A 230,686-nucleotide genomic window follows, 5' to 3' on the forward strand; every position below is an offset into this window, starting at 1 on the left:
AAAACCTAAAATCTATGTTTGCTACATTGCCCTTGTTATCTCTTAAGGCTACTGCCGCTACCCTATCGAATGGCATTCAGTATGGTACGAATGGTAGCCTAACGGTTCCTCCATTTTGGTTGGCCATACCTTTTATCCTTTTATTATTGATGATTGCTACTGGTCCGCTTTTCTTTCCTACTTTTTGGCACAAACATTACCCAAAGGTAGCCATATTGTTGGCTACTTTCGTTATGGTATACTACTGTACCGTCCTAGAAAACAAACTCAAACCTGTAGAAGCCGCAGCGGAATACGTACAGTTTATGGCTTTGATTACTGCTTTATACATGGCCACTGGCGGCATTGCCATTAAAGTACACAGACGTGTTACACCATTTATAAACATCATCCTACTTTTCACCGGTGGCTTATTTGCCAACTTAATTGGCACCACGGGGGCTTCTATGCTGTTTATACGTCCTTATTTAGGCTTAAATAGAGGCCGCATTAAAGTCTATCATATTGTCTTTTTTATCTTTATAGTTAGCAATATAGGGGGCGCATTAACGCCTATTGGAGACCCCCCCCTATTTTTAGGATTTCTTAAAGGGGTGCCTTTTGCATGGACTTTAATGCACAACAGCCTCCCTTGGCTGATGGCCCTTGTGCTATTATTGTCTATTTTTTACTTTTTTGAACGCAGCAACAAGGCAGTGCCAACGGATGCGCCCTGCGCAGGTATCGTTTCCATTGCAGGTAGTAAAAATTTCATTTGGTTGGTGCTGATTATTGGTGCCGTCTTTTTAGATCCAACCATTTGCACATGGTTGCCTACCATTGATTACCATGGCCATCCTATTTCTTTTGTACGTGAGTTGATTATGCTGACCATAGCTACGCTTGCCTTTTATACTGCCAACAAACAAGTACTTCTATCCAATGGATTTAGTCTTGCACCTTTAAATGAGGTCTGTTTAATCTTTATAGGTATCTTTGGTACCATGATCCCCGCACTTGAATTAATTGGCAGCTTTGCGGCATCCGAAGTGGGTAAACAGCTGATTACACCTACTACTTTATATTGGGGAACGGGATTTTTTTCCTCTGTTTTGGATAACGCACCTACCTACCTTAACTTTGTAGCGGCCAGTATGGCTGCACAAGGGGGCAGTATTGAACAGTTAGCCGATGTGCAAGCCTATGCAGCAGGAGGCATCTACCCTGACTCAGTCACTAAATTAAGCGCCATTGCTTTAGCTTCGGTTTTTTTTGGTGCCATGACCTATATTGGCAATGGCCCTAACTTTATGGTTAAAGCAATTGCTGAACAAGCAGGCGTCACCATGCCTCCCTTTGGACGCTATATCTTTCGGTTTTCTATGCCTATTTTACTTCCTATACTTTTTATGATTTGGGTATTTTTCTTTGCATTGTAACCCAATAAAGATCATCGCTTATATATTCAATGGGTCAAACAGCCAAGAGCGTAGTCTCTTTGTTTTTAACGGTTGGTCTATGCGTATCGCTACTGTTTGTGGGCAAAAAGCATGCTACTTTACTATGCGAAGCTATAGAAATCTCCATCAAGGAGGAACCAGGACAATCTTTTATAACCCCTAAAGAAGTCATGAACTGCTTAGCATCTACCTACAAAATCTCATTACAAAAAACACCACTCAAAAATATCCACACACATGCCATACAACATCACCTTGCCAGCCACCCATTTATAAAAAATGTATGGGTCTATAAAACCTGGCAGGGCATCTTAAAAATTTGCTTAGAAACCAAATATTGTATAGCCCGTATCATCAACCGAACGGAGCCCAATGAGGTCTACCTGGATGAAGCCGGCTGCTTGCTAGAGGCCAAAGGCCTACCCTTACTGCGCCTGCTGATTATAACGGGTCAAAATATAGGTATAGCAAACAACACGCTGCGCGACAAGGGCTTATTAGCGTTGTTACACTTCATTTATAAGCATCCCTTTTGGAAACGACAGATTACAAGCTTAGAGGTAACAGCCCATGGCAAAATCATACTGGGTACACAAGTAGGTGGACACCAAATCACATTCGGAAAGGCAGAAAACATAGACGAAAAATTTGAGAAACTATGGCTTTTCTATACCCAGGTTATTCCTTATAAAGGATGGAAAGCATACCATCTTGTAAATGTAGAATTTGACAATCAGCTGATTTGCGAATAAGTATAGGTGCCAACAAGGCCATCTCCTTATCTGTATCTGTTCAAAAAATGGCGTCAACTTAAGGATTTTTTATTGATTTTCAAATAAAAATATCTATTCGCGCCATTGGTTAGCAATGAATTTTATCCCACTTATATTTTAATAAAAAAGTGGACAAAAAATCAAGCCCTCGGTAAAAAGTCGCTGAAAGTGCCATCCTACAGATGGAAAAACAGAAAGCGCCCCCTTTGGGGGCTTCAAAGCAAACTGTTTTTCCTAATCATCTGTAACATGCCACTTTCTAAACCGCAACTTTTTACAGGGGCGTTGTTCTTTTTAAGTGAATTGAATAGATATATTTGCTGTTATTTCGTCAAGTTAAGTCGATTATGTCCGCCGATAAAAAAACTTGGTGGCCATAGGCAACTACCTATACGCATTAGCCATTGCTATCGCTGTGTTAGCATAGATATTCTTTAAGATAACGCTACTGGCTGAACACATACTTTTCTTGATAAAAAAAGTAAGCAAAAAACCAGTGACTGGAACAGACACCCTAAAAAAGCGTAGGCAATGGGTTTTGTTTCGGTAGCTGCTCAGCCAATAGCGCAGACCATGGGGCAATCTTAAAAGTTTTACGACGTGCCGTAGCGCCGCTTACTAAGCTAATATTGCTTTTGGCTATACGCAACGTTTTAGCCAAAAGTGCCACAATCGCTTGATTGGCTTTACCCCCCTCAGGAGGAGCCATAACACGGAGCTGCAATATATATTTCCCTCCTTCCTCTATCCAGTGTTCAATTTTATCTTGATGGCTTTTAGGTTTTGCATAAATATGCAAAAAGTATACAACGTGATCAGATGCGGTCATAGGGTCCACTTAAAGCATAGATACTACTGATGATTAAACAATATACCACTTTCCCATGGATGATGGATCACTCCCTGGCAATCCCCACCCTATCTTAACTTGTATCCCCACCTTATTATCTACTGCGTGCCCAATGGCTTCACTTTTACAATGGTACTATCCTATATCTGTTATACGTTCCAGTCACTGGGCGTTTATTGTTAAAAACAAATGCCTTACGAACCAGTGGCGTGCATAGAAAGGCTATCCCTAAGTGGATACCATAGGTTAAAGAGCTATAGATTACAAATCAATTATTTATATCAAATCTTATGCGTCAACCATCGATGAACAGGCTGCATACATTTTGATATTACTTTAATTTTTCTTAGTATGAAAAAATTAACAACAAATTTTTCAACACCTGTTACGAGGAGTCAATTGTGCAGATTATATTAAACTAATTATGATAATGATAATGATTAGACTAATAAAAATCAATCTTTTATTGATTTTGAGCTACACTACTTCTTCATGTAGTCATCTAACTGAACCCATTTTAGTAAATATAAAGCGGACATGGGGCATGAGGAAGCATACCCCCCCCCCCCAGGCCATTAACCACTACAATCCTTTAAAAGCCATACGAGATACAGTGCATAAAATCATTCCCTCTGTTATCCCGAATTTAAGGCAAACCTATATCAGGCAGATAAATCAGACGCAACCTAGAGAAGACAGGCTACTCCCTAGTAGCATCCATCCATCGCTAAAAGATATAAATCAGGAGCAACCTAGAGGAAACAGGCTACCCACTAGTAGCATCCATCCATCACCAAGAGATGAAGCATCAATGGATCACCTAAAGTGGTTGATAGCGATCCATTCAGATGAAATCAAATAACATAACAAAAAAAAATTATAGGTATATACATGATGGCTACATGTTTTCCTATTCACCCAAGGCATATGACAAGCAATCGGGCCGTCATAACGAATTTCATCCGACCATGGGATTACACGCTGGGCGATAGATTCTGGCCATAAAGAAATGGTAGAAGCACTAATCCGAGAGGCTCCCCTGGTGCATATCGGTAGAAAAAGTAACGCTCTTGACTTGTCTCTGCTATTAAACTACGCCATAGCGTTTGGAACCACAGCAATAGTAAAAGCTTTACTGGATACAGGCCAACCCAAACCAGATATATGATCGCAATAAGCCACTTATATAGGGGAATAGATTGATGCTTGCAGAGATATATGACCGAAAAGATATAGCCAATATTATTCATCATCCATATAACAAACTATATGCGCACCATCTGCTCGTCGAGGCAGCTAAAGTAGATAACCATGCAGAAGAAGCAATCTATACTATACTAACGGATGCAGGCTGGATACCACCTCAAATCTACTAAAATAAACCGTTTTAAATCGCACACCCAATCGCCTGCGGGCCATCACAGGGTGCCCAAACCATCCATTTTACGGTAGGACAACAGTGGCTGACGCAAAGAGACAACAGATGTCTCTTGCAAAGCAGTATTGGATGCTATGCTATTATTTTCTAAATTCGACTAGTGGTGTAGAGACTAACTATTAAAGATGAAGCATAATGAATGATTATATAAAAGATTATACACGCGCTAGGCGAGCTGTGGATGGTGGTTTGCAGCGTTATATGGTTAAGGTATATCTGCATATGACGCTTGGGCTGTTGATTACAGCTGTTGCAGCTGCTGCTGCCTTTACTTTTCCCCCTTTAACCAATCTACTTTTTAAATTGGACCAATGGGGAGATATAGTGGGGCGTACTATGTTGGGCTATGGGTTGATGTTTGCGCCATTTTGCATTGCGATCTATCTATCAGGTAGCTTTTTTAGATCAACCTTTACACGGTCGCGTTTCCTTTTAGGGCTGTATGCTATGCTGATGGGTATGTCATTGGCTGAATTAGCTTTTTTTTATACGATTGATTCTTTGCATAAAACGGTCCTTATAACGGCTTTTACCTTTGGAGCGATGAGTATCTATGGTTACACGACTAACCGTGATTTAACCTCTGTTGGCTCTTTTTGTATGATGGCTATTTGGGGGTTGATGATCAGTGCTGTAGTAAATATTTTTTTTCAGAGCGATCTGATTCATTTTCTAGGCAGCTTTATAGGCGTAATTGTATGCATCGCGCTTATAGCTTATAACACGCAAAAATTAAAAACCCTCTATTATGAGGTACAGGAAACAGCATTAGCAGAAAAAGCTGCCCTAATGGGTGCCTTTTCACTTTATCTTAGCTTCTTAAACCTGTTTGTATACCTATTGCGTTTTTTAGGCGCACAAAAAAGAAGAGATTAACACCCCTACCAAGGGAGGATATTGGTAGCCTCAAACCCATTGCACTGACCCTGGGTTTGAGGCTAAGACCTGTCTGCTTCAGGTATCTGTTTTTGCCTTGTTTGTAACATAGGGTGGTCATGCCGGCTAAAAAGATACATTTTAATTGCTGCCTTGTGCAAGCCAACCAATTTCATATATTCCGCCCTACGCTTTTTAGTAAGCAAGCAATATCTATCAACTAAATGTGTAGCTAGCCTATGTAGTTTTATACTGACCACTTGGTTGTATACAAAAACAAAACACCGATCCAACATAAGTTAATGGCAGCCCCTCTTCAACAACTGGCTGCAAAACAATGGTCTATAATAGCGTAATAGGGTTTTATAAATAGCTAAAAAAGAAGTCATTCATGCATACCGATAGCAAGATTATTTGGGATAAATGTCTTCTATATATTCAAGGTCAGATCAGTGAACAAACCTATAAGACCTGGTTTAGCCCTATTATGGCCAAAGACTTCAAAGATGGCATCTTAACCATTCAAGTTCCTAGTCAATTTTTTTATGAGTGGCTAGAAGAACACCATTTGCCTTTGTTAAAGCAAGCAGTACTGCAAGAAATAGGTCCACATGGCAAGCTAGCCTATGCTGTTGTGATAGACAAAGGGAATAAAAAGCAGAAACCCTTGATGGTGAATTTACCTACCTACCCAGGGCCAGCACCAAAAGGCGTACCTGCAATACCACCTACCACTTTAGGGAATGAAATCTTTCAATTAAATCCTAATTACCTTTTTGATAACCTCATAGAAGGCAGCTGCAACCAACTTGCTAAGTCTGCAGCACAAGCCGTTGCGCAACAACCAGGCGGTACGGCTTTTAATCCGCTGATGCTTTATGGAGGTGTAGGGTTAGGCAAAACCCATATTTCTCAAGCCATTGGCAATGCAGTTAAAACATTTTTCCCAGAGAAAAAAGTGGCTTATGTTTCCTCAGAAAAGTTTACCACACAGTTTATAGAAGCTTTACGCAACAACTACGTGCAATCTTTTACAGGGCAATACCTAGCCGTCGATTTGCTGATCTTGGATGACATCCAGTTTCTATCTGGTAAAGAAAAAACACAAGAAATATTTTTTCATATCTTTAACCATCTGCATCAATTAAAAAAACAAATTATCATTACCAGTGACTGCGCACCACGTGACTTAAAAGGGTTACAAGAACGGCTGCTTTCTAGGTTCAAATGGGGGTTAACGGCAGACTTGCAGTGCCCGGATTTTGAAACCCGCGTAGCGATTATACATAGTAAAGTGGCAGCAGATGGCATCACGCTTTCATCAGATTTGATTGACTATATTGCCCAACACGTCGACACCAATATACGAGAATTAGAGGGGGTACTTATTTCACTTATTGCGCATGCTTCGTTGACCAAACGAGACATGAATATAGAATTGGCGCAACAAGTTTTAAAGCATATTGTGGCGCAGCACCAACCTACGGAAGCTACTATTGACGTACTGCAACAACAAATAGTGGCGCACTATAATATTTCTTTGGATGATCTCAAGGGTAAATCACGTAAAAAAGAGATTGTAGTTGCACGCCAAATAGCCATGCACCTGACCAAAAAATATACCACACACTCTTTAAAATCAATAGGTAGCTACTTTGGCGGAAGAGACCATACCACGGTGATACATGCTCTACAAGTCATAGATAACCTATTGAACAAAGACCCAGAATATGCCCAGTTGTATGCATCACTGGAAAATAAAATCAAATCAACTATAAAATAAGGGAGCTATTTGCGCGCTCTGGCACCAAATCACTGCTTTATTCCTCACTATTGTTCGTTCCGATACTTTATAGAAAGGTATATAAATATTGCTCATAATGAAATATTTTAATATATTTTATAATGCTCTAATATAGAGATCAGCTATAGGAGGCTATTGCTTACAGACTGTTAACGTATAGGTTATTTGCGCAGCAGGGAAGAGCTATTGAGTAGCCATAGCCAATCAAAAGAGTAAGCAAGTAACTGAAACAATAGCATACGTAGTCACAAGGTTAGGCTAAAAGGTTGGCACCATAGCGCTCTATATAGAGCTAGTATTAAGCATCGATCAATTATTACAATCAAAAAAACAGCAAACATTATGCGCACTAAACATTTCACTATTTGGGTAGTCTATATTTTATTCAATATGACAGCTTGTTCTTTTCATCAAAAGGATTATGTTGGTGAGGAACCATTCGATAGTGGTTATAAATCTGGCTATGAGAATAACTCATACGAAATAGATTATGACTCTCCGCAAGGTAGTAGAAGCAGTAAAAGTGCTAACGGTAAGGATGAGATCCCCAATTTGCACCTTCCATCAACTTCAACCGGGGTGTCTGAAACGAATGCTACACAACCAGCGCAAGAAACAAATAAAAAAAAGAAATGGAAAAAAATTCCATTTAATTTCAAAAAAAACAAGCACAGCAATAATAGTGATAGTGGTTTGGAAGAGAGCGAAGATGAGGATGATGGTGAGGATGATTATCAGGGGTGCAATGAGGTTAAGACATGCCTAAAATATGAGAGTAGAAAGGAAAAAAAAGAAAAGAAACAGAGAAGTCAAAAAATAAAAACATGTGTGGCATTATCTAATGGAGTCAATGTACCAATCCAAATAGGAGTGGCACTTGTCACTGGAGGCGCATCAACAATCGTAAGCGCAGGAGGATCAGTTGTTATAACAGCAGGAGCAGCATACTTAAAAAATCCAGAAAAAGTAAAAGTGAAGATGAAGGCTATGAAAAAAAGTGCTCAGGACCTATACACCAAATCGAAAGAAAAATTCAACAATAAATCTAAATACAATAATCTAGACGAATCTAAAGATTAACATAAGGATGTCTTCGATATAAGCTTTTTACAGGGGCGTTTTGCTTTTAATGCAAAAACCAATCTTGAATAGGTGCCTATTTGCTTCCTTTACAGCGCTTATGGTTGCCGATAAAAAAACTTGGCGCTTCAGTAAACTGGTAGTCTTTAGACGAACGGTTGTTCAGTGGATTAGAAAAACAGTTTCCTTAGAAGCCTCCAAAGGGGACGAATTCTGTTTTTCCCACTGCACAACAGATCGTTTTATTACTTTTACTGCGTGCCAACTTTTTATCGGCGACCATGAGGTAGCATGGGCAACGGCATATGCCAACGAGTCATTTTCATCTTTGTGCTAGCATAGATTGCTCGTGTCTATTTACAACATGAGTTCGTAAGGAATTTTTCCTTTTATCTTTTTCTTGATAAGAAAGTAAGTATCTGTTCACATTACTGGTTAATGATGAACTTTATTCCACTTTTTTCTTGATAAAAAAGTGGACAAAAAATCAAGCCCTCGGCAAAAAGTCACTGAAAGTGTCATCTTACAGGGGCGTTGTTCTTTTAACATAAAAACCAGTACGTTGAGCGTACGACAGATCCCTATCATTTTAATGGGTGTTTGCTTCGCTTACGTCAATTTAAAGCGTTCATGGTTGCCGATAAAAAACTTGGCGCTTCAGTAAACTGGTAATCTTTAAACGAACGATTGTGCAGCGGATTAAAAAAACAGTTTACTTTAAAACTCACGCAGTGGGCGCTTCCTGTTTTTCCCGCTGAAACAACCGTTCGTTTCATTATTTTTACTGTGTGCCAACTTTTTATCGGCGAACATGGACAGCAGCGTATACTACCTAAAGGTATTTTTATTAATGACCTATCACTACTTTTGCGGCGGCTAACTTCGCAATAGGCACTCTATAGGGCGAACAGGAGATATAATCTATCCCAATCGAATCGAAAAAGGCAATGGAAGCTGGATCGCCGCCATGTTCGCCGCAAACGCCTATTTTTAAATTTGGATGGGCTGACCTGCCGCGTGCTACTGCGATTTGAATCAATTCTCCGACCCCTTCTTGGTCAAGCGTAACAAAAGGATCTGCCTGAAGCAGCCCCTTTTGTTGATAACAGTCTAGAAACTTGGCGCCATCATCACGTGAGATGCCCAGGGTAGTCTGGGTTAAATCATTGGTCCCGATGCTAAAAAAATCAACCAATGGGGCAAGGGTGGCAGCTTGTAAGGCTGCTCTGGGCAATTCTATCATTATACCTACCTTATATCGGATCTGAGGGGCTGTTTTTTGATGTACCTCCTCTATAATTTTTTTTAACAAAACCACCTCTTGGGCATCAAAAACAAGCGGCAACATAATCTCTAATGCTACCTGCTTGACTGCTAAAGCAGCTTCAAATAAAGCTTGCAGCTGCATCACATAAATTTCTGGAAAGGTGATAGCCAACCTAACCCCCCGATGGCCCAACATCGGATTTACCTCAGCAAGTTGCGCCATACGCTTGGTGACTTCATCCAATGGAAGACCTACTTGTAAGGCCAACTCAGCTATATCCTGGCTGGGTAAAAATTCATGTAAAGGGGGGTCCAATAACCTTACCGTAATAGGCAAGCCATCTAGGATCTGAAAAAGAGCTACAAAATCGTTTTTCTGTACCACCTTCAATTTGGTTAAAATATCAACACGTGCTGCTTTACAACTGGTTAAGATCATTTTTCTAAACAGACACATGCGATCTGCATGAAAAAACATATGCTCTGTTCTACAAAGACCTATGCCTGCAATGCCAAAGGATAAGGCTACCGTTGCATCCTGAACAGTTTCTGCATTGGCCCTTACCTCCATTCTTTTGTGTTGCTCTACTAACTGCATAAAGGTCACAAACTCAGGAAAAGGCTTGGGTCGTACAGTTGCTGCTTTGCCTTTGATCACCTCGCCTGTTGTGCCATTAATGGTTAGATAACTACCGCGTTCCATCTTAGTCTGACCAATCACCAATGCGCCGCTTTGGCGGTCTATTGTAATGGCCTGTGCACCACATATACAGGCTTTACCCATGCCCCTTGCTACTACTGCAGCATGGGCCGTCATGCCGCCCTTGGTTGTTAAAATGCCTACGGCCATTGCCATGCTACCTATATCATCCGGACTGGTTTCCTCTCTAACCAAAATCACAGGTTCATTTTTCGAAAGGTGTTCTACCTCTTCTGGTGTAAAGGCAATCACCCCAGAGGCGACACCCGGGGCAGCAGGCAGCCCTTGGGTTAATACTGCTATGGTTTGATCTGAATCTAATGTAGGATGCAATAGGCGCTCTATCTCTTCATAATCGATTCTTTTTAAGACTTCACAAGCATCTATCTTGCCTTCTTGCAACATATCCACTGCTATTTTAACTGCAGCGCTGGCACTGCGTTTGCCATTCCGCGCTTGCAATAGCCATACTTTGCCTTGCTCAACGGTATATTCAATGTCTTGCATCTCAACAAAATGGTGCTCTAAAGCGATAGCTAAGTCACTTAGCTCGCTAAAAACAACGGGATATTTTTCTTCCAATGCTTCCTGCGCATCTTGAATGGCCTCCCTCCCTTCTTTCGTAACTTGCCGAGGGGTCACTAGACCAGAGACTAGCTCTTCGCCCTGCGCATTGATTAAATACTCCCCAAATAAACTGCGTGCACCCGTAGAGGGATTTCTGGTAAATAGGACGCCTGTTAGGCTATCTACCCCCCTATTACCAAATACCATAGCCTGAATGGTAACGGCTGTACCTCCCTGATCCTCTATATGGTTCAATCTTCGATAGGTAACTGCTCTTGGACTATTCCAAGAAGCAAAAATGGCCGCTATAGCCTTTTTCAACTGCTCAAAGGGATCTTGGGGATAAGTAGTACCCGTATAGTCTAAGATGATTTTTTTATAGCCATCAATAACTGTATGCAGTGCATCCAGACTGAGTCCTGCTGCATCATGGGCCTGCTCTACTCTTTGCATGCGCTCCATTACTGCTACAAATAGATGGTAATCAATGCCCATAATAAGGCTACCATACATCTCTATAAAACGCCGATAGCTATCGTAAGCAAACCTAAAATCTTGGGTAGCATGGCCCAATAGCTCGGTTGTGGCATCATTTAAGCCAAGATTCAATAGGGTATCCATCATACCTGGCATGGAGGTTTTAGCACCAGAACGTACCGATAGCAGTAGTGGAAAAGGGCCAGCCCCAAAATGTTTGCCGGTTGCCTCTTCAAGCCCTTTAAGCGCTGCCACCACTTGATCCCAAATGGCGCTCGTTGAACCCTGCTGACCATAGTAGCTACACCCCTCCGTTATAATGGTAAAGCCTGGTGGAATCGGAAAGCCTAAAGCGGACATCCGTGCCAACCCATATCCCTTATTGCCTAATATAGATGGGTCACCCTGCGCATCCTCCTTACCGTAACCAAAACGATAAATCCATTTTTTGACTTGCTTTTCATCCAACATATTCCATTACCCTATTACATCCGTAGAAAGATTTTTTAATTTTTCCCGTTGTGCTTCAATACTATCATCTTCAATTTTTTCAAACAACAAGATAGGAGGTGACAAGGGATCACCGGATTGTACGAGATGGGCCACATTCCCCCAACCTGTTGCTTTTAACCCCAACATATGCGCCATTTTATCACTTGTAACCGGTAAAAATGGTCTGATCAATAAGGTTACAGTAGCAATCAATTGCAGCGTGGTATGCAATACCGTTCCCGCTTCTTCTGGGTTGCTTTTGACCAAATGCCATGGTCTCCTATCGGTTAAATATTTATTGCCTAATGTAGCGTAACTCATGCACAATTGGAGGGCTTCTTTAAATTTAAACTGCTCTATAGCATGACCTACTTCACTAAAAGAAGCCGTTAAGGCAGTCAATAAAGCTTGATCTGCTGCATTAGGTGCCATATAAGGCGGCACCAAACCACCAAAATGTTGATGGACCAAACTAAACGTTCTATGGACCAAATTACCTAGATTAGCGACCAACTCACGGTTATTTTTATCCTGGAAGTCTTGCCATGTAAAGTCGCTGTCTTTGTTTTCTGGCGCAATGGTACAGAGCACATACCGCAATACATCTGCTGGAAAGGTTTGTAAGTACTCATGGAGCCATACCGCATGGCCACGGGAGGTAGAAAGTTTTTGGCCCTCTAAATTTAAAAATTCATTGGCTGGAACCTGTTGAGGCAAAATAAACTGACCATGCGCTTTGAGCATCACAGGGAAAATAATACAATGAAAGACAATATTATCCTTGCCAAGAAAATGAACCAGCTTGGTAGCTGGATCTTTCCAAAAAGGCTCCCAATCAATCTGTTGCGCTTTTGCCCACTCTTTAGTTGCGCTAATATAGCCAATCGGTGCCTCAAACCAGACATAAAGGACCTTCCCTTTTCCTTCAGGCAGTGGCACAGGAATGCCCCAAGTTAAATCTCGTGTTACAGCACGCGGTTGCAACCCTTGGTCTAACCAACCTTTGCATTGACCATATACATTGGTTTTAAAATCTTTATGGTCTTCTAAAATCCATTTCTTAAGCCAGCTTTCATACTTATCTAAGGGTAGATACCAATGCTTGGTTGCTTTTAAAATAGGCTTTGCACCGCTAATGGCAGAAATGGGATTTATCAACTCCTCTGGACTCAGTGTTCGGCCACATGCTTCACATTGATCTCCATAGGCATTGGGGTGATGACAGCTGGGACAGCTGCCTTTGATATAGCGATCAGATAGAAACTGCTGACCAGCCGGATCATAGAATTGCTCCGTTTCATATACCTCAAATATGCCTTTTTGATGCAGCTCCTTAAAAAAGTCAGTCGCAGTCTCATAATGGGTAGGCGAGGAAGTTCTGGCAAAGATATCAAAGCTAATACCCAACCCCTGCAGCGATTCTTTAATCAGGGTATAGTATTTATCTACCACTTGTTGAGGCGTAACCCCCTCTTGTTGCGCACGAATCACCACGGGCACGCCATGTTCATCAGACCCACTGATAAAGACAACAGCAGCCCCTTTTTGCCTTAAATACCGAACATATATATCAGCAGGCAGATAGGCTCCTGCTACATGGCCTAAATGAATCGGCCCATTGGCATAGGGCAGTGCAGCGGTAACCGTATAGCGTTTTGGATGCGTCATGGGTGTAAGCATTAAGAAGGTGCGTTTTCGTACATATGCAGCATTATTAGATGTAGCAAAGATCTGCAAAAAATCTGAAATATGATTGTTAGGAGGATGATGTCTGCAACTTTTTTCTTGTTTCGGGGCTAAGGTGGTCATACAACTGAATAGATACCTGATAAAGGTGAAAAAAGTAGCTTATGGATGGTCGGTTGTGGACGTTCTGTTTCGTAATAGAACCAATAAGTAGCATAGTTTCTAAATGGATAAAGTTATACCAAAATAATCTAGCTTGATCAACTAATTGGGATTATAGGTTTGTAGCCGGGTGAGTAATTTCTTGATTTCATCCGCAGTCATATTAGGATAAATGCCTAGCCTCTTGAAATTATTGCGAATAGATTGCCTGATTTTGACCATTTTTTTGTCTTTATAAAAAAGTAGGACCTTGTCATTTGCTTCGCTAACACCTGGTTTCGGTGGGGCATTAGCGAGAACAAAATAGACAAAAGTCTCAGCAGAGTCTTCTAAAGGATTAGTACTTGCATACTTTGTAAAGAATGCCCCTTTTTTGAGGAGATTTTTTTTAGTTTGAGATAATTTATCCTTAGGACAGCCTCGTATTGCTTTATTAGAAGGTAAATCCTTGAATTCATTCAACATCAATGGTTCCGTAGGGAACAATGCATACTGAGCTAAATATAGTCCCGAATTAGCATATGTAAAATAACAACATCGATTACGAAAATGTTTCTTTTGTTCACTATCTATCCAAAAATGAGCGAATTCATGGAGTATTGTAGCAATAAAATCGGGATAGCCCAGGTACTTCTTCTCGGAAATATTATAAATAGTATCTAGTAGGTTAAATCGTATGCCCAAGGAGAAATAGACTGAATATGGATCGGAAGTGTTCAATTAACTGTGTCAGTTTCGGGCTTCACGTCAACTCAGATTTGACTCTTCCAGGAAAAAAGATGTCTATCTGAGATATGGTCAGTGCCCAGTTTCTGAGCGGCATAGTCCATTTATCCTCCATCTTCTTGATAGCGCAATATACTGATTTATACAAAGCATTGACACTGGTAAATGCCCCTTTTGTTTTGGTAAACTGTCTAATTTGTCTATGGAGGCTTTCTATTGGATTGGTCGTATAAATTAGCCTTCTGACAGGATCTGAATATTTAAAGTAACCAGACAAATGCTCCCAGTTGTTTTGCCAAGATTTGATAACCATTGGATACTTTTCTCCCCATTTTTCTTCTAATTCCAATAGATAATGTTCTGCAACTTCCTTATTTGAAGCTTGATATACTTGCTTTAAATCAGTTAAAAAACGTTTTACATCTTTGCTAGCTACATACTTGATGGAATTGCGTATCTGGTGTACTACACAGACCTGCACCTGTGCATTGGGAAAAGCGTTATTAATGGCTGCAGGGAAGCTTTTTAGTCCATCAACACAGGCAATAAGGATATCTTCTACACCCCTTGCCTTAAGCTCGTTGAGTACACCTAACCAGAAATTAGCTCCCTCACTTTCAGATAAATAGAAGCCTAACACTTCTTTTTTACCCTCTTGATCTATGCCTAATAAGGTATACAGACATTTACTTACACATTTCCCATCTTCTTTAACCTTAAAAAACATACCATCCATAAAAACTATGGGGTAGACCGATTGAAGAGGACGGTTACGCCATTCATTTATTACTGGCAATAAGCTATCTGTAATAGCCGATATTTCAGCAGCTGATACTTTATGATCATAGATTTCTTCAATATGAGCGGCTATAGACTTATAGCTCATACCACTAGAAAACATGCTTAAAATCTTGGTTTCCAGTTCAGGATGAAGATTTGTTTGACGCTTTTTAACTATTTGTGGATCGAAACTACCTGTTCTATCTCTAGGGGTTACCAAGTCAAAGGAACCAGAGCTTGTACGAAAAGTTTTACAACTTTTACCATTCCTTCGATTATTTACTATCCTCTCACTAGACAAATGATGGGCCATCTCACCTTCTAGACTCGCCTCTAGAAGCTTTTTATCAGAGGGGTTAATGCCCCACCTTTGCCTGTCAATGGCTTACCTAAACGGATAGAGGACAAAATATTTGCCTCCAGAAATTTGTAATCTACTAAACCAACGTAGTCATTCTGCATATGTTCTTCCATGTCTAAAACCTTAAATGTTTAATTATTTAAATTATAACTTTTTGCAGACTTGACACAGTTAATCGAACACTTCCCCAAATTACTTCCTAGATATTTTCTATTCATATTTACTCGTTAATCCATTAAATTATTTTAATGCTGATTAGCATATTAAAAATATGATCTAATCCCGAATTGACGTTCTTAATATGATTGGCTATTGGTTTATTACCTCTTTAAAATAACCAGACTGGTCAACTGTAAAGTGTGTATAAACAACTTCTCTAAAATTATCTTGCTCATCTTTTTGATGTACTTGAACAATTGCCTCTGTTATATTAAGTTTTGCAGCATCACAGGTTATCCCTATCAGGATTTTTTCACTACATGAACCATATTTAATACTGTAATCTTTACTGTGTATTTGTGTTAAAGCCTCCAGCGCTGGTCTATCTATTTTTAACTCAAAGATATAGACAGCTCTTTGGTCGTTTCTATGGTCCTCCATAACGATATCTGTGCGGCCTATGCCACTGTCGGATTCAGCACTAGTCTGCATATCATGCGTTGCATGAAAAACACCATTTAGAAATAAATATAAAGCCCTTTGAAAACTCCTCTCTGTTTTATCTAGAAAACGATAGCCTGCTTTAGCTAAGCAATCACTTCGAATATAGTTAAGAAAGACAGACCACTTTTTATTTCTTAAAGTATTAAGAATCGAAGTGCTATATTGTTTACCTGTTTCCTCCTGGACTTCGTCCATAATCTTAATTAAGGTTGACTTTAAAGCAGATCTTACCTCTTCATTGGGAAACTTTAAATAGTAGTCCGTTGCGTTTTTATCTTCTCGTATGTCCTCTTTAAATCCATTAGGATCTAGGGTAAGATAACCTGTTTGGTACATTAAAGGGAGTAATGGTATCTTGGAAAGAGAGCCTGCTAAATTTTCAAAATCCAGCTTATTGATTGCAAGACTGGACTTATTCCAAGCGATTGTAAACCTATTGATATCATTTCTTATTTGTTGTAGTAAGATGGCAGGATTACCAGAGTTGGACCAGTAATTACCAAATGCTTTATCTCGAAAAAATTTCAATATAGAGTCTGGATTATACATCCGCTTGATACCCTTATTTCGACTAAAACAGTAGCCGTTATAATAATCTTTTAACTCTTGTTTTAATTGTTCGTCTGTATAGCTTTCTCCTTTGTACCAATTTTCCCTTAGATTTATTATGACTGTATTAATATATGTGTGTTTGTCATTAAAGAATAACTTTTCAATATCCTTGTCTGTATAGCCCAACATCTCTGCATAATCCTCATGCAATGATATGTCATTAGCCGAGTTTGCCCCTGAGGTAAGTCCAGATAGGTGAAATTTAGTTACGCCGGTGACAAAGATAAATTTGCAGTCCTTCTGACTGCCTTTTAAAACTTTAAAAAATGAACTAAGGACAGCAAGCACTCCTTCATACTTCTCTTTTTCGCAAGAGATTAATCCCGTGAACGAGGCCGGTCAACCTGGTCACGCAGGTGCTGCTCGTGGTAAGATGGTAGCAGATGAAGTTATCGAGTTGTCTATTTCAGGTTCATGTTCCTGTGGTGGTCATGTAGCGATATCTTCCAAGCCTTATATTCATCAAAAAGTAGATTTACCCGATATTAAGCCGCATGTAATCAGTTATCATATGGAGCATGGTCGCTGTAGAAAATGCGGGAAACGCTACACTGCTAGACTTCCTAAGGGTGTTACCTCAGATGCCTTTGGTCCTAAAATCAAATCAGTGATAGACGCTTTGACTGGCCTTTATAAAAACTCTAAACGAGAGGTAGCTTGTATATTACAAGATATCTTTAATCTAGATATCAGTCTGGGTAGTATCTCTAATAGCGAGGCTAGGGTAGCTTCAAAATGCAAAACAGCTTACCAAGCTATAGAAGAAACCATTAAGCAAAGTAAAGTACTGCATATAGACGAAACGGGGCACAATAATAATGGTAAACTAAATTGGGGTTGGATGTTTACTAACGCTATGGCCAGCCTCCTTAAGCTCACTACTTCCAGAAGCCGAAAAGTTTTAGAAAGTAGTGGACTGAATCCTAAAGATCACATTGTGATCAGTGATAGATACGCAGTTTACAATTACTTTCCACCCACCCATAGGCAACTTTGTTGGTCACATATAGCTAGAGATTTTGAGAGGTTTTCCCATAGTTTCCATAGAGGTGTTAAAGTATAAGGTGTCATAAGGGGAATTGAAGCTGCATTTGAATTTAAGCATGGTACTACAAGTATCAACGGTGTTCATATAGCTATTCAAGGCGTAGGAAATGTTGGTTTTCATTTAGGGAAAAAAGCTTATGAAAGAGGTGCAAAGCTAACGATATGTGATCATAATCCACTAATGATAAATAGGTGTTTAGAAGAATTTCCAGCAAAGGTAGTTAACCCAAATGACATTTATACTATAATAATAGCTGATACAGTTCAATGAATTATAGGCATCAAGTTAAGGGTAAAACAGCATAAAAACTATGTAAAAGGTTGCGCTCTAAGGCCATTAAAAGTATAAATATCATTTGTAAAAAAGATTCTGGCATACTAAATTTAACGTACAGGTAGATTAACTTTTTAATTCCTGAGAGAGTAGACGTAAGTGTTACCACTTACGTCCCTCGTTAGAACCATCATCGTGCAAATTTCTTGCAATGGGCTCAAGACAAATCTATTCACTTAACCGGTTTATATTAGATCTAGAAAAGTCTATGGATAACTCTCGCTTTTGGAAATGGCTTAGCTAATAGAAATAGCTGAAACTTTTTCCAGTTAAACGATTTCCTTTGACTCCTCTTCCTTTGACTCCTCCGGTGTGTGATTCGTATAGGTTGTTACACTAAATATGTAGGATTAAGTTTCGACTTATAATAAGTGTGTGATTCCTATAGGTTATGTTGCGTTTGAATTGGATGAATTTATACAAAAAATTAGGCCATGCAGGAAAAGTATGTCAACACTATAATATTTCACGTTTTACCTTACGTAAATGGTTCAAACGTTATGAAGCGCTAGGTGAAGCAGGCTTGGTAGATTTCAGTAGTAAGCCCCATACTGCTCCTAGACAAAAAATAAATGTTTCTGTTCACGTGAGTGGTTTTTAAGCGATTATCGCATTAAGCTGTTTGTAAGGATTTAGTTTTTGTTGTTTCCAAGTTAGATACAAAGAGATGATTTTTTCCAGTAGGGTCGAGAAATGGCGCGGTAGTCTTACCCCCGTTTCCATCTCCCGCCTCGTCGAACGTAGCGAAGGGATTTCCCCTACTACGCTCTCCTAATAACTTCTTAACAAAGCCTATGGCCTATCATGCTGTGGTTGCTTTCGAAGGTTTATGATAACGTATCTGATAATCGTTATATAACTTTATCTTTTCGTATAAATCTCTTCTACTCCACCTTCCCCAGCCGAAACCTTTTCTTTTCCGAGCACGCATTAAATGTCGCCTCACTTTCTTTTCGACCCAGTGTTTAATATAGCCAAAACACCGGCGTGAATTACCAATCCTAAAGTAATTAATCCAGCCGCGTAATATCGGGTTGATCAGTCTTATAACTCTACCAACTGGGTGCGATATGTGGTTACGGAATATTACTTTTAGTTTCGATAACAGCGCTGATCGGGCTTTCATTCTAGGCGTTTCCAGTATGCTGTTTTTGCCTCGTCTTGTCAAGACTCTTCTAAAATCGAAGCCTAGGAAACTAAAGGTGCCTCCTTGTTTTAGATCAACAAATCTAGTCTTTTCTTCATTCAAGGTTACCTTTATTTTAGACAGTTCCTGTCTTAGCCTTTTATGAATACCTAATTCTAGCCACTTCCATTTTATGTGGTCATCAATTAGGATGAGCAAATCATCAGCCCACCTAACGTACTCCATGTGGTCGCGCCCATCGATTTGGAAGCTCACTTGTTTAGCCTTTTCTAGCATTGTATCAACCTCATTTAGGTAAATGTTGCTTAAAAGGGGTGATAAGGGGCCGCCTTGGCTTATGCCACGCTTGCCTCCTGCTTTGACTATTAGTTTCAATAGCCCCATCACATCTCGATCATTTATACGCCTGGATACCTTTTTAAATAGTTCTGCATGACCTATCGTGTCAAAGTAAGAACTTAGGTCCACATCTATTACTTTGGTCTTTGATGTAAGGGTAGCTATTGCCACTGCCTCTATAGCTTCTGCTGCCTTGCGTTTAGGCCGGTAGCCATAAGAGCCTGGTTGAAAGTCTGCTTCAAATATGGCTTCCATTATGAGTTTTAGTGCACCCTCTACTACCCTATCTTTGATAGTGGCTATAGAAAGCTTTCTCATTTTATGGCCATTGTCCTTGGGAATCATTACATTCCTTTTCCTTGAAGGGAAGTAAGTCTTTGATTGAAGTTCTGATCTTATGTTTGCTAGAAATTCGTCCAAACCTGAAGCCTCTATCTTCTCAAAGGTTACTCCGTCTATGCCGGGTGAGCCATTGTTTTGTTTGGCTTGTTTATAGGCTGTTCTTAATGTTTCTAGTTTACATACATGAACATAGATTCCCCAAAACCTCCATGACTTGTCAGCTTTAGCTTTGATATATATTTTCCTTCTCAGATCTTGTAATGTTATTGGAGTCTTTATCATACTTCCTTTACTTCACTTGTTGTTGGAAAAATGTTATTAGCAGGGTGCCTTCGCTCCACAGCCATTACGCTGCTTCATCACTACTACACACCCGTCCGCGATCCTCTCATCTTTCGACTCACTTCCTGGTGCTGCCAGTTATAGAGTCTACTATGCTCCAGAAGTTTTCTTCCTGGGATAAGGAGGACTTCTCCAGTCACTTAGTATGACCTTATGATCATGCTGCCACTATCACCCCGCCGAAGTGTTGAGTCGTTTCAGTTAGTTTTCGACTTAACATGCTGCCTTCACTAAGATTCCATTAGTTCGGCCTTCGGGGCTAGGTACTTTCGAGGCTATCTATGTGTTCGCTTTCGCTGCGGCCTGATCATCTGCACTTACCCTTTAGATAAGTCTGTCAATAGGTTTCAGCATCTTGATTTCTCGTGATACTGCTATTCGAGCTGTAGGCTGCTAACTTTTTGGCCTAGTAGGACTTCCACCTACTGGTACATACTAGTCTCTCTGGACACACGGAATCTATTACCTCTTTCGGATTGTGTGAAGTAAGAATTTTTACGATATACCACGTAATGCCTAATTTGTCTCTCAGCCAAGTTATTGGTCAATGGAACATTGACTGGATCTTGGTAAAATCTCCATAGCATAGGCTCTGCCCGCATTATATTTTTAGCCACACGACTAGCTTGTGCAGCACGTGGTATCCTGGAAATAGCTTTTAAGCCATACCAGGTCCGTTTACGCAATTTTCTAATGCGTCTTAAAAACGTAACCAACCCCATAGATTGATTCAAGAAAGATCGATGCAAGGCAAATAGCTCGCTAGCTATTTGCTTTAAGTAAAAGCCTAATGCTTTAACATCACTGTGCCAACTATGAGCAAACCTTTCAAAATCTCTAGCTATATGTGACCAACATAATTGTCGATTAGTGCTGGGAAAATAATTATAAACTGCATATCGGTCAGTGACAACAATGTGGTCTCTAGGATTTAAGCCACTACTTTCTAAAACTTTGCGACTTCTTGAATGGGTTAACTTAAGTAGACTAGCCATAGGGTTGGTCATCATCCAGGCCCAATTTCGTTTATCGCTATTAAAGTGGGAGGTCTCATCTATGTGTACCAATTTACTTTCTCTGATCGTTGCTTCTATAGCTTGGTAAGCTTCTTGGCACTTTGCAGCTACTCTAGCTTGGCTGTTAGATACACTACCTAAACTGATATCTACGTTAAAAATATCTTTTAATATATAAGCTACTTCCCTTTTAGAGTTTTTATAAAAGGCTGTTAAGGAACTAATTACCGATTTGATTTTAGGGCCAAAAGTATCTCTTGTAACCCCTTCAAGACTTTTCTTACTTAATAAATCCAAGCTCTTTGGCTTTCCCACCGCCCAATCTCGCTCAACTGTAGCCTTACCTACAGGCTTTAGCAAAGTTCATCATTTTGATGCTTAAGTGCACTAATTTCGTCTCTATACACACTAACAACCTTTGGTGGATCAAAGGCTACTGAAGCATTTTCTAAAAACTGACGTTTCCAATTTTGAATGGTTTTACTAGTTACTCCATATTTGGATGATAACTAGACTAACGTTAACTCTTCTTTTAGTAAATCTAATACTATTTTAGTCTTTTCTTCCGAGCTAAAATTTCTAAGCTTATTTCTGCCCATCTGATATCTATATTTTAAAACTCTAAAAATAAAATCTACAGAAAATAAAGTAAAAGATTTTTGTCCGATTTTTTCAGTCCATTATAAAACCCTAACCTAACATATTATGGTCTGTATTATTAGCCTACTCATACCCGTCTTCCTGGACATATTTATTCGTTAGCATTACTTTACCAGGATTTTTACCAACCAGATCATAACTGGCATAAGCAGCTAGAACTGATTTCCCAGAAAAAGCAATACCGACTTCTACTACTTCTTGGACATGCGGATAGTGTAATATTTCAGTATGATAGGCTTGATCTTGTATTTGCGATAAGGCAAGTTTAGCTGCAGTTTCTAGTTCTTCTTCTTTACGCACATGCTTAAATTCCAATAGGAGCGCTTTGGGGCCATCTTTAGGAATAATTAATACATCATAACGACCTAGACCGCTCTCTCTATTGGACCGTACATAATGGGTTCTACCCAAGCTTGCCAACATAGCCAGTACAAAACCATGGTAAAATCCTTCTGATTTTCTAGAAAATTGTGTGTCAAAACAACTAGCACTTTGGCGTAAAAAAAAGCTTAGTTCTTCCACAAAAAGAGATACTGTTCCAGTTACTAAATGTTCTAAAAAAGAAGTATAAACTCCTTGGTCAACAAACTTACTGCTCAACCATTCTTTAAAGAACCTATTGTAGAGTCTACGTATTTCATTATTGGGAACCTTAACTATACAATCGTATAAATCACTATCTAAACTCAGGTTACTTGTTTCAAAGGTTAAATAGCCAGCAAATAAGAGTAAGCTCCATAAAGCAGTTTCATTCGTACCTAACAAATCAAAAGCAAGATGCTTATCTACAGGAACCGTTAAAGCTTCTCCTTGCATTAATTGTTCGAATTGTTCTTTAAGACTTTCGTTAGAAGAAAGAATCAACTGCTTGATTAAATCATTATTACCCGTATTAACCCAATAGACATCAAAACGACCCGATCTATTGATACAAGAAATAATAGACCATGGATTATACATCACCAAGTTGCCTACTTTATACCCATTGTACCAATTTTTTACTTCATCCATGGAAGTACTAAGATTCGTTTCTTGAAATAAAGAGGAAACTTCGGCTTCGCTAAAGCCAAAGTGACTACTATATTCTTCATCTAGCAAAGTATAGGTCTCTAGGTTATTCAACCCAGATAACATACTATCCTTTGAAACCCTTAATATACCGGTTAATACGCCTCGTTCTAGTGTAGTATTGTCTTTTAAAGCAGCACTAAACAGGTTACGCATAAATACGACCATAGCATCCAAATACGGTTGATTACCATATGCCTTATTCAATGGTGTATCGTACTCATCTATAAGGATATACACCTTTTGGCCATGATAATTAAAAAGACAAGTACTGAGCAATTCTAAAGATTTTTCTAGCTGTCGTTGATTAGCCATCCTATTTAAAATTGCACTAAATTCATATCTTTGATCCGAATTAAGTTTATCACTTTCAAGTAAATACTCGAATAATCCATAAAGCTTCTTTATTAATAAATAAACGGAATCATATGCCCCTTGAAAACTATCTGCATTTATATCCTTAAAACTGATCATAATGACAGGGTACTTTCCTTGATGCTCCTTAATGTATTTACCACCTTCTAGCTTACCAATCGCTAAATCATTAAATAAGCCTGTTGTACTTACCCCATTTACTTCTGAAGCAAAAAAATGGTGCAACATAGACATATTGAGCGTCTTGCCCCAACGACGAGGACGAGTAATTAGGGTAACTTCATCACCCTTGCTCAGGAAATCAACAAGCATGGATGTCTTATCACAAAAGAGGTAATCGTTAGATACCAACTTATGAAAATTACTAACCCCTAGTGGTAATTTAGGTTTGTTCATATGAGATTAATTGGATTTAGCTTTTGTATCATATAAATGTACATATAATGTAGAATTTTTCTCTGCAGTTTCCAGCTCATTTCTCCTACCAGTTGCAAATGGTTTAGCTGGTCTAAGTGATACGGCTCGTTTTCAGTTTCCTGGTTCAGATTTCCTATTTACGCTACTATCTGCTTCCTTATATGGAAAAACATTTGTTAACCACATCACAAAGAAAACCAACTAGAACATGTTCACTGAATTTGAGCGAGATAATGACCATTATTATTACGTTTCACATAATTGGTTTTAAAAATTTTAAGACTTATTATCTTCATTTACAACAGTTCCATGCTAATGAGTTTAGTAAACTAGTAAGTTACAATAGGTTCATAGAATTCATTCTAAGAGCCCTGGTTCCTTTATTTTTTTTCACACAAAATCTGCCTAAAAAAGAAACAGGCTATTACTTTATGGATTCCACGGCCATCAAGGTTTGTAATATCAAAAGAGCCTATTCTCACAAGGTTTTTAAATCAATTGCTACTAAAGGTAAAACCAGCATCGGTTGGTTTTTGGGCTTCAGTGTGCCGCAGATGTATGCAGTGGAGTTAGAAATGTAAATAACTTCTTTAAATACAGTACAGCTATGGAAGAGATGAAGGCAGGCCCTTCAGAGTCTGTTTACAGGAGCTGGCTCTAAATCACCTCAAGCGGCTGTGGTAAAAAGCCATGGTCGTGAGCGTTGAGGAAAAGATGTTGGCTTTGAATGGCATCAGATGTGAATTAAAGAGACGAACGCAAGTAAACCGTTGAAGACGTGTCGAAAAGAACTCGGATGATATCAAAACCAGCATTTTGATCCGTTCTGGGAGGAGTCCTCTAGCAACCTGTTTACTGAGAGGATGGTATCCGGCATTTAGATGGCGTGACTTTAATTTTGGCTTTTCCATGGAACTGCGGGAACCTGTCATATTCATGTTAAGGGAGACTCCCAAGGGCAAACTTGTTTCAAGGGATAGAGTACTGATGGAATATACAGGGACGGATCAGCCCGTAGTAGTGAAGAAGTTTCTGTAATGGAAATGGAGCAAAGGGGCTGACTTATTCAACGATATTAATAGATCAACCATTGTACGATGGGAGGAACCTATGAATAAAGTAAAGTCGTATGAAATATCAAAGCATGTGGTGATGCAAGCCTATCAAAACATAAAGGCTAATGCAGGCGCAGCTGGTGTAGATGGTAAAACGATTGAAGAATTTGAAAGAAATCTTAAAGGGAATCTTTATAAGATCTGGAATCGGATGTCATCTGGGAGCTACTTTCCCCCACCTGTTAAAGCGGTACCTATACCAAAGAAACAAGGAGGAGAAAGAATACTAGGCGTTCCTACTGTAATGGATAGAATTGCCCAAGCAGTTGCTAAGATCATGTTAGAACCGAACTTGGAACCCCCTCTGGGGGTTATTAATAGGTAGTAACCCATTTTTAGTAGGCAAAGCAATGCTAAAAGGTGAATTTCTATTGAATTTTGTAGGCTTTTTTAACTTGATGGTATCTTCTTTTATAGAGGGTTTATGCGTATTAGGAAAGAAAAATGGTATACAAGAGATACCTACAAGCATCAAAAAAGCACATGCCTTATATCCTTGTCTTAAAGGCAAATATTCAAAACAGATAAATCCTAATGCAACAACACCCCAGAGAAACAACAGCCATTTGCCACTGGAAAACTTTTCCATTCTATTTTTCAGCCCATCCCCAGCAAAGAAGCTTATTCAACCTTAATCGTGTTTAGATCCAATAATGATTTACAAGACTCTGATAAATAATGGCTGAGAAACTCCTGGGCAGCTATTGGATCGGCAAGGATTCTTTTAACTAGTCCATCATGTTTTAATCTTTCTGTCATAAAGATAGCTTACGAAGAAGCATTAAATAGTTGAAGATGATAAGCTACGAAATAAATAAGGAAGTCCTATTTCTGAATAAAATACTAAGTTAGTTATCCATCGGATATAAAGCTGGCTGCTTTTTTTTGATAAGGTATACAAAAGGATATCCTTTAGAGGAACAGCTACCCTATAAGAAGAGCCTATACCCAGGAGTTCTATATTAACTATTATTTTTCTTATGTCCAGTGCAATGGTCCAGAAGTGTTCTTTGGTAAGATTTATTTCCTTAAACCAATAGAAAAATGAATAAATTTAAACAATATGGTGTGGTCTGTTTATGCTTGTTAATTCCTATAACCTCTTGGGCAAGTATAGGATCTTCTATAAAATCAGGTTTAAATAAAATGCTTCCTAACTCAGTTAAAAAGTGGATTCCTGGTCTAGCTCCAGAAGAAAAAATGGTTCATTGATAACCACAGAGCATCATTAGAGATATTAGATAAAGAGGGCTTTACCCCTTTACATTGGGCAGCGTTAAAACTTAACGTAGAAGATAAGGGTGAGATGCAGCTTTTTCACCGGTTAATTAATGCAATAGGTGATGTCAACGTAACAGATAAATCGGAACGTATCGCTCTTTATCTTGCATCAGAAGAAAATCTCCCATTAGTAGTCAAGGTCTTGATTGAAGATGGAAGGGCTGATCCAAATAAACAAACTAATTATGGAACTGCTCCTCTTCATGTTGCATCGAAGCTAGGTTATTCAGCAGTAGTTGAATTATTACTGAGTGCTGAAAATATTGATGTCAATATAAAAAATAAATATGGCTCTACCCCCCTTCATCTAGCATCTAAATATGGGCACGAAGAGGTAGTCCAACTTTTAATTAAGAATCTAAGGACTAAGGTAGATGAAAAAGACAAAAGTGGAAAGACCGCTCTTGACTTAGCCAGCAACCTAGAAGTAGTAAAAATCTTAAAGCGAGCCAATAGAAAACGAAAACTTTACAAAATTGAAGCCCCTAGAGCTAGGCTTTAAAATATACTTTTCTTTCTACTTTTTTGATTTTTTAGAAATTTTTACCTATACTTGCACAATCCAGTCTGGGAACATTATCCAGACTTATACTAGCTTAGCATAAAGGGCTATGCAAAGCATAATCAGCTGCCACTTTTTAATATTTCATGATCTATAGCAAGTGGCTAATGTATCTTGATTTGTTTCCGTTCACGCCTGTGGCAGGAATTTGATTTCGGTTTTGGAGTGTGTTTTTTCCTGGATTATTTTTTTGAGTTCTTTGAAAGGATTTAGGTTTTGCTGTTTTGCAGTTAGGTACAAAGAGATAACTCGTTCTAACATACTGAAGGCATTCAATTAAATTAAATTACCCAATGTACCATCACTTAAATTTAGTAAGAAATAGATTTTATAACAAGGATTTATACTCTTTTTTGTACTGTCTATTTTTGGCATGCTTTATATACGGTTGTAATAGCATAGTCAAGTCTAATTACGCAGAAGGAACACCTAACTCGCCCTATTCTGAGCGATCTTTTAATGATTCAAACCACACTACAACATTAGAATATAAAAATCCTAATCTTCATACTGCAATCGTAGAGCAGAATGTTAGTGCTATAAAAAAGTGTTTTCTTGCCCCTGATAGCATACCTGAATTGGAACCTTCCATTTTGTATACAAATCTAATTTCAATGTTAGAAATGTTAGAAACGCAAGATAACAACGGAAATACTCCGTTTCATCTTTTATCTGTACCCAATAAAGGGTATAAAAAACTTTTTAAATGGATCATAAAATACCTAAAATACTTAGATTCTTATGTTGTATCTAAAAATAAAAAAGATATAAAGGATGGCGTGCCACGAAGGCCTCCTTTCTAGTGGGTGCAAGTCCCACCCTGGCAATAGGCCTGTTGGCCAGGTAGCGAGGAGTGCATCTATAAAGAGTAATTTTTGTAGATGAAGCCACTCGACGACGGCTCTGTACAAGGAGCTACGCAAACTGCGGGCCGTACGCAAGGAACCTATATGTAGCGCCGTGAAGGTCTTACCAGAGAAATCTGGGAATTGGAGATGCTGAGCCTCTCGTCTGGTGGGCGAAAGCTGTAAAGTGACGGAAAGATAACAGGTCAATAACCGTCACTTATCTCCCGGCGTAGCAGGGGCGGCACGTAGGAAAGAAAGGAGGAGAAACGTGGGAGATCCTGCACGGTCTTTAAGTTCCAAGAGTAAGGAAGGATATAAGGCGCAAGTCGAAGTTCGTTCCGATGCTGTGCAGGAAGTCGGGAAGATAGTAGTAGTGAAGATGGCAAGGACAACAAAACCTTACCGGAGCGAAGGATCTTCAGTTTCGTCATGTTTTCAAAACAGGGAAAGATACCATGATTCCGCAAGGTAACCACATGGCACAAAGCGTCCGAGAACTGCAGCGAGAACTTTATCGATCTGCTAAGTCTAATCCTAAACGCAGCTTCTACACCCTTCATGACAAAATATATAGATTGGACGTACTGGTCTGTTCATGGAAACAGGTTTGTGCAAATCACGGGGCACCAGGCATAGATGGAATAACAATAGAACAAATCAAAGAACAAGGGGAAGAAGCGTTTCTTGGACAAGTTCAAAAAGAACTGGAATCAGGAAGCTACCGAAGCAATAAGACAAAGCGCGTGGAAATACCCAAACCGAAAGGAGGAATAAGAATCTTGGGAGTGCCCACGATTAAGGACCGCTTAGTACAAACTGCAACCCGTCTTGTTATAGAGCCAATTTTTGAAGCAGACTTCCAAGAATGCTCATTTGGGTTTCGACCTAAACGATCCGCAGTCCATGCAAGTCTATCAATATATAAATGGCTTAATTACGGGCTCACCCAAGTTTTAGATATTGATTTGAAGCGATACTTTGACTCAATCCCACACGATAAGCTTATGAAAGTCATTCAAAAGCGAATCAGTGATAGGTATGTTCTAAAGTTAATACAAGCCTGGCTTCGCTCAGGAGTCCTTAAAGGCGAAGAAGTTGCTACTCGACAAGGATCCCCTCAAGGGTCCCCCATTTCGCCCTTACTTTCTAATATATACCTGAATCTGCTAGACACAGTATGGGTCAAGCGGATGACCGAAAGGAATGGGTGGAATGCACAGATTGTCCGCTATGCGGACGATCTCGTGATAGTGTCGAATAAACCGGTAGAGAAGATTTTGGGTATTTTATGTGGGTATCTGCAACGCTTGGGCCTTTCGATCAATGAAGAAAAGAGTCGAATGACCACGGCCGAAGAAGGTTTCAATTTCTTAGGGTATGCCTTTAAAAGGGGATACTCGCCAAGATATCAGAAACCCGTTACCCATATGTATCCTACACCTGATGCAATCAAGCGGATTATTAAGAAAGTCACGCAATTGACCTATCGGAACCGGTTGCACGAAAGTGTTGAAACTATTGTTAAAGACTTAAACGCATCCTTACTGGGGTGGACGGAGTATTACCGTCACACGGCCAGTTCTAGGAGATTTAGGAAAGTACAAGGGCATGCAAACAGGCGTCTGAGAAGATTTATCATGAAAAAGAAAGGGAGTAGGAAGAACGGGTATAAGGAACTCCCCGACGAGAAGCTCCACAAAGTGTACAAATTAGTCAATGTAGGAGCTTATCGGGTGCGATACAGATGGACGTAATGCAGACGAAGAAGACGATCCGTGCGCCGTATGAGGGAAAACCTCACGTACGGTGCGACGGGGGGGTGCTGGAAACGGGAAAGAGAGATTGGGTTATTTAGGCACGAAATCGGAAACGATGGACACGGATAAACCTGGTCCTATACTTCACCGCGCCAGTGCTCTACTCTACCTTTTAAACTAGCTCGCTATGGACAGGAAAGGGGATTGAAAGCTAATTACAGCTATTATATTACAACAGATCGGCTTAAAAGGCAACAACAAAGAAGAGAAGAGCTGGTAGCTACATTAAGCAATGAAAAGAAACGGTTACACCATAGCCAGACTAATATAGATAAAGAAAGCATAGAAAGGCATATCGATTTTTTAGAAAAAGAAATAAAAATTATTGATAAAGCGTTAAATAAAACCATAACTACTGATAAGGATCTAGACGAAAAGGCTAATATACTAGAAACCATTCCAGGAATCGGGAAATGTTTAGCCACTAAATTAGTCAGTTTTTTACCTGAATTAGGTGATAGAAGCTACAGTAGTAATCAACTATCAGCTTTAGTAGGTATAGCACCATATGCGGCTGATAGTGGGAAAAAACAGGGAAAAAGATTTATTAGGGGAGGAAGGAAAATACCACGAGATGCACTGTATATGGCTGTATTAGCAGGGAAAAAGTGGTTCCTATATTTAAAAGAATGCTATGATAGATTAGTAGGTAAATATAAGCCTAAAAAAGTGGCTATCGTAGCATGTATGAGGAAGCTCCTAGAGCTGGCGCATAAGCTTATACAACAAAAAAGAAGCTTCGTCAAAAGTATCAAAAACGAGTACAAAATGACTAAAAAACTTGCATAGTAAGATAATAGCTTTTTTCTTGATAAAAAAGTGGACAAAAAATCAAGCCCTCGGTAAAAAGTCGCTGAAAGTGCCATCTTCCAGATGGAAAAACAGAAAGTACCCCTTTTGGGGGCTTCAAAGGAAACTGTTTTTCCTAATCATCTGTAAAATGCCATTTTCTAAACCGCGACTTTTTTCAGGGGCGTTGTTCTTTTAATGTAAAAAAACAATGACTGAAACAGATACCTATCATTTTAATGGGCGTTTGCTTCCATTGCGCCCATTTAAAGCGTTCATGGCCGCCAATAAAGTTGGCACACAGCAAAGCTCAATTAAAATTATATTTTATTTGCCAGCCGACTGAATAAACACCATCAAATCCAAGCTATAAGGATTTCTATGCTACTTGCAGACCAATAAAAACTTTAAAGCTTCAGCGGCATTACGAGCAGCGGTAGCAGCATCCTTAGGAACATCACTCAAATTATTAATACGAAGTGCATCAGCAACAGCACGAGCAGCGGTAGAAACAGCATTAGCACTATCCACGAACGTATTGAAAACAGACACAGAGTCAAAATCATTAGCGGCAGCAGCACGAGCGGCAGCAGCACGAGCAGCAGCAGCACGAGCAGCAGCAGCACGAGCAGCAGCAGCACGAGCAGCAGAACCAATCTTAGCAGCACGCACAGCATCATCACAAGTCTTAGCAATAATAACAGCACCATTAACAGCAGCGGTATCCGCTGCATCAGCCTGATCAAGCCTATCAGCAGCACACTTCATCTGCTGGATAAAAGCATGAATACACTTAGGACCAGCAGAACCCTTAGAGCCACAAGCTATAGCCTTAGCAATAACACTAGGTACATCAGAATGAGCATCCTCAGTATCCATATTTTGTTTAACTACCGTAGTACATCCACCAAATGCTAACAACCACAACGCAAAAAATTTCTTATTTTCCATATCAATTCTTAATTATATAGGTTAGTGTTTAGTATTAATAACAGCTTAGCCGGACGCCTGGGTATAGGCTCATTGGCACACCTCAAATCCAAGCAACATAGTTTAACCAGCTTCACTGAAGTAAATAGTTCTATTTAAGAGTTTAACAAAAAAATTTTACCTGTCAAAACTTTTCAATCCATGCATCAGAAGCATACTCTATTTCTATTCCATGCCTAATGGGGTTGCTTGGTGCACATTATTTTATCGACTGATCTAAAGCAACGCATCTATAGCTTTAGCTACACCGACATTTGCGCTGCATTAGGTCCGAGGTTTTTTTAATATTTTAGTGTAATCAAATGATCGACCTTTGTCACAAAGTATTCTTTATCCATATGTCAAACCACTGCTATTTACCCAAACCATCTATTTATAATTTAACTGAAAACGAATTAATGCTTTGGTTGGAAGCACAAGGCGAAAAACCTTTCCGTTGTACCCAAATTTGGAAGTGGCTCTACCAAAAACGAGTGAGCAGCTTTAGTGAAATGAGCGACTTAGGTTTAACGACTCGTTCTCGCTTGGATGACCATTTTTCATTGGTTTCCATGGTAGAAGATAAGGTACAATATGCAAAAGATGGCACGATCAAATGCTTACTAAAACTGACTGATGGCAACTTAATTGAAACCGTTTTAATGGAGCATAGCTACGGCTTATCTATTTGTGTGACTACACAAGTAGGGTGTAATATTGGTTGTACTTTCTGTGCCAGTGGTCTTTTAACCAAGAAAAGAGATTTAACAGCAGGCGAAATAGTAGAACAACTGCTCCATATGCAAAAAAAATTAGATATAGCAGGGAAAAGAATTAGCCACATCGTAGTCATGGGCATCGGCGAACCATTCGATAACTATGACCACCTTTTACGCTTTATACGTATCGTTAACCACACCAAAGGCTTGGCTATTGGTGCACGCCATATTACCGTTTCTACCAGTGGACTAGATCGAAAAATAAAAGCCTTTGCACATGAAGGGCTACAGGTTAATCTTGCCCTTTCTTTGCATGCAGCCAATAACCTACTACGTACACAAATTATGAAACTCAATAAAGCCATTCCCATAGAAAAACTTATGGAAGCCATTGATTACTACTTGGCGCAAACCAACAGACGCGTAACCTTTGAATATATTCTACTTAAGGAGGTCAATGACTCAGAATCATGTGCTTTTGAGCTAGCTAATTTAATTCTAGCACGCCATCAACGCCATCTGATTCATGTAAATCTTATTCCCTATAACCCTGTAGATGAATTGGATCATTACAAACGCAGTACCCCTAAAACCATTCATCGTTTTGTGGCCACCCTACGTGCACAGGGGATTCATGCCGTTGTGCGTGCAGAACACGGCACAGATATTGACGCCGCTTGCGGACAATTGCGCAGCAAACAACTTAAGCTAGGTACTTAATTCACACAATCTACTTTTGGCATAAATGGTTGAAAAATGGTAACTTGGCTAAGCACTTGCTTAGCAAGAAATATTTAAACCAATCGGTCCAATGTTTACAAATAAAAAACGATATAATGAATAAAATAGTTGTTACAAAAGAAGAAATTTTAGCCTATCACGCGCAATTCCCTGCTGGGAAAATAGGTACCTGTGTCACCAAACCATTCCATACTCCTCGTGACATCATTACGGGTTATACGCCTGGTGTGGGCACTATTTGTGAAACCATTGCTGCATCTAGCGAACAAGTATATCAATATACCAACAAAGGGAACTTGGTAGGTGTGGTATCGAATGGGACAGCTGTATTAGGGTATGGTGCTATTGGTCCTTTAGCTGCCAAACCGGTTATGGAAGCCAAAGCAATGATCTTAAAAAGGTTTGCTGGAGTGGATGCATTTGACATTGAAATTGACGCTACGACTCCTGAAGCAGTGATACAAGTCATTAAAGCCTTGGCACCTACTTTTGGCGCACTTAACCTAGAGGATATTAAAGCACCGGAGTGTTTCCAGATTGAAGAAACATTAATGGCCCAGTTGGATATACCAGTTATGCACGATGACCAACATGCTACTGCTATTGTGGCAGCAGCTGCTTTATTAAATGCCTTGTTAATTGTCAATAAGGATATTGCACAGGTACAGATTGTTTTTAGTGGCGCTGGCGCAGGTGCAATCGCTACTGCAAAGCTTTTAATGGCCTTAGGAGCCAACCCAGCGCATATCATTATGTGCGACCGCAAGGGGGTAATCCGTAAGGATAGAGATGATCTTGACCCTATTAAAGCACCTTTTGCGACCGACCGCGCCGTACATACCTTGCATGATGCAGTGGTTGGGTCAGATGTCTTTATAGGCCTCTCTTCCGGTAATCTATTAATGAGTCAAAGCATAGAACGCATGACCAAGGATCCTATCATTTTTGGCTTAGCCAACCCATTGCCAGAAATTTCTTATCGGGATGTTATGGCTACTAGACCAGATGTGATCTTTGCCACGGGACGTAGCGATTACCCAAACCAAGTAAATAATTTACTTGCTTTCCCTTACGTTTTTAGAGGCGCCTTGGATGTACGTGCTTCTGCCATTAATGGCGCCATGCAACAAGCTGCTGTACAAGCTATTCAACAATTGGCACAAGAAGAAGTACCGGTTTGTGTACGCAAATACTATGGTGGAACCATCCATTTTGGTAAAGAATATCTACTCCCTAAACCGATGGATGCCCGTTTGCTTCCTACCGTCTCTATAGCCGTTGCGCAAGCTGCTATGGATTCTGGTGTGGCTAAAAAGCCTATTCATGATTGGGATGCTTATAAAATGCAGTTATTAGAACGGGTAGGGCATCAAAACTAATCATAGATGGCCACTACCTAGCTGAATGGATTGATTACACACTTATGAAAATATCCTTAAATTGGCTCAAGTCCTATATTGATTGCACAGGCTCTGATTTGGCCGCTCTTTTAACCCAGAGGGGATTAGAGGTAGCTAATAGCTACTCTACTATCCCAGGGGGATTAGAAGGGCTTGTTATAGGGGAGGTAGTATCCTGCCTCCCCCACCCCAATGCAGATAGGTTAAAACAAACCTTAGTGGATATTGGCTTGGATAGACCATACACTATTGTTTGTGGTGCGCCTAATGTAGCAGCCGGTCAAAAGGTAGTGGTTGCACCAGTAGGTACTACCATTTATCATTATGTAGACCAAGTCCCTTTTCAAATTAAAAAACCTAAAATTAGGGGAGTGGTATCTGAAGGCATGATTTGTGCAGAAGATGAGATGGGAATCGGCCCAACACACGATGGCATTCTAGTACTGGAGACCACATTACCTGCCGGAACCCCTGCTAAGGACTACTTTAAAGATTTATTAGATGAAATTTTAGAAATTGAGATTACACCCAATAGAGCAGATGCCTGCTCACACCTAGGTATAGCTAGGGAGCTAAAAGCTATTTTACACCTGCCTATTACCCTGCCTTCTGTGGAAGCCTTTCATCCTGTACGATCTGATCTGCCCTTAAACATAGGCAACATAGATGCTACGCTATGTCCACGCTATACGGGGCTATTGCTTACAAACATCTCTATTCAACCCTCCCCCGCATGGCTCCGTACCAGGTTATCGAATATTGGCATCAAACCTATTAATAACGTAGTAGACGTAACCAACTGTGTATTGCATGAGTTGGGGCAACCCCTACATGCTTTTGATTATGATACCATTATTGGTTCTTCCCTTATGGTTCAGCTATGCAGACCAGCTACCCTATTTACAGGACTGGATGGCATAGAAAGAAAACTGACTGGCCATGAGCTCATGATTTGCGATGAAGCAGGCCCTATAGCGATGGCTGGCGTGCTAGGGGGATACCGCACCCGTATCACAGATGCCACACAACATATTTTCATAGAAAGCGCCTATTTTAATCCAGCCGTTATACGCCGTGCTGCACAACACCATAGCCTTAAAACAGATGCTTCTTTTCGATTTGAACGTGGCACCGATCCCAACCTCCCTCTCTATGCCTTAAAAAGAGCAGTATGCTTATTACAAGCATTGAGCCCAGCTGCAGCAGCATGCCCAATCATAGAATATTACCCCACTCCATTGGCACACTTTACCATTCCTATCACCTATGCAGCTATTAACCGATGCTTGGGAACCAAGCTTGACCCCACCCTTATTAAACAAATCATCCAAGATTTGGAAATAGACCTTGAAGCAGAAACCGACCAGGGTTTTACGGCCAAAGTACCACCTTACCGGGTAGATGTCACCAGAAAAGCGGATCTAATTGAAGAAATTGCACGCATATATGGCTACGACCGCATACCCAACCAACTATCGACTGCTTACCTCGCCCCTGAAAACAGCGTCGATACAGCCTATAAAATGGCAGAAGAAATCAGTAAAGTATTGGTAGCCAATGGTTATTATGAAATATGCACCAATTCTTTAACCAAAGAGGCTTATGGTACCATTGTACCTACTCCCAAAGCAATCTCTATTCTTAACCCACTGAGTAGTTCCACCCATATATTACGCCCTACATTGCTTTTTAGTGGACTAGAAGTCATCGCCTATAATCTGGCACGCCGTCAGTATGACTTAAAGCTATTTGAATTGGGTACCATCTATAGCCAAGACCATGCATCATACAACGAAGAAAAAAGACTATCCCTTTGGCTTACTGGTCAAATAGAGTCACCCAACTGGGTACGTCAACTAGGGGCTGTCACCTTACCAAATTTGAGAGCAACAATCGAGCAACTGGTAGAAAAGTTAGGCATTATAAACCTATCCTATAAAGCCATCACGCACCCATTCTATACACAAGGCATTCAAGGAGTATATAAAGAAAGAGTGGTCATGACATTTGGTCAGCTCCAGCCTTCTATTATAGATTATGTTTCCCAACCTGTTTTCTTTGCAGATATCCGCTGGAGTCATCTGTTACAGCTCAGTAGATCGAACAAGGTGTATACGCCTATTTCTAAATTTCCCGCTGTTACAAGAGATTTATCTTTAATAGTAGATCAAACGGTTCCATTTCAAAAGATAAAAGATCTCATTCTAAAACAGGGGCACAAAACCATTCAAAAGATCGATCTTTTCGATGTATACCCACATTTACCAGAGGATAAAAAATCTTATGCCATTCGTTTTACCCTACAGGATAGAGAAAAGACACTAGATGACAAAAGTATTGACCCAATCATGCATCAGCTGATTCAAACTTTTGAACGTGATTTAAATGGCATTATTAGAAGATAACCAACGCCTTATCATAGAGCGCTTTGAAAAAATGCTTATGGAGCTATTACAAGCCCATACTGACTACCAAAGACAAATCATTGCATTAACAGAAGAAAATAAAAGATTAAAGGCGCTATTAGAGGCATCAACAACAGACCTTAGTAGGTCCACTGCCCAAAACCATACAGTCCATTCATCTGACCCTCATTTAGTAGATCAAATTAATAAGTATATCCAGGAGATCGATCTCTGTTTAGCCTACTTTGAACAAGTATAAAAAAGATGGAAACACTCTCTATAAAAATTAAAATCAGTGACCGCATTTATCCGATGCAAGTGCAACCGGAGGACGAAACCTTTGTAAGAACGGCAAGTAAAATGTTAGCAGAACGGATTAGAGGGTATCAAAAAAAACTAGGTATACAAGATCAGCAAGATCTATTGGCTATGGTAGCATTTGATTGCCTGGTAGCCTATTTAAGGGTGCAAGAAGCAGAGAAAACCCAAACGAACGCGTTGATACAAAAGATAGCAAGTTGGAGCGATGATATAGCCAAAAGCGGTTCGGCTGTGTCCATTTAAGTATGTAAATAATGTGTGTGATTCGTATAGGTTGTTACGTGGCATCTGGCAGATAGAAAAACAGAAAGCGCCCCCTTCGGGGGCTTAAAAGGAAACTGTTTTTCCAAATCATCTGTATGATGCCACTTGCTACACCGCGGCCTTTTGATGGTAGATCTCCAATGCCTGTTTAGCTGCTTGTGACAAGGCTTCTGCTATTTCACTACCCAAATATTGCTTGGCCAGCACCACATCTACAATCAGGGTTTCATAAGCCATATATTTTACCTCCTCTAATAGGGTATACCCAAAGGCATGACGTAGGTCATACAACCGTTCGGCCAGTTTAATAAAAAGAACAGAAAGCTGTACGTGATCTTCTTTAATTGCTTCCTTTAATCGATTCTGAACATAAAGCAAAGAAGGATGATCTAAGGATTGGCGCTTATCTACCCCTACCACATTCAACACACAGGCATAGACCCCTAAATTATAATGTTCCTTAACATAAGAAAGCGGTAAACAAGTATGACGCACCAACTCATAAAGCAAAGCAGCATAAATTACCTTAGGTGAATGAAACGCCCATTCTATTACCAATTCGGCAATACCTATCACACGTATATAAAACAATTGGCCAGAGGCATGGCGCTTCAAGCCAAAGTGTTGCCTGAGTAATAAAAGCAGATTGGAAATCATACCTACATCAATAGGATCCACTTTACAAGAGGACCTACAGACATAATCATGGAACTGCATTAAGGCCATCATTGCATCTGCCTGTTCCTTAGGTGTAACAGGGGCTGCTGAAGTCAAGCAATCTATAGGTAGCCTAGCCATCATCTTATCACGAATTTCTGTGACATCAATAGGCAGTACCAGTAACATAGTGCATGGCTTACCATCAGCAGGATATTCTACATATCCATAGTGGGCATAAACTATACTGGCTATAGTCTCTTGCTGTAAATCGATAGATGGGCGCACTGCCTGCTTCCCTTCTGACCCCATAGTGCCTACTTGATCACTATACAAAGGCTTTACCTTCGGCAACGCCTCAGAAGAAATGGAAACATTACGTACTACCCACCCAATAGCCTGAAAAAGCATCCAATCAGGCACGCTACTATCTATAGCATCTGCGCGTTTAAATTGCAAAGCCGTGGCATGCAATTGAATGCTTACAATCGGTGAGATAGAGCCATCTAACCTACCACTCACCCGTAAAACTGCCTGTACCAATGAATAGACTACTTGATGGACATCACATACCATATGGGAAGCTAACACACCACTAGGATCGACCGTTTGTTCTACCAATAACCTAGGCGGATCAGCTACCTCCTGGGACAGGGTAGACTCTAGTTTGTTAATCAATTGGTCTAAACTAATCTTATCAGGCTGTAACAAGGCATGCGCTTTGGCTTGCTCCTTCTTACTGAAATAAGCCACCCAATCATAGAGCTTATTGATAATACTCTGGAAGTCTTGCTTACAAAGGGGCATATTGCTATCTAAAAAGGAGATAGCTTCCTCCATTTTATGGACTGCTTTTCCTAAAATAGATCCATATCTCCTAGATAGACCCAAACCAATAGGAGAGGCCATAGCTGCGTCATAAAGTGCTTCTTTGTGTTTTTGGGATGCACGCATTTGTGCGCTATCTTTTAAATAACCTACTTGGTCAAAGCAAGCGTTGATTTTACCTTTCAGGTAAATAAAAATACCCAAAATAAGTAACCCAAATCCCAAACAAAGCAGCAACAACAACGCTACACCTAAGGGCGATAGCATCAATAGGAATGGCTTGGTACAATATATAGCGCTACAATAGATTGTCATACACAACGTAACCATTACAAAGCTAACACCCAGATATAAAGGAAACACCAACAAGGTAACCGCCAAGTGGGCCAAAGACAAACCTACATTCAACAAAAGTGGGGTACCCTGCCACCAATGCCAAATTGCATTGATAGGCAAGCAAAAAGATAAGCCTATAACCCAGATCAAACCCAATAACCAACCGGGCATAGATTTTGGTATTGCTGGCAGAAATGTTTTATACCCTAAAAAGCAAGCGCCTACTAAAAGTTGTGCCATAAGCCAACCACCATGATCCATAATAGAGGCTATACAATAGACCAATAAATTAGTGAGGACTATATAAATCCCCGTATAGGTCAATGCAACATGGCTGGGTTGAAGCTTCGCCAAGGTAGCTTTGATATCTATCAAACCATTTTTAATGGCTTCTTTTTGCGCGCGCTGCTTACGCACATGTACTTGTTTCATTTGTATACATGTACGATCTGGGCCTATCCAACCTGTATTTTCCGGCTGCTTGAATAGATAGTGGGCCACCATCATGGCTAGACCATTGGCTACCATACAAATAAAAGAACCATTGATAGCCGTTTTGGGTTCAATCCACTGATTCCAAGCTAGAATAGATACGATGCCTGTACCCATACCAATCAAAGCGGTACGAGCAGTACCCCGAAAGCCCAACACAGCCAAGATAAAAGGAGCGGTTGCAATGGGAAGCGAAAAATCTAAACTTAATTTGAGCAAATTCAATAGATCATTGCAATAAAAAGTCAATACCATAGCCAATACACCTATGCCTATACTCGTCCACATGGCCAACCGGAGCTGGTGCGCATAAGGTGCTTTCTCTGGACCTCGTATACTCTGCAACATATCATGACTAATCATCACTGCACAAGCGTTTAGCTTAGAATCAGCTGTGGACATCGCCATAGCCAACAAACTGATACAAACCATGCCTTTAAAAACAGGAGGAACATGCGCCATGATATACCCCCAAATAGCCGTCACGGGTAAGTCTGGTGCAGCTACAAAAACAAATAGGCCAATGAGCATGATCAATAAGGTGATGACAAAGCTGAAAATTGTGGCATATAAAAACACCTTGCCAGCTTGCATCGTACTAGAAGACATATAGACGCGCTGTAGAGTTGGAGGCTCTATGTAACCCATTAAAAAACTTAACAAAAGCAAACACATCGCCACTAGATTCATATCAAAATGCAATACTGTACGCAATTGAAATTTTTCCTGGCTTTGTAAAAAAGGAATGATTTCTGTAACGGATTTACCGGTGCTTTTAAGCATAAACCATGCTAAAATAGGAATAATGATGGCAAAAGTGATAAATTGTAATACATCTGTAAAAGCAACTGCACGAATGCCTCCAAAACTAGAATAACCTATCAAGATTACAGTCACCACAACCGTAATCGCTTTGGGATGCACGGAATCTAAACAGAGACTAATGGCCAAGGACATGGCACTGATTTGCATCGCAATCGTAGCAATCGCATCGCAAATACCAGATAACGCTGTAATGATTCGGGCATATTTTCCATATACGCTACCCATCGTTTCTGGCATAGAAAGATGACCCATAAACCGACCCATGTATAAGGCCAACTTACTGATAATATAGAGATCAAACCCAGCCAAAAGATCCAAGATGATCCAATAAAGGCCAAGTTGATGCACCTGCTGTACATTGCGCATCAAACCTCCTTCTCCATAAGCAGTAGCCAATACAGTGGCCACCAAAGTAGCGGTAGCAAACTGCCTATTGCCTACAGCATATTGCTGAAGGGAAGTAATCTTTCGACTAAAATAAATACCAACCACTAAAGTCAATAATAGAAAAGAAACCACCATAAAAAGGGGTATATCTAAAAAAGATGCCATAGCTAAATACGTCAATTAATTACAAATTAGTACACTGAAATAAGTTATATACAAATTATAAGTACTAATTTGTACCCATGCAAAAATTTGTACATTTTTGATAAAAAATGAAATAAATAATTCTTTTATGTAATATTATATCTAACATATGGCATAAAAAATGTCTATTAATGGCCTAATAAAAGGATATTGATACAGGTTAATAAAAAAATACCGATTCGATTTTGTATGCAACATTACACAACCATTTCATTATGGCTTTTTATAAAAAGTTTCGATTCATGCTTAGTTTTTTTTAGCTTTGGATTCAAGTACCGAATAGGGATATAGATAAAATATTTTGGTTGGTTTGTAGGGCGTGTGGTTCACACGCAAAACAGATATAAGCCTTCCGTTGGGCACAGCAGATACGAACTTAAAGCAAAAGCGTAAATACAGATAGCGCATGTGGCCATTGGTAGGCCACGCGCAAGTAGACATAGCAGTAATGGAACTCAATCAATTTAAAATTAAGCATATAGGCTCTACCATGCTTACACCTAGTGTAGCACAGCTAACCTTTATACGTTCTGATCAACTGCCTTTTGGATTTATACCGGGCCAATTTATTACCTTTTTGTTGCCACATGCGTCTGGTAAAACCATACCGCGTAGCTATAGCCTAGCCAATAGTCCAGGGGATAAATTAGACATTGCCATTGCACCTGTTGCGGGTGGATTCGCTACGAGCATCCTTTTTAATTTAAAAATCGGGGATGAGTTGCACTGTGTGGGGCCTAAAGGTAGGCTCATCCTGCAAACAGTAGAAGGTCCCTCCCAGTATATATTGGTAGCGACTGGAACAGGTGTAGCCCCCTATCGTTCTATGTTGCCTGCCATTGCCCAACGACTAGAAGCAGATGCCAAGCTAAAGGTAACGTTACTATTGGGTGTACGTTATGCCAACGACCTACTCTATGCGGAAGATTTTATTGCTTTTGCGCAAAAATATGAAAGGTTTCATTTTCGTGGCTATCTGAGTAGAGCAGATGTATTGACCGCACCTTATCACTATGCTGGATATGTGCAATCGGCCTTTGAAGCGCTTAACTTAAACCCCATGACTGATTTGGTATACCTCTGCGGTAACCCATATATGATTGATGATAGCATTGAAAAATTGCAAACAATGGGGTTTAACCCACAACGCATCAAACGTGAAAAATATATCTCTCGTGGCGTGTAAAAAAATAGCATCTATTCCATCTGTAGGTTGAGGACCCCTAAAATTATAGTACCGTGTTGCGTTTTAGATTTTTAAAAGTTTCAGTAACGATCGATCTGAGTTATTGGATCTTTTTATTGTTGGTAATGGGTAGTATAGGCGGACGATATACTGAAAGCTTACTATGGTCTAGTATCTTTACTTTTAGTATACTTATACATGAATATGGCCATGCATTAACTGCTCTTTTTTTTGGTGCGACACCTACTGTTGTACTGCAAGCTTTGGGTGGAAGAACCATCTTTAATGAATCACAGCTAACGGACAAACAAAAATTTTTCATTACCCTTGCAGGACCGCTGTTTCAAGGATTACTGACATTAGTGGCTTATCTATTGCTGCAATGTAATATGGTAAGTGGCTACTTATTGAACTATTTGCTCTCCGTGACGATGTATATCAATAGTAGATGGTTGTTATTGAATTTAATACCTATTGCACCACTGGATGGTGGCTGGCTGGTGCGTTATATTCTAGAAAAAAAATTTGGTCATAAAGGGTATGTAGCTAGTCTGATCATCGGGCTGACCGCTGCTGCTATTGCGATTCCTTGCTTTTACCTTCAAGGATACCATTGGTTCTTTATCATGCAGCTCTTTATATGTGGATGGCATTACTGTAAACGCTTGGAACAAGAATGGTAACACGACAAAATCTGATCGTATGAAATGGAAATTTGGTTTGTTGGACAAAGAACAGCTAGCAGTGATGGGGCTGGTGCTGATGGCAATGGCTTGCAAAAGAAAGGCACCTAGATATGAGCCAAAGCTTCCTGGAGGTCAAGAAAATATATCCAACTCCATAATGGAAGCAAGTTGGACCCAGGGACCTCAAAGTAGACCCAAAGACGCGCAAGCAGTAGATGAGGATTGGTATACCAAATTGAAAATCACACCAGAGGGAAAAATGCTGTTAAAGCATAGTAGGGATCAGGACCTCAAGCCCTTATATATAGCGCCAGATGAAGATCCAGATGCACAAAATGACTGGCATACACGCATAGAAGCCAGCCTAACGACAGCAAACCATAAAGATAGCGGCCCATTGCGTAACCTGCCTGATGCATTACTGGTTAATTTTCCAAGAGCGCAAGGGGATGATCCTTGGGACAAACGTATATTAATGGACATAGCCTCTATAACCATTAGCGCCAACCCAGTAGCCCCCAACTCGGAAAGACATACTTTTGCTTTAACCGCATTTGTAGCGGAGATGCCAAAAAATCGCGGTAAAAGGCTTTTAATTGTTTACGTAAAAAAGGATCAGGAATGGTATTTTTATAAAAATAATGATCCGCAAGCCGAGGATGCTACTTGCAAGCAGGATAGCAATAAAAAGCATCTTTCTACTATAAACGCGATGCGTTTCGCATCAGAGGCAGGTATCCTCTTTTTGTACCAAAAAATTAGATAGTATCTGTTCACATTACTGGTTAATGATGAAGGTTATCCCGCTTTTTGCTTGATAAAAAGTGGACAAAAAACCATGGCACTGAGCACATACAATTAAAAGACTTTTGTCCAATTTTTTCAGGCCACTATAGATATATATTATTCGATATCAATGTTTTTTTTATGTTTTTTATATACGCTCATAAACTGTCGCATTCTTTTCTGTTGGCTATTGAGTCCTATCCACCCCGTATGAGATGGTTGTGGCAAGAGATAGTGCGCAGCCATCATAGCTAAGCCATTGGCCAATACACATAACACTTCAGTATATATGGTAGATATCCATATATACCAATACGATATAACAGTTAGTATACCTGTCGCCATACCGATTAAAGCCGTACGGGAAGTACCCCGAAACCCTAAAAGGGCTAAAATAAAAGGAGCAGCCACTACTACATGAAAAAATTGATAGAAATAGATAACAAATCTAGATACATCAAACAAATTGGTTTTGCAAATAGCTGATACAGCAGCTAGTAAACCAATCACTATTGCACTGCATTTAGCTGCTATAAGTTTACGGACATCGGAAAAGCACTTTATGCCGGGAATATGCTCTATAATATCATGCGCCATGGTGACAGCAGCAACATGCAAACAAGAGTCTATGGTAGACATACACATACCCAATATAGCAACAGTCATTAACCCCTTATAGAAAGGTGAGAGATGAGCCATAATATATAAGAATACTTCTTCATACGGCCAGCGTACGCCTTTAGATATGGGATGTATGGTAAAAATAAATAGACTCATTAAGATTATAATCAATATGATACATAAACTAACAAAGCTACTATACCTAAACACCCTTTGCACTTGAAACGGACTAGAAGCCATATAGGCTCTTTGCATGTATGGAGCAGGTATATAAGCACCAATTAGTAGACCAAAACTGACTATATCAATCATTAATCTTAATAACCGTTTGTTAAAATGCAACAAATTACTTAATTGGAATTTTTCGATCCGGTGTATAGAAGTGATAATTTCTACAATTGATAACTCTGTGCTCAAATACATCAGTTTGCACAATAGTATAATAATGGTCATAAAAGCTAGAAACTGGAATATATCAGTCATAGTAACTGCATAAATACCTCCTAAAGCAGCATAAGAAATAACAATTAAAATGATTATTACCATAATAATACGTGCGGGAACCACATCACTATACATATCAACAGAAAGGAAGATGATTTTAATTTGATTGGTTACCATACCAATGGCATACGCAATACTGGCTAACGCAACCATAACCCTTGGTATTTTTCCATATACACTACCAATTGTTTCTGCAATAGAAAGGTGTTGCAAAAATGGGCCCATACGCCATATTATTTGACTCATTAACCACCCTCCGAATGGAACCATAAGCCAAATAATCATAAGCTGCAGGCCATAATGACACATCTGAGGTATATACTGGACAAGGAATGCGCCATTCAAAAATGTAGCCAATAGGGTAACCACTAAAGCAGCTGTGCTAAAACGTTTATTGCCTACAGCATAGGCTTGAAAAGTAGTGTTTCGACGTATACTATAAAGCCCTATGATTAGGTTTAGTATCAAAAAGACCGCCACGATTAGAAGCGGTATATCGTATTGTAGCATAGCGTACAAAAAAGTTGTATCTATTCACGACATTGGTTCGTAATGTATTTTTACTTTTTTATTGATAAAAAAAGCTTTTTACATAGACTTTATATAGTAGTTAAATTTTATCTATTAGCCCCTTAAGCCTCTAAGCATTCTACCAAACGGATTCCTATTGTTCTTGCTGTGCGAACTAGACGTTCAACAGTTTATAACACTTTACATGACCATTCTGTAATGCCAAATAAGCAGGGGTCTTATTAAATCTGTTCCGCTGAGCTAAAGCCCCTGCTCGTATGAGCTCTTGCACCACTTTGATATGGCCATTTTGAGCAGCAAGGTGCAGCGGCGTATTTTTATAATGGTCTACTACATTGATTGGTGCTTTTGTGCCTAAAATAGCCCTTACACAGACTTCACAACCTTTTTGAGCAGCGATATGCAAAAGAGTTTCTCCTCTTTTGTTCCTGACATTTACTCTGGCACCATGACGTATAAGCATCAAAACACAATCGACATGTCCATACTTAACTGCAGCGTATAAAGGTGTCTCACGCAATTGATTAACCATATCTAACTTAGGTTTGCTCTTCATAACCTTAGCCAGAAGCGGTTGATCTTTAACCTTGCTTTTAAGCTTTTTAGTGATAGAATGCTGATTTTGATCGGCTTCAATCAAGGCCTCTACACAAGCCAAATGGCCATTAGCAGCTGCCAAGTAGAGTGGTGTTTCTTTGGCCCGGTTGTAGACCCTCACCTGGCTACCTGCTTGTATCAATGCCTTCAAACAAGCTGTGTAGCCTTTTTTTGCAACCGCATGCAACGCCGTAGCACCTGATTTTTTTGTCATGTTTACCTTAGACTTTGCTTCAATAAGTGCTTGCAAAGCAGCTAAATCCCCTAGTTTCGCAGCTATATGTAGGGGTATGGCTCCCCACTGATTGGCTATATTTACTGGTGCACCAGCTTGTATAAGTGCTACACTAGCATCGATATTTTGAAATGCAACAGATAAATGCAGTGGGGTATTTTGAAACCTATCGACAATAGAGAGCCGTACACCAGCCTCTATCAGCGCTTGTAAACACCTTATATTCCTGCTTTTGGCAGCCATATGTAAGGGTGTAAAACCTATATGGGTAGTGGCGTGAGGATTCGCACCCGCTTTTAACAACTTATCTAAACAGCTATCATGTCCATAGAAAGCAGTGAGATGAAGGGGAGTTTTATTATGAAAGTCCGAAGCATCTATAACAGCTCCTGCCTCAATAAGCTGCTCGACACAAATGAGATGCCCTGATCGAGCGGCCCAATGTAAAGGGGTGCGCTGCTTTTCACCTATTAGATGTATATATACTTCGTTAGTAGCAATCAATGCTTTTAAACAATCATGCTTACCATATCGAGCGGCTAAATGCAAAGGGGTATTTTGTTCTTTATTGCGAACCGATGGATGCCCACCTGCCTTTAATAATAGATTTAAACAATCCAAATGGTCACCTAAAACAGCAGCATGTAAGGGTGTATTTAAACCGTCTACTGCATGGATATCTGCTTTATGCGTTAATAGCTCCCTTAACACAGCCAGTTTGCCATGTTGAGCCGCTATATAAAGGGGCGAAATGCCACTAGGCGTAACCGCATTTACGTTAGCATGGTTATGAATTAATAACTGTATGGAAGCAACATTACCACTTTGCGCAGCCGCATGCAACGGCGTAAACTTATTTTGCCTTGTAAATACCTGCACTTTTGCACCTGCCTTTATTAAAGCTTGAACAGATAAAAATGAACCTGATAAAGCAGCATAATGCAAAGGGGTTAGATCATCATGATCAAACCCATCGACATGTGCTCCTTTTTGTATCAAATAGTTCATACATGCCACCTGACCAGCTTGCGACGCAACATGAAGCGGCGTTCTACCTAGGCAATCGGTAAGCTGAATGGTAGCACCAACTGCAACAAGCTCGCGCATAATGGCTAGATGCCCATACTGCGCAGCAAAATAGAGTGGTGTCCTACCTAGGTAGTCCACTATATTGACCTTAGTCCCTACATTGATAAGCTCTTGGACACAAAGTAAATGACCTCTGGCAGCAGCAATATGCAATGGACTCATCTTGTTTCGGTCCAATACCTGTACATTTTTGCCAGCAGAGATTAAAGAACGGATATGGGCTACATCCCCCTTGGCAGCTGCTAAGTGTACCTCTACAGGCGCTATATGCTTTTCTACAGGTAACGATTGAGCGATTGTAACCTGATCAGATGGGTCGACCAGCTGTTGCCTATTCCCATAGGTAGGATATATAGCATGGATATAGCACCCAATAAAGACGCCAAACAGTAAGATTTTCTTGTTAAACATATTATTTTGTTTTTATGCATGGCTAGATTATAGCCAATATATAAAAAAACGAAAGTGTATAAAAGGCAAATCAAACCATAACGGATGATTGTTGAAGCGTAGCTTCTATTGACCCAACTATCGAGCTACGCTTTCCGATCATAATTTTTTACAAGGGGCATATTTATGCAACATAACCTTAACGCTGCATGGAGCTATCATTACGTAAACAAGGGGAACATTAAGTCAAAAATCTCAATACAGATCAGAACAATTTGATAAAAATTGATTAGATTCATAAAATAGTAAAGACCACCAGGTGGCCATCTTATGGGAGGGTTACCTTTGGACGTGAACTATTTCGTACCAGGTGCAACACAATAGGCCATTTTATAGCCTCAAAGCGCACCATCTAGTAAGGTTCCTATAAACACCATTAATTATTATATCATGAATCGATTTGAAGAATTAAAAACATTAGTACTTTCCTTGGAAGATGAATTTCATAAATTCTACGAGAAAGACAACAAAGCTGCTGGAACCAGGGTTCGCAAAGGCATGCAAACGTTAAAAAAAATTGCACAAGAAATCCGCACACATATATCAGCATCCAAGGCCTCTATGGAAGAGCTAAAGGAAGATAAATAAGTTGCATAAATACACTTAGCAGCTACAAATGATGGCGTATACGAACGATCCATTTACGCCTCTGCACTAGCATAGATTTACCTGAAGCTGATGCTATGGTCTGTTCAGATCGGTGGTAAAAAGATATCTATACTACACTTTTGACTTATATAAAAAGTGGGCAAAAAGTCAAGCGACCGGAAAAAGTCACTGAAAGTGTCAGCTTAGGTCTCCGTTCAGCACTATGGCAAGTCAAATTTTTTAGATGTACAATATTTTGCTAAATTTCTTGGTCACTTATCAATAGCTATCAGTTAGATGGAGGTATTGCATCTCTAGTTAGTGTCTTAAAATCAGACATTGGCCTACTAAAAGGAAAAATTAGTCTTTTAAAGGTTGAGATTTCGTATGTGTTCAGTGCAATGGTTTTTTGCGTCAAAAAAACTGCCCCTGTAAAAAGTCGCGGTTTAGAAAGTGGCTTTTTACCGAGGGCTTGATTTTTTGTCCACTTTTTTATCAAGAAAAAAGCTATTATCTTACTATGCAAGTTTTTTAGTCATTTTGTACTCGTTTTTGATACTTTTGACGAAGCTTCTTTTTTGTTGTATAAGCTTATGCGCCAGCTCTAGGAGCTTCCTCATACATGCTACGATAGCCACTTTTTTAGGCTTATATTTACCTACTAATCTATCATAGCATTCTTTTAAATATAGGAACCACTTTTTCCCTGCTAATACAGCCATATACAGTGCATCTCGTGGTATTTTCCTTCCTCCCCTAATAAATCTTTTTCCCTGTTTTTTCCCACTATCAGCCGCATATGGTGCTATACCTACTAAAGCTGATAGTTGATTACTACTGTAGCTTCTATCACCTAATTCAGGTAAAAAACTGACTAATTTAGTGGCTAAACATTTCCCGATTCCTGGAATGGTTTCTAGTATATTAGCCTTTTCGTCTAGATCCTTATCAGTAGTTATGGTTTTATTTAACGCTTTATCAATAATTTTTATTTCTTTTTCTAAAAAATCGATATGCCTTTCTATGCTTTCTTTATCTATATTAGTCTGGCTATGGTGTAACCGTTTCTTTTCATTGCTTAATGTAGCTACCAGCTCTTCTCTTCTTTGTTGTTGCCTTTTAAGCCGATCTGTTGTAATATAATAGCTGTAATTAGCTTTCAATCCCCTTTCCTGTCCATAGCGAGCTAGTTTAAAAGGTAGAGTAGAGCACTGGCGCGGTGAAGTATAGGACCAGGTTTATCCGTGTCCATCGTTTCCGATTTCGTGCCTAAATAACCCAATCTCTCTTTCCCGTTTCCAGCACCCCCCCGTCGCACCGTACGTGAGGTTTTCCCTCATACGGCGCACGGATCGTCTTCTTCGTCTGCATTACGTCCATCTGTATCGCACCCGATAAGCTCCTACATTGACTAATTTGTACACTTTGTGGAGCTTCTCGTCGGGGAGTTCCTTATACCCGTTCTTCCTACTCCCTTTCTTTTTCATGATAAATCTTCTCAGACGCCTGTTTGCATGCCCTTGTACTTTCCTAAATCTCCTAGAACTGGCCGTGTGACGGTAATACTCCGTCCACCCCAGTAAGGATGCGTTTAAGTCTTTAACAATAGTTTCAACACTTTCGTGCAACCGGTTCCGATAGGTCAATTGCGTGACTTTCTTAATAATCCGCTTGATTGCATCAGGTGTAGGATACATATGGGTAACGGGTTTCTGATATCTTGGCGAGTATCCCCTTTTAAAGGCATACCCTAAGAAATTGAAACCTTCTTCGGCCGTGGTCATTCGACTCTTTTCTTCATTGATCGAAAGGCCCAAGCGTTGCAGATACCCACATAAAATACCCAAAATCTTCTCTACCGGTTTATTCGACACTATCACGAGATCGTCCGCATAGCGGACAATCTGTGCATTCCACCCATTCCTTTCGGTCATCCGCTTGACCCATACTGTGTCTAGCAGATTCAGGTATATATTAGAAAGTAAGGGCGAAATGGGGGACCCTTGAGGGGATCCTTGTCGAGTAGCAACTTCTTCGCCTTTAAGGACTCCTGAGCGAAGCCAGGCTTGTATTAACTTTAGAACATACCTATCACTGATTCGCTTTTGAATGACTTTCATAAGCTTATCGTGTGGGATTGAGTCAAAGTATCGCTTCAAATCAATATCTAAAACTTGGGTGAGCCCGTAATTAAGCCATTTATATATTGATAGACTTGCATGGACTGCGGATCGTTTAGGTCGAAACCCAAATGAGCATTCTTGGAAGTCTGCTTCAAAAATTGGCTCTATAACAAGACGGGTTGCAGTTTGTACTAAGCGGTCCTTAATCGTGGGCACTCCCAAGATTCTTATTCCTCCTTTCGGTTTGGGTATTTCCACGCGCTTTGTCTTATTGCTTCGGTAGCTTCCTGATTCCAGTTCTTTTTGAACTTGTCCAAGAAACGCTTCTTCCCCTTGTTCTTTGATTTGTTCTATTGTTATTCCATCTATGCCTGGTGCCCCGTGATTTGCACAAACCTGTTTCCATGAACAGACCAGTACGTCCAATCTATATATTTTGTCATGAAGGGTGTAGAAGCTGCGTTTAGGATTAGACTTAGCAGATCGATAAAGTTCTCGCTGCAGTTCTCGGACGCTTTGTGCCATGTGGTTACCTTGCGGAATCATGGTATCTTTCCCTGTTTTGAAAACATGACGAAACTGAAGATCCTTCGCTCCGGTAAGGTTTTGTTGTCCTTGCCATCTTCACTACTACTATCTTCCCGACTTCCTGCACAGCATCGGAACGAACTTCGACTTGCGCCTTATATCCTTCCTTACTCTTGGAACTTAAAGACCGTGCAGGATCTCCCACGTTTCTCCTCCTTTCTTTCCTACGTGCCGCCCCTGCTACGCCGGGAGATAAGTGACGGTTATTGACCTGTTATCTTTCCGTCACTTTACAGCTTTCGCCCACCAGACGAGAGGCTCAGCATCTCCAATTCCCAGATTTCTCTGGTAAGACCTTCACGGCGCTACATATAGGTTCCTTGCGTACGGCCCGCAGTTTGCGTAGCTCCTTGTACAGAGCCGTCGTCGAGTGGCTTCATCTACAAAAATTACTCTTTATAGATGCACTCCTCGCTACCTGGCCAACAGGCCTATTGCCAGGGTGGGACTTGCACCCACTAGAAAGGAGGCCTTCGTGGCACGCCATCGTGTTTATCCGTTTTACAGTGGTCTAGAGATTTACTAAATGAACTAAAAGTATATGTATTCACTTGATGTATGTGTACATTAGCGGCATACAATTTCTCACAAATGGCTCTTTCATATCCCCCAGTTGGTTCACATACTATAATTTTAACAGCTACTTGATCTAAATAATCTATAAGTTCCTTATGGCCCTGCTCATCGTTACGAAACCTTTTATATACAGATTTAGCCTCTTGACTATAGAAACATGCATCCAGCCATGTTTTCCCTATATCTAAACCAAGTATTCTGTTCATTTTATATTATATTTATTTATATTTCCTTATTCTTATCGTACAAGACAGTTGTAGGCAACTTCTTCTGCTATTTGTTCAAAGAAAATAAAGGTAAGCAGGTACTTAAGCTTTTTTCGACTATTAACTATATAAAGTCCAGTGGGATACAAGTAACCTGCTACCTTTAAAATACAATCTTTTTAAATCTTAACTACATCTAGAATCTTTCTTAAGCTGTGTTTTTGATGGATAACTAAAGTTATCCACAAAACCACAGCTTACCTACTACTATTTTTTACTATAAATTGAATATGATTCAAGCTACATCTATAGCTATATCTATCTAGTGCTAAGATATAAGTAGGATAAAATTCATTATGAACCAGTATCGTGAACAGATGCTTTCAGCGACTTTTTGCCGAGGGCTTGATCTTTTACCCACTTTTTTCTTGATAAAAAAGTGGGATACAATCCATTATTAACCAGTAATTTGCACAGATACAGCAAACCACCTGCAGCGAGGGTAAAGGGGTGGTTTATGCCAACGCCTCTTCTAATAACCTACGTGCCAGGGGTGCGTTGGCTTTCCCCTGACTCTTTTTCATAATCTCGCCCATAAACATCGCTAGTAGCCCTGACTTTCCATTTTTATAGGCGGCCACTTTGTCTGGATAGGCTGATAATACCTCGGTAATCAGTTCTTTTAGTTTGCCTTCGTCACTATCCTGTATCAGGTCTAGCTTTTTGGCAAGCGCCATAGGCGTGGTATCTAGCTGCTGCAATAACAAAGGAAAGATTTGACTGGCCGCAATAGAAAAACTAACCATACCGCTTTCTACTAAAGTGATCAGTGCCACAAAACAATCAGTCGTAAGGGGAAAGTCTTCTAAGGAAAGTGACAACTCATTAAGGTAGCCTTTGACAGGCCCCAACAACCAATTGGCTGCGGCTATATAATGGGTCGTATGCTGACATAGTTCATCAAACCACATCGCAAAGGCTTTATTTTCAGTAAGCACAGAAGCAGTATAATCCGAAAGACCATATGCCTCAGTAAATTTTTTAAAATAAGCCCTTGGCAACAAAGGCATGGTCTTACGAATGCCTTCTATCCATTCTTGCGAAACCCATATAGGGGGAATATCTGGTTCTGGAAAATAGCGATATTCACTGGCAGTTTCCTTAGCCCGTAGGCTGACCGTTTCCCCCGAAGCCGCTTGAAAGTTCCTGGTCTCTGCAATCACTGGATCCCCTACTTCTAATAAATCGATTTGGCGATCTATTTCATAGGCTATGGCCAGCTGCACGTTGCGCATAGAATTCATGTTTTTAACCTCCACTCTGGTACCCAGACGCTGGGCGCCCTTGCGGGCTACGGAAATGTTGGCATCACAACGCAAAGAAGCCTCTTCCATATTGCCATCACAGATATCTAAATAGCGTACCAACTTCCGGATTTCAGCTAAAAACTGATAGGCTTCCTCTCCGGTAGTCAGCGCTGGCGCCGTTACCAACTCCACTAAGGGCGTGCCTGCTCGATTGTAATCCAATAAAGTAATGTCCTCTACCATACCATGCAAAGATTTCCCTGTGTCTTCTTCCAGGTGCATGCGGATCAGTGGAATTTGTTTGGCTATCCCTTCATTGGAATAAATGGTTACAAAGCCCCCCTGGCAAATAGGCGTCGTATCTTGTGTAATTTGAAAGCCTTTGGGCAAGTCTGGATAGAAATAACTCTTTCTTGCAAAGAAATTTAAATCTGTAATGGTTGATCCACACGCTAAACCTAATTTTATAGCATAGTCAAATGCTTTTTTATTCACCCTAGGTAACGCACCAGGGCAAGCCAAAGTAACAGGACTAAGGTTTGTGTTGGGGAGCGCACCATATTCAGCTCTATCGGAGGAAAACATTTTACTATCGGTAAGCAATTGAATATGGATCTCTAGCCCAATAACTACTTGATACTGCTCTTTTATAAGCTCATGCATAGGTTATTCATAACGTTTTAATTCAAACTTCTCGCCAAGGTACAGCTTGCGTACCTGTTCATCTTCTGCCAATTCTTCTGCAGTACCCGCTTTGAGCAATGCCCCCGCAAACATTAAATAGGCCCTATTCGTAATAGAAAGCGTTTCATCCACATTATGATCTGTAATCAGCACGCCAATATTATTATGCTTTAACTTGGCGATCAGCAATTGGATTTCTTCTACCGCAATAGGGTCGACACCTGCAAAAGGTTCATCTAGCAAAACAAATTTAGGGTCCGTAGCCAATGCCCTGGCGATTTCGGTACGGCGCCGCTCCCCTCCAGAAAGCACATTGCCTTTGCTCTTCCGTATATGCGTAATACTAAACTCTTCCAGTAAACCTTCTAATTTTTCTTTGCATGCCTGTTTGGAAAGTCTACGCATTTCCAACACAGCCATGATATTTTCTTCTACGGTTAGCTGCCTAAAGACAGAGGCCTCCTGAGGTAAATAACTAATGCCTTTTTGGGCACGTTTGTACAAAGGCAATGGAGTGATGCAGGTATCATCTAAATAAATGTTGCCACTATTTGGCTTGATCAGCCCAACGGTCATATAAAAGGTAGTGGTTTTACCTGCCCCATTTGGGCCAAGCAATCCCACAATTTCACCAGAAGCAACCGTAAGGGAAACCCCTTTTACCACCTTACGACCCTTGTATTCTTTTATTAGCGAATCCGCACGCAGTTGCATAGAAATTTTGTATTGAATGGTTGCCTATCCGTTGCACTTGCTTGCTCATGATCATCCGGAAAATCCAAGGGCATAGCCGTTGAGCGGAATGATAAAAAACAGGTGAATCATAGCCCCACTGGCTCATGATGGCATAGAGGTGTACGATAAATATATCTATGCACGGTGCTAATTTAAGATAAATTATGGATTTTACTACTATGAGCAGAGGGGCTTAGCAGCGCTTCCTATAAGGTAAAAATAAAAAAGCATATATTTGACCTAAAATCCATAAAGGATTACAGATCAGTAGGCAGTGCCTATCTCTATAGGCTTAAATATATAATCATCTATACTTCATTGCAATTTTTAGTAGAACATGTAGATCGGCACTCCAAGGCTAGAGCAGGGCTGATCACTACTAGTAGAGGGACCATCCGTACCCCTATCTTTATGCCAGTAGGTACAATAGGATCGGTAAAATCAGTTACACAGCAGGTACTACAAGACCAGCTGGATGCCGATATCATCTTAGGCAACACCTATCATCTCTATTTGCGTCCAGGTACTAAGGTATTGGATGCAGCAGGCGGTCTCCACCCCTTTATGGGATGGCATCGCCCGATATTAACCGATAGTGGGGGCTATCAAGTCTACTCACTGGCCGGTAACCGCAAGCTGACAGAAGCAGGTGTAACCTTTCGTTCGCATATAGATGGGTCTACACATCTCTTTACACCAGAAGGCGTAATAGATATTCAACGCAGTATTGGGTCTGATATCATGATGGTACTGGATGAATGCACCCCTTATCCTTGTAGCTACCACTATGCTAAAGCGTCTATGGAACGTACCCATCGTTGGCTCAAAAGAGGGATAGACTATTTTGATGCTACCTTAACGGAGTCCTATGCCCATCAAACCCTTTTCCCTATTGTACAAGGGAGTATTTATAAAGATCTACGCATTCAATCTGCAGAAACCATTGCAGCAGCTGATCGGCCCGGAAACGCTATAGGAGGGGTATGCCACCCTACGGGTCAACTCTATGAGCTTACAGAATTGGTTTGTTCCATTTTGCCTAGCACTAAGCCACGCTATTTAATGGGCGTCGGTACACCGATGGATCTTTTAGAGTGTATCGCGCTAGGTGTTGATATGTTTGATTGTGTGATGCCTACACGGAATGGACGCAATGGTACCTTATTCACGACACAAGGCATACTCAATATCAAAAATAAAAAATGGGCCTATGACTTTAGTCCGATAGATGCCACACTAGGTGGGCCTGTGAGTGGCTATTACTCCAAAGCCTATTTGCGCCATTTGATTACCGCCAAAGAACGATTAGGTGCGCAATTAGCCAGTGTGCATAACCTCACTTTTTATCTATGGCTGGTACGTCAAGCCAGAGCGCAAATTCAGCAGGGCACCTTTGTGGCATGGAAAAACCGTATACGCCAAACCATTATGGAAAAAATCTAATCAACATGAAGCTACTAGATCGATACATTTTTAAAAAGTTTTTTGCCACTTTTTTTGTTGTACTCACCATCGCTACCTTAGTGATTGTTGTGATTCATGCAGCGGAAAATGTAAGCAGTTTTAAAAAACACCAGCTTTCTTTCCATCAAGTATTTCACTACTATTGTGTACTCACTCTGCACATTGTGAATCTTTTATCCCCTATTATTGTCTTCTGGACTACTATTTGGGTGACTACTAGACTAGCCAAACGATCAGAGATTATTGCCCTGCTCAGCAGTGGGATTGGTTTGCATCGCATCATTACACCTTATCTAATCATTGCATGGCTACTTACTGGCGCCAATTTTTATCTAACCGGTTGGTTATTGGCTGGCACGAATAAGGAACGTGTCCAGTTTGAAACACAATATCTAGGTATGGGTTTCTTTGTGCGGTCAGACTACGTACAGCTTAAGGTAGGCACGAATCAATACCTCCATATCGCTAAATACCATGGTTGTTATAATACAGGGTATGATGTAAGCTTAGATACCTTTAAAGACCATGCCCTAATAGAACGACTCCATGCTAAAAAAATAGAATGGCAGGCAACAGACCAAACATGGATCCTACGATCTTGGCAAAAGCGTGTCTTTTTCCCAAAACATGAAGCGCTGACAGTAGGAGACAGCCTGACCATGCCTTTAGCCGTACATCCAGAAGATTTTGCCATTAATCCCAATCTAAAAGATGGGTTAACCCTCCCTGAATTGGAGTTGCATATTCAAAAATTAATCTATAAGGGTAGCGCAAGTGTACGTTTTTTCATAGCAGAGAAACACATTCGCTATATGACACCCTTTGCCATTGTTATTTTGATTGTATTGGGTTTCTTAGTGGCATTGCATAAGCCAAGAGGTAGTATAGGCAGGCGCATTACTTTAGGCAGTATACTCGCTTGCTTCTATATCGTTCTCTTTCTATCTGCAAAAATTGTAGCAGAAACACAAAGCGAGCATCCACTCCTGGACATATGGTTGCCTAACATTATTTTTTCTATACTATGCATAGCCTTTTATCGACTCGTTCCTAAATAAGCCTACTGAGGTCAATAACTAAGGCAGCCATGCCAAAACACCTAGTAAGCAGTTATATACATATTTGCACGAATAATTACTATATTCGTGCAAACCCTGTTGCTTCCAGGTTATGATCTATGATCCAAATACAATAGATATTGTTTGATTATTTTAATTAACCACTAAAAATTTAGAAAAAAAACGTAAAGCCATCACTGCGTAGGAATAGATGGATAAGTAGCCCAGTGTAATGGTCTGTAATTTGCGTCTGTCAAAGTTTAAAGAAATGCCACACCATGAAAACCAAGGTGCTTATTCTCACTACCACCGAGTCTGGTAATTCCTTTCCAGAAAACTTTAGTTGTTGGTGTGCGGGTGCATTAGAGGCAAAGGGGTGTGATACAGCATTAGAAACGATCAGCTTAGAACAGTTTACACCCTCTTCGTCCAGCGAACCTTTAGAGATTACACTAGAAAAGTTAACGGCACTACAGGATACCTTGTCCATGATAGAAAAACTCGTGCTTATCCTTCCTGAACAAAACAATATGATACCAGTTGGACTGGATAACTTTATAGCATTGATTGCTAAGATGAAAGATAAATATAAGCTATGCAAGCTTATTGCCATTGTCATGGATCCCGTGCCTGATAAAGCAGATGAGAGCCGTTTGTTGTTCCGTTATCCACTTCGTAAACTAGACCTGTTGTTTGGTTCAACCTTTAGTGCCGACCGGATACAAATTAAAAATAGCCCAACGGGCAATATGTGTCCACTCTTTGCCGAATCTTATGGCGAGCTTTGCCAGTTGGTGCAACAAATTCTCACCTAAAAGCAGGCGACTTATTCTGTTTTTCCTGGACCAAAAAGTAGCCTATCATTACCTTTTTATAGAAATTTATTATATTGCGATCCGTTCTCTGCGTAACCTATTGGCTAGCATGCGGAATGCAGCCCACTTCAAATTTTTAGTATGTCTATGAATGCCACAGATAATAAATTTGGGTTGCCCAAACCAGACTTTCAAGCATTGCCTAAAAAAAAAATTATATGGCCTGTGTTAGTTGTTATAGCCATAGTGGTTCTGCTGATCGCAGTAAAAGTAGGCTATAATTTTTATTTTAAAGTGGAGCCGGGGCTTCCATCTGAAACGGTAAATAATAGCTCCATTACTGACCAAAGAACAGCTAGCCGTAGGGCATCACCAGCTACCACTCCAGGAGCAGGGGATACAAATGTCCATGGAGCCGCCCAGCCATCCATTCGCAACGCTGAAGGCTTTAAACCTAAACAAGGCAATAAAATTAAAAAAAGCATTAGTGCCACGCAAAAGCAGCTTACAGCAAAACAACGCAAGCCATTGGTTAAGCCAGGGAGCTGCCAAGAATTAAGCGCACCACAAGGGGTATACCACCTAGTGGTAGTCAGTCACTTAGACAAGCAATCTGCTATGAAAGTAGCCCAACAGCTTATGAAAAACAACTTAGGCGTCTGTTTAATTCTACCTAGAGTCAATAAAGGAGAAAAATATTACCGTGTGACGATAGGGCATAGTAAAACCCACTATGAAGCAAGTCGAAAACTTGAACAATTTAAATCAAAATACAATAATATCTTTATATTAGAATACTAATCCGCTGAGGTCGCGTTTTAGCCACACTATACCACTTGATCACTATGAATATCTCTACCTCGCACACACTGTTAGATCTACTTTTAAAAGGGGGTTGGCTTATGTTACCCCTTGCTTTGTTATCCTTATTAAGTCTCTACATACTAGCAGAGCGTCTATTGACCTATCGAAGGTATTTGCATTTCCCTAGCGATTTTTTAGCTGATTTAGAAGCACACTTAAGCCATGGAGATCTCACACAGATACAATCTATCTGTGCCGAACAAACGAACATCATTCAAAAAGTAATCAGCAAAGGGATAGCCGAGCGGCACGCTACCCATGCTGCATTGATTTTAGAAAGTGAATCTGGTAGGGTGATCTCCTTTTTAGAAGAGAAGCTTTCTCTACTGGCTACTATTGCTGGGGCTGCACCTATGATTGGGTTTTTAGGTACTGTAACGGGTATGATTCAAACCTTCATGGCCATGTCCCAAGAAAAGCATCACCTCTCTGCTCAGGTTTTTTCCAGTGGCATTTATGAAGCCATGGTAACCACTGTAGCAGGCCTAGTGGTTGGGATTGTAGCCTATTTGGGGTATAATTATTGCATTGCGCAAGTCACTAAAGCTACTGCAAGGCTGAATTATCTCGTGAACCTTTTTATTGCTAAAGTTAGATAGGCACAACTTAAAATAAGTAAAAAATGAAAATCAGTACAAAAAATAAGATCAATGCTTCTTTTAGCATGGCGTCTATGACTGACATTATATTTTTACTATTGATTTTTTTACTGATCACAGCCAGTTATAACCCCAAGGCATTACCTGTTGACTTGCCATTAAGTACGAATGAAAAAACCGAATCTGCAGCCATCAATGTAACCATTACCGCTCAGCTGGTCTATTATGTAGAAGGGAAGCGCGTTGCCTTTCACCAATTACAAAATGTATTGCAGGATATATTGGCCAAAACATCCAATAAAGTGGTTGTATTACATATGGATAAAGGGCTTGCTATAGCCCATATGGTTAAAGTAGCAGATATGGCTAATCAATTAGGGGCTGCTGTGGCTATAGCAACCGAATTTGAAAAGAAACGATGAGAAATAGTTGGTTATTTTCTCCAGATGGAAAAGGAGTTGCGTTATCAATTGGGTTACATCTATTTATTTTAGGGTTAGCCTATTTTATACAGCGTACGCCAGTTCCAGGCATCTCTAGGGGGCAAGCTTATAGGATTGCACTGCAGCCGACCAGTGCCTATACTCCAGCCAACCACCACCAGCCTGACCATATACCCCAGGCCTCCATACAAACCGTTCGTTCAGCAGTCACCCAGGCTGATAAGCCATCTAAAAATCGATTCAAAAAGAAGCCTTTACGTCCACCACAGCGGCGCCGGAAGCAAATAGGTGGTGCACCACAGAAAAAGTCACAACCCCATCAAGCTCCTAAGATAGATGAACGAGGTTTATACCACAACGGACAAAACCGTGGGAAACAAGCCGGCGCGACTCTTGAATTAAGGGGATGGGAATGGGATGCCCTACCTGACCCAAAAGATACTACCGAAGAGTTTGGTAAAATAGTTTTTGAAATTAAAGTAGATGAAGACGGCGAAATTATTTCTATCCAAACGATAGAGAAAACAGTGACTCCTATGGTAGAAAAGATTTATACAGACGCATTGCGTGCCCTTACCTTTAGCAAAACCGCGGAGACACCATCTGGTATCTCTACAGGTAAGGTTACCTTTGTAATAGTAGCAAAATAATATAGTTATTAGGCTTGCTGCTGAGGCGCTACTGTTGGTTCATGTACCTGTTTATTCATGATAATGCTATGCAAGCTTTGTGAAAAAATAAAAAAGTTAATAGCTTTGTTCAGTTTGGTAGTTCACCAAAGCGTCTTTTCATAAAATATATGTTTATGCTTCTAGTTTCCTACAATCGTTTTTTACCTAAGCACTTTAGGCATAACCTAGCGAGGCTATTATGGCTTGCCTATATAACAATAAGTAGTTGTAGTGCACTGCTTGATGATGAAGGAGAAATTATAGGTGACAACAATAAGTCCACATCGAGCAATAAACCGCCCATAGGGATGGTCCTTATTCGAGCCGGTAGCTGTGTGATGGGCAGCGGTGTGAATCAAAGTGTAGTGGCCAAAACCAATATCACCCAAATGGTAACCGTAGGGCCGTTTTATATGGATGAGGCGCCCGTTACCAATGCGCAATACCGCAAATTCATAGCTATTGTGCAAGCGGACCCGGCCGCATATGGATTAGACGAAGCCTATATCAATGAAAAGCTTATGCCTGACCCAACCGTTTGGAAAAGGGATTTTGGCTTTATGTTTATGGACGATTCATTTGGTAAAAGCCATTGGGAGGATCCGCGCTTTGATGCCCATCCTGTAGTAGGCATCACTTGGGAAGCGGCACAACAGTATGCACGCATTCGTACCATTCGTAGGAATAAGCATTTAGAAGCGAAGGGCCGTCCGCCTGGACCTAGCTTTAGGCTGCCTACAGAGGCTGAATGGGAACGTGCGGCAAAAGGCGGTAAAGAATCTGGCCAGTATCCATTTGGAGGACCTTCTGTAAGAGATAAGAAGGGAAACTTATTGGCTAACTTTCAGGTTACAAAAGGCAACTATGCAGCATCTGGTTATGCCTATACCTCTCCGGTAAAGGCTTTTCCACCCAATGCTTATGGGCTTTACGATATGGCAGGTAATGTCTATGACTGGTGTGCAAATGTACCCAGCACTTTGTTGATCCATAAAAACGAGACAATTAGCCCATTTTATAAAGATGAAGACGGTGTCTTTAGGGTCATTAAAGGAGGCTCTTGGAAAGACTATTCCTATGCACTACAAACAGGTGTTTCTGATTATGAACATAAAGATATGGCGCGTGCCTATATTGGCTTTAGATGCGTGATGTCTGCCATATAATTTTTAATTGATATGGATTGTATGAATCATATCCTTATAGACTATTTAAATCCTTAAAATATTATGAAATATAATTTCACAAACCATTCTTTTCAGCACAAATTTTATGGTACCATCATGCCCTTTATCTACAATATTGGTGCAGCTATTGTAATCTTTGGGGCTATGTTTAAGTTATTAAACCTACCTGGAGGCAGCATCATGCTGGGCCTTGGCCTCTCTACAGAAGCATTGATTTTCTTTTTGAGTGCTTTTGAGCCTAAAGAGCAAGAGATAGATTGGTCACGCGTCTATCCTGAACTAGCGCCTGATTATAAGGGGCCTCCTTTGGCCCATCGTGCTGCAAAATCAGCGCCGACCATTACCCAACAATTGGACCAATGTTTAGAAAAAGCCTCTATAGATAGTGCTTTATTGGAAAAGTTAGCCGCTACTATGCGTCGTTTTGCAGAACGTATGGAAAATGTACCTTCCTTTACTAACCTTAGTAAGGTTACAGAAGCCTATGTGGACCAGGTAACGCAGGCTACGCAAGTGATGGGAGATATTGCCAAAGTAAATGACGCAGTTGGGCATACACTACGTTCGTTTACTACGCTATCCTCTGAAGATAAATTGACGCATTATTTTAGTCAAATGGAAGAAATGGCCCATACACTGACCTCCATGAATGGGCTCTACAAGCAAGCTTTAGCCCATATGGAAGCCCAGAACACCCATACTAGTGCACGCTATGCCCATTTAGAAACCGCTTTAAAAGCGATGGAAATAGCAGGTAGCGAGGCGATACACTTTAAGCAAGAGCTTGCTTTGCTCAATGAAAAAGTAACCGCCCTAAACGAAATATATGCCAAGACCTTAACTGCCTTTAAAAGCTAAAGCGCATAGATATAGCCTGCTGTTTTGTAGGCCAACCACCAAGTGTTGAAGCAAAGAATTGTGCATAAATGTTAAAATAGTATGGCTAAAGCAAAATTAAGTCCTAGGCAAAAAATGATAGGGGTAATGTACCTAGTGTTAACGGCTATGTTGGCACTACAGGTCAGCTCTGGTGTATTAGATAAGTTCGTCCTACTGAGTGGTAGCATTGATAAAAGTAGAACCCTACAATTCAGCCACAATCAACGTGCCATTCAGGCATTAAAAAATACAGTAAAAGATATGGGCAATCGTCCAGAAGATATGAAAATACTCGGACAAGTCTTGGCGATGCATCAGGATACCGTAGCGTTGGTTGGGTATATTGATGGATTAAAAAAGCAATTAATTGATGCAGAGGGCGGTATAGATCAGGTCACCAAATTACCCAAAGGGCTCAAAAATGATGGAGCAGTAGCCCGTCTTATGATGAACAAAGGAGAAGGGGATCTGTTAAAAACTAAATTAAAGGCCTATATAGCACAGCTCGCTAAGCTGGTACATAAGCCTTATGCACCTATCGCTTTTGATGCAAAAGACCATGACTTTTTTAGTCATGATCCCAATCAAGCGAAGAAAGATTTTGTTGCCTTAAACTTTGACCACACACCGCTTGGTGCTGCATTGGCTACATTGAGTCAGTTTGCATCTGAGGTAGTCACTACAGAAGCAGATGCCATTCACACATTGGGCAACATGATTGGTTCCTCTGATGTTAAATTTGACACGCTTAAGTTGCTTGCCAATACCAAATCTTATATCGTTGCTGCTGGAAGCAAGTATGAAGCGGATTTAATTTTAGCCGCCTCTTCCTCTGCCGTTTCTCCAGAGATGTTTATCGATGACCAACCCGTTGTGGTAGAAGATGGTGTAGGCAAAATCTCCTTTACTGCTTCTCCTGGTAAATACGACAGCCATGGATTGGCCCAAAAGAGCTTTAAAGCTGCTATAAAATTGAGACTACCTGGGGGTAAGGAGTCGACCATTACAGAAGATATCGCTTATCTAGTAGCCAAGCCTGTGATTCAAGTAAGGGCTGCTACGGTCCAGTCGCTCTATCGGAATTGTGGCAATGCGTTAGATATTCAAGTCCCTTCTCTTGGCGCCAGCTATAACCCACGGTTTAAAATAGAGGGAGGTACCCTCATCCCTGGGTCTAAACGAGGCGTAGTCACCGTGATTCCTAAGGCGAACCAGGTTCAGTTAAAGGTATATAATGCCGACGCCTTAATAGGAACAGAATCATTTATGGTACAAGACATTCCCATTCCACAAATTGTGATTACCACTAAAAATAAACCCATTGACATGAAAACAGGCGTACCGGCGCCTGGCCCTAGGGTAGTAGAGGCAAAAGTCATTCCCAATAAATATTTTCAGGATTTTCTACCCAAAGATGCCCGGTACCGCGTAGCTGAATGGGCAATTACGTTGGCCAGAGGTAGCCGCCCTATTCATACATTAACGGTAAACCATAGTGTAGCGGACTTGCACAGCATAGCATCGTTGGCTAGGCCAGGCGATCGGTTGGTTATTGAAATAAAAAAGATAGAAAGGCAAAACTTTAAAAATGAAGTTGAACCCATTATAGATGGCTCATGCTTCAATATTTTACTTCATTAATCCATTAATTGTACACTATTATGTCTCTTAAAAAGTGTTTTTTTGTTTTATGTATTTGGTTAAATGCCCTTGCGCCATCCTATGGGCGTATTGATCATTTGTCGCAAAGTTATAATCCGCATGCCACGCGCCCCATAGCTAGGGCCTATGTTTTATATGCCAAAAAAGTTTGGCGGGAAATTTATTTGAATGAAAAGGAAAATACCCCTTTTTTTATGTCTGGAAAGGAAATGCCCAAGGTCATTATAGATGGAGCCAAAAACGGGTTACTGGTACCTTATACAGATGATACACTAGCAGAGGCCATGCCTCTAGAGCAATTATTGAAGCACTTACAAATTCCAGGAGCAGATGCATCAACCACTGCGCATGAGTTTTTCCCAAAGGAAATTTCTACTTTAAGATTCGTAGAACATGTAATCTTTAATAAAATTACGGCTAGGCAAGAGTATGATATTGAATCTATTCAGTTAATTGTACCGGGTAGAAACAATCCGCCCACCTATTTAGATCGGCCCATAGCTACTTTCAAATATAAAGATGTAATAGATTATTTTAACAAGCTGCCTTTCGAATCAGTTTGTTGGTACAACACTGCCAACGCTGCAGAAAATTTAACTTGGGTAGATGCTTTTTCACTGCGGCTATTTGGTAGTAGGATTGTGAAAGTGGGCAACTTAGATGATGCCACTGTAGATGAGTTATATGAAAAGACACCTGGTGATGGAAAGGGACTGCTTGCGTCTCAAAGTCTAGCCAGAGAAATTGATATAGAATCCGAGATATATTTATCGGAATATTAGCTGGTAGGGTAAGCAGACGTAACCTTGTAAATAGATGTACCCACTCCTTATAAGAATAAAACGTTTGATGCTGCTTTTAGGCGTATGTATTGGTTTTACTTGTGTTGCATCACCTTCTATCCAGGCGGCTCCTTCTATAAAGCCTTATCCTATCCCACTTACCATAGCTGCTATAGCGCTCCATCTTCCTTATGTGGTGCACTGGTGTGGCAGCAAAGAGAAAAACCTCTATAATAGATTATTGTATAAAGGAGATCATCATGAAGCACTATGGAATCACGGTTTAAATCTAATCAATTTGGTCTCTTTAAGCCGTGAAATGCCTGCCAAGCCCCTCTTTTTAACGGCTGCTATTTTATTCGGTTTACAAACCACCACCTATGTTTTTTGCAACGCTCACGGCGTCTCTTTGGTATGGTCTGGTCTAACAGGAATGCTCTTTCATAGATTATGTATACAAAAGCAAATGAAATGGCATTTGCTTTTAGCTATACTACTCAATAGTGCTACATTGGTCTATTATAGTTATCACGCGCCAGCTGTCACTACCTTTGCCCATCTAGGAGGTGTTGCCATCGGTTTTGGCTTATCATTTGTACTCCCCTATAAAAAAACCTTTAATGATGAATAATTACTATCCATTCAGCCGTATGGAGAAGCTATCCCAGAAGCCTTGTACCAGTAGCCTATTCATGTGCTACTGTCAATAAGCGTTGAAGCTTGAAGATAGGTAAAAAATCGCTAAAATTGCGTTTCAGTTGCTGATTATAGTACCACCGTACGTACGTCGGATTAACTCCCATTTATGAATATTCAGGCTCATCGGTAAGAAAAAAAGTTCATACCAATCGTCATGGGAACCCCCAATTGCGTTAGTTGACACCATTCAAGCGTCCAGCCAATGTGTGTGAGGGGGGGGGGATAAATGAGTGGGGAAGGGGCCCCTATAGCTTTTATCAAAAAAAACAAAAAACAAAAAAATGATACTGCAAAAGAGTTCCTAGCAACAAACCCCCTTTCACACGCTATACGAAGCCCCCAAGATCAAAATAGCCCTTTCTAGATAGGCACTACGTCAAAGGTTAGTGTATAAGAAACCGTTTCGTGCAAAGACAACACCGCCTGATAGGTTCCTGTTTGCTTAATAGGCGATTCAATCGTTATCTTAGTATAATCCACCGCAACACCCTGTTCCTTAAGAGATTTAGCAATTTGTAAAGGCGTAATAGAACCAAATATCTTACCACCTTCACCGACCTTGGCACGCACTACCACCTTGGCATCTGTTAAAAGAGGCAACAGTGCTTCAGCAGCGGCTTTTAACTTTAACACTTTGTGCGCAGCTTGTTTTGCATTTTCAAGTGCAACCTTTTTATGCATATCACTAGCCACAACCGCAAGCCCTTCAGGAATTAGATAATTCCTAGCATAACCCGCTTTAACTGAAACGATGGCACCTTTATTGCCTAATGTTTTGTGTGCACGCTGTAATATTACTTCCATCTTTGGTTTACTTTAAATTATCCGCTACATAAGGAAGTAAAGCAAGCTGCCTAGCACGCTTTACAGCACAAGCTACCTTTTTTTGATATTTCAGACTATTACCGCTAATGCGTCTAGGCAATAGCTTGCCTTGCTCATTGAGAAACTTCATTAAAAACTCAACACACTTATAGTCGACATATTTAATGCCATATCGCTTGAAGCGACAAAACTTCTTAGTGATTGTTTTTTTCTGTATTGATTCATTTACTAAAGTCATAGCGCTACTGCTTTCTTAGATTCGTTTATCCCATCATCCGACCGCCTGGCCATGTTATGCGCTAGGCCATGCTTGTCTAAAGCAAAAGTTAAAAAACGCAACACCTCCTCATCTCTTGCATAAGCAACCTCCAACGCTTGAATCAAGCTAGGATCACCTGTAAATTCTATGAGATGATATACCCCCCTTTTTTTATGCTTTATTTGGTAAGCCAATGGTTTTAAACCGATCTCCTCTTCATGCGTGATGGCGGCATTACGCTCCATTAAAAAAGATCTATACTTATTTATAGATGCTTTAATTTGATCGTTAGAAAGTACTGGTGATAGTATAAATACCGTTTCGTAATGTCTCATGTTATATGAATATAATGTCCAAGCCTGGATACCGGATAACAAAAACGAAGTTCTAAAAAGAAATTGATAAAGTCAAGTAAATTTTTATAATTTATATAGGATGTTGTATAGCATTGTATGCATGTATAAAGATTTATTGGTTTTTTTATATGACTTAACCCTTGTAACCATGAACGTAGGAATAGAATCATCGTGGAAAACTGAGCTTGCTGAAGCGTTTGAAAAGCCTTATTTCAAAACGTTAGCGGATTACGTACGGGCCGCCTATCGCAGTGGCACCATCTATCCAGCACCTAAAAATATCTTTAGAGCCTTTGACCTTTCTCCCTTTTCTCATACCAAAGTGGTGATTTTAGGGCAAGATCCTTACCATGGCCCAGGGCAAGCAGATGGGTTGGCTTTTTCTGTTCCCTTAGGCATCGCTTTTCCCCCTTCATTGCGCAATATTTTTGTGGAATTGCAAGCGGATTTGGGGACTTCAGTGCCCGCTTCTGGCTCATTAGAAGGTTGGGCCAAACAGGGGGTATTGTTGTTAAATGCCACGCTGACTGTGGAAGCGCATAAAGCAGGGTCTCATCAAAACCAAGGCTGGGAGTTTTTTACGGACGCAGTGATACAGGCCATTTCCAGCCGCAAACAACACGTCGTATTCATGCTATGGGGCAGCTATGCTGGTAAAAAAGAAAAGTTGATTGATGCGCAACAACATCTGATCTTAAAATCGGCCCATCCTTCTCCGTTATCTGCCCATAGGGGTTTTTTTCAAAGCAGGCCTTTTAGCAAAACGAATGCCTATCTATTGGCTACAGACCAAACACCTATTGCGTGGTAAAGGGTGGTTTTATCGTATCCATGCAGCCAATGGCCATACTAAAACAAGAATAAAAATGCCTTATCCCTTTACTTTTACAATGGTCTCATCCTTAAGTGGGCGCCATATTACATTTTCTCTGGCAGCTCAATGGTTAAGAGTGCCATGCTTTTTTTGAGCACCCGACCCACACAAACAGAAAGCAATAGTCTAACCGCTCTAATAGCAGGATTCACTTCTCGCAATATGGGCGCACTAGCATAAAACCTGTTATAGGTTTTAGCCAACTCTAGCGCATAATTAGCAATTACACAGGGCATATAGGTAACCGCTGCTTCCTCTATGGCGGCGGGCAGCCTATACAATTGGAAGATAAGTGCCTGTTCTAGTTGACTGAGTTGGATGCTTGGCGGATCTAGGGTTTCGTTCCCTTGGGCTTTGCGGATTAGTGAACAGATGCGCGCATAGGTATATTGAATAAATGTCCCAGTATCACCTTGAAAATCAATAGACTCATTAGGGTTAAACAACATCCTTTTTTGAGGTGCTACCCGTAGTAAAAAAAATTTTAAGGCACCCATTGCTAAAGTATGATGCAGGTTTTCTAGCTCCTCTTGCGCTAAGCCTTCCGTTTTATGGGTGTGGCCCATATAGTTGCCAACCGTACCAACCATCTCATCTATAAGATGATCGGCATCTACTACATTGCCCTCTCTGGACTTCATTTTACCATCGGGTAGATCCACCATGCCATAGGGAAAGTGGTGCATAGCAGTGGCATAGGGCCTACCTAATTGGGCCATAATGGCAAATAAAACCTTAAAATGGTAGGTTTGCTCGTTGCCCACCACATAAATCATTTGATCAAAATGATAATCTGCATAACGCCAATCGGCTATGCCTAGGTCTTGTGTAATATAGACAGCGGTTCCATCGCTGCGCAATAGCACCTTTTCGCCTAAGCCTTCTAAGTCAACCGCAATGGCGCCATCTGTTCTTGTATAAAATATATTTTTATGGAGTCCTTCCTCTACAATGGTTTTGCCAAGCAGATAGGCTTCAGATTCATAATAGGTTTTATCAAACGTGATACCCAGCTGGTTGTAGGTCACATTGAATCCATCATAGACCCATCCATTCATCTTTTGCCACAAAGCCATTACCGCAGAGTCTCCTTTTTCCCATTCCACCAACATCCTTTGTGCCTTTTGTAGAATAGGTGGCGTTTCTCCTTCATGGAGCAGGGCCAGTTCTTCCTTATAGACTTGGTCAAATTTTACATAATAGTTGCCTACAAAGTGATCTCCCTTTATGCCAGTACTGGCTGGCGTTTCATTTCCACCAAACTGTTGGTAAGCAACCATAGACTTACAAATATGAATCCCTCGGTCATTGATCAAGTTTACTTTATGTACGGTATAACCAGCAGCATCTAATATGGCTGCCAAGGAGTCACCCAAAAAGTTATTCCGTAAATGGCCTAAGTGTTGGGGTTTATTGGTATTCGGGCATGAAAACTCCACCACTACATGGCGTTTTTGTTTGGGTAGGTATCCATAGGATGGGTCACTTGCAATAGATTTTAAAATAGTCATCCAAATGGTCGCATCGATCACCAAGTTTAAAAATCCATTGATGACGTGATAACGAGCGACTAGATCGGTATGGGTTTGCAACCATTGACCTATTGTTTCTGCTAGCTCAGCGGGTTGTGCCTGACAGCTTTTGCAAAAAGGAAACAGAGGAAGTGAAAAAGTGCCTTCGAACTCTTTTCTGGTTACTTGCAAGCTGCAAGCAGCTTCCGATAGCGTCAAGTTATAGCATTTTAGGAATGCTTGTTGTAGGGCTGATCTAAGTGTAGATTCGAGTGGTATGATCTCTATAGGCATAGGGTTAAAAATTTGAGCTGATTAGGCTTAAAATTAAAAAATTGTAAGCAAATCTATTGGGTCAGCCCAGCTTTATGTGTACAAAAGCTATAGCTTACCAACCAGCTATAATCACATCTATGCAATTGGCCTATTGCTGATTTAGTATTTGTTGGATATTTTGGTACGCCAAAACAAGCAAAAATGGGCCTTAGAAAAAGTTGTGATTAAACAGCGCATGCAGCTCATGACTGTAACGACTTCATTTGAACAAGTAAAGCAATACGCTTTAAGAATAGCAACATCGCTTTGTTAGCGTAGATGAGGTAGCAAAAACTATTTTTAGCGATTATTTCGTATGTGTTCAGCCCCCACCCACGGACGCGGGTTATACCTAAAAAAGAAACTGCATTTCACTGCAGCTTCTTAGAAGCCAATGGCGTCAATTTAAGAAATTTTTATTGGTTATCACATAAAAGTATCTATTCCAGCCATGGGTTAATAATGAACTTTGTCCCACTTATATCTTGATAAAAAAGTGGACAAAAAATCAAGCCGTCGGCAAAAAGTCGCTGAAAGTGACTTTTTGCCGACGGCGTTTTTCTTTTCACATACAAACCAGTGAATTGAATAGATATATTTGCTGCTATTTCGTCAAGTTAAGGCGCTTATGTCCGCCGATAAAAAAACTTGGCGCTTCAGTAAACTTGTAATCTTTAGACGAACGGTTATGCAGCGGGAAAAACAGCTTGTTTCATTACTTTTACTGTGTGCCAACTTTTTATTGGCGGACATGAGCAGCGGCATATGCGCATTAGCCATTTCTATCTCTGTGTTAGAATAGATGTCCCTTAAGTTGACGCCATTGGGTGGACGCATCAACAGATGCAAGGCGTTATTAATCTTGAGAATAGACCAAAACATGGGGCTCTATTGCACCATCAGCTATACATTGATACCGCAATAGATACTTCTTTTGATGCCAATAGGCTATAATTTTGCCTTCATCTTGTAACTGAAATGGCGCTATATAACTATCCTTAACCGTTGCTTGCTGATCCAAACGCTTATACAATGCTTCTTTGGCACACCAATAGATGGCGAGCTTTGCAAGGCAGTGATTGGCATCTTGCGCTTCTGCTTCTGTTAAAAACTTTTTTTGTACCTTATGCAAGCTGGGCTTCACGATTTCTATGTCAATGCCTATAGGACAAACGGTAGATAAGGCCACTGCAGCTAAATAACGGGTATGGCTAAAGCTAATATGGCAACCCGCTAAAATAGGTCTACCTTGTGCATTTTTAGAAAGGGATACAAGGGGTAAATTTAATTTTTTTAGTAAGCAACATAGCGCAACTCTTACGGCTAGAGATTGCTGCTGTCTATCTGTAAAAGATAGATTATTACTGTGAAAATCATCTAAAAACTGAGGGGGTAGCTGCGCATACAAGGCTCCGACACTTTCTTGAATCTTCCAAATAAGGTAAAAAGTATGGGGCGCACACACGGAAAAACGATAAACAGGCATAGACAAAAAAGACCATAACTGCAACAGCTCATGAACATGGCGTTCATCTGGGGGCATAGAACAGACCCCCTAAAATTTATACAGTGGCCTTACGGTCCGAAAAACTTTGCCGTATGGCTTCTACATCTAAACATTTAATAACAGGTATAAACATAAGACGCTTGATCGAAGCTTTACGTTGCGCTGCTTTGGTTTTATTTCTTCTTGCTTTACGTTGTAATCTAAGGGGCATAATCGCTAATTTTAGGTACAATAACAAACGTGGGCCCTGCAGGATTCGAACCTGCGGCCTTCTGTGTGTAAAACAGATGCTCTAACCAGCTGAGCTAAGAACCCAGCAACAAATATAGTGTTTTTTTTATAAAAAACATGTATACCCTGCTATGCCGATGCGTTATGATGTGGATTTAAACGGCTTCTTGGATGATAGTCTTGCATGATTTGCCTAAGGTAGTGTCTATCTAGATGGGTATATATTTCAGTAGTAGTAATAGAACTATGGCCCAACATTTCCTGTATGGCACGTAAATCAGCGCCCCCTTCTATTAAATGGGTGGCAAAAGAGTGCCTAAAAATGTGAGGCCCAACCTTCACATTGATTTTAGCTTTTCTCGCAAGCGCCTGCACAATTAAAAAGACCATCACCCGGGTTAAGCTGCCTCCACGCCGGTTTAAAAAAACAGTATCTAAACAGCCTGACTTTATGCCCATATGGCTACGTACTTCCCGCACATACCATTTAATATGCTTTAAAGCCATAGCCCCAATCGGTATCAAACGCTCTTTATTGCCTTTGCCGATGACACGTACAAAGTTTTCTTCGAAATAGATATGGCTTAACTTCAAAGTGATAAGCTCAGAAACACGCACGCCTGTACCATAAAGGGTCTCCACAATGGCTCTATTCCGAGTGCCAAGTGGAGTAGAATGGTCTATCGCACCTATCATCGCCTCGACTTCTGACACAGACAAAACAGATGGCAAATGTTGCCCTAAATGAGGACTTGCTACCAGCCTAGTAGGATCCTTAGCAATATACTGACCCAACCATAAAAATTTGTAAAAAATACGCAACCCAGAAAGTATCCTTGCTTGACTCGTAGCCTTCATGCCTAACGCATGCAATTCCGATAAAAACGATTGAATATGAACAGAATCGACTGTAACCGGTGGAACCCCCTTGCCCCACAAAAACTGGGCAAATTTTGTCACATCAGCAATATAGGCTAGAATAGAATGTTCCGCAAGCAAACGCTCTAAACGAAGATAGGTCTCAAACTGCTGTAGTAAAGACTTCCATTCGTGTTCCATGATACGCACTGACAACCAGTTACAATTGAAGAGATCAACTATAGCTCCCCCTGCTGGACTCGAACCAGCGACCCTTTGATTAACAGTCAAATGCTCTAACCAACTGAGCTAAGGAGGATTGTAACCATTACAATTTTACCATTTTTTTATTGCATAAACAATAGCCTATTATAGATGGATAAGAAAATCATTGCATTAGGAGCCAATCCTTGCATGATATATGCACCTATCTGCCCTAGGTTCACTTTTTTATATTAAATTGGGCCTAGTAGGATGAATGGTCAACCTAAATAAAGCGTACAAGATGATGGATGTAGAAGGTAGCGGGGCCAAGCCAAGAAGCCGTTGGACCCAAAAGTGTGCCATGGCGCTAATCAAGTTGCTAGGTTGGAAAATTAACAATGCAGCCGACTCAACCATTGCGCAAAAAGCAGTCGTGGCATTCGCACCACATACGAGTAATTGGGACTTTATTTACGGCATGTTATTTAAACTGAGCCATCCAGATGTGCCGCTTAGGTTTGCCATAAAAAAAGAGGTGATGTTTTTTCCACTTTCCTACTTAATGAAGATGCTGGGCGCCATTCCAATAGATAGAAACCAAATCACCAAGCGCACCAATATGGTAGCTGTGATGGCAGAGATGCTCCATCAAGCAGATGCGCTGATGCTTGTGATTGCGCCAGAGGGAACCAGAAGCCATGTAAAACGATGGAAAACAGGGTTTTATAGATTAGCAGAAGCCGCAAATGTGCCGATTATTTTAGGGTATATCAACTATGCCAAAAAAGAATTCGGTTTAGGACCTATCTTCCATCGCACGGGTAATATGGAGCAAGATATAGGAAGTATACAAGATTTCTACCGAAAAATACCTGGGAAATATCCAGAAAAAGAGGTAGTTGAATAGGACAATTTGGCAGTATTGCCCACATTTGGCAAAAAAATTGCATATACTTTTAAAGTTACGTTTCAAAAGAGGTCTCATGAGGTCATCTCGCCATTATTTTATACCATAAGTCATGAAGTTACACGATACAGACACAAACAGAAAAGGCTGCTGCAAAGAGACAGTAGACAAACATCAAACCACTTACTGTAGTGAGGAAACAACAACCCCATGTTGCTGCAACGGTGAAGAAACAATGGATCAACCCTGCTGCTGTGGACGGCAAGAGGCAGCAGCTCAAGGAGGTTGTTGCTACGAACAAAAGGTCGAACCAGAGGGAGGGTGCTGTCAGTCAGCTGATAGGCTAAGTGATAGCCAACCACACCTATGCAGCGCTGATATAGGTTCATTGGAGCAAATGCAAACGCTACTCATGGAGGCAAATGATAAATATATGCGCCTTTATGCTGAATTTGATAACTTCAAAAAGCGTGCAGCTAAGGAGCGCATAGCCTTTACGGATAAAGCCAATGAACAAACCCTCAAAGAACTTTTACCTATTGTAGATGATTTTGAGCGATGTATAGCAGCACTGCAAGGTACAGAAGGGGCACTGCAACATATTGAAGGAATCAAACTGATTTATGATAAAATAGGGGGGATATTAAAAAAATATGGGGTACAAGAAATCACCATAACGGATGGCACTGCCTTTAACGCGGATCTACACGAAGCGATTATGCAACAACCAGTAGATAATCTAGAGATGCAAGGGAAGATTGTCGGCGTAGTAGAGAAGGGATATCTAATCCATGAGTATGTGTTGCGGTTTGCTAAAGTTATAATTGGAGTATAAATGGAAAAAGATTATTACAATATCCTGGGTGTAGAACGTAATGCCACTGCGGACGAAATTAAAAAAGCCTATCGAAAGATAGCCATGCAGTACCATCCTGATAAAAATCCAGGCAACAAAGCGGCAGAGGATAAGTTTAAAGCGGCCACAGAAGCCTACGATGTGTTAAGCAGCCCAGAGAAAAAACATCAATATGATCAGTTCGGTACAAGTGGCTTCCAAGGGGGTGGGCGGTCCTATGGAGATGACTTTTTCGAAGGTGATTTGAATGATCTATTTCAAGATTCTCCTTTTAGCAGTTTTTTTGGTGGCGGCAGGAGGACACGGCGAGCGTCTAATTATGGTGAAGACTTACGCATAAGAATCAAACTAAACCTCAAAGAGATTGCATTGGGTGCAGAAAAAAAAGTAAAGGTAAAGCGTTATACAAGTTGTGACGCATGTGGTGGTAATGGGGCGGAAAATGGACTGGCTATAGAAAAATGTGGCGCATGTAAAGGCCATGGCGTGGTGCGCAAAACAACCCAAACCATGCTGGGCAACATGCTTACAGAGTCTACGTGTAGCAACTGCGCTGGAACAGGCAGCCGTATTAAAACAGCTTGCAAAGATTGCCAGGGAGAAGGCAGAAAGTTGATAGACGACTTGATTACCTTCCAAGTCCCTAAAGGGGTGAAAAAGAATATGGAACTTACCATACGTGGCAGAGGCAACGCACCACCCCGTGGTGGTATGCCAGGCAGTTTGATTGTGCAAATAGAAGAAGAGGAAGATGACCTTTTAAAGCGTGAAGGCAATAATATCTGCTATACCTTACACATTAGCTTTATAGATGCCACACTAGGTTGCGAAATGGAAATACCTACTATATACGGAAAAGTGCGTCTTAAAATCCCACCTGGCACATCATGCGGCGAGGTGCTTAAGCTAAAAGGAAAAGGTATTTCAGATGTGAATAGTTATAGTAAAAAGGGTGATCAGTTGGTTTTTGTGCAAATCTGGACCCCACAAGAGCTCACAAAAGAAGAAAAAGAAATTTTGCTTTCACTGCGCGATTCGCCTAACTTTATACCGAAGCCGAATAAGAAGGAAGAGAGCTTTTTTGAACGGATTAAATCTTTTTTTCAAGGATAGGCCAGTAGCCATCTTTTTACCATGTGATCATGAGCCAATTTGTAGTCTCTGCAAGAAAATACCGTCCTACTAGTTTTAAAGATGTCATCAGTCAGCCCCATGTTACCACCACATTAAAGAATGCCATAGCCTCTGGGCAACTTGCACATGCTTTTCTTTTTTGTGGTCCACGTGGTGTGGGTAAAACTACTTGTGCCCGTATTTTAGCCAAAGCCATCAATTGCATACAAGTAACCGAAACAGTAGAACCCTGTAACCAGTGCACCCATTGCCTAAGCTTAAACAGCCATAGCGCTATGAATGTCTATGAGTTAGATGCAGCTTCTAACAATTCTGTGGAAGACATTCGTGAACTGGTGGGACAGGTGCGCTATGCCCCTCAAATGGGTAAATACAAGATTTACATTATAGATGAGGTGCATATGTTGTCTAATGCGGCTTTTAATGCTTTTCTCAAAACGCTTGAAGAACCTCCTAGCTATGCCATATTTATATTGGCTACTACAGAGCGACATAAGGTTTTACCTACTATTTTATCTCGTTGTCAAATCTTTAACTTTAATAGAATTAAAGTAGAGGATATTGTTACACAACTCAAAGCCATTGCGGCAAATGAGGCTATCGCTTATGAGGAATCTGCACTGCAGCTGGTTGCACAAAAGGCAGAAGGGGCGATGCGGGATGCGCTTTCCATCTTTGATCTGATCACGGCCTCTGTAGGCACAGGAGGAAAAATTACGTATGCGGCTACACGTGATCATCTCCAAATTTTGGACTACGACTATTATTTTAAATGTATAGATGCTTGCTTAGGGGGGGATATTCCTGCGGTCCTCACGCTTTATGATGCTGTTTTACGTGCAGGTTTTAATGGCCATCATTTTGTGGTAGGCCTTGGTGAACATCTACGCAACCTATTGGTCTGCACAGACGATGCTACGCTCCCGCTTTTAGAGGTCACGGATAATATGCGTTCACGTTATGCGGAGCATGCATCTAGATGTAAGATGCCATTTTTATTAAAAGCGTTAACACGCTTAAACCAATGTGATATAGGCTATAAGTCTAGCCAACACCAAAGATTGCATGTCGAACTGGCACTGATTGACTTAGCCACTAGTCATTTGTCTACCTCAGCAAGCACGCCATTACCAGATCAATCATTACCAAAAATAGATCATCCCCAAGCACCCATTAGTACGCAACCTAAACAAATGGATGCTGCTCCCGTTGGGTCCTCTATAACGCCACTAGCCAAGCCAAACCCCGACCATTTGCCTACCACGCCCGCCCCGGCTGCTCAGCAGCCAACAACTATAACGATTCCTACCTTAGCAAGTTTAAAATCCACATTGACCACAAAAGAAAAAGCGCATGAGGTTGATGTAAAAAAAAAGTAGATAGGCCACGTGTTACCGAAGCACCAGTACCAGAAACAATGGTGCAATCTTGCCTGACTGCCTATAGGGAAGACCTTAAAAAAAGGGGGCATACAGCTGCTTATCACCTTATGAATCAACCTATAGAGATCCAAGATAGAATGCTTACCATTTCCTTGATCAATCCCGTTCAAGAAAACCTGTTACAGAGCCTCAAGGAGGAGCTTTTACCTAGGCTAAGCGTACTTGATCCTGATATGACCATTCAAGGTATTTTGACCGAGCAAACAACTGCTCCAAAACCCTACACAGACCAAGAAAAATTAACCTATTTGGGCAAAAAAAATGCGGCCATCACCCTACTGCAAGAACGTCTGATGTTGGAAGTAGCCTACTAAAGCATAGATAGGCGCGTTTTTGCTTGATCCAAAAGTATGACCTAAATTTATAACCATTCGGCTTTATTTTTATCCTTCAGGCAATGCATGGGCTGAACAGATCGTTTACACTTGCGTTGCCATTATTAAACCATAGATCAATTTGAACTATATGCATAAAGGTGTGATTATTTTGGGCGCATGCCAGCTTACAAAGGGGGCTTTAGACATTTTTCAAAAAAACAATTTAATCGTCTATGGCATTTTAGATGATGAAACAAAATGGCATAATACCACTATTCATAACATTCCTGTTTTAGGCGCTACGGATGATCCAACCTTTCTTGAGTTACTGAACCAGGAATGTGCTGCTTTTATCGCCTACCGTCATATCCAAAAAAGAAAAAACTGTTTAAACTTTTTAATTGCCCAACAAAAGTCCACACCCATCTCGGCGATTCATCCATCAGCCATTATAGCGGACGGGGTGCAAATGGGTTTAGGTAATTATATAGGTGCACAGGTTTGTTTGGCTTCAGAGGCAAGTGTAGGGAACCACTGTATACTACACAATGGGGTGGTCATCGAAGCAGAAACCCAGATCCATGATTGGGTAGAAATAGGTGCGGGTAGCATTATTGGTGACCACGTCACCATAGAAGAAGAGGTGTTTATTGGCATAGGCGCTAGAATTATTCCGGGTGTTACGATTCAAAAGGGAGCGAGTATTGGTGCAGGGTCGGTTGTGTTAGGGAATGTAAAAAAGGGGGATGTGTTGCTGGGAAATCCAGCAAAGTCTATTCAACAAGGATAAAAGTATCTATGCACGACATTAGTTAATAAGGCAATTTTAATTTGTATCTGTTCACCCAATGGCGTCAACTTAAGGATACCCCTATTGTAAAATTTAAAACCATAATGCATTTTTATTTATATTACTTTTTTCTTGATAAAAAAGTAACAAAAAATCAAGCCCTCGGCAAAAAGTCGCTGAAAGTGGCATCATACAGATGGAAAAACAGGAAGCGCCCCCTATGGGGGCTTCAAAGGAAACTGTTTTCCCAAATCATCTCTCAGATGCCACTTGCTACACCGCAACTTTTTACAGGGGCGTTGTTCTTTTAATGTAAAAAACCAGTGACTTGAACAGATACCTATCATTTTAATGGGCATTTGCTTCCATGCCGTCGATTTAAAGCGTTCATGCCAGCCGATTAAAAAAGTTGAAGCTTCAGTAAACTTGGAATCTTTAGATGAACGGTTGTGCAAAGGATTAGAAAAACAGTTCATTAAAAGCCCACACAGTGGGTGATTTCTGTTTTTCCCGCTACACAACTGTTCGTCTCATTCCTTTACTGCATGCCAACTTTTTATTGGCGGACAGGGGAAACGACGTATACGCATTAGCCATTTCTATCTCTGTGTTAGAATAGATGTCCCTTACGTTCACGACATTGTCTGAATAGCAACACTGGAAAAACAGACGTTCTTTCCTAGTTTTTTATTAGAATTTGGGACAAAACTTATTCTTTTTTGATAAAAAAGTGACATATAAACATGACTAAAACAGACCGAAAAGCAAATTTCTACCATTACACTGAACGGAAACGATTTTTGTTTCCGTTCACTGCTGTGGTCTAAAATTCATCTATATCACGCTTTTGGTACGGGCGCTTTTTCTTCTAAGTACTTAACTACTTCTAAGTGTTCGTTGGCCCTTGCTAGATCCAAGGGGGTCTGACCTTTTTTGTTTTTCTTGTGTATATCATCACTATGGGATTCCTCTACTAAATACTTAACTACTTCCAAATATCCCCCCTCTGCGGCTTTATGCAAAGGAATAGTATCATCTGCAGTTTCCAGATTTGGAGTAGCACCGTATTCGCATAACATTTTTATTACTTCTAAGTGACCTTTACTCGCTGCAACATAAATAGGAGATTGACCATAACGATTTCTTTGATCTACATGAACACTAATTTCTTTATTTTCTAACAACGTTTTCATCACACTTACATCACCTCCGGATGCTACCAAATGCAAAATGATATTGCCAGTTGGACCTTTATACGCTGCATCAATCCCTCCACCCTTCAAGAGCGCTTCTACAATACCTTCAAGAGCGCTTCTATAATACCTCCAAGAGCGAGGTCTTGTGCCACCATCAGAGGTGTTTTATCACTATAATTTTTGATAGTAACATCAACACCTGCCTCTATTAAGCGCTTAGCTGCCTCTTCCTGACTGGCGTATATTGCTAGATGCAAAGCAGTATTGCCAGATTCATCTGTTTCATTTAGTTTAATTTCAATACCTTCAACGCCTAGAAGAGCGTTTATAATCTCTAAGTTCCCCTGGTGGGCTGCCCGATGCAAAGCCGTTCTTTGCTCTTTATCTACTGCATTTATATTAATCTTTTTATCATTATCATTTTTACACTTTAGGAGCGCATTGACAGCAGCTAGATTACCTCCGTAACATGCCACGATGAGAGGCGTCATCTCCAAATCACCTTTTAAATTTACATCAGCCTCTACTGATTTTAAAAGTTCAACTACAGATGCTTTGTTATCCCGTGCTGCTACATATAAAGCCGTATTGCCATCTTTATCCTTTGCATCTACATCAACTTTATCTTTATATTTAGGATCTAAAAGTAATGTTACAACTTCTACATAACCTTTTTGAGCTGCCAAGTATAGAGGTCCTTTGCCTGACTCTGGATCTGGAGTCATAACATCTAACGTTTGACTACCAGAATAATTTAGTAAAATCGCAGCTATGTCCGGATTTCCAGATGTAAGCGCCAATATAAGTGAAGTGACGTCGCCCCCTGCGTTGTTAATATCAGTCCGCTCATACCCCAGCAACACCTGAACCGCTGAACAATCATCTTTCTTTATAGCTCGGCCTAGTGCTGTTCTTTGTTTATCTACATGTTTATCTACAACCGAATCTAAAGGGTTCTCTTGTGCATCCACTCCTTGCTGCGTGTCGAGAGGCTTATCTATAGCCGAGGGTGAAGATTTTTCTTGTGTATCCATGCCTTGCTGTGTACGCACACAAGCAAACAAGGTATTGAGGGTTAATAGCATGCGCAATAGGCCTAGGCTATATTTTATATAGGTTTTCATAGCATTTGATGTTAAATGGTTAGGTTATAGTTATCACCAAGTAGCATTACTTCAATAAAAAATTTAGGTATAAGGACCATGGCGCCAACTTGCTAAAGGCACACGTCTACGCCATGATCCGATTCAAAAATCTAGATAGCATCAGCATGGTTTATTCACATCTATCTGCTGCTTATCTAGAAAGTCCAGCACTGCTTTCTTTTCTTTGTCCCCTGTTGTCAATTTTGATACTCTATTCCACATATTACACCCATCTGCGTCCGTTGCATTAATATGTAGGCCTGCATCAAGCCACTTTTTTATACTTTTTGGTGACCAACCATTATCATTAAGATCTTTCACAATCTTATCCGTTATGACATTAGCATGCTCTCCAACCAATGGTGCTAGTGTAGTAGTACTACTACCCCATTGTTCTTCACCTTTTTCTATCGCATCGGTAATGAATTTTACGGTTGTATCATCTATACTGAATGGCGTAACAGTTGTACTCCCATTAATTGGCGGAAATGGTGTCGAAGTGTTTAGACCAGTACCATTATTATGGGCCATACCGGTGTTATTGCCAAGTACATAATATAACGTCCCTCCGAAGAAACCAAGTAGTATCACCCCTCCCACCACAGATCCCGTCAAACACAATACCGGATGGCGTCTATTTACCCTAACCATACTATCCCATATAGTTCTAGAACAGCTCTTATTATGCCTCCTATTATTGGCGCCTAGTTCCTGCCTTGTGTTGACACAAGAGGTCAAAGTATTCAAGCTCAATAGTCCAATGAATAGACTTACCCTAGCATTTCTATACGTTTTCATAGCATTTGATGTTTAATTGTATATACATAATCACTACCAAACAGAATGGCTTTCATGTATAGCTCCCCACGATCTATCCATATGACCCTATCTGTCTATCTGCTTCAATTGAATCAGGCAAAAAGCCTTAATAAGGGAGCATGGAACTTATCTATTTCATGAATCGCCCTTAACTTATTAAGTACAAAAAAATAAATACAATCGCAAATAAAAACTATAAAAGGCAGGATGCCGAATTGGACATGGAATCATGGCTTCGCCTTGTCAAGGGTGGTAGGTTTAAGGTAACACGATAACAAAACGTAGATGATAAATGGAATAGTTAGGGCAGGCTATATGAAAAACAAATACATACTTTTATATTTGAGGTTGTCTTCCTTTATACGCAAAGGGTAAAATAAAGTTTGTTGGTGTGCCTAAGTCTTATTTCCTACGTATCGTTGCTTTAGTACCATTTATATTTAGTGGCGTATCTGCAAAAGCAACTGCATACTTTAATTGTAGTCCCTATTTTAGTAATGGTTATAGCACTGCGTATAGAAACTGGATACAAGCCAATAACTACTTGCATACAGTCCAACCTTATGCAGCTGATAGACAATCTAACAGACTGCTTAATTTTTATAACAGCTACCGACTGCTTCCCTTATTAGCTAGTAGCAAACAAAGCGGAGAACACGTTGCAGACATGGTACACTACCAAGCAGTAGATTCAATTATTTTCGATGCTAAAAAAGACATACTTTCTTTACACGGGGCCAGTACGCTGGCCTATGATAAGATCAAACTCGAAGCAGGTATCGTAGCCCTACACTTAAAAACCCATACGCTTTGTGCAAAAGGAACCAAGGATCTGCATAACCAAGCGATAGGGAATCCTATCTTTACCTATCAGGATGTAGCCAAAAACAAATATGGTAAAGAAGGCTCTACCCAAACACGGATCTTTTTTATGGAAAGCATCCGGTATAACATCGAAACCAAACGAGCTTTAGTAGATGGCCTATTGACCAAACAAGACGAATCTATTGTCAAAGGCAAACAGATCAAAAAAGAAGATGAAACAACATTTTATGGGGAAGATATCATTTATACTACTTGCCCACTAGCGCATCCCCATTTTTACATACGTACCAAACGCGCTAAAATAGTACGAGATAAACAAATTACTAGCGGCCCCTTTCGCTTGTACTTTGACCAGGTGCCTACGCCATTAGGCTCTGTTTTTGGCACCTTATTTCTAGAAGGCAAACGGACATATGGTATAATTCCACCAGAAATAGGGGAAGGCGAACACGGCTTTTATCTCCGTCACGGTGGATACTATATCAATTTCAATGATTATGCGGATATTTCTATTTTAGGTAGTATATATTCTAGTGGTATTGCAGAACTTAAAAATACGCTACGCTATAAAAAAAGATACCAATACAGCGGCAACCTACATTATACAGGCAATAGAACAGAAAAGGAGAAAGGGTGGTCTGTAAAATGCGAACATACTACACTAAAACATGGCCCTACCAGTCTTAATGCAAAGCTTGACCTCCATAACAAATCTTATAAAACATTTGACCATGAAGATAACAAAACCCCAAAAAGCATGGAGCAACAATGTGCTGGGAGCTTATCCTACCAGAACAACCTAATCGGCCTCCCCTATGGATTAACTGTACGCGCAGCATTTGCACTCAACCAACTTTCGAATTTTATACATTGGACCTTACCAAAGGGCACCCTATATAGTACTGCTTGGTATCCGTTTAAAATCATTCGTTCTAAGAGCACCCACCATTGGTTCCATACCATACAGTTAAAACATACTATAGATTTTGAAAACCACTTTCAAAATGCAAAAAAAGACACTAACCCACTTAACATAAACAACAACGCGCAAGCCATTCTTCCAACCTATCGATGGAATCATTATACAGAACATGGTGTCAAGCATTGCATACCCCTGAGCATGCAATGTAAGTTATTTGAGTTTATTAACTTAGAGCCGCATCTCATCTATAATGCAGGGTGGTACTGGCTTAAAAAGAAGACGAAAGGACCTATCCGGAAACCAGGGTTTAACCAGGTGCATACTTGGCATTTCGGTGCAACGCTAGGGACTACGCTATACCATACCCACTATTTTGAAGCAGCAACGTCGATTCAAGGTTTTCGTATTAAAATGGAGCCTAGTATTGACTTTACCTATACGCCTGACTTCTCCAAAAAATATTGCCAAGAAGTAGAAAATACAGCAGGGGAAAAAGAAAAAAAGTATGTCTTTGCAGGACTACGACCAGGTCTAGATGTATCGAATCGCGCTACATCTATTCTATACTGTAAACTACATAATACAGTGGAGTTAAAGATAAAAAAATCAACCAATCCAGAAAAAAAAGAAAAAAAAGAAAAAAAAAGAACCAGCCATAAAATCTTTTTGTTAAAAAACTTAGACTTTGAAGCTAAATATGACTTTCAAGCAAAGCAAGATGAATGTCATCTAGTAGATGGCATGCATATGCATATAGCTAGCGAGGCAAAAATAGGTGCAATGGGCAAAATTTACTTTGACTTAAAAGCAAATTTTGACCCTTATCTAACTAAAAAGACCATACTAGATGATGAGCACATCAAAGAAGAACCGATCAATCATTTTGCATGGAACTGCGGTCAGCATTTATGGAAAGTGAAAAAATCCAGCTGCAAGGTCAGCATAGATCTTGCACACTATGCCCATAAAAAGAAAAAAAAAGAGCTGCTCCAAACGCATGAACAATCGGTCAGCAACATGGCAAACCATAAGATAGACTTTGAAGTGCCTTGGAATATTGGCTCGGAGTTGAATGTAGTCTATAACAGACTATATGCATACAAGAAAGGAACAAAAAATTATAGCATAGAAAAATATATCTCTCTTAATGGGAGTATCACTTTGGTTAAAAAGTGGAAAATTAATCTGCGTACTACGTATAATTTTAACAAAAATGAATTTGATGCATCTGCCACAGAAATTTCCATTGAACGAGATTTGCACTGCTGGCAACTTAGCTACCAATGGCATCCACTAGGCAATTCGGCTAAATATGATTTTTCTTTAGGTGTCAAAGCAAATGTTTTAAAAGTATTGAAACTACCAAGAAAAAGAAGCTATAATAAACTGCATGAATAGAAGACATATATGTCATACCTTGCATCTGTTCAACTCACTGAGGTTTTGTGTGAAAAGAAGAACGACCCTGTAAAAAAGGTATGTGTTCAGCGCGATGGTTTTTTGCGTTAAAAGAACAACGCCCCTGTAAAAAGTCGCGGTGCAGCAAGTGGCATTTTACAGATGATTAGGAAAAACAGTTTCCTTTGAAGCCCCCGTAGGGGGCGCTTGCTGTTTTTCCATCTGTAAGATGACACTTTCAGCGACTTTTTACCGAGGGTTTGATTTTTTATTCCACTTTTTTATCAAGAAAAAAGTGGAATAAAATGCATTATTAACCAGTTTCGTAAATAGGCACCAATACTGTTCTATTTAACAACCTAACATTTATGCCTTAAATGGACACGATTGGTCAGATACCCCCTAGGCTCCTTGTTCCTCACTTTTTATGAATGCCATAATCTCCTGCTTAATACCCATTAATTCATTATCATTAGCCAATACAATTAACATTTTTAAAAGCCTATTGTAATCCTCCATCAGCTTTAAATATTTTTTATTCAACAGCTGAAGCTGAACAAAATATGGATCCCTGGCACTTGTCTCATCTATATATTGACACGTATCTTCTTTAGAGGCATAACCTCTAGGATCAGTAGCCTCTTCTCTACCATTTTCTCCATATATACCTGGGAAATCATTAGAAAAATCATAATGTATGACCCTACCAATCTCTATAATAAATGCATCCTTTATATCTGCTTCCTTCAGTCTGGTGTACAGGGTATTACGCGCAATACCTAACTTCTTGGCCAATGCCTTCATTCGAAAACCACTCTTCTTAATGGCTTCTTCGACTATTTTTCCTTTATGTTGTTCCATGACTGCAATATAAATGACTACGAATAAAACAAAAAAGAACCATGTTTACTCAAATATGTTTAGATAATTGTTAACGATATGCTCATATGTTGTGTAAATATTGTTAAACGTACGAACATGACAAAATTGTAACTTAGTTATATTGGGTGTATTGTGCTGATAAAAATGGAAATACACTAAAGGGATAACGCCCATAAGCCATTTAGACCATCGACATCAAAGCCAACGAGCTACTGCCATAAATAGAGCATACGACCGGTTACGGAAATCATGCATACTGCTCCTTAGAACAAATATTCGCATGAATAATAGATACTGGATATAGAGCTTTTAGAAGTAGTGTAGACGATAGGCTATATTGCTTTTTTTAATATTCTTTTTCCTCATTTTCTAGGAATTCGATAATGTCTTTTTTAACGCCTACTAATGCATTACTATTGGCTAGAAGCATTAAAATTTTCAAAAGCTTATGATAATCCTCCATAAGGCTTACATACTTCCCATTTAAGGTTTGTAATTGAAGAAAATATGGGTTTTTATATTCACTATTATAGTATGGAAGCAGATGCGATGATCTACGACCGACAGATTTATCTAGATAAAAACGTTCAGGATGATGTTCAACTTGGGCTGCCACTCTTTTGTATACCTCCGGAAACACCTTAGAAAAATCGTAGTGTATGATGTTGCTAACATGGATAATAAAAGAATCTTCTAACTCCGCCTCCTTGAGTCTGATATAGAGGGTGTTACGCGCAATACCCAACCCCTTGGCTACTGCTTTCATCTGGTAACCTGTTTCTTTAATGGCTTCCTCAATTATCTTGCCCTTATGTTTTTCCGTGAACTGCTCCATATATCTAATACATGTAGTTTAGAAAGATTAAAAAAGTACAATATTAAAGCAAATTTACTAAAATATTATAAATAAAATACAAAAACATACATTAATAGACGCTAATGTAGTTTTACTTCTCTATTTTAGTCAAAAAAAAGGACAAACTTATACCCCTGGTGCGTTATATATCTTTCGCTTCATGGTTTTTTAACCTTTACGAAAAAAGCATACCAGTTGGTTGCACATAATCCTCTACCCTGCTGAGCCTTAAGCAAAAAGAAGCCACAAAAAGGCAACAATACAAAATTAGACAACCAAACGCCCACAAAAGTGGAAACGGTACCTGCTATAGCCCAATCTCTTCCAAGTATAGTAAGAATATATTCTAGGAGGATAAAAAAGAAGCTAATACATACAGATATCCCAAATCCACCTCGTCTAATAATGCAGCCTAAGGGAGCGGCTAGTAAAAAGAAAATGACACACTGCGTAGCTACTGCCAGACGATGCGCGCGCTCATATAACGCCTCACTTAATCCTTCACTTAGTAGGGCTTTATCATTTTCTTGGGCTATTAGGGTGTCTTTTATTTTGTTTATACGTCTTAAGGCTTCCCGAACCACACGCTTTTGTAAGGTATGGCCATAGGGCTGGGTATAAGACGTTGTATTTGTATCAAGTTTTTTTTCTATAAGTTGGTCTCTAAACAATAGAAAGTTAGTATCTTGCGTTGCTGCTGGCTGAGACGATGCCGATCCTACCGCCTGCTGGTCATCCAACTGCGTACCAGGCGCTGTGGTACAATGGTAGCGCATAGCTTGCTGGGTCACCATACTTTTGCTATACGCTTCCTGATCGACGATTGCTTGCGCTCTTTCTTCAATCATCTTTTTGAGGTGTGGACGGGTTCTTGTCCTTGGATCATGGATAAATTTAGCATTTGTATGCCCAAGCTTAAGGGCGTCTAAACTAATCTTAATTTTTTGAGTGGCAAAATGATTTCTATAAAACGAGGGTTTTTGATCAGGCTGCGCATGGTTAGCTTTAGGAGGTAAAGGCTCTAGATAATTATGACCATTGGTAAGCTCCATAACCAAATAGGCTTCATCTGGTGTAGTGTAGAGCCTACCTTTCTCCGCAATGGTTATAACGGCCGTTCCATATTTTTTAGTATAATCATAAACAATAATCCCTTCCATACCTGCCTGATCACCTAGTTTTTTATCTACTCGAATACTATAGCCTGGTATGTTGTTACAAAACACACCTTCCTGAATCAACAAAGCAGATTTTTTTTTGCAGATATCACCTACTAAAGCAAAGATTTTATGCTTACTACTTGGATAAATGTAATCCTTAAAATAAAAAATAGCAACACTTAAAAAAAGAATGAAAATAAAGGGAAACCGTAGGGTACGCTGCAGCGAAAGCCCTACAGAACGCATAGCGGTTAATTCAAAGCTTTCAGAAAAATTACCAAAAACAATAAGGGAGGTTACTAAAGTAGCAATAGGGAAAACATTAGGTAAGGTATTTAACGATAAGTAAAATAACAACTTTGTATAAATAGCAATCCCTAAGCCTTTACCTGCCATATCACTAAATAGGGCAAAGAAACTCTGTATGACCATTACAAATAATACGAGCGCAAGTAATAGGATAAAAGTTGTTATAAAGGTACGTAATAGTAGTTTATCAATTTTTTTGATAGTGATATGGTTCATTTTTATAAATTTGTGACTAACTTTACCCTAAATATAGGTACAATTTAGGTACTACACCTATATGGCTCTACTAAATGCAATGCATGGCGAGGTAGCTCAGGCGGTTTAGAGCGTCGGATTCATAACCCGAAGGTCGGGGGTTCAACTCCCCTCCTCGCTACATCTCTTATACATAGCTAGGCTTACTTACATGCGGCTTGATATCATCACCTGTTGTCCTAAGTGGTTTGAGGGTCCACTTAAACACTTTATCTTTCAAAGGGCTATCCAGCAACAACTCCTTACGATCCATATACACAATTTGCGTGATTATACGCCATATAAGCATGGAAAAATCGATGATCAACCCTACGGTGGCGCTGCTGGTATGCTGTTAATGGTAGAACCCATTGCGAATTGTATTAGAACCCTGCAACAAGCAAGAAGCTATGATGAGGTGATATATATGGCACCAGACGGTGAACCGCTGCATCAGGATCTTGTCAATAAATGTTCGCTCAAAACGCATTTAATACTATTGTGTGGCCATTATAAAGGCATAGATGAACGCATACGGGAACATTTTATTACCCTAGAAATCAGTATTGGCGACTATGTGCTTTCCGGAGGGGAGTTGCCTGCATTGATCTTAGCGGACGCTATGGCTCGGGTTATACCGGGTGTGCTATCGGATGCGGATTCTGCACTGACCGACTCTTTTCAAGATGGCTTGGTAGCACCACCTGCCTATACACGACCTTACAATTTTGAAGGCAAAAAAGTGCCAGATGTGTTATGTTCTGGCAACCACCAAGCGATTCAGGAATGGATGCACCAAGAAACAATAGCTAGAACTAAAAAAAGAAGACCGCATCTCCTAGAAAATTTGTAAAAAACCTACATCAATAGCTGCTACTAAGGCTAATAGCGCATATTTCAATGCGGTCATTTTGCTTGTTTTAGCTGCATATGGATAGAAAGTAAGGTGAGCATGGTGTGGTGACCCTGGATAGCTGTAAAATGCCACTTTCTACACCGCAACTTTTTACAGGGGCGTTGTTCTTTTAACGCAAAAAACCAGTTACTTGAACAGATACCTAATAAAAACCACTGCGCTGAACAGATACGTGCATATAGCTATTGCGCAGCAACCTTTTTTGTCTCTAACTGACGATACTGTTGAATAAAGCAATTTTATTTTTACTTTTTTCTTGATAAAAAAGTGGCTAAAAAACCAACGACTGGAATAAATACCTTTTTCTAAGGCTTGCAAGTATGCAAACGCATACACTTTTTCTTTAAATTAGGCTATAAATTAAAAGTTTTAAACACCTAACCAAAGCTTGGCTGGATTTACATGCTGTCCATGATGCTCACCACTATTCATAAACTTGATCAAGCATTGTTGCTTATGCTAAACAAAAGGCATCATCCGGTCATAGACCATTTTTTTACACTGATAACCGATACTGTTTTTTGGATACCGCTTTATATCTTTCTTCTATTTTTTCTTAGAAATGCATTGGGCTGGCATGGTGTGGTGCTTTTTATCTTAACCATTGTCCTCTCAGATCAATCTGCTGCTACATGGCTCAAACCCTTTTTTGCACGCTATAGACCTTGCTATGCTATTCCCCAGCTCCACCTTGTAGGCACACATCAAGGCCTATATGGTTTCCCATCTGCGCATGCCAGCAATACCTATGCCTTTGCAATGCTTTTTTGGCGGATTTTTAAAACTAAGTACAAGGGCAGTGGCTTATTTTTTATCTGGGCTACTATTGTTTCGTATGGTCGAATATATGGTGGGGTGCACTATCCACTAGATATTTGTGCAGGTGCCATGGTTGGGTGCTGTATAGGCCTGTTGATGGATCAACTCTATCCAAAAAGCAACCCACTCCATAGCAATAAAAATTAACCGGTTAACCTCATCACTTAGACAGTATATCATCTGTTGCTACACTGGTACGCATTTGGGTATCTGCTTTGATATTTTGCATACGATAATGATCCATGACACCCAACTGGCCCTTTCTTAAAGCAAAAGCCAAAGCTTGTGGGACTTCTGCCTCAGCTAAAATAACTTGAGCCCTCGCTTCCTCAGATTTAGCCTTCATTTCTTGCTCTAAGGCTACCGCCATAGCACGCTTCTCCTCTGCTTTAGCCTCGGCTACCCGTAAGTCTGCATTGGCTTGATCAATTTGGAGCTTAGCACCAATGTTGTCACCTACATCGACATCGGCAATATCAATAGAAAGGATCTGGAAAGCAGTGCCAGCATCCAAGCCTCTATTCAATACCAACTGTGAAATGGTATCAGGATTGGCTAACACTTCCTTGTGACTCGTAGAAGAACCAATCGAGGTAACAATCCCCTCCCCTACACGGGCCAAAATGGTTTCTTCGCCAGCACCCCCTACCAATTGTTGAATATTGGCCCTAACTGTAACCCTTGCTTGGGCAATAAGTTGAATGCCATCCATGGCCACAGCCGCTACCGAGGGTGTATTGATGACTTTTGGATTAACAGAAATTTGAACGGCCTCAAAGACATCTCTACCGGCTAAATCAATAGCCGTGGCCTGCTTAAACGAAAGGCTAATATTGGCTTTGTCTGCAGAAATAAGTGCTTTAATAACAGATGGCACATGACCACCAGCTAAATAATGGGTTTCAACCTCCATAAGAGTCAACTGAAGGCCAGCCTTAGTGGCTACGATAAGCCCATCTACAATAACAGCAGGTGGCACTTTACGAATACGCATAAAAACGAGCTCAAATAGACCAACTTGCACGCCGGAAAAACGAGCCGTAATCCAAAGACCAACTGGAAAAAAATAAAAAAATATAAAGCCCCCAGCGATAAGAAAAAGATACAAATAGAGTTGTGAAACGGCCATAATGCTAGAATGAAAATGCCAAATAAATACCAACCACTTACAACTAACGTAGATGAAGCTGGGCCTACACAGATGGCATAGGCAGCTTGAATCTACTATTTTGTCATGAATGATCAAAATGTTGAACCACAATTATGCATAGACATGCTACCTTACATCTATACTAGATGTAGGTGCAGCATAGTACACCGGATCAGATCCCACCCATCGATGTGTAAATGACCCGCAGCAGTAGGGTTTTGAAAGCATCCTATTGAACCTTTGGCTGCATTTACCTAAGTTTGTTATACACATCAATTAATCGCCTTATGATGGCCTTGCATTACATGCCATTTACCAAACGTGTAAAACCAAAAAGCAGATGAACAACCATACCGATGAACCTCTTTTGCAAGAGAATAAAAATAGATTTGTTTTATTTCCTATTGAGCACCACGACATCTGGAGCTTTTACAAACAAGCAGAGGCTAGTTTTTGGACCGCAGAAGAAATCGACTTAAGCCAGGATATAAAAGATTGGGAAAACTTAACGGCTGGTGAAAAGCACTTTATTACCCATGTGCTTGCTTTTTTTGCCGCTAGCGATGGGATTGTGAATGAAAATTTGGTTCAAAACTTTGCCAATGAAGTACAATATACAGAGGCCAAGTTTTTTTATGGATTCCAGATTGCTATTGAAAACATCCATTCTGAAGCCTATTCTTTACTGATCGATACCTATGTAAAAGATCCTCAAGAACGCCATAGGTTATTTAACGCCATTGAAACCATTGAGTGGGTGGGCAAAAAAGCAGATTGGGCCCTACGCTGGATCAGCAAAGGTTCCTTTGCAGAACGCTTAATTGCTTTTGCAGCAGTAGAGGGGATTTTCTTTTCTGGTAGCTTCTGTGCGATCTTCTGGCTTAAAAAAAGAGGCTTAATGCCAGGACTCACCTTTTCTAACGAACTCATTTCCAGAGACGAAGGGCTGCACTGTGATTTTGCCTGTTTGCTCTACAACCAACATATCAAAAACAAACTCCCAGAGGAACGGGTGACGCAAATCATAACGGATGCAGTAGCAATTGAAAGTGAATTTGTATCTGATGCATTACCGGTTAAATTGATTGGTATGAATGCAGCACTGATGACCCAATATATTCAGTTTGTGGCCGATAGGTTGCTATTAGAGCTAGGATGCAAAAAAGTCTATCAGGTTACCAATCCATTTGATTTTATGGAAATGATTGCCTTACAAGGAAAAACTAATTTCTTTGAAAAACGAGTAGGTGAATACCAAAAATCAGGGGTGATGAGCAGCATCTCTGAGGATAAAGACAAAGCACGGTTTAAGCTGGATGAGGAGTTTTAAAAAACAAAAAATTAAACGCCACCCCGTAGGCTAAGCTAAGATGCATGCAATCAAAAACTTGTCAAAAGTTCCTAAGTCAGTAGTGCTAAATGCAGACTTAATGATTAAACAATTAGATAAGTCGCATGAAGCAGCACTTTTCTCCTTAATAGATCAAAATAGATCATACTTGAAAAAATGGCTGCCTTGGTGGGTGGGTGCATGCACAAGACAAAGTGATGCGCTACATTTTATCACTAGCGCCAAGGATACCCTTGAAAAGGGTACCAAACTTATATTTGGTATATTTTACAAAGGAGAAATGTCTGGAATAATAAATTTTAATAAAATTGATGCATCCAATGACCAATTGGCAATTGGTTATTGGATAGGGGAAAGATTTCAAGGCTTAGGCCTAGTGATAGCTGCTTGTTCCAAGCTTATTGAAATTGGATTTCAGACATTAGACTTAAAGGTTATTGCTATTAGATGTGCAGTGGAAAATATTCGGAGTCAAAAGATACCTACTCGCTTAGGTTTTAAAAAACCTGATATGGTATTAAAAAAAGAAAATGTGCACGGAACGCATATGGATATTGTTGTATATACCATTCAGAAGGATCAATGGCTCAACCAGAAAGTTAAAGCGTAAGCATGGCTTCCATTTGCTCAACAGCTATCTGATTTTAGAAAGCTAGTATGAAGCATAAGGTTGGGTTAGGTATAGCAAAACCGTTAGCTTTGTACTGCTTAGCTTTGTACTGCTTTAGGTGCTAGTGAGCAGTTAAGTAGTAATAACCTTAGCATCGCATCATATATCATACCCATTAATAGTTACAAATTTATAAAAAGTAGATGTTAGTTATAAAACGAGATGGACGCTTAGAATCAGTTAAATTCGATAAAATAACCGCTAGGATAGACAAGCTCTGTTATGGGCTAAATAGAGATTATATTGATACCATAGCTATTGTTAAAAAAATTATTGAAGGCATTTATGATCAGGTCACCACTTCAGCGATAGATAACCTGGCGGCAGAAACGGTAGCAACAATGGCTGTATACCATCCAGATTATGCCATTCTAGCGGCGCGTATAGCTATTTCTAATCTACATAAAGAAACGAGTAAATCTTTTTCTAGCACAATAAAAAGGCTCTATACCTATGTCAATCCTTCGACTGGGCAGCACGCTGCCCTTATCGCCCCTGACGTTTATAAAATTATTGCCAGCCATGCTGCAACTTTAGACAATTCCATTGTACATGAACGTGATTTTACCTATGATTTTTTTGGTTTTAAAACATTGGAGCGTTCTTATCTGCTTAAAATAAATGGCAAAGTTGTGGAACGTCCGCAGTATATGTTGATGCGTGTAGCAGTAGGCATTCATGGTGATGACCTAGACGCTGTGCTTGAAACCTATCAACTCATGTCTGAAAAGTGGTTTACCCATGCCACACCTACGCTTTTTAATGCAGGCACACCCAACCCACAGCTTTCTTCCTGCTTTTTATTAACGATGCAAAGTGACAGCATTGAAGGTATTTACAACACCCTTACACAATGTGCCAAGATATCTCAATTTGCTGGCGGCATTGGATTAAGCATTCATAATATACGTGCTACAGGCTCTTATATTCGAGGGACCAATGGGATTTCTAATGGGATTGTCCCCATGTTGCGAAACTTTGATATGACGGCGCGCTATGTAGATCAAGGAGGAGGCAAACGAAAAGGTAGTTTTGCCATCTATCTGGAGCCTTGGCATGCAGATATCTTTGACTTTCTAGAGTTGAAGAAAAACCACGGCAAAGAAGAAAGAAGGGCCCGGGACCTGTTCTATGGGCTATGGATTCCAGATTTATTTATGCAACGTGTAGAAGCAGATGAGAGGTGGTCTCTCTTTTGCCCCAACGAAGCACCAGGGCTCTCGGACTCCTATGGCACGGCATTCGAGCAAAAATACAAACAGTACGAAAAAGAAGGAAAGGCACGTGCCTCTATCAAAGCACAAACACTTTGGTTTGCTATTCTGGAGTCTCAAATAGAAACCGGAACTCCTTATATGCTCTATAAGGATGCAGCCAACGAAAAGTCTAATCAAAAAAACTTGGGTACTATAAAGTCTAGTAACCTATGTACAGAGATTATGGAATATACTGCACCAGATGAAATTGCGGTTTGTAACCTTGCCTCTATTGCGCTACCGATGTATGTAGATGCCAATCGATCTTTCGATCATACCAAATTATATAGGGTTACCTACCTGGTCACCAAAAATCTTAACAAGATCATCGACCGTAACTATTATCCTTTAGCGGAAGCACGTACCTCTAACTTAAGACACAGGCCGATTGGTATTGGGGTACAGGGATTAGCAGATGTTTTCCTAAAAATGAAACTTGTTTTTGACAGTCCAGAAGCACGGCTGCTCAACCAAGAAATTTTTGAGACCATCTATTTTGCTGCATTAACGGCTTCTAAAGATTTGGCACAAAAAGAGGGAGTATATGCAAGCTACGCTGGTTCACCCATTTCGCAAGGCATCTTACAATTTGACATGTGGGGCGTAGCGCCTGCCTCTGGCAGATGGGATTGGGATCATTTACGTAAGGAAATAGGCGCGCATGGCATCAGGAATTCCCTATTGGTGGCACCCATGCCAACCGCCTCTACTTCTCAAATACTGGTTAATAACGAATGTTTTGAACCCTATACCGCCAATATTTACACCCGCAGGGTGCTTTCTGGCGAGTTTATTGTGGTCAACAAATACCTATTGGAGGACCTCATCGCACTTGGCCTTTGGAATGAGCAGGTGAAAGAAGAGTTGATGATGGGCAATGGCTCCATTCAACAGATTGCCTGTATTCCGCAATACATTAAAAACCTATATAGAACGGTTTGGGAAATTCCTCAAAAGTCTATTATCGATATGGCGGCAGATCGCGCACCTTATATTTGTCAAAGCCAAAGCCTCAATCTCTATGTGCAAGATGCAACTATGGCTAAATTAACCTCTATGCATTTTTATGCTTGGAAAAAGGGGCTGAAAACAGGGATGTATTACTTACGTACCAAAGCAGCAGCAGATGCTATTAAATTTACCATACAAAAGAAAGAAAAAACAGCCCCCCCCTTACCGAATGAAGGGGAAAAAGAATGTTTAATGTGCAGTGGCTAAGCAACTTAATTGTATATTAATTTTTGACTTTTTAATCAAAACGGATGCTCATTTATGTTTAATATTATTCTAGTGGGCCCTCCTGGGTCTGGAAAAGGCACACAAGCTAAACGAATGATTCAAAAATATGGCTTTATACCCATTGCTTTGGGGGCCTTGCTGCGCCAACAAATGGCAGAAAATGGGGCGAATAAAAGGCTCATTGAGCCATACATCAATAGTGGGCAATTGGTACCAGATCACCTCTCTTTTGAATTGGTCAAACAACTGGTGCAAGCACAACCTGCCGATACATCTTTTTTATTTGATGGTTTCCCTAGAACCCTAGCACAGGTCTCCTTCTTAACGCATTTTTTAAAACCATGCAATGCGCAAATAGATGGTGTAATCTTGCTAGATGTGCCCCAAGAGGTCTTATTAAAACGGCTTAAAAATCGCGCTACCATTGAGTCAAGAGCTGATGACCAGGATGACAACAAGATTAGAACACGTATGCAGATATACGAACAGGAGACGTTACCTATGGTCAACCATTATAAATCCGAAGGGAAGCTATATAGTGTAGATGGCACACAAGATGTAGATGCGGTAACCCAGTCTATTGAAACCATTATGGATAGACTCAGACCTTAACGACCATGTCATTACCCAACTTTATTGATCACGTTAAGCTTTACCTACGCGCTGGTAAAGGGGGAGCCGGATTAGTCCATTTCATGCGTGCCAAGTTTGTGCCCAAAGGCGGGCCAGATGGAGGGGACGGTGGTAGAGGCGGCCATATCATTTTACGTGGTGCCAAACAACGTAATACGTTGCTCCAACTTAAATACCGAAAACATATCCTTGCAACCAATGGGGAACCGGGTGGTGATAGCTGCAAAACAGGTGCAAGCGGGAAAGATGTGCTCATAGATGTACCATTGGGCACAGTAGCCAAAAGAGTAGATGATGACCAGGTACTGGTAGAGGTATTAGAGGACAAAAAAAAATATATCTTAATGCAGGGGGGAAAAGGAGGTTGGGGCAATGCCCATTTTAAAACCCCTACCCATCAAACACCCCGCATCGCTTATCCAGGTGAAACGGGCATGGAAGGCTGGATGGTATTGGAATTGAAATTATTAGCGGACGTAGGCCTTGTAGGGCTACCAAATGCAGGCAAATCTACATTGCTTTCAGTTGTATCAGCGGCTAAACCACGCATTGATAGTTATCCGTTTACCACTTTAGTACCCAACCTTGGTGTAGTAGCCTACCGGGCAGACCATTCTTTTGTAATGGCAGATATTCCAGGGATTATAGAGGGTGCAGCGGCTGGAAAGGGCTTAGGGACACGGTTCCTACGCCATATTGAACGGAATGCCATTTTATTATTTATGGTTAGCGCAGAATCCAATGATATCCATAAAAGCTATGAAATGTTACTGAGCGAATTGGAAGCACATAATCCCTCATTGCTAGCCAAACCCAGGTTGCTGGTTGTGTCAAAAATAGACTTGCTAGACCAAACAACACGTAAAACCTTACACTTACCTCCAGACATAACCTGTTGCCCTATCTCTGCCCATACGGGAGAAGGTATTGTACGCCTTAAAGACCTTATCTGGGAAAAACTTTCTGTCTAAGTGGTTACCATGCACAATACGGTTAAAACACTTGGTAAAGAAACCATTATATATAGCATCAGCAACATTATTATACGCGGATGTGGTTATTTGGCTTTGTTGCTGCAAACCAATATACTACCGCCTAGCGCCTATAGTATAGTTATAGAGTTCTATGGGAGTTACATTGCTTTGGGTCATGTGCTTTACGACTTGGCCATGGATATGACCTATTTTAGATTCGTACATAGATTAGGCAAACAACATACTTTCAATATAATTGTAACTATATTACTGGTTTCCAGCCTTATTTTTTCAATATTACTCATCCTATACACACCACAAATCGCAAAGCTCACCAACCACCTAGCTCATATGCGTTATTTCTATTATATGGCTGGGATTCTTATGCTGGATACGTTATTGATGATTCCCTACGCGAACCTACGTGTAGAAAAAAAGACCCTTTGGTTTCTGTTGGTGAAAGCTGTACAAGCTTGTGCGGGCATTATTTTTTCTTTTATTTTATTGTATTGTCCGGTAGCCTTAAGATGTATAGCCTATGGCATGTATCATTATTTGCATCTACCTGTACATTTGAATGGGATAGATGCTGTTTTTATAGCTACTATATTGTCTAATATAACCGCTTTGGCCTTTCTACTACCCAATTTTAAAGGCTTTCATTTGGTTTGGAACAAGCGTACGATGCAAACGATAGGCGGTTATGCAGCCACTTCTTTTTGCACCATGCTATTTGTCAGACTTAATGAGACCTTACCGCTATTATTGTTTCGCAAATTGGTTCCGAATAACTTTTATAGCGCCCATACAAAGGAAGAAATATTAGCTAATTTTGGCACTGCCTGTAAGCTAACGGTGTGTATTACACTAGGCATCCAAGCCTTTAAACATGCTGCAGAACCATTCTTTTTTGCCCACTTAGGGCGCAAGGAGGCACTAAAGTTATACCGCCAAACGATGCATTTATTTATACTAACGTCCTGCTTTTGCCTATTGTTGTTTAGTGTAAACATAGATTGGGTAGCAAAAATTCTGATTCCGAATCCAAGATACCGGCATACCATTGACGCCGTCCCTTATTTAGCATTTGCACATATTATCTTAGGTGTCTATTACAACCTGAGTGCTGCTTTTAAATTAAGTAATCATCCACGATATAATACTTGGATCAGTGCATTGGGCAGCCTAGTGATCGGGTGCACGGCACTGCTATTGATACCGAAACTGGGTCATTGGGGTTGTGTCTACGCCTCTATAAGTGGTGCAGCCACTATGGGGCTACTGGGGTATTATACGGGTCAAAAGTGTTATCCAATACCTTACCATAAGGGTAGTTTTTTACTTCTTTTGGGTTGCTTTTTAGCATTGCATCCCATTGTTTTATGGCGCAATACACTCACTTTTTTAGGAGCAGGATGGAGCTATGCACTCCTACATACTATCATTTTAGTCACTTTTTATAGGATAGCCATTAGATGGAAAAAGGTGTGAAGCTTCAACAGAAGTGAGACATTTTCATTTTCCATTTTAGGTGTATCTGTTCACATTACTGATTAATAATGAACTTTATCCCCCTTTTTTCTTGATAAAAAAGTGGACAAAAAATCAAGCCCTCGGTAAAAAGTCGCTGAAAGTGGCATCTTACAGATGGAAAAACAGAAAGCGCCCACTACGTGGGCTTTTAATGAACTGTTTTTCCTAATCATCTCTCAGATGCCACTTTCTACACCGCTACTTTTTACAGGGGCGGTTTTTTTGAAGCAAAAAACCATCGCGCTGAATACATACATTTGAAGCAATCAGCCTATTATATTTAATTCACGCGACATCAGCTTAATGATGCGACTTGGTCGCTCTTTTTCGTTCATTAGGGTCTAATATTGCTTTGCGTAAACGGATAGATTTTGGTGTTACCTCTACGCGTTCATCATCTTTTATATAAGTAATCGCTTCTTCTAAGGTCATCACAACAGGTGGGCTTAACCGAATAGATTCGTCCGAACTTGATGCACGCATATTGGTAAGCTGTTTTCCTTTTAATAGGTTCACTTCTAGGTCATTATCTCTATTGTGTTCCCCTATAATCATGCCACCATATACCTTTTCACCTGCACCAATAAACATTTTACCCCGATCCGCTAAATTAAAAAGTGCATAAGCAACTGCGTCACCCATACCCATAGAAATAAGTACCCCATTGCGTCGTCCAGCAATAGTGCCCCGATAGGGGCCATAGCTATGAAAGGTCCTATTCATAATACCAGTACCCCTCGTCTCCGTAAGAAAGGTGCCATAATAACCAATTAAACCACGTGAAGGCCCAACAAAAATGATGCGTGTTTTTCCCCCGCCCATCGGACGTAGGTCCCTCATTTCTGCTTTGCGCAAACTCATAGATTCAATGACAGCCCCTGAAAATGCATCATCTACTTCTATTTGAATCTCCTCTAGTGGCTCTAGTTTTTCACCATTATCGCCTAGTTTAATTAATACACGGGGCCTGCTAATAGAAAGCTCAAACCCCTCTCTTCGCATCGTTTCTATTAAAACACCTAACTGTAATTCACCACGCCCAGCTACTTCAAAAGAATCTTTATTAGGACTTTCAGTCACTTGAATAGAGACATTGGATTCCAGCTCACGCATGAGCCGATCCCGTAGGGCATTAAACGTCACTTTACTCCCTTCCGTTCCAGCTAGTGGAGCATCATTCACTGAAAAGTTAATGGCTAGTGTAGGTGGGTCTATAGGAAGGGCCGGTAAGGCTTTCATCACAATAGATGCACAAACGGTATCGGCTACGTTGGCACGTTGCATCCCTGCAATCGCCACAATATCACCAGCATATGCAGTTTCAATCGGCACATGGTCCATGCCGCGGAAAGCCATAATTTTGGTTACCTTACCATTTTCTACTACTACGTCGTCTTTATTAAGCGCTTTAATGGCTTGTTGTACTTTTAAACTGCCTGTAAAGATACGTCCTGTCAACATGCGACCTAGATAAGGGTCATATTCTCTTGCCGTTATAAGCATAGAAAAATCACTATTTAAATCCACAGTTGGCGCAGGTACATGGTCTAGAATCAGATCAAACAAGGGAGATAGGTCTTTGCGCTCTGCATCTAATGTTCTACTGGCCCAACCTGACCTACCAGAAGCATAGACAATAGGAAAGTTAAATTGGGCTTCCGTCGCTTCAAGTGCCATAAAAAGCTCTAAGATTTCATCTTCCACTTCCCCTACGCGTGCATCTGACCGATCAATTTTATTGACCACTACAATAGGACGCAACCCTAACTTTAATGCTTTACTTAAAACGAACTTAGTTTGAGGCATCGTCCCTTCTGCTGCATCCACCAATAAGAGTACACCATCTACCATACTTAAGATGCGCTCTACCTCGCCACCAAAGTCAGCGTGACCCGGTGTATCTACAATGTTGATGCGGGTATCTTTCCAAACTAAAGAGGTACACTTAGCCAAAATCGTAATGCCACGCTCCCGCTCTAAATCATTGGAGTCCATTACCCGTTCTGCTACTTCTTGATGGGCTCTAAATGTGCCGCTTTGCTTTAATAAGTTGTCTAATAAGGTTGTTTTCCCGTGGTCTACGTGTGCGATAATGGCAATATTACGTAATGGTTGCATGTAATGTTTTATTTTAATAGATGTTTAGGTTACTGTTTTTTTTAAAACAAGACCAAGGTAAAAAAGAGTGGTCTATCTATATGCAACCGTGCTAGAGCGCATAGCGTCAAAGCATCCCTTCATCAGAAAAACTGAAGTATTTTCTGTCTGTAAAAATAATATGGTCTAGGAGCGTTACATCAAGCAATGCCCCCGCGTTTGTAATTGATTTGGTTAATGCAATATCGGTAGCGCTTGGCGTAATATTTCCAGAAGGATGGTTGTGTGCTAATATAATGGAAACAGCCTGATGGTCTAGTACCATTCTAAATAAGTATTTCGAATCTACAACGGTTCTACTCGTACCTCCACTACTAATTTTTATTTTCTTGATGAGGTAATTGGCTCTATTGAGTAACAAAACCCAACACTCCTCTACCGACTTATCCGTTAAATCTGGTTGCAGTAGCCTATAAGCTTTAGCAGAACTGTTCACCAGTTCTTTTTTATGAACAGGCTCATACGCCCGCCTACGGGTAAGCTCCATAGCACAGACAACCGCAATCGCTTTTGCTTCCCCTATACCTCTAAACCGTCGCAATTCTTGGACAGAACGCTTGGCCAGCTCTTGTAGGCTATTGCCATTTTCCTTTAAAATATGCTGCGCCAATACGACAACACTCACGTTTCGGGTACCAGAGCCTATCAACACAGCCAAAAGCTCTGCATCCGTTAAACTAGAGGCGCCTTTATGTAATAACTTTTCTCTTGGCCGGTCTTCCGGTGCCCAGTCTTGAATTTTAAGTGGAGCAGTTGCATATATCTCCGGTGCCATATCACTTAAGCCATTTAGGCTGCAGCTATAGTTAACCTATTTACATATTTAGCAAGCTTGGCTTTGCTATTGGCACTTTTGTTTTTGTGCACTATATTTTTTGCTGCCAGCTTATCTAGCATAGCAAAAACCTTAGGTAATAACTGTTCTGCAGCAGTTTTATCGGTACATTTACTAACCTTTTTCATAAAGGTTCTACATGTTTTTAACTGATAACGGTTGCGAAGGTACTTCGTACGATTCGATCTTATGCGTTTTTCAGCTGATGGATGGTTTGCCATGTAATATAATTGAATTGAGATATTAAATATAATTTAATTGTATGCAAGATACTACTTTTTTATATATCATTCAATTATTGGATGGCCATGATATGCCCAACCGAAGCGCTGGTATTTCTTGGGAACGTGCGCTGACACCCACAAAAAAACGTTCAGTAAGCATATATTGTAGCGTAGCTACAAATTTGCCCCGCTGCTTTAATAGGTTGGATATGCCCTGCTCATAGGTCGTTTGTATGGTCGGTTTTTTGGAATCAGTTAGTTCGCACCCTAGTTGGAGTTGCATCAAACAACGCCCATAACGTATCTCATAGCCCAATAAGGGTGTAATTTCCATACCTGCCGCTGGCAGCATATTGGCTACCAAAGCTTGTTTATACCAGTTGTATCCTAACTCCATGGCACATAATAAGGCATTATGGGCGTTAATAGTAAAACTTAATAATGCAGATCCTCTTAGAATCAAATGATATTTTTGGGTTTCTGGTAGTTGCCTACTGCTGCCAGCCAGGCTACAGTCTACTCTACTATTTGTTTGTTTGCTATACCTAATCAGTTTATTAGCTTCTTCCAAAAAAGGTGTTCTCTGGGTTGTATACCTTATACCTATACTGGCTAAAGGTGCAAACTTTACGGCTACCGTATGATGCGCATTGTCGACAGGATTAGCTGGTTGCGCATTGGCGTGCTCAGGCGTGGTGATTGGGTTTGCCTTTGGTCTATGCTGCTTATTTTTAGTCCACCAGTTGAGCAATAGGCCGATGCTAAAATTAAGTTGCCAAGAGGGTGTCAATAACCAGTGGTAAGTGATTTCCTTTATGGCTAAAAAACTATAACTTGGTTGGTATGGTCTTTGTGCCCATATACTGCCCTTCATTGCGCCAATATTGACTCTATTACCCCATGTAGATAGCGTGGCATCAGACTGATATAGTTCTATATAAGCTAAGATACCCCATATATTCGGGAATCTAAGCTGCTGCGCTTTTCCAAGTGCATATGGCAATAAAAAAGATAGGCCAATGCTTGGATAGGATTCTAGCTGCTTGGCAAAAAAGGAGTGGATATATAATATATCGAAATCAATCGTAGTAGGTATGACTACTAGCACCTGTTCATCAGACAATGAGGTAGCTGCATCAGTGGCATCACCATGCATATGCTTATGGAACGTCACCCCAGATCGCAACTGTATAGCACGTGGGTAGGGCTGCCAAGTCATATGGATTTTAGTTGGCAATGTGGTAGTGCCAAGATTGGCTTGTTCAACCGCTTTTGCTACACAAGGAAACAACCAAGTAGTAACCAAAAAAAAGCGTAATATATACTGAGATAAATTTGCTAGGTTCAAAGTATAGACCATTAAAAATTAATAGGGCAATTGTATAACACAATATACGGCTGCCATTGGGCTAGCATATTACTATTTTTTGTTCAGAAAATGAAAAAACATCCTTTCGTATATATTAAACCGGTTTATTTGCTCATCTTTTGCCAGCTTCCCTTAGAAGCTTGGTCTTGGGGCTTTTTTGCACACAAACAGATTAACCGATATGCTATTACTACCCTGCCACCAGGTATATTTGCTTTTTATAAAGCCCATCTTACCTATTTGACCGAAAAAGCTGTAAATCCAGATAGGCGTAGGTATGTGATCAAAGGTGAAGCGCCCAAACACTTTATAGATCTTGAGGTCTACTACAGTAGCCTATTGAATGGACAAAAGCTTTCGTTTCATCAAGCTGTAGAACAATATGGCGATAAAATAGTAGCGGCACATGGCCATCTCCCCTGGGCTATATTAAATGCACACAAACAATTAACAGAAGCGTTTCAACATAAAGATACAGCTAAAATTCTAAAATGTTCAGCAGATTTAGGTCATTATATTGCTGATGCACATGTTCCTTTACATACTACACAAAACTACAATGGCCAAATGACGGGCCAAGAAGGGCTGCATGCTTTATGGGAGACAAGATTGCCTGTTTTATTTTTCGACACCTATACCCTTTTTGTAGGCCAGGCTGTTTATATCCAGGATCTAGTAGGCCATATATGGGATATTGTGCGAGAGTCTCATGCCTTAGTAAATACCGTATTGGATTTAGAAAAGCAGCTTTCTGCACAATATCCAGAAAAATACAGTTTTGAACAAACCGGTAATCTATTAAAAAAACAATATTCCATTGCATTTTCTACTGCTTACCATCAAGCGTTGCAAGGGCAGGTGGAAGCCCGCTTGCAAAAATCTATTATAGAAGTAGGAAGTTTTTGGTTTACCGCTTGGATCAACGCAGGTGCGCCCAGCTTAAATGATCTACATACCGCTATAGCTATGCAAGATGAAGAAGAGCCCTTGCTGCAAGCAGGCATCATTTTAGAAGGAGTTAGGACCTGTGGAGATGAATAGATGATTGCTTCCCCTATATAATTTTCAGCTCAAAATAAATCGATACATACCTCCTCTGTATATGGTTTCTGATCAGGGTAGTGATGTAGCATCCCAGATATTTTGAATTTTATGTATTTTTTTTGTATTTTAAGTTAAATATAGAAATTTTGATAATATAATATATAGAAGTGATTTTTAAGAGTTCTCTTTGGTTTCCTCATTAAAATTTCCTTAGCTCCTATTTAAAGTTAAACAGCATGTATAACCAATGCATGAATGTTATTCCGCTTAGTAGTGATTATGCAGAGACAATTTAAATGATTAATGCTATGAAAACGTATGCACAAATTAAGAGCGTTCTATCTACCCAATTACGCCTTAATGCTTCGTCTTCTTATTCCAACGCTAGGCAACCACTAGATATGGATCAGCAGCAACAAGGAGATAGCACGCAACAAAAACAGTTAGCAAGTACGAGTGCTGATCACAGGTCCGATGATGCCGTAAGCGTAGCGGATCCTATGTTATTAAGCCCTGAAATCATGTTCTACCTTCAAAATCATAACTTCTCGGTAGAAAGTATAGAATCTTTGCTTACTAAAGAGCTCATTATACATGCAAAGCATCAAGAAGGGACTACGCCATTGCTATGTTCAAGATTTGATCATTTTGGAAAGAGAGAACAATGCATATTAAATGATGATGATGACAGGCACGATAAGAAAGCTAGGATAATCAAAGACCCCACAGAGTCAATAGAACAATTTCCAGCCACATAGCACACCAATCGCAATTAGTTTTTAGCTACGTTCTATTTAGCTAGTGATATCAGCTTAAGTGAAAAAGTGATTGATATAGTTTAAAACTATTGTTCGCTTTTTCAAACAGAAGCTGCATTGGAAAAAGTTGTAATAGACAATGACAATAACTTTTTTCATCAGCGCTTGATATTTTTCCTATTTCTTTATCAAGAAAAACGTAGGATGTAACTCCCTTTAAACATCGATCTTATGAAAAAACAGACAAACTGTAAGGTAGGCCTATGCATTGGGCTATTCATCTTCCATACCTTATCTGCTTGTGTAAACACAAAGCAAACACTAGCTATTGATGAGGTACGTAATAGAAGAACACTAGACTATACCTCCAATGGTTTAACAAGCAGCTCAGCAAGTAGTGTAGCGGACAACTTGAAAAGCAACTCGATAAGTAGCTTAGTAAAATCTGTAGGTTATGCATTCTTAATAGGCATAATAGTGACCAATGGAATTGTAATCGTATTAATTGGTTCGCTTTGGGGGGTTGGTTACCTTTCCAATCAATTAAATAGATATAATACTTATAAGGCTAGAGTCGCTAATATCCATCGTTTAACCCCTGATACATTGCCTATACCAAACAAGGGGAATACGAGCGCTATGTTCTACAACAACAAAATAAATGCTACAGAAGCTAACCGTATACTTGATGGGATCCATAACCCAAAATGGGAACAAAAACCTATCGTAAGAATAGATGATCCTATGGTCTTACCTTTTGAGGCCTTGGCATACTTGGAACGGTATGGTTGTTCTAAAGAACGTATCCAATATTTGCTTGATCAGGGCTTGGATCCAAATGCCAAAGATAAAAATGGAAACTCTATATTAATGTATGTTGTATTTTGTAAAAATGTAGGCTCCCTTCGACTCCTACTAAACAAGGGAGCACTGGTGAATGTACAAAACCGTGGCGGGTGTACAGGCCTGATGCTAGCAATGTTAACTCATGATGCAGATGATAATGATCATATGGATATCATTCGTGATTTACTAGCCCATAATGCAGATTCATGTATAAGCAATCATCAAGGGGAAACGGCGCAATCCTTTATAAAGTACCTGCCTAAAAAGGCGAGGCGTAAGGTTACTTAAGCAATAAGCTTAAGCAAGGGCAAGTAACAATGTGTACGACACCGGCACGTTCATGTAGGCCGAGTTTTAGGCTAAAGAGCAGTTCAAGGGATAGAGTAAACAACTTGCAAAAATAGTTGGTCTATTACAATATTGGTTGGTGATGATGATCATATATAATTAAACATTAATGTTATAAAAATGTATAAACGCATTAAAGTAGGCCTATGCATTGGACTACCAAGCGTCAATGGCTTATCTGCTTGAAGGAGATACAAACGCAGCAATGCCATCCGCCCGTCTTAAGGCTAAGATTGGTCAGCCTTAAGCCATGTTATTTAGCGCAGTGGAGAGCAATATTGTCTATTTGTTCAAACAACAAATGCTTCTGTTTTAATATCCTTTATCATAAGCTGTAAAGACTTATTGCCTAAATAGTAATTATATCCTATCGTATAGGCTATAGAGAAGGGCTGCCCAGTAGAAACAAGTGGTAGATAACCACCCAAACCAAATCCTATGGCTTCATAGGGCGTTGCACAATCTATTTGGTATAGCTCCAGCTTAAGATGTTTTGCTTTTACCAAATGAAATTTGCGGGCATAAACGTTTTCACTGGCAAATACGGGCGTAGGATTGCCTGGACCAAAGGGAGCCATTTGCATTAAGATGTTGACAAACTTTTGCGTAATGACCTGAAAGGGAATAAGCGCATGAATGATTTGTTGAGGCAGTAACAACTCATCTGTTATCGTTTCTAATACTACTTCCTCAAATTGTTTCTGGAATGTAGCCATATGCGCTAGTGGCATAGTAAGCCCTGCTGCAAATGCATGGCCACCATATTGGTCTAAAAGTGGGCTACAGGCAGCAATCGCTTCGTAGATATTATAGCCAGGTATAGAACGAGCAGAACCAGTAGCCTTACCATCACAAAGTGTTAAAATTACAGTAGGTCTATAACACTGTTCAATACAACGGGAAGCTACTATGCCAATAATACCTTTATGCCAATCTGGATTAAAAAGCACATTGCTCTTGCCTTGAACAGGACTATTTTCTATCATCGCCAAGGCCTCTTGTGTAATGGTATAGTCAAGCGATTGGCGCAAGAGGTTCTGCTGGTCAATAGACTGAGCTAAATGATAGGCTTGTGTGCTATCCTGTTCTATAAGCAGCGCTACAGCCAAAGAGGCATGGCTCATACGTCCAGCTGCATTAATCCGTGGGCCTATCTTAAAAACAATATCAGCAATGGTAATGGTACGCGCAAAGAACGCCAGTTCCATTAAGGCTTGTAGCCCTGGGCGAGGGTTTGTTTCCAACTGTTTGATGCCAAAGTAAGCTAAAATCCTATTTTCATCTACCAATGGAACAATATCACAAGCGGTACTAACCGCTACAAGGTCTAAATAAGCATAAAGGCGCTGGGGGGATAATCCGTATTGCTTACAGAAAGCTTGTAATAGTTTAAAACCTATACCACACCCTGATAACTCTTTAAAGGGGTAGGGACAACTGGGTTGTTTTGGATCTAAAATAGCATAAGCGGGTGGTAAGGTGTCTCCTACTTCATGGTGGTCACAAACGATTACATCTATGCCCCGTTCAACTGCTCGGGCAATGGATGCATAGGCTTTTATACCACAGTCTAAGGTAATGATGAGCTGCACACCTTCTTGATATGCTTTTTCTATAGCTTGTATGGAAACGCCATAACCCTCTACCATACGGTCTGGTACATAATACTTTACCGATGCATCAGGTAAAGATTGAAGAAAACCATACACCATAGCCACAGCTGTTGTGCCATCTACATCATAGTCACCATAAATTAATATTTTTTCTTTTTTGCTTAATGCTTGGTGCAAACGGGTTACCGCTTGGGCCATACCTTGCATTAAAAAAGGATCATACAACTGCACTAAGGAAGGGCGAAAAAAATGTTTCGCTGCTTCAAAAGTTTCTATTTCCCTATGGACTAAAATGGCTGAAAGCGCAGCAGGGGTGCCCAATACTGCTTCCAACCCTGTTATTTTGGCAGGGTCCTTAAAAGATTGAACCACCCAACGTTTGTGCATGTGTTCAGATCCCATTAGCAATGTCCTGACAAACGACTTGCTTCTTTAATAGCCAAACTACTTCCATGCGCAGAAGTTGGGTATTGCTCTATAATCTCTTGATAACACCTATAGGCATTTTTATATTGCGCATCTGCTTCAAAAGCAATGGCGGCTTTAACCAAATAGCCAGGGGTATATACACTATTTGCTTTATAGTGAGCGGCCTTCATATAATAGATCGCTGCTTCCTTGTGCTTTTTTTGCTCACTATAGGCATCACCCATTACACACCAAGCACGGGCTTGTAGGATAAAATCTTTCGCTTTAAACTTCTTTAGAAAAACAAGTGCTTGATCATATTCCTTTTGGTGCATATAGGCAACCCCTGCATAAAAACAGGCTAAATTAGCGGTTGTAGTATAAGGGTATGCTTGAATAACGTCCAAAAAGCCTTTATGGTTCGCATCTCCCTTGAGTGCCTTATCAAAATCACCAGCTTCAAAATAATAGGTGGCTTGAAAAATGGCATCTTGCGCCTTTAAATTTTTTGACTCTCTTAGAGAAAAAAGCCAAAAGCAAGAGACTACTGTAAGCGAGGTTAAACAAAAACCAGCCATATACCACTTACTTCTGCTCTTTTTTAGCGTGGTTCCTATTTCTTTTTCTTGATGGCCTTGGCTTCTAGGTATGCTGTTGATGTCTATTATTTTCATAAAATTTAATGCTGAAGAAATGGATAGTCAGTTTGTTTGTAAACATAATGATAAACAGTTGCTGGATCTGGAAAGGAAGATGCCTCTGCAAAAGCAACTGCTTGTGCAATTTGATCTTTTACTTTGCGGTCAATGATTTCCAGTGCTGCTGCATCTATACCTTTCTTATTTAAGATCAACGCTTTAAGCTTAAGAATAGGATCTTGTGCCTTATAGGCTTCTACCTCTTCTTTCGTACGATAAGCGGCAGGATCAGACATGGAGTGGCCTCTGTAGCGGTAGGTTACAAACTCCAATAAGCTAGGGATACCTTTTCTAGCTTTTACTGCAGCACGCGCCACTGAGCGGTGTACCGATTCTACACATAATCCATCTATACGTTCTGCATCCATTGCATAACTACTACCCAATCGATAGAGTTCCGTGACATTAGAGCTTCGCTCTACTGAAGTACCCATTGCATACCCATTATTTTCAATTACAAAAATAATGGGTAACTTATAAAGCATGGCTAAGTTGAAAGCCTCATGGACAGCACCCTGCCGCACTGCTCCATCTCCCATAAAGGTAATGCAAAGGTTCCCGGTTTGCTTATATTGTTCAGCAAAAGCAATACCTACCCCTAAAGGCACATGCCCACCCACAATGCCATGGCCACCTAAAAAATGACGGGCTTTATCAAATAAATGCATGGACCCACCATACCCTTTAGAAACCCCTGTCGCTTTCCCATAGAGTTCAGCCATTACATGATCAGGGTTTGTTCCTAATGCAATAGGATGGGCATGGTCACGGTAAGCCGTGATGTATTTATCTCCTTCCCGTAGTGCCGTAACGGCACCAGCTATACAAGCCTCCTGACCTGTATAAAGGTGACAAAATCCTCGAATCTTTTGCTGCCCATAGAGCTGGGCTGCTTTGTCTTCGAATTTACGTATCAACAACATCATCTCATACCATCGTGGATAAAAAGGTGAAAGATCTGCTGCATCAATAGGTGATAAAGGAGGGTGCGCTATAGTTGATGAGACCATGGTTATACTTTAATTGCTTATCGTTTTATACGTTTTTTACCTCCTAGGCCATAGGGACTGTTTTACGTTTCCCTAAGCAATTTAGAAGGATACGCCCTATCATGCAACAAAGTTACCCAAGTAGTTATAAAAAATCAAAAGAAAATCGCCTGTTAAAACCACACTGGCAGGAATAAAATATAGCTAGATAGTCAATGAGGGATCTTTTAACCCATGCCATCGGCTGAAAGGTGTAGCCAACTTTTATCTATGCACCAATTGTGCTAAATTTTACAGGGAATGCCTAATTGTAGACATTTATATGTGACATGCTCAAAATCTAAGCAAAAGTCTGTAGCATCCTACTATTTTGCCCTTGTATTGTGCTTACTGTTACACGCAAGTCAAAGTAAACCTTACACGGGCAGTAGACTCTTTACCTTATTTTAGCTCTAAAGAAGCCTATGAAAGATGATTTTAAAAAAATACTAAAAGGTTACCAAGCATTTAGAAATAAATATGTGCATGCTGAGCAATCTATTATGTATGGGTTACATCATAATGGGCAACAACCTAAAATTATGGTCATTGCTTGTTGTGATGCGCGGGTAGATCCGGCTTTACTATTGCAATGTGATCCGGGTGATTTGTTTGTGGTGCGTAATGTAGCCAATATTGTCCCTCCGTATGAAAAGGATGCAAATCACCATGGTACAAGTGCTGCTTTAGAATTTGGCATTTGTTTGCTGAATGTAGCACATTTAATTGTACTTGGTCATAGTCAATGTGGTGGGATTAAAGCTTTACTAGCCAGTGAAGCGCTACAGCAAGATGATTTTATTACCAATTGGGTTTCTTTAATAAAAACGCCTGATTTTAGGCAATATGAAGCTGATGATTATGCCAAACTGTCCTTGACACAATCTTATCAAAATTGCATGACTTTCCCTTGGATTAAAGCAAGGGTACGCAACGGAAAGCTTACGGTGCATTTATGGTTTTTTGATATCCAAACAGGGCAAATTTATACGTATGCTCATGATACAAAAACCTATCAAGCTTTATTGCCTTTAGCGGAATAAATTATTTTTTCCACGGCATAGTCATATGGCTGTAGGAATGGAGCTATCCAAATCAAGAAAAAAGTGGAATAAAATTCATTATCAACCAGTAACGTAACCAGATACAAATTAAAAATGCTTTACTAACCAGTATCGTGAATAGACACGAAACTTTTTCTCTTTTTCACTTAGCATTGCTACACTGGATTATTTTACATAATACTGCAGGTTATATTCGAATTGGCTTGAAATGTGCTTTCTATCAAAGCATCCATATCGCTTTTAGGATATTTTGGTTGCTCAGAATTACTGTTTTGCTCTAAAAAGGCTCTTGCAGTAAAACCTTGTTTGTTTTGAATAGATGGATCTGCACCTGCTTGGATTAAAATTTGCATTGTACTGAAATTAAACTTATATGCTGCGATGTGTAGGACCGTGTCCCCATTATTATCCTGGTGATTTAGTTTCTTTCCCGATGGTTCCTTACTATACAAGTCTAATAAGCAATTAAAAGCTTGTTCAAGCGCTTTGAAGTCATTGGTACGGCGTTTATCCCTATCAGAGAGGTATTCCTCAGATACATGCATAAATAAATTTCTTCCATTATCGTCCACTGCCTCTAAAATATTTAGTCCTTTGCTCTTATAATATTCTATCTGTTCTTTTGAAAAATTACGCGCGATAAGATCGCCTAATATTTTTTTAGATAACACCATAGCATTTTTTAGCTTAGGATCAGGACCTTGTTCATATTTATTATAGCCACTCTTTATTGCATCCAAAACTACTTCTAAATTTGGGTGCCATGGACTAGATAAACCATTATCCTCCTTTAGAGCCGGTAGTTGAGGTGTTAGATTAGTAAACGTGGGATTCACAGTACTTATCTCCCCCGCATAGCCCTTACTTACTTTTGCACAAGCACATAAATTGCCAAAGGTTAATAGGCCAAGAGAGAGGCTTGCTTTATAGTGTATGTACTTTTTCATAACATTCGATGTTTAAATGGTATCATATAATCACTTAAGAAGAATTGCTTCCATGCATATCTGGCATGCTACCTATTCCTCTATTCGCTTGCCCTTAGGTAGGGCAAAACAATTTAATGAGACGTAATAGAAGATACAACTTCTCTCAACTACTTGCCCCAATTAAAACCTATATAATGGATACAAAAAAATAAATAGAATTGCAAACAAGCCACAGTTAAGTTGGGAACTATAGAAAGGTTACGCTTAAAAAAGCATCTTTTAATCAAATAAAAATAGTATGTAAATTTCCTAAATTTATTCACAATCTCTGGATTTTGTATCTATGCAATTATGTAGTTACCTGTAACTTTTTGGCATTAAATACATATTCGTCTCCTAATATGGAAGAAAATAGATTTTTAAATAAGAAAAATCAAGCTTTACGTGAAGCGAATCAGAGGTTAACATGCAATAAACATACTGTCCAAAATTTTCTAATCAGCTAGATATTAATAATTAGCCGATATGGTATATCTACTAACTGACTCTTTCAAGCAGCAGAGTAAAATAAATTCCTTACAGAAAGAAAGTAAAGCTTTAAGCTACGAAAATGCCAAACTAAAAAGGGGGCTTTTGAAAAGATTATGCAAATATATTTCAGGTTATATATTTACACTTAAATGGACAGCGCCAATGTCGTGAATAGACACGAAGGAATAACTAAAAAGATTGAATACCTATAGCTTCTCGGACCATTTTAATCGTTTCCTTTGCCAATTGAGCTGCTTTTTCCGTACCCTGGTGGAGGATTTCTTTGATCATTTTAGCATCCAAACTATTCCTTTTTTCTCTGATAGGTGCCAATAGAAGTTGCAAGCTATCATTTAAGATATCTTTAAGGGTTACATCACCTAATCCGCCACGTCTATAGTGGGCTTTTAAGTCAGAAACGGCTTCTTGATCACTATGAAAGGCATCCAAATAGGCAAAAACCACATTCCCTTCTACACGACCAGGATTGCTTGCCTTAATGTGGTTAGGATCGGTATACATCTGAAAAACTTTTTGTTTGATCACTGCTGGTGGATCAGAAATGGCAATGGCATTCCCTAATGACTTACTGGACTTGGACTGGCCATCTATCCCCACTAACCTGGATGTTTTACTCAACACTGCTTTACATTCTTTTAAAGCATTGGTATGATAGAGCCTGTTAAAACGCCTAACAATGGCATTGGTTTGCTCAATCATAGGTAATTGATCATCCCCAACTGGGATCAGTTCCGCTTGAAATAGCGTAATATCTGCCGCTTGACTGACCGGATAACAAAAAAAGCCTGCTGGAATGGCCTCATCGTATCCTTTTTGCTGTATTTCATACTTTACGGTAGGGTTGCGATGCAATTGTCCCAAGGTAACCAGGTTGAGGTAATAGATTGTTAACTCTGCAATTTCTGGTATTTGAGACTGAACCACAATAGTTGTTTGGTTAGGATCGATCCCAACACTTAGATAATCTTTGGCAACTTCAATAATATTTTGGGTCACTTGTTCGGGATGGTCGAAATGATCCGTTAATGCTTGTAGATCTGCTACTAGAATATACTGATCATATACACTTTGTAATTTAACTCTATTTTGTAAGGAGCCAATATAATGGCCTAAATGGAGCTTGCCAGTTGGCCTATCACCCGTTAAGATTTTTTTCTTCATGCTTATGCAACTTTAATGAAACACATTTTTATCTTATCTTAACTTTACATAAAGCATGCAATATATATAACCAAATACTTAAAAAAAGACCTTCCGCATGCATGGCAACGATGCATAGCACTCCGAGCACAATGCAACAATAACGCGCCTGATTCGTTTGCCAGGAAAATCCTTGAAACTTCAAAGCTATAAATGGAATAGGAGCAACCAATAGATAAGCAAGTAGCAGGGTTAATAAAGGCAGTACCAGGGGTTGTGTTAAACCATTGACTAAAGCCGGATAAAGGGCACGTTTTAAAATTATAGGTAAGGTAGCTACTAGCATGGCATTAGCTGTCGTAGGCAATCCTGTAAATTGATGGGTCTGTTTAGCGTCGACATTAAACCTAGCCAACCGAAGCGCAGCAAAAACCACCATGCACAAAGCGGCATAAGGACGATAAGGGCAACTTTCATAGGTTGTGATTAACATATAAAGGATAGCCGCAGGCAACATACCGAAGGTAATCAGATCTGCTAATGCATCCAATTGCTTACCAAGGGGAGATTGTGTATGCAACAGCTTTGCGGTAAAACCATCTAAAAAATCCAGACAAGCACCTATAAAGATGCTATACGCAGCATATACTAGCTCTCCCTTTAGCGCCAATAGGGTGCCTATTGTACCACTGATTAGGTTTAAAACCGATAAACAATTGGGAATATATTTTTTCATACTGTTATGCATTCATACTAAAGTAGTTTACAACAAACTCGTATAGTCTATGATTATTATCGCGTCACTAGCGCTGGCAATATAATGGATTTATATTCGATATGAAAACCATTAGGAGGTTTTTATTTTTTGTAACCTTGCTAAACTGATGTTATGCCGCTCCCATGGATGTATTACCCTATTGCCTCACCTACGATGTTCACCTCTGGTACAAGGGTGATATGAAACTGACGTTTTACCTTTTGTACGATTTGGGTAGCTAAATTGATAATATCTTGACCAGTAGCGCCTCCATAGTTTACGAGTATCAGTGCATGTAAAGGATAGACCCCTGCATTGCCCATGCGCAAGCCTTTAAAACCTGCTGTTTCTATAAGCCAAGCTGCTGAGATTTTCATCTGGTCTTGGTTTTGCGTGCGAAAAGCTACTAATGAGGGATATTGCTGCTTCAGCCATTGGTAATGCGCTATAGTTACCAATGGATGCTGAAAAAAGCTGCCTGCATTGCCTAAAACAGCAGGATCGGGCAGTTTTTGTTTTCGAATGGCAACAATGGCGTCGCTTATCGCTTGAAAGGACAACTGTTTAACGCCCATCTTTGCCAGCATGGCCTGGATGGCCTCATATTCTATAGTATATCTTGCTTCTTTATGTAAAGCTAGTGTAAGGCTTGTAATTAAATATTGGTTCCGCCATTTTGTTTTGAAAAAGCTAGTTCTATAATCAAAGCCACATGCTTCGGCTTTAAAAACTATTTTTTCCCCAGTTGCTAATGCAATGGCTTCAATGCTATCCACTACCTCTTTAAGTTCTACACCATATGCCCCTATATTTTGTATAGGTGCGCCACCAACCGTCCCCGGAATAAAGGATAGGTTTTCTATGCCTCCATACCCTCTTGTAGTACAAAACAAGACAAGCTGATGCCAAGGGACACCTGCCGCAGCCTTCACCAGGACTTTATGGCGTTTTTCTGCTATTACTTCAATACCGGGCAGTTGCACATGCAATATATAACCAGGAAAATCTCTAACAAATAGCGTATTGCTGCCACCACCTAGGATATAAAAATGGGTACGCTTTAGATCTACTGTAGCACAAAAATCTGCTATATCTCTTAGACGATGCAGCTGAATGTAACCAGCAGCAAATGTAGGTAGCTTGAAGCTATGGAGTGCTTGTAAAGGGTATGGACCATGCATCATCAAAACAAGAAATAACACTTCTTTTTCATTCCACCTCCTTTCTAGCCTCCAAATGGAATGCTACACCAAAAATAGGCATTGGTAATTGAAACACCCATTTATCATTATTATGCTGTTTCTTTAAACAAGGAAGATCTACCGAAATATTTGCATAAGGTATATTCCGATTAGATAAAAATCTACATTTTAAATGAAGTTTGGCACCTATGGTATCAAAATTTCTACCTATAGTAGACAGAGCAGCCCGTTGGAGCGTATGGTCATACGCCCCTATTTTGGGGGTATAACCATACCACTCCATCCATATTTTCTCTAAAAATAAGAACAACGGTATGCCACACTCTGGATAAGCTAAAGGAAATCCATACGTTAGATGCAGATATTGTTCCCAACGCGGTATAGGAGACTCTTTATAAACTAAAGGCAAGCCATAGGTTAGATACAGGTGATTACTTAGTGGTTTATACCGTCGAATAGCTAAATCTAAAGAAAAATAATGATGATCACCAAACCCTGGGATATAAAATTGAGGATTAAAAATCAATATATTTTCCCATTCCCTCAATAAAGGAGAATACTTTTCTGCACGCGCAAAACTTATATAAAGTTTTTGGTACCAGGGTGAACAAAGATCTCTTTTACTCAAAGATGAGGCATGGGTTATATTAAAACTATATATTTCAGTATGAGCTATTTTTTTATCTTCATCACATCGCTCTAGCTCCACTTCAGCCTTAAAATAGGCTTCCCCTGAAGAACTGCCTAGCGTGAAATAATAAGGGAATTTTATACCTAACTTTAATGTAGGTTCCCAAAAGGTGTCACTTATGTAATCTGACTCATGGCTACACAAATGTTTAGCCAATATATTTCGAGCTACGTTATACTTTTTCCGGTTTTCTAGAACCTGAGTCATCACTGGGTTTTTATACCTAGTACCTTTAATATCTATGTCCAAAATTGGATAAAAGGTTGCATACTTTATTTTTAAGCCTAATTCAGTTGTTTTATATACAGTATTTCTAACCTTATTCAGGATATTAAAGTTTTGGTAAAAATAGGGCGCAATGTTAAGTTTATCCTCTAAGTCTACAACCTGACAAAGTATAACCTTAATACCCCTATCATGCCAACTTGGTTCTTTTGCTTCTGGGCCAAGCAGATCAAAATACTCGTTTAAAAAGTGGTGCTTAATAATGGGATATCGATGGTCAGGCACTTTTGTCAATAGATCACTATTCTGTTCTTGTACAACCAATGGCGCATAGTACCTTACAGATCGATCCTCTACTGCCTCTAAAGGTGTCCACAAAAGGGGATCAAAAGGCATAGCAGCTATCTCCATGCCATTTTTACCATAATCATTGAAAATAAGTTGATTGGATAGAGGATCTACCCTACCTAAATAGGCGCCATATTTTCGTGAGGTAACTTGAAAACAAGCTTTTGTAGGCAAATGCATTGCATAAATATTATCGATGCCATTATAGGCGCTATTGTAGAGCAAATAGTCTTTATAGATTTTAGGGGAACTTCTATGCTCGTAGGTGTAAGGCAAGAGTGTTTCTGCCTTACTGGTCGCCACATGAATCCGTAAAATACTATTTTGCTGGTCCTTGGTTTTCACCACTAGGATGTGATCTTCACCAGACCAACTGGGGGTTAAATAATACCCTTCATCCAGGTTATCTATTTTTTTGATGACCTTACCAGATTTGGTCTCTAAAATAACCAACAAATGTTTCCCTGTTTGGTCAGTTGTTACCGCAACGAGTTGCTGAGCACTAGGGCTTATAGCTAGTGCAGTATATCGGCTGCTTGAGGCAAGGGTGCGTCTGCTTTTTTTTGCAAAATCATAATATTGTAAGCGAATGGTCTGCCGATTCCCTTGCCAAGGATGCCTACATGTTTCCAGCCAAGCGGCACACCCCTCGCCTATGTCAAAAACAGTAGGTGTAAGGCTACTCGGCATAAAGTGCAATATCGTCTTGTCTTTGCGTAAAGATACAGCAGCTCTTTTTAAGCCATCAGCAGGTGCAAGCTTAACGTGGACCAGTTGAGCACGTAATCCTATACCTATCTTCCAGGCCATAAGGCGACCCGATGCATCCATAAATGGGTTGTGATAATCAAAGCTATCATTTGGCTTTTTAACGGTAAGCTGGGTAGCAGGCGTAATTTTTAATCCTTCTAACTGCTTTTGCCAACGGTCGCGTAGCTCTTGGTTCATCTCCCTATATAATGTGGGGATGGACTTTTTAGTCACCTTTTTTACAGCATGGTGAAAGCCAAAATAAGGCACACCCTGCATGGTTTTTTCAAAAATAGCCTTGATGACATCCGCCCCATACTTTCTGCGCATATGTGTAGTGAAATAATACCCTACGTGATAGTCAGATGGCAGCTCATATTTCAAAGAGCCAAAGACTTGCCTGCTAAAACTAACGGGATCACGCTCTAGCAGGGTAACCTTATATATCTTTTCCCAGCCCGGTAAACGCCCTCGGCCACTTTTTGAAAGCGCAGTTTCCATACCGACTGCATCGCCTTCTTTAAAAAAGCTGTCAACGCCGCACACCGCAACCATATTCCATGCAAAATAGGGGAACTTAAGCCAAACAGGTGTACTATGGTATTCAATACTATGTTGTACTGCATGTCTCAGCTCATGTATACATAGCATATCGTACCAATCGGCATTGCCGACAAAATAGGGATTGGAGTTGTATAAGGTGTCAAAAGATATATGGCGCGGCAGCAGTTTAAAATATGCATTCAGCTCAGTAGATTGATTGTTAAGCAGCAAACGAAGAGGACTAGGATAGATGCCCAACGTTTTAGATACAGGCTTATAGATCGTTTCCAGCGTATTGGCTATACGTTGCGCTGATTTGGTGGTGTTTTTATCAAAGAATATACTAAAATGAGGGGTTGCAATTTTTTGTATTGCCCTGGCTTGGGTAGCCAAGCCAAAGAATAGAAAGTATAGCAAAGCACTAATAGCCCAAAAAGCGCGCTGCTTCTTTTGTGGCCAACAAATGCAACGTAAATGATACAGAAACATATAAACGTAAATAATAATATCCGCATAGCGCATGTATAGCGCAAAGGTTATTTTAGTAGCTATGCTTGATGGTTTTATATTAATCCATAGCCATATTTCCTATAAATGTATAAAAATGGTAGAAATATATTGCTTTCCAGCAGCCCAATTTAGCTTTGTACAAAGCTGTAGAATATCTTACCAGTTGCCCAACCATTACAAAATAAAGATATGTAACCCGATTATATTCAATGAATAATATTGGTAACTTTGTATGTTTGCTTATTAGTTTTAAACTAAATAGGTAACTTAGCAGCTATAGAAACAGAAGCAAAGCATACCATTGTTCAGATGAAGCCATACCCTTACCAAGAGGCATCCCAATAGTGCAATGGAGATTGATTGTACTGATTACTGAATCACAATAAAATGCAACCTTATATTTTTACGGAGATAGAAAAAAAATGGCAGAATAGATGGCAAGAACAAAAATCTATTATAAGTAGTAGGTCTTGTACTACTACCGATGCGCCCAAATATTACCTACTAAATATGTTTCCCTACCCTTCAGGATCAGGCCTCCATGTAGGGCATTATATGGGATATGTGGCTTCAGATATATTGGCTCGTTATTATAAACATAACGGATACCATGTACTGAACCCAATGGGATTTGATGCTTTTGGCCTGCCTGCTGAGCAGCATGCGATCCAAACCGGCAGGCACCCTGCCATTACCACTGCAAAAAATATAGAAAAATATACCGCACAACTGAATCAAGTGGCCTTAGACTTCGATTGGGATCAATCCGTTAATACTAGTGACCCTGCTTATTATAGGTGGACACAATGGATATTTTTACAAATGTTCAATGCTTGGTACAATACCGCTACACAAAAAGCAGCGCCTATTGACGCACTGATTCAGGAATTTGTTCGCCACGGTAATACCAAAGTGCAAGCTGCCTGTGATGACCATACACCTATTTTTTCAGCTGAAGAGTGGGGTGCATACACTGAAACAGAACAACAGGCCAAGCTATTGCACTATCGATTGGCTTATCTCAAGGATAGCATGGTCAACTGGTGTGAGGGGTTGGGCACTGTTTTAGCCAATGAGGAAGTGAAAGATGGGCTTTCTGAAAGAGGCGGTTATCCAGTGACACGCAAAAAGATGAAACAATGGAGTTTACGTATGACCGCCTATGCAGAACGGTTGCGCGCCGATCTAGACCTCCTAGATTGGCCTCTTTCTACCAAAGAGATGCAGCGCAACTGGTTGGGTAAGTCTGAAGGTGCAGAAATTACCTTTAGAGTGCAAGGACAACGTGGCGAAACGATTACGGTTTTTACTACCAGACCAGAAACCATTTTTGGTGCTTGCTTTATAGCCTTAGCGCCTGAGCATCCTTGGGTGTATTTTATGGCCAAACAAACCGGTGATGTAGAACTTATGACCTATATCGAACAGTCACAAAACCGTTCAGAGCGAAGCCGTCTTGCAGAAACTAATTTTTTAAGCGGTGTGTTTGTAGGTGCTTGTGTTATTCATCCTTTTACAGGAGCCCCCTTACCCATTTGGGTAGCAGATTATGTACTACCTAACTATGGTAGCGGTGCGATTATGGGGGTGCCTGCGCATGATAAACGAGATTATATCTTTGCGCAATCTTTTGATTTATTAACCTTACCTGTAATAGAAAGTACGGTACTGATAGAAGATGGGCCCTACGAAGCCCCTGAAGGTAAGATGATTAACTCTGATTTTTTAAATGGACTTTCCGTATCGGAAGCTGCTAAAAAAGCGGTCCAAATACTTACGCAAAAAAAGATTGGCCGGTATAAGGTGAACTATAGATTGCAAGATCCTATATTTAGTCGGCAACGATATTGGGGGGAGCCTTTTCCAATATATTACAAGGACAATGGACTCCCTTATCCACTTGCTGCGTCTCAATTGCCCCTTGTATTACCAGCCGTAAGTAGTTATACCCCTAATCAATCTGGTGCGCCTCCATTGGGTAATGCAGCCAACTGGTCTACACCAGAAGGCTATCCTTTAGACCTCCATACGATGCCAGGTTGGGCGGGTTCTAGTTGGTATTTTTTGCGGTACATGGACCCACACAATACAGAAACCTTTCTGAGCAAAGAAAAAGAAGCCTATTGGAAAGCAGTAGATTTTTATATAGGTGGCGCAGAACATGCCACAGGGCATCTGCTTTATGCACGCTTTTGGACCAAACTATTATATGATTTGGGTCATATTGCAATGCATGAACCATTTCCAAGATTGCTCCATCAAGGGCTCATTCAGAAACTTACCGCCATAGTATATCGCTTAAAAGATAAAAATGTTTTTGTAAGTGCTGGCCTTATAGCGGAATATGATGTTATGCCGATCTATATTCCTACAGCATTTGTCGAAAAAGAGGTTGTAGACCTAAAAGCTTTAAAAAACTGGCGTCCTGAGTTTGCGGATGCATGCTTCCTGCTAGAGGAGGGGAAATATATATGTGGGGGTAAAATGGAAAAAATGTCTAAATCGAAACACAATGTAGTGGACCCAGAGCAGGTGATCGCCGAATATGGCGCTGATGCTTTACGTTTGTATTTGATGTTTTTAGGACCATTAGAACAATCTAAACCATGGGATTTATCTGGTATAGAAGGAGTCTTCCGTTTTCTAAACAAAGCATGGCGTTTTGTACATCGTGCAAAAGCTACCTGGACGACTACTGCGCTAGACCAGATCACGCTTAAAATCATGCATCAAACGATTAAAAATGTAACGCATGCAATTCAAAAATGTTCTTTTAATACGGCGATAAGTAGTTTAATGATTTGCCTGAATAGGTTAGCAACTTGTGAGCGGGTAACGCCCTCTATTGTAGCCGACTTTATTTTACTGTTGGAGCCTTTTGCACCTTATATAGCTGCTGAGCTATGGGAAACGATAGGCAAAACAGACAGCATTAAAGCGGTTGGTTTTCCACTTTGGGATGAGACCTATCTAGAGGAAAAAAGTTTTACCTACCCTATTGCAGTGAATGGCAAGGTACGCACTAAGATGGTTTTTGAATCTAATCTACCGCCTATGACTATAGAAGAAGCCGTATTGGCCAATGAGGCGATTCAAAAATGGGTGGCCGGAAAATCGCCTAAAAAGGTAGTAGTGGTGCCTAACAAAATGGTGAATATAGTTGTATAACATCTCCCTGGATGGATCGTTGCTCCATTGCTTTTATTATGCACTAAAGAATACTTCAATAAAGATCTTCTCGGATTACTGCTTACACGTGAAGATCTAGATACACATCCAAAATGTAAATTGAACAATGAGGCTGATCAGCAGCTAACGCCTTATCTTTGTGCGCGCTATTTTGACAACAAAGAAGCAGAGGAAATCTTACAACAAGACAGGCGTTTTAATTGTGAAAAAGGAATACCCAAGTACCCTCCTAGCAGCACTAAAATGAAAGGATTGTTGTATAAGTTTTTGCAAAAAGTTTGTCGCCTATAAAAAAATGGTTGAGCAACTAGGAACCACATAAAGCATAGTGCTTACTGTACCTAATCTGGTTTAGTTTAAGGGAAATAGTAGTTATTGTTATAGGGCAATTACAATGCATTGTAATTTGTATTAAAAGTATAATATATCTATCATCGGACTTCTGACAACGTTAACCAAGAAAAACTGACGCTTGTAAAAAATTGAGCCAGGAAAGCTTATTATAGGTTATATTTCTATACCTAGAAATAATTTATAACTTTGATGTGGTATGAAGCATGCACCATCTGGTGCTATAGTTATGCTAATCGGCATATTACGATGATATAAATGCCCTATTTTCTTTAAAAACCAGTAAAATGAAATACACTTGGTTATTTATTGCTTCATTTTTTTGGCTACCTGTGGCTATATGCCATGCAGAAACTAAGGCCATCAAGGATGCAGAATTTGTTATTGAAAAGCAAAAAAATAATAGAGTCAACCAGGAGCAAAGACTATTTTTTAAAGCGCCCACGCGCACCACAAAAAGCACGAATAAGCCTTTGGCCACCATCCAAGCGCTAACGTTAGAAGATATGGCATTTGAGCCTGCACCTGAAACATATCGTCCATTTAGTTTAGCAGCGCAAGGAAATAGCCCTACCTTTAACCACTACTGGAGGCTAGGCATTGGGTCATTGCTACTCCCTTATGTAGAAGTTGGATTAGCCAACTGCTGCTTTGGGCGATCCATTTGGTCGATAGCTTTTACTCCAGAGTTATGGAACAAAAAATCCAGGGAAGCTGCATTGGGTCTACAAGGTCAATATAGCATAGAGTCGTGGCTGCTCCAGCCAAGTATACATTATCAACATGCTTGGTACAAATATAACGATACCATAACGGATACCCGTAGGCTACATCAAGTACAGGCCAACCTATGGGTTAAACAAGCCAACGCATCCTCCATGCAGGATGGACAAGTAAGGCTACATGTACTTAAGGATCACGATAAAAAGATCAACGAACAGCTCTTAACGCTAAAATATAAATGGGTAAAGCAGCTAGATAATTGGTCTTTAAAAGTAGCTAGTTACAACGATATAGCTGGCTATACAAATGATCGCATCCAACAAACCCGTTTCATTTTGTCAACTGCGCCAAGCTTTTATTTACATTTGTTTAAGCCGATGCAGCTCAAAGTTGGCCTACGAATGGCCTATCATAATGACCCAATTCCTGGAAAAATACCTCGTTTTGATCTCTATCCTATGGCCAAAATAGCCTATATGGCGGCAACCTGGCTTGTTCCTTATATGGGCATAAAGGGCATGGGGGTAGGGGGCAGTGTCATTCCATTGCACCTACATGACCTAGTAGCTAAAAATCCTTTTATAGCTTCCAATTGGAAGCTATCGCACCAGCATCAATACTTCAAGCTGTATGGTGGTAGTAAAGGGGTTGTTACACCCCATTGTACGTATCACCTACATATAGTCTATCAGCGGCTTAAAAACCAGTCTAGAATCCTATCTGATACAACGCACCAGATTAAATTGGCCTATCATCCATCGGACTATAATCTATGCAAGGCCACAGGCCTGCTCGACTATAGACTGCCTAATGGGAAATTAGGCACCACTATACAAGGAACCTATCGCCTATATTTTGATGATAAAGCGTATCCCGTCTGGTGGTACCACAAACCTGTATACAAATTCAAGCAAGCGCTCTTCTATAAACCGCATGCAAAAGTGTTACTAAATGGTAAGCTACACCTAGATGGCCCAACCACTGTAAAAAATATAGAGGGCACTGCTACTGCACTCAACAAGACTATCAACCTTTCTTTAGGTGTGGATTATGCTATCTTCAATAGGTTGACTGCATTTATAATGGTTAGTAACTTACTCAACCGAACGCATATTACTTATACCGGTTATCCTGATAAAAAAATCAACATTACAGGTGGCCTAGCATATAAATGGTAATTTATATATTATGATGGATTGCATTGCCCAGTTACGGGAAAAAATTGACAGTTGGACCATTCAAGATAAACACTCATTAGAAAGCTTTCGGCGCGATTTTATCAGTAAAAAGGGAGCTATTGCGCGTCTATTTGAGGCGTTCAAGCAGCTTTCTATTGCAGAAAAAAAAGCAATGGGTCCAGCGCTAAACAGTTTAAAAAATGAAGCAGAAAAGAAGTTTAAAAGTGCAGCAAGCCTATTAGAATCAAAGCCCTCTACAGCGCAACCCATAGGCGATGTAACCCTCCCTTCTTTTGGCCCGGCTATAGGTAGCCTCCATCCCTTGACTATTGTTCAAAACAAGATTATTTCTATATTTCAGCGCATGGGTTTTAATCTTGCAGAAGGGCCAGAAATTGTAGATGACTGGCATAACTTTAGCGCATTGAACTTTCCTGACAATCATCCTGCACGTGATATGCAGGATACATTCTTTGTGCAGCGTAATCCAGATCAGTTGTTGCGCACACATACTACTTCTGTACAAATTTCAACCTGCACGGCCCAAAGACCTCCCATTCGATCTATTGCTGTGGGACGTGTCTTTAGAAATGAGGCAATCTCTGCACGGTCGCATTGCTTTTTTCACCAAGTGGATGGGATGTATATTCACACAGATGTGGCCTTCAGTGATTTAAAAGGTACCATCTATCATTTTGTGGAGACCCTATTTGGTCCAGCAACCAAACTGCGTTTCAGGGCTTCTTATTTCCCTTTTACAGAGCCCAGTGCAGAGGTAGATATAAACTGTAGGCTATGTACAGGCAAAGGATGTACGGTTTGCAAGCACTCAGGTTGGGTAGAGATATTGGGCGCAGGCATGATTGACCCTCATGTCTTAACCAATTGCCACATTGACCCTGAGGCATACAGTGGTTTTGCTTTTGGCATGGGTATAGAGCGCATAGCCATGCTGCTCTATCAAATTGATGACCTACGGCTGTTTTCTGAAAATCACCTTGCTTTTTTACGTCAATTTGTAGCCTGTTAGCACCATATCTGTTCAAATCACTGTTTGTTATGTTACAAGAACAACACTCCTGGAAAAAGTCGTGGTGTAGAAATTGGCATCATACAGATGATGAGGATATCTTTCTGTTAGGGTGCGCTGCCACCCATTGCGCCCAATGGCGGGGCTTGGCAGTAGTAGATGGACGTTGTTTACTATGGCACAAAGCTATGGCTAGTGCATCTGAATCATCTAAAAAAGTAAACGGAGTCGCTATATGAAGCAGATGGCCAACCATAGTAGCAACTTGTTCCTTTGAAGCATTTCCATTTCCCGTAACCGCTTGTTTGACCTTACGTGGCGCATATTCTGTTACAGGTATTTCACAAGCCAAGGCTGCTGCAATCGCTACACCCTGTGCCCTACCTAACTTAAGCATGGATTGTACATTGGTGCCATAGAAAATGGATTCAATGGCGACCTCATCTGGTGCATGTTTTTGCAGCAATGCAATCATATGTAAATAGATATGGCGCATCCGTAACATATGTCCTTTGTATTTTTTTAATTGTAAAACACCATGTTCTATTAATTTTACCGCATTGCCTGTTTCCGCTTCTTGAATAATACCGAAGCCCATAATCACACTACCAGGATCTAATCCTAGAATAATTCTTCCACGCATAGGGTTGGTTTGGTTCAAAGGTATTGTATGCCTTGAAGTTAAGTAAAAAATCTAAAATAGCACCTGCCTAGCCTGTTTCATGCAACCCACTACAACTAACGTATCTACCGAAAGCGTTACCTTACACGCCCAACAAAATGTTACATAGTTGAAAAAAAGTCAATAATCACCTAAATTAGTGGCCTACCGGTCTCGTAGTTCAACGGATAGAATAGAAGTTTCCTAAACTTTTGATGCAGGTTCGATTCCTGCCGAGACCACGCTACTGTCAGGGTAAAACTAAAAGTGCCTAATAGCCTTACATTGTACAATGAGGCCACCTTTAAATGGACGCCGTTGTAGGGTCGCCCTCTATTCTAAGGTTATTCATAATAAAATTCCGCCGTTCTGGTGTATTTTTACCCATATAAAAGGATAGTAAATCCCCTAAGCCCGCATGGGCAGCTGGTGTTACAGGAACCAACCGAATGGCTACGCCTATAAAATGGGCAAATTCATCAGGAGATATCTCCCCTAACCCTTTAAAACGGGTAATTTCAGGTTGTGCGCCCAGTGACTGGATGGCTAGCTCTTTTTCCGCTTCGGTGTAACAATAATGCGTCGTTTTTCTATTGCGTACCCTAAAAAGGGGAGTCTCTAATATATAGAGATGACCGCTATAGACTAATTCTGGAAAAAACTGCAAAAAATAGGTTAATATAAGCAACCGGATATGCATGCCATCTACATCAGCATCTGTAGCAATAACGATCTGGTTATACCGCAATCCATCTGGTCCATTGGCAATATTTAAAGCATGCTGTAATAGATTAAACTCTTCATTCTCATAGACCAGTTTTTTGGACTGCCCAAAACAGTTGAGTGGTTTGCCCCGCAATGAAAATACAGCTTGTGTGTCCACATTACGGGATTTAGTAATAGAACCACTAGCAGAATTACCTTCTGTAATAAAAATAGTACTATCTAGACGATTGGGATGTTTGGAATTAAAATGAATATGACAGTCCCTTAGTTTTTTATTGTGTAAATTCGCCTTCTTGGTTTTTTCATGGACTAACTTTTTAATACCGGCTGTTTCTTTACGCTCACGTTCAGACTGAAAAATACGCCTTTGTACTATTTCCGCTATAGATGGATTTTTGTGTAGATAATTATCTAATTCGCTTTTGATAAAGGTTATAATAAAACTACGAATGGTAGGGCCCTCAGGACCCATCTGTTGGGAACCAAGTTTTGTTTTGGTTTGGGATTCAAAAATAGGTTCTTGCACCTTAATGGAAAGCGCAGCGATTAATCCGCTACGGATATCCGAAGCATCAAACTCTTTTTTATAAAATTCGCGTATTGTTTTTACAATGGCTTCTTTTAAGGCATTTAAATGGGCGCCTCCCTGAGGGGTAAATTGCCCATTAACGAAAGTATAATAGACCTCATTAGAAAGTGTATGATGGTGGGTTAGCGCTAGCTCAATATCTTGTTTTTTTAAATGAATGATCGGATAAGCATAGGTTTCAGGTGCCGTTTTAGCTTGTAATAAATCCAAAAGTCCACCCCGAGAATGGTATTTTTTACCGTTTAGATGTATAATAAGCCCTGTATTTAAAAAAGTGTAGTGCGCAATTTGCTCTTCTATAAACTGGGGCACAAAAGAAAATTGCTTAAAAATAGCGCCATCTGGTTTAAAGATGATATGGGTTCCATTGGGCTCATGGGTAGCTAGGATCTCTGATTCCTCTAACAATACGCCAGCAGAAAACGTAGCTGATTTGGTGCACCCATCCCGAAAAGATTGCACTTTACAATAAGCGGAAAGCGCATTAACCGCTTTTATACCTACCCCATTTAACCCTACGGACTTTTGAAAAGCTTGGCTATCATATTTCCCCCCTGTATTGATTTTAGCCACACAGTCTACTAACTTACCCAATGGAATGCCCCTTCCAAAGTCTCGCACAGAAACATGCTGGTCTCCAGATATTTTTATTTCAATTTTTTTACCATAGCCCATTACAAACTCATCTACACTATTATCTATAACCTCCTTGAGGAGTATGTAGATACCGTCATCTGGTAGACTGCCATCACCCAATTTACCAATATACATACCAGGGCGCAACCGGAGATGCTCTTGCCAGGCTAGGGAGCGGATATTTGCTTCTGTATAATGAGGAATGGCCATATTAGATAGAAATTATGATACGTTTGAAACCAACTGACGCGTTGTGGTTTGCCCACTACCTAAAGCATCCAACCTATGTAGACGGATCATCTAAGGCAAGATGCACTACAGTTTCTATCACATTTTGGGCTGCTTGCGTGAAATGATTAAAGTCTATAGTTGCTATGGTATCAGTTGCTTGATGATAATTGGGATTTCTCAAATTAGCTGTATCTGTAATCATACAAGCAGGAAATCCTTCTAAAGCAAACGAACCATGATCAGATCGGTAAACATTCGGCATCCATCCAGGGAGCACGATAGGGTGCATAGGAAATGGTTCAGACCTTACTTGATTATAACAGGCTATCCATTTCTTTTGAAATGCCCTGGACTGTAAATCACCTAACATGATAAGAAAGTTCCCTTGCTCTCCATAAAAATATTTTAACCATTTCAGATACCAAGGATAGATTTGGCTGCCAGGCTTGTTAGAGAAATAACTGATGCTTTCAAGGGATACCATCCCTATAATGACCTCCCCTTTTTCTTTTGCTTGCTTGGCATATTGCACACTGCCCATATTGCTACCAAAGGGTTTGCCCGTCTGCACATCTAAACTATAAGGTGCCTCTTCATTAGGGAAAGCGACTAATTTTATCGTACACTTAATTTTTGTTTTATCCTCTAATTGCGTGCATAGCTCATACATATGCCTTGCGATTTCTATTAAAAGGGCAATACCAGAGCCATTGTCATCTGCTCCTGGTGTTCCGTAAACCGTGTCATAGTGTGCCCCGATTACAATACATGGTGTACTGTTTTTTGTATCCATACCATTGGGTATGCTTGTATTACCTGGAATAACTACTTCTATATTTTGCACATCAAATTTTTGATGGTTATAGGTTGCACGATACGTAGTTATATTAGGTTGGTACCCGATCTCTTTAAAGGCATGATCAATATATCGAGCGGCTTGACACAGTTTTTGGTAACATACTTGGTTCTCTATGTTTCTTGGACCAATAGTTTCTGATAAATAAGCTATATGCCGCTGTAAGTTCTTCTTTAGTGCTGCGTCTGACATCCTCGAGATGGTTGTACCTGTTTGTACAGGTGGATTTATACATGCGCCATGCGCAAGGGGTACAAACTTCAAAATAATGCCCATACAGCCCATGCATAGGGTAGCAAAACTTAAATAGGGCCTACACACCTTACTGTTACGCATAATTGTTACGCATTTGCTATACCTACTCATACCTTTACCGAATAAAATAGGGATGTCATGTACACTATTTTGCTATATAAAACGTTAATTTAACAGATTACTTGCCATACAAGGAGATGCTAAATTGGCAAGGTAATAGAATATTATATTTTTTACAAAAAATTTACATTGCACCGACCATGTATGGTCTAATGCTGATCTCCTGAAATAAGGATGCTATACGTTTATATAGCACTATACGGATTGATTGTAATAATAAAGTGATTAAAATATATAACGACATAGGCGTTTCTAAAACAAGTGTGCAACACTGTTTATATAGCTTAAAGTTGCATATACCCCCCAATTATAGAGTAGGTTATATTTCTGCTTCAGAAATCATAGAAGGGAATGGGCTGGAAGGGGTACGTTTACTCATTTTACCAGGAGGCAGAGATCTCTATTATATGCAAAGCTTACAGCATCAAGGAAATAAACGGATACAAGATTATCTATCAGGTGGTGGAAACTTTTTAGGCATCTGCGCAGGTAGTTATTACAGTGGGAGCTACCTCGTGTTTGCACCAGGAACACCTATTGAGGTTATAGGTTCTAGAGCACTGGGTTTATTTCAAGGCGTAGTCAAAGGCCCTGTATTAGCACCTTATTATTATGGATCCTATAAAGGTGCATCTGCTGCACGTGTGCTCATAACTACAGATGCGCAAGCATCTTATGTTTATTATAATGGTGGAGGCTATTTTGTTGATGCAGACAAAGTGGACCATACAACTGTACTAGCCCGTTATCAACATGGAGAAGCAGCCATAATACAGTGTAAGTATGGCCTTGGGCGTGCCATTTTAAGTGGTGTCCATATAGAATATGATCCTTACATGATGCAAGCGCCATCGCTTCAGTCTATTCAAAAGACTTTAAAAAAGTATAACAGACAAAGAATTAAGTTATTGAAGGATCTATTAGCCCTAGTATCCATTCAGTAAACCTGCTTGCTGATACCTAGCATTCAGGCAATAGGTACACTTTACGACTACATGGAAGCCTTGCTTGGCTACTGGACTATGCTACACAACGCCACCGAAGTTTCGTTGTTGTTTTTGAAAAAAAGTTAAGGCTTCCATCAAGTCCTCTTTCTTGAAAGCTGGCCAATATAAATCTGTAAAATACAATTCTGAATAAGCAGATTGCCAGGGCAAAAAATTACTTATGCGTTTTTGACCACCTGTACGTATCAACAAATCAATATCAGGCAACTGCCTTGTGTTTAAATATTCTTTATATATAGTTGGTGTAATTTTAATATGATAATCATGTGCAAATTTTATAAAATGCTCAAAACGGGAATTGCTATCAAAGCCCTTATTGAGAAATTCATGCACTATTTTATGCAAAGCATCCTTAACGATCGCCTCAGAGGCAGCTACTACTTCCGCCTGGCCGCCATAATTGATGGCAACAGTTAAGTGTAATTTAGTATTATCCTTGGTAAGCGTTATGGCCTCGTTTAATTTTTCCCAGCAAAAATCAGGTATCCCCTTTGTCTCCCCTACCACACGAAATTTAATATTATATTTAGAAAATAGATGGATATTCTCAGCAATACCTTCCGTAATCACTCTAAAAATGGTATCTATTTCTTGCGCGGGGCGACTCCAATTTTCAGTAGAAAAAGCATACAGGGTTAAATAGGAAATGCCTTGCTCCAAACATCCAGTTATCACCTCATTGACCGCTTTTTTTGCATTTTTATGTCCATATGATCTATCCCCTATGGCTTTTTTCCCCCATCGGCCATTACCATCCATAATAATGGCAACATGCCTTGGTTTTTTTTGTAAGCTAGGTGAAGGGCTGGCATCATACTGATTTGAAGAAGTATATCCAGGTAGTAGGGTAAATAGCAGGGCACAGACTATAAATACTTTGCTACATAGATTCACTACAATAAGGGAAAATGGATTTTTTTTATCTGTCATTACAGCAAACAGGTTACGCATCTGAAAAGCTTCTTTTTACCTTAAATGAATAGCATCCAACACCATTAGAAAAAATATAGCGGCAGGACCCCACTACTCGTGAGGATACGGCCACAATTTAAACAAAATCATAATATACTCCAAAAGAACCCAGACCTATTTGTCCGCTATAGAGGTCTATAGTAATTGATCAGAAAAGCAATTTAACTGGATCAAAGGTGTGTCCGTTGGGCGGCAATGTGTGCGGTAATGCTTTTAATGCATTCAGCAGCCTCATCTTGTGGATTGATTTGCAGATAGGGACATAGATCCAGTTGGAGCGCTTGTTGGTATGCCTGTTTAATGGCTTCAAAGCGCTCTTGAGGCATTTGATCAAATGCGTCCTGTTTGTTTCTGGTCTGGTTGCGCAATTGGAAGCGATCGAAACCGATATCACAGTATATGCATAGATCTGGCATTAAGCCAGAAAAGGTACGATGCATGGTTAAAAAAGGTGCCCAATATTGGGGTGTATCTGTGAGTTGATAGGCTATGGTAGAAAAAATAAATCGATCAAAGATGAGCACATCTACATCATCTACCCATGCTTCTTGATGAATCAATTCATGTCGTGCTGCTACAAAGAGTAAAAATTCAGTAATAGGGTGGGCACCTTCACTTTTAAGGGTTAAGATGGTTTGCCAAATTACTTCTGTATTTTTATTCCCTTTAGGATCATGCAACAATTTTACACGATAAAATTGGTTTAACGCAGCTTGAATCTGGTACGCCAAAGTCGTTTTCCCAGCAAGGTCTACCCCTTCAACAACCAAAACGAATGGGCTACGTTGCCTACGGGTAATCAAATTTTCCATATACTTCACGGTCAAGACTAAAAATTACAGCTAAAGCTGAAAAACCAATGGTACCACCTAAAAATACAAATAAATCGCACGACCCATGAAACAATTCAGTTTTCGTTAAATTTAGGTATATTGGAACCCAACCATTCAGTAGACTGCTTGCAAAGCACTCGTGGTCCTTTGCGCGCCGATACGGTGGTTTAACCCCTCACGCACATCTAGTACGTTACCGTTTTGTGCGTCGTTGCTGCATCATAAGCGCATTTCAAAAGAAATCTAGTGATACAGTAGTCCAGGAATAATTTTAATATATGATGAGTGCTATTCAAGATTTTTTTTCCTTCTCTGATCCCAATGTACGCAACGTACTATTAGGCACCATCCTGCTGAGTACCAGTAGTGCTATGATTGGTGCATTTGCCCTGCTCAAAAGAAAGACTTTAATCAGCGATTCCATTGCACATGCCGTACTACCTGGTAGCTGTTTGGCTTTCTTCCTAACTGGAGAAAAAAACTCTATTTGGCTTATTATAAGTGCTTTTATTACAGGTTGGCTGGCCTCTATAGCCATTGATCAAATCACAGCCCATTCCAAAATAAAGCAAGATGCAGCCATTGCTATCGTTGCTTCCGTAGCGTTTGGCTTTGGTAGTTTTTTGCTATCTATATTGCAACATAGTGGTCAAGCGAGCCAAGGGGGCTTAAAATCGTTTTTATTAGGTAGTGCGGCTACCCTACTACGAGCAGATGTGGTACTGCTACTCTGGTTGGGCTTGCTCATCATTTTAGTTTTATGCTTGTTTTTCAAAGAATTTATGGTTATTGCTTTTGATCGTCTTTTTGCGCAATCGATCGGTATTCCTGTTAAAAAAATGGATTTTTTGTTTACCAGTTTAATGGTGCTTTCCATTGTCATTGGCATTAGGGCGGTAGGTGTCGTATTGATGAGTGCCATGCTGATTACGCCAGCCACTACGGCACGATTCTGGACGGCTAAAATTTCCTATATCATGCTATTTGCTACATTGATTGCACTATTTGCTTCTTTAACAGGGGCGTTCATTTCTTATATGGTTCCTGCTATGCCTACTGGGCCTTGGATTGTACTGATTATGTCACTTATCGCTTATGGTTCTTTTCTTGTTTCTTGGTGTTGCCGCATACTCAAAAAAAATGGATCATAGATGCTACCACTTACTTTGCCTTCCTTTGGTTATAAAACCAAGCAAGTATTAGATAAAACCTATATTTTAGATCTGGTACGTAAAAGATATGTATTGCTCACACCAGAAGAATGGGTACGGCAACATATGCTGCATTACTTGATTCATCACTGTGGGTATCCTAAGGGGTTATGCTGTTTGGAAAAAAGAATATATGGGGGAAAAAGGTATTATAGGCCTGATATTATATGCTGCGATAGATTGGGTACCGCTAAAATGGTGGTAGAATGCAAAGCCCCCTACATCACCCTGACCAACGCAACCTTAGGGCAAATGATGCAATACAACCGACAGCTTGCTGTAGCGCACTTAGTAGTCACCAATGGGATCAGCCATTTTTGTTGGCAGTGGGAAGCAACCTTAAGGCAATTTCAAGCGATAAGCTATATTCCAACCTATCAAGCATGATCCATTAGTGGCTGGCATCTATACCCAACTATTCCAAAAGCTTGATGGAAGCCTATTGGAAAAGACCCTAAAGCTTATTCGCAGATGCATAAAAAAAGCAAGCCGAATATCGCGCTGCTACAACCACTATACCCTTGTTCCCTTCCAGGCCTGGGGGGATTAAGTAGGAGCTAGCCGTACCGGCTTGCCGTAGTAAATTTAGTGTTTTTTATTGAAATTAAAAAGTTTGTGTTCAAACAATGAGCGCCAACTTAAGGGAAATCTATTCTAGCACAGAGCTACCTATTCATGAAACTGATTAGTAAGGCATTTTTATTTTTACTTTTTTCTTGATAAACAATCAGTGACTTGAACAAACCCCTGCCCATTAGTGCGTTATGCATCTAATAAGCCATCTGTATAACGTTTTATAAATGCAGCCAACGGTTCTCCTTCTAAAAGACCTTGTGCCAGTAGAGCCAAGTGATAAGCCTGTTCCACCAATGGTTTTTGTACCGCTTGATCAGTAGTAGCAAGGATTTTCTTTGCCAAAGGATGATTCCCGTTAATGGCTACATGCATGGAGCGGAAAGCTTGTTGTTTGGCCTCATTGCCTTGTGCAAATTGTGTCATACGCTTCAAATGCTCAGAAGTGATAAAAGCCACAGGCAACTCTTCTGGTAACATAGCAGCTACATTCCAAGTAGTTTGCTCAGCGCCAATAATGGTTTCGTAAATAGATTTTAATCTTTCTCTTTCTTCTTCTGTAAGGATATGTGCAATTGCTTCTTCTTTTTCAATTAAATTACCAATGGTATCGGTATCAACGCCTTTGAATTTAACCTTATCCAATTTATATTCAGCAAAATTAATAAAGTTCGTATCAATCTGGCTATTCAATACCAATACATCATATCCTTTTTGTTGTGCTGCTTGTAAATAGGTAGCCTGTTTTTTAGGATCTGTGGTATAAAGTACAATCAAATTACCATGTTTATCAGTTTGATTTTTAGCGATTGTATCTTTGTACTCAGCTATGGTATAATAGTGGCCAGCTGTGTTTTGCAAAAGTACAACGTCCCTGATCCGTTCATCAAACTTAGCATCGGTTATCATCCCATACTTGATAAAAAGCGCAATATCATTCCATTTGGCTTCGTACGCTTTACGATCTTGCTCGAACAGTGTTTCTAGCTTTTCTGCTACCTTTTTAGCAATATAGGTATTGATTTTTTTTACATTACTATCTGCTTGTAAAGCGCTTCTAGATACATTAAGCGGTATATCCGGTGAATCAATAATACCATGTAACAAACGTAAAAAGTCTGGGATCACTTCTTTCACATCATTGGTAATAAACACCTGCCTTGCATAGAGTTGAATGGTCTCTTTTTGCTCAAAGTAATTGGCCGCTTTAGGGAAATAGAGTATGCCTGTTAATGTAAATGGATAGTCAATACTTAGATGAATCCAAAAAAGTGGATCTTCTGCAAAAGGATAAAGCTCTTTATAAAATTTAAGGTAGTCTTCGGGTTGTAAATCTGCCGGCCGTTTGATCCATAGTGGCATGGTGTTATTGATCACCTTTTTATCAAATACGATTTCTACCGGTAAAAAGCGACAATGTTTATCTAAGATGGCATGAATGCGCTCTGGTTTCAAAAATTCTTCAGCCTCTTCCGAAAGATGCAAAATAACCTCTGTGCCTACTTCGTTTTTTTCAGTAGGATGTATTTCGAAATGCGTAGTACCATCACAACTCCAATGGGCGGCTTGAGCAGCTGGTTGATAAGATTTCGTAACAATCTCAACTTTTTTAGCTACCATAAAAGCGGAATAAAAGCCCAACCCAAAAAAGCCAATGAGTTGATGTTGATCTACTTGTTCTTTATATTTTTCTACAAATGCAGCAGCACCAGAAAAAGCAATTTGGTTGATATATTGTTTAATTTCATCAGCCGTCATGCCCAATCCATGGTCTTTAATGGTGAGTGTCTTGGCTGATGCGTCCAACAGCACCTCTACCTGTAACGTATCCGTGACGCCTTCATAAAGGCCCATAGCAGCTAACTTCTTAAGCTTTTGAACCGCATCGACTCCATTGGCCACTAATTCTCTTAAAAAAATGTCCTGATCGGAATAAAGAAATTTTTTAATAATCGGGAAAATATGTTCCGTATGCACGGATATGGTTCCTTTTTCGTTCATGACTAATATATATTTAGGTTAAGTCTATTGATGCTGTAATTACCCCTATTAGACGTGTCTATTCACGACGCTGGTCAGTAAGGCGTTTTTCTTTTAACAAAAGCCCAGTGACTGGAACAGATACGATTAGACCAGGCTAAATAGTGACTATACCAGCTAAGTTTGTAACTGGTCAGGCACCCTTGCTAGCAGGGACTATTTTTTTACAAATCCCATTTATATGGCCCCAAAATAGGTGATTTTGCCTATAGGGCTGCTTATATCTAATGCTATCATTGCGATAATACAGCAGTACAAAAACCATGCCAATACATCCATGACCCTACCTTTATGACAGTCTATTTATCGTACCCACCCACTGCTTTTTGCACCTCTACGTTAAAATATATTTTTATTTACGTTAGCGGTTATGGACCGCACGCTTTGCTATCGAAGACGCAGCCGTTGGTTGCAGCGCAACAGCGGGTTTTGAAGGTGATATGGTTCCAATATTGTCTATAAAATTAACTGTGGTGCCATGCCCTCCTGCATAAGCGTCCAATATATTGAATATATACCAAGCAATGGCAATGATAATAAATAGATCACGTGTACGCGCACATTCCTTAATACGTTTTTCGGTGAATGCAGGATTCGGTTTATCCTTACCAGTCATAAGCAATGTACGCTTATGATCGTTCATTTCTTGATGCTCTGAATAGATTCTAGCACCAACCAAAGCAAAGCCCACATAAAGGCAAGGCACCTTCCAGTAATCTTTATTATACACTTGTCCAAGTCCAGGCACTACCATAGAGGCCAGCCAACTGCGCTGTATCATAGCCTCTATAGGCATAGTTTTATACAATAAGGCTGCGTGATCTCCCTGGCCAGGCGATAGATCATTGCCTTTATGTTGTACAGCATAGAGGCATCGAGGCGCACCGTTGACCAAACCGGGTAAACCTGGCTGATATGGTAACGCAATGGCTTGCGTAAGGCAAGAGAAATATAACCCTATTACCACCATGAAATAAAAATTATAACGCACCTTCATAGCTTACTTTGTATGCGAAATGATGGCCACAATTCTTCCTAATTCCTCCTCAGAATCAAATAAAATTTTGATTTCTCCTTGCTTTTGTGCATCTGCTTTTATAATTACCTTTGCATTAAATTGTTGGGTTAATTGCGTAGTGGTATTTTTTAATTTTGCCTTAAAAGAAGGATGCAGGTGTGTTTTAGTTATTTTTTTCAAATGGTCAGTAGCAAACAGGTCTTGGACTATTTTTTCTACTTCTCGCACAGAAAGGGCATCTGCTAGAATCTTTTTCAATACGCTTAACTGTATCTCTGGGGTCTGAAGATTAATCAAGGCTCTGGCATGCCCCATAGAAATTTTTTGATCTCGAAGTGCAATTTGAATATCAGGAGGTAGTTTAAGCAATCGAAGGTAATTATTAACCGTTGTTCTATCTTTTCCAACCCGTTCTGCTAATGCTTCTTGTGTTAGTTTGCAATCTGTCAACAAACGTTGGTAACTCAGTGCAATTTCAACCGCATTTAACGACTCACGTTGGATATTTTCAATAAGTGCCACCTCTAACATATGTAGATCATCAGTGGTACGTATATAAGTAGGTACCTCCTCTAAACCAGCCAATTTAGCAGCACGTAGGCGTCGTTCTCCAGCTATTAACTGATAGGCGTTACTGTCTAGTTTACGCACAGTAAGGGGTTGTATAATACCATGTAACTTGATAGACGCGCTTAACTCATCTAATGTTTCTTGGTTAAAGTCTTGACGAGGTTGACAAGGATTAATGGCAATGGATGCGATTTTAATCATTTTAAAAAAACGCTCAGCAGGATCAGCAGAGGCTTCACTATGTGCTCCCTGCAACAGGGCACTTAATCCCCTACCTAATACTCTATTTCCTTTTGTAGGCTGCATAATTGAATATTTTATATCAGACTTCTTTTAAACATCACTGTTCACTCACACGTTAATCCGAATGTAAAACCGAGATCTATACGTACGGTTTTACGCACTGCGCAATCATGAGCGCCAAAGCAGTATATTATTGCTTAGCGCCACTAGTAATTTCTTCAGCAAGACTAAGGTAACTCACCGCTCCTTTACTATCCGCATCATAAATAATGGCTGGCATACCAAAACTTGGTGCTTCACTTAACTTAATATTTCTTGGAATAATGGTTTCAAAAACCATGCTTTGAAAATGTTTCCTAACCTCTGCTACAATTTGATTCGCCAAACGAAGCCTCGCATCATACATCGTCATCAATATACCCTCTATTTCCAGGTTAGGATTCAAACGAGATTGGATAATTTTAGTTGTATTTAACAGCTTGCCTAGTCCTTCTAAGGCAAAGTACTCACACTGCACCGGTATAATTAAAGAATCCGCAGCGGTAAGTGCATTAATGGTGATTAAGCCTAAAGAGGGCGCACAATCTACTATAATGTAGTCGTAAGTGGGTGTTATGACCTTTAGCGTTTCTCTAATACGCCCTTCTCTATTCTTAAAGTTAACCATCTCCACTTCTGCACCCACTAAGTTGATATGAGAAGGCAAAAGATCTAGATGAGGCACACTGGTTGGTTGAATCAATAATGTAGGGTCTACAGCCTCTACAATGCATTCATAGATACTGCGTTCCACTTCCTCTGGCTTAATGCCTACACCAGAAGTTGCATTTGCCTGTGGGTCAATATCAATAAGAAGGGTTTTCTTTTCTAATATAGCAAGACTTCCTGCCAGGTTGATAGCAGTAGTAGTTTTGCCAACGCCACCTTTCTGATTTACAATCGCTACGATTTTTCCCATAAACACTGCGATTTATTCGCATAAATTTTACAAATTTCAGCCATACCCCAAATCCTCATTTTCTATTCCCCCATAGCCAAGGCAATGTAATAGCTAAAAAAAATAAAAATCAAGTAAAAAAAATAAAACTAAATAAAACTAAATACTACAAAAAGCACCAAAAAAAACAACGGACCAAATCACAAACGATTTCATTACCTTATGATTACCATATTATATAATATACCAATCCTCCAATCTATGAAAAAATAAAAATATATCAAAAAGTCGCTTACTAAGTATTTACCGCTTACTTTTTAAGTCTTATAAAGCCATATTTTTTTACCACAATGGCTACCATTTGGACCAATTGTACAACCCTATTAGCATAAAAAACATCCTTTGTAAAACATTACTGAAAGTAGAACGAAAATAGAAGCTAGCCCTTTAGCGCTTACTCCAGTTGTTTTGCGATGCATCTGTAACCCTACCTTCTAACCGAAACTTTGTAAGGCATGTTTACTGCTTGCTTTGGGGTAGCGCGGCTATCGCTGGATAGACACATAGCTTGGAAGTTTATCGTCCTAAATAAACCATTAAAATAGAAATATCAGCTGGACGCACACCACTAATCCGAGAAGCTTGGCCTAACGTAGCAGGTCTTTGTTTGCGCAACTTTTCTAATGCTTCTGCAGAGAGTGCTTTTAAATTGGCATAGTCAAAATCATTTGGAATATGGTAATCTTCTAATCGTTCCATCTTCTCTACAAGCTCCTTTTCTTTTAGAAAATAAGGTTCATACTTAACCTGAATGCTCACCTGCTGCAACACCTCTTGTTCATACACAGAGAGGACATTGGCTTGCTGCTTGTCTAATGCAAGCAGATCATTAAAATCAATTTCAGGTCTTTTTAACAATGTGTAAGCAGATTGTACTTCTTCTATTAAGCTTGCACCTATTGCTTCTAAAGTGGGATTCATGTGCGCTGGCTGTATCTTCCATTGTTTCAAAAAATGAAAGACAGCAACAAGGGATTCTTTCTTTTTGGATAGCCTTTGCAACCGATCATCATCCACCAAGCCGATCGCATGCCCCCGTTCTGTTAAACGTAGATCTGCATTATCTTGCCTGAGTAAGATACGAAACTCAGCCCGTGAAGTAAACATGCGATAGGGCTCTTCCGTACCTTTTCCCACTAAATCATCTATTAAAACACCAATATAGGCCTCGGACCTTTTGAATACCACTGGATTCTGTTCATTGATCTTTCTATACGCGTTAATCCCTGCCATGAGCCCCTGACAGGCCGCTTCTTCATAGCCTGTAGTACCATTGATTTGGCCTGCAAAGTAAAGATTTTGAATCAACTGGGTTTCTAGGGTATAGCACAACTGCGTAGGAGGAAAATAATCATATTCAATCGCATAACCAGGGCAGATCATTTTTGCCTTTTCAAAACCAGCTATAGCCCTTAGCATCTTTAACTGGATGGCTTCTGGCAATGAAGTCGACAACCCATTTACATAGACCTGAATGGTATGCCAACCCTCTGGCTCCACAAAAATTTGATGACGCTCTTTATCTGCAAATCTATATACCTTATCTTCTATAGAAGGACAGTAACGAGGACCTACCCCTTGCACCTGGCCATTATAGATCGGAATATCGGCCAAATTATCCTTAATAAGGTTGTGTAGCGCTGGATTGGTATAGGTAATATAACAGCTTTTTTGCTTTGTAAGCCGCGTTCCACTTAAAAAAGAAAAACGGCCTGGCAGCGGATCACCTGGCTGTATTTCCATTTTGGTGTAATCTAATGTTCTACCATCCACACGAGGAGAAGTCCCTGTCTTCATCCTTCCTGTTTCAAAACCCAATTTTTGAAGCTGCTCCGTAATACCCGTAGCCGCCCTTTCTCCAGAGCGCCCCCCGGTCATTTTTTTTGCACCAATATGAATCAGACCATTTAAAAAGGTCCCATTGGTTAAAACAACCGCTTGACTCTCGATCGTAATACCTAAAGCGGTTTGGACACCCTTTACCCTTCCCTCCTTAATCAGCAACGATACAACCATATCTTGCCAAAAATCGAGATTGGGCAATGATTCAAGGGCACTTCGCCAACACGCCGAGAATAACCCTCGATCATTTTGGGTGCGAGGACTCCACATGGCCGGCCCCTTTGAGGTATTCAACATTCTAAACTGTATGGCTGATTGGTCCGCTACGATACCAGAAAAGCCTCCTAAAGCATCGACCTCCCGAACAAGTTGCCCTTTGGAAATACCTCCCATGGCTGGATTACAAGACATTTGGCCAATCGTCTGCAAGCTCATGGTAATCAACAAAACCTTAGCGCCTAATCTAGAAGCCGCCGCAGCTGCTTCACAACCCGCATGACCACCACCCACTACAACAATATCGTAGGCAAGTAACATAATTTTAAAAATGTTTCACGTGAAACATACCCATCATAATGAGATAAAGAAAAGGCCTGCCATCCAACGGGTTATCGATTTAGCTAACCGACTGCTGAGAGGAGAACCTATTGTAGCTACATAGGATCGGTATCATTGATGATCAGGTAACATATTACCACTTCACCGATAAAAAACAATAAAAATAGACGACCCAAAGCAATAGGCTCCTGGACCACAGTGGATTGGTGTAGATGCCTAATAATAAAGTGGGTAGCTATAGATCACAACCCTTACAGAACCGGAGCGTTCATCAGTAAATCACGACCGGGAAAGAAAAACGCAATTTCTGATGCAGCTGTTTCATCTGAGTCTGAGCCATGAATAGCATTATAATCAATAGAAGTAGCAAAGGCCTTTCTAATGGTACCATCCGCAGCTTCTGCTGGATTGGTAGCGCCCATTAGTTTACGCAGATCTGCTACGGCATGCTCTTTTTCCAAGACCATAGCCACCACAGGACCAGAGGCTATGAAACTACATAACTCTTTATAAAAAGGGCGATGCGCATGCACGGCATAAAAGTGCTCAGCAGCGGCTGGGGTTAACTGAAGCATAGAAATGGCATGTATAGAAAACCCTGTTTTTTCTATCATGGATAGTATAGCACCAATATGATTGGCACGAACTGCATCAGGTTTAATCATTGAAAATGTGTATCTTCCTTGCATCTTTTTTATTTAATGAATGTAATAATAAGGGATATATCTATCAGTTTTTTATAATTAAAAAAGGTATCTGTTCACATTACTGGTTAGTAATGCATTTTTATCCACTTTTTTCTTGATAAAAAAGTGGATAAAAAATCAAGTCCTCGGTAAAATACCGCTGAAAGTGCCATCTTACAGATGGAAAAACAGAAAGCGCCCACTGCGTGGGCTTTTAATGAACTGTTTTTCCTAATCATCTCTCAGATGCCACTTTCTACACCGCGACTTTTTACAGGGTCGGTTCTTTTGACGCAAAAAAACATCGCGCTGAATACATACTAAAAAAGATCTGTCTGTACAGGGTCAAGCCTATCCCTGTGAATAGGTTAAGTTTTTAACAAACATAACGTTTCATCGAGGTATGTTTACAAATATAATACTTTTTAGCCCTTAGCCAAGGATTAGGTAGATGGTATTTGTATGATGTCTAGTGATTTTTATAGAAAAAAGAAATTCTAATTTTATCAAGGCAAAAGCGCATTTGGGAAAGTTTTTACAGCTGTTTTTTGCTTAAACGTCAATATTCGATCAAAAGAGTCATTGGCCAGGCAAAATTATAGCTATGATCAAATGTCAAAATCAATTCGAAAAAATAACAATATTGATCAAGTTGCTACTTGTTGAGCTTAAACTTGATCAGACTAAAGAAGGTATAACACAACTATCCGAATCACACAGCTAAATGGATACAAAAAACTGCATAGCATAAAATAATATTTCAACAGTAATAAGACATTATTCTTTTTTTTGCTAGAGCGTAATAAAATATGCGCGTTGCTATCACCCTACATTAATCTCACACGTTTTACTATCCATTACGCTATTACATGGAATTGTGGATAAGTTATTAAACTTACCCACAGACCCACATAAATTTGCTTAGGAAGATAATACCCTTTGAATAAAAGAAAAAGTAACCATAATAGTCAAAAAATTAAAGCTGGAAGATTTATAAAGGAGTAGGTTACTAACAAATGATCATAAATACAAATTTTTTAGTTGATATTGGTAATATGCACCTATACCTAACTCCTTAGGGGGCATAAACACTACTATTTAACAACCTGAATAGCGCTAAAAAATCAACTAAATAACAAAAAATAGCCTATATTTAAGACACTTTTTGGTTTGATTAAACCAAAAAGTGTCTTAAATTATAAGTAGAAACAAATGGTAAAAAATAGGGAGATAGTTGTAAAACAGTTGGGATTAATAGATTATAAGGAAGCATTGGCGGTTCAAGAGGCCTATTATAAGGCCATTATAGAGCGAAAGTGTGGGCGTTTGACAGCGCAACAAGCTAGTCAACCCTCACCTGCCAGCTACTTGCTTTTTTGTCAACATCCTCCTGTATACACGCTGGGTAGAAGGGGCGTTATGGACCAGCTATTGGTCGATGCTACTACTTTAGAAGCAGCATCGATTGCCTTATATCATGTAAACAGAGGTGGAGCAATTACCTATCATGGGCCAGGCCAGTTAGTGGTCTACCCTATTATTGATTTGGAGTTGTTTTTTACAGATATACACCGTTACCTGCGCTTGCTTGAAACAGCAGTTATAGAAACGTTGGCCTATTTTAATATTCCATCCACCCGGTTCCCTGAACTAACCGGTGTATGGTTACCAGCAGATCAAACAACAAAACGGTGCGACCGGAAGATTTGCGCCATTGGCATTAGGGTAAGTAGATGGGTGACCATGCATGGACTGGCGCTAAACGTAAATAACGATCTGGCGCCTTTTGGCAACATTATACCCTGCGGGATCTCTAAAGCAGTCACATCTATGCAACAAGAATTAAACCAAACTATTGCCCTAATGACTGTTTCAGACATTTTAGAGCAAAAAATTTTAAATAAGTTAAATTTTGTATAAAGTTTGTATAAAGTTTTTATTTAAAATAAAGTAGCAAATATTTATATTGTACTTATAGTGCTGATTTGACACCATAGGATGCTTTTTTGAATATTGAAACAGGCAAAGCTCGATCATACATGGATGGAAGGAATCTGATCAACAGGTTCTTTGCCTACTGATTAATTTGACAATACCAGATGCAACATAGAGGAGAAATTATTGAAAACGTAGTGAGAAGAAGCGGTATCTCTCTTTCAATATTAGCTTCAAAAATGGATGTAAGCAGAAATACGCTCTACAATAGATTTAAGGATCAAAACGTGAGCTATGACTTTATATTAACCTTAGGGGCGGTGCTACACTATAATTTTGCGGTGCATTTTCCTGAGATGAAGTCCGATAGCCCGCTTCCAGACGATCCCCGTGCAGAATTGTTCCAGCTTGAGCGGAAATACAAAACACTATTGGAAAAATATCATTGGTTACTGAAGTTTTTGCTGAAAAAATCGCAAGATGCGGACCAACATGCCTTACATAAACAAATTCAAGAGCTAATCAATTCCTCTTCTTTCTTAAATGAAGTATGTTAACCGTGCCTACAAAGATTAAAAAAGCATTGGGCCAACATTTTTTAAAAGATGTTGTGGTGTCAAATCAAATCGCCAACCTATTAACAGATGAAAGTCTTGTAGGAACGGTAGTGGAAGTGGGGCCCGGTAGAGGTAGCTTAACAGACAGGTTGCGTACTAAGCCTATTGCTCGGTTATGCCTTGTAGAGGTAGATCGTGACCTTATACCCTACCTAAAAAAGAAATATGCTGATCTAAGTGACCGCATCATAGAGGCAGATTTTTTAAAGCTATCCCTAACAGAACAGTTTCAAGAGGAACAATTAACGATTATTGGTAACTTTCCCTATAATATTTCTTCCCAAATCTTCTTTAAAATTTTAGATAATCGCCATGTGGTAAAGGAAGTAGTAGGAATGGTCCAGAAGGAAGTAGCACAACGGATAACTGCTCCACCAGGTGGTAAAGTGTACGGCATGCTTAGTGTGTTTTTACAAGCATTCTATACCATAACCTACCACTTTACAGTGCCTCCTCACCTCTTTCTACCGCCACCTAAGGTAGACTCTGCGGTTGTTACCATGCATCGCAACAATGTACAAAAACTGCCCTGCAATGAGTTGCTATTTTTTCAAATAGTCAAAAGTGGTTTCCAACAACGTCGGAAAAAGTTACAAAATGCTTTGCGTGCTTTCAATATTACCCATATAGGACATGCAGATCTGTTGCATAAACGTGCAGAGGAATTAAGTGTCACTGAATTTGTAACACTAACCAACGCATTGACTACCAAAGGGAATTTGAACCTATGCGCAACTGATTCCTAACCACTAGGTAAGCACCATTAGGTCCAGATAATCTTTTTAAGACCAATCAAAATGGTTTGTACAGATGATAAAAATTGCTTAAAATAAAAGGGGTTTTATGCTTGGGGTACCTATCATGTATAACTTTGCATACCCATTTGCCATCCGACTTTAATTTTAATGAAAACATAATTGACTACATAAGGTATATCAAGCCATCCATCTGCTGCTTAAGCAGTTATTGGTTAGGGTATAGAGGCGAAATAGTGATGCACCCTGTTCTAAATTTTATGCATACATTTTTATCAAACACTATAAGTCAATTATTTTTAATATACTTTTTTGTAATAGCAAACAGCATTTACCAAGTCCTGACTTATCTATGATACGCTATAACGCCCCTCTGCTAATGGTATTGATCTTTTTGTTATTAACCTTAGCAGTAGGTCTTTACGTTAGCGAAAGGGCAACTACCTTTCGAGCATATGCTGTAGGTAATAAGCGGCTACACACGACTACCTTAGTCGTTACTGTGTTGGCTACGACCTTTGGAGGGGGAGGGCTGATGCGCACTGTATCAAAAGTTCATGCTATGGGCCTGCACCACATAGTTGTAATTTTTGCTTTACCATTGGGTTTATGGATCAACAGTTTACTGGTGCTGCGTATGGAGCCATTTATGGCGCATCTTTCTATTGCAGAGACGTTAGGTAGCGTATATGGCAAATACACAAGGCTTATTGCTGCGCTATTAAGCATCTGCTTTTCTATTGGTGTGGTTGCGATTCAAATCAATGTAATGTCCTCCGCCATTGGCATGTGCATCCATTTAATTGATCCGCGCATCGTAACGGTTCTAGCAACCTTAATTCTTATTGCTTATGCGATGGTTGGGGGTATTCGTTCCATTACGATTACAGATATATGGCAATTTGCAACCTTTACGATTATTATTCCTCTGCTTATTAAATTTGTATTTATAAAAACAGATCAATCATTTTTAGAAGTTATATGCACGCTAAAAAAGCAAGAAAAATTTCAATTCAGCCAGCTTTTTCAATGGAATAAAGAACAACCATTGAAACTTATTTGGGATAGCCTATCGGTAGCATGCTTCCTAGATCCATCTGTTGTACAGCGCGCCTATATGGCTTCTGGCCCCATTCAAGCCTATAAGGTTTTTTGCCGTGCCACGCTTTTTAGCGTTATCATCATAGGGTGCATTGCCTCTATTGGTTTACTTGCGTTTGTAGGGAATCCAATGCTGCCGCCAACAACCATTTGGCCATACATTCTAGCTGATATGCCCCCTGTTTATAAAGGATGTGTCGTTCTAAGTTTATTAGGGATGACCATGTCTACAGCTGATTCTAACCTACACACTGCAGCCATTATGGTTAGCCATGATATCGTAGAAAGTATTCGAGGCATAAAAACCATCCCCTATGTGCATCAGCTTCGGCTGGCTAAGTTGACTACATTAGTCACTGGTCTTCTGGCTATGATTATAACAGTTTATTGTTCTGACTTGATTCAATTAAGCAGGTTTGTTTTTACTTCTATTATGACTTTTTTTAAAATTATCATCATACCTCCTTTTAGCTTAGCTGTTTTTGGTTTTCGAGGCAGCGCACGCACAGCTTTGATCGGAATGACAATAGGTATACTGACTGCTTTGACTTTGAAAAAGTGGCTTCAACTGACCATAGGGATAGGTTGGGGATTACTTCCCATGGTAGCCAATGGCTTAGCTATGATGGCCACACATTATCTGCTGCCACAACCGACTGATAAAGGGTGGATTCCAAAGAACCATCAACAAAAAAGAATACAACAGCTGATACGGGCATTTAAAAAATATAAAAAAAGTATAGACCTAGAATAAGGCATGCTTAACCTTACTTTTTTCGTGTCTATGAATTTTTACAGGGGCGTTGTTCTTCTAACAAAAGAACCCGTGAATTGTTTCGGGATGGCGTGGCCATACGGCTGCATGAATGCCACACCATTGCCTAAACGATGGACCCGATATCTATTGAGAACCATCTAAAGAGGGTATGGGCACTGCTACCACCTGAGGTTGGCTGTAATCAACCCCTTCTACCTCAAAACCAAATAATTTATAAAATTCATGACGGTACCCTATAAAGTCAGTAAGCGCAGCTACATTGGTATCATCTACTTTTGGCCAAAGTTCCGAAACAGCTTGTTGGACATCTTCCCGCATCTCCCAATCATCGATACGAATCAAACCCTGTAGATCTACAGGCACCTTACCATCTTGTCTATACAAATGATCTGCGTATAACCTATACATCTGTTCTATACACCCCTCGTGTAGCTTTTTTTCTTTCATGACCTTGTAAAGCAATGAAATATAAAGCGGTACGACCGGTATAGCTGCACTTGCTTGGGTCACCAAAGCTTTATTCACAGCAATAAACGCCTGCCCATCAATAGAACGGAGCCGCTGCTGTAACACTTGACTTGCTGCTGCTAAATCTTTTTTTGCTTCCCCAATGGTTCCTTTGGAGTAGATTGGATCTGTTAGCTTGGGCCCAAGGTAAGTGTAAGCTATGGTTTGTGCAGCCCTAGCCAACAATTGCTCCTCTAACAAAGCCTCCATCCACATGATCCAGTCTTCACCTCCCATTACTGCCACTGTATCTATTACTTCTTGAGGCGTTGCAGGTTCAATACAAATATTCGAAAGATGCCCACTTATGATATCAATGGTTTTATTGCTATAAGGTAGCCCAATAGGTTTTAAAGTAGATTTAAAAGCTATACCCGTTTGAGGATGGATGCGCCGAGGGGATGCAAGGCTATAGATAACCAAATCTACTGCACCACCCCAATCTTGTTTTATTAACGCAATGGTTTCTTGCTTGATAGCATCTGAAAACGCATCCCCATTAATACTTTTAGCATAAAGCCCTGCTTGATGGGCAGCTTGCTCAAAAGCAGCTGCATGGTACCAGCCAGCAGAAGCGGTTCGCTTATCGTCAGCTGCTCGCTCCAAAAAGACGCCTATAGTCTGGGCTTGCGCACCAAAAGCAGCCACGATTCTACTGGCCAAGCCATAACCAGTAGAGGCACCTATGATAAGCACCTTTTTAGGACCAGAGGCAATTGGAGGATGACTAGTTACATATCTGATTTGTTCATCTACATTTTTTGTACAACCTGCTGGATGGGCCGTGGTACATACAAATCCACGTACCTTTGGTTCTATTAGCCTATTCATTTTAAGGAATCGTTGATTTATTTACGAAGGTATGTGCGGTAAGCCCTTCTGAGTCATCCGTGGCATCTTCAACTGTTTCAGAAGATAGGTCAGTTTCTGAAAGGTAATCACGCTTATAGCCATTTATGACGCTATGCTCCTTACCCATTTTACACTTCCCATCAAAACAAGCTCCTTCTTCAAAGACCAGTTTGCTGGCCATAATATCGCCCCATACGGTTGCGGTTGACTTCAATACAAGCAACTCGATCACCTCTATGGTTCCCTTTACCTCCCCACCAATTTCAGCATTTTGTGCTACAATATTGCCTTCCACCTGAGCAGTATGACTCAAGACCACCTTCGCTTTTGTCTTGATACCACCTGTTATTTTACCCTCTACACGCAAATTGCCTGTAGTATTTATATTGCCTTCTAGGTGAGAACCCTGCCCTATAATGTTGCTAATAGTGACAGGATTTGTACCCTTTATCTTGTTGTTAAACATCTTTTCTAGGAATTAATATAATCTTCCGGATTTAGTGCAACGCCTTCGCTCCAAAGCTCAAAGTGCAGATGTGGACCGGTAGAAATTTCTCCAGAATTGCCCATAAGGGCTACTACATCGCCTGCCCTAACCAAGTTACCAACTTTTTTAAATAAAATGGCACAATGTTTACAGATTGAAACCATATTATCATAGTGCTGAATCACAATCACCCAGCCTGTATCAACGGACCAATCAGAAAAAATGACAATACCCGTTGATATGGCCTTAATGGGGTCCTTGTCTTTGGCCACAATGTCTACGCCATAATGATTGCCTTCCCTATGGAAGGGTTTTGTAATCATACCATTAATAGGGGGCACTAAGCAAGTGGGCCTATTTGCACCAGCTCTTTTCTGACTGGTTGATACCACTACAGAGGGCTCAGGTTTTACGTCCGCTTCCACGGGTTCCACAAACGTAGAAGGGAGGGGCAATGGTTGTTTAGAGGTGCCGTGAATGATCTTTTGGAGCGTGGCAATAAACTCCGTTTGGGAAGTAATTTGCTGTTCTAATTCTTCTACGGTAGCAGCTAAAGAAAGTATTTTTCTTTGATTTTCTGTTTCTATATAGATGGGATTCATCCATCTGGCTAAAACCGTTTTAGATAGCCACAGGCTGATGCCAAAACTTATAGATAACCAAGATAAACACACGGTAATAATGGTAGCATAGCTAAAAGGAGGCGTTATATGTTCTGCAAAATTTTCAACATTTCGAATCACCAGCTGATATCTGCGTTCGAAATAATCCCAAAAACTTCTATGTGTACGCAATGATCAACTTATTTACGGTTATCCTTTTTAAAACCACGCCTATCCATTGTGCTTAGGGTTTTGCTTAAAATCTTTTAAAGATTGTGGGCGGCATTGGATTCGAACCAACGACCTTTCCGATGTCAACGGAATGCTCTAGACCATCTGAGCTAACCACCCTTAAGGGCACAATCACTTGGTAAAAAATTTAATGCATATAAAACCTGCATACCTCATAGAGCCGTCGCTTGATATAGGCCGCTCTTTTCCGTGCGCACGGGGGGACTCGAACCCCCATGCCCGAAAGCACCACCCCCTCAAGATGGCGTGTATACCAATTTCACCACATGCGCAAAAACTTCAGCTGCTTTATACTTTAATTTCAGCTGAAATAAACCTATTGAATTTAGTATATATTAGGGTATTTGCCAAATATTGCATGGATGATTTGGCATACCCATAGTATGCCCAAAAAAAATCGAACACAAATATTTTAATTGATTTATTATAGCGTGTAGTGTACGTTCTTAAAATAAATTTATCAGATGAAAAGAAATAAGATTAGGTGTCAATCAGTCCCCGCTATTGCGTGAATAGACAGCCTTAATGCCCATTAAGGCTCAAGTTGGTTGCATTCCATCCATCAGCACTCAACCTAGACGTAACATTGCGCTCATTGAAGGCGGCCGATGTTGCATGCAATGTCGATGGCATTCCGCTCTTCAATGTATTTGTTCCTAAAGGGAACACAGCAGTGCTATGATTCACCTTAGTTGCATTAAATTTTAATGGTTCCTCGCAAATGAATGTGAAATAGCCAAGACCAATCAATAGCATCAAAAGTATACACCATGCTGTATGGATATAATTTTTATTATAATTGCCATAATGGTGATTGTATACACTTGTTTCGTTTATTACTACATGGTAACGATAGATATCATGTCTATTTTGCCTGCCTTCTGCTACACGCGAACCAAATATTTGCCTTGTATGGACGCAAGAAGATAAGGTGCTTAGGCTCAATAGTCCCATAAATAGACTTGCCTTATAGTGGATATATTTTTGCTTCATAGCATTTTGAGCGATTGCATCCATAACGTGCGTCTTATCAGCCAGCTAACCAAAATTTGCCATTAGGAACCAAATCCCTTGGATCTTTGGTCGTCGAATTAACTATAAAATGACCTTGTGTAGACGTTAGGTTGTGTAATGTTGCGGCTGTAGGCGTCATGTTGTATGCCCATGTAGTGTTGGTATATGGACTGTCTAACGCAAATGGACGACCGACGGTTACACTACCACCCCCATGCGCCTGTAAATTAGGCGTACGAGACTCATGTAAAGTATAATAAGATCCCCAAAAAACCCATACAGTAACAGTGGAATAACAGTAGTTATGCTGCCAACGAATGCCAATGCATAACACAAAGGTTTAATCCGGATTTTTTCACTACAACTTCTTGTCTTGATACCAAACGGTTCAGTTTCTCTTTGCGCAACAGATACACTTGTGTCCATTGCTACTATTTTGCTTGCATCTACACAGGAAGACAAACTACAGAAATGTAACAGCCCGACCCATAGGGCTAGCTTAGGGTATATATATTTTTTGTTCATAGTAATGCTATTCAGAATACATGTTACCATTAGACATAACCAGTCAGCACCATGATAAACATGGATAGCGGCATACGCTATCCATATTCCCACGCTACTTAAATTTAACTAAGGAAAAAAACGACACCTCCATCAGGGGACAATGCCATTAAAATAACCCATTAGTCTTTGACATTTTTCTACTTACAAAAAAAAATATACAATTGCAAATAAAGGTAAAAAAATCATACCGCTATATAGCGTCTTTCTTATCAACCATTTCGGCAAGGCAGTACGCGCTTAAATAGGGAGAGTCTGGTTGGGTGCGTAAGGTGGAAACGGATGGTGTAAAGATAGCCCTCCTACCTCTTGTGCGCAGCTGCATTGGGCCCTAAGGACGCTACGGGAGGCCACCACGTCACATAAACATAACTTGTATAAACTACAACGAACACCATCAGCCATAGCCCTGCTACTAAACGAACTGTTCTCGGCTCATTACAATAATTAGGATCTTCTTCGATTTGCGCATTTTCTATTAAATCGTAGTCACAATGATTATCGCTTCTTTCTGCGGCTTCTAAATGCGAACTTAGTACTTTTTTGGTATTTGCACAGGAAAACAGAATATTAAAGTTTAATAGCGCGATCCATAGGCCTGCCTTAGTGTGTCTATATTTTTTTTTCATAGTTCATATTGATAGGGTGCACCTTTAAGTGTAGGCCCCTACTGGGCAACATCCCTTAACCCATATAGCAGGGTTGCCCATTGGAAACCAAAGCACCCGGGTCTTCCTTCGTTGCATTCATAATAAACGCTTCGTCCATAACACCCATAGTGTTTGGTATCCTGTATCCAATATGCGGGTTTGTGCGGTTGTCGAAGTGAATGCTTGTATTCCGTTTGCCTGGCATGAATGGTGCAAAGGTGGTCATATTATTGCGGTTCAGCGTAGAGGTATCTGATGAATTACCCAAATAATCCAGCATCAAATTGAAGAGCATAAGAGGACCCAATGTTATCCCTGCAACGCATGCTATCCCCGCAAAGATAGTAGCCGTTATTTTTGTACACTTAGTTAATAGCCTGCCGCTATCTCTTATTAGGTCCGTGCCACCAAGCTCCAAATTTAGTGTCCTCCTATTACCTCCATCTTCACCCACTGTTTGTCTTGTGGTTACACAGGAAAACAAGCTATAGAAACTGAACAGACCGACCAAGAGACCTATCTTAGTAGATGTATATTTTTTCATAGCGTTAATGTTTAAAGTGCATGCTACCACCACTGCGCACCATAATGGCTGCAGATAAGCAATCATCCAATATCTGTCGTACGTTTGTATTATGAGTTTATCTTCATTAAAAAGCTGGGATAAGAAAGAAAAACACCCCTGTAAAAAGTCGTATTATAGCAAGTCGCATCTGACAGATGATTAGAAAAAATCAGTTTCCTTTGAAGCCCCCAAAGGGGGCAGTTATTGTTTTTTCCATCTCTCAGATTGCAAACCAATTAAATGGGCTCACGTGTAATTTTGAGGCACTGTTAGATGTGCTTTCAGCAGGCAATTGACCATAGCCCTTACACCAATCGCTGCAGTAGCGTGCACTTTCTTCATAACTGTGGCAAGGACCTCCAGCTGGAAATTGCCCTTCTACGGAGTTTATAGCACTCCCTGCTACCAATCCTGACAAGAGTACCCATGATAATGTTACCAATACCGGGGCCATAAAACCTACAAAGTTTTTGAAAATGGTTTTACAATCGTAACCTGCCGAGCTGCTGTTCACAACGTTCACTGCATGTTCCTGGTTATCTATCCCTAACCCTCGCCTTGTATGGACACAAGAAGATAAGATGCCAAAGCCTAACAACCAGACAAATAAGCCTATCCTAGCGCGTGTATATATTTTCATAGTATATAAGCATTTAAGTTTATGTTATCACCACCAGCAGCATAATTTCAATGCATAGGCTATACCCCATTCATATGGCCTTACCTGCTTAACTTTTTATAATCAAGCAAAAAAACCTTAATGCAGTATAATGGTACCCATGCGCCACTTATGCCATATGTATAAGTTTAAAGCTTAATTGATACTATCAAAAATAAATTACAATTCCAAATTAATAAAAGCGAGGCATAAAATGTCACACTGCATTCCAAGAGGGTATATGTAAAACGAGCTGCTTTTTTATAAGGTATTAGGGGTATATTATAGCCACCGATAAAGCAGTATTTTTTATCGGTGGCCTATAAGCAAGGGATATAAATAATCGATGTAACAAATAGCTTAGGCTAACCGTAGTAGGTAGCAATTAAAATATCTATCTAAACCTTATACATCGCATCGGCAATTTTTGCTTTAATATCTGTTTCTATTTTGTTACACAACTCTGGCTGGTCTTTTAAGAACTCTTTGCTCGCCTCTCTTCCTTGGGCGAGCTTATGCTCTTCGTAAGAAAACCACGAGCCTGCCTTTTTCACGATACCCAATTCTACACCAATATCAATCAGTTCTCCAACCTTAGATATCCCCTCTCCATAGACAATATCAAACTCAACGACCCTAAAAGGAGGGGCTACTTTGTTTTTTACGATTTTAACCCGTGTGCGTTTCCCTGATACGGTACCATCACTCTCTTTTAGTGGGGTTAAGCTACGGATATCTAGACGAACAGAGGAGAAGAACTTTAATGCATTACCGCCAGTAGTGGTTTCTGGATTACCAAATAGCACACCAATCTTTTCTCTAAGTTGATTGATAAAAATGCAAGCACACTCCGTTTTATTAATAGCTCCGGTGAGTTTTCGCATGGCTTGTGACATTAAACGTGCCTGTAACCCCATCTTGCTGTCACCGATATCCCCTGCTAGTTCACTACGAGGCACCAATGCTGCTACAGAATCAATGACTAAAACATCTATCTCGTAAGAATTAATCATCTTTTCCGCTATGTCCAGCGCTTGCTCACCATCATCTGGTTGCGCGACATACAATCTTTTTGCATCTATGCCCAAGCGTTCTGCATAGCTTCTATCAAAAGCATGCTCCGCATCAATAAAAGCAGCTAGCTTCCCTCTCTTGTGCGCCTCTGCAATACAGTGTAAAGCAAGGGTGGTCTTGCCAGAAGACTCTGGCCCATAAATCTCAATAATTCTGCCACGAGGTATTCCACCCACCCCTAGTGCTAGGTCTAAACCCAAAGAGCCTGTGGAGATGACAGGAATATCTACTATATGATTGTCGCTTAACCGCATAACTACTCCGGGGCCATACGTCTTTTCTAGTTTATCAATGGCAACTTGTAAAACTTTTGGTTCTTCTGTATGATCAGTCATATAGTATAAGTTTTAAAAAATAAAAATGGCCTAAATTTTTTAGTAGTTTACTACAGAGCTATTCAATAATATGACCATGCTACGAAAAAAAATTAAACCCATCCCTTCTAAAGCGTATGGGCAGAATTCCCTATATAAAGATAGTACATTTATTTGATATAGCATCCCAGCAGCTCTATCTTGTATACAAGGTAGAGCTGCTGCACAATATCTCGTATCTTTGGTAAAGCTCCAAATGGGTAGGCTACCCTTTTAAATTTTTTAATATAAAAAGTTGAAAACTTATTTCTTAAGCAAGCAGAAAGCAATGCTTATACCATCTATCATGCAACTACTATTAGTCATGAGTTGGCTACATACAGCTGCTGCTTTACCCATCAAAGAGGTAATCATAGGCGTCAATGCTAAACACAAGCAAGCCTTACACAAGCACTCTATTTATCAGCCCCACGCAACTTTTTTAGGTATGCCTATTGAAAAATGGCTCTATCAATGGGGAGAAAATTATCACAGTGTTGAAAAGATAAAAAATGAAATAGCCTCTATTCAGCAAGCATATGCCTACCGCATCGGTAAAGCAGTAGGTGAAAAAGAAAAAATGAAGTGCATCGCCAAACGAGATCGACTTATTAAGCGCAAAGAATATACCATAGCAAATGGGAACCGCCTCATGCGTATGGGTGAAAAACCCTTACACTATGACCCAATATATGTACACCATAATGAAAAAATATTTTTAAACTACCTACATGCCAAAGGATATTTAGATGCTGAAATTACACCTAAAACTGATTTTAAAAAAAAAATAGTATGTGTTACCTATTCCATAAAGCCAAAACATTTGTATAGCATTGCTTCAACAAGTTTACAAATAAATTATAAACCAATACGAGCGCTATTAGCTAGCCACCATGATGAAAGTTTCATTAAGGTAGGTTGCCCTTATCAATATCAAGATTTTGTTAACGAACAAGCGCGTATTATCAACTTATTGTCTGACCATGGTTACTTTGAATGTGATGAACAATATGTATACTTTAAAGCGTATCTATCAGAGAAAAATCATACTATGACTGTGACTACTATAGTAGACATACCGGAAGCCAGCGTGCATCAAACAAAAATAGGCCGTGTCGTAGTAGATCTAACCACCCAAAAAGATCACCAATGCAGTGCTACGCATCTGCAAACCAAAACATGCCAGGGTCTTGACTTTTTGGTCCCATCCGACCGCTATCCTTTAGACGATCTAGCAAGAAAAATACCCCTTCGCCCTGGTGATTTTTATAACAAAAGTAAAATTCTAGAAACCTATGAACGACTCTATCGCATTGCCACATTTGAGTCCATTTCGATTTTGCCCAAAGTAGAAGCGGAGCAACTGGTCATTTATATTCATGCCAAGCCTTATGAACGTGTAAGATTACAAACAGAATTGGGCGGGGAATGTGTTAACCTCAACCTGAAGCGACTCCGCCCTACTATCAAATTAAACACTACCATAAGACGGGTTGGTGGGCTAGGCATACTGCATATAGAGGCCAGTATTGCACTTAGGGAGGAGTTCATAACCAAAGCAGCTACCAAGCTTGCGCAGAATATTGCATATGGATTGCGTGGTAAATTTACCACGCCACGTTTTATATGCTGTTTACCAGAAAAGCGCAACCTAATATTGGAAAATTTTAATCCAAGCACCAGCATAGACATTGGCTACAGTTTTACAAAAAATCCTATTTACAGTAACAAAAAAATAGATGCCACCTTAAATTATGATTGGTATAGTAAACAGGTTGCATACGAATTTTATCCCTTTAAAGTGGTATTTAACTACCCTAAAGTCATAGATGAAACAAAAGTCAGTCAACTAAAATTAAGAGCACCTTCTTTTTTGACGAGCATAGGGTGTATAGCCACCATAAGAGCGGCAACCCCAACGCTCTATCTCAACGCGTTAGACAGATATAAATGGATGGTTTCAATTGGCATAGAACATGGCGGCCTATTTGAGCACCTTACCCTGTTTAAGCAGATTTTACCTAAATCATTCCAATTTTATAGGTATATTAAAGTAGATATAGGGTATCGTCATGCTTTTAATTTTACAACCCATACGACACTAGCTTACCAAGCTAAGTTTGGTATGGCTAAAAGCTATACAACAGCAGATAACGTGCATCCAGACAAACAATATGCCATAGGGGGACATGGTAGTGTGCGGGCTTGGGATAGACAAATAATTGGCCCTGGTCTGTACGAAAGAAGAGATAAACAAGAGGAGCAAAAAGGTGATTTACTCTTGCTAGGCAATATAGAATTGCGTCAAAAATTAATGGGTTATCTAGAAGGTGCTCTTTTTTTGGATATAGGCAATACCTGGCGGCTGTCACAAGATGCCCCCCGAGCTATGCAATTCTATAGGGATAAGTTTTACAAATCTTTTGCTTTAGGCGGCGGGTGTGGATTAAGATTGAATTTTTACAATACCTTTGTACTCTGTGGAGATTTAGCTTTTCCATTACGCAGACCTTCTGGAAAGGCACTAAAAAAGTTAAAACCCGCTTTTAACCTAGCCATTGGGTATCCTTTTTAAGAATAGGATAGGCCATTTCCTGCTATGGTAACAGGGCAAAATTTATTTTTGAATAAAAAAACCTAAATAGGTCATAAGTATATGCAGCCAAATACAATAGCACTTAGGTTAAGTATTGCTGAAGTGAATATAATTATTAAAGCCTTGTCTGAAAAGCCTTTTCGAGAAGTATATGAGCTAATAGGTAAAATCCATACCCAATCTAATGCACAGCTCAAACGAAATGGTACCCAACTGCAACCCACTGAACCCATGGGTATAGAGCATATAGATGGCAAAGGATGATGCTATACCTTAATTTTATTGGCATTACTTGCCATATGATCATCGAGCAACCCTTTACAGCCACGATTGGTGCAGGTAAATGGCTGCTCCATAACCAACGAAACATATTGGAATGTAGTTTAGTAGTTGCATCCATTTTTGCCCATGTTTTAGAGGCACGTCAAAATATTTGGAGCAAAATTTTGGCTTTTCCTATTGCTTGTACAAATATTTATGTTTACTCCGTTAGGCGACTCTATGGCAAAGTAGTCTATAGCATTATTTTTATATTCTTTAATCTATATGCCTATTTAAGATGGAAGGGAACCACCCATCGCAAGCCTGTAAAAGTGAGTAGAACATCCTATAGCGTATTCTTAGCCATTACCGGTATGAGTATCGTGGGGGGAATGGTTTGGCACTTTATAGCAGGTAGATATTTTAATACATCATCGTATGGAGATGATTGTTACCTCGCTTTTGGTTTTATGGACAAATGGTTGATGTCGCATAAAAAATTAGAAAGATGGATGATCGCCCTTTTTCGATATATAGTTTTCGCCCTAGCCTGCTATCAAAAAGGCGCCATCATGTTCAGTATGCATTACCTTATTTTATCGTGTATAGGTGTTTATGGGCAAATAAAATGGTACTTATCCTACAAAACAATGAAAGCATCTTAGCGACCCACCTTTCGTAGCTGTTATAAGCGAGCTACATGGCCATTTTACAATAGCTGTTGCACCATTTAGTTGAAGCTAAAAACAAGGCTTACGGCGCTATAATAGGTACAACCATACGCAACATGCATGTAGTTAAAGAAAAAAACAGTAAATTAGAGAGATTAATGCCCAGTGCCTAAACTGTATTGGGCTTTCAGTAGGGTTTGTCGCCTTAAGTTAATAGACATTTAAACATAAGTGAATAGAGGCTTCTGACCAACATATAGGGAAGAAGGGTTTTCTATTCCAGAGTGGTATAACATATATAACTTACGAAATCTTAGTAAAATGCCTTGTGGTAGGAAAAGAAAAAGACAAAAAGTAGCTACACATAAGCGTAAAAAACGGCTTAGGTTAAATAGACATAAAAAGAAAAATAGATAGCCCTTAAGTGTCAAGAAGCATTATTATCTGCTTTGTTTAACTATTTATTAAATAGCTACTAATTGCTTTCTTGGTTTCTGTAAAAACGTAAACAAAATGAGCGCGTGGGTAACGAATTGATAATTAATAGTACGGATAATAATTGTAGAATAGCACTGCTAAAAGATGGAAATCTTTTTGAATATCAAGTAGAAAAAGAAGACAATAAATTCAAAGTAGGAGATATTTATCTGGGTGTTATTAAAAAAGTAGTCCCCAGTTTAAATGCAAGTTTTGTGGATGTAGGGTACAAAAAAGATGCTTTTTTGCATTATTTGGATCTTGGTCCACAATTCAATTCTTTGAAAAAAGCGATTCAATTTGTGCGGCATCAGCAGGGCAATGTAAAGCATCTAGCCACCTTTGTAGTTGAGCCATCCATAGACAAACTTGGTAAAATTGGGGATCTACTGACAAAAGGGCAAGAAGTATTGGTTCAGATTGTCAAGGAGCCTATTTCAAGTAAGGGCCCTCGTATAGCTTCCGAATTGACTTTACCGGGTCGTTATATGATCCTCATACCCTTTGTAGATACGATTAGTATTTCCAAAAAGATTACCAATGCTGAAGAGCGCGATCGGCTACATCGTTTAATTGCTTCCATTAAGCCTAAAAATTTTGGTGTCATTGTGCGTACTGTAGCCAAAGGCATTGATGTGGCCACATTAGACAGGGATCTGAAAGACCTTATCGACAAGTGGAAAAAGGGGATAGAGCAATTAGCCGCTGCGTTACCCGGCGAAAAAGTAATAGGAGAAGTAAATAGGGCCTATACTATTTTACGGGATATGCTCAATGAGTCTTTTGACAGTATTGTGGTGGATGACCAGCTCCTTTATACTGAAATAAAACAATATATACATACTATTGCACCTGATAAGGAGAAAATTCTTAAATTCCATCAAGGTAAGATCAAGCTATTTGAACAATTGGGCATAGAGCGGCAGTTGAAAACACTTTTTGGTCAAACGGTTGGCATAGAGGGGGGCGGTTATTTAGTGATTGAGCATACGGAAGCCATGCATGTCATTGATGTGAACAGCGGGAATAGAGCGGTGGACGAAGAAGGGAACATGGCTTTAAACGTTAATTTAGCTGCTGCACAAGAAATTGCACGGCAGCTGCGTTTACGGGACATGGGCGGGATTATAGTTGTGGATTTTATAGATATTAAAGACATAGAGGACCGCAAGCTCCTTTATCAAAAGATGAAGGAGCTTATGAAAGAAGATCGTGCTAAAACTTCTGTTTTACCCCTGTCAAAGTTTAGCATCATGCAAATCACACGCCAGCGGGTGCGTCCAGAAATGAATGTAGTCACCAGAGAGCTTTGCCCATCTTGTAATGGAACAGGCAAGATTGATGCCTCTATATTGGTTTCAGAAAGAATTGAAGAAAGCTTACGTTTTGTTTTAATGAATCAAAATGAAAAAGGAATAAGGCTTTTGGTACATCCTTATCTTTATGCCTATTTTACGAAAAATCTGATTTCTAAACGATTGAAATGGTTCTTAAAATATGGTAGATGGGTGACCTTGGTGGAAGATTCCTCTATGGCGATCACAGATTATAAACTGGTCAATCAAAATCAAGAAGAAATAGAACTCCATTAGTGCTTTTTTATATTATTATCTTGAATAGACTTGGCTGGCTACTAAGCTAAGTCTATTTTTTTATTGCCTTTTAATGGCGTAAAACAGAATATATATATGCGACTTTTTACCTGCTTGCAAACCACTGCTCAGCCAGCTGGCCCTATATAAACTTGTATAATTCACAAGGAACCATTACATTAATATTAAGCAGAAAAGGGATTTAAATTGATCTAAGGCATCAAGCAAGCGATCCTTTTTGAGGAGGCATGGCGGGTAATAAACCATAGATCTACATTATTTTTTGCTTCTTATCAGCTTGTAATAACCAGTTGAATAAAGTATAAAAAAGGTAATGATGCTAAGAAATATAGCGCGATGAACAATAAAAATTAATTATGGAGCGCATGAAGCTACCTAAATGTAGTATAACCCCTATTTTAATAAGCACTTTTAGCTTTCTACTTTGCTTATCTATAAATGCCCATGCAGGGCGTATAAAAAGTACGGCAGCCAAAAACTCCTCTGCAATCCTACAAAAGATAGCTGAGTTTTGCAAGCAAAATAGCCTTAAAAAAATAAAAAAAAACAAAAACTTTGCGAATCAAGCAGTATATCAGCTGCAACAGGCCGCAACCGGCGGTTTATCCAAACAAATATGGCACAACATTAACCTTATACCTTATTTGCAACAAGCCAACACCCAGATAAATAGCGATTCCTCTGTCATTGCCCTTGCTACCAAAGGATCCCTTTTACCACATCACAACAACCCGTTGAATGAAGTAGCTGCAGACACGTTATTGGAAGAATTGCTGGGTGTTCACACATTTATTCAGTCCACTACACCTGAGCAGGTATCAAGCAGATGGGCGAACTTTTCATTTGATTGCAGCATAGGCCTTGGGGCTGTTTTTTACACCAATCAATTGGAGCAGATCCATTTACTGCAAAGGAAAAAAGGTAATTACTTTTTTATAACCCAGACAAATGAAGTATACAAACCCAATTGGTTCCACGATACATTAGATCAAGTCCGTGGCTTTAATCGATCTAATCATACTGCATATGGTAGGGTTACCAACACAGCATTTCAAGGCAAAGGATTGGGGTTACCTATTACATTAGGGATACAGTATATTTGCTGGAAACAGCTGTTTGTAGGTATTGGCAGAGAAATGCTCTTTAATAGGACTGATAAATTGATCCACAATGATGACGATATAACGTATAAGGCATACATTTTGCATAAAAAATGGTCCACGCAGGGCAGATGGTTTGTTAAATGTGGCTGGTATATGTTTAGCGATCAAAAACATCGATTTTTTGGAGACATGCGCCTATTCTATGTCCAACACTTGGGCCATATATTCTCTAAACTGGTCACCTTTGGTCCCTACTTACATCAAGCATTGGCCTATAATTTGGGATTAGGGTATGAGCGGCAGTTTACAGATTACCTTTCATGCATTATGCGCCTTTCTATGGAAAAGCAAAAATTTAAACAATTTACCGATACAAAATCCCATGATTATAATATTCAGTATAAACAGCCAGCGCTTTATCTACAAGTGGGACTTTCTATACGGCCTATAAAATATACCCCCTATAAGACTCTAAAGTGCAAAGAACGCCAGTGTAAGGATAATACATTAAATGACATAACCAAACTAGAAGGTCTCCAAGAGTTGCTAGAGGCAGATTAGTTACGCTGTACAAATATTGTTTATAACCGTAATATTTATTATAATGGAGCTAATTATCTGATATTGTATTTTGCCTAAAGCAGCAAGGCTATTGGTTAGGTAGGTCGCTAGCTTTTTACGCCCTTCTTGCAAGAGAGGCTTAGACAGGAGGATAATTGTAAACTATATAATTTTTTTAACCTATTTTGCTATGAAAATTAAAATCGCGTTACTTGGCTTATTTTTTGCCAATAGTATAACAATAGACCCTATATATGCTGATCAATATGACTTCCAATTAGAAGCAGATGAGGTAGATGGTGCACCATTGGTAGAGCAGGATGTTTTAGAAGCAAAAGAGGCAGCAAAGGATGCCACTAAAACTGAACAGCTCATAAAGGTGGGTGCTACGGTTACGATGGGTCCTTCTGTTATATATCAAGATGAAGCATTCTCTACTGAAAACAGCCTAGCTGCACAACTAAAATTTAGTGCAGATGTGCCAAAAGCTTGGTGTAATAAGGAGGCAAAAGTTTCTATAGGCACTAGTTGGAAAGGAAAAGAATTCAAGATTAAAAATGCTGCTGTAATCATTGGGAAGATGGTAACAATGGGTTATACTTCTACTATTTTTGGTTATGAAAAAGCAGATAGTTCCTTGCTTATATCGCCAAGTGTAACTGTATTGCAATTAAAGCATGCGTATAGTTTTGATTGCTTTCGATTCGGCTATGCGATTGAAAGGCCCCTTGCATTAAAAGTGGGATGTTTTGATAAAAATCACTCAGAAGAACAAGATAATGACGAAAAAGAGAAGAGTCGCGTAAATAAATGGGACAAACTAGACGATAAAAAACGTCCTGTTCAGACTAAAGATCGTATTCCAGCCTTTGGCATTAATGTAGGGATTGTTACAGATCAGTGGAATATTGGTCTAAGTGGCTTGGGTCGCTTGACAGATTATACACATGGTACACATGAGAAAGACGCAAAAACACATTACTTTCTTTCTGGGGGTGGCCATCTAGGCATTCAGTATGAGATACCTAAGCAATTTACATTTAGCATGCAGGGTGCTTATGTGTATGGTTTGGGTGATTACCTACCAGGGCCCGCAGCCATTCAAGATGATAAAGAACGCGAAGAAATGTGTGCAGCCTATTATATAGATAAGGAAAAAGATACACTGTATGCGATAAGTGCACTTGGAGGAGGACTTATGTTAGCGTACTGTGCAACACCTAAGTGGACACTCTCTATAAGAGGATCTTATCTAAGCACACTAGAAAACGAGGAAGAGCACAAGCCCGCTCAAGCTTTTAAATATCAGTATAATATAGTGCCAACCGTTGCCTATGAAGTCAACAAATATTTTACGCTTTCTGGTGGATATAGTCTCATAAAAGAAGGGAGACAAAAAGAGGGAAAAGATAAAGACATGGAGCATAAATGGTCTGGGTGCATAAAGTTTAGCTTGTAAGATTTGTACACCTTAATGCTTAATAAAAGCTATACCCAACCAGCTCAGTTTGTCATAATATAACCAATGATGACAAACTGAGCTGGTTGGGTATAGATAATGTCCTCCTAGCTCGCTTCAAGAGATCAGGCAATAAGGATAGGGATAAATAATATCATAATATAATATATTGGTATGAATGCAAACAAAATAAAAGCTGCCATTATCTTGAGTATAGGCTTGGTGGTGAGTAGTATGATCTTTAGCTTAGCATTTTGCTATGTTCGCTCAAAATCTGTAGCCTATATGAGCGTAAAAGGGCTTGCAGAGCGGGAGGTAGATGCCAATGTAGGTATATGGACTATTAGGTTTGAAGCAGTAGATGATAATTTAGAACAAGTTAATGCACAAATTATAAAGCAAACAGAAATATTGGTTGCCTTTCTAAAACAGAAAGGATTTGTAGATAAAGAAATTATCTATGGCACTCCTGAGTTACGTGACCATGGGAAACATGATTTAAAACGCTGTAGGTATTCCACCAGCATGGAAGTCATCGTACATACACCAAATATATTTTTAGTCTATGAAACGGTACAAAAATCTCACGAACTAGTGAAAATGGGGGTTTGCTTAACGTACCACTGGAATGGGCCAGCTAAATTTATCTTTACAGATTTAAATGTAATTAAGCCATCCATGATTCAAGAGGCCACTATAAATGCAAAAAAAGCTGCGCATCAACTTGCCACTGATTCAGATGTTCGTTTAGGAATGGTACGTAGAGCCACTCAAGGTGTTTTTTCTATAGAGGATACCCATATACCTACCAAAAAAAAGGTACGTGTAGTGACCCAAATGGAATACACTATTCAATAACGATACCTACTCAGGTTGCTAGTTTGTGGCTTAGATACCATTTTTTAATTGATAAAATTATATGAATGGTCTTGATATTTTACTCATTATACCACTTATTTGGGGGGGATATAATGGGCTAAAAAAAGGGTTTATTGTAGAACTGATTGCCTCTTTCCTATTGGTATTTGGCTCTATAAAAGGAGTAGCCTTATTCTATACATTGCTACCTATTATAGCAGACAAGTTACCTGCCTTAGCTGCTTGCCTGCCTATTTGCTTAGCCATTCTAATGCTTTTCATAGGCGGATTGGTGATCTACTTGTTAACAAAATTGATTAAAGGCATTGTGGTCATTAGCCTGTTGGGTATGTTTGACAACCTATTAGGGGGGGTATTTGGCTTATGTAAAGTGGCATTTTTTATAAGCTTATTGATTTACTTTTGGGGTTGTTTAGGACTTACGGTCTTTCCTCATATCTATACAGATACCAGCCTTTTATTTCCACTATTGGAGCCCATTGCGCCAAAAATCTTACAATGCTTCACATCGATAGATCATCTATACCCATTTAAACAGTGGTGCCAAATAAAAGATATACCCCTTGTTAGGTCTAAGCCATAAGCCATTTTTAACTATCTATTCACACAATGGCGGGGGCTTAAGGGAATCTATTCTAGCACAGAGGAACAAATGGATAGCTGGTATAGAGCCACTGCACATGGCTACCAATAAAAAGTTAGTAGGCAGTAAAAATAATGAAACGATGTGTCTATTCATGACACTGGTTAGTAAGACATTTTTATTTTTACTTATTTCTTAACAAGAAAGTAACAAAAAATCAAGACCTGTGCAAAAAGTCGCTGAACGCGTCATCTTACAAATGGAAAAACAGAAATCGCCCTCTTTGGGGGCTTTAAAGGAAACTGTTTTCCCTAATCATCTGTATGATGCCACTTTCTACACCACGACTTTTTACAGGGGCGTTGTTCTTCTAACACAAAAAACAGTGACTTGAACAGATCATCAGAAAACTATAAGTTTACTGAAAATGCTCACTTCATTTATCGACAGCCACCATACCCTTAATATACCAATTAGATTGAATATCAAAAACATTATATAATATGGAGACGCTGTGAAAAAACGAACCCAATTTAGGTTGAATTTCTTAGTGTCTAACTACTTAGACTATAGCTTTTTTATATCCTTGATATAGTGTAGCGATTACTTACTTTTACGTTGTTTTAGTTTTTTACTTATTTTTCTGTTCAACTCTTTTTCGTAAACTTGTGTTAGCTTTAATAGAATCTTTACATGTTCTTTCTGCTCTTCTTGTGTCCAACTCTTGATTCTATCTTTAACATCCTCAATACAATTTGCTTTGAGAAATTCTTCTGTCTGTCTTACCACACCTTTTTCATTATTCTTTTCTTCCTCATTCATTAGAGGTTTTAACGTATCTAGCTTTTTTTCCACCTCATCTAGTAGGTTAGATAATTCATCCAACTTTTTCTGTACGTCCGGGTTGATTATATCGTTTGATGAATGTGAAGTTGTCCGCTTAGCACCTGATGGCTGAGGCTTTGCTTGCGTATTATTTTTTGTCTTAACATGGTCTAATCGATCCCTATTCACTTCGGAGCTTTTTGGATCTGTCACCTTGTGAGGATTACACCTAGCCTCTTTCTTTTTAGGACTGACTGGTGTGGTATTTTTCGGATCTAATTTATTACTCGACTTAGAGCCATTTTGTTGCCCCGGCATAAGCGGCTTATTGGTTTTATTGGTCTTGCTACTGCTTTCTTCTACCACAACTTTAGGAGAACTATTTGACGGTTGTGATGGTGGAACGGATACTGCCTCCTCATCGGGTTGCGCTGATACATCTTTAGGGTCATCGGTTGAGTGCGTTGGGCTAGACTCAAATGCTGGATTGTCTTCACCTTGCTCATTACCTATATTATATTGATTGGATAAATCATTTTCCTGGTCGATAAGTACATTTGATGGATCATCTGATTCAAGATCGATCGGTTCACCTGATGTACTATCGGGTGGATTATTTGGTTCAGTATCTATTGGCTTTCGTGCATCGAGGATGGATTTTGGTTTTTCTTGACCACAATCCAATCCCAATGAAAAAAATAGAGCGCAATACAATGGGCCATTTACTAATACTTTTACACCTTTTATGATTTTGTTTTTTGTTTTTTTCATTGTTTATCTAAATTATGCTATAAAAGCCATTGCTTCATAGAACATGTTGCTTGCTGTTCTGAAACGATATATACATTTATGCGTACTGTGCTAGGAAAATAATAAATAGAAGTAGATAGCATCTGGATACTGCTATGCTTTTGATCATCTACCCTATAATGGATGATATATAAATTTTTACAATTATCCAAGGCTACTTGTAGATGGTATCATTTTTATAGACCAATACCTAAAACCACCTGCCATTTATGGTAGAATTGTATAGATTTCTATTTACTTTATTTGGAATTATATCGATTATTTATTAAGATATAATAGGGGGAAGGAGGTGAAATCGTAGGCAATATAGATCGATTTCATTATTTCTAGCATTAAGGTCTTTATCCCTTAAATAGACTGAAACAGATAAAATAATATGGATAAGCCATACGCATATATGGAAGATACATGGAAATAATTTTGTTCAACAGTGGTTATAGCATACAACTTAAAACATGAATACTATGAAAAAAACAAATACCCGTTGTAAGCTAGGCCTATTCATCTGGCTATTAAGCTTCAACACTTTATCTTCTTGTGTAAACACAGGACAAACGCTAGGTATGTGGGTGTGTCAGTCAAGCGCTTCAAAGAAGAAGCAATTACAGAATAAATTAAACGAGCAAATACAGAATAAATTAAACGAGCAAACTAAGAAGCACAATCCTAATGCGTACCAATCGATTGCTGATCCTAAAGTATCATATTCGAGTAGATGGAACATGGGAAAATATAGATCGCCTCTAGTAATGTTAACAGTAACAGGATTAATAATAGGAGTGGGTGCAGGATTATATAATTATTTCAGCTCAGAATCAGCGCTATTAGCACCTAACCCTATAGAAGCAGTAATGAATAATAACACAATGTTATCCCCCACCGGAAACGGAACAATAAACCCAATAAATACAACGCTAAGTTCCATAGGAACTGCAGCTACAGCCACAGTAACAACTCTAGCAACAGGTCTAATAGCAAAATTGAAACTGAATCAGAGCACCTCTACGGCTGGACCATTGAGTAGTGAAAAAGACAATAGGGCCTTAGATGCAATAGAAAACCCAAAATGGCGTGAACCAAGTACTACAGAAGTATCCAAACCATCTGGTATTAAGTTGACTGCTCTAACTCAGGATATCATAGATGACATTGCTAACCATAGGTTTTCGATAAAAAGGATACAACATTGGCTTAATAAAGGATTATCTATAAATGCGACGGATGCAGACGGGCGCACCTTATTGATGGAAGCAGTAAACGATATGGAAGCAGTAAACGATGAAAATTTTCTTCTCGTTAAATTTTTAGTAGGTAAGGGAGCAAATGTGAATGCACAAGATAATAGAAACAATACAGCTCTAATGTATGCGATAGACCTTTGTGTTAAAGCTCAAGGCCGTTGTGTTAAAGCTCAAGATATCTTCGACTATTTAATAAAACATAGCGCAACTCCATGTATAGAAAATGTAGACGGCAGACCGAAACAATCTGAGATAGATGAATCTAATAACGAATCATTGAAAAATAAATTCAAGCAATGTCCGTAATACACCAATTAAAATTAGTTTTTAGCTAAACAACTGTTTTGTGCAGCTGCTTTAGTTTAAACTTTTGCACCTGTTCCAGTCGCTGGTTTTTTTGCGTTAAAAGAAAAACGCCCCTGTAAAAAGTCGTGGTGTAGAAAGTGGAATCACCATGCAGAATGCAGATGAAGCCCACAAAGGGGATGAATTCTGCATTGCCATCTGTATGATGGTACTTTCAGCGGCTTTTTGCCGAGGGCTTGATTTTTTGTGCACTTTTTTATCAAGAAAAAAGTGCGATAAATTACCTTATTAGCTATTAACTTAAACAAATACCTCTTTTTGTTTGATAATCAATAAAATATAGATCTTAAGTTGACGCCATCGCGTGAACAGGTACAATTTTACCTCTAACCAAAAAGCTATACATGCAAATATAAATAAATAAGTAAATAAATAATACTATGAAAACAAAACATATACAATATAAAGCGGGTCTACTTATTGGACTACTAAGCTTAAGCACCTTATCTTCTTGCGTAAATACAAGGCCAGGATTGGGTATGGGCCCTTGGGGCAGTAAGAGTAGTAAGGATAATAATGTGGAAGAGGATGGTAATAAAGGCAGCTCCAAAAGCGGAAGCAAATGCGGAGTGAAAACTGTTTTCAAGGCTATTGGCACAACGGCAGCGGTAGCAGCAGTTGCTACTAGCAGTTATAACGTTGGTCACAACAAGGGTTACAACCAAGGTTACGACCAGGGTTACGACCAGGGTCGCGCTAATGCATCTAGCAGCTGCTTACAAGGATCATACAGTGGCAGTAATAATTCAAGCGCAGGCAGATTTAATTCAAGTAGACCATAGATGGATCAGCGTTGAAATAATGCTACTTAGCAATGATTATAACATAACTATTATACATATAGATTATGAAAAAAAAACATATGCAATATAGGTCAAGCTTACTGATTGGCTTATTAAGCTTAAACACTTTGTCTGCTTGTGTACATACAAAGCAAGGGTTAGGCATGGATGATACTCCTGGCAGACAGGAGGAGCAAAACGATAATAGGGATAATATACAAGTAGTTACCAGGCCTAGCCTGGTAAGAACAGCTTTTCTGTCAACGGTAGAGTTACTGGCAGAGATGTCAGTAGAAGATTTATTATGGTTTTGTAGCATAATTTATGGCGCAGCTCACACTCTAGGCTATGCTAAAGGCTATTATTCTGGTTACGCTAAAGGCATATTGCATACTTACCTTGAATCTGAGGTCTCAAAATAATTTAAAGCTTCAAAATAAGGTGCCCGTACAAAGGCACCTTACAATAAACAGTTGTAAGCAGCTCATAAACAACCTTTAGATTAGCCTCGTACAAACCAGTCATACTTCCTAACCCCTATCACCTACTATGCCAATAGCCCCTTATGACCCTAGATCACCCCGTTACTGCTGACCTTTACAGGTATAACTTTACCCATTTTCATCTATTTCAAAGAACTCAATCTAAACCAGATGCTACCTTCTACTCGATTGCTGGATTATGCTGATTAAGACTGAAGCAGATTTACAAACTTTTTTATAACTTCCAATGAACTTTTTAGAAATAAAGCATCAATCCTTTGAATTGTTTATAAACAATCTACCTCTGGCAGCATTATACTCTCCAAACATCTTCCTTGTACCTGCCTGCCGTCGTATGTTCAACGCTATGGCCATGCCACGCAAACAAAGGTAATGCACAAACCCATTTTCCCACAAAATACCTACATGCCTATCCACTTATCAACGATCCCTTACCAACAAGTAATACGGAAACCATTAAACCAATATTTATACCAGAGATATCACCAAAGTTATCAAGAACTACAGTTATACACCTTTTATACACACCACCTTATTGCTTATCTACACCAACCACATCCCATAAAATATAGGGCGTTTTAAAGTCCACACAATGATAGATTTATAATTTTTATCTGAATATCAAAATAATTTAATTTTATTTACTGCACATCAACTTTATATAGATGGCTATGAGCAGTGACGCATACAAAAGATCCATTTCTATCTCTTTGCTAGCATAAATTTCCTTAAAATTGGAGCTATAGATTAGCCATTTGGTCTATATCCTAAAAAGAGATAAATAGTCAATGTATATAATGATATATTCAAACTAAATAGGTATAAAAACTACCGTCATCTAATGCCATAACCACCTTTCAATCAATTATATATAAAGTATTGAACAGATAGAAGCGAAGGATATTAGAAATCAATGCTTCACTCCATCCAACCGGTGGATAAGTAAAGCATGCCTATGGTAGTTATACACAATTTTATTTTTAACTTGCCTTTTTCCACAAATCCACCGGGTAATAAGAATAAACTTTTTTCATTTATATCAAATTACTTATAATACCCCTATAATGGGTGTGGATAAATACAAATCGCCAATAGTGACAAGTCTTGGTATGGATGATTTTTTCTCTAAAGGAATAACGCTACTGGTAGGATTGGATAAAGCCAAGTTGCTTACAGATGAATTAGGTATAGCTACCTATGAAGGGCTGTTAAGACATTATCCCTTTCGATATGAAGATCGAAACAACCTATCTACTGTCGCTGCATTAACGCCTGCTGCTTCCGGTGTACAATTGCAAGGGTACATTAAAAACCTGCAAAAAATAGATAAAGGAAAAAAAAGACTGGTCGCACGGTTTGAAGATGGCACAGGACAACTGGACCTTATATGGTTTCATAACTTTTCTTGGGTTATCAAAAAGATTAAACCCAATATACCCTATCGTGTTTGGGGTAAACCTACCTTTTTACCCCAGGGTCATAGACAGCTTATTCATCCTGAAATCAGTTTTTTAACTGAAAGCAATACAACCAACTTAATACCCTTATACCATAGTACAGATCAATTAAAACGCAATCAACTAGACACTAAGGGGATTGCGCTATTGCAGAAGAAGCTGTTGAGTCAACTCCATACGGTGGTGGAAGAAACTTTACCCGATTATCTATTGACCCGCTATCGACTTCTTTCTCTAAAAGAGGCCTTTAGAAATATCCACTTCCCAGGTGACCAGACCTTATTAAGACAAGCGCAAAGGAGGCTTAAGTTTGAGGAGTTGTTTTACACGCAACTAAAATTGCTTAAAACAAGACAAGTGCGTGTGGAAAAACAAAATGGTAAAGTGTTTAATGATCTATCTTTGTTCAATGCATTTTACCACAACCATCTGCCTTTTCACCTAACCAATGGCCAAAAAGAGACCCTTAGGGATATTTACCGCGACTTAAGTGCTGGCAAGCAAATGAATAGATTGGTACAGGGTGATGTGGGAAGTGGAAAAACAATCGTTGCGTTTCTTGCCATGTTGGTGGTTATAGGGGGTAAAGCACAAGTGGCGATTATGGCGCCTACTGAAATTTTGGCCAAACAACATTTTGAACGTTTTTATCTCTTTGCTGAGTCATTAAATTTAAATATTGCTTTACTTACAGGGAGTACCAAAAAAAAAGAGCGGGAACATATTTTGTACCGTCTTAAGGTCGGTCTCCTACATATTATAGTGGGTACGCACGCCTTGCTTAGTGAGGACGTTGCCTTTCATGAATTGGGTTTTTTTGTAATAGATGAACAGCACCGTTTTGGTGTGGCACAACGTGCTGGCCTTTTAACTAAAAATCAAGTGTATGCACCCCATATACTTATTATGACTGCTACACCTATCCCAAGGACCTTAGCCATGACTTTTTATGGTGACTTGGATCTTTCTACTATTTATGAATTGCCATCAGGTAGGCAGCCGATTAAAACACAGCATTACTATGAAAACTTTCGGTTAAAGGTTTTTCAGTTTGTCAGGGAACAACTCCTATTGGGTAGACAGGCTTATATCGTCTATCCGCTTATTGAGGCCTCCGCTGCATTGGACTATAGTAATCTAATGGCTGGCTATGAATCTGTTTCTAGAGCTTTCCCAAATATTCCTGTTGGCATCGTGCATGGTAAAATGGATAGTGTGGCTAAAGATATAGAAATGAAGCGTTTTGAAAAAAACGAAACACGTATTCTAGTGACTACAACCGTTATAGAAGTGGGTGTCAATGTGCCGAATGCAACGGTAATGGTTATAGAAAGTGCTGAGCGCTTTGGCTTGTCTCAACTACACCAGTTACGTGGAAGGGTGGGTCGTGGTCGTGCACAATCCTACTGTATTTTAATGACAGACTATCGTTTGAACCAAGCAGGAAGGGAACGCATGAAAACAATGGTTAAAACCAGCAATGGATTTGAAATAGCAGAATTGGATCTTAAACTTCGTGGCCCAGGGGATTTAATGGGATTGCAACAAAGTGGCGCGTTACATTTAAAAATAGCTGATTTATCTAAAGATATTGCTATTTTAGAGGCAGCACGTGGTGTGGTTAAAAATATTATCCAACAAGATCCAGATTTGCAGCACCCCCTCAACTTGCCGATATATAAAGAATATACTAGATTACTGGCTGTAGCTGGGGATTGGAATAGAATAGGATAATTGGTTTCTAATGTACGGATTATGTCACTATACGAAAATTTTGTAGCAAGGTTTGGCCACATTCGGTTGCTGCATCAAATAGAAGCGCTCTTGGGATGGGATCAACAAACTTATATGCCTGCTGGTGCAGTGGCGATTCGTAGCAAGCAGCTTGCTTATATTGCTGGTTTGGCGCATAGGGAAGCAACGTCTAGTAGCTACCGTGAGGCCTTGGCGCAAATGATTGATATTGACACAGCATGCATTAAGCTAGAAGGGTTGCCCTTAACCGCACAATCCAATCTTAAACAGTGGTGTAGAGACTTAAAACAACTTACCAAGCTGCCTGAAGATTTTATTCAAGCATATTATGTGACCATTACTACGGCAACAGAAGTATGGAAAAAGGCTAGACAGACTGCTGATTTTTCCTTATTTAGCCCGTGGCTTCAAAAGGTAGTAGACCTTAATCGGGAAAAGGCAGATCTATTGGGGTATGTAGATAGCCCCTATGATGCATTGGTCGATTTGTATGAGCCTGGTGTAACTACTGCTACTTTGTCCACTCTTTTTACTGATTTAGGAGATTTTTTGTCTGCCGCCGTACAAAAAACGGATGGAAAAGATAGCCCTTATAAGGATTATTTTAACCATTCTTTTACACAAGAAGCACAAATGCAATTTGGCCATTTTCTTTTAAAGACCATGGGTGTTGGTAGTGAAAATACAAGGTTAGATTGTTCGGCGCATCCTTTTTGTTCGGGTATACATCCTTCTGATGTAAGAGTAACCACTAACCTAGATGGTGGGTTGTTGGCGCATGTTTTTGCTGTTTTACACGAAGGAGGCCATGCGCTTTATGAACTGGGTCTACCTAAGGAAGAGTGGGCTACACCTGCTGGCCAAGCTGCTTCTATGGGATTGCATGAAAGTCAATCCAGGTGGTGGGAGGTAATGGTAGGTAAGTCTTTGCCCTTCTGGTCCTATGTCTATCCTAGGTTTCAAAAGCAATTTCCTTCTTTTCAGCCACTTGCTCTTGCTGATTTTTACCGACGCATCAATCATGTGCAGGCTTCCTATATTCGTATTTATGCAGATGAAGTCACCTATCCATTGCATATTATCCTTAGATTTGAACTAGAAAAACAATTGATAGAGGGGAGCCTTAAAGTGCCAGATGTGCCACATATGTGGAATGCTACCATGCAAACACTTTTGGGCATTACACCCAAAAATGATGCAGAAGGATGTTTACAAGATATTCATTGGTCTTCAGGTTATTTTGGTTATTTCCCAACCTATGCATTGGGTAATATTTATGCGGCTCAATATTTTGCTACCTTTGCTCAATCTTTTCCAGACTGGGAAACGCAAGTAGCGAATGGATCATTTTCGTTTATAAATGATTGGTTACGTGAGCATATTCATCGGTTTGGTAGAATCTATAATGCTGAGCAAAGTATCCAACGGGTTACAGGCCATAAGCTATCCGTACAGCCTTATAAAGATTATCTTACAAAGAAGTATAGCGATCTATCTATTGAATAAAGAGGAGTTTTTTACTTAAATCTAGTTTTCTATTTTTGTTGATCTTGTGACCATTAAAAAAACTTTTTACCTGTTTTTAGGTAATATATTGGGTATATGCCTATTGTTGAATAGTTGCACAACAAGTTATTGCAATGGCTACCCGTGTGAAAGAAATGAACAATCTTCGTTTGCTCAGCAACCGGAAGCGTCCTCGTCAAGAGCAGAGGGCCAAAAGCCAAGAATTGTGGTAGTACTCCACCATGGCTTGGGTATGGATAATAGTCAACTTGATGTAATTGAGGAAGCATTGAAAAAAAACTATGGTGACCAAGTAATCATTGTTAAGCCAACTTATAGAGAGAAGTACTTTAAATCCATCCTATTTCCTATTTCTCACGCATGGTTACCTGAGTCATTTGCAGACTGGAGAGGAAAGGGGTTTCCTACCCAATCATATGGCGTCTATCAAGAAGTAACCAATGTTCTGAAAGCGCAAGTAGACAAGCATCCCTTTTGTACATTTATGATAGGTGTTAGCCAAGGTCGTGTAGAGAGCTGTGACTTAGCTAATGATTATGGAGATGCATTAAATATTAAAGGGGTTATTACAATTAATGCTCCTTTACAAGGTGTACATGGCTTACAAAATAAAGTGGAGGATGTATCTATGTTTCTGTCTAATGGCGCAGCTGGTTTAAAGGCGGTTGGCTTTAGTGATGCAGGCATAAAGCCAATGAAAAGTAATACATATCAAGAACTATTTCTGTCCAAATTTATACCTGGTATAGCCAGCATGCACCCGGATAGTGCATGTATAAGAAAAGTAAATCGGTTTATAGATAGGGATACGACACCTTGTTTGGTTATAGGAAGTTATACACCAGATATTTTTAATACTATAAGTCCGGGTGTATATCATCCAGTATCATCTAAGGATAACCCTGATGTAAAAATACTAGAAAAAGGCTTAGCAAAGTTCATTACTGGAAAAGAAGATGGATACCATGATGGATTAATTGCAACAGGTAGTCAATTGTATATGGATGATGCCCAAATACCATCTCTGATAGAGCATACCATACAACAAGATATAAAAAACAAAAACCTATATAGGTTGCTTCTTAAACGTCCAACGCATGCTGAGATTATCGCCTCTATCATGTCACGCCCAGCCATACCAATAGATACAACTAAGACACCACTTATAGAGCGAGATAAACACATTTCGCAATATATTATACAATTTATGGATCAAGTCATTAATACCTTTTAGTCATGCGTGAAAACAGCTATAAACCCATTAAAAAGATAACTTTATTTGGTCAGTTAGAAAAGAAGTTACGTTTAAATGGCACCTCTTTAAATACCCCTTACTATTTATCTCGTTTGTTTTATCTTTTCTTTTTGGGGCTGTTCTACATCTGGAATGCACATTATCATGAAAAAATGTTACATAAGGTCCATCAGCTTCAGCCCATCGTAGGTGGCCTTCGCGTAAAACATATGCGCTTACAATCCAGCTATATGTTTGATCGTAAACAATCAGAAGTAGCTAAAAAGGTGGCCCCATTAGCCATTTATGAAAGTAAAGTGCCCCCTTATACCATCAAAGCCAATAAGAAGAGTGACCCTTACTAAGGCTATTTTGTTACGTGCCAGAATAATTTTTCTTTGTGCGCTATGTTTTGTACTCCTTATTACCTGGAAAATAGTCCACTTGCAGTTTGTAGAAGTAGATAAATGGCGGAACTGTGCCAAAACTGCCCAGTTGGCCTATAGGCCTATTGTGGCATCCAGAGGTAATATTTATGCCCATGATGGTGCCTTATTGGCTACATCCCTTCCTTTTTATAGGGTTGCTTTAGATCCTGTTGTCGCTTCAGATGCCTGTTTTAAAGCAGGCATAGATCCACTTAGTCGAGCATTATCTGATTTTTATCAAGATAACCCTCCTGCATACTACAAGCAACGGATTATAGATGCGCGTGCGAAAAAACGGAATTATCTGTTGTTGCATAAAGGGTTCATTACCTATGCAGACAAGAAAAAAATGAGCCATTGGCCGATTTTTAATCAAGGTAGGTTTAGGGGAGGGGTGATTTTTGAAGCACAGTATAAACGTTACAATCCCTTTAGAGAGTTGGCTAGACGTACGATTGGTGTGCATAGGGAAACACATGGATCTGGTTTGGAATATGCTTTTAACAAAGTGTTAAAAGGCGTAGATGGTAAGGCCCTGTATCAGAAGGTCGTCGGTGGCAATTGGAAAAAGGTTCCGGAGAGTACCACAGTAGCGCCTATACATGGGTCTGATTTGGTTACTACATTAGATATCAATCTACAGGATGTAGCCCAAAGTAGTTTGCTGTCCGTTCTTGAGCAGACAGAGGCACAAAATGGTTGCGCTATTGTCATGGAAGTAGCTACGGGCGCCATTAAAGCAATGGCTAATTTATCTCGCACGGAATCTGGGCAATATATAGAATCTTACAATTATGCTATTGGTAGTTCCGTTGAGCCAGGTTCTATTTTTAAACTGGCTTCTATGTTGGCTTTATTAGAAGAAACAGAATGGCCCCTTACGCAGCTGGTAGATACGGGGGATGGTGCAGTGCAATTCTATAATAGATGGATGAAAGATGTAAAAAAAGGAGGGTATGGGTTGCTTACCTTGCAAGGAGTATTTGAGAAATCTTCTAATGTAGGTATCTCCATAGCCATTCAAGAAGCATTTGGTACAAACCCTCAAAAGTTTATTGATTACATGGAAGCATTGGGCATGCACCAACCCTTAGGGATTGAGTTAGCTGGAGAAGGCAAGCCATATATGATCACGCCAAAAAGTAAAATGTGGAGTGGTGTAACGCTGCCATGGCTTTCTATTGGTTACAATTTACAGGTTACACCGCTGCAGATGTTGGTACTGTATAATGCTGTAGCCAATAATGGCAGGATGGTTAAGCCGATTTTTGTACAGCGCATACAATCAGCTAATGGGGTAGTGAAAAGTTTTCCGACTACTGTTTTAAAAGAAAAAATTTGCTCAGATAAAACGTTGCGTAAACTAAAGACGATGTTAGAAGGCACGGTAGAAAGAGGCTTGGCGCAACGCATTAAACATGGATTTTATAAAATAGCCGGCAAAACAGGTACGGCCCAAAAGTTGATCAATGGGAAGTATACAGACCATCATCTGACTTCATTTGCTGGTTACTTTCCAGCGGATCATCCCCGTTACAGCTGTATCATTGTGGTAGACAGTCCACAAGGCGAAAGCTTTCGATTTGGTGCAGAAGTACCGGCACCTATATTTAAAGATATTGTGGATAGAATAGCCGGTAAAGATTTGCATGCAAGAAAACCAATTAATAGACCTTTTTCAAATCCTACTACTGAGGCGCAATGGGTAGGCGCAGCGCAGTCGGCAGCCTACTTAGGTCTGTTTGGGCTGCATCAGTCGACCCCGAAGTGGCCACTGGTAATCGAGTTTCCCAAGCAATGTAGTGAAGGAGTACATCCAATAGCGCTTTCTAATGTGGGTAGTGTCGATGAATTGACCTTTTTATATCGATGGTTGCAGCTGCCTATACCTGGAAATGTAAGCCAAGAAGTAAGCTGGGGAAGGCTAACGGTCCGTTCTACTGAAAGCATATTCCAGCCATGTAAGCGCCCGTCTTCAGTGCCGAGTGTATTGCATATGAAGCTACGTGATGCACTCTTTGTATTGGAAAAAAATGGCTTACAGGTTACCATAGAGGGCAACATACATGGAGTGGTATCCCAACAATTTAAAACAACTTCTAACCAGATTACTATTTTATTAAAGTGATGATAAAAAGCCTTCAACAACTGTTAGCAGGCATACCTGTAAAAAAGGTATTGGGTCCAACTAATCTACCTATACACACCCTTTGTTTTGATAGCCGTAAAGTAGTAGTTGGTGTTTGTTTTGTTGCCATAAATGGTAGCCAAGTAGATGGACATCTTTATATAGAAATGGCTATCGCAGCAGGTAGCCATGCGATTGTATGTGAGCGCCTACCTCAATCCATTCAGGCAGCGGTCACCTATATAGTGGTTGCCTCTACGCCTCATGCACTGGGGATGATGGCTGCCAACTTTTATGACCATCCTAGCAAAAAGCTAAAAGTAGTAGCGGTGACCGGTACAAATGGCAAAACGACCGTTGTGCACCTATTGTATAATATGGCAACCAAGATGGGCTACAAGGCGGGTATGCTTTCTACTATTTACAATAAAGTACTAGATCAGACCTATCCAGCTAGCCATACCACGCCAGATGCATTGCAGTTACAGTCGTTTTTACATCTTATGGTAGCAGCGGGTTGCAGCTATTGTTTTATCGAAGCAAGTTCACATGCCATCGTTCAAGAAAGACTGGCAGGTATAGATTTTACAGGTGCTATATTTACCAATATCACCCACGACCATTTGGACTACCATCCTGACTTTTTACACTATATTCAGGCTAAAAAAAAGCTATTTGATGGCTTGCCTCCTACCGCTTTTGCCTTGATGAACCAGCAAGATAGGAATAGTTCCATTCTGGTTCAGAATTGTAAGGCTAAAAGGTTCACTTTTTCTCTGCAAGATGCTGCGGATTTTAGAGCAAAAATAGTTGCCAATACACTGGATGGGTTAGAGTTAGAGATAGGCCATCAATCGGTTTGGTTCCAGTTGATGGGTGCATTCAATGCCAGTAACCTATTGGCTGCTTATGGCACTGCCCAGCTATTGGGCTTGAGTAGCTGGGAGAGTTTGGTAGCGCTTTCCGCTATTCCTCCTATTCTAGGTAGAATGAATAGGGTTTCACAACAGGTTATTATAGATTATGCCCATACACCAGATGCCATTCAAAAGGTAATCGTTGCATTGCGTGCCATGCTTCCTGTTGGCACTAGGCTGATCACCATTATGGGGTGTGGAGGCAATCGTGACCAACAAAAACGGGCTATGATTGGCAAGATTCTCTCTGAAAATAGTGACATCGCTATATTCACCAGCGATAATCCAAGAGATGAAGATCCACAAGAAATTATTCATGCTATGCAACAAGGTGTTGCTCCAGCTGCCAAAGTACTCCATATAATAAACAGGGCGATGGCTATTCGAACAGCTTGCTACATCGCGCATCCAAACGATCTTATTTTAATAGCAGGGAAAGGTCATCAATATTATGAAGAAATCCAAGGGGTCCAACACTTCTTTTGTGAAGCACAAATTGTCCAGGAAATCTTAGGCGAATAGCTATAGTTGTATGCTAGAAGTTATGGCTTTTTGTTGACCCTCTTGTGTGTGCGTTTCAATAAATGGTTGACGCGCTCAGTCAATACCTCCAAGTTCTTATGGATTTGCTCGAGATGCGCATGATTTAATTGCTGATCGATCTGCTCCTGTTTGGCATGATTACCTTCAATAAAACTAGCAAGATTGACTTTAGCTATAAGCAGCCGCATCGCTTCTATGCCTGCTTCTTTTACAACTTTGTTTCGCTCTATACCCTGGTGTAGGTTAGAACTATAAAGAGATATGATGTCACCAAAGTTAGTTATTAGATCAATTATGCCAAAACTATAAGCAATGTTATAGAATAGTTGCAGACTACCGATTAACTGCTTATTAAGTTTGGATGTATCTAGTGTAGATGTAGTGCTATATTCAATCTTACCAATTATCTTATGAAGTGTATCCAACCTTTTTGTAAGAGGCTTCAAAATATCTTTTTCTAGTTTTGTGAAAATTTTTATAGGATTATAGCCATCCTTAGACGGCTTATAGGTCATGGCCTTTTTTAGTTCACTATTATAATAGTTTTCATAATCCTCAGTATACGATCTATTGTAGATATCTGTAATAGTTGTACAAGCTTTTTTATATTGTGCTTCAGCTTCCTCGATACTCATTTTACCTTGCGCCAGACTAGTATTAAGTGCATGGAATAGGAACAATCCAACTATTTTACCCCAGTAAGGTAAAAGGTCTTGATCTAAGTAACTGAATACGCTATCCGAAAATTCTTGGGGATCCGTGTTGTGTAGATGCTTAGGGGCATATACTTGCTTTTTGCAGCAAGATTTATGCGTCATTTTATTTCCTTTTTTGTCTTGGATAGGTTCTTCTTCGACCCACATGGTTGCAACCTTGCGCATGGTCTTTTCTGTAAAATCGTTAGCAGTTTGAGCAAGCGTATCCGGTGACATACATGGATGATTACGCAGGTCTGCTAAACGCTTAGAAGCATTTTCTTGCCACAACTTTAAACAAAAAATACCGGGCAACGTACTAGAAGTATATTGAAGGTTTTGAAGCTTGGTGGCCATTTTGTTATCAATTCCAGTAGCATCAATAATGTGCGATATCTTATATCGCATAAGAGGGAGTTGTCCTTGGCTATATTCCTTCTGATGCATGTGAAAGGTATAATCCATTTTAGCAATATTATCACTAATATAATCAGCTATATGCTGCTTAATGTATGCACAACATTGATGAAAATTTTTAACAAGTGTAGCTACTTGTTTCGAGGTAATGTCAATCAAACAGGGCTGTTCATAAGCCAGTTGACCTACCGTCATTTTTTTAGGTAGATTACCCATCATATAATTTTCTAACTGGTAATTGCATCCAACAGATCCTACTAATAGACTGACCCATATAATAAAACGATAGGAATCATTTGTTTTTATAACAAAAATTAAGATAATATAAACTTCTTTTTCACATAGACATATTATAGTATAAAAATTTTATTACAAAATCAAGTTTTAAAAAAAGTTATCTATATACACATATAAATTTGTATTTAATAGAATAAAAAAATTATATGTTTGTACTTCTAAATACATTTTAGAAACCATTGGATGGTTTTTTCTATTTATACCACGCGGCTACTATTGCATACTTCTTAAAAAGCTATCTCTATGCCAGAAAGGTTAAAACACGATGGGCTAGTAAAAAAGATCCTTTCAGATCCAATAGCTGCTCAGGAGTTTCTGGACCATTATTTACCAGAATCTTGTAAATCATTGTTAGATCTAAACACGATTAAAGTAGAGAAAGAGTCTTATGTAGAGGATAATTTAAAGCAAAAATTCAGTGATTTAGTATGCTCTATCAAGATGAAGAATAGTCAGAAAGCATTCATCTACACGTTAATAGAGGCCGAGGTCAGCCCTAAGTATTGGACGGCATTTAAGTTATGGAAATATATGTTTCTATTACTTGAAAGACATAAAACAAAAGATAAATCGAAACTACCACCAATAATTCCAATCGTCGTATATCACGGTAATCAACCTTTTAGTGTACCAAGAAATCTATGGGAGTTATTCAGCCACCCAGCTCTTGCTAAAGAATTTATGGGAGGTGATTACCAATTAGTAGACTTATATGCTATGCCAGATGACCAAATCAAGAAAAAGGAACATTTGGGGATGCTTGAATATTTTATGAAGTATGTACACATGCGCGATATACTTAAATTATGGAGTGAATTTTTAGAAAGCTTTAAATCATCTATTCTACTAGATAAGGAAAAAGGTTATATTTATATAAGGAATTTTTTATGGTATACGGATCGTAAATTACCAGAAAATAAGTATCCAGATTTAGAAAAAATTATAAGGGGACACCTTCCTCAAGAAGATCAAGAAGATATTATGAGAACTATAGCACAAAAATATAGGGACGAAGGTATCCAAATAGGGCAAGAAAAAGGGAAACTAGAGGGAGAAAAAGAGAAAGCTATTTCCATAGCTAAGGCTATGATTGTAAAAGGTTACCCTATCGAGGATATTATGCTCCTTACTGGTTTATCTCATGCGCATATCCAAAGCCTTTTATAGAGTACCTAAGTAATACTCAGCCCATGGCGTCAACTTAAGGGTATTTATAAACTTTTTAAACTTTCATAGTAGGTGTCTATCAGCAGATGTTGATGGCTACTGGCTACAGCAAGCTGATCACAACGTTCATTCTCATAGTGGCCAGCATGGCCTTTAACCCAACAAAAATGAACAAGATGTTTTTGGTAGACTGCCCAAAAACGCTTCCATAGATCCGGATTCTTTTTATTTTTAAAATCTATTTTTAACCAATTTTGTAGCCATCCTTTTTCTATGGCGTTGATGACGTATTTGGAATCAGAATAGATCGTAACCGATTGGTTGGGTTGTTTTAGGGCTTCTAAGCCTATGATAACGGCTAATAGCTCCATTCGGTTGTTGGTGGTTGTCCTATAACCTTGGGAGCGTTCTTCTGTATGGCTATTGTGTTTTAAAATAATGCCATAGCCACCTGGACCTGGGTTACCTCTAGCCGATCCATCTGTATAGATATGAATCATCTAAGCAAAAATAAATGTAAGCACTAAACCGTTTTAAAACTTAAAGTCGATACCCGTTATATCCCAGTTTTCTATCACATTGATTTCTTTTTCGTAAAAGATTACTGGATTGGGCTCAATGTTTTTAAGAATGTCCCCAGGAGACCACTCCTCCTCTCCTGTGTTCAGCACCAATAGGCGCATACTATAAGACCCAGGTGGAATCATTGTAAATTGATAGCTTTTTTTATCCCGAATGGAAGCAATGCATTCATATTTCTGGTTCAGTAATTCAATAATAAAATGGGGCGTAGTGGTCTCTATACTGCCTGAAATCGTTCCGGTTTCTTCTTTTTTTCTAAGTAGATAGGTTTGGTTAATCTTTGTGTGGGTAGTTTGATCAAATGCAGTGCAAGCACCCGGTTCTATATGTAGGGTAACCATCTGTTGTATTGTTTTGATTTTGTCATCTTTTGCTTCCGTTTGCGTAACAAACTGCATGATCTCTTCTGGTGTAAAATGTTTCCGTATGGTAAGTTTGGTTTGATTTTCGTTCCATCTCCATTCGTCCTGCTTGAGTGGAATTTTCTCTTGATACTTGCATTCAAAATAAACTAAATCCTCTTTGAAGCCTTTAATCGGTTTGCTAAATAAGATGGATGCTGTAAAATCAGGCAGTATAGAAGGCAGTGCCTGTGGTGATAGGCTGTAGCTTAGCTGGGTAGGGTCTATTTTCCCTTCCTTGAAGCGAATAGCTATAGTTTCTTCTAATGCCCTATGCATAGCATCCTTAGCCATCAGCTTAACCTTGAAAGTATCGCCTTCCAGGAGGCCAAACGTGTTGTATATAGTGATTACGTTAGGGGATTGTTCTGAAACAAAGCTATAGATCTGTGGTTTGCCCTTTGTGCCTACATTTTGTAGGGGTATGAGTTGATAGCGTGTGATGGGTTTGTTCAAGATAATCTCAAACAATCCTTTTTGGGGTGTGCTACGTAGTAATTTTAAATCACGCACGTCAGCTGTTATAAGTGGAAGCACAATATCCTCTTTCGATTCGTTTAAATCAATAGGATCCTTAAAGAATCCATATTTATCCTTTTCATAATCAATTTTATAGGTATTGCTTTTACCAGTAGTAGCCCGTAGGTAGTATTTCCCTAAGCGTATGCAACCTATGGCAAAGTTACCATCTTTATCAGCTGTAGTGTAATAATCGGGTGTACCTGCTTGTTGCCATTCTTGGGGGTCTCGTTCAGCACTATACAGGTAGACGCTCACATCGCTTACGGGTCTGTTGGTTAGTAATTCTTTTATGCTTCCCTTCATGGTAATTGGATCTATAAAAGAACCTGTACTAAAAGTTAAGATCTTCGCTGTTGCCTTGGTGCCTTCATGTGTATCTTTAACTGCTTTACTAAAGTGAATGGAATAAGTAGTATCCTCTTTGAGGGGGGCATTGAGTTTAAGCTGTAGCGTTTTTCCATTTACGCTATAGCTGTAAGGCTGTTTATTTTTTGATTCCGTTAACTTGGGCATGAACAGCAAGTTATGGTGAGGGTTTTCCACATCAATATCCTTACTAAAGGTAAATCGGATGGTTTTTCCCTTAAAATTTAAGGCACCATCTTCTGGAAAAGAACGTACGAGTACGGGTGGGGTCTCATCAGGAGGGCCCCCTTCTGGATCCTGTACCGCAACACAGGAAATAATAGGTAGAAGCAATAGATAGCTGAAATGAACCAGCTGTAAAACCAGGAATCTAAGTATCATGAAGGTGTGGGCTTTAGCTAGTAACCTTCTTTCAAAACGCTATGCGCCAAGCCAGCTCCAAAAGAAGTCTAGTGGAGAATGGGGGATTCGAACCCCCGACCTTCTCGATGCCATCGAGACACTCTAGCCAACTGAGCTAATCCCCCTAAGCATAAACATCATACAACGATACCAATATTTCTTAAATAAATCAAATTTAATCTACTTTTTTAACTGTAGCAGACCTCTTCTGAAGCCTGTTTTACCCATAGCTTTCACAAGCGGGCTAGTAGTGATTTTATACTAGTGTTGGTATGTAAATAGTCTGCTATTGCTGCAATAGGCATGCGGTGTTGTGCCATAGAATCCCGTTCCCGTACGGTAACGGTTTCATCTTCTAATGTCTGGTAGTCAATGGTAATACAGTAAGGTGTGCCGATAAGATCTTGCCTGGTATAGCGTTTGCCAATGGATGGTGTCTCTTCGTAAATAAGCGGGCAATCATATTTAAGTTGATGAAACAGTGCAAGCGCTTTTTCGGCTAAGCCATCCTTTTTGACCAATGGAAAAATGGCTGCTTTAATAGGTGCCAATGGCGGTGGAAGCTTTAAATAGGTTCTGGTTGCATCTGTTGGGTGGCGCGTTTTGACTAAACCATTACTTAACAACATTAAAACCAATCGGTCAAGTCCTACCGAAGTCTCTATCACATAGGGTATGTAACTCCTTTGCCAATCAGGGTCAAAGTATTGTAGTTTCTTTTTGGCATAATCCGCATGGCTCCTTAGGTCAAAGTCTGTTCTGGAATGAATCCCCTCTACTTCTTTAAAGCCAAATGGAAAGGCATATTCGATATCCACTGCAGCCGTTGCATAATGCGCCAGTTGCTTATGGGGATGTAGGTTAATCTGTTCTGGGTTGATGCCTAAGCTGCTGTACCAGGCGGTACGGGTTGTTTGCCAATAGTCGAACCATTTTGTTTCTGTGCCAGGTTGGATAAAAAATTGCATTTCCATTTGTTCAAACTCGCGCATACGGAAGGTAAATTGACGGGCTACAATTTCATTCCGAAAGGCTTTCCCTATTTGGGCAATCCCAAAAGGGATCTTCATACGTGCTGTTTTTTGTACATTCAAAAAATTGACAAAAATACCTTGTGCCGTTTCTGGCCGCAGATAAAGCGTGGTTGCGTCATCTTGTGCACCCACTTGTGTGGAAAACATAAGATTAAACTGGCGCACAGGGGTCCAATTTACCGTCTTAGATAGCGGACATGGAATAGCAAATGTTTGCAACAGTTGATCTAACCCGGGTAGGTTACCCGTCTCTAAATAAGCCTCCATCTCGCTCATTAAAGCTTTGGCTTGCGCAGGTTGCCCTTGGGCCGCCCATTGCATGGCATATTCCTCTACAAGCGTATCAACCCGATACCGCTTTTTGGAATCCTTGTTGTCTACCATTGGGTCGGTAAATCCATCTATATGACCAGAAGCCTGCCAGGTAGTAGGGTGCATCATAATGGCCGCATCAATCCCCACAATGTTTGGATGAAGTTGGGTCATGCTTTGCCACCAAAAGTTTTGCAGATTGCGTTTGAGTGCTACGCCATAGGGACCATAATCATAAATAGATTGTAAACCATCATATATTTCGCTAGATGGGTAGATAAAACCATAGGCTTGCGCATGTGCAATCAATGCTTTAAACCTATGATTGGGGTGATCTAAAGCAGCATCCGTAGTAGCCATCTATCTGTTTGGTTAGGGTTTAAAGTTTTAAACCGCTTGCGAGCGGTCTATTGTAGCAACTTACCTTGTAAAGTAGGCGTTTTTGATGGCCTGAGCTGTTGTAGCCCAAAGCTAATCATTTTTTTAAATAAATTTAAATAGAAAATGTATGCTACAAAATAGCATGGTGCGTGTTTGGTTTATAACAACCAAGTAGATATTTTACTCAGTTATAGCTTTGATACAAATCACAACACTAGAAAAGCAAATCTTTTTTATATCAGATTTGCATCTACCCCTTCGGTCCAGTGGTGTAGCGCGTTCTTCCCATCTAGAGGATAAAGTCTTAGATTGGCTCGACTACATAAAGCCACGTACCCAAGCGCTATTTTTATTAGGAGATATCTTTGACTTTTGGTTTGAGTATACCTACCTTGTGCCTAGAGGTGCCATTCGATTCCAAGTTAAGCTTTGGGAGTTTACGCAAGCAGAGATACCAGTTTATTTCTTTTTAGGGAACCATGATGGTTGGTCCATAGATTATTTAACGCAAGAATGCGGTGTGCAGCTGTTTAGAGAACCAGCATCCATTACCATTGCCAATAAGCGGTTTTTCGTTGGGCATGGCGATACCATCCACCCTACTATGTGTTATACCCTATTGCGTAAGCTATATCATAGTGCGTGGCTCCAAGCTTTTGTGCGGGCTTTGCCGCCTAATTGGGTATATGGCGGGGTAGACCGTTATCTTAGCAAAAAAAAATGTGATAACGTTTCTTTTTGTCCCCAAAAAGACCGTATATTTGACTATTGTAAGGATAAAATAGAACCTTTTAATCACCACGAATTTTATATATTTGGTCATACACATTGTCCGTATATAAAAGCGTTCAACCATTCAAGCACTTATTGTAATCTGGGCACTTGGATCACAAATTATACATATGCTTGTTTTGATGGTATAACCCTTTCGTTGCTTAAGTTTTAAGACTACAACGCTATAGGTTATAGGGTTTGGTACTCTTATATTAAAAAACTTTAATAGATTTCTTTCGAAATGCGTTTAGGTTAAAGCCTAACGCATCAATTTGTTAGGTATAATTACATGGGAATCCGGAGTTATTTTTACATAGATATTGCGGTCGATCTAGGAACGGCTAATACGTTAATCATACACAACGATAAAATTGTTGTAGACGAACCATCTATTATCGCCATAGACCGGAACACAAATAAGATGATAGCAGTGGGGAAAGCTGCCATGCAAATGCATGAAAAAACCCATGATACGATCAAAACCATTAAACCGCTCAGAGATGGTGTTATTGCAGATTACCATGCAGCAGAGCTGATGATTCAAGGAATGATCAAGATGCTATCTAAAAAAAAGTTGTCTTTTTTTTTCCCATTCTTTAATAGAATCATCATCTGTATTCCATCTGGTACCACTGATGTGGAGAAGCGGGCGGTCCGGGATTCTGCTGCCCATACCGGTGCCAAAGAAGTCTATATGATTTATGAGCCTATTGCAGCTGCTATAGGCATAGGCGTTAAGATTGGAGAGCCTAATGGCTGTATGATTGTAGACATTGGGGGAGGCACCACAGAAATAGCGGTGATATCCTTATCTGGCATTGCATGTGATCAATCTATTAAAGTGGCAGGTAATGCTTTTAACAAAGATATATTGGACTACATGCGCAAGCAGCATAACTTAGTGATTGGAGAGCGTACGGCAGAGCAAATTAAAATAGCCATAGGAGCGGTTTGGATGGATTTAGCCGAGCCACCGGAGGATTATGCGGTACATGGCAAAGACCTTATGACCGGTATTCCAAAGATTATATCGGTCAGCTACAGGGAAATAGCCGTTGCTTTAGAGGAATCGGCTGTAAAGATTGATGAGGCAGTCCTCAAAGCACTAGAAATGGCACCACCTGAGTTGGCTTCTGATATATATAAAAATGGCATTCATTTAACAGGGGGCGGTGCCTTGTTGCGTGGTTTGGATAAGCGTTTGCATAACATCACGAAGCTTCCAGTCCATGTTGCAGCAGAACCCCTGCAAGCAGTGGTACGGGGTACGGGTACGGCATTAAAGGATATAGAGACCTATCGCAGTGTACTGATGAATTAATCGTAAGGGCCTGTTTTTACCAGTTTAATGCTTTAGTCTATGATCTGCTTGCATCTTCCTTTTGTAATCGTGGGGGCTTTTTTGGTGTTAACCCTAGTGGTGGGGATTGCTTTTAGTAGGCAGGATACTACCTTCCGGGAATATGCAGTAGGGCATAAACAATTTGCAACGGCTACTTTGGTGGCTACGGTACTGGCTACCTATTATAGTGGAGGAGGGTTGATACGCAATGTGCAGTATAGTTATAAATCGGGTCTTTACTGGATTATACTTGCTCTATTTATAAATAGTTTTAGTAGATGGATTCTTAGTCGGTTGATGGTATGTATGCGGCCATTTATGCATAACCTCTCTATTGCCGAGACGATGGGTAATGTATATGGTAGATATCCAAGGATGATTACAGCATTGGTGGCTGTTGGTAGGTCTATTGTGTGCATTACTATGCAGATTATTGCCATGGTGCACGCGGTTAGCATTTGTGTAGCGTTAGATGGTTTTAGCGCGCGTATGGTAACCATTTGTGCGGCCTTGATTCTTATTTCCTATTCTGTTTTTGGGGGCATTCGTGCCGTTACTATTACAGATATCCTACAGTTTATAACCTTTACCCTTATTATTCCATTTTTGGCTTGGCTGATGTTTAGGCAAACAGGTAAGTCTATGGTGGACATCGTTGCTTTTTTAGGAACACAAGAACGCTTTCAACTGAGTAGTCTATGCCATTTTGATACGAAACGTTTGGATATGGTTGCAATGGCACTATGTGTGCTCGTGCCTGATCTAGGGGCGCCTGAAATTATGCAAAGGGTCTATATGGCTGCTGATCCTCATCAAGCAAAAACAACCTTTTTATATGTCAGTTTGTTTAGTTTTTTGATTACTGGTTTTATACTGCTCATTGGCTTATTTATTTTTGTAGGTGGGGGAGGCGCGTTACAAAGCACAGATGTTTGGTATTATGTAACTACACATGTGCCACCCCTTTTTAAGGGGGCGTTTTGTATCAGTTTACTCGCTATGGCTATGTCTACAGCCGATTCTTGCTTAAACGCTTGTGCTGTTATCGTTAGCCATGACATTTGGGCACCTCTACAAAAGCCACAAACAATGGATGATTTGCGTAAGCTTAAAATAGCTAGATGGGCGACCCTAATTATAGGCCTATCCAGTATGTTTTTGGCTTTTTATTGCCAGGATCTATTCGCGCTGCTCATGCTCGGTTTTGCTTTTTCGCTTCCAGTCATAACTGCTCCCGCTTTGTTAGCTATTTTGGGCTTTAGGGGTACATCGCGTACAGCTTTAATAGGTATGGCCACGGGCGCAATGGCTATGGTAGTTTGGAATAAATGGGTACAGGCTAAAACAGGTATAGATGGTACCTTTGTGTGTATGTTAGCCAATGGCCTAGCCATGATGGCTGCGCATTATCTATTCAAGCAGCCGGAAGGTGCAGGTTGGAGTCGATAAGGGATCTATACAAATAGCGTACTAGCTATAACGCTACACTGCCCATTTGTATGCTGCTTGATGGATGCATAAGGTGGTTTGCACTTCCCCCTTGTTTGATTTTTAGTGGGAAATCCTTACCATGTTTTAAAGGTATTGTTGCTATTAGTTTACTAGCAATGGCTATGTCAACAGCCGATTCTGAATTGAATTCGTGTTCTATTATGGTGAGCCATGATATGTTGGAAAGTATACGAGGTGTAAAAGCAGATCCTTATCGGCATCAACTTCTTCTAGCTAAGTTAACAACACTAGTAGTTGGCCTATTGGCTATGATCGTAGCTTTTTGTTGTAAGGACCTGTTGAAATTAATGTTTTGGACACTAGATCTAGACGTTATAGTAGTTGCCCCATTTATTTTAATTGTTTTTGGTTTCCGTGGCACTTCTCGTACTGCTTTATTAGGGATGGCTACAGGTGCGTTAGCTATTTTATCTTGGAATAAGTGGGTTAAGTCTATAATAGAGGTAAATGGTGCTTTTATTTGTATGCTGATCAATATACTAGCTATGCTGGCTGCTCATTATCTATTCAAGCAGCCGAAAGGTACCGGTTGGGTTAAGCCAGATAATGATTTTCTACAAATTCAACAAGAAAATAGCCGTAAAAAGGCAGAACGCAAAGAAAGGATTAAAAATGCTTGGATCAATAGAAAAGATACTTTAGTTAAGCTAATACCGAGTCATGCGGTGCTAATATTTATAGGATTTTATGTTATCATCAGTAATTTTATGACTTATTGTATAACCCATATCATGGATCACAATTACTGGCTGATACTCCAATTCTTAGTAGGTTTTTGTTTTTTAGGATATGGGACATTTTTCTCAGCAAAGATTCAACCTATTCCAGGTTGGGTGGTTGGTCTATTTTTTATCATAGGCCTAGCTTTTTGCCTGCCTATCAATGTACTTTGGCACTGGTGGCACCGCACTAATCTTTTCTTAACCTTAGGTCTATCCCTAACGCATTTGTTGGTAACCTTGTTGGTACTACCTTTATATCTTGGTGTAAGTTTTTTAATGGCCACTCTGTTAATCGCCACATTCCTTAGTTCAATCTATTGTACAAATCCATTCGTTCTAGTGCTATCGTCATCAACTATTGCATTGCTATTGTTACTTTGTTTGGGCTTAGGCTTACTTATTTTTGGCATCTTTGTCTACCTAAAAGCCAAAACGCAGCGTTCCTATGACCAAATAACTTACCTAAAACGTAGAGAGGAGCTTAAAGAAGCACGCAAGTTAAAATCATGCCTATATAACGCATCGCTGGTTCCATCTAATAGTGATACTTCCTCTAGTTCTAAAGGTTATGGATTTATTTTAAACCAGGTAGTTGGTAAGATTGAGGAATCTATCTCCTTCTTAGATAGTAATGTTCCCCTTTACAAGCAAGACTTCCAAAGTATTATCAATAAATTTTACGATTGGATTACCTATTTTAATAGAAAAGAAAGATATAAAAATCATGCCCTACTGCAGCCTACTAAAATTACCTTCGATAGGCTGATTCGTAAGGTGGAAGTGGCATTATCCCAAGAAGTAGATGATCCACCTAGAATATTGGTAGAAAAAATAAACGATTCTAATGGAACCCTATCTGCCTATATTGTATGCGATATGAATCAAATCGTCTATCTACTTGCTCAGGCTATTCTACGCGTTGGTAATCTAGAGCACGCTAGTACAAAAATTGTTCGTATCCAACTACATGCTACTTCTTTGCAATTTGCACAAGCTGATCCTATTGATAACAGTTATCCTACTTGTATGGATTTTTTAGCTACTGGTTTGGTTATAAGTCACTCTGCTGCTTCTGCTCAGTACCTTCCTAAGGTCAAGGAGGTCTATTATGATTTAATAGATGGTATGTGTACGCGAGGTCAACAGGAAGCGCCTCCATCAATAGATCTTCAGATGCAAACTATATCCACTATTATTGGGGCACACTATGGATATTTGGAAGCTTCTACTGATCGTAAGCAACTCAGTATACTACTGGTACTGCCTAATGATGTCACAGCCATTCGTGATAAGATGACTGCTAAACTGCCTATAGATGCCTTAACCTCAGAATCTCCTGTTACGCCTAAAGAACAAGCCGATTCAATGATGGTATTAATGAAATTCCATGACTATGTCTGTAAAACTTCTTATCAAAAAGACGCTATTGATATAAAGACCATTTCTAGTTTGCTTTTATTATTGCACCAACATTTTGGCTTTAAACGGCATGCTTCAGGCCAATTGTTTTATGTACGTTCGGTGGGGATCGCTGAATACGTGGTAGAATGGGCTTTTCATTCTCCTAAGGTGATTTATGCCGCTTTGCTCTATGAATTGGTACGTTATACCTGTTTACCGCTTTCTTATATTAAAGCACATTATAATTTAGGGGTTTATGCTTTTGTATTGAATGTGGTTGGTATAGATAAACGGCAAGCCTTAGATCATCCTTCCTTATTGTATGTACAGAATCGTTTGAAGGAGGCAATCAAGGAAGATCATGTGCAGCTCTCTGTTCTTTTTATTAAATTGGCCGAACGGCTCTATGACCTGCGTCATGCCTCAGGCTATATACATCTATCAGAAGTAGTGCATATGGCCCAAGAGACCTTAGCCATAGATGTGCAAATAGCCAATACCTACTTGGGTCCAGAGATCGGATTGGCACTAGCGCAAGCTGCTAAACAGGCACTAGCGGAGTATAAACGTAAAGAGAAAACGCAACATAAACAAAAGGATCAAGATAGATAGCCCATTTTGTAGGGATTGATTTTTGGTTACTTCCTTATCAAGGAAAAAGTAGAAATAAAAATGCCTTACGAAGCAATGGCGTGAATAGATAGCTATTTGTTACTGTTTCGATACACCTGGTTCTAATGATTCCGTTCTCTTTCCAAGCCTATTGCTCGGCTATATGGAGTGAGGTACAATTTCATTGTTAACCAGTTACTCTCTTCTTAGCTAAATTCCATTTGTAGCTTGCTTTATCTATTTCCAATAGGTATCTCGTCCACTGTGTTGCTTCTATTTAGGTGGAGACAAGATTTGCTGACAAAGCGCTTCCATTTCCGGTATCCAGTTCACCATATTGTTTTGTTTAGCCCAAGGGATATAAAATGTTACCGTTTCCTGCGCAACTTTTAGTTGAGCTGTGTATTTACGTGCAGATAAAGTTCTTAGGTTATGCAACCTATCCGCTAATTTGATTTGCATCACACGGATATCCTTACATTGATGTAATGCCAGATGCCTTTCCGATCGATCTAGTTTCCGTCGATAACCCTGTGTGGTGTAATGCGTCACCATACCCACGATATGAGCTATTTCTGATCCATATAATAGTTCTATTTGATCTAGGGTAACAGCTGTATCCTCTACGGTGTCGTGCAATAAGGCCGCTAAAAGCGTTGTGGGGTTTTGGGTCACCTCTAAGGTAAGTTTCGTGACGGCCATCGGATGCGTGTAATAAGGATCACCTGATTGACGAGTAGCTATCCCATGGGCTTGCTTGATAAAAGCAAGCGTTTGCTCTATTTTTTCTTGTGTTAATGTGGTTTCTTTCACCAACAAATGGATTAGTTCCTTTTCTTGCGCTAGGCTTTCAACTGTTTCTGCTACTTCTTGGAATAAGTCTTCCATGTGGTGCCTTTTTAAGCGCATGACTTTTTTACCACATAAAGGTAATACATAAAGGAAAGTCAAGTTTTCTGCTGTCTCTGTTATTGCTGTATATCCGCCATGGGCTTGTATTATTTGCCTGCTTTCTACTTGATACAAACTATGTGTCTCTTTAGGTAAATAAGCTGCAATCACTTCATCGGTCATTACATAAGTAGGTAGCAGATTGGGCGTAGCTGTATCTGTAGAAATACAAAAAGCCAGTGCAGGGAGTAGGGGAGGGCTGAGTGGTTTGATGTTGTCTATAGCTAACTGGTTATCTTTATGGGCATGGTACGCCAATAAGGTATCTGCTATCGTTAGGGTAATGATATGGTTTGTCGCCTGTTTGCTTTGGCAAATTTCCCAAAAATTTATAGTGAAACATCGCTCAATAAGCGCAGATGCGGCTAATATATGGGTCGCTTTAGTTTGTTTTCTTACTAGTAATTGAAGCGGTTTGGATAGGTCACGAACCGTTTCATACGCTTTAAAGATCGCTGCGTCGATATCTACTTGTTGTAAAGATTGGGGATCCAAAGTCAGCGTGCGTTCTTCTTTCGCTCTCTGTAATAAGATGCGGCTCAAGGCGTAGAGCTTCTGTTTTTGTGCATCTACACATTCAATATCAGGCTCTAGTGTATCAGCTATTTCTTGTAGTATTTTGCCATTATAGGTAGGATCTAAACGATTCCAGTTGGCTTGGTTATGCATGGATGTTAAGATAATACTCCTTTCGTAGTTTCTGGTTAGTTCAATAATTTGACATTTTAGTTGGATTTTGCGTCTTGCATAGTGATAGGTTAGACAACTGATCAGGGAAACGCATGTGATGGTTACGGCGCTTACCCATTCTAGTGTAGTAACTGCTCTATCTAACCAGATGACCTGAAGCGGTAAACCAGCTATCATCCACCTATTGATAGCCAGTACTATCGCCAACATCATAAGCACTATAGGTAAGGGCAGTAATAGGCTACTTAAAGCAATATTGGCGATGATGAGTGCACAGGATATAGGGGCAAAATGACTGAGTGTAGCAAATGTAAAAGCTGAAACAAATAAAACTATATAAAGTAAGATAGGCCATAGTCCATCTAAAAAAGCATGGCTCCCTTTGTGATAGTTATGCCAAGCAGGATAGAAAGTAATTAATGTGCCTATAGCCATAATGGCTATATACCAATAGATATACAGGTACAGATAGGTTTTTTGTATATACAAAAGGGATATAGAACTATAGATAATCAGGTAAATACCAAATGCAATAAAAGTAGAAGTATGCTTAGGGAAGATGCTAGACCAATAATATTTTGTAAAAATAGATTGGATATATTTTATTTTTCTTAACCACCAACGCTTAATTTCTTGATTTTGTAGTTGTACGGGACTATCATCTAAAATATTTACCCAACCTGTGTGTGCCCTTTTAGGTAGGAGGTAGTGTAAGATGAACAATATAAAAGTATTTGTTATCACAGATTTAAATATGTCATGTTGCTCTATAACTTCTCCTTTTATAAAGATGGTATAGGCGGTTAGTGTGGTATTAAGCCCCATAGTGCATAAGACCGTAGCCGCACGAGGTCTAAACCCAAAGCAAGCTATAATAAATGGAACGGTAATAGCAGAAGTATAAAATAATGCTGCTTTGTTTAGAAGTTGGATAATGCTTGTCGTATAAAGCGCAGTGATCAGACTCAATAGGCCTATGGTTGCAGCGGTAATACGTGCTGTTTTAAGAGATGCTTTACGAAGTGCGCTAAATTTTTTAAATAAGAAAGGAAATAGGTCATTGGTACATAAAACAGATGCAATATGTAAGTCAGAGTCAGCAGTGGACATTAATAAAGCAATAATGGATGATACCAGAAACCCTTTGATACCCAGAAAGTAATCGAGGTCTATAATATAGTCTATGACCTGTTGCCCTGGAGGTAGGATGTGCCCACCTATATGTAGCATAATGGCAACCATACAGGCTAGTATAGAAAATAGGATACGTATGGCCGCAGTATTGCAAAAGACCTTGGTGGCATGTTGCACGGAGGTAGACATATACATACGTTGAATAAGTGATGGATTAATGGGAAATAACATTAAAGTTGCATAACTGCTTAGGGTCTGGCCAATATTATGCCATGTAAAGACCTTTATGGGATTAAACTTTGGTATTTGTATTAATGCTTTCCACGCATCCCATGGATGTGAGGTGTGGTATAGAAGGACAAGAATAATAACTGGCAGACAAATGAAAAACAAAAAAAACTGGTATACATCTGTAAATGTTACCGACTTAGCGCCTCCAAATGAGGCATAAACAATCACAATACAAGATAAAATGATTCCCCATAGCATAGACCCATTTTTTATGGTAGGGAAGACAATAGGTGCTATACTTAAACCTACTTTAAACTGAATGGCCACGATCGCAATGGCCATAAGTACGCCAAAAAGTGCTGTAATGATGCGAATAGCTTGGCCATACAACATACCCATTGATTCAGCTATAGAAAGATGGCCTATAAAGGATTTCATTCTGACAATCATCAGGCGAGCAGTTATATAAAAACCTATAGGAAAAACTAAATCCCTCATTAATGTGTACAAGCCCTTATGATAGTGGGCATTTAGCCTAGTAGTTAAAAACCCACCTCCATAAACAGTAGCTATTAAAGAAGCCGTTAGCACAAACGTAGACATCTGTCTATTCCCTACCGCGTAGTCTTTAAAGGTCGTAACCCCTTTGCTACCATATAGCCCAACAGCCAGTATGGTCGTCAAGCATACCGTTATAATGATCCAATCAACATACATGGTTTCTACCTAATATTATGTTTGCGCAATAAATTTTATTAGCCTAATTACCTTTTGACTTTGAATAATATAAGTATTATAACTTTTTTCTGTAAAATATAAAGTATATTGTAGCTACACATTTAGTAGCGTTTTATTGTAAGCATTACAAGAAATAATGTACAGAACTCAAGGGGCCATGAATATTTTTTGCCTTTTTAACGTTTGATTTTATGGTATGCTTTCATATGTCTCTTGTAATCATAGGGGCTTTTTTGTTGTTGACTTTGGCAGTAGGTATCTACTTTAGTAGAAAAAAAACCTCTTTTAGAGAACATGCTGTGGGGAATAAGCAATTCGCTACGGCTACTTTAGTGGCTACGGTGTTGGCTACTGCTTATAGTGGAGGGGGGTTACTACGTACGGTAGAGTGTGTCTATAATCTGGGTCTGTGGTGGATAGCCATTACCCTTATAACATGCTTAGATGCCTACCTTATTAGTAAACTAGCGTTACGTATGGGGCCATTTATGAATCACCTTTCTATGGCAGAAACGATAGGGTCCATTTATGGTAAATATCCAAGGATTATGGTTGCGTTGGTTAGTGTTTGTGGTGCTATAATTGCAATTACTATGCAAATCACTGCAATGTCCAAGGCTATTACCATGTGTATAGATACCGTTAACCCTAACATAGCTGCTATGATTTCTACCTTAGTGCTTATTTTTTACTCCACTTTTGGGGGTGTTCGTGCGGTGACCTATACAGATGTATTGCAGTTTATAACCTTTTCCATTATTATTCCTTTACTAGCTTGGTTTATGTTTATTAAAACAGGCAAGTCAACTGTAGAAATTGTTTCGTTTCTAGGGGGGTATACTACTAAATTTCAATTTAGTAGCTTGTTTGGTTGTGGTAAGAAGCTCATAAGCATGGTGTTATTGATTCTCTCTTTTTTGATAGGTCGTATGTACCCATCTATCATACAACGTGTGTACATGGCTTCTGGTCCAATCCAGGCGCAAAAAGTGTTTGCGCATGTCACGATCTGTAGCGTTGCTATATGGAGTTTTATAATCTTGGTGGGTATATTCGTTTTTGTAGGCGCACCGGGCTTATCAGGTCCAGAAATTTGGACATATATAGTAAACAATGTGCCGCTTGTCTTTAAAGCTTTGCTTGCGGTTAGTTTGTTGGCTATGGCGATGTCTACAGCTGATTCTAACTTAAACGCCTCTGCGGTTATGTCTATTCATGATCTCCTAGGTCATATACCGGTTTCTAAAAATATAGCTCAGGTTAACCAACTGAGGTTAGCTAAATGGGCTACGTTAGTCATAGGCTTATTGGCGATGATACTAGCTTTTTATTGTAATGATTTACTTAAACTGATGTATTGGGCCCTTAATTGCTATGTGCCCATAGTGATCGCTCCTTTTGTATTGGCCGTTTTTGGCTTTCGAGGCAGTTCCCGTACCGCTTTAATTGGTATGGCTGCAGGTGTACTGACTATGCTATCTTGGAACGAGTGGGTAGAACCTATCACATCCATGGATGGCTCCTTTATTGCTATGTTGGTCAATGCCCTGTTCATGATGGTTGTCCACTATCTATTCAAACAGCCGGAAGGTTCCGGTTGGGTGCCGCCCCAGCGGGATGATATGGTGCATCAAATGAAGCAAGAAACGGCCCGTAAGCAAGCAGAGCGCAAAGAAACCATTCAAAATGCTTGGACAAATAAAAAAGATACTTTGGCTAAGCTGCAGCCCAGCCGTGTTACGCTAACCAGTCTAGGCCTCTATGTAGTGATCATTAATGTGCTGACCTACTTTATAGGCGCTATTACCGATCATAGTGGTTGGCTAATTGCACAACTCTTGGTAGGTGTTTGTTTTTTAGGGTATAGCACCTTTACAGAAAAGATATCCATTCCGCGTTGGGTAATGGGTTTATTTTGTGTGCTTGGTTTGTCTTTTTGCCTGCCTATCAATGTACTTTGGCACTGGTGGCATGGTACCAATCTGCTCTTAACCCTAGGTATATCTTTGGCCCATTTGTCGGTCACCTTGTTGGTGCTTCCGCTTTATCTAAGTGTAAGTTTTTTAGTAGCTACCCTATGCATAGTGGCCTATCTTAGTCCTACCTACTGTACCAAGACACTGGTACTATCGCCATCATCTATTGTGTTGCTGTTGTTGCTCTGTTTGGGCGTGGGCTTGCTTATTTTTAGCATTTTTGTTTACCTAAAGGCCAAGAATAATCGTTACTTTGACCAAGTCATTTACCTAAAGGGTAGAGAAAGGTTTAGCACATTGCATAATTTCAAGGCAGCGCTGTATGACGCAGCTATGGCTCCTGGCTTGCGTGTACCGCAAGGACAGGGCTCTATTTTAGCGCAAGTAGTAGGTAAAGTGGAGGAATCGATCTCTTTTTTAGATAGTTATATGCCCCTTTATAAGCAAGATTTTCAAAGTATTATCAATAAGCTCTATGATTGGGTAGCCTATTTTAATAAAAGAGAAAAGGCCAAAAACCATGCATTGCTACAGCCTATTAAAATTACTTTAGATAAGTTGATTCGTCAGGTAGAGGTTACTTTGTCCCAAGAGGTCTCCCACCCGCCTAGGCTATTTGTAGCGCCCTCTAGTGAGACGCCATGCACCCATATTGTATGTGATATCCATCAAGTTGTTTACTTATTGGTGCAAAGCATTTTACGGGTTAGTGGTCAGTTAGATGGTTCCAGTCTACCAGTTGTACGCATACACTTCCATCCCACTTCTTTACAATTCAAACAGGCGGAGCCTATTGATGAGCGTGCACCTTCGGTGCTGCTTTTTCAGGCGATTGGGTTAGTCATAAGTAATGATCAGGCCACTCCAGCTTCATTGCTCAAGGTTAAGCCTTTATACGATGATAGGCTGGGTGTGATCGGCCCTGAGGGGAAGCAGGTAGTACCACCATCTATAGATCTTCGGCAAGACACGATAGTCAGTATGGTAGATGCCCATTATGGCTATTTGGAATACCCTGCTGATGGTAGTCAAGCAGCTATGCTGCTGGTGTTGCCTATTGATGTGGCCCATATTCGTGATAAAATGACTACTAAGCTTCCTTTAGACTGCTTAACCTCAGACGCTCCTGTTACGCCTAAGGAGCAAGCCGATTCGATGATGGCCTTAATGCAGTTTCATGATTATATCTGTCAATCTGCTCATTCAAATGATCCTGTAGATATAGGTACAATTTCAGGTTTGCTTTTATTGTTGCGGCAACATTTTGGCTTTAAGCGCCATGCTTCGGGCCAATTGTTTTACGTGCGGGCGGTAGGTATTGCCACATTAGTGGTAGATTGGGTTTTTCATTCACCTAAGGTGATTTATGCCGCTTTGCTTTATGAATTGGTTCGGCATACTTGTTTGCCACTTTCTTATATCAAGCAACATTATAATTTAGGGGTCTATGCCTTTGTATTGAATGTAGTAGGCATAGATAAACGCCAAAGCTTGGATCATCCTTCCTTGCTGTATGTACAAAATCGGTTGAAAGCAGCGATTAAGGAAGACCATGTACAGCTTTCTGTTCTTTTTATTAAACTAGCTGAACGGCTCTATGACTTGCGTCATGCATCAGGCTATGTGCATCTAGCAGAGGTGCAGCATATGGCGCAAGAAACCTTGTCCATAGATGTCCAAATAGCCCATACATACTTAGGCTCAGAGGTAGGCACCACGTTGGAACAAGCCGCTAAACAGGCATTAGCGGTTTGTCAAAGTAAGCGGAAACAATCCTATACCAAAAAGGATAAAGATAGATAGTGTCTATGCAGCGGAGTGGTTTTTAAGTGATAATACGTTGCAACTGCTGGAAGAGATTTAGTTTTTGTTGCCTCCAAGTTAGGTATCAAGAGAGGACCTCTTCTAGGAATTTGTTACCTCTTTCCGATTGCGTAAAATGTGAGTTTTGACGATATACCACGTAATGTCTGATTTGTCTCTCAGCTAAGTTATTGGTCAATGAAATCTGTCTCTAATTAATTTTAATTTATTTTATGGCTTTAAAACTATACCATACGGAAAATAAAATAAAAGTATGTCCGATTTTTTAGGCCATTATGTTGCGAATCACACAACTAAATATTCCATTCACTTTACAGATACCTTTTTCTTTTCCAAGCTATTTTTTTAACTTGCGTGCGGCAGATTCAGGTATGCGTTGCTAGCCTATGTTTTTACTTTATTATTTTGACCATGCCCCATCCATTACCATCTTCTGGCACGCACACATGGGCAAGTAGCCATTTACAAGTAGCTACTGAAGTGGTACATGCTGGTGTATCTCCAGAATCCCATACAGGTGCTATCCTTACGCCTATTTTTCAATCATCCGTATTTGTACAGGAGTCCATTGAAACCTATTTAGCCAAGGGCCATTCTTATTCTGGGTCAAGAAACCCTACTGTTTCAGTGCTTGAAGAAAAGATTGCTACGCTGGAAAAAGCACAAGTTGCCTATTGCTTTGGTTCAGGCATGGCAGCCATTGTTACTACCATGGCCACTTTTTTACGCCATGGGGACCATTGTATACTCTCAAACGGTTGTTATGCCACTACACAAGAAGTGGCACGTGACCTTTTTGGCCAACTTGGCGTAACTTTTTCTTTTGTAGACTTTTCCAGTCTAGTAGAAATAGAGGCAGCCATACAACCCAATACGAAAGTACTTTTTTCAGAATATCCGACCAACCCAACACTTACTTTAACCGATTTAGTTGCGGTTAGTGCATTGGCCCATCAAGTAGGTGCCAAACATGTGTGCGATAGTACCCTCGCCTCACCTATGGTGATTTGTCCGTTGAGCTTTGGTGCAGATATAGTGATTCAATCTACTACTAAATACTACGATGGGCATAATATGACCATCGGTGGTGCCGTAGCATGTGCATCTGAAGAAAATGGGCCTCAAATTTTTGCTTATAGAAACAGACATGGGAGTATCATGAGCCCTATGGTTGCCTTTTTGACTTTGCAATCCACTAAAACCATGCACTTACGCATACGAGAACAGTCTAGCAATGCAACACAGATTGCTGCATTTTTAGCAGATCATCCTAAGGTAGATAAAGTAGGGTATCCAGGATTGTTGGATTTCCCACAAAAAGCATTGGCAGATAGGCAACATAGTAATGGCCTGCATGGTGGTATGTTATACTTTATACTCAAAGGAGGCGCCGATGCGAGTAGTAAATTTATGCAAGCGCTGTGTCGTCCATGGAGTTTTGGCGCCAATTTAGGTGGTGTAGAGAGTTTAATTTCCTATCCTCCTGTGATGTCTAATGGGACAATGGATGCTACACAGCTTCAAGCCATTGGCATAAGCGAAGGGTTTGTACGTGTATCTTGTGGTATTGAAGATGCACAAGACCTTATCGATGCCCTGGAAGCTACTTTGCGTACATGCTAATGGGCGTTTCTCTGTTTTAATGTATCTTTTCACATTACTGGTTAATGGATGCATTTTATTCCACTTTTTTCTTGATAAAAAAGTGGACAAAAAACCACTGCGCTGAATACATACGTTTTAATGTAGTAAACTAAACGCCCCACCAGCTGAACCGATGAGTAAGCGTTGGATGGTTGCATCCTTAGGGATGTGTTGTTGCTATATCCGAAATGTATTGTACGTTACCTAAACGTATATCAAGTTGGTTGGCCAGCTTTAAAATAAGGGGTATTACATTATTCTTACACGCATGTTCTATACTGCTTTCCGTGGTATCCAAATGGAAGGTAAACATAATGACCAATCCGTTCTGGTTCATTTTATCTAGGTAGATGTTTGTTCTTTCTGGTTGTACCAATGGTTGTGATTCGGCAATGGTACGTAATCCCTTTATAAACCTTGGTAACACTTCTAAAGAGATCGTATAATTTAGTGGTACTTCTAAAGAGACCATGCGCGAAGTTCTTTTCCCAAAGTTATCAATATAGGCATCCGCTAATTTTGCATTGGGGATGTACACTAAAGAACCTTCTTTTGTACGTAATAAGGTAGAACGTAAACCCACTTCTTCTACTTTGCCGCGGATGCCTCCAGAAACAATCTCATCCCCTACACTAAAAGGCCGATCCATCGTAATCATCAATGATCCAAATAGATTCTTAATGGTATCTTGACAAGCCAAACCCAGACCCAGTGTACTAAAAGAAAGTGCCTTCACTAAAGAGCCTGTTGCAAATCCAAGGTTGTCAATCGTTTGTACCAAACCCACAATCCCTACGATAATTTTAGCCGTTATGCTAAAAAGAGGCAATATATGGATCATAAATTTATTGTGTTTCTTAGCAATTTTGATTCTATATTGCATTAAATTAACACATTCATACGCCAAACACATCCATAAAAAGGAAGTGGTGGCCTCTATGACCCGATTGATAAAAGAGGTTAAGGATTCAGACTGGAACATCGTTAAGCCACTTTTTAAGAAGTAGATGCTAATCACCAGCATGAGTAACCGCTCTATAGCAAATGATTTTTTACTACCTATAAACTTATATACCATAAGTTTTAAAAAGTAGGGCATAATTTTATAGGTCAGCCAAATAATAATGGCCAAACCGATCAACATGATATATTGCCAAATGGTAAGGTTTAATATCTGTTTTTTACAAAATGCTTCGGGTAAAAAGTGATACAAAATCGTGTGTAAGCGATCCGCTACTTCATATTCCCTTATAAAATCTAGTGTTTCTTTACTGTAACGCCATTGTTCACCCTCTTTGATTAAGTAAACTTTTGGTAGCTTTTTAGATAAAATAAATCTATTTTCATTTATCGTTGGATCCATATAGTTCGGATCTTTCGGTATGGTTTCAATATTGATACCCTTAAGCGTTAGTAACCTTTTTAACTTAATCGCCATTTCTTTGCTTTGTTGGGTTTCGCCATGTGGAAATACAATCCCTACATGCGCAGCAGCTTTATTGCCCGGATTTAAAAGCATAAAATGGGTATATACGGTATCATATGGGGAGCTTAAATTTACTTTAGGATCATTTACGCGCTTATTATTGGCTTGTAAGGTAACCGGTGCGAGCATGTAGCTAAATGCCAAGCAAACAAGGTATGGTACCTGCTTGATCCGTACAAAATAGGGGGTCATTTTGTTTATACAAAATCGATAGAGGCTATTCATAGGTATACATATTTAATGTTAATTGGATATAGATTATTTGCCCGCTAAATTAAGCTATATCTTGCGTTTTGCACAAAAGATGGGTGTTTAAAATTTTGGAAATCACAATTATGGCCATTAATTTTTTATCCTTTATCCTTTTTGCAGATTGGTAGGTGCGGGTGCTCTTCTTACGGAACGCTATATGGGGCTATTCAGGTTTCACCTGATGAAATTGCTTGAGCAATATGATAGATAAAATGGATAGACAACAGGCTAATCACGTTTTGCAAGATCGTTATGGTTTTGATTATGTGGAAGTGTTAGGAGCAAGGACCCACAATTTAAAAAATATTGATGTAGTTTTCCCACGCAATCAATTGGTTATCATTACAGGTGTCAGTGGCAGTGGGAAATCATCTTTGGCTTTTGATACCATCAATGCAGAGGGGCAAAGGCGGTATAGAGAAAGTTTTAGTGCCTATGCACGGGGATTTTTAGGTAGTTTAACCAGACCGGAAGTAGATAAAATCAATGGATTAAGTCCGGTTATTGCCATTGAGCAGAAAACAACCAATCGCAATATACGTTCTACGGTCGGGACTACTACAGAAATCTATGATTTTATGCGTTTGCTTTTTGCACGCGTAGCAGATGCCTATGCCCACACTACAGGTAATAGAATGGTCACACAGGATGAGGAACAGATTCTTGCCCATCTATTACGTGCTTTCTCTAAGCAAAGGGTTACCCTCATGGCGCCTGTTATTAGAGGTAGAAAAGGCCATCATGAAGCACTACTCAAACGTATTATGAAACTCGGTTTCAATAAGGTTAGAGTGAATGGCACCATTATAGAATTGACCGATAGCTTAAAGCTGGCCCGCCATAAAAAACATGATGTTGCCTTGATTATAGATCATGTTTTAATAGACCTAAAAGCATTGGATCGTATTAAAAACGCACTACAATTGGCGCTACAATATGGAAAAGGGACCCTATTAGTAGTAGATCCTGCGCAAAAAGATTACTATTTTTCCACCCATTTAATGGATGAAGAGACAGGGCTTGCCTATGATGCACCAGAACCAAGCCTTTTTTCTTTTAATACGCCTTATGGCGCTTGTCCCATCTGCGACGGATTAGGTGAAATTACCCATGTAGACATAGATACGGTTATTCCAGATAAAAGTATAAGCATTAAAAATGGGGCCATTTTACCATTAGGGCCCTATAAGACATCATTATTGTTTAAAAAAATAGAAGCCTTATTAAGGTTTTTCCAATGCAAAATAACCGATCCAGTTGAAATACTACCTCCAGCTGTATTGAACTTGTTGTTATTTGGCAATGTTATACCTTATCGTTCTGTGCTTATTGCCGATTGCGTCGAGCCCTTTGAGGGCATTATCGCTGTGCTCATCAAACAACAAGAACGAGAGATGGCTGCACGAAATGGTAGTATAGAAGAGGGGTTTGTTTACACAACTATATGTCCAGATTGCCAAGGTACTAGATTAAACCCAATAGCTAGGTCTTTTAAGATTCAAGACAAAAGTATTACGGATTTGGTCGCAATGGACTTAGATGCACTCAAACAATGGTTTGCTACCTTATCCACTTTATTAACAGAAAAACAGCAAATCATTGCCCATGAGATTATAAAAGAAATTGCCAAAAGACTACAATTTTTAATTGATGTTGGCTTGCATTACCTACATCTTAATAGAAGTATAAGTAGCTTATCCGGCGGGGAAGCACAACGTATTAGGCTGGCTACACAAATAGGTACCCAGCTACTGGGTGTCCTTTACATTCTTGATGAACCAAGTATTGGCTTGCATCAACGCGATAATAGCCGTTTGATTGGTGCCTTAAAAGCGCTTAGAGATATCGGTAATACAATATTGGTCGTAGAGCATGATAAAGAAATCATGTTGGCAGCAGACTATCTGATTGAAATAGGACCGCAGGCTGGTCTTTATGGGGGAGAAGTAGTTGCAGCAGGTCCCTTAAACGCGTTTTTGGCACAACCCAGCGCTACAGCTGCATTTTTAACCGATAAAAGGCATGAGCGGTTCAATCGCAAACCAGGAAATGGTAAAACCCTAACCATTAGCGGCTGTAGGGGCAATAATTTAAAAAATGTAACCTTAACCCTTCCATTGGGTCTAATGATTTGTGTAACAGGGGTATCAGGAAGTGGTAAGTCTTCGCTGATTCGTAAAACCCTCTTGCCTATTCTTAAAAAACACCTTTATAACAGCCGCATCATTGCCCTACCCTATACAGAAGCACTTGGCTTAACACACATCAATAAGGTGATAGAGGTCAGTCAATTACCTATAGGCAGAACCCCTCGCTCTAACCCTAGTACCTATACCGGTATGTTTACAGATATACGTAGCTTTTTTTCGATTTTGCCAGAGGCTAAAATTAGAGGCTATAAGCCAGGTCGATTCTCTTTTAATCTAAAAGAAGGCCGGTGTAATACTTGTGAGGGCGCTGGTATTCAACGCATCGAAATGGGTTTTCTGCCAGAGGTATATGTAACGTGTGATAACTGTAAAGGCAAACGATATAGCCGTGAAACATTAGAGATACAATATAAAGGCAAATCTATTGCGGATGTCTTAGATATGACCGTATCCAATGCGATTCCTTTTTTTGAAAGCCATCCATCTATATTGGCTAAACTCCGTACCTTAGAACAAGTAGGCCTAGGGTACATTACCCTGGGGCAACATGCCACTACCTTATCAGGTGGAGAAGCACAGCGGGTCAAGTTGGCCACAGAGTTGGCCAAAAAGAGTACGGGAGATACCCTGTATATCTTAGATGAACCCAGTACTGGCCTGCACTTTCAAGATATTCTAGCGCTATTATCTGTGTTAAAAAAGTTAGTCGACCAAGGCAATACGGTACTGATTATAGAGCACAATATGGATATTATAAAGGTAGCAGACTATGTGATTGATATTGGTCCAGATGGTGGGCGAGAGGGGGGGTATCTAATTGCACAAGGTACTCCAGAAGCTGTGGCCAAGGTACCAGAGAGCTATACGGGCCATTGCTTACAAAAAGAATTATATTTGTAAAATATCGGCACCAAGGAGTCGGATGTACTTTTTTGTTCACCTCTGTGCTGCATGACAGGCTATGGTTCTGTCGTGCTATCTGTCTACTTTTTTGTAACAAGTCCGCGCTATGGGTGGCTCATGTAAAACTATTTTCAGCATGGTGTTCTTTTGTTATTAAATACAGTTGCAATGCGTTATTTATTTCAGGCTATTTGTTTCTATTTTCAAGGTCTTTTCAAGAAAATTTATCTATACCTTACCCTTGTTATCCTTGGTACTTTGGGCATAATACCGCTCCAGGCAAAATCAAAAAGTAAAGGCAACTTACTTAGTATAGCGCATCACCAAGAGACGGTTCCTAGGCAAACAAAGCGCAAGCCAAAGTACATGGTTAAGCCTGGTAAAAGGAAAAGCAGTCAACAGGATGTTTTTGTAAAGGAGCAAATGAATGAATTGTTTCGGTCTACTATCCAACTCTTCGTATCAACTGGCTTAATTTTTGGCTTGCATCAGTTATGCAGCAAGCCTTTTGACTTATCTACTTTAGTGGCGCCGCTCATAGGCAATCTTGCTGCCGATCCACTTGAAGCTATAGGACGTTCTTCTGCCATGTTGTTTTTTCCATTTTTATCCAAACCTAGACTCAATCAAGCAATAGACTTAAAAAGGCAGTATGCAGCAAGGAAGCACACGTTTTCGGCAACTATGCAGAGTTTTATAGAACAGACCTTAAATCGGCATATCTGGGCTATACAACGATTTGACTATTGTAACGATAAATATGTAGAAGTAATCCAAGAGGTATTGCAATTTCCTATAGGACCTAAGCAAATTGTGCCTAATACAGTGGTTATAAACTAATTTATGCGCAACTATCCAGAAGCGGTTCGTCTGGCTATTGGTGCATTTGTTGCCACTATAGTTGAGGATGCCAAAAGCAGTCTATTAACTAAAAAAGCAACCCCGATTATGTTTGTAGGGCCACCTGGAACTGGCAAAACCTATTTGGCCAAGCAATTGGCCAGCTTGTTGCAGCTACCTGTGCAATGTATGGATATATCTAGGTATAAGCGCGTACATGGCACTGGATTTGATTCCTCTAATCCTGAAAAAGGAGTCATAGCAGAAGCACTGATAGGCGCGTCTAGTCAAGCACAGAACTGGTCTAATAAAATACTCGTATTAGATGAAATAGAATAAAGCCCTAGCCATGGATAACAATGGAAAATTTGTAGCCAGCAATGGATCAGACATATATAATCTGTTGCATACCCTTTTAGAAGCACAAGAAGTAGCAGTGCCGTTGTCTCGTTATGACCATGCATGCCCTGATATCTCTCAGCTAAAAATTGTTTTGATTGCCAATAAAACCTTTACAGAAACCTTGACAGCAGATAAGGCAGCAGCCTTAGAAAGCCGTATAAAAGTCATTCATTTTGATGAAGGTTTCACCCCTGCAAGGAAGTGCGCGATTGCAACGACTTATGTGGATGAGCTACTGACTAAAAAAGGTATAGATCGATCGCAATTCGATCAAAATGTAATAGATGCCATTGTAGCAGAAGATAGCCGTATAGGTTTGAAAGGAGTACGTGTTTTGCTTAATGTGATTGATCAATACATAGACCTATTAAAATATCAAAAGTTGATTCATGAAATTTCAGGTATACAAACGACTACTTTTGATGTAAAACAAGCCTATGCACCTTATCATCTTCAAGCAGGCCCATGCGCTGACTTAAATGATACAAAACTGGCTCCTAAAAAAAGCGTGAGCAAATAGCGAGTATCTGTTCACGATACTGGTTAATAATGAGTTTTATCCTACTTTTTTCTTGATAAAAAAGTGGACAAAAAATCAAGCCCTCGGTAAACAGCCGCTGAAAGTGCCATCTTACAGATGGAAAAACAGAAAGCGCCCACTGCGTGGGCTTTAAAGGAAACTGTTTTTCCTAATCATCTGTAAAATGCCACTTTCTACACCGCGCCTTTTTAAAGGGGCGTTGTTCTTTGAACGCAAAAAACCACTGCGCTGAACACATACAATAGTGATGACCGGTCTCATACAGGCTAGGCCATTGTAGGCATTCTTATCCGTTTGATTCATTTGTTTGCTATGGTTTTAACGCGTAAATTTATTACCTATTTTATATTCGTTTACACTACTCTAGTCAAGATTTGGGCCTATTAAGCCATAGGCTGGGCGTGCAGCGGTTTCATTGTATTTTCTACATGTTGGTTTCTTTATCGGTTTTTTTTGTCCTATTGAAATACCTCCGAAAAGTTTGCATGCTCTTTGGGTTATTGGGGGTGTTATCTTGTAAAGACTTTAAAAGTTGGGAAAGTAAATATGGGAATCAGGTAAAAATTGCATTTGCGCCAGCAAAGGACAAACGGGTCCCAGGAGCCTTAGCAGACTTGCAGAGCGAACTGCTTTCGGAATTAACTTTTTATAAGTTGTCTCCGCTCCTTACAAAGGATAGTCCACCCTTTTTGCTAAAAGATGGTTTATCTATATCACTTGACCCCAATGCCGATGCAGTCAGTTTTGAGCTAATAGATGAAAATAGGTGCTACTACTTCCAAGTTACCATTTGCTATGAACGTATGGTCTCCCTGATTTCTACTGAAGCTGGAGGGCTTCAAGTACAATATACTATTCAGGAGGTGCAATGTAATAAAAAAGATTTCTTCAAGAAAATTACTATAGACGGTCCAGTGCCATTGCAAGCAGAGAAAGAGAAACCCAATGTTACGTTATATTATTAAGTCAATAGGTTATATGGTGTTGTCTGTTGTGCTCCCTCAGTGTGTAGTGGCCAATGTCCAACTATCCAACCATAGGATTTGGCCTACTACTTGGTACCTTGGCATAGATGTAGCCAAAACTTGTGTGGGTTGGTACCAAAAAACAGGCCCTGCCTATGAAATACATAGTTCTATTGATTTTTATCCCATCTTATTAGATGTAGACTATGGCTTGGGCCAAATTCAGCGGGATGGCAGGCCACATAATGGCTCCTTTGCATCTGCGCGTGGTCAATATTTTAGGGTAGGCTTAGGGTATAATTTTTTAACACCTACTGCCCATCACAATCAATTTTTTATAGGATTACGTTATGCTAGAAGTTTTTTTGATTTTCAACTAAAAAGTAATAAGTTACAATGCAACCACCCGTCCAATAAAGCTTGTTCGCCTCAACGATGTATAGCACCTATAGCTTTGCGACATAGCAAAGATGCTGCAATAGTGCATTGGTGGGAGGTGGTGGCAGGCGGAAAGGTATACCTGATGCGTGCCCTATCTATCGGTTGTACGGTGCGTTATAAGTTCAGCAAAAAAATAGAAAATAAGTTATGTGCTTTGCCATTTGATATCCCAGGTTTTGGTTTAGCAGAATTTGACCATGCTTTTGGTTATAGTTTGTATGTTTTGTTGCGTATTCCACTGCAGCAGAACAAGCAGCCTTCTGGCGGGAATGTTGCGCAAAAAAGCGTAAGTTAAGTCTATTTTAATCTTGTAAACCGTATATGACACATTATAGTAGCATGAAACGATATGTAAAATACCTTTTAGTATTGTTTCTGGTAATCTTTGCAGATCAAGGATGCAAACTTTGGGTCCATAACCATATGGAATTAGGGCCAGATTACCATATAAAAATATTAGGAAACCTATTTAAGTTGACCTATGTGCTAAACTATGGCATGGCTTTTGGGTTACAATTTGGTTTTAAGTATGGAAAGTTGCTGATTACCTGTGTGCGTCTTTTTGCTTCGCTCTATATTATGCTTTATATCGTTCGGTCATTGGCTCAGTCAACCCCTACTGTATGGATTTGGGGCTGGGTCCTGCTTTTAGGAGGTGCTATTGGCAATACCATAGATAGTATTTTTTATGGTGTTTATTTAAATAATGCACCTGATATAGCGCCTATGCAATGGTTCCATGGGCAAGTCATTGATATGCTCCATCTTGATTTTTGGTCTGGTGTACTGCCCCACTGGGTACCTATTTGTGGAGGGCAAGAGATCGGTCTGTTGCCTATTTTCAATATAGCAGATCTGGCTATTTTTCTCGGACTATTGTTGATGTTTTGTTCTTTTCATGCATTGGTACCATCGAACAAAAAAAGTCAAGTAACGGATTATACCGTATAAAAGTTTATATATATGCAACGGTTTATAAAATATTTTTCTATTGTATTGTTTATTGTTTTGGCAGATCAAGCCTCTAAGCTTTGGGTGTACAACCATATGGAAATGGGGACAGATGGGCACATTAATCTTTTGGGAAATATTTTTAAGCTTACCTATACCTTAAATCCTGGAATGGCATTTAGCATCCATCTAGGTTTTAAATATGGTAAGTTATTGATTACCACCTTCCGTGTTTTGGCTTCTTTATATATTTTTTGGCACATCATTCAATCCATCAGACGCCATACACCTGTTGCTTGGATCTGCGGATGGGCTTTGGTGTTAGGAGGTGCTATTGGCAATAGCATAGATAGTATTTTTTATGGTGTCTATCTGAATAATGCACCTACTGATGCACCTATGAAATGGTTCTACGGACAGGTCATTGATATGCTACACATTGACCTTTGGTCTGGTGTGATGCCTAGTTGGCTACCTATTTGGGGCGGGTACTATATATATTGCCTACCTATTTTTAACATAGCTGATGTAGCTGTATCGGCTGGGTTAGCAGTTATTTTATGTCTGTTTCATGGAACTCCTCATCCCAAACCTTACTGATAAGGTTAAAAATGACTTATTGGCTGAATAAATATTTAGCCTAAAATGAGGTCCATATGTTTTTGTACATAATCCAGCGCACATCCACTTCTTGTAATGCTAAAAGAGCCTTTAACAGAAAGGTCCACAATGGTAGAACCCAACCGCATCGGATCGATGGCACCCAAAGTACCTCCATCAAAAACGGCGTCCAATTTAGGCCAGAGCTGCTTAAATTCCTGCACATGTAAACAACTGGGTTCACTACTTTTATTGGCACTGGTTAGTGCAATCGCTGCATTACATATGCGCATAACATCCATCATGAATGGGTGATCTGGCATTCTAATGCCAACCAAATTTGTTTTGGGAACCAAACTTTTATTAAAATATGGTAATGCTTCGAAAAGAAGCGTAACCGGACCAGGGAGCAATGCGTTAAGCAAAGGCGTAATGGTTGCGTCTATCTTGCCATATCTAGATAGCGCTTGAATAGATCCAATACAAATGGCAATGGGTTTATCATTGCTACGCTGTTTGAGCTGAAATAATCTTTTTACTGCCTTTTTATTTTTAGCCAAACAGGCCAGGCCATAAACCGTATCGGTAGGTACAGCGATTACACATCCTCTATTAAGTAAGCATGCAGCGTGTTGAGCAGCAGATAGATTAGAGATGTCTAATGGAATGTTTTTTATGTACATGGATACTGTTCTATGTTCTCCACAAATGATTCACATGCCTTGGCCAGATATTTTAAAAACCCTCCCCCTATGGCTCCATCTATAATCCGGTGGTCGTAGGTATGGGATAGGAAAAGTTCATCACGAATCGCTATGGTCTCTTTTCCCCCTATATGGACCACAGCAGGGCGTTTTTCAATAAGACCCAAGGCAAGGATCGCTACCTGTGGCTGCACAATAATAGGTGTGCCCATCAGGTTATCAAAGCAACCGATATTAGAAATGGTATAGCTGGCACCGGTTAATGCGTCTGGCCGAATCGTCCCATTACGTGCTTGATGGACTAAAGCATCGATCTGTCGCGCCAATGGTACCAACCCAAGCTGCTCTACTTGATGGACCACAGGAACCACTACATTACCATTTGGTAGTGCTACTGCAAAACCTATATTAATATGCTTGCGTTTGATAATCTGATCATCTGCCACTACCGCATTGAGCAACGGGAAGTGCTGTAAGGCACGTGCAATCATTACCATAAAAATAGGGTTGTAACTCAATTTAATCCCATGTTTTTCTTCAAAAATGGTCTTATGTTGATTTCTCCAGGCAACAAGTTCCGTTACATCGGCACGTATAAAAGAGGTAACATGCGGCGCTATTTTCTTAGATGCTACCATGCGATCTGCAATTAGTTTTCTTACACGATCCATTTGGGTCACTTCATCTCCTTCTAGTGGCGTAACGGTCTCATGAAATAAATGGTGATTCGTAGTATGCGTATCTATAGGTAGGTGTACACTTAAATAGTCTGCAATCGCTGATTTGGTCACCCGATTGTCCCTAGTATCCCCCGCTAATCTTGTTAGCACATCTGATGGAATCAGATGCTTGTGGGCCATATGCTTGGCTACAGGCGTGAGTTTTACCTGGCTATAGATAGGCAAAGATGCTATTCCCCTATTAGGTGATGGGGTAATAGCTGTTACAGTAGGTTTTGGGTCTACAAAAGATGGTTCATGGGTTGTAGCTGGTACAGCTCCATTTTCCACCTCTAATAAAGCAATCGGTGCGCCAATGGCGACCACTTCTCCTTTGCTGACCAATAATTTTTTAATCTTACCAGAGTAAGCAGCAGGAATCTCTGCATCAACTTTATCTGTGGCCACTTCCAACAGAGGTGCCCCTTCCATCACTACTTCTTCCTCTTTGACACACCAATGCAATACGATAGCTTCTACCACACTTTCACCCATTTTAGGTAAATAAAGCGTTATTAAGGACATACCAACCACACTTAAAAAATTTAAACCCTTACCATTAGTCCGTTGGGCTATGATGGGTCGTGGAGATTAGGGAGCGCTCTTTTTTCTCCATTAAAGAAGAGAGGTATTCAGCCAGCTGCTTCAATGCTTTCCCGAGCTGATTTTTATCCAGGCTATCGGGTAGCTTTCCTATATCCTGTTCCAGGTTGCATAATTGGTTATGCATATCAATTAATAGCGTTTGTGCAATTGGATGCCCTATAATCTTTTGACGGGCGATTAGTTGTGGTATTAGACCTACAAGTAATTGATACGGCTTTGTGAGATCTTTAGGATGATCAGCTGCTTTGCTGAGTATATTTCCATGTTCATCCACTTCCTGATACTTGCCTGTAATATACGCGGATGCCTCTACCAGAGGTCTCATCAGCTCATCGCGCAACAACAGCTCGCTGCCCTTATTACCTTTTAGACAGGAAGTAAAATAAACAGTTGTCACGCATAACAGCGTCCAATATTGTATGAAATAAAATAATCTTAAGCGCATGGCATATAGTGGCTAAGTCAGGCCAAAAAAGGTAGATAGAGCCTGTAAAGATAGATGCTTAATTATAGCGTTAAAAAATTTAAAAAATTGGCCTGGTTTGTAACCAGGACTAACAGCTACTGACTGGATAAATAAGCCAATAGATGATTATATAATAAATGAGTACGCCCAATAATTCTACAGTTGTATTAATGGCAGGGCTTGCCGCTACGGCAGGATCTCCATTAAAGTACTTAGCGGCCAGCGGGAAAGCCGCTCCAATAAAAGCAGAAAAAATAACTTGTAATACAATACTCAAGGCTACTACAAACATTACCTGATAGTGTCTATTGGTCTCTACATCCAGGCTAGAAGTTAAGAATACTTTAATATAAGCAAGAAAAAATAAAACAGAAGCCAACATAATGGCAATCCTTAATTCCTTTAAGATAATCCTTACCCAATCAGATAGCGTGACTTGGCCGCGATTCAATGCCTGGAGCACTACTGAAGCAACTTGGCTGCCTACATTGCCTCCAGTATCCGTAATCATGCTCAAATAAAAAATTAGATTAAATTGGTTAAAAAGCGTGCTTTTAGCATGTGTAAAAGAATGACTTACAATGCTGGCTATAAATACTACTACAATCCATTTGATGCGTTTCTTAAGGTGTTGTAGACTAGATACCTTGAGATAATCGGGTGCATCTTCTTCCGAAGTAATACCCATAAACTTATCCATATCCTCTACTTGTTCCGCCCTGATAATATCTATAGCATCGTCATAGCTGACAATACCTACAATTTGCTCTTCTTGATTGAGAATAGGAATAGCTACCAAATCATATTGTTCAATTTTTTTGGCAACAACTTCTTGATCCTCATCAACCGTAGCATAAACAAAATTTACATTGAGTATGGTCTCTATTTTTTCTTGAGGAGAACGCATCACCAAGTCTTTTAAAGAAATAAAGCCAACTAGTTTCATCTTTTCATCTACTACATAAATGTAGTACAGCATCTTTTTAGAGGGTGCATCCTCCCGGATTTTAGCGATGGCCTCTTCTACCGTCATTGAATTTAAGACCGTTGCAAAATCTGTATTCATAATACCCCCCGCCGTATCTGGTACATAGGCACTGAGCATAATCACATCTTCTCGTACCTTTCTGCTCAAATAGGGTAATAAACGCGCATGGTCTTTACTATTCAGTCGTTGGTAAAAATCAACACGCAGATCAGAAGGCATACAAGAAAAGATCTTTGCAAAACTACTTTTTGGAATGCTATGGTAGATTTGCATCTGCAATTCACTGTCCTTCAATAAGGCAAATATTTCCCCTTTTCGTGCGATAGATAAGGTGCTAAATATGCCTATAACCAACTCAAAAGATTGCTTTTCAAAGAATCTAGCCACCTCTATAGGTGATGCACGCTCCAAACAATAGGTCAACCGCTTCTCCTGCTGCTGCTTGAGTAAACGCATCCACTTAAAAAACTTATGTTCCCCTTTTAGTTTCATAATCGTAGTTTTTTGGTTCCATATGGTACAACCATGCTTAACAAGCCTAGATGAGAGAATAGATTTATAAAAATCCTCTAAAAGAACGAGCGTAGCCAAAGAAGCCCTGCAATAAAAAACAACATGGTTCCCAGACTAAAACATAGCCCCCACCTATGCTAACTACAAGTAGAGTCAAGAAGAAGACTTAACGAAAGGTAAATTTAAGAGAATCTGAAGTAAATTACCAATAGGTAAATCTAAAATTATATACATTATATAATATAAAACGCAACACACCATCAGGGGAAGCCTGGTTGAATAACAAGGTGGACCTCCTCTCTGGCCAAGGGCTAATCACTCAGCCAGAACCGAGTTTTCCATTAGTAAGAGTAACCATGGATGAAAAAAATCAATTGTGCAACTGGTTGCTAACCCAATAGGTAAAAAATAAGCTATGGTAGGGTTGTGTATACCAGTAGGTACAATCTGTGTAGATAGGTGGGTCATTATGATTTGGTTTAATAGATTAAACAAAATATATTTGTTTGAATCTGTTTAAACTTGTTTAAATCCAATGCAATCTAAAAAAATAGTACTTTGTCTGACCATTGTTATTTCCTCGCTTTCACTCTATTATCTCTCTTTTACCTTTGTAGACTATCGGGTACAAGGCCAAGCGGAGCAACAAGCCATAGATGCACAGGGCAGGATAGACTTTGATAAACGTCAAGCTTATTTAATGGATGTATGGAAAAAGCCGGTTTACAATTTGTTTGGTTCTGTTTATACCTACGAAGCGGTCAAAGAGCGTGCACTTAAGCTTGGGTTAGACTTGCAAGGTGGCATGAATGTCACCATGGAGCTTGTTCCTGTAGCGCTTGTAAAAGGATTGGCCGCCTATACGACAGATGCACATTTTTTAGAAGCCCTTCAATCGGCACAACAGGTGCGCAAACCGGGTGACTCATTTGGTAAGCTTTTTGTATCGGCTTATAAAAGGCTTGCCCCGAACGGAAATCTAACCGATATTTTTACTGCTGCTGGGGTAAGGTCTTTTTCTTGTGAAGAGGATATTATAAAAACCATTGATCAAGAAATTACAAAGGCCTTAGATCGTTCGCTGACCATTATAAGTGCTAGGTTAGATCGCTTTGGCGCTACACAAACCAGTATCCAAAAGTTATCTGGCAGTGAAAGAATTCAAATAGAGTTGCCAGGTGTTACCCATCCCGATCGGGTTAGAAAATTGCTACAGGGTGTAGCGCAGTTGCGTTTCTGGACTGTAGCGGAAGCTGATGCCTATCGTTCCGCATTAGAAGCTGTGAATGCCTTGTTATTGAAGAAAGAGAAAGCAACTATATCCGCAACCCTTGGGCTTACAGATGCCGAAAAAACAGAGCGCATGCCCAAGGAATCGATACTCAAAAGGCTTTGTAAAGCCCCTTTCCCTTATATGTTAGCCTATGCGCCTGAAGAGATGAACCGAATAGAGGCCCTGCTGCGCAGCAAAGAAGTGAAAGCTTTATTACCCAAAGAGATTACCTGGATGTGGGACAGAAAAGCACAAGCCCTAAACGATGGTACGCAGGTGGTAACCCTTTATGCAATTCAACGCACCAGAGACCAGAAGCCCCTTTTAGAAGGTGATATTATTACACATGCGGCTCAAGACATTGATCAAAATAGTGGGAAGCCAATAGTAAATATAAAAATGAATCAGAAAGGGGCACACGCCTGGAAACGCATCACGGCAAGTCATATTGACAAACGTATCGCAATCGTTTTAGATGATCGGGTCTATTCTGCGCCAGTAGTCCATCAAGAAATTCCAAATGGGAACTCCCAGATATCTGGTCATTTTACGATAGAAGAGGCCAAAGATTTAGCCAGTGTATTGGCAACAGGTTCTTTGCCAGCGCCACTTAAAATGGTAGAAGAAGCAATTATAGGGCCTAGTTTGGGTAAAGTAGCCCAAAAACAAGGCCTGGTGGCCACAGCCGTAGGTTTGGGCCTGGTGTTGCTTTTTATGTTCATTTATTATGCAAAAGGGGGGCTTATAGCCAATGTAGCCCTCTTATTTAATTTACTATTTATTATGGGTATTTTAGCGGAATTGGATGCTACGTTAACCCTGCCCGGTATTGCTGGCTTGGTCCTTACCATTGGTATGTCTATTGATGCGAATGTATTGATATTTGAACGGATACGAGAAGAACGCATGCAAAAAGTGCATATTAAAGAAGCCATCCAGCGGGGGTATGCCAAATCATATAGCTCTATTATTGATGCCAATATTACCACTTTTCTTGCTGGCGTAATACTTTATTATTTGGGGCAGGGGCCGGTTCGTGGTTTTGCCCTTGTCTTAATGATTGGCATCATCAGTTCTGTATTCGCTTCTATATGTATTACTAGGTTGATTTTCTCCTACTTTATGGATCACTATCGTACCCCAAAATTGACCTTTTCGTATCCATGCCTACCTATGCTTTTTAAAAATGTGCAGATTGATTTTATCAAAAATCGTTTCCGTTTTTACGCATGTTCTTTATTATTCATAGCCATTGGCGCTTGCTGCTTTTACCACTATAAGGGGCTCTCCCTGGGCGTAGATTTCGCTGGAGGTCGTTCCTATACGGTCCATTTTGCTAAGCCTATAGAGGCCTCTATACTTAAGGAGGGGCTATCTGCTCAATTTAAGCAAGGCGTAGAGGTGCGTACCTATGGGGCCAATAATGTAATGCAAATCACAACCAACTATTTGTGCAACGAGGATATGACTACCTCCGATGCAAAGGTACGCAACAAACTAGTTACTGCGTTGAAAACCTTAACCAAATTGGAAGAACAGCATACCTCGGCAGCTGACCATTCCTTTGCGATTACCAGTAGTACCAAAGTGGGCGCTACTGTGGCACAAGATGTGCAAAAAAGTGCAAAAAAAGCCATGGTGCTTTCCATATTGGGTATATTTCTTTATATTACTTTTCGCTTCAGAAGGTGGGGATTTGGCTTAGCAGCTGTGTTGGCCCTTATGCATGATGCCTTGGCGGTCATAGCTGGATTTTGTATCGCACGTGCTTTTGGCATGAGTTATGAAGTCAATGAAGTCTTCTTAGCTGCTATGCTTACGGTTATTGGCTATTCCATAAATGATACAGTGGTTATCTTTGACCGTATAAGGGAAAGGTTAGCCAATAAGGCTACGGATGTATCCACGTCCATGATTAATGATGCGATTGGAGAAACATTAAGTAGGACAGTTATTACCTCTTTTACAACCTTATTAACTGTCGTTGTGCTGTTCTTCTTTGGGGGAGAAGCATTACGGAGCTTTTCTTTTGCATTATTACTAGGTGTACTGTTTGGCACTTATTCTTCTATCTGCATTGCAGCCCCTCTTTTAGCAGATTTTGGTCGCAGGTTTGCTATTACCAAATAGTAAATCACAACCAAATACCATAATCGATAACGTAGTCGCCTACCATAGGTCGCTTTTGCAACTTATTTATGGCAAGCAATTTTTAGAGGCAGTTCCGTCGTGCACCGCAGCATACTTAGCGCTATTTGAGGAGCCTAGACAAGCCCCAATAGTCATGAGTTAATTGCATTCCGCAAGCGGGCCTATTAAGGCATTATAACCCAAATAAAGTAAGGTATGTCTATGAAAATAAAACACATTATTCCTATTTATATGGTCTTAAATGGCCTGGGTACAATAGTACCTACTATTTTAGTACTTGGTTTTTCAATCACTTTGTTTGAACAAGATAGCAGTGGTGTTTCTGCAGCTTATTTGGAACCAGCTAGTTTGTTAGGAATTGGCTTTGCTGGTTTAATTGGCGGGTTTTTTTTCAAACGTTTTTCTTCCTATACCATAGGAATAGGTGCACTCTTATGTGCAATTGCTATCTTGTTCATCTTGTCGGTATATAATGATGTGAATCTACGCGTTTGTACCCTCACATTATGGGCCCTTGCTTGCATTATGAGTATTGAACATTCCAATGGTCTTGCTTTTATGAGTAGGCAAATAGGGGCGCATGATAAGCCTTTCTTTTTTTCCACTTTTCAAATTTTTTTGCAGTTTTTTAATGTGTTGGCACCTATAGTAGCCAAAAACTTACTGGCCATTATGGGATTGAAAATGCTTCTGTTACTTTGTAGTGGTATCTACATTTTTCGTATCATACCCTGGCAATTGCTCCGAGACCTTGGTGCAAAAGAAATGGCGGTACAGCCATCTGGTATGTTGACAGGCTTTAAGGAAATCGTTCAAAACCCTGGCCTATTACGTATCACGACCTTTCGTCTGGTGAGCTATATTGCAACGATAGCCTATACGGTCAGTCTGCCCATTCTGGTTGCCAGAATGGCTAACGACAATAGCGAAATCAATGCACAATTGCATAGCTATAGCATCAGTTTGATGCACCTAGGCTTTATTGTAAGTGGCATATTTGGTTCATGGATCTTAAAAAGAAGACCTAAGTGTATTATTTGTTTTTTTAATATTAGTCCTATTTGTATCGTAGTAGCTTCGATTATCGCTTTTTATGTGCGGCAGCCAGGTTATCTTCAGGCAACGGCATTATTGTATGGCATGGGACTCTATTTATTCAGAACGGCTATTGCGATTATAGGGCAAGCTTTAACGCAAAAAGACAAACTCGCCCATGTTATTTTAGTGGGGGATGCAGTGGTGAAATCTTTTGCTTATTGCATTGGTGCTTTGGTACCATTTTGGATTGTGCTTCCGCCTGTATGGGGTATAGCCCCTCCGTTTGTAGGGTTTGTCTTATGCTCTTTGCTTTCATTGGGTATGATCAAACCGATCACTAAAATATATTTGGCATCTTTGTGCAAAAGAAAATAATACCAAGTAAAGGCATATCGATGGCTACTTTCTTATCAAGCAAAAGGTTAACCTAATGATGTCTTACAACGCTTCTATGGCAATGGGCCTAATAGGGAAGTTTGTGCTTGTTTTGTTTGTTGTATGCTTTATGGCTTGAGCCCTCTATTTTTTATAAAATCAACCGCAATGGCTAACCCTCTATGGTCTATAGAATGTGCAAGGTCTGCTAACTTATGTGCGCTACATGGTATCTTATGGTCAGATAAATAATCTATGGCATGATCTATCGCCTCTACGGTTATTACGCTATCTGATACGCCATGAACCAAACAAATAGGTGTAGTGGTATTGATGCATTGCGAAGGGGCTACCAACAACCCAGAAAATCCTATGGTGCATAAGAAAGGTTCCGGCTGTATAAGGGTTAGATAGATACCCATCATGGCTCCCTGTGAAAACCCGATCACAATGGTATCTTTATTGGCAAGGTGTAGCGCCATTTGTTTTTGCTTAATAATAGCTGCTATTGATGCTACATTGCTTCCCAATAACCTTTGCATCACATAGGGTGTGCGATCTTCTAGGCTGAACCATTGCCGCCCATGGGAGGCCATATCATAGGGTTCTATGCCATGTGGGGCCATGAAATGGCAATCTGGTAAATCATCTTGGATATATGGTACCAATTTGATTAAATCATGGCCATTAGAACCGACACCGTGCAATAATACTACTAATTTTTTTGCTGGTAGTACTTTACTATCTGCTTCAGGATGTATTAAATTACTCATTATTGATTTGTTATTATTGTAAACCGAAAAGGTTGGTGCATCATCTATGCTATAACCATGGATGGAGCCATTCAGCATATGGTAACGTTCATGTAACCCCTATGATGCTTTTACCATCAATATATTATGGAAAAACCAATAGTTGATACAATTTTTGAGATTTTAAGCCATAAAAATCAAAACCCTACCACAGAACTAGTCTATAAAAATGCATTTACCCTATTGGTAGCGGTCATATTATCTGCACAAGCTACGGATGTATCGGTAAATATAGCCACAAAACCTTTATTTGAATGGTGTGATACACCAGAGCAAATGGTATGCCTTGGAGAGGAAGGATTGAAAAAATATATCAAATCTATTGGCTTGTTTAACCATAAAGCCAAACATATTATTGCCTTATCAAAACAATTGATCAACCAGTATAATAGTTGTGTGCCCAACAGCTTTGAGGCACTTTTGCAATTACCTGGCGTAGGCAGAAAAACAGCCAACGTACTATTGAATTGTTTGTTTAACCAGCCCACTATTGCGGTGGATACCCATGTATTTAGGGTGTCCAAAAGGATTGGTTTAGCAAAGGGTACTACACCAGAAAAAGTAGAAAGCGAACTATTAAAGATCATAAATCCAAAATGGCACAACCATGCCCATCATTGGCTTATACTACATGGTAGGTATATTTGCAAAGCACGCAAACCCAACTGTACCGTTTGCCCTATTCAAGCATATTGCGCCTACTATCAAGAAGGTGGCAAAGCGTAGTCCCCCACTAAACTCCTTTCGGTTTAGTCATCCAACTTTAACACCGCCATAAAAGCCTCTTGTGGAATTTCTACTGAACCCACTTGTCGCATGCGTTTTTTACCTTTTTTTTGTTTTTCTAAAAGTTTCCTTTTTCGTGAGATATCACCACCATAGCACTTGGCAATCACATTTTTTCGTAATGACTTCACCGTTTCTCTAGCAATAATTTTCGTACCAATAGCTGCTTGAATACTTACTTCAAACATATGTCTAGGAATAATTTCCTTCAGCTTTTTACATAAAACCCTACCCCGTTCATAAGCATTTGATCTATGTACAATAGCCGAAAGGGCATCTACCTTTTCGTTGTGTAATAAGATATCTAATTTTACTAGATCTGCAGCAGCAAACTTAGATAGTTCATAATCTAAAGAAGCATAGCCGCGTGAAATGGTTTTAAGTGTATCAAAAAAGTCGAAGACCACTTCTGCTAGAGGTAGTTCAAAAGAAAGCTCTACACGATCAGCTGTCAGGTAAACTTGATTTTTGAAAATCCCTCTTCGATCCATACAAAGTTTTATAATACCCCCCACAAATTCTGCCTTTGTGATAATTTGTGCCTTTATAAGCGGTTCTTCAATGCGATCAATGGTATTAGGGTCAGGCATATCTGCAGGCGCTTGCACATCTATGAGGCGACCTTTTTGGTCTATTACATGAAACTGTACCGACGGTACGGTAGTGATAATGGTGATATTAAATTCTTTTTCCAGTCGTTCCTGGATAATCTCCATATGGAGCATGCCTAAGAAACCACATCGGAAGCCAAAACCCAAAGCAGCAGAACTTTCTGGCTCCCAAATCAATGCAGCATCATTTAACTTTAACTTTTCCATAGCATCCCGTAATGCTTCGTATTCAGTTGTATCTACTGGATAGATTCCGGCAAAAACCATAGGCTTTACCTCTTCAAATCCCTTAATCATTGTGCCTACCGAACGGCCTGCTTTATCTACATGGGTAACTGTATCGCCTACCTTTACCTCGCTTGCATTTTTAATGCCAGCAATCATATAGCCCACATGGCCTGCTGTTAAAAATGGCTTAGGTATTTGTTGCAATTTTAATATCCCCACCTCTTCCACTTTATAATCTGCATCTGTACTGATGCATTTAATTTGATCCCCTGTTTTAATGGTTCCATTAAAAAGGCGAAAATAGACCTCTACCCCACGAAAAGTATTGTATAGCGAATCAAAAATCATCGCTTGCAGTGGCGCTTGTTGATCCCCTTTAGGAGCAGGTATACGGTGCACTACAGCTTCGAGTATCGCATCAATACCTATACCCTGTTTAGCGCTTGCAGCAATAATATCGGCTCGATCGCACCCTATGAGTTCTACGATTTGGTCTTTTACCTCCTCTGGCATGGCCCCTGGCAAATCAATCTTATTTAATACAGGGATAATGGTTAGATTTTGCTCTAAGGCCAGATATAGATTAGAAATGGTTTGTGCTTCCACCCCCTGTGCCGCATCAACTACCAAGAGTGCCCCCTCGCACGCAGCAATAGAGCGGGATACTTCATAGGTAAAGTCTACATGCCCAGGTGTATCAATTAAGTTTAGTAAGTAGGGTTGACCATCGTATATATATTCCATTTGGATCGCATGACTTTTAATTGTGATGCCACGTTCACGCTCTAAGTCCATATTATCCAGTACTTGATTTTTTTGCTCCCGTATCCCCACTGTTTTGGTTGCTTCTAGTAAACGATCTGCCAAGGTGCTTTTGCCATGGTCAATGTGTGCAATGATGCAAAAATTTCGAATATTTTTCATTAAACTTAATTAAGTCACGGAACAAAGTTTTGATCTGTTTTACCATTTATGGTACTGCAAGGTACGGAATTTAAAAAATAGTATTATCTTTGCATTAACTTTTATGCAATTTTCTAACCGGTCATGAATAACTTAATAAAATATGTTGAGGCGATGTGTAATCCTCAACCTGCCCGTATATTCCCCTCTTTTAAGGCTGGAGATACCATAAACGTACATGTAAAAATACAAGAAGGGAACAAGGTGCGTATTCAACAATTTCAAGGAGCAGTTATCCAACGGAAAAATCCTAATACCAATGGAGAAACCTTTACCGTACGTAAAGTATCTAAGGAGGTTGGTGTGGAGCGTATTTTCCCCTTGCTTTGTCCCAACATTGATAAAATAGAAGTAAAAAGAAAAGGCCGTGTGCGTAGAGCCAGAATTTATTACCTACGTGGCAAACAAGGTAAAGCAGCACGTATTAAGGAGTTGAGATAAAGCATTTTATTGTATATACCCCTAGTGGTTGTTGTTGCCTTTTTCCCCATTCAGGAATCGGCTTTTTGCTTTACTTTTTTAGATAAGTGTTACAATGCCTTTTTGGTATATATTTGTATATTCATTTGCGGTTTGTAGCAGTGCATTTTTTAGTAGCCTCCTTAGCTCAACTGGTAGAGCAACTGATTTGTAATCAGTAGGTTGCTGGTTCGATTCCGGCAGGGGGCACGCAATGGCGGGGGCTTAAGCGCAATCTATTCTGGCACAGAGGTGCAATAGGTCAAGTCACTCCCCTCCCTAAATCACATCACACCCGCTTCATCCTATTCAGATCTACTGGACCCGTAATACCTTGGACAGGTCCTCTACTATCGTATTGCCAAATGCTCCAATCACGCCAACCCCTTGGTAACTCATCTGGTAAGGGTGGCTGTTCACGCCATCTAGCAATCCATAGTGGACATTTCTGAACTATATCAGGGGTTACTGCTACATACTTGTTCCAAAAAGATGTGCTTGTATAGATGTAAGGCATAACCTTGGCATAATCGTTGAGATACCGAACACTTTGTTCTGTAACACGCTGCACTAAAGTGTAATCAGCACCGTCATGTTCCTCTACATCTAGTGCGATAATAGAGGCCTTGTCAGCCAACAGCCCTGCATTGCTTAGCTGAGATACAAAATTTTTCATTTGTGCTTCAGGAGAACTCGAGCCAAACCTTAAAAAATGATAGGCACCAGGCTGGAAACCTGCCGCACGCATCTGCGCCACATTTTGTAAGAAATTAGGATCTTGATAGGTGGCACCCTCTGTTGCCTTAGCAATAACAAACGTTTTACCACTGCGGCCAGGGGTGCATTGCTGCCAATCTATTGCGCCTTGATGATGGGAAATATCTATGCCTTCTGCATAATTAGATTGCGCTACGTTCCCTGTGGAATGCTTATACATATTCCATTCGTTAGAGGATACACATGATAGAGACAGGGCAACAATTGCCAGCTTATCTATTGTATTGATCCATAGCCTACCACTCAGGTAGCTTAAACAGGCTGCTTGCCTTTGTATTTGCATATAGTCTAAAATAATGCACAACTTGCATTTTTGCTGCTTATTTTATACGATGTTTACTATATGTATATAATTTATAATAACTAACGGTAAAAAACAAAACAATATCCAATCTTTTGAGGATATTATATGATTCTTCTTGTTTCAATTCGCTTTACTTTCATGTCATACGTATGATTTTATAGGGCAGGTGCATATGGCACCAATTAAGGTACGATAGAAAAGAGCACTACTGCAACTAGCCAAAGTAATGCTTTGTCCATGAAGTTGGTTATAAGTAAGGGTGCATTTAAAATAAACACTAACTTTGGGTATATGTTCAGCGCGATGGTTTTTTGCGTCAAAAAAACCGCCCCTGTAAAAAGCCGTGGTGTAGAAAGTGGCATCTGAGAGATGATTAGGAAAAACAGTTCATTAAAAGCCCACGCAGTGGGCGCTTTCTGTTTTTCCATCTGTAAGCTGACACTTTCAGCGACATTTTACCGAGGGCTTGATTTTTTGTCCACTTTTTTATCAAGAAAAAAGTGGAATAAAATTCATTATGAGCCAGTAACATAAACAGATACAGATGAATCATGGATAATGATACGCATTGGGTTAATGACTAAAAATTTGCATATGAAAATCCATTCTATTGCTCTGGCATCTAGTAAGGCGAGCTATACAATGTGCCCCCAAGATACTAAACCAGAAGTTGCTTTTATAGGCCGTTCTAATGTAGGTAAATCCTCGTTAATCAATGCGCTTTTACAGCGGAAGCAATTGGCTAGGGTATCTAAAGTGCCCGGGAAAACAGCACTGATCCATCACTTCTTAGTGAACAACCAACTCTATTTTGTAGATCTGCCAGGATATGGATGGGCACAGGTAGGGCATGCTACAAAAGTAAGGTGGGGGAAAATGTTGCGGGACTACCTCTTGCATAGGCCCAATATGTCTACCGCCTTTTTATTAATGGATGCAAAAATTGCACCGCAAGCCATTGACCTTGCATGCATCAGCTGGCTGGGTCAGCATCATATCCCTTTTGCCATTATACTTACAAAAGCGGATAAAAAACATAAAATAGTCGCCCATAAACACTACATGACCTTAACGCATACCTTGCAACAAGAATGGGCTACCATACCACCTGTCTTTATGGTCTCTGCACACAATAAACTAGGCATGGAAAACGTCCTCGGATATATCCAAGCGGTTACGCAACCTAAAGATGAATGAATCTATCTAATCTTTTTACCAAAGCTGCTTCGTATAAGCAAAGCTAATACCAAAAAGCGCCAGATCAGCCCGCGCACTACTTAAGGGTTGTTGATACAGTTTAACATGCATACGGTGGGCTGTTGAAATGCGATAGGAAATTTCCCAATCATTAATGAAACGAGAATTCCTCCCAACTGTACTTGAAAGCTTAAGGTGCTCTGATAACAACAGATAACTTACTTTAATACTGGTTTTTTTCCATATACTTTGATGATCCGATTGATTCATGCCTAAATCAGTTTCTATTTCTAGATTATCGTCAATCTTAGATACTAAATTTTGTATTCTTTGAGAAAGGAAATCATTGATACTATTGCTTAATGCATCCCAGCCATCTATTTTTTTCTCATTATAGACCCTTTTGGCTATTAACAGACTTAAAATCTGCTTATTGAGATAGGTTTTATCTAATAAAGCCTTTGCGGCACACTCCTCTAACGCAGTATTGAGTTCAAAATCCATACTTTTTACTGGGAAGAAAAGCTGATAAGCAATATGTGGATGGGCTAGTGTGCCATATGCAGAAAGCAGAATCTCTACTGGAAGGGGTCGCTTATCATTACTTTGGGGATAAAGCTCTGCTACAGCGGCAACCTGTTTGTAAGATGCGCCAATATGAGCGATCCCTTCTTGGGGATAGCCGTTAAAGTTAACTTGACTATTAGGTGTAATCGTAAATGTTTTTTGAATGAGATTATAAACAGAAACCGTATACGTGCCACTTTGAAAGAGGTAATTGCCCATCATATAAGGCTTGCGATTGGTACCTACTTCTAGTTGAATGGCTCCGGAACCTTGGCCTTGTAAACTATCGCTCATATGGTTATACCCGCCAAATAATATCTGGGTCTTTATAGTAGGCAGTATGGTTAGGTCAAGGATGAGTTTAATGGCTGACCTATCTTCGTTTGTAGCCAATTGATCTGACTGATCTTTAGGCTTATTATAGATAATCTCTACCAACTTTGTGGTATTCTCCATGTCTTCTTTATCGTGTGCAACAATGGTAAAGGTCCCTTGATCGGCTGTGACTTTCATTTTAAGGAGTAAATCATAGATAGAACCTTCCATTTGTATCGTTCCAGTGGCATATAGGTCTCCATAGAAGTCAGGATTATGTATGCGCGTGGTATGTAACAGATGAAAAGTTTGCATATGACCTGAAAGGGTCAATGGAAATCCATTTTTTATTACTATATGGCCAGATAGGGTAGCATGACCTGATGCGCCATCATGCAGCGTAAGTTGGTTAACCTGTAAGGCATTCTCCTGGACTGTAATGGCTCCAGACACTTGATAACAGGTGTTCAAATAGTTAATTTTAAATCTACCTTGATCTATGACGCCCTTACCATTTATCTTAGGTGCCGTGAGGCTACCTGTTATTTGAAACTGTCCGCTTAATTTTCCATTTATATCTGAACAGACAGATGCAAACAAAGGATTCAATAGGTCGAGATCCATTTGGTTGAATGTAGTAGTGATGGCTAGCTGATCAGTGGGTTGGAAGAGATGATACCAACCATCTATCTGTAGCAATTGCTTACCCTCTTTTTGAAGTATACCTGCTAGGGATAATTTATGCTCGAATAAGTGCCAATCTACTTTTGTGCATAAAGTGCCCATCACATAATCTTGAATCGTGGCATCTTGTAGCCGTAGTCTACCCGTGGCTATGAGCTGATCTTTGCTACGATGGACTACGAGCTTGCTGTCTACTATAGCTTTCAGCGGCCCTACGGATGAAAAATAGTTAAATGGAAAGTGGCGTATGGTGCAGTGTAAGGGATCTGTTGTGGCCGATTGGGTAAGTTGTCCCCCTAGACAAATGGATGCTTGGCCACTCGTTATAGATATATTTCCAATGGCTATGGCGGATTTAGTAATCAAACTGCTGCTTTCTGCTTGTATAGCCCATACTTGCTCCTTAGTCGTTAACCTAGAAGGGAGTAGGTTAACTTGTATGCCATCATCTCTGAGGGTTCCGGAGCAGGCAATAGATAGGTGGTTGTGGCCATTGGATAACTGATTGGATAGGGTAAATGCATTTTTGCCCATAAGCAAACGAAGGGAGAGATGATTTGTTTGTACGATTTGTCGCCAATTTTGCTGGTTTGAAGCAATATATAACCGGATCAACCGCTTTTTAGCATCCATCAGATGACCTACATTCAATTTTATTTTTACATTTTCCAATCTACACTGTTTAAAACAGATGGTGGATGCGGAAGGTAAATGGAAAGAGAAATGATAGTCTCTATCATAGGCAAAATGACCCCAACAGTTTGTCGCATCGGATATGTATAAATCATCCGAAAACCATTTTAGTATTGGCAATATCTTTTTGCAGTTGATGGCGTAGTCTAGATGCAACCTAGCAGGTATCGTCAGGCGATGCGTTGGATCTTTAAGTCGTGTGACGAGATACCTGATATGATGGGCTAAGTCACGCAGTGTAAAGGTCCCTTGTAGGCTACAGTCTATCAATGGAGCGGTGAGGAGCAATAGATCTTTGTGTCCATTTTCTATAGCCTGTATGGCCACTTGTTTACAGATCACTTTCTGGTCCATTCCCTGAACGACACATTGGTGCAACCTAACTGAGCCTCGTGGACGACTACTTACTATATTTCTGATTTCGAGTGAAAATTTCGTACTAAGTGATAAGGGAGTTCGGGTAAAACCAAGTTTTTCTAGCTGGAGTTGTTCTATGATGCCATCTGCTTGTAAACTTTGAGTCATATGGTAACTACCTGCTACGGTTAGTTGGGCACTAGGATCTTTGCTATGTAGCTTAAAGGTTACCATCGCATCGGCAAGCCTACAGGAGGCCTCTATCTGCTTATAACTATAATGGTTGGTTGTGAGCTCTGCTAGATGGGCTACTGCATCTAGGGTATGCAGTTGGCTACCTTGTGCTTTGATCGCCACTTTTCCCGACAGGGATTGAATCGGCAGCGAGGGCAGCACAGCTGCTATCGTTACCTTATGTAGGGTTACGTTACCCGTTACACTTTGTCTAGGTGTACCTAAATGGTCTACGATTAGATCGGTTTGTACCGCACCTATATTCGTAGCAAACGAACCAGCTAGTGTGGCCTTTTTGGTATTACCTACCACTCTGGCATTGGTGATACCGACGTATTGCAACTGAGGCGGATAATGTGCTGGCTTTTTGGGGAGGTCATGTATATAGAGTCTACCTGCTTGTACCAAGAGATCTGCATCTATTCCATTATAGCAACCTGTACTTTCAATATAGCTATCGCCAAACACGAGTGTACAGTTTTTCCATGTCGTGGCATGAGGGGTCCAGGAGATTACACCATTCAGCTTATATAACGTATGGGGCCCCTTAAAAAAATCTGTAAACTTACTAAGCTCAAGCGATGATAAGGCTGTTTGATGCAATATGGTTTCCAAGGTAATATTTTTTTCAGTGCCAAATGGTTTGGCGTACTTCAGTGTAACATCCCCTTGTAGGTCGCTATGGTTGGTAGTCAAATGACAATCTTTGAGCACTATATTATAAGGCGTAATGCTAAATTGGGTCGATAGATTTTGTAATACCAACGGTATAGTACTGGTTGTTTCACAAGAAAGGGTAGTGAGGTTACCTGAATAATGATTCGTAGCGTATCGGAAATGGCTTATACCTAGCTTTATATTTTCTACTTTAACCGTTTGCTGCGCTATTTGATCATGGTAGGATAGGTTGATGTCCTGTAATTGAATCTTATGAATATATAGATCTCTATTTGTTTCTGGTACAAACGGTAAAATAACATTGCTATAAAAGCTAACTAAATTCACATCTTGGTCAAGATTTTTTTCTACATACCATTGTCCCCCTACCATTGAAACGGAATCAATTATATCGGGCTTTAGCAAACATACACTCAATAAATTAAGCCGAGCTTTACATGCATGCATGGTCAATAGGAGCTTATCTCGAGGATCGGTAATCGTTATGCCCTCTAACGCAATATTCCGCAACCAAGTGAACCGGAACGCATCACATGTGATGCGGTAATGGGTGGCTTGATGCAAATAGTTGACTACACTGCGCAACAGTTGTTGCTGTACCACAGGGAGATGCAATAAAGCCCATATCGCTACTGGTAGTATGGCGATCGAGAGCAATAGGTACCTGAGTGGCTTCAAACACCACTTTTTAATTTTATTAAAATATTTTTCTTTCTTTTTCAAAGCAAATAAAGGAGGTGGTGGGTCTACTGGAACCCTGCTAGCACATCTTTGTGGGATGTAGTAGGCAGGCTACCTTACATGATGCTACAAATATCGGAAAATTGAATAGTAATTATAAGATTAATGAGGCCTAGATCCAACCTTTGACCTACTTAAGGATGGCAGCTGTCAGCCGATTCCATACCATTTTCAACCCGATATAGGCAGAGTAGTTTGAACGCTTCATATGGATCAGGTGGTGCATCTGGTGTAGCTATTTTCGTATCAGAGGTGGCCATGATCAGTTCAAATGGGTTATCGAATCGAAGGTTACCTATTGCTTGTAAAGCATCTAATGGCTTTTTAGGCCTGCTTCTATATGTATCTGAATGCTGATTGGATATGGATGGCATACCTGACGCAAATAGGTCTGGTCGTAATGGCATAGGTGCCATATGAACGCCATCGGTTGTGTTATGTTCTAATGACCTCTCTTGATTATAAGGCACGATTGGGGGCCCAGCTAAGATAACTAAGATACCTAATATGGCCCTTAACGTTACGCCGACTGCACTCGAATTATATAGCAAACCACGCTTAGACGCTTTGTGCGCATTGGCTCCATCGGAGGTTACTACTTGACCTTTTACTGCATCCAAGCCTAATGCTTGCCTTGTGTTGACACAAGAAGAGAGGGTATGAAAACCCAATACCACAATCAATAGAACTGCCTTAGCAGGCATATATTTTTTTTCATAAAAAGTGATAAGCCATTGCTCCATCTTTAACAATAGCCAATAACTAACATACTTGCAATAGATAACGAATCATCGATGCACATTCTGACCTGAAGCACCAAGTATCACGCCTTACACTATGAGCCAATGCATCCGACTATTATGTATTGTATTTATAAAGTATATTTAATAGTATTATTTTATTAATTACAATGCAACTATATATTTATTTTAAATCTATTTTTTATGAAGCGATTATATAGCCTATTATTATTATCCACATTAACTGGCTGCAGTCAAGTGAAGACAATTGGCATGGATGCAGCAGCAGACTTATCTATGGGTAATCCAACTTTTTTAACTACATTAAACGGAGATTTGGTTTCT

188 protein-coding genes, 8 tRNA genes and 4 pseudogenes (1 of these 200 cut by a window edge) are annotated in these 230,686 nt (G+C 39.8%); 111 read left to right on the forward strand and 89 right to left on the reverse strand.

Annotated elements, in window-relative coordinates:
• Nucleotides 1-14: 14 nt before the first annotated feature.
• Nucleotides 15-1,418, forward strand: a complete 1,404-nt coding sequence (locus CE557_RS01215; RefSeq protein ID WP_114909809.1) for a sodium:proton antiporter — start codon at nucleotides 15-17, stop codon at nucleotides 1,416-1,418.
• Between the two features lie 29 nt (nucleotides 1,419-1,447).
• Complete coding sequence (locus tag CE557_RS01220) at nucleotides 1,448-2,191, forward strand: cell division protein FtsQ/DivIB (RefSeq protein ID WP_114909810.1); 744 nt, start codon at nucleotides 1,448-1,450, stop codon at nucleotides 2,189-2,191.
• Between the two features lie 535 nt (nucleotides 2,192-2,726).
• Here the strand turns inward: CE557_RS01220 and CE557_RS01225 are convergent.
• Nucleotides 2,727-3,041, reverse strand: a complete 315-nt coding sequence (locus CE557_RS01225; protein WP_114909811.1) for a DUF167 domain-containing protein — start codon at nucleotides 3,039-3,041, stop codon at nucleotides 2,727-2,729.
• A 445-nt stretch (nucleotides 3,042-3,486) separates the two neighbouring features.
• Here CE557_RS01225 and CE557_RS01230 point away from each other — a divergent pair, with 445 nt between their 5' ends.
• From CE557_RS01230 to CE557_RS01255, 6 genes are all read left to right on the forward strand, one after another.
• On the forward strand, nucleotides 3,487-3,924 hold the full coding sequence (locus CE557_RS01230; RefSeq protein ID WP_162789923.1) for a hypothetical protein: 438 nt from the start codon (nucleotides 3,487-3,489) through the stop codon (nucleotides 3,922-3,924).
• Nucleotides 3,925-4,264: 340 nt separating this feature from the next.
• Nucleotides 4,265-4,438, forward strand: coding sequence for a hypothetical protein (locus tag CE557_RS05000; RefSeq protein ID WP_162789924.1), 174 nt, complete (start codon nucleotides 4,265-4,267; stop codon nucleotides 4,436-4,438).
• 197 nt (nucleotides 4,439-4,635) lie between these two features.
• Complete coding sequence (locus CE557_RS01235) at nucleotides 4,636-5,376, forward strand: Bax inhibitor-1/YccA family protein (protein ID WP_114909813.1); 741 nt, start codon at nucleotides 4,636-4,638, stop codon at nucleotides 5,374-5,376.
• Between the two features lie 391 nt (nucleotides 5,377-5,767).
• Nucleotides 5,768-7,159 (forward strand): chromosomal replication initiator protein DnaA, encoded by a 1,392-nt coding sequence (gene dnaA, locus CE557_RS01245; RefSeq protein WP_114909815.1) that lies wholly within the window; start codon nucleotides 5,768-5,770, stop codon nucleotides 7,157-7,159.
• Between the two features lie 363 nt (nucleotides 7,160-7,522).
• On the forward strand, nucleotides 7,523-8,260 hold the full coding sequence (locus tag CE557_RS01250) for a hypothetical protein (RefSeq protein WP_114909816.1): 738 nt from the start codon (nucleotides 7,523-7,525) through the stop codon (nucleotides 8,258-8,260).
• Between the two features lie 49 nt (nucleotides 8,261-8,309).
• On the forward strand, nucleotides 8,310-8,597 hold the full coding sequence (locus CE557_RS01255) for an OTU domain-containing protein (RefSeq protein WP_114909817.1): 288 nt from the start codon (nucleotides 8,310-8,312) through the stop codon (nucleotides 8,595-8,597).
• 277 nt (nucleotides 8,598-8,874) lie between these two features.
• Here the strand turns inward: CE557_RS01255 and CE557_RS05005 are convergent, their stop codons facing one another.
• From CE557_RS05005 to CE557_RS01280, 6 genes and pseudogenes are all read right to left on the reverse strand, one after another.
• Nucleotides 8,875-9,036, reverse strand: coding sequence for a hypothetical protein (locus tag CE557_RS05005; protein ID WP_162789925.1), 162 nt, complete (start codon nucleotides 9,034-9,036; stop codon nucleotides 8,875-8,877).
• Between the two features lie 71 nt (nucleotides 9,037-9,107).
• Nucleotides 9,108-11,741 (reverse strand): pyruvate, phosphate dikinase, encoded by a 2,634-nt coding sequence (gene ppdK, locus CE557_RS01260; protein WP_114909818.1) that lies wholly within the window; start codon nucleotides 11,739-11,741, stop codon nucleotides 9,108-9,110.
• Nucleotides 11,742-11,747: 6 nt separating this feature from the next.
• A complete protein-coding gene (gene metG / locus CE557_RS01265; protein ID WP_114910461.1) occupies nucleotides 11,748-13,430 on the reverse strand; it encodes a methionine--tRNA ligase in 1,683 nt (560 codons plus the stop codon).
• Nucleotides 13,431-13,712: 282 nt separating this feature from the next.
• Nucleotides 13,713-14,075, reverse strand: a complete 363-nt coding sequence (locus CE557_RS05010) for a hypothetical protein (RefSeq protein ID WP_162789926.1) — start codon at nucleotides 14,073-14,075, stop codon at nucleotides 13,713-13,715.
• A gap of 277 nt (nucleotides 14,076-14,352) precedes the next feature.
• Nucleotides 14,353-15,578, reverse strand: a pseudogene (locus tag CE557_RS01275) (IS256 family transposase).
• 208 nt (nucleotides 15,579-15,786) lie between these two features.
• Nucleotides 15,787-17,040 carry a PD-(D/E)XK nuclease domain-containing protein gene (locus CE557_RS01280; protein ID WP_114909820.1) on the reverse strand — a complete coding sequence of 418 codons (1,254 nt, stop codon included), beginning with the start codon at nucleotides 17,038-17,040 and terminating at the stop codon, nucleotides 15,787-15,789.
• A 37-nt stretch (nucleotides 17,041-17,077) separates the two neighbouring features.
• Between CE557_RS01280 and CE557_RS01285 the strand changes: the two genes are divergently transcribed.
• Together CE557_RS01285 and CE557_RS01295 are read left to right on the forward strand one after the other, a co-directional pair.
• Nucleotides 17,078-17,815: an IS66 family transposase gene (locus CE557_RS01285; protein ID WP_162789927.1), complete on the forward strand. Its 738-nt coding sequence runs from the start codon at nucleotides 17,078-17,080 to the stop codon at nucleotides 17,813-17,815.
• Nucleotides 17,816-18,524: 709 nt separating this feature from the next.
• Complete coding sequence (locus tag CE557_RS01295; protein WP_223245910.1) at nucleotides 18,525-18,734, forward strand: helix-turn-helix domain-containing protein; 210 nt, start codon at nucleotides 18,525-18,527, stop codon at nucleotides 18,732-18,734.
• A gap of 201 nt (nucleotides 18,735-18,935) precedes the next feature.
• Here CE557_RS01295 and ltrA (CE557_RS01300) read toward each other — a convergent pair whose 3' ends face one another.
• The 3 genes from ltrA (CE557_RS01300) to CE557_RS01310 all read right to left on the reverse strand — a co-directional run bounded on the left by ltrA (CE557_RS01300) (nucleotide 18,936) and on the right by CE557_RS01310 (nucleotide 23,818).
• The gene (ltrA, locus tag CE557_RS01300; RefSeq protein ID WP_114909822.1) at nucleotides 18,936-20,243 is read right to left on the reverse strand and encodes a group II intron reverse transcriptase/maturase; all 1,308 of its coding nucleotides are present in this window, start codon (nucleotides 20,241-20,243) and stop codon (nucleotides 18,936-18,938) included.
• Between the two features lie 482 nt (nucleotides 20,244-20,725).
• Complete coding sequence (tnpC, locus tag CE557_RS05145) at nucleotides 20,726-21,679, reverse strand: IS66 family transposase (RefSeq protein WP_114909823.1); 954 nt, start codon at nucleotides 21,677-21,679, stop codon at nucleotides 20,726-20,728.
• Nucleotides 21,680-22,042: 363 nt separating this feature from the next.
• Nucleotides 22,043-23,818 carry an AAA family ATPase gene (locus CE557_RS01310; RefSeq protein WP_114909824.1) on the reverse strand — a complete coding sequence of 592 codons (1,776 nt, stop codon included), beginning with the start codon at nucleotides 23,816-23,818 and terminating at the stop codon, nucleotides 22,043-22,045.
• Between the two features lie 182 nt (nucleotides 23,819-24,000).
• On the opposite strand from CE557_RS01310, the pseudogene CE557_RS01315 reads away from it, so the two are divergent.
• From CE557_RS01315 to CE557_RS01325, 3 genes and pseudogenes are all read left to right on the forward strand, one after another.
• Nucleotides 24,001-24,387, forward strand: a pseudogene (locus CE557_RS01315) (transposase); the annotation flags it as partial.
• A 562-nt stretch (nucleotides 24,388-24,949) separates the two neighbouring features.
• Complete coding sequence (locus tag CE557_RS01320; RefSeq protein WP_114909825.1) at nucleotides 24,950-25,279, forward strand: RNA-dependent RNA polymerase family protein; 330 nt, start codon at nucleotides 24,950-24,952, stop codon at nucleotides 25,277-25,279.
• Nucleotides 25,280-25,304: 25 nt separating this feature from the next.
• Nucleotides 25,305-25,589 carry a hypothetical protein gene (locus tag CE557_RS01325; protein WP_114909826.1) on the forward strand — a complete coding sequence of 95 codons (285 nt, stop codon included), beginning with the start codon at nucleotides 25,305-25,307 and terminating at the stop codon, nucleotides 25,587-25,589.
• Here the strand turns inward: CE557_RS01325 and CE557_RS05265 are convergent.
• A complete protein-coding gene (locus tag CE557_RS05265; RefSeq protein WP_114909827.1) occupies nucleotides 25,576-25,713 on the reverse strand; it encodes an Rpn family recombination-promoting nuclease/putative transposase in 138 nt (45 codons plus the stop codon). The two genes, CE557_RS01325 and CE557_RS05265, sit on opposite strands and share 14 nt — an antisense overlap.
• A 285-nt stretch (nucleotides 25,714-25,998) precedes the next feature.
• On the opposite strand from CE557_RS05265, the gene CE557_RS05015 reads away from it, so the two are divergent.
• The 5 genes from CE557_RS05015 (at nucleotide 25,999) to CE557_RS01350 (ending at nucleotide 30,251) form a co-directional block, all read left to right on the forward strand.
• On the forward strand, nucleotides 25,999-26,166 hold the full coding sequence (locus tag CE557_RS05015; RefSeq protein WP_162789928.1) for a hypothetical protein: 168 nt from the start codon (nucleotides 25,999-26,001) through the stop codon (nucleotides 26,164-26,166).
• 22 nt (nucleotides 26,167-26,188) lie between these two features.
• The gene (locus CE557_RS01335) at nucleotides 26,189-26,737 is read left to right on the forward strand and encodes an ankyrin repeat domain-containing protein (RefSeq protein ID WP_223245931.1); all 549 of its coding nucleotides are present in this window, start codon (nucleotides 26,189-26,191) and stop codon (nucleotides 26,735-26,737) included.
• A gap of 428 nt (nucleotides 26,738-27,165) precedes the next feature.
• Nucleotides 27,166-27,600 carry a hypothetical protein gene (locus CE557_RS01340; RefSeq protein WP_162789930.1) on the forward strand — a complete coding sequence of 145 codons (435 nt, stop codon included), beginning with the start codon at nucleotides 27,166-27,168 and terminating at the stop codon, nucleotides 27,598-27,600.
• A 500-nt stretch (nucleotides 27,601-28,100) separates the two neighbouring features.
• On the forward strand, nucleotides 28,101-29,399 hold the full coding sequence (gene ltrA / locus CE557_RS01345) for a group II intron reverse transcriptase/maturase (RefSeq protein WP_114909766.1): 1,299 nt from the start codon (nucleotides 28,101-28,103) through the stop codon (nucleotides 29,397-29,399).
• 207 nt (nucleotides 29,400-29,606) lie between these two features.
• Nucleotides 29,607-30,251, forward strand: a complete 645-nt coding sequence (locus CE557_RS01350; protein ID WP_114909767.1) for a transposase — start codon at nucleotides 29,607-29,609, stop codon at nucleotides 30,249-30,251.
• Between the two features lie 384 nt (nucleotides 30,252-30,635).
• Here the strand turns inward: CE557_RS01350 and CE557_RS01355 are convergent, their stop codons facing one another.
• Nucleotides 30,636-31,202, reverse strand: coding sequence for a hypothetical protein (locus CE557_RS01355; RefSeq protein ID WP_114909830.1), 567 nt, complete (start codon nucleotides 31,200-31,202; stop codon nucleotides 30,636-30,638).
• 377 nt (nucleotides 31,203-31,579) lie between these two features.
• Between CE557_RS01355 and rlmN the strand changes: the two genes are divergently transcribed.
• The 5 genes from rlmN to CE557_RS01380 all read left to right on the forward strand — a co-directional run bounded on the left by rlmN (nucleotide 31,580) and on the right by CE557_RS01380 (nucleotide 37,049).
• Entirely contained in the window at nucleotides 31,580-32,659 is a 1,080-nt protein-coding gene (gene rlmN / locus CE557_RS01360) for a dual-specificity RNA methyltransferase RlmN (RefSeq protein WP_114909831.1), read from the forward strand.
• Between the two features lie 116 nt (nucleotides 32,660-32,775).
• A complete protein-coding gene (locus CE557_RS01365; protein ID WP_114909832.1) occupies nucleotides 32,776-34,059 on the forward strand; it encodes a malic enzyme-like NAD(P)-binding protein in 1,284 nt (427 codons plus the stop codon).
• 44 nt (nucleotides 34,060-34,103) lie between these two features.
• On the forward strand, nucleotides 34,104-36,485 hold the full coding sequence (gene pheT, locus CE557_RS01370; protein WP_114909833.1) for a phenylalanine--tRNA ligase subunit beta: 2,382 nt from the start codon (nucleotides 34,104-34,106) through the stop codon (nucleotides 36,483-36,485).
• Nucleotides 36,466-36,744 carry a hypothetical protein gene (locus CE557_RS01375; protein WP_114909834.1) on the forward strand — a complete coding sequence of 93 codons (279 nt, stop codon included), beginning with the start codon at nucleotides 36,466-36,468 and terminating at the stop codon, nucleotides 36,742-36,744. The genes pheT and CE557_RS01375 overlap by 20 nt, the downstream gene beginning before the upstream one ends.
• Nucleotides 36,745-36,749: 5 nt before the next feature.
• Nucleotides 36,750-37,049, forward strand: coding sequence for a cell division protein ZapA (locus CE557_RS01380; RefSeq protein ID WP_114909835.1), 300 nt, complete (start codon nucleotides 36,750-36,752; stop codon nucleotides 37,047-37,049).
• Nucleotides 37,050-37,178: 129 nt separating this feature from the next.
• On the opposite strand, the gene CE557_RS01385 is transcribed toward CE557_RS01380, so the two are convergent.
• Nucleotides 37,179-40,760 (reverse strand): sodium:solute symporter family protein, encoded by a 3,582-nt coding sequence (locus tag CE557_RS01385; RefSeq protein ID WP_191239816.1) that lies wholly within the window; start codon nucleotides 40,758-40,760, stop codon nucleotides 37,179-37,181.
• A gap of 445 nt (nucleotides 40,761-41,205) precedes the next feature.
• Between CE557_RS01385 and CE557_RS01390 the strand changes: the two genes are divergently transcribed.
• Genes CE557_RS01390 through CE557_RS01400 form a run of 3 tightly spaced genes read left to right on the forward strand, consistent with a single transcriptional unit; the run spans nucleotide 41,206 to nucleotide 43,437 of the window.
• On the forward strand, nucleotides 41,206-41,985 hold the full coding sequence (locus CE557_RS01390; protein ID WP_114909836.1) for an FAD-binding oxidoreductase: 780 nt from the start codon (nucleotides 41,206-41,208) through the stop codon (nucleotides 41,983-41,985).
• 53 nt (nucleotides 41,986-42,038) lie between these two features.
• Nucleotides 42,039-42,668 (forward strand): metalloprotease, encoded by a 630-nt coding sequence (locus CE557_RS01395; RefSeq protein WP_162789931.1) that lies wholly within the window; start codon nucleotides 42,039-42,041, stop codon nucleotides 42,666-42,668.
• A gap of 19 nt (nucleotides 42,669-42,687) precedes the next feature.
• The gene (locus CE557_RS01400) at nucleotides 42,688-43,437 is read left to right on the forward strand and encodes a hypothetical protein (RefSeq protein WP_114909838.1); all 750 of its coding nucleotides are present in this window, start codon (nucleotides 42,688-42,690) and stop codon (nucleotides 43,435-43,437) included.
• 137 nt (nucleotides 43,438-43,574) lie between these two features.
• Here CE557_RS01400 and CE557_RS01405 read toward each other — a convergent pair whose 3' ends face one another.
• Nucleotides 43,575-45,092 carry a sodium:solute symporter family protein gene (locus tag CE557_RS01405; RefSeq protein ID WP_114909839.1) on the reverse strand — a complete coding sequence of 506 codons (1,518 nt, stop codon included), beginning with the start codon at nucleotides 45,090-45,092 and terminating at the stop codon, nucleotides 43,575-43,577.
• A gap of 175 nt (nucleotides 45,093-45,267) precedes the next feature.
• Nucleotides 45,268-47,445, reverse strand: a complete 2,178-nt coding sequence (locus CE557_RS01410; protein ID WP_114909840.1) for an ankyrin repeat domain-containing protein — start codon at nucleotides 47,443-47,445, stop codon at nucleotides 45,268-45,270.
• Between the two features lie 429 nt (nucleotides 47,446-47,874).
• Between CE557_RS01410 and CE557_RS01415 the strand changes: the two genes are divergently transcribed.
• Nucleotides 47,875-48,072 carry a histone H1 gene (locus CE557_RS01415; RefSeq protein WP_114909841.1) on the forward strand — a complete coding sequence of 66 codons (198 nt, stop codon included), beginning with the start codon at nucleotides 47,875-47,877 and terminating at the stop codon, nucleotides 48,070-48,072.
• 518 nt (nucleotides 48,073-48,590) lie between these two features.
• Here CE557_RS01415 and CE557_RS01425 read toward each other — a convergent pair.
• The 5 genes from CE557_RS01425 to lptB all read right to left on the reverse strand — a co-directional run bounded on the left by CE557_RS01425 (nucleotide 48,591) and on the right by lptB (nucleotide 54,270).
• Nucleotides 48,591-49,235 (reverse strand): transposase, encoded by a 645-nt coding sequence (locus CE557_RS01425; RefSeq protein ID WP_114909767.1) that lies wholly within the window; start codon nucleotides 49,233-49,235, stop codon nucleotides 48,591-48,593.
• 207 nt (nucleotides 49,236-49,442) lie between these two features.
• The gene (gene ltrA, locus CE557_RS01430; RefSeq protein WP_114909766.1) at nucleotides 49,443-50,741 is read right to left on the reverse strand and encodes a group II intron reverse transcriptase/maturase; all 1,299 of its coding nucleotides are present in this window, start codon (nucleotides 50,739-50,741) and stop codon (nucleotides 49,443-49,445) included.
• Between the two features lie 500 nt (nucleotides 50,742-51,241).
• The gene (locus tag CE557_RS01435; RefSeq protein WP_114909843.1) at nucleotides 51,242-51,565 is read right to left on the reverse strand and encodes an IS110 family transposase; all 324 of its coding nucleotides are present in this window, start codon (nucleotides 51,563-51,565) and stop codon (nucleotides 51,242-51,244) included.
• Between the two features lie 515 nt (nucleotides 51,566-52,080).
• A complete protein-coding gene (gene gatB / locus CE557_RS01440) occupies nucleotides 52,081-53,535 on the reverse strand; it encodes an Asp-tRNA(Asn)/Glu-tRNA(Gln) amidotransferase subunit GatB (protein ID WP_114909844.1) in 1,455 nt (484 codons plus the stop codon).
• Between the two features lie 3 nt (nucleotides 53,536-53,538).
• Nucleotides 53,539-54,270 carry an LPS export ABC transporter ATP-binding protein gene (gene lptB, locus CE557_RS01445; protein ID WP_114909845.1) on the reverse strand — a complete coding sequence of 244 codons (732 nt, stop codon included), beginning with the start codon at nucleotides 54,268-54,270 and terminating at the stop codon, nucleotides 53,539-53,541.
• Nucleotides 54,271-54,609: 339 nt separating this feature from the next.
• On the opposite strand from lptB, the gene tgt reads away from it, so the two are divergent.
• The 13 genes and pseudogenes from tgt to CE557_RS05270 all read left to right on the forward strand — a co-directional run.
• Nucleotides 54,610-55,734 (forward strand): tRNA guanosine(34) transglycosylase Tgt, encoded by a 1,125-nt coding sequence (tgt, locus tag CE557_RS01450; protein ID WP_114909846.1) that lies wholly within the window; start codon nucleotides 54,610-54,612, stop codon nucleotides 55,732-55,734.
• Between the two features lie 5 nt (nucleotides 55,735-55,739).
• Nucleotides 55,740-56,813, forward strand: a complete 1,074-nt coding sequence (locus tag CE557_RS01455; protein ID WP_162789932.1) for an LptF/LptG family permease — start codon at nucleotides 55,740-55,742, stop codon at nucleotides 56,811-56,813.
• 278 nt (nucleotides 56,814-57,091) lie between these two features.
• Entirely contained in the window at nucleotides 57,092-57,628 is a 537-nt protein-coding gene (locus tag CE557_RS01460; RefSeq protein ID WP_114909848.1) for a hypothetical protein, read from the forward strand.
• Nucleotides 57,629-57,775: 147 nt separating this feature from the next.
• On the forward strand, nucleotides 57,776-58,429 hold the full coding sequence (locus CE557_RS01465) for a hypothetical protein (RefSeq protein WP_162789933.1): 654 nt from the start codon (nucleotides 57,776-57,778) through the stop codon (nucleotides 58,427-58,429).
• Between the two features lie 44 nt (nucleotides 58,430-58,473).
• Nucleotides 58,474-59,091, forward strand: a complete 618-nt coding sequence (locus tag CE557_RS01470; protein WP_114909850.1) for a MotA/TolQ/ExbB proton channel family protein — start codon at nucleotides 58,474-58,476, stop codon at nucleotides 59,089-59,091.
• Nucleotides 59,092-59,114: 23 nt separating this feature from the next.
• Nucleotides 59,115-59,513, forward strand: a complete 399-nt coding sequence (locus CE557_RS01475) for an ExbD/TolR family protein (RefSeq protein ID WP_114909851.1) — start codon at nucleotides 59,115-59,117, stop codon at nucleotides 59,511-59,513.
• Complete coding sequence (locus tag CE557_RS01480; protein WP_114909852.1) at nucleotides 59,510-60,184, forward strand: cell envelope integrity protein TolA; 675 nt, start codon at nucleotides 59,510-59,512, stop codon at nucleotides 60,182-60,184. Before CE557_RS01475 ends, CE557_RS01480 begins: the two co-directional genes overlap by 4 nt.
• Nucleotides 60,185-60,333: 149 nt before the next feature.
• Nucleotides 60,334-61,371 carry a formylglycine-generating enzyme family protein gene (locus CE557_RS01485; protein WP_114909853.1) on the forward strand — a complete coding sequence of 346 codons (1,038 nt, stop codon included), beginning with the start codon at nucleotides 60,334-60,336 and terminating at the stop codon, nucleotides 61,369-61,371.
• Between the two features lie 63 nt (nucleotides 61,372-61,434).
• Nucleotides 61,435-62,250 carry a type IX secretion system motor protein PorL/GldL gene (gene porL, locus CE557_RS01490; protein WP_114909854.1) on the forward strand — a complete coding sequence of 272 codons (816 nt, stop codon included), beginning with the start codon at nucleotides 61,435-61,437 and terminating at the stop codon, nucleotides 62,248-62,250.
• A 126-nt stretch (nucleotides 62,251-62,376) separates the two neighbouring features.
• Nucleotides 62,377-63,912: a type IX secretion system motor protein PorM/GldM gene (porM, locus tag CE557_RS01495; protein WP_420888369.1), complete on the forward strand. Its 1,536-nt coding sequence runs from the start codon at nucleotides 62,377-62,379 to the stop codon at nucleotides 63,910-63,912.
• 20 nt (nucleotides 63,913-63,932) lie between these two features.
• Nucleotides 63,933-64,715: a type IX secretion system ring subunit PorN/GldN gene (gene porN / locus CE557_RS01500; protein ID WP_114909856.1), complete on the forward strand. Its 783-nt coding sequence runs from the start codon at nucleotides 63,933-63,935 to the stop codon at nucleotides 64,713-64,715.
• A 34-nt stretch (nucleotides 64,716-64,749) separates the two neighbouring features.
• Nucleotides 64,750-65,346: a hypothetical protein gene (locus tag CE557_RS01505; RefSeq protein ID WP_114909857.1), complete on the forward strand. Its 597-nt coding sequence runs from the start codon at nucleotides 64,750-64,752 to the stop codon at nucleotides 65,344-65,346.
• Between the two features lie 161 nt (nucleotides 65,347-65,507).
• Nucleotides 65,508-65,591, forward strand: a pseudogene (locus CE557_RS05270) (hypothetical protein); the annotation flags it as partial.
• Nucleotides 65,592-65,774: 183 nt separating this feature from the next.
• Here CE557_RS05270 and rplI read toward each other — a convergent pair.
• From rplI to rpsF, 3 genes are read right to left on the reverse strand one after another with little or no spacing between them, the layout of a single operon-like run.
• Entirely contained in the window at nucleotides 65,775-66,218 is a 444-nt protein-coding gene (rplI, locus tag CE557_RS01510) for a 50S ribosomal protein L9 (protein ID WP_114909858.1), read from the reverse strand.
• A 7-nt stretch (nucleotides 66,219-66,225) separates the two neighbouring features.
• Complete coding sequence (gene rpsR / locus CE557_RS01515; RefSeq protein ID WP_114909859.1) at nucleotides 66,226-66,477, reverse strand: 30S ribosomal protein S18; 252 nt, start codon at nucleotides 66,475-66,477, stop codon at nucleotides 66,226-66,228.
• Entirely contained in the window at nucleotides 66,474-66,833 is a 360-nt protein-coding gene (gene rpsF / locus CE557_RS01520) for a 30S ribosomal protein S6 (RefSeq protein ID WP_114909860.1), read from the reverse strand. Before rpsF ends, rpsR begins: the two co-directional genes overlap by 4 nt.
• A gap of 169 nt (nucleotides 66,834-67,002) precedes the next feature.
• On the opposite strand from rpsF, the gene CE557_RS01525 reads away from it, so the two are divergent.
• Nucleotides 67,003-67,665, forward strand: coding sequence for a uracil-DNA glycosylase (locus CE557_RS01525; RefSeq protein WP_114910463.1), 663 nt, complete (start codon nucleotides 67,003-67,005; stop codon nucleotides 67,663-67,665).
• A gap of 107 nt (nucleotides 67,666-67,772) precedes the next feature.
• Here the strand turns inward: CE557_RS01525 and argS are convergent, their stop codons facing one another.
• From argS to CE557_RS01555, 6 genes are all read right to left on the reverse strand, one after another.
• The gene (gene argS, locus CE557_RS01530) at nucleotides 67,773-69,533 is read right to left on the reverse strand and encodes an arginine--tRNA ligase (RefSeq protein WP_114909861.1); all 1,761 of its coding nucleotides are present in this window, start codon (nucleotides 69,531-69,533) and stop codon (nucleotides 67,773-67,775) included.
• A gap of 877 nt (nucleotides 69,534-70,410) precedes the next feature.
• Nucleotides 70,411-71,097 carry a 4'-phosphopantetheinyl transferase family protein gene (locus tag CE557_RS01540; RefSeq protein ID WP_114909863.1) on the reverse strand — a complete coding sequence of 229 codons (687 nt, stop codon included), beginning with the start codon at nucleotides 71,095-71,097 and terminating at the stop codon, nucleotides 70,411-70,413.
• Between the two features lie 19 nt (nucleotides 71,098-71,116).
• Entirely contained in the window at nucleotides 71,117-71,272 is a 156-nt protein-coding gene (locus tag CE557_RS05105) for a hypothetical protein (RefSeq protein ID WP_191239817.1), read from the reverse strand.
• 30 nt (nucleotides 71,273-71,302) lie between these two features.
• Nucleotides 71,303-71,376 (reverse strand) — tRNA-Val (locus CE557_RS01545).
• A gap of 45 nt (nucleotides 71,377-71,421) precedes the next feature.
• Complete coding sequence (locus tag CE557_RS01550; protein ID WP_114909864.1) at nucleotides 71,422-72,351, reverse strand: site-specific tyrosine recombinase; 930 nt, start codon at nucleotides 72,349-72,351, stop codon at nucleotides 71,422-71,424.
• Nucleotides 72,352-72,395: 44 nt separating this feature from the next.
• A tRNA-Asn gene (locus CE557_RS01555) sits at nucleotides 72,396-72,469 on the reverse strand.
• Nucleotides 72,470-72,655: 186 nt separating this feature from the next.
• Between CE557_RS01555 and CE557_RS01560 the strand changes: the two genes are divergently transcribed.
• The 6 genes from CE557_RS01560 to CE557_RS01585 all read left to right on the forward strand — a co-directional run bounded on the left by CE557_RS01560 (nucleotide 72,656) and on the right by CE557_RS01585 (nucleotide 77,800).
• The gene (locus tag CE557_RS01560) at nucleotides 72,656-73,261 is read left to right on the forward strand and encodes a 1-acyl-sn-glycerol-3-phosphate acyltransferase (protein WP_223245911.1); all 606 of its coding nucleotides are present in this window, start codon (nucleotides 72,656-72,658) and stop codon (nucleotides 73,259-73,261) included.
• A 112-nt stretch (nucleotides 73,262-73,373) separates the two neighbouring features.
• Nucleotides 73,374-74,096 carry a nucleotide exchange factor GrpE gene (locus CE557_RS01565; RefSeq protein ID WP_114909865.1) on the forward strand — a complete coding sequence of 241 codons (723 nt, stop codon included), beginning with the start codon at nucleotides 73,374-73,376 and terminating at the stop codon, nucleotides 74,094-74,096.
• On the forward strand, nucleotides 74,097-75,230 hold the full coding sequence (dnaJ, locus tag CE557_RS01570) for a molecular chaperone DnaJ (protein WP_114909866.1): 1,134 nt from the start codon (nucleotides 74,097-74,099) through the stop codon (nucleotides 75,228-75,230). It abuts the gene before it with no gap.
• Between the two features lie 29 nt (nucleotides 75,231-75,259).
• Nucleotides 75,260-76,630 (forward strand): DNA polymerase III subunit gamma/tau, encoded by a 1,371-nt coding sequence (gene dnaX / locus CE557_RS01575; protein WP_114909867.1) that lies wholly within the window; start codon nucleotides 75,260-75,262, stop codon nucleotides 76,628-76,630.
• A 38-nt stretch (nucleotides 76,631-76,668) separates the two neighbouring features.
• Nucleotides 76,669-77,007 (forward strand): hypothetical protein, encoded by a 339-nt coding sequence (locus CE557_RS01580; RefSeq protein WP_114909868.1) that lies wholly within the window; start codon nucleotides 76,669-76,671, stop codon nucleotides 77,005-77,007.
• A 151-nt stretch (nucleotides 77,008-77,158) separates the two neighbouring features.
• A complete protein-coding gene (locus tag CE557_RS01585; protein ID WP_114909869.1) occupies nucleotides 77,159-77,800 on the forward strand; it encodes a NeuD/PglB/VioB family sugar acetyltransferase in 642 nt (213 codons plus the stop codon).
• Between the two features lie 839 nt (nucleotides 77,801-78,639).
• Here CE557_RS01585 and CE557_RS01595 read toward each other — a convergent pair.
• The 3 genes from CE557_RS01595 to CE557_RS01605 form a co-directional block, all read right to left on the reverse strand.
• Entirely contained in the window at nucleotides 78,640-79,083 is a 444-nt protein-coding gene (locus CE557_RS01595; RefSeq protein WP_114909871.1) for an ankyrin repeat domain-containing protein, read from the reverse strand.
• A gap of 8 nt (nucleotides 79,084-79,091) precedes the next feature.
• The gene (locus tag CE557_RS01600) at nucleotides 79,092-80,120 is read right to left on the reverse strand and encodes an ankyrin repeat domain-containing protein (protein WP_114909872.1); all 1,029 of its coding nucleotides are present in this window, start codon (nucleotides 80,118-80,120) and stop codon (nucleotides 79,092-79,094) included.
• Nucleotides 80,121-80,261: 141 nt separating this feature from the next.
• Nucleotides 80,262-80,939 carry a hypothetical protein gene (locus tag CE557_RS01605; protein WP_114909873.1) on the reverse strand — a complete coding sequence of 226 codons (678 nt, stop codon included), beginning with the start codon at nucleotides 80,937-80,939 and terminating at the stop codon, nucleotides 80,262-80,264.
• A gap of 412 nt (nucleotides 80,940-81,351) precedes the next feature.
• Here CE557_RS01605 and CE557_RS01610 point away from each other — a divergent pair, with 412 nt between their 5' ends.
• A complete protein-coding gene (locus CE557_RS01610; protein WP_114909874.1) occupies nucleotides 81,352-84,105 on the forward strand; it encodes a putative LPS assembly protein LptD in 2,754 nt (917 codons plus the stop codon).
• A 402-nt stretch (nucleotides 84,106-84,507) separates the two neighbouring features.
• Here CE557_RS01610 and CE557_RS01615 read toward each other — a convergent pair whose 3' ends face one another.
• The 3 genes from CE557_RS01615 to CE557_RS01625 form a co-directional block, all read right to left on the reverse strand.
• Complete coding sequence (locus CE557_RS01615) at nucleotides 84,508-84,966, reverse strand: helix-turn-helix domain-containing protein (protein ID WP_114909875.1); 459 nt, start codon at nucleotides 84,964-84,966, stop codon at nucleotides 84,508-84,510.
• 367 nt (nucleotides 84,967-85,333) lie between these two features.
• Nucleotides 85,334-85,822: a helix-turn-helix domain-containing protein gene (locus tag CE557_RS01620; RefSeq protein WP_114909876.1), complete on the reverse strand. Its 489-nt coding sequence runs from the start codon at nucleotides 85,820-85,822 to the stop codon at nucleotides 85,334-85,336.
• A 179-nt stretch (nucleotides 85,823-86,001) separates the two neighbouring features.
• A complete protein-coding gene (locus tag CE557_RS01625; protein ID WP_114909877.1) occupies nucleotides 86,002-87,528 on the reverse strand; it encodes an LptF/LptG family permease in 1,527 nt (508 codons plus the stop codon).
• 85 nt (nucleotides 87,529-87,613) lie between these two features.
• Here CE557_RS01625 and CE557_RS01630 point away from each other — a divergent pair.
• From CE557_RS01630 to CE557_RS01640, 3 genes are all read left to right on the forward strand, one after another.
• Nucleotides 87,614-87,688: transfer RNA gene (locus CE557_RS01630), tRNA-Met, on the forward strand.
• A 30-nt stretch (nucleotides 87,689-87,718) separates the two neighbouring features.
• Nucleotides 87,719-88,399 (forward strand): tRNA (guanosine(37)-N1)-methyltransferase TrmD, encoded by a 681-nt coding sequence (trmD, locus tag CE557_RS01635; protein WP_114909878.1) that lies wholly within the window; start codon nucleotides 87,719-87,721, stop codon nucleotides 88,397-88,399.
• Nucleotides 88,400-88,873: 474 nt separating this feature from the next.
• Nucleotides 88,874-89,428, forward strand: a complete 555-nt coding sequence (locus CE557_RS01640; protein WP_162789934.1) for a phosphatase PAP2 family protein — start codon at nucleotides 88,874-88,876, stop codon at nucleotides 89,426-89,428.
• A gap of 13 nt (nucleotides 89,429-89,441) precedes the next feature.
• On the opposite strand, the gene floA is transcribed toward CE557_RS01640, so the two are convergent.
• Nucleotides 89,442-90,410 carry a flotillin-like protein FloA gene (floA, locus tag CE557_RS01645; RefSeq protein ID WP_114909880.1) on the reverse strand — a complete coding sequence of 323 codons (969 nt, stop codon included), beginning with the start codon at nucleotides 90,408-90,410 and terminating at the stop codon, nucleotides 89,442-89,444.
• A 361-nt stretch (nucleotides 90,411-90,771) separates the two neighbouring features.
• Between floA and CE557_RS01650 the strand changes: the two genes are divergently transcribed.
• The 6 genes from CE557_RS01650 (at nucleotide 90,772) to CE557_RS01675 (ending at nucleotide 98,045) form a co-directional block, all read left to right on the forward strand.
• Nucleotides 90,772-91,761: a ribonucleoside-diphosphate reductase small subunit gene (locus CE557_RS01650; RefSeq protein ID WP_114909881.1), complete on the forward strand. Its 990-nt coding sequence runs from the start codon at nucleotides 90,772-90,774 to the stop codon at nucleotides 91,759-91,761.
• 40 nt (nucleotides 91,762-91,801) lie between these two features.
• Entirely contained in the window at nucleotides 91,802-92,392 is a 591-nt protein-coding gene (locus CE557_RS01655; RefSeq protein WP_114909882.1) for a GNAT family N-acetyltransferase, read from the forward strand.
• Nucleotides 92,393-92,595: 203 nt separating this feature from the next.
• On the forward strand, nucleotides 92,596-94,926 hold the full coding sequence (locus CE557_RS01660; RefSeq protein ID WP_114909883.1) for a ribonucleoside-diphosphate reductase subunit alpha: 2,331 nt from the start codon (nucleotides 92,596-92,598) through the stop codon (nucleotides 94,924-94,926).
• A 54-nt stretch (nucleotides 94,927-94,980) separates the two neighbouring features.
• Nucleotides 94,981-95,559, forward strand: coding sequence for an adenylate kinase (locus tag CE557_RS01665; RefSeq protein ID WP_114909884.1), 579 nt, complete (start codon nucleotides 94,981-94,983; stop codon nucleotides 95,557-95,559).
• A 5-nt stretch (nucleotides 95,560-95,564) separates the two neighbouring features.
• The gene (gene obgE, locus CE557_RS01670; protein WP_114909885.1) at nucleotides 95,565-96,551 is read left to right on the forward strand and encodes a GTPase ObgE; all 987 of its coding nucleotides are present in this window, start codon (nucleotides 95,565-95,567) and stop codon (nucleotides 96,549-96,551) included.
• A gap of 9 nt (nucleotides 96,552-96,560) precedes the next feature.
• Entirely contained in the window at nucleotides 96,561-98,045 is a 1,485-nt protein-coding gene (locus CE557_RS01675; protein WP_114909886.1) for a lipopolysaccharide biosynthesis protein, read from the forward strand.
• A 342-nt stretch (nucleotides 98,046-98,387) separates the two neighbouring features.
• Here CE557_RS01675 and typA read toward each other — a convergent pair whose 3' ends face one another.
• The 4 genes from typA to CE557_RS01695 all read right to left on the reverse strand — a co-directional run bounded on the left by typA (nucleotide 98,388) and on the right by CE557_RS01695 (nucleotide 102,651).
• A complete protein-coding gene (gene typA, locus CE557_RS01680; protein WP_114909887.1) occupies nucleotides 98,388-100,205 on the reverse strand; it encodes a translational GTPase TypA in 1,818 nt (605 codons plus the stop codon).
• A gap of 106 nt (nucleotides 100,206-100,311) precedes the next feature.
• Nucleotides 100,312-101,019, reverse strand: a complete 708-nt coding sequence (gene radC, locus CE557_RS01685; protein WP_114909888.1) for a RadC family protein — start codon at nucleotides 101,017-101,019, stop codon at nucleotides 100,312-100,314.
• Between the two features lie 14 nt (nucleotides 101,020-101,033).
• Entirely contained in the window at nucleotides 101,034-101,300 is a 267-nt protein-coding gene (rpsT, locus tag CE557_RS01690; RefSeq protein WP_114909889.1) for a 30S ribosomal protein S20, read from the reverse strand.
• 70 nt (nucleotides 101,301-101,370) lie between these two features.
• Nucleotides 101,371-102,651 carry a hypothetical protein gene (locus CE557_RS01695; protein WP_162789935.1) on the reverse strand — a complete coding sequence of 427 codons (1,281 nt, stop codon included), beginning with the start codon at nucleotides 102,649-102,651 and terminating at the stop codon, nucleotides 101,371-101,373.
• 90 nt (nucleotides 102,652-102,741) lie between these two features.
• On the opposite strand from CE557_RS01695, the gene CE557_RS01700 reads away from it, so the two are divergent.
• The 3 genes from CE557_RS01700 to CE557_RS01710 all read left to right on the forward strand — a co-directional run bounded on the left by CE557_RS01700 (nucleotide 102,742) and on the right by CE557_RS01710 (nucleotide 105,608).
• Nucleotides 102,742-103,713 (forward strand): zinc dependent phospholipase C family protein, encoded by a 972-nt coding sequence (locus CE557_RS01700; RefSeq protein ID WP_114909891.1) that lies wholly within the window; start codon nucleotides 102,742-102,744, stop codon nucleotides 103,711-103,713.
• Nucleotides 103,714-104,024: 311 nt separating this feature from the next.
• Complete coding sequence (locus CE557_RS01705; protein WP_162789936.1) at nucleotides 104,025-104,474, forward strand: hypothetical protein; 450 nt, start codon at nucleotides 104,025-104,027, stop codon at nucleotides 104,472-104,474.
• A 231-nt stretch (nucleotides 104,475-104,705) separates the two neighbouring features.
• Nucleotides 104,706-105,608, forward strand: coding sequence for an ankyrin repeat domain-containing protein (locus CE557_RS01710; RefSeq protein ID WP_114909893.1), 903 nt, complete (start codon nucleotides 104,706-104,708; stop codon nucleotides 105,606-105,608).
• A gap of 350 nt (nucleotides 105,609-105,958) precedes the next feature.
• Here the strand turns inward: CE557_RS01710 and recJ are convergent, their stop codons facing one another.
• From recJ to pdhA, 3 genes are read right to left on the reverse strand one after another with little or no spacing between them, the layout of a single operon-like run.
• The gene (gene recJ, locus CE557_RS01715) at nucleotides 105,959-107,683 is read right to left on the reverse strand and encodes a single-stranded-DNA-specific exonuclease RecJ (protein ID WP_223245912.1); all 1,725 of its coding nucleotides are present in this window, start codon (nucleotides 107,681-107,683) and stop codon (nucleotides 105,959-105,961) included.
• Nucleotides 107,683-108,363: a tetratricopeptide repeat protein gene (locus tag CE557_RS01720; protein WP_114909894.1), complete on the reverse strand. Its 681-nt coding sequence runs from the start codon at nucleotides 108,361-108,363 to the stop codon at nucleotides 107,683-107,685. Before CE557_RS01720 ends, recJ begins: the two co-directional genes overlap by 1 nt.
• Nucleotides 108,364-108,368: 5 nt before the next feature.
• A complete protein-coding gene (pdhA, locus tag CE557_RS01725) occupies nucleotides 108,369-109,397 on the reverse strand; it encodes a pyruvate dehydrogenase (acetyl-transferring) E1 component subunit alpha (RefSeq protein WP_114909895.1) in 1,029 nt (342 codons plus the stop codon).
• Nucleotides 109,398-109,840: 443 nt separating this feature from the next.
• Here pdhA and CE557_RS01730 point away from each other — a divergent pair, with 443 nt between their 5' ends.
• Complete coding sequence (locus tag CE557_RS01730; RefSeq protein ID WP_114909896.1) at nucleotides 109,841-110,458, forward strand: carbonic anhydrase; 618 nt, start codon at nucleotides 109,841-109,843, stop codon at nucleotides 110,456-110,458.
• Between the two features lie 191 nt (nucleotides 110,459-110,649).
• Here CE557_RS01730 and CE557_RS01735 read toward each other — a convergent pair whose 3' ends face one another.
• The 5 genes from CE557_RS01735 to CE557_RS01755 all read right to left on the reverse strand — a co-directional run bounded on the left by CE557_RS01735 (nucleotide 110,650) and on the right by CE557_RS01755 (nucleotide 118,105).
• A complete protein-coding gene (locus CE557_RS01735) occupies nucleotides 110,650-111,426 on the reverse strand; it encodes an ankyrin repeat domain-containing protein (RefSeq protein WP_114909897.1) in 777 nt (258 codons plus the stop codon).
• A 702-nt stretch (nucleotides 111,427-112,128) separates the two neighbouring features.
• A complete protein-coding gene (gene trpS / locus CE557_RS01740; RefSeq protein WP_114909898.1) occupies nucleotides 112,129-113,121 on the reverse strand; it encodes a tryptophan--tRNA ligase in 993 nt (330 codons plus the stop codon).
• A 28-nt stretch (nucleotides 113,122-113,149) separates the two neighbouring features.
• Nucleotides 113,150-113,836, reverse strand: a complete 687-nt coding sequence (gene pssA / locus CE557_RS01745) for a CDP-diacylglycerol--serine O-phosphatidyltransferase (RefSeq protein WP_223245913.1) — start codon at nucleotides 113,834-113,836, stop codon at nucleotides 113,150-113,152.
• A 173-nt stretch (nucleotides 113,837-114,009) separates the two neighbouring features.
• Nucleotides 114,010-115,041, reverse strand: coding sequence for a UDP-N-acetylmuramate dehydrogenase (murB, locus tag CE557_RS01750; RefSeq protein ID WP_114909900.1), 1,032 nt, complete (start codon nucleotides 115,039-115,041; stop codon nucleotides 114,010-114,012).
• 25 nt (nucleotides 115,042-115,066) lie between these two features.
• On the reverse strand, nucleotides 115,067-118,105 hold the full coding sequence (locus CE557_RS01755; RefSeq protein ID WP_162789937.1) for a hypothetical protein: 3,039 nt from the start codon (nucleotides 118,103-118,105) through the stop codon (nucleotides 115,067-115,069).
• A 408-nt stretch (nucleotides 118,106-118,513) separates the two neighbouring features.
• Between CE557_RS01755 and leuS the strand changes: the two genes are divergently transcribed.
• From leuS to pheS, 3 genes are all read left to right on the forward strand, one after another.
• Nucleotides 118,514-121,294, forward strand: a complete 2,781-nt coding sequence (gene leuS, locus CE557_RS01765) for a leucine--tRNA ligase (RefSeq protein ID WP_114909903.1) — start codon at nucleotides 118,514-118,516, stop codon at nucleotides 121,292-121,294.
• A gap of 659 nt (nucleotides 121,295-121,953) precedes the next feature.
• Nucleotides 121,954-123,567 carry a hypothetical protein gene (locus CE557_RS01775; protein WP_114909905.1) on the forward strand — a complete coding sequence of 538 codons (1,614 nt, stop codon included), beginning with the start codon at nucleotides 121,954-121,956 and terminating at the stop codon, nucleotides 123,565-123,567.
• Between the two features lie 10 nt (nucleotides 123,568-123,577).
• A complete protein-coding gene (pheS, locus tag CE557_RS01780) occupies nucleotides 123,578-124,597 on the forward strand; it encodes a phenylalanine--tRNA ligase subunit alpha (protein WP_114909906.1) in 1,020 nt (339 codons plus the stop codon).
• Nucleotides 124,598-124,676: 79 nt separating this feature from the next.
• Here the strand turns inward: pheS and ruvC are convergent, their stop codons facing one another.
• Nucleotides 124,677-125,258 (reverse strand): crossover junction endodeoxyribonuclease RuvC, encoded by a 582-nt coding sequence (ruvC, locus tag CE557_RS01785; protein WP_223245914.1) that lies wholly within the window; start codon nucleotides 125,256-125,258, stop codon nucleotides 124,677-124,679.
• 170 nt (nucleotides 125,259-125,428) lie between these two features.
• On the opposite strand from ruvC, the gene CE557_RS01790 reads away from it, so the two are divergent.
• Nucleotides 125,429-125,500 (forward strand) — tRNA-Arg (locus CE557_RS01790).
• Between the two features lie 62 nt (nucleotides 125,501-125,562).
• On the opposite strand, the gene CE557_RS01795 is transcribed toward CE557_RS01790, so the two are convergent.
• Nucleotides 125,563-127,419, reverse strand: a complete 1,857-nt coding sequence (locus CE557_RS01795) for a DNA topoisomerase IV subunit B (RefSeq protein WP_114909908.1) — start codon at nucleotides 127,417-127,419, stop codon at nucleotides 125,563-125,565.
• Between the two features lie 73 nt (nucleotides 127,420-127,492).
• Complete coding sequence (locus CE557_RS01800) at nucleotides 127,493-128,632, reverse strand: M28 family peptidase (protein WP_162789938.1); 1,140 nt, start codon at nucleotides 128,630-128,632, stop codon at nucleotides 127,493-127,495.
• Between the two features lie 260 nt (nucleotides 128,633-128,892).
• Between CE557_RS01800 and CE557_RS01805 the strand changes: the two genes are divergently transcribed.
• Nucleotides 128,893-129,615: a BPL-N domain-containing protein gene (locus tag CE557_RS01805; protein ID WP_114909910.1), complete on the forward strand. Its 723-nt coding sequence runs from the start codon at nucleotides 128,893-128,895 to the stop codon at nucleotides 129,613-129,615.
• Between the two features lie 81 nt (nucleotides 129,616-129,696).
• Here the strand turns inward: CE557_RS01805 and uppS are convergent, their stop codons facing one another.
• Nucleotides 129,697-130,629 (reverse strand): polyprenyl diphosphate synthase, encoded by a 933-nt coding sequence (uppS, locus tag CE557_RS01810; RefSeq protein ID WP_114909911.1) that lies wholly within the window; start codon nucleotides 130,627-130,629, stop codon nucleotides 129,697-129,699.
• Between the two features lie 191 nt (nucleotides 130,630-130,820).
• The gene (tmk, locus tag CE557_RS01815) at nucleotides 130,821-131,462 is read right to left on the reverse strand and encodes a dTMP kinase (RefSeq protein ID WP_114909912.1); all 642 of its coding nucleotides are present in this window, start codon (nucleotides 131,460-131,462) and stop codon (nucleotides 130,821-130,823) included.
• Nucleotides 131,463-131,764: 302 nt separating this feature from the next.
• On the opposite strand from tmk, the gene CE557_RS01820 reads away from it, so the two are divergent.
• On the forward strand, nucleotides 131,765-132,634 hold the full coding sequence (locus CE557_RS01820; protein WP_162789939.1) for a metal ABC transporter permease: 870 nt from the start codon (nucleotides 131,765-131,767) through the stop codon (nucleotides 132,632-132,634).
• A complete protein-coding gene (locus CE557_RS01825; RefSeq protein WP_114909914.1) occupies nucleotides 132,635-133,081 on the forward strand; it encodes a type I restriction enzyme HsdR N-terminal domain-containing protein in 447 nt (148 codons plus the stop codon).
• Nucleotides 133,082-133,456: 375 nt separating this feature from the next.
• Here the strand turns inward: CE557_RS01825 and htpG are convergent, their stop codons facing one another.
• From htpG to ndk, 6 genes are all read right to left on the reverse strand, one after another.
• The gene (htpG, locus tag CE557_RS01830; protein ID WP_114909915.1) at nucleotides 133,457-135,268 is read right to left on the reverse strand and encodes a molecular chaperone HtpG; all 1,812 of its coding nucleotides are present in this window, start codon (nucleotides 135,266-135,268) and stop codon (nucleotides 133,457-133,459) included.
• Between the two features lie 400 nt (nucleotides 135,269-135,668).
• Nucleotides 135,669-136,277 carry a DUF5683 domain-containing protein gene (locus CE557_RS01835; RefSeq protein WP_162789940.1) on the reverse strand — a complete coding sequence of 203 codons (609 nt, stop codon included), beginning with the start codon at nucleotides 136,275-136,277 and terminating at the stop codon, nucleotides 135,669-135,671.
• Nucleotides 136,278-136,307: 30 nt separating this feature from the next.
• Nucleotides 136,308-137,201, reverse strand: a complete 894-nt coding sequence (locus CE557_RS01840) for a ParB/RepB/Spo0J family partition protein (protein WP_114909917.1) — start codon at nucleotides 137,199-137,201, stop codon at nucleotides 136,308-136,310.
• A 127-nt stretch (nucleotides 137,202-137,328) separates the two neighbouring features.
• Nucleotides 137,329-138,096, reverse strand: a complete 768-nt coding sequence (locus CE557_RS01845) for a ParA family protein (RefSeq protein WP_114909918.1) — start codon at nucleotides 138,094-138,096, stop codon at nucleotides 137,329-137,331.
• A gap of 555 nt (nucleotides 138,097-138,651) precedes the next feature.
• Entirely contained in the window at nucleotides 138,652-140,514 is a 1,863-nt protein-coding gene (mnmG, locus tag CE557_RS01850; protein WP_114909919.1) for a tRNA uridine-5-carboxymethylaminomethyl(34) synthesis enzyme MnmG, read from the reverse strand.
• A 272-nt stretch (nucleotides 140,515-140,786) separates the two neighbouring features.
• Nucleotides 140,787-141,224 (reverse strand): nucleoside-diphosphate kinase, encoded by a 438-nt coding sequence (ndk, locus tag CE557_RS01855; RefSeq protein WP_114909920.1) that lies wholly within the window; start codon nucleotides 141,222-141,224, stop codon nucleotides 140,787-140,789.
• Nucleotides 141,225-142,433: 1,209 nt separating this feature from the next.
• Here ndk and lipB point away from each other — a divergent pair.
• The 4 genes from lipB (at nucleotide 142,434) to CE557_RS01875 (ending at nucleotide 146,383) form a co-directional block, all read left to right on the forward strand.
• Complete coding sequence (gene lipB / locus CE557_RS01860) at nucleotides 142,434-143,141, forward strand: lipoyl(octanoyl) transferase LipB (protein ID WP_114909921.1); 708 nt, start codon at nucleotides 142,434-142,436, stop codon at nucleotides 143,139-143,141.
• Between the two features lie 179 nt (nucleotides 143,142-143,320).
• The gene (locus tag CE557_RS01865) at nucleotides 143,321-143,713 is read left to right on the forward strand and encodes a hypothetical protein (protein ID WP_162789941.1); all 393 of its coding nucleotides are present in this window, start codon (nucleotides 143,321-143,323) and stop codon (nucleotides 143,711-143,713) included.
• Entirely contained in the window at nucleotides 143,707-144,519 is an 813-nt protein-coding gene (gene rsmA / locus CE557_RS01870) for a 16S rRNA (adenine(1518)-N(6)/adenine(1519)-N(6))-dimethyltransferase RsmA (RefSeq protein WP_114909923.1), read from the forward strand. The genes CE557_RS01865 and rsmA overlap by 7 nt, the downstream gene beginning before the upstream one ends.
• Before the next feature lie 361 nt (nucleotides 144,520-144,880).
• Nucleotides 144,881-146,383: a sodium:solute symporter family protein gene (locus CE557_RS01875; RefSeq protein ID WP_114909924.1), complete on the forward strand. Its 1,503-nt coding sequence runs from the start codon at nucleotides 144,881-144,883 to the stop codon at nucleotides 146,381-146,383.
• Nucleotides 146,384-146,530: 147 nt separating this feature from the next.
• On the opposite strand, the gene fabV is transcribed toward CE557_RS01875, so the two are convergent.
• From fabV to recA, 11 genes are all read right to left on the reverse strand, one after another.
• Nucleotides 146,531-147,745, reverse strand: coding sequence for an enoyl-ACP reductase FabV (fabV, locus tag CE557_RS01880; protein WP_114909925.1), 1,215 nt, complete (start codon nucleotides 147,743-147,745; stop codon nucleotides 146,531-146,533).
• A gap of 1 nt (nucleotide 147,746) precedes the next feature.
• Nucleotides 147,747-148,232: a bactofilin family protein gene (locus tag CE557_RS01885; RefSeq protein WP_114909926.1), complete on the reverse strand. Its 486-nt coding sequence runs from the start codon at nucleotides 148,230-148,232 to the stop codon at nucleotides 147,747-147,749.
• A gap of 5 nt (nucleotides 148,233-148,237) precedes the next feature.
• Nucleotides 148,238-149,047 carry a M23 family metallopeptidase gene (locus CE557_RS01890; protein ID WP_114909927.1) on the reverse strand — a complete coding sequence of 270 codons (810 nt, stop codon included), beginning with the start codon at nucleotides 149,045-149,047 and terminating at the stop codon, nucleotides 148,238-148,240.
• A gap of 84 nt (nucleotides 149,048-149,131) precedes the next feature.
• Nucleotides 149,132-149,206 (reverse strand) — tRNA-Val (locus CE557_RS01895).
• A gap of 91 nt (nucleotides 149,207-149,297) precedes the next feature.
• Nucleotides 149,298-149,379: transfer RNA gene (locus tag CE557_RS01900), tRNA-Leu, on the reverse strand.
• 250 nt (nucleotides 149,380-149,629) lie between these two features.
• Nucleotides 149,630-150,100, reverse strand: a complete 471-nt coding sequence (locus CE557_RS01905; protein ID WP_162789942.1) for a hypothetical protein — start codon at nucleotides 150,098-150,100, stop codon at nucleotides 149,630-149,632.
• A gap of 37 nt (nucleotides 150,101-150,137) precedes the next feature.
• Nucleotides 150,138-150,455 carry a hypothetical protein gene (locus tag CE557_RS05020; RefSeq protein WP_162789943.1) on the reverse strand — a complete coding sequence of 106 codons (318 nt, stop codon included), beginning with the start codon at nucleotides 150,453-150,455 and terminating at the stop codon, nucleotides 150,138-150,140.
• A gap of 532 nt (nucleotides 150,456-150,987) precedes the next feature.
• Nucleotides 150,988-151,314, reverse strand: coding sequence for a hypothetical protein (locus CE557_RS01915; RefSeq protein WP_114909930.1), 327 nt, complete (start codon nucleotides 151,312-151,314; stop codon nucleotides 150,988-150,990).
• A 55-nt stretch (nucleotides 151,315-151,369) separates the two neighbouring features.
• Nucleotides 151,370-151,879 (reverse strand): hypothetical protein, encoded by a 510-nt coding sequence (locus tag CE557_RS01920; RefSeq protein WP_162789944.1) that lies wholly within the window; start codon nucleotides 151,877-151,879, stop codon nucleotides 151,370-151,372.
• Nucleotides 151,880-152,120: 241 nt separating this feature from the next.
• Nucleotides 152,121-152,540 (reverse strand): hypothetical protein, encoded by a 420-nt coding sequence (locus tag CE557_RS01925; RefSeq protein ID WP_114909932.1) that lies wholly within the window; start codon nucleotides 152,538-152,540, stop codon nucleotides 152,121-152,123.
• A gap of 416 nt (nucleotides 152,541-152,956) precedes the next feature.
• A complete protein-coding gene (recA, locus tag CE557_RS01930) occupies nucleotides 152,957-153,967 on the reverse strand; it encodes a recombinase RecA (protein ID WP_114909933.1) in 1,011 nt (336 codons plus the stop codon).
• Nucleotides 153,968-154,292: 325 nt separating this feature from the next.
• On the opposite strand from recA, the gene CE557_RS01935 reads away from it, so the two are divergent.
• From CE557_RS01935 to CE557_RS01970, 8 genes are all read left to right on the forward strand, one after another.
• Complete coding sequence (locus CE557_RS01935) at nucleotides 154,293-156,560, forward strand: BamA/TamA family outer membrane protein (protein WP_162789945.1); 2,268 nt, start codon at nucleotides 154,293-154,295, stop codon at nucleotides 156,558-156,560.
• An 81-nt stretch (nucleotides 156,561-156,641) separates the two neighbouring features.
• The gene (locus tag CE557_RS01940; protein WP_114909935.1) at nucleotides 156,642-156,845 is read left to right on the forward strand and encodes a hypothetical protein; all 204 of its coding nucleotides are present in this window, start codon (nucleotides 156,642-156,644) and stop codon (nucleotides 156,843-156,845) included.
• Complete coding sequence (locus tag CE557_RS01945; RefSeq protein WP_114909936.1) at nucleotides 156,842-157,507, forward strand: nicotinamide mononucleotide transporter family protein; 666 nt, start codon at nucleotides 156,842-156,844, stop codon at nucleotides 157,505-157,507. Before CE557_RS01940 ends, CE557_RS01945 begins: the two co-directional genes overlap by 4 nt.
• Before the next feature lie 527 nt (nucleotides 157,508-158,034).
• On the forward strand, nucleotides 158,035-159,582 hold the full coding sequence (locus CE557_RS01950; protein ID WP_114909937.1) for an Rne/Rng family ribonuclease: 1,548 nt from the start codon (nucleotides 158,035-158,037) through the stop codon (nucleotides 159,580-159,582).
• Nucleotides 159,583-159,968: 386 nt separating this feature from the next.
• The gene (locus tag CE557_RS01955; protein WP_162789946.1) at nucleotides 159,969-161,267 is read left to right on the forward strand and encodes a hypothetical protein; all 1,299 of its coding nucleotides are present in this window, start codon (nucleotides 159,969-159,971) and stop codon (nucleotides 161,265-161,267) included.
• A gap of 190 nt (nucleotides 161,268-161,457) precedes the next feature.
• On the forward strand, nucleotides 161,458-162,726 hold the full coding sequence (locus CE557_RS01960) for a hypothetical protein (protein WP_114909939.1): 1,269 nt from the start codon (nucleotides 161,458-161,460) through the stop codon (nucleotides 162,724-162,726).
• Between the two features lie 174 nt (nucleotides 162,727-162,900).
• Complete coding sequence (locus tag CE557_RS01965) at nucleotides 162,901-163,584, forward strand: SIMPL domain-containing protein (protein ID WP_114909940.1); 684 nt, start codon at nucleotides 162,901-162,903, stop codon at nucleotides 163,582-163,584.
• 61 nt (nucleotides 163,585-163,645) lie between these two features.
• Nucleotides 163,646-164,188, forward strand: a complete 543-nt coding sequence (locus CE557_RS01970) for a CvpA family protein (protein ID WP_114909941.1) — start codon at nucleotides 163,646-163,648, stop codon at nucleotides 164,186-164,188.
• Between the two features lie 603 nt (nucleotides 164,189-164,791).
• On the opposite strand, the gene CE557_RS01980 is transcribed toward CE557_RS01970, so the two are convergent.
• Entirely contained in the window at nucleotides 164,792-165,784 is a 993-nt protein-coding gene (locus tag CE557_RS01980) for a hypothetical protein (RefSeq protein ID WP_114909943.1), read from the reverse strand.
• 503 nt (nucleotides 165,785-166,287) lie between these two features.
• On the opposite strand from CE557_RS01980, the gene CE557_RS01985 reads away from it, so the two are divergent.
• The 9 genes from CE557_RS01985 (at nucleotide 166,288) to CE557_RS02025 (ending at nucleotide 178,683) form a co-directional block, all read left to right on the forward strand.
• A complete protein-coding gene (locus CE557_RS01985) occupies nucleotides 166,288-167,370 on the forward strand; it encodes an ankyrin repeat domain-containing protein (RefSeq protein WP_162789947.1) in 1,083 nt (360 codons plus the stop codon).
• A gap of 440 nt (nucleotides 167,371-167,810) precedes the next feature.
• Nucleotides 167,811-168,212 (forward strand): hypothetical protein, encoded by a 402-nt coding sequence (locus tag CE557_RS01990; protein WP_114909945.1) that lies wholly within the window; start codon nucleotides 167,811-167,813, stop codon nucleotides 168,210-168,212.
• Between the two features lie 65 nt (nucleotides 168,213-168,277).
• Nucleotides 168,278-168,634: a hypothetical protein gene (locus tag CE557_RS01995; RefSeq protein ID WP_114909946.1), complete on the forward strand. Its 357-nt coding sequence runs from the start codon at nucleotides 168,278-168,280 to the stop codon at nucleotides 168,632-168,634.
• A gap of 1,190 nt (nucleotides 168,635-169,824) precedes the next feature.
• Nucleotides 169,825-171,906 carry an ATP-dependent DNA helicase RecG gene (gene recG, locus CE557_RS02000; RefSeq protein WP_420888373.1) on the forward strand — a complete coding sequence of 694 codons (2,082 nt, stop codon included), beginning with the start codon at nucleotides 169,825-169,827 and terminating at the stop codon, nucleotides 171,904-171,906.
• A gap of 21 nt (nucleotides 171,907-171,927) precedes the next feature.
• On the forward strand, nucleotides 171,928-173,433 hold the full coding sequence (locus tag CE557_RS02005; protein ID WP_114909948.1) for a carboxypeptidase M32: 1,506 nt from the start codon (nucleotides 171,928-171,930) through the stop codon (nucleotides 173,431-173,433).
• A gap of 46 nt (nucleotides 173,434-173,479) precedes the next feature.
• Nucleotides 173,480-174,688, forward strand: coding sequence for a hypothetical protein (locus CE557_RS02010; protein ID WP_162789948.1), 1,209 nt, complete (start codon nucleotides 173,480-173,482; stop codon nucleotides 174,686-174,688).
• Between the two features lie 2 nt (nucleotides 174,689-174,690).
• A complete protein-coding gene (locus CE557_RS02015; protein ID WP_114909950.1) occupies nucleotides 174,691-175,053 on the forward strand; it encodes an FtsL-like putative cell division protein in 363 nt (120 codons plus the stop codon).
• Nucleotides 175,040-177,244 (forward strand): penicillin-binding transpeptidase domain-containing protein, encoded by a 2,205-nt coding sequence (locus tag CE557_RS02020; protein WP_162789949.1) that lies wholly within the window; start codon nucleotides 175,040-175,042, stop codon nucleotides 177,242-177,244. Before CE557_RS02015 ends, CE557_RS02020 begins: the two co-directional genes overlap by 14 nt.
• Nucleotides 177,244-178,683, forward strand: coding sequence for a UDP-N-acetylmuramoyl-L-alanyl-D-glutamate--2,6-diaminopimelate ligase (locus tag CE557_RS02025; protein WP_223245916.1), 1,440 nt, complete (start codon nucleotides 177,244-177,246; stop codon nucleotides 178,681-178,683). Before CE557_RS02020 ends, CE557_RS02025 begins: the two co-directional genes overlap by 1 nt.
• A 20-nt stretch (nucleotides 178,684-178,703) precedes the next feature.
• On the opposite strand, the gene CE557_RS02030 is transcribed toward CE557_RS02025, so the two are convergent.
• Nucleotides 178,704-180,035: a hypothetical protein gene (locus CE557_RS02030; RefSeq protein ID WP_162789950.1), complete on the reverse strand. Its 1,332-nt coding sequence runs from the start codon at nucleotides 180,033-180,035 to the stop codon at nucleotides 178,704-178,706.
• 321 nt (nucleotides 180,036-180,356) lie between these two features.
• On the opposite strand from CE557_RS02030, the gene CE557_RS02035 reads away from it, so the two are divergent.
• On the forward strand, nucleotides 180,357-181,280 hold the full coding sequence (locus tag CE557_RS02035; protein WP_114909953.1) for an Rpn family recombination-promoting nuclease/putative transposase: 924 nt from the start codon (nucleotides 180,357-180,359) through the stop codon (nucleotides 181,278-181,280).
• A gap of 44 nt (nucleotides 181,281-181,324) precedes the next feature.
• On the opposite strand, the gene rnhA is transcribed toward CE557_RS02035, so the two are convergent.
• From rnhA to CE557_RS02055, 4 genes are all read right to left on the reverse strand, one after another.
• Nucleotides 181,325-181,780, reverse strand: a complete 456-nt coding sequence (gene rnhA, locus CE557_RS02040; protein ID WP_114909954.1) for a ribonuclease HI — start codon at nucleotides 181,778-181,780, stop codon at nucleotides 181,325-181,327.
• A gap of 33 nt (nucleotides 181,781-181,813) precedes the next feature.
• Entirely contained in the window at nucleotides 181,814-183,532 is a 1,719-nt protein-coding gene (locus tag CE557_RS02045) for an Ig-like domain-containing domain (protein ID WP_114909955.1), read from the reverse strand.
• A 72-nt stretch (nucleotides 183,533-183,604) separates the two neighbouring features.
• Nucleotides 183,605-183,678: transfer RNA gene (locus tag CE557_RS02050), tRNA-Ala, on the reverse strand.
• A 108-nt stretch (nucleotides 183,679-183,786) separates the two neighbouring features.
• Nucleotides 183,787-185,259 (reverse strand): glycine--tRNA ligase, encoded by a 1,473-nt coding sequence (locus tag CE557_RS02055; protein WP_114909956.1) that lies wholly within the window; start codon nucleotides 185,257-185,259, stop codon nucleotides 183,787-183,789.
• Nucleotides 185,260-185,476: 217 nt separating this feature from the next.
• On the opposite strand from CE557_RS02055, the gene CE557_RS02060 reads away from it, so the two are divergent.
• The 4 genes from CE557_RS02060 (at nucleotide 185,477) to CE557_RS02075 (ending at nucleotide 191,643) form a co-directional block, all read left to right on the forward strand.
• The gene (locus CE557_RS02060) at nucleotides 185,477-186,226 is read left to right on the forward strand and encodes a UDP-2,3-diacylglucosamine diphosphatase (RefSeq protein WP_162789951.1); all 750 of its coding nucleotides are present in this window, start codon (nucleotides 185,477-185,479) and stop codon (nucleotides 186,224-186,226) included.
• Between the two features lie 117 nt (nucleotides 186,227-186,343).
• Nucleotides 186,344-187,375, forward strand: coding sequence for a rod shape-determining protein (locus CE557_RS02065; RefSeq protein ID WP_114909958.1), 1,032 nt, complete (start codon nucleotides 186,344-186,346; stop codon nucleotides 187,373-187,375).
• 39 nt (nucleotides 187,376-187,414) lie between these two features.
• Nucleotides 187,415-188,845 (forward strand): sodium:solute symporter family protein, encoded by a 1,431-nt coding sequence (locus tag CE557_RS02070; protein WP_114909959.1) that lies wholly within the window; start codon nucleotides 187,415-187,417, stop codon nucleotides 188,843-188,845.
• Between the two features lie 50 nt (nucleotides 188,846-188,895).
• Nucleotides 188,896-191,643, forward strand: coding sequence for a sodium:solute symporter family transporter (locus CE557_RS02075; RefSeq protein WP_114909960.1), 2,748 nt, complete (start codon nucleotides 188,896-188,898; stop codon nucleotides 191,641-191,643).
• Nucleotides 191,644-191,916: 273 nt separating this feature from the next.
• On the opposite strand, the gene CE557_RS02080 is transcribed toward CE557_RS02075, so the two are convergent.
• Complete coding sequence (locus CE557_RS02080; RefSeq protein ID WP_114909961.1) at nucleotides 191,917-195,366, reverse strand: sodium:solute symporter family protein; 3,450 nt, start codon at nucleotides 195,364-195,366, stop codon at nucleotides 191,917-191,919.
• Nucleotides 195,367-195,578: 212 nt separating this feature from the next.
• Here CE557_RS02080 and CE557_RS02085 point away from each other — a divergent pair, with 212 nt between their 5' ends.
• Complete coding sequence (locus CE557_RS02085; protein WP_114909962.1) at nucleotides 195,579-199,166, forward strand: sodium:solute symporter family protein; 3,588 nt, start codon at nucleotides 195,579-195,581, stop codon at nucleotides 199,164-199,166.
• 22 nt (nucleotides 199,167-199,188) lie between these two features.
• On the opposite strand, the pseudogene CE557_RS05150 reads toward CE557_RS02085, so the two are convergent.
• Nucleotides 199,189-199,371, reverse strand: a pseudogene (locus CE557_RS05150) (IS66 family transposase); the annotation flags it as partial.
• A 227-nt stretch (nucleotides 199,372-199,598) separates the two neighbouring features.
• Here CE557_RS05150 and CE557_RS02095 point away from each other — a divergent pair.
• Entirely contained in the window at nucleotides 199,599-200,810 is a 1,212-nt protein-coding gene (locus CE557_RS02095; protein WP_114909964.1) for a trans-sulfuration enzyme family protein, read from the forward strand.
• 181 nt (nucleotides 200,811-200,991) lie between these two features.
• On the opposite strand, the gene CE557_RS02100 is transcribed toward CE557_RS02095, so the two are convergent.
• On the reverse strand, nucleotides 200,992-202,509 hold the full coding sequence (locus tag CE557_RS02100; RefSeq protein WP_162789953.1) for a mechanosensitive ion channel family protein: 1,518 nt from the start codon (nucleotides 202,507-202,509) through the stop codon (nucleotides 200,992-200,994).
• Nucleotides 202,510-202,769: 260 nt separating this feature from the next.
• Here CE557_RS02100 and uvrA point away from each other — a divergent pair, with 260 nt between their 5' ends.
• From uvrA to CE557_RS02140, 8 genes are all read left to right on the forward strand, one after another.
• Complete coding sequence (uvrA, locus tag CE557_RS02105) at nucleotides 202,770-205,619, forward strand: excinuclease ABC subunit UvrA (protein WP_223245917.1); 2,850 nt, start codon at nucleotides 202,770-202,772, stop codon at nucleotides 205,617-205,619.
• Nucleotides 205,620-205,790: 171 nt separating this feature from the next.
• Complete coding sequence (locus CE557_RS02110; protein ID WP_114909966.1) at nucleotides 205,791-206,462, forward strand: hypothetical protein; 672 nt, start codon at nucleotides 205,791-205,793, stop codon at nucleotides 206,460-206,462.
• A 3-nt stretch (nucleotides 206,463-206,465) separates the two neighbouring features.
• Complete coding sequence (locus CE557_RS02115) at nucleotides 206,466-206,801, forward strand: AAA family ATPase (RefSeq protein ID WP_114909967.1); 336 nt, start codon at nucleotides 206,466-206,468, stop codon at nucleotides 206,799-206,801.
• A 10-nt stretch (nucleotides 206,802-206,811) separates the two neighbouring features.
• A complete protein-coding gene (locus tag CE557_RS02120; RefSeq protein WP_114909968.1) occupies nucleotides 206,812-207,384 on the forward strand; it encodes a hypothetical protein in 573 nt (190 codons plus the stop codon).
• A 506-nt stretch (nucleotides 207,385-207,890) separates the two neighbouring features.
• The gene (locus CE557_RS02125) at nucleotides 207,891-208,370 is read left to right on the forward strand and encodes a hypothetical protein (RefSeq protein WP_114909969.1); all 480 of its coding nucleotides are present in this window, start codon (nucleotides 207,891-207,893) and stop codon (nucleotides 208,368-208,370) included.
• Nucleotides 208,351-209,106 carry a DUF6048 family protein gene (locus CE557_RS02130; protein WP_114909970.1) on the forward strand — a complete coding sequence of 252 codons (756 nt, stop codon included), beginning with the start codon at nucleotides 208,351-208,353 and terminating at the stop codon, nucleotides 209,104-209,106. Before CE557_RS02125 ends, CE557_RS02130 begins: the two co-directional genes overlap by 20 nt.
• Nucleotides 209,107-209,132: 26 nt before the next feature.
• Nucleotides 209,133-209,762, forward strand: coding sequence for a signal peptidase II (locus tag CE557_RS02135; protein ID WP_223245918.1), 630 nt, complete (start codon nucleotides 209,133-209,135; stop codon nucleotides 209,760-209,762).
• A gap of 12 nt (nucleotides 209,763-209,774) precedes the next feature.
• Nucleotides 209,775-210,362, forward strand: coding sequence for a lipoprotein signal peptidase (locus CE557_RS02140; protein WP_114909972.1), 588 nt, complete (start codon nucleotides 209,775-209,777; stop codon nucleotides 210,360-210,362).
• A gap of 35 nt (nucleotides 210,363-210,397) precedes the next feature.
• Here CE557_RS02140 and CE557_RS02145 read toward each other — a convergent pair whose 3' ends face one another.
• From CE557_RS02145 to mgtE, 4 genes are all read right to left on the reverse strand, one after another.
• Nucleotides 210,398-211,045, reverse strand: a complete 648-nt coding sequence (locus CE557_RS02145; protein WP_114909973.1) for an L-threonylcarbamoyladenylate synthase — start codon at nucleotides 211,043-211,045, stop codon at nucleotides 210,398-210,400.
• Complete coding sequence (locus CE557_RS02150; protein WP_114909974.1) at nucleotides 211,036-212,310, reverse strand: dihydrolipoamide acetyltransferase family protein; 1,275 nt, start codon at nucleotides 212,308-212,310, stop codon at nucleotides 211,036-211,038. Before CE557_RS02150 ends, CE557_RS02145 begins: the two co-directional genes overlap by 10 nt.
• 34 nt (nucleotides 212,311-212,344) lie before the next feature.
• Nucleotides 212,345-212,836 (reverse strand): hypothetical protein, encoded by a 492-nt coding sequence (locus tag CE557_RS02155; protein ID WP_162789954.1) that lies wholly within the window; start codon nucleotides 212,834-212,836, stop codon nucleotides 212,345-212,347.
• A 109-nt stretch (nucleotides 212,837-212,945) separates the two neighbouring features.
• Entirely contained in the window at nucleotides 212,946-214,337 is a 1,392-nt protein-coding gene (gene mgtE, locus CE557_RS02160; RefSeq protein WP_162789955.1) for a magnesium transporter, read from the reverse strand.
• Between the two features lie 556 nt (nucleotides 214,338-214,893).
• On the opposite strand from mgtE, the gene secDF reads away from it, so the two are divergent.
• Together secDF and CE557_RS02170 are read left to right on the forward strand one after the other, a co-directional pair.
• Nucleotides 214,894-217,761 carry a protein translocase subunit SecDF gene (gene secDF, locus CE557_RS02165; protein ID WP_114909977.1) on the forward strand — a complete coding sequence of 956 codons (2,868 nt, stop codon included), beginning with the start codon at nucleotides 214,894-214,896 and terminating at the stop codon, nucleotides 217,759-217,761.
• 222 nt (nucleotides 217,762-217,983) lie between these two features.
• Nucleotides 217,984-219,195, forward strand: coding sequence for an MFS transporter (locus CE557_RS02170; protein WP_114909978.1), 1,212 nt, complete (start codon nucleotides 217,984-217,986; stop codon nucleotides 219,193-219,195).
• A gap of 128 nt (nucleotides 219,196-219,323) precedes the next feature.
• Here CE557_RS02170 and CE557_RS02175 read toward each other — a convergent pair whose 3' ends face one another.
• Complete coding sequence (locus tag CE557_RS02175) at nucleotides 219,324-220,046, reverse strand: alpha/beta hydrolase (RefSeq protein WP_223245919.1); 723 nt, start codon at nucleotides 220,044-220,046, stop codon at nucleotides 219,324-219,326.
• A 48-nt stretch (nucleotides 220,047-220,094) separates the two neighbouring features.
• Between CE557_RS02175 and nth the strand changes: the two genes are divergently transcribed.
• Nucleotides 220,095-220,733 (forward strand): endonuclease III, encoded by a 639-nt coding sequence (gene nth / locus CE557_RS02180; protein WP_114909979.1) that lies wholly within the window; start codon nucleotides 220,095-220,097, stop codon nucleotides 220,731-220,733.
• Nucleotides 220,734-220,756: 23 nt separating this feature from the next.
• Here nth and lepA read toward each other — a convergent pair whose 3' ends face one another.
• Nucleotides 220,757-222,556 carry a translation elongation factor 4 gene (gene lepA / locus CE557_RS02185; protein WP_114909980.1) on the reverse strand — a complete coding sequence of 600 codons (1,800 nt, stop codon included), beginning with the start codon at nucleotides 222,554-222,556 and terminating at the stop codon, nucleotides 220,757-220,759.
• Between the two features lie 123 nt (nucleotides 222,557-222,679).
• On the opposite strand from lepA, the gene rplS reads away from it, so the two are divergent.
• Nucleotides 222,680-223,036 (forward strand): 50S ribosomal protein L19, encoded by a 357-nt coding sequence (gene rplS, locus CE557_RS02190; RefSeq protein ID WP_114909981.1) that lies wholly within the window; start codon nucleotides 222,680-222,682, stop codon nucleotides 223,034-223,036.
• 155 nt (nucleotides 223,037-223,191) lie between these two features.
• A tRNA-Thr gene (locus tag CE557_RS02195) sits at nucleotides 223,192-223,264 on the forward strand.
• A gap of 79 nt (nucleotides 223,265-223,343) precedes the next feature.
• Here CE557_RS02195 and CE557_RS02200 read toward each other — a convergent pair.
• Both CE557_RS02200 and CE557_RS02205 read right to left on the reverse strand, forming a co-directional pair.
• Nucleotides 223,344-224,114 carry a glycoside hydrolase family 25 protein gene (locus CE557_RS02200; RefSeq protein ID WP_114909982.1) on the reverse strand — a complete coding sequence of 257 codons (771 nt, stop codon included), beginning with the start codon at nucleotides 224,112-224,114 and terminating at the stop codon, nucleotides 223,344-223,346.
• Between the two features lie 203 nt (nucleotides 224,115-224,317).
• On the reverse strand, nucleotides 224,318-224,563 hold the full coding sequence (locus CE557_RS02205; protein ID WP_114909983.1) for a hypothetical protein: 246 nt from the start codon (nucleotides 224,561-224,563) through the stop codon (nucleotides 224,318-224,320).
• A gap of 166 nt (nucleotides 224,564-224,729) precedes the next feature.
• Here CE557_RS02205 and yihA point away from each other — a divergent pair, with 166 nt between their 5' ends.
• Complete coding sequence (yihA, locus tag CE557_RS02210) at nucleotides 224,730-225,332, forward strand: ribosome biogenesis GTP-binding protein YihA/YsxC (protein ID WP_114910469.1); 603 nt, start codon at nucleotides 224,730-224,732, stop codon at nucleotides 225,330-225,332.
• Between the two features lie 15 nt (nucleotides 225,333-225,347).
• Here yihA and CE557_RS02215 read toward each other — a convergent pair whose 3' ends face one another.
• Nucleotides 225,348-229,583: a translocation/assembly module TamB domain-containing protein gene (locus CE557_RS02215; RefSeq protein WP_114909984.1), complete on the reverse strand. Its 4,236-nt coding sequence runs from the start codon at nucleotides 229,581-229,583 to the stop codon at nucleotides 225,348-225,350.
• Nucleotides 229,584-229,735: 152 nt separating this feature from the next.
• Nucleotides 229,736-230,305 (reverse strand): hypothetical protein, encoded by a 570-nt coding sequence (locus tag CE557_RS02220; RefSeq protein ID WP_162789956.1) that lies wholly within the window; start codon nucleotides 230,303-230,305, stop codon nucleotides 229,736-229,738.
• A 240-nt stretch (nucleotides 230,306-230,545) separates the two neighbouring features.
• Here CE557_RS02220 and CE557_RS02225 point away from each other — a divergent pair, with 240 nt between their 5' ends.
• A protein-coding gene (locus tag CE557_RS02225) for a hypothetical protein (RefSeq protein WP_114909986.1) crosses the window boundary here: on the forward strand, nucleotides 230,546-230,686 show its start. It continues 249 nt past the right edge of the window; 141 of the gene's 390 nt are visible here — the first part of the coding sequence; its start codon is at nucleotides 230,546-230,548; the stop codon falls past the right edge of the window.

The sequence above is a fragment of the Cardinium endosymbiont of Sogatella furcifera genome (assembly GCF_003351905.1).
Taxonomy (GTDB): Bacteria; Bacteroidota; Bacteroidia; order Cytophagales; family Amoebophilaceae; genus Cardinium.

Bases quoted from the DNA above. Each gene is read 5' to 3' on its own strand.
- CE557_RS02030 (WP_162789950.1), bottom strand. From the start codon at position 180,035: ATGATGGGTAATCTACCTAAAAAAATGACGGTAGGTCAACTGGCTTAT.
- CE557_RS01845 (WP_114909918.1), bottom strand. From the start codon at position 138,096: ATGGGAAAAATCGTAGCGATTGTAAATCAGAAAGGTGGCGTTGGCAAA.
- porM (WP_420888369.1), top strand. From the start codon at position 62,377: ATGTACCTAGTGTTAACGGCTATGTTGGCACTACAGGTCAGCTCTGGT.
- porL (WP_114909854.1), top strand. From the start codon at position 61,435: ATGAAATATAATTTCACAAACCATTCTTTTCAGCACAAATTTTATGGT.
- CE557_RS02200 (WP_114909982.1), bottom strand. From the start codon at position 224,114: ATGCAAATACAAAGGCAAGCAGCCTGTTTAAGCTACCTGAGTGGTAGG.
- CE557_RS01675 (WP_114909886.1), top strand. From the start codon at position 96,561: ATGCACAATACGGTTAAAACACTTGGTAAAGAAACCATTATATATAGC.
- CE557_RS02075 (WP_114909960.1), top strand. From the start codon at position 188,896: ATGCTGCTTGATGGATGCATAAGGTGGTTTGCACTTCCCCCTTGTTTG.
- lipB (WP_114909921.1), top strand. From the start codon at position 142,434: ATGGTAAAAAATAGGGAGATAGTTGTAAAACAGTTGGGATTAATAGAT.
- CE557_RS01720 (WP_114909894.1), bottom strand. From the start codon at position 108,363: ATGAAAATAATAGACATCAACAGCATACCTAGAAGCCAAGGCCATCAA.
- CE557_RS01955 (WP_162789946.1), top strand. From the start codon at position 159,969: ATGAAGCTACCTAAATGTAGTATAACCCCTATTTTAATAAGCACTTTT.
- CE557_RS02140 (WP_114909972.1), top strand. From the start codon at position 209,775: ATGCAACGGTTTATAAAATATTTTTCTATTGTATTGTTTATTGTTTTG.
- dnaJ (WP_114909866.1), top strand. From the start codon at position 74,097: ATGGAAAAAGATTATTACAATATCCTGGGTGTAGAACGTAATGCCACT.
- mnmG (WP_114909919.1), bottom strand. From the start codon at position 140,514: ATGTTACTTGCCTACGATATTGTTGTAGTGGGTGGTGGTCATGCGGGT.
- CE557_RS02155 (WP_162789954.1), bottom strand. From the start codon at position 212,836: ATGCGCTTAAGATTATTTTATTTCATACAATATTGGACGCTGTTATGC.
- rnhA (WP_114909954.1), bottom strand. From the start codon at position 181,780: ATGATTCATATCTATACAGATGGATCGGCTAGAGGTAACCCAGGTCCA.
- tmk (WP_114909912.1), bottom strand. From the start codon at position 131,462: ATGGAAAATTTGATTACCCGTAGGCAACGTAGCCCATTCGTTTTGGTT.
- radC (WP_114909888.1), bottom strand. From the start codon at position 101,019: ATGGCACCGGAGATATATGCAACTGCTCCACTTAAAATTCAAGACTGG.
- CE557_RS01585 (WP_114909869.1), top strand. From the start codon at position 77,159: ATGCATAAAGGTGTGATTATTTTGGGCGCATGCCAGCTTACAAAGGGG.
- CE557_RS01215 (WP_114909809.1), top strand. From the start codon at position 15: ATGTTTGCTACATTGCCCTTGTTATCTCTTAAGGCTACTGCCGCTACC.
- CE557_RS01965 (WP_114909940.1), top strand. From the start codon at position 162,901: ATGAATGCAAACAAAATAAAAGCTGCCATTATCTTGAGTATAGGCTTG.
- CE557_RS01540 (WP_114909863.1), bottom strand. From the start codon at position 71,097: ATGCCCCCAGATGAACGCCATGTTCATGAGCTGTTGCAGTTATGGTCT.
- metG (WP_114910461.1), bottom strand. From the start codon at position 13,430: ATGACGCATCCAAAACGCTATACGGTTACCGCTGCACTGCCCTATGCC.
- CE557_RS01960 (WP_114909939.1), top strand. From the start codon at position 161,458: ATGAAAATTAAAATCGCGTTACTTGGCTTATTTTTTGCCAATAGTATA.
- rplS (WP_114909981.1), top strand. From the start codon at position 222,680: ATGAATAACTTAATAAAATATGTTGAGGCGATGTGTAATCCTCAACCT.
- CE557_RS01565 (WP_114909865.1), top strand. From the start codon at position 73,374: ATGAAGTTACACGATACAGACACAAACAGAAAAGGCTGCTGCAAAGAG.
- fabV (WP_114909925.1), bottom strand. From the start codon at position 147,745: ATGAATAGGCTAATAGAACCAAAGGTACGTGGATTTGTATGTACCACG.
- CE557_RS01940 (WP_114909935.1), top strand. From the start codon at position 156,642: ATGCAGCCAAATACAATAGCACTTAGGTTAAGTATTGCTGAAGTGAAT.
- CE557_RS01775 (WP_114909905.1), top strand. From the start codon at position 121,954: ATGAAATACACTTGGTTATTTATTGCTTCATTTTTTTGGCTACCTGTG.
- CE557_RS02170 (WP_114909978.1), top strand. From the start codon at position 217,984: ATGAAAATAAAACACATTATTCCTATTTATATGGTCTTAAATGGCCTG.
- CE557_RS01655 (WP_114909882.1), top strand. From the start codon at position 91,802: ATGCATGCAATCAAAAACTTGTCAAAAGTTCCTAAGTCAGTAGTGCTA.
- CE557_RS01580 (WP_114909868.1), top strand. From the start codon at position 76,669: ATGGTGCAATCTTGCCTGACTGCCTATAGGGAAGACCTTAAAAAAAGG.
- pdhA (WP_114909895.1), bottom strand. From the start codon at position 109,397: ATGGTCTCATCAACTATAGCGCACCCTCCTTTATCACCTATTGATGCA.
- CE557_RS01820 (WP_162789939.1), top strand. From the start codon at position 131,765: ATGAGTGCTATTCAAGATTTTTTTTCCTTCTCTGATCCCAATGTACGC.
- CE557_RS02205 (WP_114909983.1), bottom strand. From the start codon at position 224,563: ATGGAAAAACAGAAAGCGCCCACTGCGTGGGCTTTTAATGAACTGTTT.
- CE557_RS02110 (WP_114909966.1), top strand. From the start codon at position 205,791: ATGCGTTATTTATTTCAGGCTATTTGTTTCTATTTTCAAGGTCTTTTC.
- nth (WP_114909979.1), top strand. From the start codon at position 220,095: ATGGAAAAACCAATAGTTGATACAATTTTTGAGATTTTAAGCCATAAA.
- CE557_RS01650 (WP_114909881.1), top strand. From the start codon at position 90,772: ATGAACAACCATACCGATGAACCTCTTTTGCAAGAGAATAAAAATAGA.
- ppdK (WP_114909818.1), bottom strand. From the start codon at position 11,741: ATGTTGGATGAAAAGCAAGTCAAAAAATGGATTTATCGTTTTGGTTAC.
- CE557_RS01600 (WP_114909872.1), bottom strand. From the start codon at position 80,120: ATGAAAACCTATATAAAATATAGCCTAGGCCTATTGCGCATGCTATTA.
- CE557_RS01935 (WP_162789945.1), top strand. From the start codon at position 154,293: ATGCAACTACTATTAGTCATGAGTTGGCTACATACAGCTGCTGCTTTA.
- CE557_RS01795 (WP_114909908.1), bottom strand. From the start codon at position 127,419: ATGGCCATTCCTCATTATACAGAAGCAAATATCCGCTCCCTAGCCTGG.
- rlmN (WP_114909831.1), top strand. From the start codon at position 31,580: ATGTCAAACCACTGCTATTTACCCAAACCATCTATTTATAATTTAACT.
- pheT (WP_114909833.1), top strand. From the start codon at position 34,104: ATGAAAATATCCTTAAATTGGCTCAAGTCCTATATTGATTGCACAGGC.
- rsmA (WP_114909923.1), top strand. From the start codon at position 143,707: ATGTTAACCGTGCCTACAAAGATTAAAAAAGCATTGGGCCAACATTTT.
- CE557_RS02115 (WP_114909967.1), top strand. From the start codon at position 206,466: ATGCGCAACTATCCAGAAGCGGTTCGTCTGGCTATTGGTGCATTTGTT.
- CE557_RS01235 (WP_114909813.1), top strand. From the start codon at position 4,636: ATGAATGATTATATAAAAGATTATACACGCGCTAGGCGAGCTGTGGAT.
- CE557_RS02220 (WP_162789956.1), bottom strand. From the start codon at position 230,305: ATGCCTGCTAAGGCAGTTCTATTGATTGTGGTATTGGGTTTTCATACC.
- CE557_RS01385 (WP_191239816.1), bottom strand. From the start codon at position 40,760: ATGGCATCTTTTTTAGATATACCCCTTTTTATGGTGGTTTCTTTTCTA.
- CE557_RS01505 (WP_114909857.1), top strand. From the start codon at position 64,750: ATGTACCCACTCCTTATAAGAATAAAACGTTTGATGCTGCTTTTAGGC.
- CE557_RS01755 (WP_162789937.1), bottom strand. From the start codon at position 118,105: ATGTTTCTGTATCATTTACGTTGCATTTGTTGGCCACAAAAGAAGCAG.
- ndk (WP_114909920.1), bottom strand. From the start codon at position 141,224: ATGCAAGGAAGATACACATTTTCAATGATTAAACCTGATGCAGTTCGT.
- CE557_RS01875 (WP_114909924.1), top strand. From the start codon at position 144,881: ATGATACGCTATAACGCCCCTCTGCTAATGGTATTGATCTTTTTGTTA.
- CE557_RS02130 (WP_114909970.1), top strand. From the start codon at position 208,351: ATGTTACGTTATATTATTAAGTCAATAGGTTATATGGTGTTGTCTGTT.
- secDF (WP_114909977.1), top strand. From the start codon at position 214,894: ATGCAATCTAAAAAAATAGTACTTTGTCTGACCATTGTTATTTCCTCG.
- recG (WP_420888373.1), top strand. From the start codon at position 169,825: ATGGATGATTTTTTCTCTAAAGGAATAACGCTACTGGTAGGATTGGAT.
- dnaX (WP_114909867.1), top strand. From the start codon at position 75,260: ATGAGCCAATTTGTAGTCTCTGCAAGAAAATACCGTCCTACTAGTTTT.
- CE557_RS01415 (WP_114909841.1), top strand. From the start codon at position 47,875: ATGAATCGATTTGAAGAATTAAAAACATTAGTACTTTCCTTGGAAGAT.
- lepA (WP_114909980.1), bottom strand. From the start codon at position 222,556: ATGAAAAATATTCGAAATTTTTGCATCATTGCACACATTGACCATGGC.
- CE557_RS02085 (WP_114909962.1), top strand. From the start codon at position 195,579: ATGGTATGCTTTCATATGTCTCTTGTAATCATAGGGGCTTTTTTGTTG.
- CE557_RS01355 (WP_114909830.1), bottom strand. From the start codon at position 31,202: ATGGAAAATAAGAAATTTTTTGCGTTGTGGTTGTTAGCATTTGGTGGA.
- rplI (WP_114909858.1), bottom strand. From the start codon at position 66,218: ATGGAAGTAATATTACAGCGTGCACACAAAACATTAGGCAATAAAGGT.
- CE557_RS01710 (WP_114909893.1), top strand. From the start codon at position 104,706: ATGAAAAAACAGACAAACTGTAAGGTAGGCCTATGCATTGGGCTATTC.
- CE557_RS01455 (WP_162789932.1), top strand. From the start codon at position 55,740: ATGAAGCTACTAGATCGATACATTTTTAAAAAGTTTTTTGCCACTTTT.
- uvrA (WP_223245917.1), top strand. From the start codon at position 202,770: ATGATAGATAAAATGGATAGACAACAGGCTAATCACGTTTTGCAAGAT.
- CE557_RS02175 (WP_223245919.1), bottom strand. From the start codon at position 220,046: ATGCTGAATGGCTCCATCCATGGTTATAGCATAGATGATGCACCAACC.
- CE557_RS01295 (WP_223245910.1), top strand. From the start codon at position 18,525: ATGTTGCGTTTGAATTGGATGAATTTATACAAAAAATTAGGCCATGCA.
- rpsR (WP_114909859.1), bottom strand. From the start codon at position 66,477: ATGACTTTAGTAAATGAATCAATACAGAAAAAAACAATCACTAAGAAG.
- CE557_RS02045 (WP_114909955.1), bottom strand. From the start codon at position 183,532: ATGATACTTAGATTCCTGGTTTTACAGCTGGTTCATTTCAGCTATCTA.
- CE557_RS01465 (WP_162789933.1), top strand. From the start codon at position 57,776: ATGAATGCCACAGATAATAAATTTGGGTTGCCCAAACCAGACTTTCAA.
- CE557_RS01375 (WP_114909834.1), top strand. From the start codon at position 36,466: ATGGCATTATTAGAAGATAACCAACGCCTTATCATAGAGCGCTTTGAA.
- CE557_RS01380 (WP_114909835.1), top strand. From the start codon at position 36,750: ATGGAAACACTCTCTATAAAAATTAAAATCAGTGACCGCATTTATCCG.
- CE557_RS01640 (WP_162789934.1), top strand. From the start codon at position 88,874: ATGATGCTCACCACTATTCATAAACTTGATCAAGCATTGTTGCTTATG.
- rpsT (WP_114909889.1), bottom strand. From the start codon at position 101,300: ATGGCAAACCATCCATCAGCTGAAAAACGCATAAGATCGAATCGTACG.
- CE557_RS02025 (WP_223245916.1), top strand. From the start codon at position 177,244: ATGATAAAAAGCCTTCAACAACTGTTAGCAGGCATACCTGTAAAAAAG.
- CE557_RS01460 (WP_114909848.1), top strand. From the start codon at position 57,092: ATGAAAACCAAGGTGCTTATTCTCACTACCACCGAGTCTGGTAATTCC.
- CE557_RS02145 (WP_114909973.1), bottom strand. From the start codon at position 211,045: ATGTACATAAAAAACATTCCATTAGACATCTCTAATCTATCTGCTGCT.
- CE557_RS01620 (WP_114909876.1), bottom strand. From the start codon at position 85,822: ATGGAGCAGTTCACGGAAAAACATAAGGGCAAGATAATTGAGGAAGCC.
- CE557_RS01905 (WP_162789942.1), bottom strand. From the start codon at position 150,100: ATGAAGCAAAAATATATCCACTATAAGGCAAGTCTATTTATGGGACTA.
- CE557_RS01320 (WP_114909825.1), top strand. From the start codon at position 24,950: ATGAATAAAGTAAAGTCGTATGAAATATCAAAGCATGTGGTGATGCAA.
- CE557_RS01990 (WP_114909945.1), top strand. From the start codon at position 167,811: ATGAAAACAAAACATATACAATATAAAGCGGGTCTACTTATTGGACTA.
- CE557_RS01840 (WP_114909917.1), bottom strand. From the start codon at position 137,201: ATGCAGCCTACAAAAGGAAATAGAGTATTAGGTAGGGGATTAAGTGCC.
- CE557_RS01980 (WP_114909943.1), bottom strand. From the start codon at position 165,784: ATGAAAAAAACAAAAAACAAAATCATAAAAGGTGTAAAAGTATTAGTA.
- CE557_RS01665 (WP_114909884.1), top strand. From the start codon at position 94,981: ATGTTTAATATTATTCTAGTGGGCCCTCCTGGGTCTGGAAAAGGCACA.
- CE557_RS01525 (WP_114910463.1), top strand. From the start codon at position 67,003: ATGAACGTAGGAATAGAATCATCGTGGAAAACTGAGCTTGCTGAAGCG.
- CE557_RS05010 (WP_162789926.1), bottom strand. From the start codon at position 14,075: ATGTTGAATGAATTCAAGGATTTACCTTCTAATAAAGCAATACGAGGC.
- htpG (WP_114909915.1), bottom strand. From the start codon at position 135,268: ATGAACGAAAAAGGAACCATATCCGTGCATACGGAACATATTTTCCCG.
- floA (WP_114909880.1), bottom strand. From the start codon at position 90,410: ATGGCCGTTTCACAACTCTATTTGTATCTTTTTCTTATCGCTGGGGGC.
- CE557_RS05105 (WP_191239817.1), bottom strand. From the start codon at position 71,272: ATGCCCCTTAGATTACAACGTAAAGCAAGAAGAAATAAAACCAAAGCA.
- murB (WP_114909900.1), bottom strand. From the start codon at position 115,041: ATGATGCATGGTCCATACCCTTTACAAGCACTCCATAGCTTCAAGCTA.
- CE557_RS02100 (WP_162789953.1), bottom strand. From the start codon at position 202,509: ATGACCCCCTATTTTGTACGGATCAAGCAGGTACCATACCTTGTTTGC.
- CE557_RS01660 (WP_114909883.1), top strand. From the start codon at position 92,596: ATGTTAGTTATAAAACGAGATGGACGCTTAGAATCAGTTAAATTCGAT.
- lptB (WP_114909845.1), bottom strand. From the start codon at position 54,270: ATGCAACTGCGTGCGGATTCGCTAATAAAAGAATACAAGGGTCGTAAG.
- CE557_RS02065 (WP_114909958.1), top strand. From the start codon at position 186,344: ATGGGAATCCGGAGTTATTTTTACATAGATATTGCGGTCGATCTAGGA.
- rpsF (WP_114909860.1), bottom strand. From the start codon at position 66,833: ATGAGACATTACGAAACGGTATTTATACTATCACCAGTACTTTCTAAC.
- yihA (WP_114910469.1), top strand. From the start codon at position 224,730: ATGAAAATCCATTCTATTGCTCTGGCATCTAGTAAGGCGAGCTATACA.
- CE557_RS01405 (WP_114909839.1), bottom strand. From the start codon at position 45,092: ATGCTACAATACGATATACCGCTTCTAATCGTGGCGGTCTTTTTGATA.
- CE557_RS02005 (WP_114909948.1), top strand. From the start codon at position 171,928: ATGTCACTATACGAAAATTTTGTAGCAAGGTTTGGCCACATTCGGTTG.
- CE557_RS01225 (WP_114909811.1), bottom strand. From the start codon at position 3,041: ATGACCGCATCTGATCACGTTGTATACTTTTTGCATATTTATGCAAAA.
- leuS (WP_114909903.1), top strand. From the start codon at position 118,514: ATGCAACCTTATATTTTTACGGAGATAGAAAAAAAATGGCAGAATAGA.
- CE557_RS01800 (WP_162789938.1), bottom strand. From the start codon at position 128,632: ATGCGTAACAGTAAGGTGTGTAGGCCCTATTTAAGTTTTGCTACCCTA.
- CE557_RS01365 (WP_114909832.1), top strand. From the start codon at position 32,776: ATGAATAAAATAGTTGTTACAAAAGAAGAAATTTTAGCCTATCACGCG.
- CE557_RS05005 (WP_162789925.1), bottom strand. From the start codon at position 9,036: ATGAAACGAACGGTTGTTTCAGCGGGAAAAACAGGAAGCGCCCACTGC.
- CE557_RS01945 (WP_114909936.1), top strand. From the start codon at position 156,842: ATGATGCTATACCTTAATTTTATTGGCATTACTTGCCATATGATCATC.
- CE557_RS01705 (WP_162789936.1), top strand. From the start codon at position 104,025: ATGAAAACGTATGCACAAATTAAGAGCGTTCTATCTACCCAATTACGC.
- CE557_RS01970 (WP_114909941.1), top strand. From the start codon at position 163,646: ATGAATGGTCTTGATATTTTACTCATTATACCACTTATTTGGGGGGGA.
- CE557_RS01615 (WP_114909875.1), bottom strand. From the start codon at position 84,966: ATGGAACAACATAAAGGAAAAATAGTCGAAGAAGCCATTAAGAAGAGT.
- CE557_RS01485 (WP_114909853.1), top strand. From the start codon at position 60,334: ATGTTTATGCTTCTAGTTTCCTACAATCGTTTTTTACCTAAGCACTTT.
- CE557_RS02070 (WP_114909959.1), top strand. From the start codon at position 187,415: ATGATCTGCTTGCATCTTCCTTTTGTAATCGTGGGGGCTTTTTTGGTG.
- CE557_RS02125 (WP_114909969.1), top strand. From the start codon at position 207,891: ATGCTCTTTGGGTTATTGGGGGTGTTATCTTGTAAAGACTTTAAAAGT.
- ltrA (WP_114909766.1), top strand. From the start codon at position 28,101: ATGATTCCGCAAGGTAACCACATGGCACAAAGCGTCCGAGAACTGCAG.
- CE557_RS01410 (WP_114909840.1), bottom strand. From the start codon at position 47,445: ATGTTTAACAAGAAAATCTTACTGTTTGGCGTCTTTATTGGGTGCTAT.
- CE557_RS01735 (WP_114909897.1), bottom strand. From the start codon at position 111,426: ATGAAAAAGTACATACACTATAAAGCAAGCCTCTCTCTTGGCCTATTA.
- CE557_RS01325 (WP_114909826.1), top strand. From the start codon at position 25,305: ATGCTAAAAGGTGAATTTCTATTGAATTTTGTAGGCTTTTTTAACTTG.
- CE557_RS01915 (WP_114909930.1), bottom strand. From the start codon at position 151,314: ATGAAAAAAAAATATAGACACACTAAGGCAGGCCTATGGATCGCGCTA.
- CE557_RS02035 (WP_114909953.1), top strand. From the start codon at position 180,357: ATGCCAGAAAGGTTAAAACACGATGGGCTAGTAAAAAAGATCCTTTCA.
- CE557_RS01730 (WP_114909896.1), top strand. From the start codon at position 109,841: ATGAAAGATGATTTTAAAAAAATACTAAAAGGTTACCAAGCATTTAGA.
- CE557_RS01220 (WP_114909810.1), top strand. From the start codon at position 1,448: ATGGGTCAAACAGCCAAGAGCGTAGTCTCTTTGTTTTTAACGGTTGGT.
- CE557_RS02120 (WP_114909968.1), top strand. From the start codon at position 206,812: ATGGATAACAATGGAAAATTTGTAGCCAGCAATGGATCAGACATATAT.
- CE557_RS01920 (WP_162789944.1), bottom strand. From the start codon at position 151,879: ATGAAAAAATATACATCTACTAAGATAGGTCTCTTGGTCGGTCTGTTC.
- CE557_RS01255 (WP_114909817.1), top strand. From the start codon at position 8,310: ATGCAAAAACCAATCTTGAATAGGTGCCTATTTGCTTCCTTTACAGCG.
- CE557_RS01435 (WP_114909843.1), bottom strand. From the start codon at position 51,565: ATGAACAGAATACTTGGTTTAGATATAGGGAAAACATGGCTGGATGCA.
- trmD (WP_114909878.1), top strand. From the start codon at position 87,719: ATGCGGCTTGATATCATCACCTGTTGTCCTAAGTGGTTTGAGGGTCCA.
- typA (WP_114909887.1), bottom strand. From the start codon at position 100,205: ATGCAACCATTACGTAATATTGCCATTATCGCACACGTAGACCACGGG.
- CE557_RS02055 (WP_114909956.1), bottom strand. From the start codon at position 185,259: ATGGCTACTACGGATGCTGCTTTAGATCACCCCAATCATAGGTTTAAA.
- CE557_RS01390 (WP_114909836.1), top strand. From the start codon at position 41,206: ATGTGGCCATTGGTAGGCCACGCGCAAGTAGACATAGCAGTAATGGAA.
- uppS (WP_114909911.1), bottom strand. From the start codon at position 130,629: ATGCGTAACCTGTTTGCTGTAATGACAGATAAAAAAAATCCATTTTCC.
- CE557_RS01310 (WP_114909824.1), bottom strand. From the start codon at position 23,818: ATGAACAAACCTAAATTACCACTAGGGGTTAGTAATTTTCATAAGTTG.
- argS (WP_114909861.1), bottom strand. From the start codon at position 69,533: ATGCCTATAGAGATCATACCACTCGAATCTACACTTAGATCAGCCCTA.
- recA (WP_114909933.1), bottom strand. From the start codon at position 153,967: ATGACTGATCATACAGAAGAACCAAAAGTTTTACAAGTTGCCATTGAT.
- CE557_RS01475 (WP_114909851.1), top strand. From the start codon at position 59,115: ATGAAAATCAGTACAAAAAATAAGATCAATGCTTCTTTTAGCATGGCG.
- CE557_RS05015 (WP_162789928.1), top strand. From the start codon at position 25,999: ATGAATAAATTTAAACAATATGGTGTGGTCTGTTTATGCTTGTTAATT.
- ltrA (WP_114909822.1), bottom strand. From the start codon at position 20,243: ATGATAAAGACTCCAATAACATTACAAGATCTGAGAAGGAAAATATAT.
- CE557_RS02135 (WP_223245918.1), top strand. From the start codon at position 209,133: ATGACACATTATAGTAGCATGAAACGATATGTAAAATACCTTTTAGTA.
- CE557_RS01995 (WP_114909946.1), top strand. From the start codon at position 168,278: ATGAAAAAAAAACATATGCAATATAGGTCAAGCTTACTGATTGGCTTA.
- CE557_RS05000 (WP_162789924.1), top strand. From the start codon at position 4,265: ATGCTTGCAGAGATATATGACCGAAAAGATATAGCCAATATTATTCAT.
- CE557_RS01885 (WP_114909926.1), bottom strand. From the start codon at position 148,232: ATGTTTAACAACAAGATAAAGGGTACAAATCCTGTCACTATTAGCAAC.
- CE557_RS01985 (WP_162789947.1), top strand. From the start codon at position 166,288: ATGAAAAAAACAAATACCCGTTGTAAGCTAGGCCTATTCATCTGGCTA.
- CE557_RS01605 (WP_114909873.1), bottom strand. From the start codon at position 80,939: ATGAAAACGTATAGAAATGCTAGGGTAAGTCTATTCATTGGACTATTG.
- CE557_RS01480 (WP_114909852.1), top strand. From the start codon at position 59,510: ATGAGAAATAGTTGGTTATTTTCTCCAGATGGAAAAGGAGTTGCGTTA.
- recJ (WP_223245912.1), bottom strand. From the start codon at position 107,683: ATGGGATCTGAACACATGCACAAACGTTGGGTGGTTCAATCTTTTAAG.
- CE557_RS01700 (WP_114909891.1), top strand. From the start codon at position 102,742: ATGAAAAAACATCCTTTCGTATATATTAAACCGGTTTATTTGCTCATC.
- CE557_RS01625 (WP_114909877.1), bottom strand. From the start codon at position 87,528: ATGAACCATATCACTATCAAAAAAATTGATAAACTACTATTACGTACC.
- gatB (WP_114909844.1), bottom strand. From the start codon at position 53,535: ATGCATGAGCTTATAAAAGAGCAGTATCAAGTAGTTATTGGGCTAGAG.
- CE557_RS01835 (WP_162789940.1), bottom strand. From the start codon at position 136,277: ATGGTGGTAATAGGGTTATATTTCTCTTGCCTTACGCAAGCCATTGCG.
- pssA (WP_223245913.1), bottom strand. From the start codon at position 113,836: ATGAAAAAATATATTCCCAATTGTTTATCGGTTTTAAACCTAATCAGT.
- CE557_RS01865 (WP_162789941.1), top strand. From the start codon at position 143,321: ATGCAACATAGAGGAGAAATTATTGAAAACGTAGTGAGAAGAAGCGGT.
- CE557_RS01550 (WP_114909864.1), bottom strand. From the start codon at position 72,351: ATGGAACACGAATGGAAGTCTTTACTACAGCAGTTTGAGACCTATCTT.
- CE557_RS02095 (WP_114909964.1), top strand. From the start codon at position 199,599: ATGCCCCATCCATTACCATCTTCTGGCACGCACACATGGGCAAGTAGC.
- CE557_RS02150 (WP_114909974.1), bottom strand. From the start codon at position 212,310: ATGTCCTTAATAACGCTTTATTTACCTAAAATGGGTGAAAGTGTGGTA.
- porN (WP_114909856.1), top strand. From the start codon at position 63,933: ATGTCTCTTAAAAAGTGTTTTTTTGTTTTATGTATTTGGTTAAATGCC.
- CE557_RS01470 (WP_114909850.1), top strand. From the start codon at position 58,474: ATGAATATCTCTACCTCGCACACACTGTTAGATCTACTTTTAAAAGGG.
- obgE (WP_114909885.1), top strand. From the start codon at position 95,565: ATGTCATTACCCAACTTTATTGATCACGTTAAGCTTTACCTACGCGCT.
- pheS (WP_114909906.1), top strand. From the start codon at position 123,578: ATGATGGATTGCATTGCCCAGTTACGGGAAAAAATTGACAGTTGGACC.
- ltrA (WP_114909766.1), bottom strand. From the start codon at position 50,741: ATGATTCCGCAAGGTAACCACATGGCACAAAGCGTCCGAGAACTGCAG.
- CE557_RS01825 (WP_114909914.1), top strand. From the start codon at position 132,635: ATGCTACCACTTACTTTGCCTTCCTTTGGTTATAAAACCAAGCAAGTA.
- dnaA (WP_114909815.1), top strand. From the start codon at position 5,768: ATGCATACCGATAGCAAGATTATTTGGGATAAATGTCTTCTATATATT.
- CE557_RS01560 (WP_223245911.1), top strand. From the start codon at position 72,656: ATGATGGATGTAGAAGGTAGCGGGGCCAAGCCAAGAAGCCGTTGGACC.
- CE557_RS01230 (WP_162789923.1), top strand. From the start codon at position 3,487: ATGATAATGATAATGATTAGACTAATAAAAATCAATCTTTTATTGATT.
- CE557_RS01250 (WP_114909816.1), top strand. From the start codon at position 7,523: ATGCGCACTAAACATTTCACTATTTGGGTAGTCTATATTTTATTCAAT.
- CE557_RS01925 (WP_114909932.1), bottom strand. From the start codon at position 152,540: ATGAAAATATATACACGCGCTAGGATAGGCTTATTTGTCTGGTTGTTA.
- mgtE (WP_162789955.1), bottom strand. From the start codon at position 214,337: ATGAAACTAAAAGGGGAACATAAGTTTTTTAAGTGGATGCGTTTACTC.
- trpS (WP_114909898.1), bottom strand. From the start codon at position 113,121: ATGAAGAAAAAAATCTTAACGGGTGATAGGCCAACTGGCAAGCTCCAT.
- CE557_RS01400 (WP_114909838.1), top strand. From the start codon at position 42,688: ATGAAATGGAAATTTGGTTTGTTGGACAAAGAACAGCTAGCAGTGATG.
- CE557_RS02015 (WP_114909950.1), top strand. From the start codon at position 174,691: ATGCGTGAAAACAGCTATAAACCCATTAAAAAGATAACTTTATTTGGT.
- CE557_RS02080 (WP_114909961.1), bottom strand. From the start codon at position 195,366: ATGTATGTTGATTGGATCATTATAACGGTATGCTTGACGACCATACTG.
- CE557_RS05265 (WP_114909827.1), bottom strand. From the start codon at position 25,713: ATGACAGAAAGATTAAAACATGATGGACTAGTTAAAAGAATCCTTGCC.